Here is a 218,070-nt window from a genome sequence, read left to right as displayed (position 1 = left end):
CGGAAGAAGATGAAAAGTCGGTGCTGGCAATGTCAGAAGACGTGATATCTCTTGGAGAAACAGCCTATCAGGCCGATCAGTGTGTAACTGTACTTAACTACATTCTGGACAGGAGAGAACATGATAGAAGTATGTAATCAATGCAAAAAAAGGATTGGTTTCGGCAGAGAGGGCAAATGCACGGTATGCTGCAACGCATTTGATCAGATCGAAAGCTTAGCCAGAAAAATCCTCGATGAGCTTGAAGAATACGAATTCGATACGTTTGATGCGGGTATCAGGCTCTATGGAAGCTCAAAAGCTATGCAGGATTTTCTCAGAGAAAAATTTGGAGTGGAGGACACACTGAAAGAACACTTCAGATCAGAATTCATAAGGAAGCTCTCCGAAATCTCTGGCAGAAAAAGAAAGATTGGTGGAGACATAAACGTAATCGTGAATCTCGAAAACCTTAGCTACAGCATAGAAATATCCCCAGTTTTTATTTACGGAAGATACAAAAAACGAGTCAGATTCCTTTCCCAGACAAGATGGCTGTGCGGAGATTGTGGGGGTAAGGGCTGTGAAAGGTGCAATTACACCGGCAGGAAATATCTCAGCGTTGAAGATCTGATAATTCAACCTGCACTCGAGCTTTTTAAAGGCAAAAATGCATTTCTCCACGGATCAGGAAGAGAGGATGTTGATGCCAGAATGCTCGGAACGGGGAGACCGTTCATTCTTGAAATAGAGTCCCCAAAAAAAAGGAAGGTCGATCTAAACGAGCTTGAAACAGCGATCAATGAAAATGCCGGCGGAAAAATCGAGGTGGAGTTCTTTTTCTACACAGAGAGAAGAGCAGTCGAGAAGATAAAAAAAGCAGCTTACTCGAAAACATACAGAGCGATAATAAGTCTGGAGGGAGATGTGGATTTTGAAAAGCTCGAAAAGGCACTCAAAAAGCTGGAAGAGCATGAAATATCTCAGAGGACTCCCCAAAGGGTCGAACACAGAAGGGCAGACAAGGTCAGGAAAAGAAAGGTGTACTCTATCAGACTCCTTCTGAAAAAAGGAAGGAAGGCCGTTGTAACAATTCATGCCGAAAGCGGACTGTACATAAAGGAACTTATAAGCGGTGATGAAGGCAGGACAACACCAAGCCTGAGCGAACTCCTAGGCGTGGATTGCAGGGTTGAAAAACTTGATGTGTTATCAATAAATGGTGGGCTTGAGGACGGAAATCTTAAATACAATCCCGCATAGTCAGGCTGAGAGGGTGATTCGTCATGGGATATAGCAAATCACACGGGTTCAGATTCAAGTCGGGTAGGAAGCTCAGAAAAAGAGTGAGAGAAAGGGGCATTAAAATAAGAAAAGTGATTCAGACATTTGAAATCGGTCAGACCGTTCATATCGACATCGAACCGGCATCACACAGAGGGATGCCCCATCCGAGATTTCAGGGAAGAACCGGGAAGATAGTTGGAATCAGGGGGAGAGCTTACCTCGTGGAAATAACAGACGGGGGTAAGAAGAAGATAATCTTCGCACGGCCTGAACATCTGAAGCCTCAGGGGGCCTGAGATGACATTCAAAGAAGTTCTTGATTTCCAATATCTCACCTTAGCTGAAGCAAAGGAGAAGCTCTCGGAAATAGTTGAAAAAAGAAAGGAAGTTGCTGAGCTTAGCTTTGAGACTAGAAAAACCCTCAATTATCTGAATGCCGTCACAAAACTTGATGCCGAAACCTCAAGAAAACTTGTTGAAGAACTTGAGAAACTTCCACATGTTTCAACCGAAATAGCAATAAAAATTGCGGATATTCTTCCAGACATCCCCGACGAAATTAGAGTTATTTACGCAAAGGAAAGAATAACCCTGACCCCCGAACAGATTCAGGAGATTCTTGATATAGTCGCCAAATATAAACATTGAGAAAAAATTATATACTTCTCTTTTTAAAATAAGGAGTGATTACCATGACAGCAGACAGAAAAAAATTAGAAGATTATGCCTATGTGCTGGACTTCATGCCATACGGCCATCCCGACAGCAAGGCACCCATCCACAAAAGGGAGCCACTGGCCCAGGTGATAGGAGAAAATTACTTCACACTTCTGGAAGTTAGCATCAGACGGGATAAAAACCCGCTCATTGGAGACAAGGTGTATATCGGAAAAGAGGGGAGAGATGTTGTGAACAAAATAAAGAGAAGACTCAGATACGAAGACCTCACTCCAACAGCCAAATCCGAACTGCCTTTTGTTCTGGAAAAAATTGTCAAAGAGCAGGAAAAGAGGTTTGTGGATTTCTTCAACAATGCCGGACCGATTACAACCAGACTTCACCAGCTTGAGCTTCTGCCGGGCATAGGGAAGAAGCTGATGTGGAACATACTCGAGGAGAGAAAAAAAGAGCCTTTCAAAAGCTTCGAAGACCTTGCCGGCAGGGTGAAGGGGCTGGCACATCCTGAAAAGACCATCGTTTCAAGAATAATAGACGAGCTTAAAGACCCCAGAATAAAATACAGACTTTTTACAGCATAATTTTTTTATGAAATTCTCCAAAAAGCTCGGTCAGCACATTCTGATAGACAGAGGAGTTGTTTCGAGAATCATAAGATATGCAGAACTCAAACGAACAGATACTGTTCTTGAAGTTGGCTGCGGAACAGGTATTCTAACAGAACAGCTTCTCAAACATGCTGGCAAGGTATACGGAATAGAAAAAGACAAAAGGTTTGTCAAGCTCCTGGAAAACAAATTTCTGGGGGAGATCAACGAGGGAAAGTTTGTACTGATTGAAGGGGATGCTCTCAAGGTCGAATGGCCTGAATTTAACAAATTCGTATCCAACATACCATACCAGATCTCCTCAGAGCTTACATTCAGACTGCTGAAAAGAAAATACGAACTTGCAGTGGTTATGTACCAGAAAGAATTTGCAGAAAGACTCGTTGCAAGAAGCGGGAAAAAGTATGGAAGGCTTAGCGTTGTTGCCCGGGCCTACGCCACCATAAAAATCCTCGAACACGTGAAGGCTGAAGCCTTCAGGCCCAAACCGAAGGTTGATTCTTCAATCGTCATCATAAAGCCCATCCCGGAAATAAATGTAAAAAACATGGAAAGTTTCGAGAAGCTTGTCAGAGAGGCATTTTCCAGCAGAAGAAAGAAGTTTGGGAAAACTGCAGAAAAACTCGGAATAGATGTGCCGGAGGACCTGAAAAATGAGAGGCCTGAAAGAATTCCACCGGAAGTTTTTGCAGAACTGTCAAAACGTTTATGAGCCGGCAGAGGACTCCGATCTGCTTCTTGAGGCGGCGCTTGTAGAGATTAACGAAGATGATGTGGTGCTTGAAGTTGGTGGGGGGAGCGGGTATGTCTCGTACTTCCTGAAAGACAGATGCAGATACCTGCTATCGACAGACATCAACCCATATGCGGTAAAATGCATGAAGAAAATGGGAATAGAATGTATAAGGACCTACCTCGCCAGAGGTATAAGGACCAGATTTTCCCTCATCTTGTTCAACCCACCTTACTTAGAACTTGAAGAGTGGGAAAAAAAAGAAGATTGGCTTGAAAAAGCAATTGACGGCGGAAAAAATGGTACAGAAATAACTGAAAAATTCCTCGAAGAGATTAAACATAACCTCTTGGATAACGGAAGGATAATAATCATCTCTTCATCCCACACACACGCCACCCTGGAGAAATATCTCGAAAAATCAGAATACGTATGGAAGATTATCAAAAGAAAGAAGCTATTTTTCGAGGAACTCTATGCACTAAAATTAAAGCTGAGATAAGACCTCGTCAATCTTCGAAATTATCCTCTGATTCGCTTCCTTGAGAACTTCGAGCGGGTCCTTTCCTGAGGTCCTAATCATCAGCTCAGCCTCATCCCTCAGAGGGTGAGTTATGTTGTATTTCGCAAGCACGACACCACCATCATTTACAAGCTCATGCTGAAGCAGATTCAGAAATGTGTGATCTTCACCCTTGACCATCAACCTCGCATAGTTCTCAGCCAGTTCCACGATCTTTACTTCCATTGGTCACCACTCTCCTTTGCCATAATTTGTTGAAACTTTTCTTTTCTCGACATTACCACATTCCGGACATTTAAGTTTATCCTTCTTAACATCAAGTCTTGAACCACATTTACTGCAGATTGCCCTCACCACTCCGAGGTCTTTTTCCTTTATGGAAAGCCTCAGGCTGTTGTCTATCACCCTTGCAACCACAATATCCCAGTATTTGACGGCATCATCGACGTTTTTCATGTAATCCTTGCTCATGTTGGAGATGTGAAGCAAAGCCCTGTCATAGTGCCTCAAAGCTCTCTCACTCCCTCTTTTTCTTGCAATTTCCACCATGGCAAAGCTGTTCCTCGTATCCACAACCCTGCCTATGACAACATCATCTTTTCCCAGCTCAGGTATCTCCTTTACAGTTTCTACACTTATGGTCTTCTCCTCTATTCTGACTTTTCCGGCTGTTGCCGCGAAAAGCTTTCCATCCTCCTCATAAACACCTTTTCCGGGCATATACTCTTCCGCATATCCCAAGAAATCTCCTGGCAACACAAACATCTAAATCCTCTCCATTCTGAATACCTCTACGTTTATCAATTTATATGGTTTTTCATGAAACCAGTAAAGCCGTTTAAGGGGTATGCTGTATCTCCAGAGATGAGTGATGCTAAATCCATTATCTCCGGCAATTTTCTCCACAAATTTTTCCGATCCAGCGGAATGCACGGAGTACACAACATTCCCGATCTCAAAAGCTTTTTCAAGAAAAATTCTGTCCGCGTTTCTCCTCTGAATTCCAAACGGGGGATTCATGACCACTCCCGTCCGTTCTTTGACTTCAAGAAACCTGACGTCCTGCTGAACAAAATCAACAGAGACTCCAGCTTTTCCACTGTTGGATCTTGCAATAAGCAGAGCTTCTCTATCCCTGTCCACGCCAAAAACATCAAAGCCCACAAGGGAAAAAGCAATAGAGAGTATCCCCGTCCCGCATCCGAGGTCAATAAACCTGCCCACGTGAGAATCGATCAGGTTGGCCCTGACTGCAAGCTCCGCTGCCAATCCAGACGGCGTTGGATACTGTTCAAGCTGTATTTTCGGATTCCTGAAAACATCAAGCTTCTCAAGAATTATGGCAAGCTCCTTTTTCATAAAAAGAAGAAAAAATTGTTGTTCAGCCAAAGAGTGCCCCGAGTCCCTCGAGGGCTTCCTCTTCCTTGGCCTCTTCCTCTTCTTCCTCTTCCTTCTTCTCCTCTGCCTCTGCTGCTCCCTCGGCAGGAGCTGCAGCCGGTGCGGCTGCGACGGCAGGAGCGGCAAATGCGGCCTTGCTCACAGCCTCCTCAATGTCCACACCCTCGAGAGCCGCAACCAGTGCCTTAACTCTCGCCTCGTTGACCTCGATTCCAGCAGCTTCAAGCACAGCCTTTACATTCTCCTCTGTTATTTCCTTTCCAGCAGCATGTAGCAACAACGCAGCATACACATACTCCATTTTCATCACCTCTCAATTAACCGAATAACGCACCCAAACCTTCAAGAGCCTCCTCTTCCTTGGGCTCTTCTTCCTCCTCTTCCTCTTCTTCCTTCGCCTCGTCAACCTGCTCCGCAGCAGGTTGCTGGGCAGCAACACTCAAACCGCTAAGCCTTTCCTTCAGATCTTCATCAAGAGCCTCATCACTCAGCAGATTTGCAACCGCAAGCATCTCCGAGTATGCCTTTGCAAGTATATCCGGCATGACTTCCTTCTCGAATACTGCAGCATTTATTGCAAGGTTCTTTGCATCAAGGAATGCTTTCTGGATGAGTATCTCAGCCGTCTCCTCTGTAACGTATGCCGAATTAACCGCCAGGTTGAGTGCCTTCCTTGCAGCCTCAATGAAGTCCTCAAAGACCTGTGCCTCATCAATTGCGAGATCTGCAGGAGTGAAAACTATTCCATTTTCCATCAGAGCCTTTGTGTCAAGCCCTATTTTGATTGGCTTAACTTCAAGAAGGTTGAGCGCTCTTGCAACTTCAGGCTTAACAACCTCTCCGGCCCTGACAACAGTAACCGTATTTTTCACGACAATTTTGCCCTTCTCAATCGCCGCAGGAATCCCCGCAGCCTGAATTTCTCCAAGAATTGGGCCGGGAGGAAAATTGGTTGGTCCAGCTTCAACAACAACGTCAACAGGTGAAACCTGATTTGGTTTCAATGGTGACGGAGTTTTCGTATTTTCAAGCTTCTTGAAGAGCTTGAAGGGGTTCAGCTTGGATGCAACGACAGCCACCTGATCCTCAATGTAATCTTCAAGCTTCTTGTAATCTCCGCCGAGAGACTCAAGAGCAAGCTTGAGCAGAGTGTTCTTCACAACTCTTATCGCCACCTCATCTCTGAGGTCCCTTCTCACACTCTGAAACTGAGAAGAGGGTACTCCCCTGAATCCCGCTATACCAACAACAGGGTATTCCCTGAAGAGCCTTTTAATTTCCTCAACAGCATCCACTTTCCATTGTGGAACCTTTCCCCTTACTGCGGACATTTCAGATCACCCTCACTGCAGGACCCATTGTTGTCTTAACATATACAGACTTAACAATCTGCTGTGCATTATCATATTTGTTCTCAACAACCTTAAGGATTTCCATCGCATTCTCTGCAATATCTGCAGCATCCATGTCTCTTGTCCCTATGGGCGCGTGAAACGTGAGCTTGTCTCTCGTCCTCACCCTTACAGAATTCCTGAGCCTCTCGATGAGCGGTGCGGGGTCTGCTCCAGGAGGCAATGGCTGAGGCATCTTACCCCTCGGACCGAGAACCTGACCGAGTTTCTTACCAATTTCAGGCATCAGCGGAGCCTCAGCTATGAAGAAATCCACCTTATTCGCAAGCTTTCTTGCCTCCCTCTTGTTCTTGGCAAGTTCATCAATCTCTTCCGGAGAAACGACCACATCAGCTCCGGCCTCTTTAGCTTTGAGCGCAGTTTCACCCCTTGCAAAAACACCAATCTTCCTCGGCTTTCCAAGACCTTTTGGCAGCAGAACAAGAGAGTCAAGTCTGTTTTCCGGTTTCTTCATGTCAAGATTTCTCAGATTCACTGCCATTTCCACTGTCTCTGTGAATTTCCTTGGCTTTGCGCCATTTATTGCTTCTCCGATTTTCTCTTCAAGCAAACTTTTCTCAACCAGCATTTTATCACCCCGTAGTGCAGCGGCTTGCGCCTCCTACGGATTCCTCCGTAGACTATCAGCCTTGACTTTAAAAGTGGGTTTAAAATATTTTTGATGTCCTGGTTCTGATGTCCGTCAATATGTAATTATTCGCATACATAGATATTAAGGCTGATTGATTGATAAACAAAAAAACCGGAAATTTTTGGAATTAACCAGAAATGGCAAATAAATTCCTGAATAAACTCAAATTGGCCTATAATTTCCTTTTTGTTTTAGAAATGGAGTTTAATATTCCCCACATTTTGCGAAAACTTTAAAAATCAATTTGTATTACCAGCGATTCAATATTAAATTGGTCTGAAACTTCAAAAAATCCCGATTTCCAGTAGTTTAGGGGTGTTTACGATGCCAGAAATGGGAGCAGGTGATGAAGATGATCGTAGGCAAACATATAATCGCAGAATTGTATGGTGTAGCCGAGGAGTTGATATCCCATGAGGGCAGGGTAAGAGACATTGTGGAGAGCGTTGTTGAGGAGGCGGGACTGACAAAAATCAGTTCTCATTACAAGCAATTTGAGCCATACGGTGTTACGGGTGTTGTGCTGATAGCCGAAAGCCACATTTCGATACACACTTGGCCCGAACACGGGCTTGTGAATCTCGACATCTTCACATGTGGAGATACGAGAAAGACCGATAAAGCTTTTGAGCTGTTTTTGGAGAAGTTCAAACCGGAATCCTACAGACACTACGTCCTTGACCGTGGTTAGCACATAAAAAATTTTAAATAAATTTTCCGTCGAGAACCAAAACATGATGAGGAGAATACGGAATCAGATACTCCAGGCTCTTTCTTCAGGCCCTGTTTCCGTTTACAGGCTTATAGATATGCAGGATGCCAGCCTGCCAGAGTTTTTCCAGCTGGTAGACGAACTTATTAACGAAGATATAATCAGAATTGAGAATGGAAACGTAATCCCGACAGAGAAGGCAAGGAGACTGATAAACGAACTCGGAGCGATAAACCTAGATACAAGGTGCAAGAGCTGCGAAGGTACAGGATACGTGATATCCAAGGACTTTGAAGAGATTTTGAAAAAGTACAAGGAAATAGCAGAGAAACGACCTGAAACGGTTGAAGTTTTTGACCAGGGATTCATAAGCCCGGAAGGAGTCATAAGGAGGGTCGAATTCATCTATGAAAGAGGTGACCTTCTGAGGTCGAGGATTTTTGTGGTTGGCGATGATGACTTGCTCAGCATAGCAGCGGCCCTGACAGGAATGCCTGAAAAAATTAGTGTGATTGACGCTGATGAAAGGCTCATAGATTTCATAAACAGAACTGCTGAGGAATACGGGCTCTGCGTAGAGGCAGAAACCTGCGATGTCCAGAATGAGCTGCCAGATAAGTTCAGAGGCAAATACGACGTGTTTGTTACCGACCCTGTCGAAACCATCCCTGGTCTGAAACTCTTTCTCAGCAGAGGAGTTTCAGCATTAAAAGGAGAGGGATGCTCCGGATACTTCGGAATAACAACTCTCGAAGCATCGAGGAAGAAATGGTATGAGATACAGAGAATGATATATGATATGGGTTTTGTTATTACAGATCTTAGAAGGAAATTCAACGTATATCCGGACGAGGAAAAGAACTTTTTCAGATTTCAGGACAAACTACCAGTAGTTCAAAAATTTGGAGCGAGAATTGACCACAACTTCTACACATCGACACTCTTCAGAATTGAGGCGGTTAAAAAACCCGAGCCACTTGTAAAGGGAAGGATGGTAATAAACGAGGCCGTCTACAAGGACGACGAAAGCTGGATGACTCCCTACTGAACAGAAACAGAACATATTTTTATAAAACATATTTTTATTTCTGCTGCCCCGCAAGCACCTTCCGCAAATACATCACATCTTCTTTTCCAATACCCCTTAGCAAAAACAGAATGATGAAATACAGTATGGCACCGCCAGCAACTTTCAAAACAGCATCCAAAAGTGATGTGAACTCCGTCAGGCTAAGAAGAATAACCATAACTGCGGAAGAAATTAACGGCTTCACCAGGTCCCCATGATCAAAGAATATGCCAAGAAGTCTTCTGGATGCAACTGCCATCGCAACCCAGGTGACAGCATTGGACACAACCGTGGCAATGGCCGCACCCACAATCCCGTAAGCAAGAATGAAGAAATAATTCAGAACAGTAATATTCTATTTTTGGAATTATCTATCTTGAATCTATCTGGATGTGAATAGAACCCGGGAATAGTTCTCCAGACCGTGAATCGCATTGACACAGGGAAAAATTTATATTTTTGCCCGGAAGGGTGATTGCAATGAAGCTCATAGCATGTCCGTCCTGTGGAGAGGAAATCGAAATCAGGGATCTTTTCGAGGGTGTTGAAATCGAGTGTGATCTCTGCGGTGCAGTTTTGCTGTATGAAAACGGAAAGTTCATACTCCTCGATACAAATGAGGAATTTGATCCCGAAGACCTTGAAAAAGAGTACGAAGACGAGAGCAATTTTGACGACGAAGAAGAGTTTGAGGACGACGAATATTTTGGAGACTTCGAAGAATAGAAACAATAAATAGAAATACTTATTAAATTTAATTACCGAGCAAAATAACGATGAAAATTCTTGCGCTTACAGGAACCAAAAGGAAGGGCAACAGCATTCTCGCAGCAAAATATATTGCGAAAAAGTTGAATGCCGAGCTTGATATTCTGAATGTCACAGAACTCAAGATTGAGCCATGCAAGGCCTGCTATGCCTGCCTGTTTGGCCAGGAGTGCATGATAGATGATGACGTAAACTTCGTGTTCAGCAAGCTTTTAGAGGCAGATTTCGTTCTGATATCGTCTGCAATTTACTGGCTTGACGCGACCGGAATGATGAAAGCTCTTCTGGACAGGATGTTCATGGCTCTCCCACACATGAAAGAGCTGAGCAGGAAGAAGGGAGCTGTGATCTACTTCTACGGCTTTGAAGAACTCAGAGGGTGGGGTGCCAACACGTACAACATCCTGCTGAGAGTTCTGGGCATAGAACCTCTCGCCATTCTGCCAATCCACGCCGCTCTGCCCGGAGAGGCGCTCACAGAGGAAAACGTGAAAAAACTCGATCTGCTTGCGGAGGCGATTCGGAAAGAAGAAAGGCTGAAGTTAGATGGACAGTGTCCTGTTTGCCTTTCGGAGGTTTTCAGGGCAAAGGAGGGTAAGCTGGAATGCACAGTGTGCAGATCAAAGCTGACAGATGATCTTCAGGTCGTGGAGACGGGAGATGTTCTATCATACGACTGGATGGTAAAGCACTACGGCGTGCTTAGGGGATTCAAGGAAAAATTTATTGAACAGAGAGAGGTACTTGCAAGGCTAAGGGAGAAATATGGAGTTTGAAGAAGAGATACGGGAAATATTCGACGAGGATTTTGTAATAAGAGCCGTAAAACTGAAAAAAACAGGAAACATCTTCAATCCCGTATTCTACATACTTTTTACAAGGCTTGTTGAAATGTCAAGCCTGATAAACGACATTGTTCTCCCCAACAGAGCTGAGATAGAAGAGATGTTCAGAACAAGGGTGGAGTTTCTACAGCTCGACATGAAAACGATAAACGAAGTTCTGAGGAGAGTATGGATTTTCGAGATCAAGCGGGATGAAGAGTACAAGTTCAGCAAGGGAATCGAGGACCTGATGTACATTGTTTACAGAATGAAAGACATACAGAGAAAAATAGATGATGTTCTGCTGAAACACATTTCAAAATGGAAAAAAGAGGATATACTGGAACTCTACTTCATTCTCGTAAAAGTTCTGCTTGAGCTTGAAGAGAGAACTGTGGACATAGCTTCAAAAGAGGCAAGAACTGCGTGGCTAACTTGGCTTATGGAGAATATGGGTATAAACGGAAACAGGGTTTCAGAAGTGTATGAGTATCTGAGCAAAACGAGGAACCCTCTGGCAGTGATACGGCTGGCTGAAAGCGGAGATTACAGCGAAATACGGGAATTTGAAGTGCTCCTGAAGGACCTCGATGAGTCCACGAGGAACATACTGCTTAACGGAATGAAGGTTGTATTCAGAGACGTTACCTGAACACCCTTTCAGGGTCAGCAAATTCCCTGATGTCAACCAGGATATCATTGACCATAAGTTCGCCAGATATGCCACTTTCAAACAGCGGTGCAAGGTAGTTCAGGCCGGCAAGAACTGTCATGCTGGCCTTCATGCCGAAAAAGGGAAAACCGTTTTTGTCTTCAGATAGTTCAACCACACCCCGGATGTTTTTAGCCTCAGCCATTTCGATTTCCATTCTGGCAATATCCACTGCGTGCTTGCTGAAACTTCTGATAGCAACAATGAGGTAGCCCTCTCCGTTGAGTGCATCCCATACCCTTGTCATGCCTGCCCTCAGAAAGAGCCATCCGGGGCTTAGGGTTGTTCCTCTGTAGCTGATGATCTCACTGACACCTCTCGACCCATCCTTCCAGTAGAGCAATCCGGCAAATTCCGGATACAGATTGATACCCGCATTTCTCATTATTACATCGAAAAGGGTGTTTGAGATCACCACGAGAGCAAAACTCCCCTCCGGAACTTCAAACTCTCCGAGGAGCTCTCCCTCGTCCCGCAGCACTACAAGGTTCGAGATCAGAAAGGGAGCTTCAGCCATTTTCAGAATTATCTCTCTGGTAGTATCATACCATTTTTTGTCAATCACTGCAATATCTGTCGGCACAGTCCCTTTCATCTCAAGCAGGTTGAAGGTGCAGTTGTAAACATTGAACTCGATTTTCTCAGAGAATTCCCCCAGTCTGCCGAACACATTGTGCCTCTTCAGCGCCTCTATACCCTTTTCAGTTATCGACGCCCCCCTGTCATGCTTTCTAACGAGACCGTCTCTGGCAAGCTTTTCAATATGATATCGTATTGTCCGGGCATCATGATGAATCCCCTTTGCTTTCAGAGCCTCGGCTATCTTGTATGAGCTCGCAATTCCACTTTCAGAGAGAATCTCAAGAATTAAAATATGAATTCTATTGAGTGTCATTTACACCGTTCCACTTTCTCTCAGCCTGGCAATATCCTCGCTACCATAACCGAGTCTCCTCAGAATTTCTTCAGTGTGCTCTCCAAGTTTAGGAGGTCTGCTCACATCAATTTCAAAGCCAGAAAACTTCACAGGATTGTTGAAGAGCTTTATTTTCCCGAGCCCGGGATACTCCACATCCACTATCACGTTCCTTTCTTTCGTCTGAGGATGATTTACGACCTCCTCAATCGTATTCACTGCACCGCATGGCACCCCTGCCTCGAGCAGTATTTCTATCCATTCATCCCTGCTTTTTTCCTTAAGCTTTTCAACAATTATCTTCTCCAGTTCCTCTCTGTGCTTCAGCCGGTCCTGATTCGTCCTGAACCTTGGGTCATCCAGTATGTGTTCAAGCCCCACAGCCCTGCAAAATGCCTGCCAGTGCCACTCCGTTGCAACAACTATGTTGACGAGTCTGCCATCTCCAGCAGGATACGGCTCATAAGGCGTTGCAAGGAAGTACTTCGAACCCATTCTAAGCTCCTCATCCTTCATTCCCTCAACAAGCACCATGTTCATCAGATTCATCATCAACGTTACAGCGCAGTCGAAAAGCGAAACGTCAATTTCCATCCCCTCTCCTGACTTCTCCCGGTTATAGAGGGCAGCGAGAACCGCATAAACGCCATACATGGCGGCCAGCAGATCAGTTATGGGAACATTGACCTTGGACGGACTGTCCTTAGTCCCGGTATAGCTGATTATCCCTGTCTCCCCCTGAAGAACCTGGTCAAATGCAGGCCTATCCCGGTAGGGTCCGGTCTGACCGAATCCCGATACGTGCAGGTAAATTATATCTGGATTTACCTTCTTAACGCTTTCATAATCCACGCCCAGTCTCTTCACAACCCCCGGAACAAAGTTCTCAATGATTACATCGGCTTCTTCAGCAAGCTTCATGAAAATTTCTCTGCCCGCATCCTTTTTCAAGTCGAGCGTCATGGACTTCTTATTCCTGTTTGTTACTGCAAAATAAAAGCTGAGGTCCCCCCGTATCGGAATCCAGTGCCTTGCCAAGTCTCCCACCTTTGGTCTCTCAATGTGAATTACCTCCGCCCCAAGATCTGCCAGAAGTGTGCCGATATATGGCCCAGCAACAGCCTGCCCCAGCTCAAGTACCTTTATACCCTCAAGTGGATGCTTCGACATACAGTTCACCTCACTTTATACATATCACAGGAATCTCGGCGTGCAGTATCACCTGCTGCGCAACACTTCCGAACAGCAGTTTACCGGCTGGAGTTCTTTTTTTAACCCCGATAACGACAAGTTTTGCATTTACCTCCTCGCAGAAGAGAAGAATGTCCTTTGCGGGATCATTTCCCCTCAGGAGAAAGTGCGTTTCCACCTCAATACCGTACTCTCCCGCTATTTTCTCTGCATCGGCAAGAAGTTTCTCCCCGAATTCCACCTCTTCCAAATCAGTTTTATCCCCGCCTGGACTGGAATGGATTATGTGAAGTTTCATTCCCCTAAATTTTGCCTCCTCTGCCGCAAATCTGACAAGCTTCTCCATCCTCCGGTAATCATCAACCGCACACACAATCATATCAAACACCCACGTAAACCCTCTTAATTTCATCAGAATCCTTTATTTCATCAACTGTTCCCTCAGTAACAACCTTTCCCTCTCCAAGAACGTACGCATAGTCTGCTATGTCCAGAGAGGCAAATACATTTTGCTCAACAAGAAGAATCGTAAGACCCTCATCCCTCAGCTTTGAAATCGTCTCAAAAACTTCTGCAACAAGCTTGGGTGCCAGACCCTGGCTCGGCTCATCCAGCAGAATCATTTTCGGGGCTGTCATCAGCGCTCTCGCAATAGCAAGCATCTGCTGCTCTCCCCCACTCATCGTCCCTGCCTTCTGTTTTTTTCTCTCTTTGAGTCTTGGAAAGAGGGTGAAAACCAGCTCAAGAGAGTCTTCAAATCGCTCTTCGGCTCTTTTCGTGTATGCTCCCAGTTCCAAATTTTCCTCCACAGTCATTCCGGGAAAGAGATGCCTGCCCTCGAGAACCATCGTGAGTCCTTTCTCAACCTTTCTGTGCGGGGGCAGGAATGTTACATCCTCCCCGTCAAATTCTATGCTTCCATTCCAGGGACTGTTGAGTCCAAAGATGGCCCTCAGCGTGGTTGTTTTACCGGCACCATTGGGCCCCAGGATTGCCGTTATTGTCCCCTTTCCCACTTTCAGGTCCACGCCCCACAGAACCTGCATTTCTCCGTAACCTGCCTCAAGTTCCTTTACAGTAAGCATTCAAACCACCTTCTTTCCAAGATAGACCTCTATAACCTCAGGATGGCTCAATACCTCGTACGTCTCGCCTTCAATCAGTTTCTTACCCTGATGCATCACAACGACCCTCTCGGCAAACCTGGTTATGGCATGCATGAGATGCTCCACCATCGAGACCACGGCCACCTTTTCCTCCTTTCGTATCCTGTCCAGAAGGTCAAGTATCCTGTTAATGTCTGAGGGGTTCATTCCAGCCATAACCTCATCCAGAAGGAGCATTTTGGGTTTCATCGCAAGAGCCCTCGCAAGCTCCATCAACCTCTTTTCGAGAGGTGTGAGGAGTTTGGCCTCCTTGTCTCTCAGATGGTCAATTCCTACAAGCTCAAGCATTTCGTCAGCCTCTCTGAGAGCAGAATCAACATCCCTTCCCGCTCCAAACATGGCACCAATCGCCACGTTTTCTATCACCGTTGCTGAGCCAAATGGTCTTGGAATCTGAAATGTTCTTGCAAGCCCCAGGGGTGTTCTTCTGTGCGGCGGAAGTTTTGTGATGTCCTCTCCATTGAAGATTATCCTGCCCTCATCCGGGTAATACACTCCGCTTATGAGGTTATAGAGCGTGGTTTTACCGCTCCCGTTCGGTCCAACAATGCCGAGCGCTTCACCCTCCTCAACCTCAAGGCTTATGGAATCGACTGCAACAAGACCTCCAAACCTCTTCGTAACGTTTTCAAGCTTTAAGAGTGGCATTTTATCACCTCAAATACTCTGCAAGCTTGGAGTTCCTTGTTTTCTTGATCAGATACCCTGCAACTCCCTCTGGGAACGCCACAATGGTTACGATAAGAAGAGGTGCAAGAATCAACAGCTGCACTCCAGGAAATATCACTGAAAGGTAATACTTGAGTACTCCATAGATTAAACCACCAATCATCGGACCAATAAGGGTTCCGGCACCTCCAAGCATCACGATGACGATAGCCTCAACGGTGTAGTGTATGTTAAAGACGTCCTCAGGAAACACATAGGTTAACTTCAGGGTCCAGGCTATCGCCCCAATCAACCCTGCAAACGCCGCACTGGTTATGAACGCCATTATCTTGTATTTTGTTACGTTTATGCCCATCACTCTGGCAGCATCCTCATCCTCCCTCAAAGCAAGCAGAGCATAACCCATTTTTTTGTTGAGAATCACCACTGTTGTGAGTGCTGCAAGAAAAGCTACCAGAAATAACAGCAGGTCTGAGACGAAGGTAGAGAGATAGTTTGCAATTTCTCTTCCAAACGCCTTCCTCATGAAGCCGGAAAGCACGATACCTTCAGAGCCGCCCCAGAGTTTTGTTCCAACAAGCAGAAACCTGAAACCTTCGTTCACACCTATTGTGGCAATGGCAAAATAGGCACCCCTCAACCTCAGAGCCACCGCTCCAACAGCCATGGAGAGCAATACAGACATGATAACTGCAAGCACTATGCCTATGGGAATTGCAACGAGGCCGAGATGCGCGAAGTTCTGGAGGGCGATCGCCATTCCGTACGCTCCAAGCCCGAGAAATGCCACGTATCCGAAGTCAACATACCCTGTAAGTCCGAGAAATATGTTAAACGCCTGACCGAGAGCCACGTAAAACATGAAGTAAACCACAGGCTGCCACATTCCCGGAACAGTCAGTCCGATGACGAGCAGTATGACATAGACGAGTACCATTGGAACGAGAGCCTTGAGCTTGCCCATCTGCATTTCACTCTTCACCTCCAAAGAGACCGGTTGGCTTGACAAGCAGAATCACGAGCAGGAACACGAACGCAACGAATCTCGTCAGGGCGAACGGCTCAACCCCTGGAATCATACCAAGCAGCGTGTAAGAACCGTTTTCGAAAAGCCCAAAAAGGAATCCCGCAATAAACGCGCCCCATGGTGACCCCAGACCACCGAGAACGGCAATAACGAAAGCCCTGAGTGTGTAATCCGCACCCATGTACACGTTGATTCCCACCGGAACGAAGAGCGTTACCAGAACACCACTCATGACAGTAACTCCAATTCCGAGAGCAAAGCTGAGAGTGAAAATCCTGTTTACATCAATTCCACAAACCGCTGCACCGTCCCTGTCCTCAACAACAGCCTTTATTGCTTTTCCAAGCTTTGTTTTTGTGAACCACAGATAGAGTAGCCCCGCTATTATTGTCGAGGCTACAAACGCAAGGATCTTGGTGTACGGGACGGTTATCGACCCGAGGTACAGCGTTCCAATGTCCCAGCTGAAACCAACGTAGTCGGACCCCCAGATGAATTTTGCAGTTTCTTCGATAAAAACGCCTATGGCAAAGGTGGCAAGCAGAGTGGAGAGTTCTGGGGCGTCAACCAGCTTTTTCATTACGGCCTGAAATATGACAAAACCGAGAGCGATACCAAAAATAAGAGCAACAGGTATGGATAAAATCGGAGCGATCGAATAAAGCGTAAAAAGCCAGAAGGCTGTAAATGCCCCAACCATAACAAAAGAACCATGCCCAACATTAACAATCCTCAAAACTCCAAATATCATGCTTAAACCCATTGTTGCAACACCATAAACGCTGCCAAGCAACGCCCCGTAGAACAGATTCGAGACCAAGTGGTCACCTACCATTCCATCACCTCAAAAAAATTAGATAGGGATTCATTTGGTAGCAAGCTTGCCCTGCTCCTTTTCTTCCCACGTAGGCATTGGATAGTACGGATCCGCATTCGCGGCTTCTGGAGGCCATATTATCTTCTTTGTGCCTCCCTGCCACTGAATTATGACCATCTCATGCCCTATCTGCTTTCCGGTCTCTGGATCAATCTTCCACACTCCGTAAACGCTCATGAACTCAATGGTGTTCATTGCTTCCCTGACGTCGTCCGGATTTGTGCTCTGTGCCTTTTCAATTGCGTATGCATAGGAGAGGACTGCAGCCGCAGCCTCAGCAGCGTGATAGCTTGGAGGTTCATCAGTGCCAGAAACTTCCTTGAACATCTTCAGGAACTCATCCTGGGTTGGACCATAGTAATCGATGCCGAGCTTCTTAGCAGCTTCAGGCCCATAGCTGACTCCAATCTCCCACTGAGCCGGGCCACAAACGCCTTCAGCCTTGGTACCGAGAGCGTCGTAGAATGCCGGAAGGGCCGGCGCGACAAGTATTGAAACGGCCTTCACATTGATCTTCATATCTGCAAGCTGACTGACGAGGAGCTGACCGTCTGCAAAATGACCTCCACCGATTATCACATCAGGCTTAGCTGCAGCGAGTTCATTTAGCAGTGGAGACAGGTCCTGAACTCCTTTTGGATAGGTCTTGTCAAATACTATCTCAAAGCCAAGCTGTTTTGCATACTCTCCGGCAGCTTTGAAAACAGCCCTTGAGAATTCATTGTCCTCATATATCATCGCAACTCTCTTTGCCTCAGGATCAACCGATTTAACCATGTCGAGGAACCCGGTCTGGTACTTGCTTGCAGGGCTGAGTGTCTGGACAACATAGTGGTAGCCCTGCTCGAATATGTAGTCACTCGCACCTCCATGGCTGTTCATCAGAACGCCTCTCTGATCAGCAATTGGTGCCGCTGCCAGAGTCAAACCAGAGCTGTACGGAGCGAGGATGAATTTGACGCCGTCCTGGTCTGCAAGCTTCTGAATCAGGCTCTGAACGACCTCTTTGTTGGACTGGTCATCATAGTATTTCAGTTCAACCTTGTAGACTTTGTCTCCAACCTTAAGTCCGCCATGAACCTCGTTTATCCACTTTATCGCTACCTGCATTCCCCACAGAGACATCTGGCCTTCCTTGGAGTATTTTCCTGAGAGACTCAGTGGTGCCCCAAAATAGAGGACTTCTGCCTTGGGTGTTTCCTCAGATTTCTGTTCTTGCTGGGCACATCCTGCAAAAAGCAGGGCCAGCGCCAGCAAACCAAACACAAACAGTGCTGCAGTTTTTTTCATGCATAACACCTCAGTAGATTTTAAATAATTAATCTTTAAAAATTTTTACTTTTCAAGCCTCAGCTCCCTTCTGAAGGCCTGGATTCCGGTTATGGCTCTGCCGAGGATGAGGGTGTGGATGTCGTCTGTGCCTTCGTAGGTGTAGACTGACTCGATGTTTGCCATGTGTCTTATCGGGGAGTAGTCAAGGCTTATGCCGTTGGCTCCGAGCATTTCCCTTGCCAGTCTTGCTATATCCCTTGCGATTTTGACGTTGTTCTTTTTGGCCAAGGAGATCTGTTCTGTTGTTGCCCTGCCCTCATCCATGAGTCTGCCCAGTCTCCATGCGACGAGCTGGGCTTTTGTGATCTCTATAAGCATGTAGGCGAGCTTTTCCTGGACGAGCTGGAAGGATGCGAGAGGGGTTCCAAACTGCTTCCTCTCCTTCACATAGCTGAGTACTGTCTCAAAGCAGTCCAAGGCTATGCCTACTGCTCCCCAGGAGATGCCGAACCTTGCCTGATTGAGGCAGCTTAGAGGGGCGCCAAGGCCCTTTGCCTCAGGCAGCCTCTGTTCATCCGGGACTCTGCAGTTGACAAGCGAGAATTCACCCACGCCTCCTGCTCTCATTGAGCCTTTCTTAGTCAATGCGCTCTGGTGGAAGCCTTTGGTTCCCTTCTCCACTATGAATCCCTTCACCCTGCCGTCGTCAACGTCTCTCGCCCAGAAGATTGCAATGTCTGCTATGTCAGCCTCTGTAATCCAGGTTTTTGTTCCATTGAGGATCCACTCGTCTCCGTCTTTTTTGCATCTCGCCTCCATGCTTGCGGGATCGCTGCCGTGGTTTGGCTCGGTGAGGCCGAAGCAGCCTATGATCTCTCCGCTCGCAAGCTTGGGAAGGTACTTTTTCTTCTGCTCCTCGCTGCCGTACCTCCATATTGGGTACATGACGAGGCCGGATGTTACGGCCACGAAACTTCTGAGAGCGCTGTCGATTCTTTCGACTTCCTGGCAGATTAACCCGAATGTGGTGTAGTTCATTCCCGGACAGCCGTATTCCTCGGGGATGAACGCCCCGAGCATGCCGAGTTCTCCGAATTTCTTCCCGAGTTCTCTGAAGTTGAGGGGCTTTTCTTCATGCCAGGCATCTATAACGAGAGGTCTGACTTCCTTTTCCAGGAATTCCCTAACTGAGCTTCTTACAAGCTTTTCCTCGTCTGTTAGAAGTTCATCGATGTTGTAGAAGTCTGCTGGTCTGGACACGTTTATCACCTTTTAAAATTTTAATTATTTTTCTTTATTAATTTTTCGGAATTTGTTTTCCTAAAATAAAAATGATTAGAGACATGAGAAAACAGAACAGCCAATCTTCCAGATACCACAAACTTATTATATCCTTAAAATTGCCATTCTATGACACAGATTTCAGGAGGGGATGGATATTCTAAAAGAAGTTAGGTTTCACGGTAGAGGTGGTCAGGGAGCAGTTACGGCAGCAGACATCTTAGCAGTTGCAGGATTTAAGGATGGTTATTACACACTGTCATTTCCCATGTTTGGCGCAGAAAAGAGAGGTACTCCGGTTGTCTCTTTCCTGAGAATCTCCGACGAGCCAATTGTAATCAGAGATGAGGTTAAAAACCCCGATTTCGTTGTTGTGATGGATCCGTCTCTCGTAGATGTTGTTGACGTCCTTGCCGGAATCAAAGACGGCGGTATTGCGATAATAAACTATCCAAAGGGCAGTGAGGATCTCAAGCAAAAGCTCGGTAAGGATGTTGAGGTTCATGCGATCAACGCCACGAAAATGGCAATGGAAATCCTGGGTCGTCCGATCACGAACACTGCAATGGTTGGGGCTTTTGTTGGGGCAACAGGGATTGTAAAAATCGAAAGTGTGGAAGAGACGATTATGGAATGGTTCGGAAATAAAGATATTGCCGAGAAGAATGTTAGACTTGTTAGGGAGGCTTATGATCACATGAAGGAGGTATGCGGATGGTAAAAATCAAGCTTTATATCGGTGCGAGCAATCCCCCACTAAGCACATCTATGAAAACGGGGGACTGGGGGACGGAATTGGCGATTGTTGATGAAGAAAAATGCATCGGATGCGGGCAGTGCGTTACATTCTGCCCTGAACCTGCCGTTGAGCTTGTGGAAAAAGACGAGAAAAAAGTTGCTGTTGTAAACCATGACTACTGCAAAGGCTGCTGGGTGTGCTATACCGTCTGCCCCGTCAGTGCCATAGAAATGGAAACAAAAGATATTTACAAGATAGAGGTGTGCTGAAATGAGAAAAGTTGTAAGAGGTTTTTACGCCATAGCGTATGCGGTAAAGCTCTCAAAGCCAAACGTGATTGCCGCTTATCCAATAACTCCTCAGACTGAGATCGTTGAGAATCTCGCACAGATGTACGCTAACGGAGACCTCGGGGATACCGAATACATAACAGCCGAATCTGAGTTCGGAGCTGCTTCAATGGTTCTCGGTGCTTCAGCAGCAGGAGCAAGAGTGTTTACGGCCACAAGCTCACAGGGATTGCTTCTAATGACCGAGGTTCTCTACAACGCTGCAGGAATGAGGCTGCCAGTCGTGCTTGTCGTGGCGAACAGGTCAATCTCAGCCCCACTGAGCATCTGGAACGATATTCAGGACAGTATATCCATTAGAGATGCGGGAATAATTCAGCTCTATGCCGAAAACAATCAGGAAGCTCACGACATGGTGCCTCTCGCTTTCAAGGTTGCGGAAAACAGAGATGTTCTTCTCCCGTTCATGGTATGTGTTGACGGGTTCAAGCTGACACACGCATATGAACCCATTGATCTGCTCGATCAGGAGGCAGTTGACAGGTTCCTTCCACCATACAAACCACCAGTCAAGCTTGATGTAAACAATCCGGTTGCAATGGGATGCTATGCGCCACCACCATACTACATGGAGTTCAGAGTGGCGATGGAATACGCAATGGACAGGGCAAAGGAAATCATGCTCGAAGAATTCGATAAATGGTATGAAATCACGGGCAGAAACTGGGGTGGGCACGTTGTTGCTGAATCCTGTGAGGATGCTGAAATCGTCGTTGTCGCAATGGGCTCAATCGTAAGCCTTGTCAGGGAGGCCGTAAAACAGCTCAGACAGGAGGGACTGAAGGTAGGTTTGCTCAAAATAAGAACATACCGCCCATTCCCTGCCGAGGATATCAGAGAGAGCCTCAAGAATGCCCAGAAGGTTATCGTTCTCGACAGAGCATTGTCTGTGGGTGCCGAACCACCGGTCACAGCAGACGTCAAATCCGCCCTCTTCGGGCTGGATTTGGAAGTGTATCCGGTGGTGGTAGGCCTTGGAGGCAGAGATATACCGAGAGAACTCATAGAAGATATTGTCAGAAACGTTGCAGAAGGAAAAATCACCCCTGAAAAGAGGTATGAAGGTCTAAACGAGTTCGAAGAGGTGATACCATGAACCTTTTTGGTCCCGGGCATGGAGCCTGCCCCGGATGCGGCTTTCCAATAGCAGTAAGGGGCGCTCTGGAAGCTCTCGATGGTAAGGCCATTGTGGTCAACTCAACCGGTTGCTTGGAAATCGTAAGCTCAATGTACAACAGGAACACATGGGGAGTGCCTTACGTTCATTCCCTCTTCGAGAATGCTGGAGCAGTTGCGGCAGGTGTTGAAGCTGCTCTGAGAGCCTTAAAAAGAGAAGATGAGGCCCATGTTGTCGTTTTCGCAGGAGATGGTGCAACCTTCGACATCGGCTTCGGCACCCTGTCAGGAATGATGGACAGAAATCACAACGTAATCTACATCTGCTATGACAACGAGGCCTACCAGAACACTGGAAATCAGCAAAGTATGGCGACTCCGACGGGAGCGGCAACAACCACCACACCGGTCGGAAATATACTTCCGGGGAAGGTCGGAAGGAAGAAGGACATGGTTGGTATTGCAGTTGCCCATGGTATCCCTTACGTGGCATCCGCAAGCATAGCATATCCAAAAGACTTTCAGAGGAAGGTCAAACGAGCAGCAGAATTTAAGGGAGCCAAATACATCCAGGTTCACTCCCCATGCGTAACGGGATGGGGAATAGATGGCAAGCTCACAGTGGAAGTGGCAAAGCTCGCAGTGGAGACCGGACTATACCCACTTGTGGAATACGAGAACGGGCAGCTTGTTAGAGTGAGAAAAATCAAAGAACGAAAACCCGTAACTGAATACCTCAAGCTGCAGAGAAGGTTCAGGCATCTGTTCAGCCATCCAAAAGGTCAGGAAATTATAGAGGAGCTTCAGAGAGTTGCTGATGAAAACGCAAAGAAATACGGGCTTGACGCCTGAATTCCCCCATTTTTTGAACGAATTTTTATGACCCCGAAAGAAGCTCTTGAGATTTCAAGGAGCGTTGCTGAAGAAATAGAGAGAGAAGTGAAAAAACTTTCAGGTACTTCTGAAGCTGGAGTGACAGTTGGTATCGGAAAGGATGGGACGCCCAGCAAGAAAATAGACGTCATAGCAGAGAAAATAGCCATTGAATATCTCCTACAGCACGATGTGAGGGTTGTCAGTGAGGAGGCAGGCGTGGTTGGTGAAGGCGATACATACGTCGCACTCGACCCCATAGACGGGACATTTAATGCGGTGAATGGTATTCCATTATATTCTGTAACACTGTGCTTTTCATCCTCTATAAAGCTCGAAGACACATTTTTCAGCTATGTGAAAAACCTTGCAACCGGTGATGAATACTACTCTGACGGAAGGTCATACAAAAACGGAGAGAGGATAAACGCCAGCGAGACTGAGAGGCTGGACTGCAACGCAATAGTTTACTATCCTGTTAGAAGATATCCATTCAGGAGGATGAGGATATTCGGCAGTGCCTCCTTAGAAATCTGCATGGTCGCCGATGGGTCCTTCGACTGCTTCATTGACCTGAGAAAATCGGAAAACGGGAGGGGGTATCTGAGGGTGTATGATATAGCTGCATCACTATTCATCGCCAAAAATGCAGGTGCAGAGATCACGGATCTGGACGGTGTCAGCATTTGGAAAAAAGAGATTTCCATGGAAGAGAGGTTCAGGGTTGTGGTTTCCGGAAAACCCCTGCACAAAAAATTGCTCGAGCTGTTATGAAAATCGGAATAGTTTACAAGTTTGACTCGGTTGAAATCGCCAGAGAAGTCGCAGAATTTCTCGAAAAATATGGATACCAGGCAGAACTGCACCACATACCATCATGCGCACTTGAAGACTGCGGCATGATCGTTACAGTGGGGGGAGATGGTACAATTCTCAGGACTCTGCAGGAACTGAAAAACCCACCTCCCATATTTGGCATCAATACAGGCAGGATGGGTATTCTGACTCATGCATCCCCGGAAAACTATGGCGCAGAGCTGCTCAGGGCTGCGGAGGGTAAACTCAGAATAGAGGAGTTCATGAGGATTGAGGCATCACATAAGGACGTGCGAGTTACCGCCCTGAATGAGGTTGCTGTTGTCTCCTCAGTTCAGGCAAGACTGATAGAGTTCGAGGTCTATGCAGATGGAGAGCTTATCGAGTCCATGAGAGCTGACGGGGCAATATTCTCGACACCCACAGGCTCGACCGCCTACTCGCTTTCAGCGGGTGGACCAATTATCGACCCCTACTCAGAGGCTATCTGCTTTACACCGATTTCACCATTCAGAATCGGATGGAGGCCCTGGGTGCTGTCCCCAGAAAGGCTGGTAAAGATAAGAATCTCGGAACTCAGAGATGCACTGGCAATAGCAGATGGAAACAAATCAATGGAGGTCGGAGCCGGGGAGGAAGTTATAATCAAAAAGTCTGAGAATCCAGCCAGATTTTTTGAAAAATCTTCGAGAATAACAGATATGGTAGCAAAAATGAGGTCAATGAAATGACCGACGTTTTCGGTGTCATAGGATTTCCGATTAAGCACTCTCTATCACCCGTTATGCACAATGCTGCACTGAAGCGTTTGAATTATGATGGGATCTACGTTCCTTTCGAAGTTAAACCTGAAGAGCTCGAAACAGCAGTTTCAGGCATGAAATCACTGAACATCAAGGGCATAAACGTTACTATCCCGCATAAAGAAAAAATCATCGAGTTTTTCAATCCGGAAAAAGAAGTTCAGGAAATAGGAGCCGCAAATACAGTGGATCTGAAAAGCGGGAAGTGTTACAACACAGACGTTTATGGAATACTTGAAGCAATTAACGCTGCAGAAATTGAAGTCAATGGGTTGAAAGTGCTGATTGTTGGGGCTGGTGGAGCTGCAAAAGCCAGTATTTACGCTCTCAGAGATACCAGCAGAGTTTACATAACCAACAGGACAGAAACGAAGGGCAGAGCGGTTGCCGGAAAATTCGGTGCTGAGTTCGTTCCATTACATGCTCTGGAAAGGCACAAATTCGATTTAATAGTCAACGCAACCCCACTGGGCATGAAGGGGTTCCAGAGCGCTATGCCCGTACCGCTGAGCCTGATCAAAAAAGCCCTTGCTGTGTTCGATATGGTCTACAACCCGCCATCCACACCACTGGTTTCGGCTGGCAGAAAATTTGGCTGCAGGATCGTCAGCGGGATTGACATGCTCGTATATCAGGGTGCCAGAGCATTCGAAATATTTACCGGACAGAAAGCTCCGGTCGATGTGATGAAAAAAGCTGTAATATCAGAGATCGAGAATATCGGATAGTTTCTGCTGTGTGGAGGTATTTATGTCAAAGTAATCTATAGAAGTTTTTCTCACGGAGTCAACATGCTCCGCAGGACAGTACACACCCATTCTCCAGTTCTGCATGTGTGCATTTTTCAGCGCCCTGACAAGAGGAGATATTTCCTCAACGGACACGAATTCCCCATTTACGTAAACAGGAATGTCATATTCCTCACTTCTGTATCCCGGCACATCCACTATGATCTCATGCTCATCCAGTCCGACAACTTCGGCAATTTCTCTCTCTGCCCTTTTTGTGTCAATCTTCTCTATGTTAATACCAATATCCTGTTTTGGAGCATATACTGCCCTCTTGTACAGTCTTCTGGAGTCAAGTCTCGAAACTATCTCCTTAGGAAATCCGCACGAGTTTCTCATTGCAGAGATTATATCATGATCATCCATTTCAACGAGTCTTCTGGGATCAAGCTCATTTTCTGAGATCATCCATTCTACGGCTTTCTCAAACATTTTTTTGGCAATTCTGCAAACGTGATGATGATATACGGCAGAATACATTAGATAACGGGAGATCAGCAGGCTTTCAATCGCCCTCACACCCTTTATGCTGACATAGACGTTTTCGCCATCGAAATCCAGCGTTTTAATGAGCCTGTCGAAATCCACTATCCCGTAAGCAACTCCTGTGTAGTGCGAATCTCTCATCAGATAGTCTATCCTGTCAACATCGATCACACTCGAAACCGGAGGTTTCAAAATACCTCTTGCAACATTTTTCCAATCCATTCCGTTTTCCTCGAGAATCTCCCTTATTCTGGAGTTCATCAGAATGTCCCTAACATCCTCATGCTCTTTTCCGAGATATTTCCTCACGATGCCCTCTCCGGAATGGCTGAAAGGGGCGTGTCCGATATCGTGGAGGAGGGCAGAGGCGAGGATCTCAGCATCATCGGTGAGCATTTTCGCTACATACAGCGTTCCTATGCTATGCTCAAATCGAGTGTGGTTGGCTCCGGGATAAACGAGATCCGCAAAGCCAAGCTGCTTGATCCTCCTGAGCCTCTGGAATTCAGGAGTGTCGATAATCTCTACCATCCAGTCCTCAAGCCTGATGGTGCCATGGACGGAGTCATGAATGTTCTTCACATCCAAATCTCGCATCGAAAATAGATTAAACTATCGCAGAATTTTTAAACCCATTCAGTAAGGCCTGAAAAGAGGGGGCCGTAGGGTAGCCTGGTTATCCTTCGGGCTTTGGGAGCCCGTGACCCGAGTTCAAATCTCGGCGGCCCCATTGCTCAAATCGTTTTGGGTTCAGGAATTTTTTTATGAGTTTTCGTCAATTCCTCAGACGAGGCTCCGGAAGGGTTGCCTTGCTGAATGAAATTTTAGCAAACTGCGGTGAAGATGAAAGATGACCCGGTTAGAAAGTTCTGGGAGTTATGGATGTTAAAAAACCATAGCCCCGCGGGGATTCGAACCCCGGTCGCCGGCTCCAAAGGCCGGCATGATTGACCGCTACACCACGGGGCTGCCATGGCTAGGTTGAGGTGCCGATTTTTATTGATTTTTGTTGAACCTAGCAGCTATCCGAAAACCCTCTCAGAGATTGCTATCTGTGCAATGCCAAAAGCGTATGCAGTGAAGCAGAATGGGCAGAAGTAGCTGTTAACCACAGCATACGTGCCGAGAAAGGCAATCCCAAAAATCCCGGAAAACCGCCAGAGGTCGATGTATATTTTATTTTTAAGATTCCCCCAGAAAATCACAAGTGAAAACACAAACCACAGCAGACCAAAAATCGCTGGCAGATGTTCCGGGACGAAGGGTATTCTGAGTGTGCCGCAGATATCAGTAAAACACGAGATGGAGTCTGCAAACAGAAGATATAGTGAGTCGGCAATCCCGGCAACACCGAGAACCACGCCCACACGTTTCATGTTACCCTGCCACATCATTCCTTCACCTCTATCCCTGCAGCTCTTGTGAGATTGAGGATCTGATCCTCTCCTACGAACAGATACCCCTTATTATCCTTGACCGCAAGAATGGTGGGAACTCCCGGGATCCGGACCTGCTTTGCGATCTCCAGACACTCCTGACTCAACGTATTTTCTCCGGCGGTGAGGTTGCAGAAAACAATATCATAGCTCTTAGCCATCTCGGTTACATAGGGTTTGACCTTCTGACAGTGAGGACACCAGTCAGCATAGAAATAATACATCTTTGCCCCCTCGAGGGCTTCCGGCTTTTGATTGCTGTATTCGCCTCCGGCGGATAGAAAGAGCATCATGGCAATCAGTACGCCTGACAAAAATGTAACTAAATACAAAACCGGCTTCTTTTTCATGAATCAAAAACGGAAAAGAAATATAATAAATCTTTCGCTAATCTGCCAGATGAGTCCTGAATTCGCTCGTTTCCCCAAAATCAAGGCTGTAACCGACTCCAGCCGTCTTTATGTAAAGCTTGGCAGAGACTTTTGCCACAGTTTTCTCTCCGTTTTTCACATGGGTTACCCACCATTCCGGAATCTTAGAATTATCAATCATGATTGGCACCTGCAGCTCAACAGATTCTCCCGGTTCGAGTGTTCTGGAAATCCTGGCCGTTCCCTGTCCCACAACCACATCATTCAATGTAATTTTGTATTCCAGCTTTTCAATATCAACTTTGGCCGGAGCATTGTTGATTGCTGTCCCCCTAACAAGTATCTCCGTGTATTCGCTGGTAACCTTGCCCCTCTCTGCTTTTATATCTTTGAGAGCGAATATCTCTCTTCCAGCTACAGCGATTGATCTGTCTCCGAAATCCATTCCGAAAATATTCGTTTCGAGATTCTGCTCCATCTCGACAGGATAGCGGTATTCAGTGACAAAAAGATTGATTACAGGAACTGCCTTTATCAGTATCGTGCTTTTTTCATCGTTGGCAAGATGACTGATCCAGAAGTCCTTTATCCTGTCGTTATCGATTTTTATGCTGAGAGTTATTCTGCTCGCTGATATTTTCTCAGCATTTCCGGACGCAATCTGAATTCCATTTACGAAAATGCTCGATTCCACATCCTTTAACGGAAGAAACGGAAGCGGATTGTCTATATCAATCCCCACAATTAGCTCGGAATAGTCGTTATTTACAGCACCCCACTTTTTATCGACGTTGGTTATTTTTGGTTCGATGCATCCGAAAAGAAATACTGCAGTGAGCAGAAGGAGGGCAGCCAGAACCTTCCTCATGAAATAAATTTACGTTGACCACCAATAAATATCTTCTGCCAGATATGTCGATGCTGGAAAACCCGGTAGAATTCCAGTAACAGTAAAGTTTTAATTATGCTCGTTGAAGCCAGAATCATGGGGTTAGAGGACTATTTTGAATTCAGGAAATATGGAACCGACATGCGAACAGAGGTTATTGCAGGGCTTACAACGTTCATGACAATGAGCTACATAATTTTCGTGAATCCACTGATCTTAAGTGATGCGATTGGAAAAGATGCAATACCGAGCCTTGTAACAGCAACTGCACTTTCAGCAGGTATAGCCACGATAATCATGGGACTGTATGCAAGAAAGCCATTTGCACTTGCTCCAGGAATGGGGTTGAATGCATATTTCACGTACGGTGTTGTGCTGGGAATGGGATACTCATGGGAGGTTGCTCTTGCTGCGGTTTTCGTTGAGGGTCTTCTGTTCATAGTGCTGTCCATTTCCGGAATCAGAACTGCAGTTATCAATGCCATCCCGCCGTCACAGAAATACGCAATTGGTGCTGGTATAGGTCTCTTCCTGACGCTCATAGGTATGAAGGCTGCAGGCATTGTTGTTGACAGTCCCGCCACACTCATAACCCTCGGTGCCGAAAACTTTGGAAAACCTGAGTTCTGGGTTGCAATGATTGGACTTGTTGTTGCGTTTCTCCTGATGGTCAGAAATATCCCCGGTGCGCTTCTGTTTTCCATCGTTGCTGCAACGATATTCGCTATAATTCTCGGTGTATCACCTGCACCGGAAAGTATAATTGCTCCCCCTACACTCGATAAAACGCTTTTCAAGCTCGATCTTTCAGGATTGCTGAGTGTGGGAGCAATAGGCGTTGTGTTCGCATTCTTCATGGTCGACTTCTTCGACACACTCGGAACGGTTGCCGGACTTAGCGCCAAAGCAGGATTCATGAGAGAGGATGGGAGCATACCGGACAGTGAGAAAATCCTGCTGACAGATGCTATAGGCACATCGGTTGGTGCGCTGCTGGGAACCTCAACCGTGACAACATACATAGAGAGCGCAGCAGGTATCGAGGAGGGCGGAAGGACGGGAATGACAGCACTTGTGGTTGGACTGATGTTCCTCGTGATCGGTCTCTTCGTCTCACCTATAGCGCAGGTTATCCCTGCACAGGCAACCGCCCCAGCTCTGATGATAGTTGGATTTTACATGCTGACGGTTGTTAGAGACATCGACTTTGATGATCTCACAGAGGCACTGCCGGCGTTCTTCGTACTTGTTACAATCCCATACACGTACTCAATCGCAGACGGTATTGGTGCAGGATTCATAAGCTATGTCATCCTGAAGGTCGTCGCGGGAAGATACAGAGAAGTACATCCGCTGATGTACGTGCTGGCACTGGTGTTCGCTGCCTACTTCCTGTATCTCGGCGGTGTGATTTAAACAACCCCTCTTTTCTTTTTTGTATTGACACGTAGTTATTATTATATACTCAATGTCCAATTTGGGGCATGGAAAAAATTAGGCTCGGGCTTGTTGTTGCGGAATTCAACAGAGACATAACATACATGATGGAGATTCTCGCAAAAGAACATGCTGAATTTCTGGGAGCAGAGATTTCCGAAATTCTCAGAGTTCCGGGTGTATTCGACATACCAATTGCGGTTAAAAAAATTCTTGAAAAAGGCAATGTGGATGCTGTGGCTACCCTCGGCAGCGTTATTGAGGGTGATACAGAACATGATGAGGTTGTTGCCCAGCACGCTGCAAGAAAGATTATGGATCTCAGCCTGGAGTACGGCATTCCCGTAACTCTCGGAATAAGCGGTCCTGGAATGGGAAGAATTGCCGCACAGGAAAGGATAGACTATGCCAAAAGAGCAGTGGAGGCAGCAGTAAAACTCGTGAGGAGGCTAAGAGAATATGAGCAGGGCTGATTTAATAAAGCCCTCTGCCACAATGGCCATATCCGACAAAGCAAAGGAACTCAGGAAACAGGGTAAGCCAGTCATAGACATGGGTGTTGGGGAACCGGATTTTACAACTCCCAGCCACATAGTCGAGGCTGCATGCAGAGCCCTGAAAGAGGGAAAAACCAAGTATGCTCCCGTTCAGGGCATACCTGAGCTTCGGGAGGCCATAGCAGAGAAAATGAGGAAAGAGAATGGAATAGATGTTCAGGAAAACAGCGTTATTGTTACGGCCGGAGCAAAGTATGCCATATACCTTGCAATGCAGGCTCTGATCGAACAGGGCGATGAAGTAATCCTGCTCGAACCCGCGTGGGTGAGCTATGAAGCAAGCGTTTTGCTTGCCGGTGGAAAGCCCGTCTTCGTCAAACACGATGACGACTTCAGAGATGTAAACATTGAAGATCAAATTACAGAAAAAACAAAAATGATCGTCGTAAATTCACCGAACAACCCCACGGGAGTAGTATACTCTAAGGAATTCCTGAAAAAAGTTGCAGATCTCGCAATTGATCATAATCTGTTCGTCATCTCAGACGAAGTATACGAAAAAATAATTTTCGAGGGAAAACACCGCAGCATCGCCTCGTTCGACGGAATGCACAGCAGAACCGTCACGATCAACGCACTCTCAAAAACATACTCCATGACAGGATGGAGAATCGGCTATGCTGTTGCAAGCGATGATGTAATCACAAAAATGAGAAAGATACAGTCACACTCAACGAGTTCTCCCACGACATTTGCACAGTACGCAGCGGTTGCCGCACTAAAAGGAGATCAAAAGTGTGTGGAAGACATGGTGTCAGAGTTTGGAAAGCGAAGAGATGTGCTGCTAAAAGGTTTGAAAAAGCTCGGTTACAGGTTTGCTCCACCCGATGGGGCTTTCTACGTATTCATGGACACAGGAATAAACGGCGAGGAGTTCTCGAAAAGATTTCTTGAGGAGTATTATGTGGCTGTAACACCCGGTACCGGGTTCGGAAAGAGCTACCCCACCTGGGTAAGAGTGAGCTATGCAACATCAATGGAGAACATAAGGGATATGCTCGTTCGTCTTGAAGAATTTCGAAACGCATATAACTGAAAATTAACTTACGAAGTAACAAAAAATTTTTTAAATCATCTAAAGAAGGAGGATTTGGATGGGTTCAATACTGCTGATAGGAGAGCCTGGCACAGGGAAAACGAGGCTGATCCTCAAGTACATGAAGTATTTTGACAGAGTTCTCTGGATTTCCACGACGGAAAGTGCGCCAACTGTAAGGAGGAAATTCAATAACCACAACTCAAACATCTGGATAGTTGATACGCACACCTGGGATCAGCAGGTGAAAACGACTCCGCAGGATATAATCGTCAACAACCCCCTAAACCTTAACGAGGTGAGCATTGCCATTGGCAAGGCTCTCGACAACCTAAAAAAGGATTATTTCGTTGTGTTCGATTCGATATCTGGTCTACTCCTCTACCACACGCCACAGAAGATAATACACTTCCTCAGAAATATAGTGGTGAGGATGGAATCGGATGGCAGCTCCGGAATATTCACCCTGGTTAAAAATGCTCATGACGTTCAGACCCAGACATCAATAACCCTTGTATTCCAGAACATAGTCGAACTTGAAAGACAGATAAACAGCGATTCTGTCAGAAGATTGATCAAAATAGTGAGAGCATCACAGTATGTTGAATCCGAGATTGGTGAGATGAAAATAACCAAGGATGATGTTGCCATCCCGGACGTTCTTGACCAGTTCATAAAAGCTCAGCTGGGAATAAGGTAATGATGGTCTCATTACTGCTGTCATACATCGCCGGAATAATAAGCATATTCTCACCCTGTGTTCTGCCAATGATTCCTGTAATATTTGCTGGTGCTCTGGGCAGCTGGAAGAGGAGCGTGGTTATTGTAACAGGAATGATTCTGTTCTTCATGCTCGCCGGCACACTGGCTTCGCTCCTTGGTAAGGTCAGTTTGATCAGATACCTCGCATACGCGGGACTTTTTGTATTTGGAGTTATCCTGGTGTCTGACGAACTTTACATGAAGTATTCTGCATTCACATCAAGATTTACCGGAAGGCTCAGAGTCCCCGCAGATTCGTTTCTGTTTGGAGCATTTCTCGGTCTGATATGGTCACCCTGCATCGGTCCAATAGTCGGGGCATTGCTCGGATTTAATGCAATCTCATCAGGAACGTTTGAGGGTACGATCTCGATGCTATTCTTTGGACTGGGCATAGCAACAGGGATAGCGATCATTCTGAAACTCGGAGAGAGAAGCAGGGTGTTCCTCAAATACGGAGAAAAGATAAGGAAAATCTCTGGTTACATTATCCTCGTCTTCCTCGCATTGCTGATAAGTGGAGTGTATCTTCAGATAGAGCTTTCTCTCTCAAGACTGATTCCTCTTTAACTCAACCTCCATGAAATCTCTCGCTATTTCCACGTTTGGAAATACCCTGCGTGCCTCCAGGAGGAGTGGTTCCGTATTCTTGGAGTACCTCGCACTTATGTGTGTGAGAATCAGCCTTCTGACGCCCGCCTCTTTCGCCACCTCGGCAGCCTTAAGAGCTGTTGAATGCTTTGTATACTCTGCCCATTCTGAAAGCTCTGAGGTGAAAGACGAGTCATGTATTAGAAGATCAGCATCCTTGGAAATCTCAACAAGCTTTTCAGTTGGTTTCGTGTCACCGGTGTAAACGATTTTCCTCCCCCTGACCATTCCATCCGTAACCATTTCAGGAGAGACCATTTTTCCCCTGAAAAAGACAGTTTCCCCGTTTGCCAGTTTTTTGTAGAGAGGTCCTGGAGGAATTCCCAGTTCCTTAGCCTTTTCTGGAGAAAATCTGAGAAAGCTATCTTCAATAACTGCATAACCCACACTGCTGACAATGTGGTCAGTTTTGAACGCCACAACGCTGAAATTGCCAAACCTCACAACATCACTATCTTTAAGACCAGTTACAACTATCCTAAAATCAAGGTTGTCATACCCAAACTCTCTGAAAAGCTTTCTGAGAAAATCAGGCTCCGGACAGTATATATGCAGGGGTTTTTCTCTCCCGTTAAGACTCATTGACTCAATCAGGCCAAAAAGACCGATGAAATGGTCAGTGTGCATGTGGGTTATGAAAACAGAGCTGATCGAGAACCCGGTTTTTGCAATCATCATCTGCCTCTGGGTACCTTCTCCACAGTCAAAGAGGAGCTTCTCCCCTCCAAACTGAACAAAAATAGATGAGGTATTCCTTTCAGGTGTGGGGACCGTACCGGAGGTCCCGAGAAAAGTGATTTTAAAATCCATAAAAATTAGCTTTCAAGAACTATCTCAATGTTCACGTCTTTTGGAACCTGGATCCTCATTATCTGTCTCAGCGCCCTCTCGTCCGCCGCGATATCTATCAGCCTCTTGTGAACCCTCATTTCCCAGTGATCCCAGGTTTCACTGCCTTCTCCATCGGGGCTTTTTCTTACAGGAACCACAAGCCTCTTTGTCGGCAGAGGTATTGGTCCGCTGATTTCCACACCGGTCTTTACTGCTATTTCTTTAATCTGTGAGCAGATCCTGTCCAGATCCTTGGGATTGAGACCAGAAAGTCTAATCCTCGCCTTGTAACCCTTTATTGCCATAACACTTCACCCAAAAAAGAAAAAAATGGGTTTAGCCTCTTGGCGTAACGTCGAGAACCATTCCCGCAGCTACGGTCATACCCATATCTCTGACGGCAAACCTGCCGAGTGGGGGTATGTCCTTGACCTTCTCGATAACCATTGGTCTTGTGGGCTGAAGCTTGACGATTGCTGCGTCTCCAGTCTTGAGGAACTGTGGGTTCTCCTCCTTGGCCTGACCGGTTCTCGGATCAAGCTTCTTCTGCAGCTCAACGAACTGGCAGGCAACCTGTGCGGTGTGGGCGTGAACAACAGGTGTGTAACCAACAGTGATTGCAGTGGGGTGCTGCAGGACAACAATCTGAGCGGTGAAGTCCCTGACCACTGTAGGTGGATTGTCTGGGTGACCCGCAACATCTCCTCTCCTGACATCGTTCTTGCTGACACCTCTCACGTTGAAACCGATGTTGTCACCTGGCTCTGCCTGCGGAATTGACTCGTGGTGCATCTCAATGCTCTTAACTTCTCCGGTTACACCAGCAGGATTGAAGATAACCTTGTCTCCAACCTTCAGGATACCGCTCTCAACTCTCCCGACAGGAACGGTACCGACACCACTGATTGAGTAAACGTCCTGAATCGGAATTCTGAGTGGCTTGTCAACAAGCTTCTCTGGTGGCTTGAGTGCATCAAGTGCCTCAAACACAGTTGGACCATTGTACCAGGTTGTTCTTTCACTCTTCTTAAGGATGTTGTCTCCATTGTAAGCAGATGTCGGAATGAATGGAATTTCGTCGACCTTAAATCCAACCATCTTGAGGATCTTCGATACTGCCTCCTTACACTTGTCGTACTCTTCCTGCTTGTAGTCAACTCTGTCCATCTTGTTGATGAGCACAATTATCTGGTTGATGCCCAGTGTTCTTGAAAGGAACACGTGCTCCTTGGTCTGCGCCTGTACGCAGTCAACAACATCGACAACGAGGACAGCTGCATCAGCCTGTGATGCACCGGTGATCATGTTCTTGATGAAGTCTCTGTGACCTGGTGCGTCGATAATTGTGATCTCATACTTGTTTGTCTTGAACTTCCTGTGAGCGACATCGATTGTAATACCTCTTTCTCTCTCTTCCTTGAGCTTGTCCATAACCCATGCAAACTCGAATGTTGCCTTACCCTTCTCCTGTGCCTCCTTCCTGTACTTCTCTATAATGTGCTCTGGGATCTCTCCAGCCTCGTAAAGAAGCCTTCCAACCATTGTTGACTTTCCATGGTCCACATGCCCTATAATTACGACGTTGATGTGTTCCAACTCCTTTGCCATATATTCCACCTCCTTCTCAGAACAAAAAAATTAGAGGGTTTATAAAACTTTCACCCGATGAAGTCCTCGGGCTTTGGAATCTCAAGCTTCAATCCCTTCCTCTGTCTGACTTCCATCACGAACTGTTCGAACAGATTCTGAGGTACCTGCTCGAATCCTGCAAATTCCACACTCCAGATTGCTTTTCCTGATGTTGCGCCTCTTATTGCGCCTGCGAATCCGAACATCTCCTTGACCGGAACCTTGGCTATGACAGTAACAGCATCCCCCTCGGAGTTGATCTCCAGTATAACTCCTCTCCTTCCCTGAATCTCTCTTGTTACCGCACCCATCATTTCCTGCGGGACGGTAACATACACCTTCTGATATGGCTCAAGCAGAGCCGGTTTTGCCTGGAGCATCGCAGCAAATATCGCTGACCTAACGGCAGGAATTACCTGCGCAGGTCCCCTGTGCACCGCATCCTCGTGCAGCTTACAGTCAACGAGCTTGACCTTCAGCCCGTAAACAGGCTCTCTTGCAACCGGTCCAGCGTTTATTGCCTCTCTGAAACCTTCAAGGATCAGTTCCATGGTCTCGTTCAGGTACTGTATACCTTTTGTAACGTCCACAAAGATGTTTCCGCTGTAGTACTCCTGAACACCGGCCGCTTCGTCTCCCGGAAGACCTGCCTCCTCCAGAAGCTTCCTCCTCTCCTTCTTATCCATCTTCAGGTCGACTTCACCCTCCTTGAACTTCTCTATGACTGCCTCAGGACATGGTTCAACAACTATGTAGAATCTGTTGTGCCTGTTTGGCGACTTGCCCTCGACTACAGGAGATGTCATGTTAACGGTTTCTCTGAAAACGACGATTGGTGGAGACGTCTTGACTTCAAGCCCGAAGTCCCTTCTTATTCTCTCAACCTTAACCTCAAGGTGGAGTTCACCCATTCCGCTGATGAGGTGCTCCCCAGTCTCCTCATTAAGCGTAACATGCAGGGTGGGGTCTTCCTTCGCAAGCTTTCTCAGCACCTCGATGAGCTTCGGCAGGTCTCTCGGGTTCTTGGCCTCGATGGCCATTGTAACTACAGGTTCGCTGAAGTGCTTTATGCTCTCGAACGGTTCCATGCTCTCAACAGTTGAGCATGTAGAACCTGCAGATGCATCTTTAAGCCCGACAAGAGCCACAATGTTGCCTGCGGGGATCTCCTCCACCTCAACCCTCTTTGGACCCATGAAGAGTCCAACAGTCTGGGCTCTGTTCTTTGTTTTCTTGTCAAGAATGTACAGCTCGGTTCCGGGCTTGAGCGTACCGCTGAAAAGTCTTCCAACCGCAATTTCTCCGGCATGAGGATCATTGACAATCTTGGTTATCATGAGTGCAACCGGACCTTTTGGATCACAGTTGAGCATCGCCTTGCCAACATTCGATTCGAGGTCTCCCTTCCAGATTGTCGGGATCCTCCTCTTCTGAGCTTCTGTAGGTGGTGGGAGGTGTCTGATAACCATATCAAGCACTACCTTGAACAGCGGTGTTTTCTTTGCAAGTGTTTTCGAGTCGTCACTCTTGAGGTAGTCGTAAACTTCCTTGAATCCCACGCCCGTTTCCTTCATCGAGGGAACGCTTACAGCCCAGTTGTACAGGGCTGAACCAAAGGCCACACTTCCGTCGGAAACATCGAGTTTCCATTCTTCGTATTTGTCGGGCCTGACGGCCTTTATGAATTTGTTCACATCTGCTATGACCTTTATGAACCTCTTCTGCATCTCCTCGGGAGTAACCTCGAGCTCCCTTATCAGCCTGTCAACCTTATTCACGAAAAGAACTGGCTTAACGTTCTCCCTGAGAGCCTGTCTAAGAACTGTCTCGGTCTGAGGCATTATTCCCTCAACAGCATCAACGACGACAATGACACCGTCAACTGCTCTCATCGCTCTCGTAACTTCTCCTCCGAAGTCAACGTGTCCAGGAGTATCAATCAGATTGATCAGGTAATCCTCACCACCGTATTCGTGCACCATTGATACGCTCGCAGAGTTGATGGTGATACCTCTCTCCTGCTCCTGTGAGTCGAAATCAAGGTAAAGCTGTCTTCCAGCAAGCTCTTCACTGATCATTCCGGCTCCCGCAAGGAGATTATCGGAAAGGGTTGTTTTTCCGTGATCAATGTGAGCCACGATACCCATGTTCCTTATCCTCTCCGGCTTGTACATCAGGTCCTTTATCTTGTCAACCATTTTTTTCGCTCTTGTCATCTACATCACCTTGCCGACTTGGCAACTCTTTCAATTTCCTCCTTCTTGGCAACAGCATAGCTTCTGCTCTCGTTATTTGCAGCAGCAATTAGTTCATCTGCAAGACAGGCTGCAATGCTCCTCTTGGACTTGAAGGCAGCCCTCCTTGCCCCTTCAGCAATATTCCTCAAAGCAATATCAACTCTTCTGGAACTTGAGGTATCGACTGATTTCGGCACAGCGATACCACCATACTTCAGCCTGACAACCTCTTCTCTCGGTCCGGCGTTGATGATAGCATCAACAAGAATCTGAATCGGGTTCTTCTTGGTCTTCTTTGCAACAATTTCAAACGCCTCTTTAACAATGCTGTATGCAAGCATTTTCTTCCCGGTGTTGTGCTCCTTCCTCATCACCTTGTTGATAAGCCTCTCAACGATGAACACATTCTGCTTCGCAAAAGGAGTGTTGGCGTGCCTGCCATGCGTATGCGGGACTACCTTCGGATTGAGGTTTATGTAGTTCTTCAGTGCCGGATCACTGACCTCAACTTCGGAGGCATCGTATTTTCCAAATACAAGCAAATCCTCGTTGGTAAGACCGTATTTCATCAGATCACCTCAGTCTCTTCTCCTTCTTACCCTTCCAGAGTTCCTTGAGGCTTGTGTTGTTTACCTTAACAACCTTGTACCTCACACCAGGAATGTCACCCATACTCCTTCCCATTCTGCCTCCAATACCCTCAATGATTACCTCATCGTGTTCATCAATATAGTTGATTGCTCCATCTCCCGGTGTGAAAGCGGTAACCTGTTTGCCGTTCTTGATGAGCTGAACTCTCACAGCCTTTCTGATAGCCGAGTTGGGCTGTCTTGCCTCTATACCCAGCTTTTCCAGCACTATACCTCTCGCCTGCGGTGCACCCTCAAGAGGGTCTGCCTTTCTTTTAAGATCGAGTACTCTCCTTACGTACCTTTTATCGCTCCACCTGAACTCCTTTCTATTTTCGATGAGCTTTCTTGCGGCAAATAAGCCCCTTCCCATTTCTCCTCACCTCATTTCACTATCACATTTTCAATATCGTGATGTCTTCTCACAAGCTCCTTGACTTTGTTTATATTTTTTCCGCCCTTGCCAATTACAAGCCCCTTATACTGTGCAGGGGCCTGAACGATGGCCGTTCTTTTTCCTTCCTTCTCAACAAGACTTACTTTGACTCTTATGGGTCTGAACAGGTTCTGAATAAACTCCACAGGATCATCACTGTGCTCCAGAACCTCCACCCTCTTTCCAATTATCTCCTTTGCCTTTTCCACATTTATTCCGCCCTTTCCTATGGCCAGCCCCATGTCACCCTTTCTCACAAGAAAAATAACCTTGTCATCATAAATCAGACAGTCCTTCACGTTTGCACCGGTGAGGCTTTCAAAAAGAGCGATATACCTTATACTTTCAGTTGACAGCTTAACTCCCATTTAAATCCCCTCAAAAATATATAATGTATAGAGTATTGGTTCATTCCGCACTTAGTATCTCGGATTCGCCCTCGTCAACAATTGCCAGTGCTGCAACACTGAACGGCTTACCACATATTGCACCAAGCTCCATATTCGTTCCATCGTAGGTCAGGATTTTCACATCGTGCCCTTTAAGACCCTCAAGCACCTCTTCAGGACAGTTTCTGGCCACAATAACCATCTTTGCCTTCCCGTCCTTCACAGCCTTGAGGGTTCTCTTACTCCCAACATAGACCTCTCCTGTTTTCAGTGCTCTTCTCAAAGCCTTACTCAAATCTACCTTCATTTATCTCCCCCCGTGAACAGTTTTACCACAAGTTCAACATCTCCCGTTCCAAGCTTTATGGGCTGTCCAACAATTATATTTTCAGTAATTCCCTTCAACTCGTCCACCTCTCCTCTAACCGCAGCATCCAGCAGATTGTTTACAGTCATTTCAAACGCAGCCCTTGCCAGTATGCTGTGCTTCTCTCCGGCAACACCATGCCTTCCAATCTGTTTCAGATCCCCATCAGCAGTCATCACATCTGCCACAAGCATTATATGCCTCCTGTCAACCTCAAGACCCTGCTCTTCGAGCGTGGATATTGCCTCATTTATCACCGCATTTCTGGCAGCTTCGATTCCCAGAACCTCATATATCTCGTATATATTATTTGTGACTGTTCTCGCGTAGTCAACTCCCTTCTCTTTCATAACCTTCTTGAGATTTGAACCTTCAGTGTACAGAACATACTCGTCGCCTTCCTTTCTTATGATGACTCTCTTTATTTCCTTAATTCCAGACACAACAAGCCTCTTCACCTTATCGAACGTGTCCATCAGAAGCTTGAACGACGGCTCTTCAATGCTCAGAACGAAATCCCCGTCGACCTCATCAAGCTCGATTTTGAGGTTTTTTTCGATCTTCTTCTTCAGCTTATCCCTGTCAAGCCCCTTTCTTTCGAGAGCCTTAACATCAGGCTTGATTACTATTTGCATCCTCCTGAGATCGGTAACTATCTCCGCGACGTCAGTAACGTATGTGGCTTCAATCCTGTTTGCAACTTCCCTTGCCTTTTCCCTGTCCTTTGCATATTCAGGAATCAGCCTTATGGTCATCATGGGTGTTGAGGGGTTTTTCCTGACATCCAGGATTTCAATCAGCCTTGGAAGACCGAGAGTAACGTTAATCTCTGCAACACCGGCATAGTGGAACGTTCTCATCGTCATCTGGGTACCTGGCTCTCCAATGGACTGGGCTGCAACTATGCCTGCTGCCTCTCCAGGCTCAACGAGGTTCCTCAAATAAGCCTCATAACACCTCTCAATTACCTTTTTGGCAGTATTTTCATCCGCATTTATCTTTTCCAGCTCCTCAGCAACCAAATCCCTCACGTAATCGGGAAGAGGATAATCCTTCATCAATTCGTAATACGTCTCCTTCATACCAATCACTCTCCCATTACCTCTCTGATGATTCTCTTTACATCCACAGCCTTACCCCTGTAGCTTTTCATAGGGTCCACACCATCCTGTCCGTATCTGAACTGTACAATAAGACCGCTGGTCTGCTCTCTGACAGTTCCATCATAATCCACCTTGAGGTCTTGAAGTGCATTGATCAGCCTTCTCTGCAGGTAACCTGACTGTGAAGTTCTGACAGCAGTATCGACAAGACCTTCTCTACCACCAACAGCGTGGAAGAAGAACTCAATTGGATTCAAGCCGTCCTTGTAACTGCTCCTGACAAAACCTCTTGCCTCAGGACCGAGATCGCCAGGCTTGAAGTGTGGAAGAGTTCTGTCTGTGTAGGTGTAACCTCTCTTAATCCTCTCTCCTCTGACAGACTGCTGCCCAATACATGCTGCCATCTGGGTAAGGTTGAGCATCGAACCCCTTGCACCGCTCACGGCCATGATAACCGCTGCATTATCCATACCCAGATACCTTCCGGCTATCTTTCCAGCCATGTCTCTCGCTCTGCCAAGCTCCTGCATGATTTTCATCTCGAGCGTTTCCTCTATGCTTCGTCCGGGCATGGGTTCAAGGTTACCCTGCTTGTACGCCTCAATGAGCTTCCACACCCTTTCCTCTGCTTCCTCAATAACCTGTTCGATCTGCTCTCTTGCCTCTTTCGGAATATCAACGTCGTCGATACCCACAGTGAAGCCCGTGAACATGATTGCCCTGATGGCGAGTTTTGTCATGTTGTCTATGAACTTTCTCGCTTCCTCGGTTCCATATTTTCTGATGATTTCGTCAATGATTATACCCTTGAAAGCACCGACCGCCTTCTCATCGATCGTCCCGGTAACGAGTTCACCGTTCCTTATGTACACGTAAGCGTCATTTTCACACTCAACACCCTTGCAGACCTCGCACCCCTGGCAGATCTCTGCCTTGAATTCGAGAGACAGGTCGGGAAGAATCATGCTGAAAATCTGCTTTCCACTCCACTTGCCGTCATGCTTCGGCTCAGGGAGCTTTGTTATCTCCAGGGGGCGTATTATTTCCATGACCTCTGCCTTGCTGAATAATTTCTCACCCCTCGTGAGGAGATACAGGCCAGAGATGTGATCATGAATTCCTCCAATAATCGGTCCACCAAATCTTGGGGACAGAATGTGCTCCTGAACCGCCATCAGAATCTTTGCCTCTGCCTGAGCTTCAAGGCTTTGCGGCACATGCAGGTTCATCTCATCCCCATCAAAATCAGCGTTGTATGGCGGACAAACTGCTGGATTGAGTCTGAATGTCTTGTAAGGCAGGACTTTCACATAATGTGCCATGATGCTCATCCTGTGAAGCGAGGGCTGTCTGTTGAACAGAACGATGTCGCCATCCATAAGCTGTCTCTCCACAATCCATCCGGGTTCAAGTTTTTCTGCAAGCTCATACCTGTTGGACTCTATGATTCTAATTCTCCTGCCGTCTTCCCTGATAACATAGTTCGCCTTGGGGTGCTCGTCCCTGAGAATGAACTCTCTCGCTTCATCAATATTCTTCTCAGTCACATATATCGGAACTGACAGCTCTTCAGCAACCTCCAGCGGAACACCCACTTCGTTTATGCTGAGGTTTGGATCAGGGCTGATAACAGTTCTCGCTGAAAAGTTAACTCGTTTACCTGACAGACTACCTCTGAATCTGCCTTCCTTGCCTTTAAGCCTCTGTGCAAGAGTTTTGAGAGGCCTGCCACTCCTATGTCTCGCGGGTGGTATGCCCGATACCTCGTTGTCAAGATAGGTTGTAACGTGATACTGCAGAAGCTCCCAGAGGTCTTCGAGAATCAGCCGCGGCGCTCCCGCCTCTTTGTTCTCCATAAATCTCTGGTTGATCCTGATTATATCTACAAGCTTGTGAGTAAGGTCATCCTCGCTCCTCTGACCTGTTTCAAGGATGATTGAGGGTCTTACCGTTACCGGTGGAACGGGAAGAACAGTGAGAACCATCCACTCTGGCCTGACTGCTTTGGGATCCATTCCAAAAGCCGGTAGATCCTCATCGGGGATCTTTTCAAGCCGCTCCCTCACATCCCTGGGAGTCAGCCTGTGCTCGTTCTCGTAGAAAAACGTGGGTTTTTCGAATTTGATCTCCATCTGATCAGAACCACAGTGAGGACACTTCTTAACAGACTTCGTAACTCTGAAGACTTCCTTCACTATTCCCTCGTAATCCTGACCGAGCTTTCGCCTCTCCTCGATCTCAGTCACAAATTTATCTCGTCTGTCATCCTTGAGCAGAATTCTTCCGCACTCCCTGCATGTTGCGTTGAGCAACCTTGCTATGAGCTTCGCATAGCCCACATGAACCACTGGAGCCGCAAGCTCAATGTGACCAAAATGACCCGGACACTCGCCGGCCTTACCACCACAGGTTTTGCATTTCAGTCCGGGGTCAATCACTCCAAGTCTCGGGTCCATCAATCCGAATTCTATGGGAAAACCGTCGTCATCATAAGTTTCAGGTGAGATTACCTTGACAACACTCATTTTTCTTATCTCTTTTGGACTTAAAACTTCAAACCTGATCGAACTTATTCTTTTCGGTATCATTCAACCACCTCACGCCCTATCTCCAAGCAGGAGCCTTGGAGCGATTATCATGGACTTCATCTCATCGAGCAAAAGCTTGAAGGCATAGCTCATCTCCACTCTGTGGATGTCGCTGTCATCATCACAAACCGTACAGTACGGAGTCCTCCTTCTGAAATCATAGGTTGCCACATGCCCGCACTTGTTGCACACCCAGACCTCAACCTTGTCAGACTCGTCGAGCAGCCTGTCCTTGAGCAGCAAAGCAGCACCGTGTCCAATGAGAACATCTCTCTCCATTTCACCAAACCTGAGACCTCCCTTCCTTGCTCTACCTTCTGTTGGCTGTCTTGTGAGAATCTGCACTGGCCCTCTGCTCCTTGCGTGAAGCTTGCTCGACACCATGTGATACAGCTTCTGATAGTAAATCACACCAACAAAGATGTCAGCAACAATTTTCTTGCCCGTGATGCCATCATACATTACCTCTTTACCCGTATGGCTGAAACCGTACTTTATCAGGGTCTGTCTCAGGTCTTCCTCTTTTTCACCATGGAAGACCGTTCCATCAACCCTCCTTGCCTCAAGACTGCCGACCTTACCGCCGATCATCTCAAGAACATGCCCTACAGTCATTCTCGAAGGAATTGCATGGGGGTTGACGATCATATCCGGCACTATGCCGGACTCGCTGAACGGCATGTCCTCCTCGGGCACTATCAGCCCAATAACTCCCTTCTGTCCGTGCCTTGAGGCAAACTTATCTCCAAGCTCGGGGATTCTCTGATCCCTGACCCTGACCTTTGTGAGTTTCTGTCCGTTTTCAGAGATCGTAAGAAAAACGGCATCAACAATACCCTTTTCGTTACTTCTCATGGTTACGGATGTCTCCCTCCTCTTCTGTGGAGAGATGCCAAGCTCAGTGGGTTCCTCAAGGAACCTTGGTGGAGAGGTTTTTCCGATCAGCACGTCATCCGGACCGACCTCGGTTTCCGGAAACACGAGACCATCTTCATCCAGATGCATGTATGCCTCGGCACCCCTGTAACCGTTTACGTCTGAAGGTGGAATCTCAAATTTGTCTTCCTGTCCACCGGGATACCTCATCTCTTCCGCTTCATACGTTCTGAAGAAGTGGGATCTGCCAAGTCCTCTTTCAATGCTGGCCTTGTTGAAAATAAGAGCATCCTCAATGTTATAGCCCTCATAGCTTATAACCGCAACGACAAAGTTCTGCCCGGCAGGCCTTTCATCGAATCTTATTTCCATCTGGGTGTCAGTGGCAACAATTGGCTTCTGCGGATAGTGCAGAAGGTGTCCTCTCGTATCTGCCCGGAACTTGAGATTGGAATATGGCAAACCCAAGCTCTGCTTTATCATTGCAGCGCCCATTGTGTTTCTTGGAGAAGCGTTGTGTTCGGGATACGGAAGACTGCCCGTGCAGATACCGACAATGAGTGCAGGATCAACTTCAAGGTGAGTATGTTCCTCCGTTAGCGCATCTTCGCTTATGGCAATGTACGCGTTTTCCTCTTCCTCTGCATCGAGGTACTCAATTTTACCCTGCCTTACGAGGTCGTCAAAAGTTATCTCTCCTTTTTTCAGCTTTTCAATATCCTCATCAGTTACGAGGGGTTTACCATTTCTGACCACAATGAGGGGTCTCCTCGCCCTTCCAGCGTCAGTATTTATCCTAACCTCGTTTGAGTCTGAGTAATAAACCACGTTAATCTGATTGCTTATTTTGCCCTTCCTCCTCAGATCCCGTATCTGGTCAGCAAGTTTCCCACCATCATCCACAAATCCGACAAGGGCACCATTAACATAAACTCTGCATTTTTTCATGAAACATCACCCTTTAATTTTCTCCACACCAAGGCTGTAAAGGGTGGAAATAACCTCATCCTCATCGACACCGACGCTTACTTCAGCATACTCGGCGAAGTTTTTGACAAGACCACAGTTTGGCCCTTCCGGAGTCTCACTCGGACATATCCTCCCAAACTGAGTGGGGTGCAGATCTCTTGCCTCAAAATGCGGCTGAGATCTCGAAAGAGGAGAGATTACTCTCCTGAGCTGCGAGAGGATAGAGATGTAATTGTGTCTGTCTATAAGCTGGGAAACACCTGTCCTGCCGCCTACCCAGTTACCGGTCGCCATTGGATGCATGATTCTATCCGTAAGCACGTCACTTCTAACTGCAGTGGACATCTTCATCGATCTTCCCCTGACCTTTGCTCTCTCAAGCTGGTATTTGACATCCTTCATGAGCCTAAGGAATGCAACTCTGAAAATTTCCTCCATAAGGTCTCCAGCAAGCTTAAGTCTCTTGTTTGCATAATGATCCTTGTCGTCCTCACTTCTGTAACCAAGATAAAGCTCCAGAACTGCCTCAGCCATCCTCGCAAGGAAAAAGGCTTTCGCCTTTCTGTCTTCCTTTTCGGTTCCAATATGTGGAAGGAAGTACTGATCAATAACCTGCTCTGCCCTCTGCAACCTGTATTCTCTGCTCTGACCCGGTGCAACCCTCTTACCTATGTAATCTATCGCTTCCTCCTGACTCTCAACTTCAGCAACCTCAACATTCTCAAGCATGAACTTCATTATTTCAGGATCGTTGCTCACCATCTCGACGATTTCCTGATCGCTTTCGACGCCTAAGGCCCTCATCATCACCACGAACTGAATTGGCTTGGGAAGCTGCGGAAAACTAACCTCCAGCGTGTTGCTCTTGCTCCTTTCAACAACGATTAAAGCCCTGTACCCTCTCCTCTGGCTGAAACACTTCGCAATCTCAATCTCCTCGCCGTATCTCTCTTCCTTTTCGAGAAGGATTTTGTTTGGGGCGAGGTCCTCGAGGGTCATCAGCGCCCTTTCAGTCCCATTTATGATAAAATACCCGCCCGGATCAAAGGGGTCTTCACCCACGCTGACGGGATCAACCTCGTTCAGGTTGCATATCTTCGATTTAACCATCACCGGCAATTCTCCAATTCTAACCCATTCCTCCTCGAGTTCTTTACCTTCATCGATGACCCAGCACTGAAGATAGAGCGGAGCAGCGTAAGTCATGTTCCTCAACCTTGCGATGGACGGGTAAAGAATTGTCTCAGTACCATCAGCTTCCTTTATCATTGGTTTCCCAACCTGTATTTTCCCCAGCTTTACATACGTGTTCTCGATGTCAAGCTCGATGACACCCTGCTCATCGATGACTCGCTGTAAACCTTCATCTATGAATCTGTTGTATGAGTCGATCTGGTGCTTTACCAGCCTTTCATGCGTGAAATAATTTCTTGCAAGAACTCTACTATCCATACCTACCACCCACTAACCATAAAAATTTCTCAATTCTCCCGACATTACAGTATCCCAGAATCATATCACAAGCCTGTAAGCTATACTCTTACCAAAATATTCGTCCTCTCTCGTTATTTTCACAACATCCCCTTTCTTAGCTCCAATTTCCTTTGCTATTGGGTCGTCTGACCTGATTTTCGGTAAATCTTCCTTTCTGATACCGAGTGTTTCGAGAAGCTCCTCCACTTCCCCCTCACTCAAAATCTCATGTTTTGGAACCAGTATGTGATCCTGCAGCCTGATCTTCATAGTCATCCTCCTTGAATAGGGGTTAAGCGGGCTCGACGGGATTTGAACCCGCGACCGACGGGTTAAAAGCCCGTCGCTCTGCCTGGCTGAGCTACGAGCCCTTACCCTGAAGGCTATGGTATGTGTTTAGAAAATTTTTCCGTGAGCCGCTGGCTATCAATCTCCGTGGGGTCCGGGTCAAATGATTACAGCTTTCGATCCGCATGATCATATTCTATGATCACACATACTGGACTGAAAACATTAAAAAAGTTACGGAAATTACTCCACTCCTGACGGTGATGTTTGTGTTGACGAAGCAGAACAAAATAAGCGTGATAAAGAGGGATGGGCGGATCGAAGAATACAGTCCCCTGAAAATAAAAAGGACGATAACAAAAGCAGGAATTGATTCAAAAACTGCAACAAAAATTATCGAAGAACTCGAGGAAAGGCTTTATGATGGCATAACCACAGACGAAATTTTAAGCATAGTACTCGACCTGCTTGGAAAGCACAAAGGGTTTAGTGGAAAGATATACGACCTGAAAGGGTCCCTATACAAACTAGGACCTGCAGGTTACGAGTTTGAAAAATTCGTTGCAAGACTTCTGGAAGAGCACGGCTACAAAACATCTACGAACCAGATGGTACGGGGAAAGTGTGTGGAGCACGAGATAGATATCATTGCCGAAAAAGATGGGACCAGGTATTTAGTAGAATGCAAGTTCCACAACATTCCGATATACACGGGGCTGAAGGAAGTCATGTACACCTACGCCAGATTTCTCGATATCGACGAGTTTGACGGTGTATGGCTGTTCACCAACACCAAATTCTCAGATGAGGCAAAAAAATATGGCAAATGCAGAGGAGTAAAGCTCACAGGATGGAACTATCCAAAAAGAGAAGGTATCGAATTTCTGCTAACCTCCAAAAATCTCTATCCCATAACGCTGCTGGATGTCAACAAGCACGTTCTCGATACACTCGTCATGTCAGGGATAATATTCTGCAAGGATGCCATGAATGCCGGCATCGACGGTCTGAAGAAAGCAGGTCTTTCAAACAGAGACGCCAAAAGGGTTTTCCACATGGCACGAGAGGTCCTCGCAGAATTGAATAATAAATATTGAAGTGCTCCGGCCGGGATTTGAACCCGGGTCACGGGATCGAGAGTCCCGTATGATTGGCCGGGCTACACCACCGGAGCTTAAACGCACACTTCCATGCTCAGTTTATAATACTTTTGCATAAGTCGTTTCCAGAGGTTTTGAGCATATTAATCAGGATAGATTTGAAAAAATTTATAAATTCTTCTCTCCAAAAAATTTGTATGTCAACTAATGACAAAAGGAGAGAGTACTATTCAATATCGGAGCTTGCAGAAGAGCTCGACGTGAGTACGAGGACCATCAGATATTATGAAGAAATTGGTCTTTTAAACCCTCAGAGGACTCCGGGAAATCACAGAATTTTCACAAAAAGAGACAGAGCGAGGCTGAAGCTGATTCTGAGGGGTAAAAGACTCGGGTTCACACTTGAAGAGATCAAGCAGATTCTCGACATGTATGATGTAAGTGAGCCAGAGCAGATCAGGTTTACACTGAAACTTGCACATGAAAAGCTCAGAGAAATTGAAGACAAACTGGAAGACCTGAAAATAATGAAAGCTGAACTTGAAGATCTGATTGCGAGGCTCAACGAGAGACTCACAGCCCTCGAGGGACAGGCTCAAAAAAGGAATTCGGTTAAAGCATGACTGCACACTTTTTAAACCCATATAAATACCACCAGCCTGATGAGGTTCTGGATAGGCATAGACGACACGGACTCCAGAAAGGGGATGTGCACCACATATCTGTCGAGAATACTGATAGAGAAACTTGAAAAGGCAGGAAACAGGATTCTCGGTCTCCCGAGACTTATAAGGCTCAACCCAAACATCCCATTTAAGACGAGAGGCAATGGTGCGGTTTCGTTTCTGGTAGAAACAGAAGACATTTCTGAAGTTATAGACCTCAGCAACGAAACGGTTCTTGAGCTTGCCGAACTCAATGAAGAGGACACAGACCCGGGACTCGTGTTCATCGACGCCGAAAACGACGATATCATGAATGTGCTGTATACATTTTCCCAGAGAGCTATAAAAGACGTTATTTCACTTGATGAGGCTCTGTTCATTATCGGAAAATACTTCATCCCTCATCTGAAGTACAAGAGAGGCAGGGGGTTGATTGGCGCCCTGGCGTCAGTTGGGGCGGAGTGTGAGGATACAACAATAGAGCTCCTCGCCTACAGGAAAAGGGAAAGATTTGGCAAAAGAAGAGAATATGATCCCGACTCATTCTTCCTTGCGGATTTGCTGACCTATCCAAAAACCTTCGATACGGTTGACTGGGGGAATGAAGAGGTTGTCTGCGTCCCTGGCTCCCCGGATCCTGTCCTTTTTGGGATTAGGGGTGACGACATAAACGCCGTGCTGAGAGCATTTGAAACTGTAAAAACCGAAAAAATAGACAGATATCAGATATTCGTCACAAATCAGGGGACTGACATGCACCTAACACACGAAGACGATATCATGAGTCTTCTTGAATCCAGATCATACATCCTCAGCGGAGTGGTTGTCGAGGAGCCGTTCGAAATTGAGGGTGGGCACGTTTTCTTCATGATGGAGACAAAATTCGGCGAAGTCAAATGTGCAGCCTTTGAGCCAACAAAACAGTTCAGGAACATCATCCGAAAGCTTCGAAAAGGGGATCGAGTAATTGTTTATGGAGCCTACAAGGACGGAACAATTAATCTCGAAAAAATAAGGATTGAATCGCTTGCAAAGATATACCGAGAGATGAATCCGCTCTGCCCTGAATGCGGTAAAAGGATGGAAAGTGAGGGCAAGAACAAGGGATTCAGATGCAGGAAATGCAGGACAAAAGCTGAGGAAAAGGTGCTGGTTGAAGTTGAGAGAGGCCTTGAACCGGGAATCTATGAGGTGCCCCCATCGGCCAGAAGGCACCTGTCCAAACCGCTCATAAGGATGGATGCTGAAGACAGACACATCTTCAGGTAACATTATAAAAGCCAGCTCAACAAAGTTCTGATGACCATGAAAAGAAAGGGAACGCACTACGAAAGGGAACTCGTACACCTCCTGTGGGATGAAGGTTTTGCGGCAATACGAAGTGCTGGCAGTGGATCGATGCAGTATCCATCTCCAGATATTCTCGCAGGAAACGGGGCGATTTTTCTTGCGATAGAAGTAAAGGTCAGAGAGAAACTCCCTCTTTACATCTCTGCCGAAAAGCTGAGAGAACTTGTGATGTTCTCAAATCTGTTCGGGGCAAAGCCGATTATAGCCCTAAAGATCAAAAAAGAAAAATGGAGATTTTTTGAGCTGGAAATGCTTGAGGAGACCAAGAAGGGGTACAAAATCACACAAAAAAAATTCTTTGAAGGGAAGGAGCTTGGTGAAATACTGAACAAGTACAGGCAGGAAAGACTTTAAATCTGTCCGGTGTTGGTAGGGGCATGCGTATTCCTGAGTCTCACCCCAGATATCATTCGCTGATGACAAGGGAGAAGCTGGTTGAAGGCTTCAGGAAAGGGCTTGTTGCCCCCGAAGGTCTCATAGCCCAAGGGAGGGGAGAGTGCTTTGATTATTTGCTTGGTGAAACCAGCCACGACTTTGCCCTCGAAGCTGAGAGGGCTGCAGTTGCCATGCTCATAATATCCAGGCACCCCGTCATCTCGGTAAACGGCAACACCGCTGCGCTTGTCGGGAAAGAGATCTCCGAACTGGCCAAACTCCTGAACATCCCGTTAGAGGTGAACATATTCTACAGAACTGAGGAGAGGTTCAGGAAGATTGCGGAAGAACTTGAAAAATATGGCGCCGTTGTTTACAGCAACAGCGATGCCTTTCTGGAAGGGCTTGAATCCGCGAGGCGAATGGTCGATAAAAGAGGAATCTACAGGGCAGATGTTGTCCTTGTCCCTCTTGAAGATGGAGATAGATGTGAAATTCTAAAAAAGCACGGCAAGAAAGTCATAACCATCGACCTGAATCCGCTGTCAAGAACAGCTCAAATGGCAGATGTTACGATAGTTGACAATGTTGTAAGGGCCATACCCAACATGACCAAGTTCGCAAAAGAGCTGATGAGCTTGGAGAAGGAGGAGATCGAGGGAATCGTTAGAGCGTACGACAACAGAAATATTTTAAGGAGGGCAGTAATCGCAATAAATGAACACCTTTCGACCAGAGCGGGGGATTTTGATGGATGAGTTTATCGAAAAGGTAAAGCCAGTTATCGAAAAGGTGAAAAAAGAGGGAGATAAAGCCCTCATCGAGCTTACGGAAAAGTTTGATGGTGTAAAAATAAGCAGAATAGCTGTTACGGAAGATGAAATCGAAGAGGCGTATGAGAGAGTCGACGACGAACTCGTCGATGCTCTTGAGCTGGCAAAGGAGAACATAGAAAGGTTCCATTACATAACTATGCCCGACAGAGATATCAGAATAGATTTCGGGGACATGATAATGGGAAAAAGATACATCCCGGTTGAGAGAGCGGGACTTTACATACCCGGAGGAAGGGCGAGTTACCCTTCAACAGTTCTGATGTCTGCTGTGCCTGCAAACCTCGCTGGAGTAGATGAAATCGTGGCATGCACTCCTCCAGACGCTGAGGGCAAGATCCATCCATTAACTCTCGTTGCAATGGACATCTGCGGGGTCGATGAAATATACAGGGTTGGAGGGGCACAGGCAATAGCCGCGATGGCGTACGGAACTGAAACTATAAAGAGGGTTGAAAAAATAGCTGGCCCGGGAAACATTTACGTTACCGCTGCAAAGCTGATCGTTTCAAAGGATGTTTCAATTGACATGCCCGCAGGTCCCTCCGAGGTGATGATACTGGCCGACGAGAATGCAGATGCGGAAACTGTGGCTCTCGAGTGTCTTGCTCAGCTTGAACACGACCCGATGGCAAGGGCATTTGTGGCGACTACCTCGAAAAAAATTGCCAGCGAAGTTGAAAAAAGGGTAAGAGATGTGTTTCCCGGGGGGATCCTCGAGATTAAGGTTTTCGAAAAAATTGGAGATGCAGTTGAATTTGCAAACAGCATAGCTCCCGAGCATCTGGTAATAATAACCGAAAACCACTGGCAGGTTTTTGAAAAGGTCAGACATGCGGGAAGTGTTTTTCTGGGCAGGTATTCGCCCGTTGCTGCAGGAGATTACGCAAGCGGGACAAACCACATCCTTCCGACAGGAGGGTTTGCCAGAATGTATTCCGGTGTTAGTGCTGAAACATTTATGAAAAGCATGACATATCAGGAAATAAGCAGAGAGGGGCTTGAAAAGCTCAGCACCATAATTTCAAAACTTGCAAGAGCTGAAGGTCTTGAATGGCATGCAAAATCTGTGGAGGAGAGATTGAAATGAGAAAGTACACAGCAGATGTTGGTGAGGAAGATTACGGCGGAAATGTGGAACTATATGGATGGGTTCATGAAGTGAGAGACCTTGGAGGGCTCGTCTTCCTGATCCTGAGAGACAGAGAAGGCTTTGCTCAGATAACGCTGCCCAAGAAGGTTGTCGACAGAGAACTCTTCAAAAAAGCAAGGAAAATAAGGAGAGAGAGCGTCATAAGAGTGGTCGGTGAGGTTAAACCCGAGGAAAAAGCTCCAAATGGTTTTGAGATAATACCTCAGGAAATCGAAATACTCAACGAAGCTGACGCACCCCTCCCACTGGAGGTAACGGAAAAGGTGCCTGCAGAGCTGGATACGAGACTGGACAACAGGTTCATGGATCTGAGAAAACCGAGAATACAGGCAATCTTCAGAATCAGGCATGTTGCCGTGCAGACGATTCGGGAATTCTTCGATAGGCACGGGTTCGTAGAAGTTCACACTCCAAAGATTGTATCGACCGCAACCGAAGGCGGTACCGAGCTTTTCCCGATAACATACTTCGAGAGAGAGGCATTTCTCAACCAGAGCCCGCAGCTCTACAAACAGGCTCTGATGGCCGCAGGGCTCGAAAAGGTCCTTGAAATCGGCCCGATATTCAGGGCAGAGGAGCACAACACAGTAAGACACCTTAATGAAGCGATAAGCGTTGACATTGAAGTGAGCTTTACAGACCACGAGGGAGTCATGAAGTATCTTGAAGAGCTTGTAAAGAGTATCCACGAAAATGTTGCCGAAAGGTGCGAGAGATACCTGGACTGGATAGATGCCAGAGTTGAAGTGCCCGAAACACCTTTTGAGAGAGTGAAGTACGACGAGGCAGTTGAGATCGCAAGCAGGAAGGGAGAAGAGATTACATGGGGAGATGATCTGTCAACACAGGCACTGAAATTCGTAGCAGAAGAATTCGACGGATATTACTTCATTGTTGACTGGCCCACAGAATCAAAGCCGTTCTATGCAATGCCGTACGAGGATGAGCCTGAAATATCCAAAACATTCGATCTCATGAAGGGATGGATTGAGATATCCAGCGGTGCCCAGAGAATTCACACATACGACCTGCTTGTGAAGAGAATTAAGGAGCAGGGTCTTGATCCTGAAAGTTTCGGATTCTATCTTGATACGTTCAGATACGGTATGCCCCCGCACTCGGGCTGGGGCATGGGTCTTGAAAGGCTTCTCATGGCCATGCTCGAGCTACCAAACATCAGGGAGGCTGTGCTGTTCCCAAGGGACAGGCAGAGACTTGTTCCGTGAAAAAGTATATAAACTACCTTATCTATTTTTATTCAGATGAATGAGCGTGATCTGATTATTGAGAGGCTGGAAAAGAAGCTGGCCGAGAAGGAGAAGGAGATAAAAGAACTCAAAAGGGTGGCAGGAATGAATGTCGAGGAAATGAAGTCTGAAATCATTTCAGAAATCAGGAAAGAACTGGAGAAGGTCAGGGTGCTTGAGGCAAAAGTATCCGAGCTGAACAAGACTGTGGAAAGCCTGATGGATGAGATACTGTATCTGAAATCGGAGCTATCCACAAGAGAACAGAAATCAAGGGAAATCAGAGAGATTCTAAGCCCTGAAGAGGAGAGTAGAGAAACAGAGGAAAAGGAGGACAGTGACGAAATAATAGTTGTTGACTGACATCATGCATGTAAAAAAAATAACAATAAGGAATTTCAAATCATTTGGTAAAAAGGTAGAGATACCCCTCGAACGAGGTTTTACTGTCATAAGCGGGCCGAATGGAAGCGGCAAATCCAACATAATTGACGCAATTCTTTTCTGCCTCGGTCTGCATTCTTCATCCAAGGTCCTCAGAGCAGAGAAACTCACAGACCTCGTATTTTCAGGAAATGGAAAAAGAAGCGACAGTGCAGAGGTTGAACTCGTATTCCAGACGGACGGAGACGAACTGGTAATCTCAAGGAAGATAAAGGTTACAGATAGAAATTACTACAGCCATTACTACATCAACGGAAAACCTGCAAGTCACGGCGAGGTCGTAAAGATTCTTGAAAAACACGGGATTTTCAGCGATGCATACAACGTTGTGATGCAGGGAGACGTTACAAGGATAGTGGAAATGACTCCCGTGCAGAGACGAAAAATCATAGACGACATTGCCGGAATTTCTGAATTTGAGGAAAAAAAGGCAAAGGCAATTGAAGAGCTTGAAGCTGTAAGGCAAAACATCGAAACAATTTCGGCTGTTCTGCATGAGGTCGAATCAAGGTTGAGGGAGCTTGAAAAAGACAGAGAGGTCGCATTGAGATACAAATCCCTCATCTCAAAAAAGGAAGAGCTTGAGGCGGAGCTTAAGGCAATAAGAAGGAAAGAGCTTGTGGGTAAAATCAAAAGACTCGAAAAGGAGATAGAGAGGCTCGAAGCTCAGAAGGACAGTGCAATTAACAGAATCTCCGAAATTCTGAAGGAGAAGGACTCGCTCAAAGAGAAGCTTGAAGAGATTACGAGAAAAATATCGGAAACGGCAGATGAGGAGTACAGGAAGATTCAGGAAAGAATTACAGATTGTCAGGCCGAGCTTGAAAGTCTGAAAAAGGAAGAAGACTACCTCAACAAGGAAATTGACAGGCTAAATCAGGAGAGAGTAAGGCTGCTTCTCGAAATAAGCAAGCTCAACGACCTTTTAGAAGATATGAAAAAGGAACTTGATAGGCTGTATGACCAGAAGTCGGGTGTGGAAGAGAACCTGAAATCAATCGAAATTCAGATTGAAAATGTCAGGGCCGAGATAGAAAAAATCGGCGGAAAGGAGAGGGAAATCAAGGATAAACTCATTTCAATTTCATCTCAGCTCGAAAGTCTGAGGGACAGGAGATCGGAACTTCTGCGTGAGAGAGACAGGCTCTATGAGGGAATGAGGAGAATCACAATCGAGATTGAAGAGCTTGATAGCGAGCTGTCAAGAATAAGGGCAGAATACGACACCATAAAGAAAGAAATTAAAGAAAAAGAGGCGGAAAGAGAGCAGATAGAAAGAGAGATTGCAAGAGAGACAAAGGAAAGACAGAAGATAGACAGCAAACTTTTCCAGTTCAGGAATCAGCTATCCCAGATCGATGAAGACATAAAACAAAAGGAGCTTGAGCTTGCAAAGGTTAAGGCAGAGCTTTCTGCCTACGATGCTGCTTTTGGCAGAGCGGTTGAGCTGATTCTCGAGGCAAAGGAGAAAAAAGCTCTTCCCGGAATTTATGGTGTTGTCGCCCAGCTTGCAGAGGTTGACGAGAAGTATGCACTGGCCCTTGAAATAGCCGCCGGCAGCGCCCTCAACTTCATCGTCGTTGAGACTGAAGAGGATGCCATAAGAGCAATCAAGTACCTGAAGCAGATCAGAGGGGGCAGAGCCACTTTTCTCCCACTTAACAAGATCAGAAAGAATTTCGAGAAGGTTAACCTCAACAAAGGTGTTCTGAAAGCTGAAGGGGTTATAGACTATGCTGTCAATCTCGTGAGCTGTGAATCGAAATTCAGGCCGGTATTCAACTTCGTATTCAGAGATACAATAGTCGTGGATACTGTGGAGAATGCCAAAAAAATCATGGACGGAAAAAGAATCGTTACTCTTGATGGAGAACTGATCGAAAAAACTGGCGCCATAACCGGAGGGAGCATCGACAGGAAAAGAGGCCTGTTAATCTCCAAAGAATTGCTTGAAAGGGAGAAAAAGATTTCCGAAGATATTTCAATTCTGAACTCCAAGAAAGCTGCCCTTCTGGGAGAGGTCAGAAAACTCGAAGACCAGTGGAGAGAGATAAATGAAAGGATAAAGAGCGCTGACGAAAAGCTAAGAAATGCCGAAAGTGATCTCAAACTTCTGAAGGCAAGACTTGATGGGCTTTCTCACAGAGAATCAGAGATAATTGAAAAAATTGATTCTAAAGAGCGGGAAAGAAGAGAACTCGGTGTGAAAGTCCAGGATACTGAAAAATCCCTGAAGAAAGTCGATTCAGAAATACAGATGTTCGAAAAGGAAATAGATGAGCTGAACAGAAAATTGAAGGGTAGTGCATTGCCCAAACTCACGGAAGAGCATGATAATCTAAAAAACAGGCTCTCCCTCGCCAGAGAAGCGATGATCAAGGTTGAAGGAGATATAGAAAAGAAAGAACTCGAAATTAAACAGTTGGAAAAGGAGATAGGCGAAAAAGAGAGCAGAATTGCCGAAATTGATTCAGGCGTTAACGAGCTGAGGGATAAAATCGAGAAAAACAGGCACAGAATGGATGAGCTACGAGTGGAAATCGAAGAACTTAACGAAAGAGAGAGTGTGCTTGGGGCGAAGGTCAGGGAACTTAGAACCAGAAGAGATGAGACATTTTCAAGAATCAAGGAGCTGGAAAAGGAAGAGGGTAAACTCGAGTACGAAATTACAGGATTCGACGAAAAGATCAGAGCCAGAAGAGAAGTCGTGCAACAGCTCGCATCTGAGGTTTCAGAGCTTCCCGAAGCTGAACCGAGAATGAGCAGGGAGGATGCAGTCAGAGAGCTTGATGAAGTGGAGAGAGAGCTTTCAGGGTTTGGAGACGTGAACCTCAAGGCCATAAAAGAGTACGAAGAAGTGAAGGAAAGATGGGAAGAAATATACTCCAGAAAGCTCGAACTTGAAAAGGAGAGAGGAGAGATACTCGAAAGAATAGACAGATACGATAGAATGAAGAAGGAGAAGTTTTTTGAGGTGTTCAATGCCATTAACGAGAACTTCAAAGATGTTATTGCGAAGCTCACGAATGGTGAGGGTGAGCTTAATCTCGACAATCCAGATGACCCGTTCAATTCGGGTCTTTACATGAAGGTCAGACCGTATGGCAAACAGGTCCAGAGGCTGGAGCAGATGAGTGGTGGAGAGAAAAGCCTTGTAGCCCTTGCCCTGATTTTTGCCATTCAGCGCTACAAGCCTGCACCATTCTATGCATTTGACGAGGTGGATATGTTCCTGGACGGAGTCAACGTTGCGAGACTTGCAAGAATGATAAAGGAGATGTCGTCAAGGGCACAGTTCATTGTCGTATCGCTCAGAAAGCCCATGCTCGAACAGGCTGATGCGATTGTTGGAGTTACGATGGGGAGGGACAACATATCACAGGTAACTGGAATACGGAGAGCATCGATGATCCAGTAGAGATGCTCTACAACCTTGCCAGGAAGGGCGAAATCGATCCGGTGAATATAGATGTAGTCGATGTTGCAGACAAGTTTCTCAAAGAGCTTGAGAAGGCAAAAAAGCTTGATTTGAGGATTTCAGGAAGGGTTCTGCTCTATGCGGCCATCCTCGTCAGGATGAAGTCAGACATCATAACCACGGAGGCAATCGGAATTCAGGAGGAAGAGGCAGAGAATGATTACGAAGGGGATTTTTCAGAGCCGGTGTACGTGGATTACGACTATCCCGAAGACGAATTCGAATCATACATTGCTCAGGACTTTATTGAAGAGGAGATACTGGACGAAAGCATTCTTGAAGATGAACTCATAAGCGCACTGATTGATGCCGGAAGGAAGAGGGTCAGGAGATACACAACACTTGAGGACCTGATAAAGGAGCTGGAGTCAGCAGAGAGGGTGAGGAAAGCAAGGAGGAAGAGAAGGGTCAGAAAACCGGAAGTGCAGATCGATCCCCTTGAAGTCCCCCATGACGAGGACCTTGAAGAGAGTATAGAGAAGCTGAAAACGGTGATCGAGGAAATGATGAAAAACAGAGACATCGTGAAGCTCGGAGAGATTGCCGGTTTTGACCTCGTCTCGAAGTACATTTCTATACTTCATCTCGCATTCAGAAGGGTGTTCGAGATACACCAGGAGAGAATCTTCGAGACCGACATAGAGATTAGGAGGTTGAACGATGAAGGACAAGATTGAGGCAATTCTGTTCGCATCCTCGGATCCACTATCCCCTTCAAAAATCGCAAAGGTAATCGGGTCAGAGGCAGGAGAAGTGGAAAAGGCAATCGAAGAGCTTATCAGAGACTACTCGTCAAGAGAAACATCCATAGAAATCGTGAAGCTCGGAAAAAAGTATTTGATGAGAGTGAAACCGGAGTACTCCGAAATAATAAGAAATTTCACAGAGAGGGACCTCGAAAAAGGTGTTTTAAGAACGCTTGCCATAATTGCGATAAAACAGCCCGTAAAGCTTTCAGAACTGGCGAAGATAAGGGGAAACAGATGCTACGAGCATGTTAAAAAACTCCGGGAGATGGGGTTTATTACCGAGGAGAAGAAGGGAAGATCGACAATACTCAGGACCACCAAGAACTTTGCCATATACTTCGGACTTAAAAGCTCAGATCCGGAGGAAATAAAGGAAACTCTGCTCAGAATAGTCAAAAAGGACAGAAAGCTTGAAGAATATTTCGGGAGGCTGTAAACCTCCAGTTTCTCCATCATTCATCCATGAGAATCATCATGATTAATCTTATATATCTTCAAGACATTAAAAAATATTTGTATGAATGCCATGAAAATCGTTCTGGCAGCTGTTTTTCTGAGCCTGCTCATTGCACCAGTGCTGGGAGCAGAGTACGTCGGCAGTGACAGGTGCAAAACATGCCACAAAGATATATGGGAAGACTTCATGAAAACGGGACACCCCTACAAGCTCAGACCGGTTGATGAGGCAAGACAGGGCAATGAAGAGTTCGGCATAAGAAAGGTAACCGAGCTTCCGAATGGCTACACCTGGGACGACATTACATACGTTATCGGAGGCGTATGGTGGAAAACCAGATTCGTTAACGAGACTGGTTATATTGTAACAGGCAATGCAGTTCAGTACAATCTTGAAACGGGCCAGTGGGTTCCGTATGATCCGGACGAGGTTGCCAAACCCTACAACTGTGGAAAATGTCACACCACGGGCTACAATGAGGATGGCCATCAGGACGGTTTACCGGGAATTGTTGGCACATGGGCGTTTCCGGGTATAGAGTGTGAAGCATGCCATGGGCCTGCAAGTGAGCATGTTGCAAACCCGACCGAGGTGAAACCGGAGGTAGATACCAGCAGTGCCCTATGTGGAAAATGCCACGTTAGAGGAGACCCAAGCAGGATACCTGCCAGCAACGGATTCATCAAGCACCACGAGCAGTACAACGAACTTCTTGCCTCACCACACAAGGACCTCAGCTGCATCACGTGCCATGACCCCCACAAGAGCGTCAAGAATCCGATGGTTGACGACGCAATAAAGATGAAGTGCGAACAGTGCCACGGCGATGTTGCAAAAGAGTTTGCTGAAAGCGAGATGGCAAAAGAGGGTGTTGAATGTACAGACTGTCACATGCCGTTCGCCGCAAAGTCGGCAGTCAAGAGAGCAGAATTCGAAGGAGACATAAGGTCTCACCTCTTCAGGATAAACACCGATCCGAGTGCGCCCATGTTCACAGATGATGGCAAGTACACTGCCGGTGGATACCTGACACTCGACTTCGCCTGTCTCTACTGTCACACGGACAAGGACAGAGAGTGGGCAGCAAAGTATGCTGTGAAGGCCCACAAATTCGAGGAGGAAGAGCCAAAACCGACTCCAACAGCCACCGCCACCCCAACACCGGAAAAGACCGCAACGCCAGAGCAGACCCCAACAAAAGAAAAACAGAAACCAACTCCGGGATTTGAAGTCCTCGGAGCGGTTGCCGCATTGCTCGGAGCCATTTACCTGCTTGGCAGGAGAAGATAAAACACCAAATTTTTTAATTTTTTATTCAGGCAACTTAAAACCCCGTCCGGGATTTACCGGCAAGTTTTTGAGGTGAGAAGACCAACTCAATCTCCAAAATAATATTCTTCCAGAAGATACGCATCAAACTCAGGTGACCATACAATTCTTTAGAAGGCTGAAGTTGCGAGTAGAGTTGTCTGAGATTAACAAAAGTTTCAGGAGCATTTGAACCACCATTCGATGGGCCGAGCAACAATCTGCAAAAACTTTAAACAGATTAAAACTAAATTAGGGCTATGCAAGAACTCAAAAAACTTAACGAAATCATTTTTCTCGTTGAAGAAACTGATGATGGATATGTAGCAAGAGCCTTAGGTCACTCAATCTTTACTGAAGCTGATTCCCTTGAAGAACTGAGAGAAATGGTAAAGGATGCTGTTGAATGTCACTTTGATGAAGAAGAGAGGCCAAAAATCATCAGACTCCACATAGTGAAGCAAGAGGTTCTGGCATTATGAAACTTCCAAGAGATCTCGATGGAGAAAAACTTGCAAAACTTCCCCGAAAATATGGTTATGAAGTAACAAGGCAGACAGGAAGCCACATGAGATTGACAATACACATCAATGGAGAGCACCACATCACAATACCAAAACACAGACCTCTGAAACCGGGAACTCTGAACTCAATTCTCAAAGATGTTGCAGAACATTTGAGGATTAGCAAAAGAGAGCTGATGAAAGAGCTTATTGGTTGAACTCCCCGACTGGGGATAAACCTTACTCCCTTAACTCTCCCTCTTTTCACTATCAGCAAATTAAATATACCATTGTATAACAATAACAGTTATGGCAACTGAGAAGGGAAGGCTTGTAATCCCAGTCTCCCTCCCTGAAGGTCTGGTTAAGGAACTGGACGAACTTGTTAAGAAAAAGGTATTTTCCTCAAGATCCGAAGCTCTCAGATACGGTGCAAGACTCGTGGTTCTCCTTGAGAAAGGAGCTCATGAGGTGGCTGAAGATTACGCATACGAAATGATCAAGGAGAGGCTTGAAAGGAGAGTCAGGAATGTATATGGACACTGACGTCATCCTGTCTCAAATAAAGGAAAAGGACTGGCTCAAGGATATCGTGAAAAGGAAACTGGAAGCAATAGATGAGGGGTTTGTTACCTCGGCAATTACAATTGTGGAGTGTCAGATCGTGCTCATCAGAGAATCTGGAAGAAGTGAGGCGATAAAAGTCCATGAAAAGATCGAAGAACTTGGTGTCAGGATCCTTCCTTTAAGCGAAGAGATTCTTGGGATCTCCTCTGATTTGCTTGAAAGATACCCAAAGCTGAACATCTTTGATTCGATACATCTGGCTCATGCAATTCATGAGGGGGAGAAAATACTCTCAACCGACAGACTGTTTGATGAAGTTGAGGGTATTGTCAGGGTGGATCCTTTAAAGTGAGTGATGTTGTTTTGTCTTTTCCACCCATTAACTCCCGGTTATCACCTTAGAACATGTATTCAGAAGGATGTCCTGGAAGCTTTAAGGGAATACATCCCGAATCTCAGCCAGTTCCTCGAAGACCGTCTTCTGGAGTTTCTAAGATGGATAAACCATCCATTAGCTTCTTCTAAGGAATGGACCGGTGGGGATTTGAACCCCAGGCCTCCGCCATGCCAAGGCGGCGCTCTCCCAAACTGAGCTACCGGCCCGCAATTCGCATCACAACATCTGAGTTTATAAGAATTATGGATGCTTCGATGTCTGCAGCCCCTTCCGGGGAAGCACATCTTCATGGCCACATAAGCCCCACCATATCTTTCAGGGAGATATCCGAATGTCTCCGAACCGGCAATTTCAGGATCTATTTTCTCATCAGGAACCTCAAAAGTCCTCCTTCTCTCTTGATTTCAAGTATTTCAATGCCCTTGCTGGAGGCCCATACAGGAATGTCATAGATTGCTGATTCGTCGTCAGTTATTGCCACAAAGACCTTGCCGGCATCCCTGAATTCATTTTCGAGCTTTAAAATGTGGTTCATACACTTCTGACCTCTGAGGTCAATGACCCTCATGGAAAAAATGGGATGGGATCTGATTTTAAATTTGATTCAGCTTTCCTTTATCCTCTCCGCCACAGCTCTGCCAAGCTCCCTGAGATCGTTTTCTGCCCCATCATGAGAGAACTTAAACCTCACACTCCCAACAACATCAAATTTCAGTTCATTGAAGACGTTAACAATTTTCCCCACCGCCTCCCCACTCCATCCGTAGCTTCCAAATGCTCCAGCAACCTTGTTAAAGGGTTTCAGACCCTTCATGTAGGTCAAAAAGCTCGCAACAGAAGGAAATAGCTCTCTGTTTAGTGTGGGAGACCCAACGATCAGCCCTCTGGAAAGCATTACGTCGGTCATGACTTCCGTGAAATCAGAGACCGAGAGCCTGTAGATAATGTAATCCACTCCCGCCTCTTCAATTCCGCTCACAACCTCTTTTACCGCTTTTTCGGTGTGATTCCACATGGAATCGTAGGCAATGACAACCCTCTCTTCAGCCTCACCGCTGCTCCATCCTCTGTATTTTTCAACAATCTCTGGAATCCTCTTTCTCCAGATTATTCCATGTGAGGGGGCGATCACATCTATCTCCAGCCCCATGGATTCAATACTCCCGAGAACCTTTGAAACCTGCTTGCTGTACAGCAAAACAATGTTGGCATAGTACTTGGCACACTCCCTGAATATCACTCCCATTTCCTCGTCGCTAAACTCATCGTCAAACCTTCCTGCACTTGCGTAGTGTTCTCCGAAAGCATCATTCGGAAGCAGAACTTTATCCTCGACAACGTACGTGGCCATGCTATCGGGCCAGTGAACGAGAGGAGTTTCGATGAATGTTAGCGTTTTACCCACTTCCAGTTTATCTCCTGTCTTCACGACAATCGTGTCATGCTCTATGCCGTAGGCTTCCTTCAAACCGTTCTTTCCCCTTACATTTGTAACAATCTTCACTTCCGGATATCTTTCAATCACTGCCTTCACGGATCCCGCATGATCCATTTCTATATGGTTGACCACGAGATAATCAAGATTATCAACTCCGAGGGCGTCCAGCTTCTCGAACAGCTGGTTCTCAAAGCCCGCCTTTACAGTGTCCACAAGAACGGTTTTTTCGGCCCGGATCAGATAGGCGTTGTAGGTTGTGCCAAATCTCGTTATGTATCCGTGGAAATTCCTTATATTCCAGTCCACCGCTCCAACCCAGTAGATACCGGGCTTTATCTCGACATACATGATACTCACCTCCAGGAAAACAAAAAATGGGGGAAAATTGCTTATTCGATTTTTTCAAAATCTTCTTTACTTGCCCCGCAAACAGGGCAAACCCAGTCATCTGGGAGATCCTCCCACATCGTCCCTGCCGGAATGTCGTTATCCGGATCTCCCTCTGCTTCATCATACACATATCCGCATACCTTGCACTGGTATTTTGCCATTTATCTCACCTCTGACCTTATTTTATATTGGACAGATATAAATTATTTGGTTTAATCTAAATTCAAAATCATTCGATATCTATGGACTTTTCGCTCACCCACGTACCGTGAAGGTTGCAGAAGGCTCTTGCCACCAGTTTCCTCTTTCCAACATAATCCTCCGCGGCATTCAGCCGAAATACAGCTCTCGGAGCAGCAATCACCGGCTGCAAATAGACTCTGCCAACAGGCACATCATCCAGGTAAAGCTCAATCCAAGAAAAGTGATGCCCGTACTCATTTGGATGTCGCATGTAAACTCCCGTCTCAACGACGACCTCGAACCGCTCACCTCTTGAAACCTTGTCCGGCGCAGTTATAACGGGCGTGTGTTTCTTCTCAAGATCATTCATATCTTCGGGATTCAAAGATCCGGGTCTGTTCAGACCCCTGAACAAAGGGTTTTCGCTCATAGCACTCTCACCTCTTTAAATAATCTGAATTACTAATTTAAAAATATTTCCCATACGTTGCGAATTCCACATTATTAGGTTCAGCTTTAGAACCGAAACTCTGGATGAACAAAAAATTATTTAGGAGTTTAGTCGTCCTTGTTCTCAAGCCTGTATGCCTTCACATCCATGCTGGAAACCATGTCATGCTCGTTTATCACAAAATCTTCAATAACTATTCTTTTCCTGAAAAGAGGAGCATTGAGAACGAGCGTTTCATATTCCCCTCCTTCTCCCGAAATATTGATTCCATATTTTTCTGAAAGTCCTGAGAGAGTTTCTATAAGCTCATGGTCGATCTTTTTTCCAAGAAACGTTCTGTCCAGACCCATTGCAGAGACCTTCACGATTATGGCTTCGAATTTTTCCGATACCTCTTTCAGAAGGCATCTCTCATCGATGTGCCAGAGCGGGGCAATGAGCCTTGCATCCATTCTCCGGGCAACCTTTTCAAACCTTTTCCTCTGATATTCGCTTTTTACAGCTCCTGTAACAATACCATCGACGTCCAGCGCCCTTAACTGCTCTGACAGTTCATCCACTTCTTTCTCCTCTTCTCCGCTGACAAATACCTTGAAAAGCGGTATTTTGAGGGAGCTGGCAATTGCATCCACCAGAGGTAAATTGGCAGTATGAAACATGTAGCTGTCCGGATTCTCAGAAATGACTGAAACTACGCAGGCAATCTCGTGTTCCTCACTCACCCTGTGAAGAGCAAGCATTGAATCCTTTCCGCCGGAAATAAAACACGCCACCTTCATCAGAAAAACCTGAACTTAACACCTTTTCCGGCTTTAACAGCCCTATCGTATATCAAGCTTGCTGTGGCAATGTCCTGAATAGCCAGTCCGGTTGAATCAAACACAGTGATCTGGCTGTCATCTTCCCTGCCCTTTTTCAGGCCTGCAACGATTTCACCCAGTGTACCGAAAATGTGGTCCTTGGTGATTATGCCCTCGCTCAGGGGAACGTTAACTTCCCCACTGTGAAATGCCTGCTCGTAGTCATCGACAACAACCCTCGCTCTGAGAAGTATTTCTGGATCGAGTTCCTGCTTTCCCGGAGCGTCTGCACCTATGGCATTTATGTGAGTCCCTTCCTCAATCCATTCAGCTTTCACGACCGGCGTTCTTGAGGGTGTTGTCGTTACCAGAATGTCACTTCTGCATGCGTCGTCTATTTCCACCACTTCACCATCCAGCCCAAACTTTTCAGCAAAGCTCAAAAAGTCCTTCGCTGTTCCTTCGCTGATATCATAGGCCTTTACCTTCTCGATTTCAGCAACATTGACTATTGCCTCGAGCTGCGTTCTGGCCTGCATTCCGCAGCCCACAAAACCCACAGTCCTGCTATCCTTCCTCGCAAGATATTTGACAGCAATACCTCCTGCAGCACCGGTCCTCATGTTGGTGAGGTGTGTGGCATCCATCACGGCAAGTGGAAAACCTGTGTCAGGATCATTGTAAATGAGAATCGCCATAACAGTCGGCAACCCTTTTTCCCTGTTTCTCGGATGAGAATTAACCCATTTTATACCTGCATGCCCCTCAATGAAAGCGGGCATCGCCCTGAGGTCTCCGTTTTCAAATGTGAGATATATTTTTGCAGGCATCTGTGTTTTTCCAGTGCCATGCAGGTGAAAGGCGTGTTCCACCGCATTCAAACACTCATCCATCGTCAAAAGCTCTTCAACATCACTTTTTGAAAGAATCAGGGAGTCCATAAATACAATCAGAAACCAGAATTTTAAATTTATCTTTGCCAGACTGACTCAAAGCTTCACTCAAGCCAGACAGTATCGCTTTCCACATAATCGTATTTGAAAACCAGTATTTTCAGATTTCCTTCTGCAAAATGTATCGTTCTGGGCTGACACAGAAAAACATCTCCACAGCTCGCCTCGTGAACCTCATCTCCAATGCCAATTTTTCCGCTTCCCTCTACCACGACGAAAACCTCAGTCTGAGTTTTATGATAGTGCCTTCCGACCCTGCCCTTTATCTCTACAAGCTGAATGAAAGTGCCGCTGTCAAAAAAATGGAGTGGGGCTACCCTGTAATTTCTTCTGTCTTCCCAGTTTTCAGGCAAAAGCTTCATAAATTCACCTGTGTGGCCTTCACAACGCCATTTCTGGCCACAATTACACCGGTCGTGTTCCTTCCCTGCACTGAAATCTCGTCCATGTTCACAAGTATCGCATTACCGTCTCTGCTGAACGCAAACAGCCCGTTGCCCCTGACAAATTCAGCAAAAACAACCTTTCCTGTCTTGGATGTAGCTTTAAAGCAGATGACTCCCTGCCCACCTCTCGAGATTTTCCTGAACTCTCCGGTTTTAACCCGTTTACCGTATCCGTTCTCTGAGAGCAGCAGTATCTCCCTCTCGCTACCACAATCCATCCATGCAATTTCATCTCCGCTTTTCAGCCTGATTGCCTTCACACCCTTTGCAGTCCTGCCATATGTTGGAACCTCAGACCTATCAAACCTTACAAGCATTCCGTTCCGGGTTGTGATAATGACCTCCTTCCCTCTTGCAGGTTTAACGGCAACAGGCTCTCCCGTTACAGCAATAATTCCAGATCTCTTGGCATTTTCAAACTCCGAAAGCTTCACCGTCTTTATATAGCCATCTGCAGTCAGCAGTAAAATTTCCCCTTTAAACTCCTCCACAGATAATGCAGAGATGACGTGCTCATCACTTTCCATGGAGACCATGTTTCTGAGACTCGTTCCCCTTGCCACCCTGTCAAGCTTGGGTATCTCGTATGCATTTATCCAGTACGCCCTGCCTTTGTTCGTGAAAAGAATTAGCCTGTGGGCTGAGTTCACAATACCGAGAAAGGCAATCTCGTCCTCATTCCTCAGATTTATGCCCTGAACTCCCACTCCGCCTCTACCCTGCGCCCTGAAGGATTTGAGGTCAACCCTCTTGACATACCCGCTTTTTGTCACGATCAGAAGATTCTCCTCCTCAGCTATCAGATCCGCCTCGGTTATCTCCCCGACATCTGCAAGAATTCTGGTTCTCCTTTCATCACCGTATTTTTCTGCAATTTCCCTGGTTTCCCGGATTATGATTTCGTCTATCTTCCTCCTGCTTGCGAGAATTGACTTCAGTTCCTCAATTTTCTCCTTCAGCTCCCTGTATTCCTTAAGAAGGCTGTCAATCTCCATTGCAGTGAGCCTCTGAAGCCTCATCTGAAGTATGGCTTCAGCCTGCTTTTCTGTAAGCTCGAACCTTTCCACAAGGCCTCTCTTGGCAACCTCAGTACTTTCAGATTTCTTGATTATCTCAATGGCCTCGTCAATATTTTCTATAGCTATTTTCAAACCTTCCACAATGTGGAGCCTTTCTTCGGCTTTCCTGAGTTCATACTCTGCCCTTCTCCTCACAACCTCTCTCCTGTGCCTGACAAACTCTGCGATCAGTTCTTTAAGGCTCATCACCCTCGGCTGGTTGTCCACAAGTGCCAGATTAATTATTCCAAAAGTTGTTTGAAGCTGGGTGTACTTGTAAAGCCTGTTCAGGACCACTCCGGCATTTGCACCGTTTTTCAGTTCGACAACAATTCTTATTCCTTCTCTGTCGGACTCGTCTCTTACCGTCTTTATTTCCTCTATTTTCCCATCTCTCGCAAGTCCTGCAATTTTTTCAACAAGATTTGCCTTGTTAACCTGATAGGGTATCTCCCTTATCACTATCGAGTTGTCCTCGATTTCCGCCCTGCCCCTCACAGTAATCTTGCCCCTTCCGGTTTGGTAGGCATCCCTGATACCTCCGGTTCCCACAATAATGCCCCCGGTTGGGAAGTCCGGACCCTTAACGTATTCCATCAGCTCTTCGACGGTGATATCCTCGTTCTCTATGTATGCAATTATCGCACCACAGATTTCCCTCAGATTGTGTGGAGGCATGTTCGTTGCCATTCCGACGGCAATACCACTTGAACCGTTAATCAGCAGGTTGGGAAGCCTGGCAGGAAGAACAACCGGTTCCTTAAGAGTGGCATCAAAGTTAGGGATGAAGTCAACCGTTTCCTTGTCAATATCTGCAAGCATCTCTTCCGCCAATTTTGTAAGCCTCGCCTCGGTATACCTCATCGCAGCCGGTTCGTCCCCATCAATGCTGCCGAAATTGCCCTGCCCGTCAATGAGCGGGTAGCGCATGTTGAAGTCCTGTGCCATTCTAACAAGAGCATCGTAAACTGCAGAATCGCCATGGGGGTGATACTTACCGAGCACATCTCCCACGATTCTGGCCGATTTTCTGTAGGGTCTGTTGCTGTAAAGTCCCATCTCATACATTGCATAGAGAATTCTTCTCTGCACGGGTTTCAAACCATCCCTAACATCCGGAATGGCTCTGCCCACAATTACACTCATCGCATAATCCAGATAGGAGACTTTAAGCTCCTCAGAAATGTCTCTCGCAATTTCCATTCATCTCACCTCTACCTTAGACGCAAGAAGTTCATCCTCGAGCAACCTGTCAAATATCCTTTCATCTTCAAGCACTCCCCTTGCAATGGAGACAAGTCTGGCTCCAGCATCAATCATTTTTCTCGCATCCTCCGCACTTCTCACAGAATTGTTTCCAACAACATTACCCAGCCCGGAGATCAGCTCAACAAGTTTCAGATCCGCCTTACCTCCAGGAATCATCGCATCCAGATGGATCATCGCCGCTCCACTTTCGAAAATCCTGCTTGACAGCCCCAAATAATCGATATCAAGACCGCCTCGTATTTTTACAGACACCTCAGCGAATTTTGATGTTCGCTCAACAATTTTCGCAAGACGTTCCTGCTCATAAAGCAACGCCTGTCCGCACCCAATTTCTGTAAATTCTTTCTGCCTGCAGTGAGCATTTATTTCAAGTATTGCACCATACTCTCCTGCAAGTTTTGAAACATCAGCATAGCCTTCATCACTGAACGCTCTCACGTTTATTCCCACGATACCTCCAAAGTCTTCCAGCATTTTCAGGTTGTGCTCAATCTCTTTAACTGGATTTCCAAACACGAATTCCTTCCTGCCTCTCTGCACTACCTTTAAAGCCGCCTCATTGGACTTTTTATCGGCATTGAAACCTCCAAGTATCCCGAATCCGACATCAAACCTGCTGATGAACTTCCAGTCGTTTATCCCTGCCATTGCCGAAAGTGCCAGTCTGTTAGGGAAGATCATATCTCAGCTCACCGGTGTTAATATGGCCATCAGCAACCCTCGAAGCGCCGCCTGTCATGAAAACCCTATCCGCAACATCAATTTTAAGCTTTCCACCCTTAGTAATGATTTCGACACTTTTTTCAGCAATGCCAAGCCTGTTTGCCACCACAGCAACAGCACAGCTTCCCGTCCCACAGCTCAGTGTCTCGTCCTCGACGCCCCTTTCGTAGGTCCTGATCCGTATTCTACTTCCATCGATGACCTCTGCAAAATTAACATTTATGCCCTCCGGAAACAGCTCGTGATACCTGATTCTCCTCGCATAGGGAATTATATCAAAATCGAGGTCATCAACAAATATGACCGCATGAGGGACACCCGTGTTCACAGCATAAACCTCAAATTTCCTGTCTTCAACTTCAAAAACCTTCCCCCAGACGTCCTCTTCTGCAGGAATCTCGTCCCTGCCGAACTTCGGCTCCCCCATGTCAACCCTGACCCACCAGCTATCCTTATCCTGAGATACCTCAAGCTCAAGTATTCCGGCGAGGGTTTCGACCCTGAGGGGGCTTTCAGCATAACCTTCCTCCACAACATACCTTGAAAAGCACCTGATACCATTACCGCACATCTCCGCCTCGCTACCATCGGCGTTGAAGTATCGGAACCTTGCATCAGCCACTTCTGATTTCTGAACAAACAGAGCTCCGTCGGCCCCAACGCCAAAATATCTGTTGCATACAGCATTCACAAATTCAGACTTTTTCTCTTCCTCAACCACAATTCCGGAAAATTCATCGATAAGGATGAAATCGTTGCCGTTTCCATGCATTTTCGTGAACCTCACCTTCATCAGACCACCTCTTCATTTATTTTCAGAATGATTTCGGCAGCCTTTTCGATTTCATCAATCTTTATTCTTTCCCTGTCAGTATGGCAATCCACGAGGTCCCCCGGACCCCAGATCGTAACTTTCCACCCATTTTTCTTGAAATTGTAGGCGTCGGTCCAGGAATGCATCACAGACTTTTCTCCAGCATATTTTTCTATTTCCGGGATTTCATCGCACCTTATGGGCTCATAGAACTCAGAAAACTCAACGTCCGCATCCAGACTCTCCAGCTCGTTTCTCATTTCAAACATATCCACATCGAAGTCAAATATGAAGCTGAGTCTCACCTCACACAGATCCGGGATTGCGTACAGATTGGATCCTCCCCTCAATTCCTGCACGGAAAACATATACTTGCTTTTAAGCTCAATAATGGCTTCAATTGCCTTTTCAATCGCATTAACACCTTCATTCCAGTAAGCCCCATGGACAGGTTTCCCGTAAAACTTCAAAACAACCTCCGCACTTCCGAGCTGTTTCTCAGCAACGCTCAGATTTGTCGGCTCCATGACCACTGCTCTGCCGGAGAAATACTCTGAGAAATGTTTTGAACCACTCCCACCCTCCTCCTCATCAACAAGAAACGCGAAATTCAGCCCGAGCCTGTCAGCAGATTCCATTGCGCCGAGTATTGAGGCCATGCTGCCCTTTGCATCGGCAACTCCTGTACCGTAAGCGTACTCACCATCAAGCCGAAAATCTGCCTTTCGCTCAACAGTATCGAGATGTGTTACAAACCATAGGTCGCTCTCACCCACCACATAAAGGTTGCCGAGATCGTCAATCTCGGGACGAAATCCGTATTTTTTGACGAGTCCTGAAACATAATTCCGTATCCGTTCTTCGTAACCCGAAGGGGAATCGATATTCACGAGCTGCTCGAGAATTTTTATCATCGGAAGAATTTTCAACAGTGCTGAATAAAAAACCATCTGTGAAAATCAGACGAGCGAGAAGGAGTGACATTGATTACTTCATCGAGCTTTACAGGGAAGCTTACAAGGGATACGAAGAATATGCGTACACCACAACCAGAGATATCAGGGATTACTTCAAATGGCTGCACGGAAGAGACAGAGAAGGTATTTTTGTGGCAGTTATAGATGACGTTCCTGTTGGTTTTGCGGCCTGTGACTCAGGCTGGTTCAGCAGAATGGAGAGAAAGATAGTTGCAGAGCTCCACGAGCTTTTTGTGAGAGAAGACCTCAGAGGAAAAGGAGTCGCTTCCAAACTCCTCATAAGGGCGGAAAACTACGGAAGAGAAAAGGGGCGGGACGAGATGGGCTTGTGGGTGGGAGAAAAGAACGAACCTGCAAAAAGGTTTTACCTCAAACACGGATTCAGGGAAAGTGGCAAGCTCGGAAGATGGATAAGAATGGTCAAAAGAATTTAGATGTTCTCAAGCTCCCTGCTGTATCTCTCCTCATCCTCAAGGATTTCAAGAATCTTGCTTCGTATGGATGCGTAAACACCTTCCTCGAGCTGGGGTCTCAGCTTCTCGTCGGTGAATTTGAGCAGCATCTTGTATATCCTGTAGGCCTGCTTTTCAAGCACCTTGATATCAAAGCGGTCCACTTCGCCCTTCCAAAGCTCGAGAAGCAGATATACGTTTTTCTCATAATCAGAAATATCAAAGTCATGCTCGTAACTGATCTCGTGTAGAACCTCCTGAAGGAGAATCTTGTGCTTTTCGTTATCGACCATCAGCCTGAAAACAAAGTCATCGTCAGCCCGATCACACGTCCCGATAAGACCGAGCAGTCTGATCGCCACCAGATTTTCGTTCAGGTAAGCATACTTCAACAGATTCAGGAATATCTGCAGTTCTCTGACATTCAAATTCATCGACAATAGAATCTCCATACGAATTAAATATTTTACTCGCAGGATTAACTAAAAATTTAGACGTTCAGCATATCTGAAAATCAGAGAGATTCAACAAACTCCTTCATTCTGTCCACCGCAAGCCTGAGTTTTTCCATCGATACGGCATAGGCACATCTCACATGGTTCGCTCCGCATTCACCAAAGGCATCCCCTGGAACCACAGCGACGTTCTTTTCCATCAGGAGGCGTTCGGCAAACTCCATGCCGCTCAAACCTGTGGAGCTTACGTCAGGGAAAGCATAGAACGCACCATCTGGCATGACGACGTCAAACATTTCTCTCAGCCGCCTTATGAAGAAGTTTCTCCTCCTTATGTACTCTGCGCGCATCATTTCAAGCTCATCCTCACCGTTTCTCAGCGCTTCCAGGGCACCAACCTGTGCAGTTACCGGAGCACAGAGCATGGAATACTGATGAATCTTCACCATGCCTTCCAGAATGTCATCAGGTGCTATCGCATAACCGACTCTCATCCCCGTCATCGCAAAGCCCTTTGAAAAACCGTTCAGGATTATGGTTCTGTCCTCCATTCCATTCAGTGAGGCAATGGATACATGTTTGAAGCTGTAGCTGAGTTCGGCATATATTTCATCGGAGATGACCAGACAATCAAGCTCCAGCACGGCATCAGCAAGTTCTTCAAGTTCTTTCCTAGTATAGCTCACACCGGTGGGGTTGTTCGGATAGTTAAGCATCAGCACCTTGACATTTCTGTCCTTATATTTCACAAGGTCCTCGTATGTAATCTTGAAACCGGGGCAGGTGGATACGGTTACAACCCCGGCTCCGGTCAGATATGCAAGGGGAGAGTATGAAACGTAAACCGGCTCGGGAACGATAACCGTGTCCCCCGGATTGACCACTGCCCGCAATGCAAGGTCGATACCCTCGCTGACGCCCGTCGTTATCAACACGTTCTCCTCAGAAACATCTACTTCAAATCTCCTGTAGTATTCGGCAATTGCCTCCCTCAATTCAAGAAGCCCGTAGTTTGACGTGTAGGATGTAATCCCCTTCTCAAGACTGTAAATCATCTCCTCCCGGATCCTCCAAGGAACGGGAAAATCAGGTTCACCAACGCCCAGGCTTATAACGTCATCCCTGCCAATTATCAGCTCAAAAAACCTTCTGATTCCAGAGGGCTTAAGCTCTCTGACCCTTTTGTTCAATCTTTCACGGGACAATTGCAAGCCTCCTGTCTTCTTCATCTTCAAAGAGAAGCGCTCCCTCTTCCTTATACGTTCTCAGGAGAAAGTGCGTGTTGGTGTCCCTGACCTCCGGAATTGTTGAGATTTTCTCGGCGATGAAAAATGATATGTCCTTCAGCGATTTGCCCTTAACAACGACCTGAAAATCGTATTCCCCACTCACAAGCCTCACAGCATGAACCTCGGGGAATTTGGCGATTCTTTTTGCAATATCGTCGTAACCCTTCTCCCTGCTGAGGTTTACCCTGACATCAATTATCGCATATACTTCTTCCACACCGGCCTTTTCCCAGTTGATGAGCGTCTTGTATTTCAGAATGACGCCATCATCCTCGTATTTTTTAATGATATCCTCAACTTCCTGAACATCCATATTGAGCATTTCAGCTATTTCGTTACTCGAAATTCGTGAATTGTTTTCGAGAATCTTGAGAATCTCAATTTCCCTGCTCAATGAAATCACCTATGTTAGAGAATGGCAATATCTTTTAAATTTTTTCCATCGCATCCTGCCCACAGGTCGGAATTGATGGAGTGTGAAAAATCTTAAATTACGATAGTCCAAAATCAGTCGAGCCAGATACCAGAATTTTTATATTCTGTTCGAACTCACAGATACTCCAACCGGCGCGGGGGTTGCCGAGCCAGGAAAAGGCGCCAGATTCAGGGTCTGGTCCCGGAGGGGTCCGAGGGTTCAAATCCCTCCCCCCGCATACCCCTGTTTTTAAGGTTTCAATGACAATATCAGCAGATACACGAATGCAGCATTTACAAAGCGCAAAGATTTGATTGTCAAAAAATGGGGTTTTGATCGTGGATGCTTAGACGTCGTGCGGATACTGTAAGAGCCATGCCAGTGGTAATAAAAAAAGATTAGTCCGGTATGAACTCGGGCGGTCTGACAGCCTTGAGCCTTATCGCCTTCTGCCTGCACCCAACCACACAGACACCGCACCCAAAGCATTTCTCTGCAATGACTCTGGCTTTCAGCTTCCTGCTGCCATCAGGCGAAAACATTTCCACCGCATTGAAGTGGCACCTCTTCACGCAGGTCTGGCATCCGGTGCATGCCTCGTCGTCAACGTAAGCCTCATACCTGCTTTTTTCAAGCTGCACGCCGAGAGGTACGTTTGCGGCCCTTGACGAGAGGAAAAACTCACAGCAGTCCCCGCAGCAGTTGCAGTTCACAGTTACAACGGGGTCTACAATTTTCGAGGTGTTGGCCCACGTGTGGATGAGCCCATCCCTTTCAGCCTCGGCAATAATCTGAAGAGCCTCTTCGACAGAGATTTCTCTGCCCGATCCTCTGGCAATGGCGTATTCTGCACCTCTCCCAAACTGAATGCAGTGCCACGTGCTGAATTCATCCGTAAAGCTGCATCCGTCAGATGCAAGCCTTGTAACATTCCTGCAGGAGCATGGAACAACGGCAATCTTTTCCTGTGCCTCTATCATCTCCCTGATGTTCTCGTAGGGTAGCACATCCGGCAGATCCTTTACTGCCTCATAAGCCGGCACAACCCTCCAGAACTTCAAACCCATGTCGGTGAGCATTCTGCCAACTGCAGGGTTCATCTCCCTGTCACCGAACTCCTTCCAGAGCCTGGCAAATTCCGGATCGTTCATGTGCCGTGAAGCCATGGTTGCATCGTGAAGCTGTATGATGTCCCTCACGAATTTGTAATGGTCCTTCTTCCTGAAATCCCTTGGAATGGCTACTCCTTTGTGGAAAAGACCGTCAAGTATGTCTCTTACCCTTTCAGCATCCATTCCCAGCCTTTCGGCAACCTCATCAACACTTCCGGGCAGAGCAGCAGCAACCCTAGCTTCTTCCTCAGTCATGAGATATTCGAGAATGCCCCTGAGCAACCGGGAATCCGGAAAGCCCAGCCTCTTCATCAAGATTTCATGGCTCACAATTCCACCTCACTCCTTTATTCCCGTCAGATACTTGGCTATTTCCTTCTTCTCTTCAAAGTTGTAGCTTCTCCAGATTGCAATGTCCTCCATGACCGGAGAACCGCCTCCATGCACTCCGGCAACGGCCTGAACACCGCCAAAAGACGAGCACAGTATGTTAGAGATTCCAAAGAGACACCTGTAAACGTTTTCTGCAGGAACGTCTGACCGCCTTTTAATGTACTTCTCTATGAACGGTCTGGTTTCTGGATTCAGGAAGTCCTCCGCAAAGGGCAGCGCCGCAGGCAGACCACCTGACAGCTCAGCGAGAATCTCCAGTTCGTGGTAGTAGTTCAGCCCGGCATATCTTCTGCCAACGTTGGCATAGATTTCGTTCGGAAGAAACGTCCCGGCAGGTGTCTTTGTCCCGTTTATGGCAGAGGCAATTCCCGCAGCATAAACAAGCTCAGCAACCGATGCAAGCTCCACGAGTTTTTCCCGGATGTTGTGTTTGTCGTAAATGTTGCTGTATTCGGCTATCAAAGCCCCAAAGCCCATCACGATGTCCGTGGTGGCCGGCTTGCAGCCCGTGTAGCTGTGTCGGTGGAACAATGCGAAAAGGTGTGCTGAGAGTGTAGCGTATTTATTCTCACCGCACAGAAAAACCCTGTCCCACGGGACGAAGACGTCGTCAAAGATTACAAAACCCTCATCATCCCCGACGTTTGCCTGAGGCATGTCCATCTCTTCCGGAGCCCTCAGAGAGGACGTTCTTGAGATTATTTTCACACCCTCTGCATCTGCGGGAACGGCAAACGCAACGCTGTAATCCTTGTCGGCAGGAGTCATGGCTCTCGTAGGCACAACAATTATCTCATCAGCAACTGCAGACATCGTGATGCAGTTTTTCGCTCCTCTGACAACAATACCATCGCTTCTCTGCTCTACAACCCTGAGATACATGTCAGGGTCTTCCTGCTCGTGAGGTCTTTTGCTTCTGTCACCCTTTACATCAGTCTGGGCGCAGGCAGCTGTCAGGTCCCTGCTCTGAAATTCCTTCAGATAGTCAGCAAATCTCTGGCTGTAATCAGTACCGTGCTCCATGTCCGCAGCATGGGTTGCGATTGACAGAGCATTTATCGCATCGCAGCCCATACAGCGCTGAATGCATCCCCCCACAAGATGGCAGAGCTTTCTCGTCATCTCCTGCTTTGCAAGCAGATCTTCAGCAGATTGATTGACATGTGTGAACCTGTTAATCTTCTTCCCGGTCAGATGTGATCGTGTTGTCAGGAGATCCCTATAATCCGGATGGTTTGCAAGTTCGAATGTTTTCGACATGACATATAACCCGCCTCGAAGCCTGGGGTCATCTCTTTTCACCTTTTTTCCCGCAATATACACGTTGGGCTTCATGCTGTACAGGTCATTCCGGTATTCCTCGACTGTCCTCATAATCTAAACTGACTAATCATTTTATTTAATTTTTTCGTATTCTATCAAAAAAATCAGGTTATTAAATCGTCAAATATGAAATAACTTACCAACATATTCACCAGGCTACGAACCAAAAATAAACCCGGCACAGGACACCTCTGATTCAGGGTTTTAGCGGCAAAACTAAATAAAATTAAAAAGGGCAATTTCTCAGGAAAGCATTACCTGCCCATGAACTCAGGCTTTCTCCTCTCAAGAAATGCAGAGAATCCCTCCCTGAGATCCTCAGTCTTCAGGGACACCATGAGGGACAGCACCTCATAATACAGCCCTGACCTCAGACTTGATTCCATCCCCCGCTCTATCGCAATTTTCGCCATTTTTATTACCAGCGGGCTTTTTTCCGCAATCTTCATGGCAAATTCGACGGTCTTTTGCTCCAGTTCGCTATCAGTGGTCAGGAAATCAACCAGACCAAGCTCTGCTGCCCTCTTTCCGTCCAAGATATCGCTAGTGTAGATCAGCATCTTCGCTTTTGATTCGCCTATCCGCTTTGAAAGCCTCTGAGTGCCTCCCCATCCAGGTATGAACCCTATGCCTGCCTCAGGGAATGCGAATACCGCACTCTCGGATGCAAATATAAAATCACAGCACAGCGCCAGCTCCAGTCCTCCTCCCATGCATATTCCATTGACCATGGCTATTACGGGCTTGGGATAGTCATCAATGAAATTGAACAGCCTCATGACGTTATCCACGCTTTTGTAATACTCTGACAGGACATCTGGGCTATTGATGTCAAACTCCAGCTCCCTCAAATCATCGCCTGACGAGAAAGCCTTTCTTTTCCCCTGGGCTTCCGCACCGGTTATTATGACCACCCTGATGCCATCATCCTCTGCAAGTTCCTTCAGCACCTCCTCAAGCTCGTGCCTCAGGCTGGCGTTTATCGCGTTCATTACCTGGGGCCTGTTGAGGTAAACTTTCGCTATCCCGCTATCAAGAGTTTCAACCCTAACGCATTCCATTTTCACAACCCCATCGGATCAGTTCAGATTGAGCCGTTCAGACTCCTTAATCAGCTCTTCCCTGATTACCTTGCCCGTTGCCGTGAGAGGAAGCTCTTCACGGATAATTACTGTCTTTGGAACATTGTACGGCGCCATGTTATCCCTGCACCATTTCAGAATGTCCTCCTCACTCACCTTTCCAGCGTACTCTTTCTTCAGCTTGACAAACGCTACAGGCACCTGCCCCTTCTCAGCATCATCCACGCCTACAACTCCCACAAGCTCGATTGCAGGGTGGCGGAGCATTATGAACTCTATCTGGGTTGGGTAAACGCTTATTCCGGAAACTTTAAGCATGTACTTCTTGCGGGAAAGATAATACAGCAGTCCATCCTCATCATACATCGCCACATCTCCCGTGAACAGCCAGCCATCCCTGAACGCCTTCGCAGTTTCTTCAGGTCTTCCGATATAGCCGTCCACCATGGAGGGAGATTTGATAGCAAGTTCACCCTCCTTGCCCAGAGGAACGATATTTCCCTGCTCATCAACGATCTTTATCAGTGTGCCGGGAACAGGTATGCCGCAGAAGGTTCCACTGTACTTCTCCGCCCTTTCTATGTCCAGATCGTTTACATGGAACCCGGCAGTAACGGTGTCAAAGGTGTGCGTCTCTGTAAGACCGTAAGCAGCCTCCCTCAGTATCGCTCCCGTCAGCTTCTTCCATTTTTCCCTGAGTTCCTTCGTCAGCCCTTTGATGAAGCTCGATCCGGTGCAGTTTCTCAGAGAGGTCAGATCGTATTTTTCAACATCCGGATGGCTCAGAATCTCCCAGTAGAGATCAAAGGGGGCGAATGTTGTGGTAACCCCGTATTTCTGAATTGCTTCCAGCGCTGCCTCAACATCCCATCGGGTGAGCAGCACAACTGTGGAACCGGCGAGGGTTGGACTCACAACACCCATATCGTTTCCCGCAATCCAGAAGACAGGCATTGCAGCCAGTGAAACTTCGGTTTTCGATAAATCGGATACGAATTTTTCAAAATCAACTTGCTGATTAGCGTATTGCTCGACAAGCAGGTGGGCATTGAAATACGTGTATATGCTGGCAGCAGTGTACAGAACGTTGTGGTGTCTGTGGTAAACCCCCTTTGGCAGTCCGGTTGTACCTCCGGTGAAGTTCATGGTCGCATAATCATCGAGTGTAACCTTTACCCCTGGCCTGTTCGCAGTTACGTTTTCCAGAACATCCGAGATGTACAGGACACCCTCCAGTTTTTCTGGTGATTCCATAGACGGGTGGATGGGTATTTCGGGATTCTCCGGAAGGAACTCCCTGAAAGATGCAGCTATAATGTCAATATCACCGGATACTTTTCTGGCTGCACTCTCAACCACCGGATAAATCACATCGAGAGTCAGTATAAATTTCGGTCCGGACTCCTGGAAAAAGTACTCCAGCTCTATTTCCCTGAGCATCGGGTTCAGGAGGACACAGATTCCGCCGGCCTTAAGTGTGCCAAAATACCCGATGTAAAACTGCGGCATGTTGGGAAGGATGAGAGCCACTCTGTCTCCCTTCTCAAAACCGTTTTCAACGAGGTAACTGGCAAATCTGCTGCTCAGATCATCCATCTCCCCATACGATATTCTCCGGCCGTAGTAAATCAGATAGTCTTTTGACGGCACCTTCTCAGCATATATCTCCAGATATTCGTGTATGGGTACTTTTCCAAGCGGGTATACTGGCTCCTCAGGCAGCGACGGGTGTGGCCAGATTTTGCTCCATTTTTCCCTCAGCAATTCGAAATATTCATTTTCTTTCATAACAGATTGTCAGATGGTTGATCATACTTAAACATTTCGGATTTTATTACTCATTTTACGAAATTAAATTTAATTATTGGTGTATTATATGAACATAATGACACCATCTGGGAGAAACGGAAAAATGAGTGGATGTGCTGTAAAAAAACAGGCGCATGTACAATCTGCAGAATAAATTATTTGCAGAAAAATATAAATCAGACGATGATTGTCCTTCTGTGATCCTTGTGAGTTTTGGATGCTATGAACGTCTGAATGTGATTTATGTTGATTCCGTTTTTCCGGAGCCATTTCAGGAAAATCCTTTTCTGCTCTCTGTATTCCTCAATATCCTTGTATCTGACGATAAAGCCCAGATCGTATGCAGATCCCATGATCTCAAACACATTCTCCACAAAATCGAGCTTCTTTAAATGCTCGATCAGCACGTCAATTTTATCCTTGGAGTCCATGGCCAGATCCAGAAAGGTTACATCCAGCAAACTCAGCCCGAGTTTCTGGTAATCCGCAATCCAGTATCCCTCTTTAAGCTTGATCAGATAACCCTCATCCTCTAATGCCTTCATCCTGTTCTGCACGGTCCTCAGAGTTATGCCGAGCATTTTAGCAATATCGCTCTGTGTTTTTCCTTTAAGAATGTACTCCACAATCTTCTTGTCAATCTCATCAAGACCATTCTTTCGCATAATGTGAAAAAACCTTCAGAAGTTTATCTAATTTTCGGTTACGGCTTCTGACGAACCTTTGGACAAAATAATCACAGTATATGCCCATACACCGCTTTAGAGAGTGAATGATTGTCTTTTGACAGATAGAATCGCATCATATTATTATTCTAAGGTGTAATATTTCGTATTATGATAACATAACTCCAAATCGAAATCGTTAAATATGAAATAATCATGATTTAACGATATGGATGGTGAAAAACCCTGGCTGAAATCATGGCCAGAAATGCTGACAAGAGAGCTGGTTTATCCAGAAGTGCCCCTCTTTGAGTTTCTTGAAACCTCTGCAAGGAGATACCCTGACAAGGATGCCATAATCTTCTATGGAAAACGGATAAGCTATTCAGAGCTGTGGGATGCGGTGGAGAGGTTCAGCACCCATCTTGCGTCGAAGGGGATTCAGAAAGGAGACAGAGTGGCGGTGTACATGCAGAACTCGCCCCACTACGTGATCGCATATTTCGGAATTCTCAGAGGAAACGCAGCTGTTGTTCCCGTGAACCCGATGCTTGTCGAAAGAGAGCTGGAGTACATTCTATCGGACTCGGGCTGTAAAATGGTAGCAACCACATCAGAGCTTTATCAGAGGATTGCCCCAATCGCAGAAAAACTTGGCATAGATGTAATCTGCGGTCACCATTCTGACTACCTGCCCGATGAACCAGAGCTGCCCGTTCCGGAATTTGCCCGAACCGAGTTCGACACGGGGAGCGCAACAGAATGGAACGAAGCACTGAAAGAAAGAAACCCTCCAGAGGTTGAGGTTGGCGGTGATGACCTCGCCCTGATACCATACACCGCAGGCACAACCGGGATGCCAAAAGGCTGCATGCACACACATTCCACGGCAATCGCCAACACGCTAAGCTCGGTTCACTGGTGGAACATGACACCCGCATCGATTTCTCTCGCCACCCTTCCCTACTTCCACGTTACGGGTATGATTCACTCCATGCTCGCCCCAATTTACGCCGGAGCGACAATAGTGCTGCTGTCAAGATGGGACAGAAACACCGCAATTCAGGCCATCGAGAAGTACCGCTGCACACACTGGATGAACATAACCACGATGGTTGTCGATCTGCTTTCAGATCCGGACATTTCAAAGCGGGATTTGAGTTCTCTTCTGGCAGTGGGTGGTGGAGGCGCCCCAATGCCTGAAGCCGTTGCTGAAAAGCTACTTCAGTTAACCGGGCTGAAATACGTGGAAGGATACGGTCTGACCGAAACAATTTCCCAGACACACATGAATCCGCCCGGCAACCCCAAACTCCAGTGTCTCGGAATTCCGGACTTCGGCGTTGATGCCCTGATAATAGACGCAGAAACTGGCGAGGTTCTGCCCCCAAAGGAAGTGGGGGAGCTTGTAATAAGAGGGCCGGAAGTCTTCAAAGGATACTGGAACAAGCCTGAAGAGACCGAAAAGGCATTCATTGAGATCGGAGGCAAAAAATACTTCAGAACGGGCGACATAGCATACATGGACGAAGATGGCTACTTCTTCATCGTTGACAGAATCAAGAGGATGATCAACAGAGCGGGATTCAAGGTGTGGCCAGCAGAGGTTGAAAGCGTGATGTACAGGCACCCTGCGATAAAGGAAGTCTGCGTCATAGGAGTTCCTGACAGCAGGGTTGTCGAGGAAGTGAAGGCGTTTGTTGTTCTGAAGCCCGAGTATGAAGGCAGAGTTAGCGAGCAGGAAATAATAAAATGGGCAAAGGAGCAAATGGCCGCCTACAAGTACCCCCGCATAGTTGAGTTTGTCAAGGAGCTTCCGAAGAGCGGGGCAGGTAAGATTCTCTGGAGAGTTCTCCAGGAAAGAGAAAAGCAGAAAGGAGAGTGAATGAAATGTATGTGATTAAGCCATTAAAACAGGCCGAGATTATGGCCCCGTTGGGAGTAATTCAGATGCTCGGAGACATGACGAAGTTCATCAACGGGCCTGTGTATGTGTGGTATCTGGACGGAGAAAAGAAGATTCTCATAGATGCAGGAATCGAGGAACCTGTAAACGGAATGGTTCACGGTTTTCCGGTATCGGGTGGAGGAGAAAAAGGCCTCAGAGAAGCACTCAGCCAGGTGAATGTTACGCCGGAGGAAATAGACGTTCTGATCCTCACGCACTTGCACTTCGACCACGTGGCAAACGCCCAGCTATTCCACAACGCCAGAATTTATGTCCAGAAAAGAGAATGGGAGAGCGCATTCAATCCACCGCTGCACTACAGACTGACCTATGACCAGCAGCTTTTCCAGCCTCTTGAGGATATGGACCTCTGCCTGGTTGATGGAGATAAGAGGATTGCTGACGGAATCGAGCTCGTCTCACTTCCGGGCCACACAAAGGGTCTTCAGGGAGTCGCTGTTGAGACGGAAAAGGGAATGTATCTTGTCGCGGGAGACCACTTATACACATACCTGAACCTGAATCCACCGAAAGAGACGGTCGAAATAGACGATGCATCAGGGGGCAAGATTCAGATTGGGCCTGTACCGCTTCCTTTCGCTCCGGTCGGTCTGCATGTTGATCTGAGCGAGTGGTACGATAGCTGCTACAAGGCTCTGTCTATCACAAGAAGGAAAAACATTCTGCCAGGACATGAGCCTTCTCTGGCAGGAATGAGCTTTCCGTGAAAATGGAGAGATTAATTTTATATTTTTTAAAGGTTTGGTCTCAATAAGCATACGATTTAAAATGATATTCTGCAGAATCCTGAACGTGTCATGAGGTGATAGAATGGAGTTCGGAACAGTAGCACCAACATTTCCTCCGATAGAGGAGGCAAGAAAAACCGTCAATAGACTTGAGGGGAAGGGATATTCTTCGCTATGGTTTGCAGACCACCTTATGGGCTGGTATCCGCACGAGCTGTGGAAGGAGACGCCATTCGCAATGAAGTACCCATCCTGTCACATGTTCTTCGACCCGTTCTGCGAGATATGCTATGCAGCATCATCAGCAGAAAAAATGCAGTTTGGTGTCAGCGTTACCGAGGTGTTTCGCAGACATCCTGCCGTTCTTCTCCAGCAGGCAGTCACCGCAAACCACGCCACCAACGGACGGTTTATTCTGGGAATAGGGGCTGGAGAGGCCGAGAACATCGTACCGTACGGCATTGAGTTTGAAAAACCTGCTGCAAGGCTCGAAGAGGCGTTAAAGCTGATGAAAATAATGCTGGAAAGCGATTATGGGGAGAAGATCAATTTTGAAGGAAGGTTCTTCAGGCTCGAGGATGCGGTGTTCGACCTCAAGCCTGTCGGCAAGATGCCCATATGGGTTGGAGCTCATGGAGACAGGATGCTCAAGCTCACAGCCGAGCATGCAGATGGGTGGCTGCCGGTCTCAACCACCCCCAAAGACTACGCAGAAAGAGCTGAGAAACTTGAAAAATATGCTAAAAACGCAGGCAGAGAGCCTGATGAGATTACCAGGGCTCTGTTCGCAAGCATCGTCATAGATGAAGATCCAAAAGAGGTTGAAAAGCTCCTCAAAACTCCCATACTCAGAATCCATGCACTTCTGCTGCACCACGAGGTTTATGAGAGAATGGGCCTCAGGCATCCACTCGGAAAATACTATGGCCTGCTGGACTACATCCCGACAAAATTCACCAGAGACGATATCCTTGAGGCGGTCAGCAGGATTCCGGACGAAGTTGCCAGAGCAGCGTTCATCTGCGGTACGCCAGAAGAGATAATCCAGACCTTTGATGAATACAGGAAACTCGGAGTGGAACACGTGGTTGTGTGGAATCTGACCTACTTTGGAGACGTCAGCAAGGTGAAAAGTTCCTATGCTCTCATAGACGAGGTTATAGAACACTTTGAGAGCAAGAACTGAATAACCGCAGTTGTTCGGAGAAACCTCAGGTCTCAGGATTTTTTCAAAATTTATTTCAAGTTTTTATTTTTCAATGCCCTTTCTAACCTTCCGAACCTCCACAATCTTTAAAAATTGCACCATTTTCAGGTGGTGAACACCATTAAAAAGTGGTGCTAAATGGTGATATAATGGGTGAGGTCAGGGACTTGACAATAAGGATTGCACCGGGGCTTGCTTACTCGGGTGCACTCGCTGCAATGGCAATACTTCTCGCAGGAGTGGTGAACAAGTATGTGGCAATCTCACCGCTCATTCTTGCCATAGTAATTGGCATGGTGTTCAGAAACGTTACAGGCCTTCCGGAGATATTCAGGGCAGGTGCGGAGTTCTCCCTGAAAAGAGTACTGAGGCTGGCAATAATACTGCTCGGGCTGAAGCTCAGCATCTCCGAAATAGCCCACATAGGTGGCAGGGGTCTGATCGTGGTCATTGCAAGCGTTGCGCTGACATTAATGTTCTCCATCTGGCTTGGAAGGAGGGCAGGAGTTTCAGAGGAGCTTGCAGCGCTAATCGGTACTGGGGTAAGCATTTGCGGAGCGTCTGCAGTTATAGCGGTTGGCGGGGTCATAAACGCCAGGGATCGCAATATTGCCTTCGCAATCGCCACGGTCACACTTTTCGGTACGGTGGCCATGTTCACCTATCCTGTGATGGCCAAAATACTGGGCCTCTCAAACCTGCTTTACGGGGTATGGGCGGGGGCAAGCATCCATGAAGTTGCGCAGGTTGTGGCTGCCGGATATGCTGTTAGTGACGCAAGCGGTAATGTGGCAACAGTCATAAAGCTCTCAAGAGTTGTTCTGCTTGCTCCGGTGGCGATGATTCTCGGAATACTGTTTGTGAGAAGAGAGGTGGAGAGTGTGAGCTTCCGTTCAGTTCCCATCCCGTACTTCGTGCTTGGATTTGTGGCCATGATATTCATAAACTCCATCGGCATAATACCGGGAGGTATCTCGAAAATGCTGGTCAGAATCGACGACGTCCTGCTGGCAGTGGCGATGGCTGCAATGGGGCTGAACACGAGCTTTAAAGACCTGAAAGATGTGGGTATGCTGCCGTTCTATGTCGGACTGGCGGCCTGGATGTTCATAGCCGGCCTTTCCTACGCGATGGCCACACTGCTGTACTGAAAAGACCGGGTGAGAGTTATGGAGACAGGTCAGATTTGCGGTGGAGAAAAACCCAGAATTCTCGTGGCGACTGATGGTTCACACGCCTCTGAAAAAGCTGTCCACCTTGCGGTGAATCTCGCAAGAGCTCTCGGAGGAGAGCTGCACGCAGTTTCAGTTATCTGCGAACAGCTAAAAAGAGATGAGGCGCATGAAGCGATTGAAAGGGTGGTAGAGCTGTTTCCGGATGTGCGTTCAGTCATCAGAGAGGGGCATCCCGCAAGCGAGATCGTAGAGTGTGCAGGAGAAGTCGATGCAGACCTGATAGTAACCGGGTCTCATAACCGCTCCGGCCTTGAAAGAGTTTTCATCGGGAGCGTTTCCGAGAAAATCGTTCGCCATGCAGGGACTTCCGTGCTTGTGGCCAGATCATCAGAAATCCCTAAGAGGGTTCTGATTGCCACAGATGGTTCAGAGCATTCCCGGCTGGCAATAGAACTGATACAGCATATCATGAAGAAGATGTCCCTCGAGGTGAGCGCTGTCCACGTAATGGACACCTCCGATCCGGTATCGTCCCAGCTCTTCTTCGAGGAGCTGCAGCAGCGCAGAGATCATGCCCTAAGCATGGCCAGAAAAATCCTGGGAGATTCCGCTGAGTGTATTTCAGTGAAGGGGCACCCCGTCTCTGTAATCACAGAAATCTCTGCAGGATATGACTTGGTTGTTCTCGGTTCTCACGGAAGGAGTGGAATAGATCATCTTCTTCTCGGAAGTGTTGCCGAGCGGGTTGCGAGATTTTCAAAATCGAGCACACTGATTGTCAGAGGCAAAAGGCTAAATACATCCACACAGTGAAAAATGATTCGAGATGGAGATAACAATTGACGAGGCTTTCGTTAACGCACTTAGAGATTACGGACTCACGACATACGAGGCGAAAGCATACTATGTGCTTCTTTCAGTTGGTGAGGCGAGCGCCGGGACGGTGGCAAAGCTGTCCGCAATTCCCCAGCAGCGCATTTATGACACGCTTTCATCACTTGAACGAAAGGGGTTCATACAGGTCAGGCACACAAATCCCAAAAAGTATGCACCACTCAGCGTTCGCAGGGCACTCGTTAACCGTATCAGACAGCTCAGTGCAGAGTTCAGCGCCAGAATGGAGGAGCTGAGGGATAGAATCAGCGAAATTGAAGAGCTTGCCCCAAAGGTTCAGAGCGATTCAGGCGGCTCCCACGTGTGGGTCGTTGAGGGGGAAGAAGCCATTGTCGCCAGAATACTCGAAATGATCCAGAGTGCAGAAAAATGCGTCAAGCTTGTGGGCGAAAGGCCCCTGTTCACACTGAAGTGCCGGGAAATACTGAAGAGGTATCTCCCGGAGGGTGTGAAACTCTACGCACTCGGAACGTTCGAACGGGTTTGCAGGGAGGAGATTCTTGCTCTTGGCGGAGAAATCAGGGAAATCGAATCATACAGCAACTACACGCTTATAGTGGATGACTCTAAACTTCTGATGGTGTATTTTGATGATGGAGGCGTTCCCCACGGACTTTACACTGAGAACGAGGGCATAATTCATCCTCACGTCCACCTCTTCAACCTGCTCTGGGAGCATACCGGATGAATCATCCAACGAACTCAAATTTTCCGGCGCCATTATGGAAAAGCCTGTATTGTTCCCGGGACGGAGAGATTGCAGCGGCAAGAAATGAGCCATAACTAAACTAAATTCAGTAATAAAATTTCTTACATTTTCAAATATAAACCGTCTCAATTCTATATTTATCCTTAAGGGGTGATTGTATGGGAAAAACATACGTAAAAATCTTGTTTTCAGCAGTACTGGTGCTGGCACTTGTTTATGGTGTAGAAGCGATAAGTATCGGAATCTCTCCGTCATTCATCGACTTTAAAGACCTTCTGAGGGGGCAGGTTGTGGAGGGCAGGGCGAGAATATACAACACACAGGATAGCCCTGCCCAGTTCAAAATAGAAACGGGTGAGTTCTCAGAATGGGTGGAGGTTCTGAATACTACGGGGGGCGTGATTGATGAGATTGAGGTCCCAGCCAATGGTTATTTCGAGATAATTGTGAGATTGAAAATACCCGAAGATGCTGCCAACGGAAATTACAAAATCCCCGTGTTCTTTGTCTCCTCTTCTGAAGGCGGTAAAGTGGGTGTTGGAATGAAGGCTCCCCTCAATCTGGTATTCACAGTCACGGGAGAACAGAAAAAATCAGTAAAGCTGATGCTCTTCACAATAGATGATACTGAAGTCGGAATCCCTGCGAGAATGGAGGTGGACCTACTCAATAACGGAAACGTCGTTGCTGACCCTACTGTCGAGATAACAGTCTTCAATCCAGATGGCGTTGAGGTATGGAGGAACCAGACGGCTGTGAAAATAAAACCCCAGGAAATAAAAGCTGCGAAAATTAGCTGGGACACTTCGAGGGCAGATGAAGGAACATACACTGGCAGACTTAGATTGCTGATGGATGGGAAAGAAATTCTTACAGAAGAGCTCAAGTTCAATGTTTTTGAAAAAGGAACACTTACGGCAAGAATGGAGATCCTCAACATCTCTGTCGAAAAAATAATTGAGCCAGGAAAAGTGTCGAAAGTTGAACTGGGAGTGAAAAACACGGGGCAAATAGATACAGAGGTACGGATGAGGATCGAGATATATAGAGGCTCGGAGTTCGTAGATCTCTCAGAAAGCGATCCACTGTGGCTCGAAAAGGGTCAGACAGGGATCCTGACCGCATACCTGAAGATGGGCGACCCGGGCAACTATACCCTCAAACCGGTGCTGGCGTACGGTGGTAAAATAGCAAAGCTGAGCGATATTGCTGTTGAGGTAACAAGCGAAGCAATTAAAAAGCAGGAATCATCAAACAGCAGCAGAGAAAACAGTAACAATAGCAAAATCCCGGGATTTGAGATCTACTCAGCAATTCTGGTCACAGGGATCGTGATTTTGGCAATCAAATCGCTGTCAGGGAGAAGGAAACGATGAGTTGTCCACAGTCAATCACCAATTTATCTTCATTAACCGGTGGATTATATCCCTTAATCCGCCAATAACTCCATTTTTGCAGATTTTATTCGGTAATTAACTAAGTATGATGAATTATCATTACAAATATGTGAAAAGGAGGTGAAAAAACATGAAAAAAAGTATTTTGTTGCTTGCAGTGCTGGCAGTGAGCCTGATTGGCATTGGAACAGCAAACGCCATAGATGGATATTCCAGCCAGGAGAGGATAAGCGTTACAGTGGAGACAGACCCCCTTGGATCCCCGCCATGGATTAAGGCAAAGTGGGAACTCTGGGTTGATCCAAACACAGATGATGAGTTTATACTCACTGATGCCGATCCAGTAAGGCTTGGCACCCAGGGAGACATCGTTCCGGGAGACGGCGCCACATTCTATTCGTTCGTAATAGTATCTGACCCCAACGGCATAGAAGACATATCGAATGGAAACGTGTATGTGGATGTGTACCACCCGACATGTGGATATGGAGATGGCAGCTTCAAATACCAGGTCCATGCAAAAGAGATCGAACTCGTTAGAGACCAGCTTGGAATCCCGGATCTGAGTGCTCCGGTGTTCAATGGATATTCTGTTGAAGATTTGCTGCAGCTTGGTGTTGCTGCCGGTTACTTCACTTCTGCAGAGGCAGACGAGCTGTGGGAGGAGCTCCACCAGAATGAAGCGAGAATATATGCTGCAGAGCTTTTCATTGACTACCACCAGGCTTACGGATGGTACATGGTCAAGGCATGGGCAACAGATAACAACGGTGCTACTTCAGAGAAGTTCACCAACTACTTCGAGGTTAGACCAATGCTTGCCTACGAGACGGACTTCGACTCAGTCCACTTCACGAACGTGAAAGTGGGTTACAGAGCGCAGGTCAGCGGTGACTATGACATGAACACATCAGACAGGCCAACAATCAGAAACATTGGTAACACCCCGATAGCAGTATCCGCATACGCATCCGATGCAACAAGCAGCACAGACCCACCGAAGAAGTTTGAAAACGTTTTCGACATGAGATTCCTTGATGAAGACCTGATGCTGCCATCATGGGAGTGGACCAGGTTCAGCAACCTGCTGTGGCCGTGCAACACCACCAAGATAGACTTCAGCCTGCACCTGCCCAACGGTGCTCCAGCAACCGAGTATACAGGATACATACTGCTCGAATACCAGGCAGTCATAGTGCCTTGCAAGCCAATGGACCCCGTTAGCGACCCGGTTCAGGTTTTGCCGCCGACATGATATTATAAGCCATTAAAATTTTTTATTTTTGTTAATTTTTTGTTACTGAACATAGTTAAGTAACAATAAAATAGTATTAAATATGATAAATACTATATCCTATTCTGGTGGGGACAATGAACAGTCTTACTTCGATCATATCCAATGAAAGGAGGAAACTCCTCCTGAGGTATCTCCTGCACAACAACGGTCGGGCAACCCTTGAGGACGTCATCACATACATCTGCGAAAAAGAGGGCGATCCTCAAAAGAGAAACAGAAAAAGCGTCTATATCAGCCTGAAGCAAACCCACATACCCAAGCTCGAAAGAGCCAGAATAGTATATTACGACAGATCGAGCAACATGCTGCATCTCGAAGAGAGATACCTCAACGATGTGAAGATGTATATAGAATTTGTCGAGGGTGGAGATATAAGCTGGAGCAAGTATTACCTGGTTCTCGGCAGCATATCTGCTGCAGGAAGCCTGCTGGTTATGGATACTCTTGCAATTGTCATATCCATAGCACTGGTAACGAGCTCTTTACTTCAGACAATGAAGGTCAGAAAGGTTTTCTAATCACAGTTCAGAAACTTAATCGGCGATTATCGTCGAATTAACCGGAAAAAAGGGAGGAGAATTCAGGAATTAACTAAGTAATTGTTCATCACAATTAATTCTAACAAAATGGTCGAGGTGAAGCAAAATGTTCGAAAGGCTTGTGGGAGTCGTGCTCCTGATTGGAGCACTTGTGTTTGCCTTAGGGATTGGGGCAGATTTTGCCAGCTATGACGCCGACAGAAGCGTGCATGTTGCGGTCGTGGCTGACGATCAGGAATTAATTGATCTGGATCCCGGGCAGCCGTATGCATACATAGGAGATGACGGAAAACTGTACATCGACATAAGCGAAAACAACGACAACTATCCTGACGGCGGTGGTCTTGGAATTAGCCCGGATGCAAAGTACTCGTTTGACTGCATGTTCAACGTTTCAAACCACCTGTGGGAGGAGAACGTAACGATAAACGTGACGATCACATCCAACAACGATCTGGTCAAGCTGTACACGAATGACCCAGACGAAGCAAGCACATCTATCAACTTCAACGTTCCACAGGGAGAGGAAGTCTGCGTTGGAATGAGCTTTGATGGAGACGGGAAATCACCCGGAGATAGCATAGAGGGACAGCTAACAATACATGCTGAACCTGCCGAGTAATGGGGTGCTGACCTATGAACAAAATAATATACCTGGTGATGTTTTCCATCGCCATAGCACTTGTTTCAGGGCTTAGCGCCGACTTCAGAATGTACCATGCGGAAAGGAATTTCACAATAGCTATCGTAACAGATGACCAGGAACTTATCGATCTGACACCGAACCAGCCATACGCATTCATTGACAGTGACAATGGAGAACTCATAGTCAGGTTTGACGCAGAGAACGAGAATTACCCGGGATACGGAAAGGGTGTAAGCCCTGACTCGAAATACGTGTTCGACGATGTCTTCTGCGTCTCAAACGATCTCTGGGAAGAAAATATGACAATAGGGATGGACATCGATCTGTCCAGCGAACTACAGGGAATCGTGAAGATATACTCGGATAAAAGTGACGAGGGCAACACCGATCCTGCCAACGCAACAACCAACCTCCACGTTGTGATCGAGAATGGAGATAAGGCGTGCATAGGGTTCGTCATAGATACCACCGGCATAAAGACGGGCGATTACACCGGAGAAATGACTATGCATGCATACCCTTACCAGGAATAACTTAATTTTTTGAGGTGTTTTCAATGAAAGCAGCGATAACAGCGGTCCTAATAATTTCATTTTTATTGATAACTGGGGTCAGCAGCCATTTCAAGGACTACACTGCAAACAGGGGTTTTCGTGTTCAGGTTGTTGCGGATGACCAGGAACTGCTCAGACTTGTCCCCAACCAGCCCTATGCATACATCGGGCAGGATGGAAAGCTGTACATAGATATCTCACCGTCCCATCCCAAGTATCCGGGATACGGAGCCGGTTTGAGTCCCGACACGCTGTACGCATTTGATTGCATGTTCTACGTGAAGAACACACTGTGGGAGAACCAGACAGTTACATTCGTCGTGAATTCATCATCTCCCAGCGTGATGATGTACGCGCCGACATCTGCAACAGCGTATTCTCCCGAGACTGCCACGCAACACCTGATATTCCAGCTTGGATGGATGGAAGAAACCTGTGTCGGTTTTGTATTCGATATGAGGAACGGACAGATGGTGGGGGTGTCCCTCAATGCCACAATCTAATCCAAAAAGGATTTGGACATTTACAGGACTGCTGGTAATGCTCCTCATAGCATCAGCATACGTTATTGGTATAACGGCAACATTCACAGAATATACTGCAACGAGAAACTACAGCATCGCTGTTGTATCTGACGATCAGGAACTGATAGACCTCAAACCCCTCCAGCCCTATGCATATATCGGGCAGGATGGAAAGCTGTACATAGACTTCAGCACAAACAACCCAGAGTGGGATGAAGGAAAGGGAGAGGGCCTCAGTCCGGATAGCAAATACGCATTCGACAGGGTCTTTGAAATTTCAAACAACCTGTGGGACGGTGTCTGCATAAACGTAACCGTAACCTCAGAACCTGAAGAGATCAAAACATATCTTGAGGACTATCTAAACGCATCCCAGAAAACCGTTTTGCAGATACTTCCCGGAGAGAGGAAGGAGATCGGTCTCCTTATAGAGTCTAAAGAGCTTGGAAGTATAGATGGAAGACTCAGAATTCATGCAGAGCCGTGCAACGGTGTTGTGCCAACCCCAACGCCGTCCCCATCACCAACACCGGAAGAGACTCCAACACCCACTCCGACACCGGTACCGCAAAACTTTGAATGGAGGGTTGAACTTCCGGAGAGAGCTCCCAAGGGCGACATAGTGTTCATGTTCGACGTAACGGGCAGCATGCTGGAAGAGCTGAATCAGGCAAAGGTCAGTGCGATAGACCTGATGAGTGACATACGACTTCTGATTCAGGATTCACGATTCGGTGTTGCGAGCCTCGCAGATTATCCAAGACTGTACCTCTACTCCGAAAACTACGGCTATGGATGGCCATACGGTAAAAATTACGGAGCTCCCGGAGACTATCCGTGGAGAATGGATTCAGATCTGACCTACGACATAAACGCTGCAGCAGGTGCGATTAACGACCTTGAAATCAAAAATGGGCTCGACGAGCCTGAGCCGTACGCTTATGCGATCCACAAGGCGATGAGTGAGATGAGCTGGAGAGATGACGCAAGGAAAATACTGGTCATACTCGGAGACGCTCCGCCCCACAACATGCCAAACGGCCTGAGTGTTTTCGAAAACAACTATGGTGGAGACCCCGGGGACGACTGGCTCATGAACACTTCAGATGATGTTGACTACGTGAACACCGTCAACTCTGCTAATGACTTCGGATTGACGATAATATCAATCTACGCAGGCAGAGACGACGAGTTCAGCGATGATGCAAGAACAAACTTCATGTACATGGCAGACATGACCGACGGCGCCTATGCCGAGCTGCAGGGAGATTTGAGCGCTTTACCAACAATCATTGAAAACAAGATAAAAGAGGTTGCGGAACAGCCAATCGGGAACCTGACCCTGAGGGCCAGCGCTCCACCGGGATGGATTGTTACATGGACTCCTGACAAGTACACGAATGTGGCGTGGGGCAGCCAGGTTACGTTTTCAATTCAGATAACTCCACCGGAGCCGCATGCTCCTCAAACGATAACAATAGAACTGCTTGCAGACGACATCGTGATAGATACCATAGACATTCTGGTGTCATGAGGCGATCAAAATGCATTTCCATATTTTTTTGAAGGGTGAATAAGATGAAAACATACATTAACCTGCTGATACTCCTGACTCTCAGTTTCGGGCTTCTTGTCGGGTCATCCAGCCATTTTAAGGAATTCGGTGCTGAAAGAAACTTTTCTGCAAATGTTACTGAGCTGAATGAATCCCTGATTTCATGCCTGTGTCCCGAAAATAAAATCCTTTATCTGATATCTGGCGATACGTTCACACTCCTGAATATTACAAACAGGCTTGGAGAGGAGGCCACTTTTTATGTGTATACTGATTCGTTAAGTATCGATCACGAAAGTGAGTTTTTCCTCCCGCCAAACGGGAGTGTGGAAGTTACAGCAACATTTTATGGGATGCCCGGGTTTTATTCGATAACAGCAAGAGTATCTGCAGACTGGGCGAATGGATCCGCAGAGCTTTATGCATGCACAATCAACATCTCCAGTCCGAGAATCGAGATCGAAAAGCACCTTATGAGTGGAAAGGAGTCCGTAAAGGTTGGAGAAAAGGAATACTGGACCTTCAGAATCCTGGTGAAAAATCCAGGATATTCTGATGACTTCGTTATAAAAGATGTAATACCTGCAGAACTCGAGATTCTTGAAATCAATCCATCATCTGGCAGATATGAAATACTGGGCAATGGCATGGGCAATTCCGGCTCTTCCACCATCATGTGGTATGTACACCTGGAAAACGGGGATGTGGAGTGGCTCGACGTAAACGTTACGACCAAGCAAAACCCAGCGTGCAAACAGGAGTTCACATCTCCGGGAACATACTGTCTGAATGATGGTGCAGAAGTCGTTGGATACGATGTAAAGAGCAACCCCATCTGTATCGATGTTTACTCAGATGAGAAATGCTGCTGTGATTCAGACGGATGCTGTGAGGAGGGATGCAGTAGCGACAATGGATGCAGCGGTGACGACTGTTGCAGTGATTCCAGCAACTGCAGTGATGAAGGCTGTGATTCAAATAGCTGCTGTGACACAAGCAGCGGAGACAGTAATGGGAGCGATAGGAGCAAAAAGCATGGCCGAGGGCGTCATTCATGAGGAGAGGGCTTGCGCTCATAATAAGCATTTCAATCCTGGTTTTCTCATTTTCTACAGTTCTCGGGGCTCTCATGAACAGACCGGTTTTCGTGTCGTATATAACCTCAAACAGCATGGAGCCGACACTGAGCAAGGGGGACCTGATTTTCATGACTCCCGTATTTTTCAGCCTTGAAAAAGGCGACATAATCGTATTTTACTCAAATGGAGAATGGGTCTGTCACAGAATTTTTTCAGAAATTTCGGGAGGATATATAACCAAAGGAGACAACAATATCGCCACCGATCAGCAGAGCGGAAAGGATCTCGTAAAAAGAGAGTTTATAGCAGGTAAGGTGATAACATTCCTCGACAGACCTGTTAAGATTCCGCAGGTTGGGAATTACGTAAGCGAAGTTTCCGAATTCGCATGGAACCACAAAACGCTGATGGTGGCGGTGTTCTTCCTGGCAGGCTTGGCCGAAATCATGCTGGGGGGTGACAAGAAGCGCAGAAAAAAGAGAAGATCGAGGAAATCACTCAGACTCCATTCAGATCAGGTTTTTCTAATCCTAACATTCAGCCTTCTGCTCCTCACAACATTCTCTGGAACGATATGGATTGGAAATGAGAAGATACAGTACGGTGTAACCTCAGCAGGTGGTTTGAGGGAGGAATGGGTGCTTCCCGGACAGGTGTTCCAGAGGAATCTGACGGTCTCCAACAACCTGCACTATCCAATGATCTATGCTGTAAAGGGTGGTGGAAATTCCGCCATAGATGAATATTTTGTTCTGTGGCCAGGAGAGTCAAAAACCCTCACAGTAACCATAAAGGCCCCAATAGAGACAAGACTGTATGAGGAAAAAATACTTGTTGCAAAGTATTTTCCATTGCTGCCCCCTGAGATAGCCTACAGACTGTTCTCAATAAACGAATATATCCCCGTACTCATGATTGACCTCGAAATACTCGCTGTTCTGACGATTATCCACATGTTCAGTGGAGAGAAAAAGTACTACAGGATAAGGATGCAGCCAGGACTCTTCAAACGAAAAATGAGAAACTTCCAGTTGAAGTGAAACTGAATTTTGTTCAGTAATTCAGTTTATTCACCATTAATAACGTTTCGAAGCAGAAATAATGAAGGGGGAGGTGAGCATGAAACGCGTAAAGATTGTCACGGAAATATTCCTGATTCTTGCAGTATTATCTGCCTACTTCCTGATATCCTACTGGGACATACCTGACGAGGAGAAAATGAAAAAGAGAGTGGGGTCATTCGGGGTTGAAGTCAGATTCGTTCCTGTTGCTGAGATAACCTCCCCAACCATAATCTTCGGAGATAAAGATACCATCAGAGGAGGGGATACATTCTTCGCAAATCTCGTTAAGAGATTCTGGCTCGAATACGAAATTAAGGCATCTCCAGGTGTTACGGGAGATTATTCAATCAGAATGTACCTGAAACCTTCAGAAAGCAAGGTTCTCCCTGAATGGAGGAAAGAACTGCCTTACAGCTATGAAGGCGTGATTGATGGCAAGCAGTCAGGAAAAATTTCTGTAGACATCTTCTACGTCAAACAGCTCTGGGACAGAATTCAAAAGGAGACAGGACTCAACTACAACACTCCGATTGTCGAAATCGAAACTACAGTAAACATAATGGGCAACATCAACGGGGAGAAAATCAGGAGCGAGTACAGGCATATTTCCTCGATGACGGTGGGAAAGACACTGAAGTTTGCTAATCTGGAGTTCAGCAAAAGCGAGAATATTGAAAGGGATGTCGTCGTTCAGAACTACATCTCCACCCCATTCGGCAATGCAAAGCCTTCCACCATCAAGACAGTACTTGTGGCTGTTCTCGTTACAAGCGCATCAGCAATACTGACCCTGAACAAAGAGCTCATAATGGGAGGAATAAACTCGAAGATAAACAATGGCAGACTTGACAGGAAGTTCAGAAAGAAGTACGATTCCCTGATAGTACAGGCGAGAAAGATATCTCCGACTGCAGGAAACACAGTTTTTCTCAGAAGTCTTGAAGACGTTGGAAAAATAGCCTATGAGCTTGAATCCCCGATTATAGAAACTGATGAGTACCTCGCCGTGATGTCGAACGGGAATGCATACATTTACAGAAAGGGTGATGGAAATGAAAAAAAGAAGTGAACTTGAAATAATGGTCAGCATACTCGAAATTGCGCAGGATGAAGTTTTAAAGACCAGGATAGTCTACGGTTCAAACCTCAACTTCAAGATAGCAACAAGATACATCGACCGCCTTTCGGAATTGGAACTCATAGTGAAATATCGGAAAGAAGGAAAGACATATTACAAAACCACCGATAAAGGTTTGAAATTCATAAGAAAATACAAGGAAATGTTCTGAATTCGAATAAAAGGTCTTTTACGGGTTGTTTCACTTATTGCAGTAATTATGATGAGTTAGCAAAATTATTAGTCATAGTAAAATGAAAAAAGAATTATCGAAGATGTTTCGAAATATATCTTCTAAAATAATATAAGGTGAATACAATGCGCCGTACGAGATTCGACATAGTGGTGGACATAATCTGCACGTTAATGAATGGTGGTGCAAACAAAACCAGGATAGTTTACAATGCCAACCTGAACTTTCATCTCGTCGAGAAGTATCTGAAATATCTAAAAGATAAGGGATTAATCTCAGAAAAGCAGGTTAATGGAAAAACACTCTATTTTCCCACAGAAAAGGGTGTTGAACTCGTCCAGATATACAGAAGGCTTTCCGAAGAAGATTTTATAGATGGAAAAATAACGAAATACAGATAACGCTATTTCCTGATTCTCGCAACTGCCGTGCATTCCCGAACAATGTCCCGGGAGCGAATATGGAGCAAATGTCCCTCGTCACCCCCACCGCCATAAACTCGCTCCATCTCCAGAACCCGCTCATCAAGGATAATTTTGCAGGTATGTCCAATAGGAGGTACTCCGCCAGCCCGAAATCCAGTTAGCCGGAGGACTTCATCTTTCCCCGCAATCCTGACAGGGATACCAAGAATGCTGCTCACCCGCTCAAGGTCAACCGACGAGGCACCATCAACAATTGCCACAACAGGTTCATCTCCGGCAACAAGCACAATGGATTTTACAATCTGCCTCCTGCTGCACCCAAGCGCCTCCGCAGCCTCTTTTACAGTAGAAGCTTTTCCCACCTCAACAATCTCCGCATCAATACCCATGCTCATGACGTATTCCCTGAGCCAATCCGATGAGAGAGGCATGACATAACCCTGTTTTGCTTTACCGAAAAAATTCAGCTAAAAATTAAAATTATTCGGTGTCTATTCCCTTAAGCCATGGCATCATTTTCCTGAGTTCCTTCCCAACCTCTTCGATGGGATGATTCTTTTCCATTTCAAGGAGTCTGGAATAGCTTGGCCTTCCTGCCATGTTTTCAAGAATCCATTCCCTTGCGAACTCGCCACTCTGGATCTCCTTAAGGATCTTTCTCATCTCTTCCTTCACGGATTCGTTAATGATTCTCTTGCCTCTCGTCATGCCACCATACTTTGCCGTGTCGCTGACAGAATACCACATTGCATAGATTCCGCCCTCGTAGATCAGATCCACAATAAGCTTCAGCTCGTGGAGAGCCTCAAAGTAAGCCACCTCAGGCTGATATCCCGCCTCAACCATAGTTTCCCAGGTTGCTTTGATCAGTTCTGCAACACCACCGCACAGATCCACCTGCTCTCCAAAGAGGTCGGTCTCGGTCTCCTCCCTGAACGTGGTTTCAATCACTCCAGCCCTCGTGCACCCGATTGCTTTTGCGTAAGCTAAAGCGAGATCGAGCGCCTTTCCGCTGTAGTCCTGGTGAACGGCAACGAGAGCGGGAACTCCCTTGCCCTCCTGATACATCCTCCTCACAATATGTCCGGGGCTTTTTGGAGCCACCATTGTAACATCAACATAGCTTGGCGGGATTATCTGCTGGTAGTGAATGTTGAACCCGTGAGCAAACATCAGCATGTTGCCCTCCTCGAGCGCCTCATGGACGTATTTTTTGTAAACGGCAGGCTGTACAGTATCGGGGATGAGCATCATGATAACATCCGCTTCTTCGCTGGCCTTTTCAACTGTCTTAACCACAAGACCGTCTTTCTCTGCCACTTTCCAGCTTTTACTTCCCTCATAAAGCCCAACCACAACATCCACGCCACTCTCTTTCAGGTTTAAAGCGTGGGCATGCCCCTGGCTGCCATAACCGATAACTGCCACATTCTTTCCCTTCAAAAGCTCCAGGTCTGCATCTCCGTCATAGTAAATCTTTGCCATGCTCTGAAATAACATACCTAAATTTAAATTACTTTTCCTTAATTTTCTCAACGACCCGGACGTCAGTTATCCTCGTAAATGGATACTGGCCGTTCTCGTCCTTTTCGATAGATTTAACCATATCCCAGACTGTGAGAAGTGCATTGGTAACCCCAACAAGCGCTTCCATCTCAACTCCAGTTTTTCCCACGTATTTTACCTCGCAGACCGCCTTTATCCTGTCCTCGTAAATTTCGAAATCGATGGACACCGAGGTTATCTGAAGGGGATGGCAGAGGGGTATCAGCTCTGAAGTTTTCTTGGCTGCAAGTGTGCCTGCAACAACTGCCGTGTTCAGCACATTTCCCTTTGCAACCCTGTTTTCAATGATTGCTCTGATGGTCTCCTTCCTGAGCAGGATGTACCCTTCTGCCCTCGCAACTCTCAGAACATCATCCTTTTTGCTGACATCGACCATTCTCGCTTTACCCTCGCTGTCGATATGGCTGAACATGGCTGAAATAATGAGAAAAACAATATATGTGTTTCCGATATTTTTTTAATTCATCATGTCAAAACAGGCTTAATGAAGGCAGTGATAATGGCAGGTGGATACGCAACGAGACTGTGGCCCATAACCAAAACCAAGGCCAAACCACTTCTTCCCCTCGGGAAAAAAACCATAATCGATCACATTTACGAGAAAATAAAACCGTTCGGTTTTGACATAATTGTCTCTACGAATCTCAGGTTCAGGGATGACTTCGAGCAATGGGCTGATGACAAGGACGTTGAGCTTGTGATAGAAAACACAACAAAAGAGGAGGAAAAGCTCGGAGCGGTGAGAGCGCTGCATGAGGTTACAAGCACGTTTGATGATGAGGTTCTGGTTATTGCCGGAGACAACATATTCTCTTTCGGGCTTGACGATTTTATAACCCGGTATGAGGAAATAAAAAAACCGCTCATAGCCCTGTACGATGTGGGAGACTACGATCTTGCCAGAAGGTATGGTATAGCCATCCTCAATGGAGAAAAAATTGTTTCATTTGAAGAGAAACCGGAGAAGCCGAAAAGCACACTTGCAGGCATAGGGATCTATGCGCTCGACAGAGAGACCAAGGACATGCTCGGAGATTATGTCAGGGGAGAGAGAAAGGACAACTTAGGAGACTTCATTTCATGGCTGATTGACAGGAGAGAGGTTTACGGGTTCGTTTTCGACAACGGTAACTGGTACGATGTCGGAAACCCGGACAGCTATCTCGGAGCAATGAAGGTGTACCTCACACACAGCGTCAGCGAGGATGTTGAGATCGACAGAACGTCAAAGATTATCGAGCCGGTTGTCATTGAAGAGGGCGTGAAGATAAGGAGAAGGAGTATCATCGGACCCTACGCATACATAGGCAGGAACTGTGAGATTGAGGCGAGTGATATCAGCGATTCGGTTATCTTTGATGACGTCATACTGAGGAAAACGAAGGTCTGGAGGAGTATAATTGACGAGAAGTGTGAAATCAGGAACCTCGAGCTCAGTGGCTCAATCATAGGGGGACATGCAAAAATCCAGAGGGGAGAATGATAGGAATACTCGACGGCTACGTAGACGAGCCGTCATGCCTGGGAGTGCCTCCCTACATCTCGCCCTACCCGAGGTATATCGCAGGAATGCTCGAAAAACTCGGGCTGAGCTGGAAATATGCCACAGTAGACGAGTTCAGAAAAAACCCATCAATTTTTGAAAAAGCAGATAGAATAATTGTCATTGCAGGAATAGCCGTCCCAGGGAAATATCTTGGTGGTAAACCACTATCCCTGCGAGAGCTGCCCGCAGTATGCCCCGAAAAGGAGAAAATCCTGGTGGGACCCATCACACTTGAACTTGATGGGGAGATTGATGGCTACGAAATTCTGCAATTTCCCTTTGAGCATACTCTGTACGAAAAACTTGGGGGAGAAGTCAGAGACCCGAACAGAAATTTCGTTAACGAGTTTGCAGTTCTCGGAGCAAAAGTTGTCAGACAGCATCCGGATTTTCCTCACGTTGTGTGCGAGATAGAGACATATAAAGGCTGTTACTGGAAAAAATGCAGCTTCTGCATAGAAAGAATCCACAGAGTGTCGATGAGATCTCCGCACATGGTTATAGCAGAGATAAAAGCCCTTTACAATCAGGGAGTAAGGCACTTCAGGCTTGGAAACCAGACGGACTTCTTCACCTACATGGGGGATTTCTCCAAGGAGTTTCCAAGACCTGACCCGGAATTCATGAAAAATTTCCACCGGGCGATATGGAAGGAATGCCCCAAAATAAAGACGCTCCACCTGGACAACGTGAATCCAAAAACAATTGCAGAGTATCCCGAAGAGAGCAGAGAGATTATCAAAACGATTGTGGTGTATCAGACACCGGGAAATATAGCCGCAATGGGTATGGAAAGTGCCGATGAAGCCGTTATAGAGAAGAATAACCTGCTCGCAACACCCGACGACGTTTTCTTCGCAGTCCAGCTTATCAACAGATACGGGAGATATGTTGGGCGCAACGGCCTTCCATACTTCCTTCCGGGATTGAACTTCGTTTTCGGCCTTAAAGGTGAGACGAAAAAAACATTCGAGAAAAACTACGAATTTCTGATGAGTCTGCTTGAAAGAGACCTTCTTGTTAGAAGAGTCAATTTAAGACAGGTGAAGGTCTTTCCGTCAACGCCAATGGCTGAAACCGGCGACAAGAACGTGAGAAGGCATAAGAAATATTTCAAAATTTACAAGGAGAGAATAAGAAGAGACTTTGACAGAGTCATGCTCGAGAAGATCGTCCCAAAAGGCAGACTGCTTACGGATCTAAGAGTCGAGGCTGTGGAGGGAAAGATCAGCTACGCAAGACAGGCAGGAACATACCCGCTGCTCGTCGGTCTCATTGGAGTCTTCGAAAGAAACACGATTCTGGATGCCAGAGTGATAGATTACGGGAGAAGGAGCGTAACGGCTCTGCCGAAAATAGACATAAACCGCGCCACACTCCTGCAGATCGAATCCGTACCGGGGATAGGAAAAGGAACGGCTTCAAAAATAGCCCTGAGCAGGCCCGTAAAAAACATATCTGATCTCGAAAAAGCTATTGGAGATAGAGTCAAAGTTCTCAAAAAGTATTTTTACATACCCAGTAGCTGAATGAACGCTCCGGCAACAACCGCAGTCCCTATGACTCCGGCAATATTCGGCCCCATTGCATGCATCAGGACAAAGTTGTCTGGATCTTCCTCAGCAGCAAGCCTCTGAACAACCCTCGCTGACATCGGAACGGCTGAAACTCCTGCAGCACCGATCATCGGATTTATCTTCTCCCTCAAAAACAGGTTCATCAGCTTTGCGAGGAGCACACCGCCTGCTGTTGCTGAAGCGAACGCAACAACACCGAGCGTCAGAACGAAGAGTGTATCAAGCCGGAGGAACGAGGAAGCCTGCATCGTCGAGCCTATGCTCAGCCCGAGGATTATGGTCATTATGTTCAGCAGTTCCTCGCTTGCACCTTTTGCGAGTCTGTCTGTAACGCCACTCTCCCTGAAAAGGTTCCCTGCCATCAGCATGCCCACAAGTGGTAAAGCTGAAGGAACGAGGGAGCCCGTTACGAGAGTTACGACAACTGAAAAGGCTATTTTTTCATTTTTTGAGACCTCTCTCAATGGCTTCATTCTCATCCTACGCTCTTCCCGGGACGTGAGTGCTTTTATGACCGGAGGCTGAATGAGCGGGACAAGGGACATGTAGCTGTAGGCCGCAACAGCAGTTGCAGCGAGAAGATGAGGGGAGAGAGCGGTGGTGATATAGATTGTCGTGGGGCCATCCGCCCCGCCAATGATGCCTATGCTGGCAGCCTCAGCAAGATTGAAACCGAGCAGCGTTGCAAGCATGAAAGCTACAAAGACACCAATCTGCGCTGCTGCACCAAGGAGAAAGGTCATCGGATTTGCTATCAGCGGCCCAAAATCTATCAGCGCACCAATGCCCAGAAATATCAGGAGGGGGACTATCTCGGTTTTTATCAGATATTCAACGAATAATGCCAAGATGCCGTTTACGGCCATGTCCGATGATGGGATGTTAACGAGCATTGCCCCAAACCCTATAGGAACAAGTAAGAGAGGTTCCATTTTCCTGTATATGCCGAGATAAATCAGAAGCAGAGCTATGGCAATCATCAGCAGCTCTCCCAGCAATTTTACCACCTGTAGGACATTTTCCATCTGGTTCCTTCCCTCTCTATCACGGGCACAGTTATGCCCTCATCTTCGAAGGCTTTAACAGCTGAGACCGCAGCAGCAATCAGATTAACGTCAGTTTTGCCAGAAGGGTGCTCTTTTTTCGAACCTCTTTCCCTCCCGAAAAGCAGTGAAAGGAACCATATAGCAAATGTGAGGATTGCGAGCGTAAAGAATACCGTCAGAATCCCATACGCCACAACGTACGCTGGATCCATGAATCGAAATCGTGTAAAACATATAAAAAGTTGGTGATTAATTATTATTCACCCAGCTGAGATGCATCTCCAGAAACTGTCCCGGTAGAGGAGTGAAGGGGTCAGGATTTCACCTGGGAACGGAAAGAATTCCCAAAAAATTTTTAATTCCGAACCGGGTAAAAAATATATCATTTTCGAAATGTTTATATATTCGACCTGAGAAAAGTAAGACTTGTGCTAAAAAAAATAGGAAGGGTTTTGCACATATCAAAAACGGGTAACGTGATACTATCGTCAGTTCCGGATTATCTCCCAAAGGAGGGTTCTCCAGTATACAACAAGAGGATGGAAAAGATTGGCTTTGTTTATGACATTATCGGCCCGGTGAGGAACCCATTTCTTGTTGTAAAACCCTTCAAGAGGAGGATTATCGAGGAGGATATTCTTTTCACGGTGGTGGAAGATGGTAGAGGTAGAAAGGGTAAGGGAAAAGGAAATCGAAAGGAAGGAAAGAGAAAAGGAACTGGAAAGAAGGGAAGTAGAAAGAGAAGAAACAATTGAGGTCTGTCCCGAGTGTGGAAGCCCACGGCTCATCAGGGATTACAGAAGAGGTGAATTCCTCTGTCAGGATTGTGGTTATGTCATTGAAGAGACGTTTATCGATTCCGGTCCAGAGTGGAGGGCTTTCGACAGTGAGCAGAAGGAGAAGAGGGCAAGAGTTGGAGCGCCCATCACATACACCATACACGACAAGGGTCTCACTACGATAATAGACTGGGCGAACAAGGATTATTACGGCAAGGCCATTTCGGTCAGAAACAGGGCTCAGCTCTTCAGGCTGAGAAAATGGCAGAGAAGAATAAGGATAAGTAACGCTACCGAGAGAAACCTTGCCTTCGCTCTTTCAGAGCTTGACAGGCTTGCATCAGCTCTCGGTCTGCCGAAGAGTGTCAGAGAAATTGCATCCGTCATCTACAGAAAGGCGGTGGAGAAGAACCTTGTAAGGGGCAGGAGTATAGAAGGTGTGGTTGCCGCTGCGCTCTATGCAGCATGCAGACAGGCTGGCGTTCCGAGAACCCTTGATGAGATAGCCGCATACTCAAGAGTGGACAGAAAGGAAGTTGGAAGGACTTACAGGTTCATCGCAAGAGAACTGGGACTCAAGCTTATGCCCACAAGTCCGGCAGATTACATACCGAGGTTCTGCACGGCCCTTGGGCTGAGCGGAGAGGTTCAGAAAAAGGCGATTGAGATCATCAAGAAGGCCGAGGAGAAGGAGCTTACGAGTGGTAGAGGGCCTACCGGAGTTGCCGCCGCGGCAATATACATCGCATCCATCCTAAGCGGAGAAAGGAGAACCCAGAGAGAAGTCGCAGAGGTAGCTGGAGTCACGGAAGTTACAATCAGAAACAGGTACAAGGAGCTGGCCGAAAAACTTGGAATAGAGATAATACTCTGATTTTTAACTATCAATCAGTATAATTTTTCATTCAGTGAAATATTTATAATTCCGCATACAGTTTCTATTGTGCCAGAGACCAAGCTTGAAGAAAAGCTGATAAGCATATTTGGTCAGGATGATGTCCTGTTCGGCACTGCAGCCCTCAAGGCATATTCTACAGACGCAAGTCCTTTTACAGGCAATGCTCTGGCAGTTGTAAGGCCAGAAAGCCAGTCTGAGATATCCGACCTTTTGAAACTGGCAGCTCGCCACTCAATTCCGGTAACACCGAGAGGTAGCGGGACCGGTACTTCAGGTGGAGCGGTTCCCTCGAATTCGATTGTAGTGGACATGAAGAAAATGGACAGAATCGAAATTTACGAGGAAGACATGGTCGCATACGTTCAGGCTGGAGCGATCATCCACGATCTGAAAAAGGAGCTTGAAAAGCACGGCCTATTTCTTCCCCCAGAGCCGGGGAGTGTCAGAATCGCAACTATCGGGGGTTTTGTGGCCAACAACGGTGGAGGGAAAAGGGGACTGAAGTATGGCTCAATAAGAAATTTCGTTACGGGAGTTGAAGCGGTGCTGCCGGACGGTGAGACCATCAACACTGGCTCCAGAACACACAGAAATCCGGAATGCGCTGCCGGCATATTTGCAGGAAGTGAGGGTAGATTCGGGATAATTACTGGCATATACCTGAAGACCCTGCCACTTCCAGAGTGCAGACATACTGCGCTTGTGAGGGTATCGGAACTCTCAGAATTGCCTGTCATTCTGAAAAGGATTTTAAAACTGTTGCCTGACGCCGTGGAGTTCATTGACCGCCGATGTGTCGAATTGCTGGACCTGGGGGCAGAGGAACTTATAGCCGTTGAGTTCTTCACGTCCGAATCAGAGATGGATAAACTGGGTATAAGGTATGAAAAGCTTGAGGGCAGAGAGGAACGGAAATTCTGGGAAATGAGAGAGACTCTCGGTGTCGAGATAGCAAAAAAGGGAACGAGAATATATGCCGCAGAGGATTTTGCTGTTCCGTTTTCAAAACTGGCCGGGTTCATCAGTGCAGTGTACTCTCTTGAAGAAAGGTACAGCGCTGAAGTTTACATCTACGGCCATCTCGATACGGCAAACATCCACCCCGCAATAGTCTCGAACGACTTCAGCAGCTCTCTTATGTTCGCTGAAGAACTGTACAGCATTGCAGAGAAATTTGAAGCTACAATTGGAGAGCATGGGGCTGGCAGGAGGTGGGATGTTAAGGAAAATGATCTTTACAGGAGGTTGAAAAGGTGCCTCGACACCGGGAACATACTGAATCCGTAAGCGTCTGGACTTTGAGGTGTGCAAAGTGCGGGAGGTGCATTGTTGACTGCCCCACATACCTCGCAACAAAGTGGGAGCATCTGAGTCCCAGAGGGAGAATAATCCTTTCATTCCACGCTGAAAACGATTCTGAGCTGATAAAATCGGCGTTCAGCTGCCTGACATGTGCGATGTGCGAGGTTGTCTGCCCATCAGGTGTGGAGGTTACAAACCTGCTTGAAACAGCAAGAAAGAGATTCGTTGAAATCGGTGCTGTGCCTGAGAGACTGTCTGAGTTTTTCAGAAAAATGGACAGATCGGGAAATCCCTATGGAATTGACGTTGAAACCTACGACCCTTCCGGGGAAGTCGATATACTGTACTATCCGGGATGCACGTCCCTCCTGAGAGAGCGTGAAATTTTCGAAAGCAGCGTGAAAATTCTAGAAAGAATTGGTGTGAGATTTGCAATAGAGTTCAAATACTGCTGCGGATCCACAACTCTGAGAACGGGAGGGAGCGAAAAATTTGCAAGAAGAAACTTTGAAAGATTGCGAGAAATTGTTGAAAAAACAGGAGCAAAGAGGATAATTGTATCGTGTCCGGGTTGTTACAGAACGATTGCAAGGGATTATCGAAAGTTCGGCGAAATTGGTGCAGAAGTCCAGCACATGGTTGAATTTCTCGCAGAGAATGCCAACAAACTTGGTTTGAGGAAAGAGAACATCAGGATTGCCTTTCACGATTCCTGTCATCTCGCCAGACACATGAAAGTGGTTGAAGAGCCGAGGGTTGTGCTCGGAAAGATTGGGATGCTGGTGGAAGCCGAACAGCACGGTTTGAGTTCGTTCTGCTGTGGAGGTGGAGGGGGTGTTAAGCTCTCGTACAGAGACATTTCAAGAGCTGTCAGGGACATGAGGGTTGCCCAGCTCGAAAAAACTGGTGCAGAGGTTGTCGTAACCTCCTGCCCTTACTGCTACAGAAACCTGAAAAACAGTAGTGGAGGATTAAATATAAAAGATATCACCATATTCATTGCCGAGAGGTTGAAAGAATGATCGGTCTGAGCAAGATGGTTGGTGGAGAAATCACTGTCTCGGAAAGGCTTACGTATGGTAGCAGAGAAAAGATTCCAAAAAAACTCGTTGAGGCCAGCAAGAAGCCCATTCCGGTTACCGTATGGAACACCACAGCAAGGTGCAACCTCAAGTGCGTTCACTGCTACGCCGATGCTGGAGCGAAGAAAAAAGGAGAGCTTACAACAGATGAGGCAAATGAATTCATCGATGATCTGGCAGAAATGAAGGTCCCGGTTTTGCTTCTCAGCGGTGGAGAACCGCTGATGAGGGAAGACATCTTCGAGCTGATAGAGTATGCCAAATCAAAGGGCCTTTACGTATCCCTATCAACAAACGGAACGCTCATTAACGATGTTGTTGCTGAAAGGCTTGCCGAACTGAAGGTGGATTACGTTGGGATAAGCATAGACGGCCTTCCAGACACAAACGACAGATTCAGGGGGTTAAAGGGTGCATTTGACAATGCTCTTAACGGAATCCTGAACGCAAAGGAGGCGGGGCTTCTCACAGGAATAAGGTTTACCGTTACCAAACTGAACCTCAAGGAGGTTCCAGAGGTAATAGACATCCTGGTGGAGCATGAAATTCCAAGATTCTGCCTGTATCATCTTGTCCCCTCTGGAAGGGCGGACTTCGAGATAGACATTGATTTCAAAGAGAGAAGAAACCTCATGGAGTGGTTATTCGAGAAAGCAATAGAGTTGAGGGATTCTAAGGAAAAAACAGAGCTTTTGACAACAGATAACCCGGCAGATGGTGTATTCTTCTACCTGAAGCTGAAGGAAATGGACGAGAGTCTTGCCGAGGACGCACTCAGATTCCTGAGATACAGAGGAGGGGATAGCTCTGGATTCAGGATAGCTGACGTTGATATGTTCGGAAACGTGCATCCAAACCAGTTCTGGTTCGACCATACGGTGGGAAACATCAGAGAGAGGAGGTTCAGTGATATCTGGCTTAACCCCGAAGATGATCTGCTCATAAAGCTCAGAAAGAAGACGGAATACATCAGAGGAAAGAAATGTGGAGGCTGTAAATTCAAGAGCGTATGCGGAGGTTTCAGGCTGAGAGCCATGAGGTTCGGGGACCTGTGGGGAGATGATCCGAGCTGCTACCTGTACGAGGAAGAGATAGGGTTAGCTTAAAATAGTTTCAAACCGAGTAATGCACATGGACCTCGATATCGTGCTGAAAGACTTTCTTGATGAAGTCAGAGAGATCTTTGCCTCAAAAAAAGCTGTCAACATTTATGTTTACGACGCTCCCCTCGAGAAAATTGAGGAGCTTGTGAGGAAGGGCTACACACTTGGAAGTGCAATGAGTTCCGGCAGTGGAATAAGAGCCTACGCAACCAGGAATGTTGTTACCGGTGAATTTGAGGTTGCACTGACCGTATATTCGGACAACATGACCCTCGAAAAATACCTCGAGCTGAGAAAAAGGCTCGAACAGTAAAGATTATATCCTTCTCCCAACCCTATTTTCCTGATGAGTCTCGATAAAGAATATCTGGATATCACATACCTGGCAGAGAACGGTTTTGTCAGAAAGAAGTGTCCAAAATGCGGAAAGTACTTCTGGACTGCTGACGAGGGCAGAGAGATTTGTGGAGATCCACCATGTGGAACCTACACGTTCATCGATAGTCCTGTCTTCAGAAAAAAATTCTCCCTCGATGAAATGCGGGAATACTACCTTTCATTCTTCGAGAAAAGAGGGCACGAGAGAATAGAGAGATATCCGGTTGTGGCAAGATGGAGAGACGATATATATCTCACGATCGCAAGCATAGCAGATTTCCAGCCATTTGTAACCTCAGGCGTCGCACCACCTCCTGCCAACCCGCTCACAATATCCCAGCCGTGCATCAGAACAGACGACCTCGATTCAGTGGGGAGGACCGGACGACACCTCACACTTTTTGAGATGATGGCTCACCATGCATTTAACTATCCCGGTCAGGAGATATACTGGAAGAGCGAAACCGTAAAATACTGTACAGAGCTGCTTGAGGAGCTTGGAGTCAGGAAAGAGGACATAGTTTACAAGGAGGAGCCATGGGCAGGTGGTGGCAACGCAGGACCATGCCTCGAGGCAATAGTTGGAGGGCTTGAGCTCGCCACGCTGGTTTTCATGAATCTTGAGGAGCATCCCGAGGGAGATATCGAAATAAAGGGCGTGAAATACAGGAAGATGGCAAATTACATTGTTGACACTGGCTACGGTCTTGAAAGGTTCGTATGGGCATCACAGGGAACACCTACAGTTTATGACGCCATATTCGGGAAGGTTGTCGATGCCATTTTCGAGAACAGCAACATACCATTCTCAAGAGAGGACGAAAAGGTCAGAGAAATCATAGCAGAAAGCTCCAAACTGGCAGGAGTTATGGGCTCCCTTCGTGGAGAAAAGCTGCTCGAACTCAGAAAGAACATAGCCGGAAAATTCGGTATCAGTGTGGAAGAGCTTGAGGAGATCGTGGTCCCGCTTGAGAAGGTATATGCCCTTGCAGACCACACGAGGACAATACTGTTCATGCTTGGAGACGCTCTTGTTCCCTCAAACGCAGGTTCGGGCTACATTGCAAGGCTGATAATCAGGAGAAGCCTAAGAATGGCTGACGAGCTTGGTCTTAAGCTCGATCTGTTCGACCTTATAAGCCTCCACAAGAAGATTCTGAAGGACTTCAGCTTCGATGTACCCATGGAAACCATTCAGGAAATCCTTGAACTTGAAGAACGAAGATACAGAGACACAGTGTCCAAGGGGATCTCTCTTGTTGAGAGGACAATAGAAAGGAAGAAGACCATCGAAAAGAATGACCTCGTGGAGTTCTACGACTCACACGGAATTCCGCCTGAAACCGTTGTCGAGATAGCAAAGAGTAAGGGAGTGAATATCGAGCTTCCCCAGGACTTCTACGCTGAACTTGCCGGAAGACACGCAAAAAGTGAGAAGAAAGAAAAGAAAAAGCTGCTCAGCAAGGAATATCCTCCGACGGAAAAGCTGTACTACAATTCCAAGCTCTTTGAATTTGACGCCAGGGTTATTGGCATTGAAGGCGAATACGTGATACTGGACAGGACGGCTTTCTACCCGGAGAGCGGTGGACAGGACAGTGACACGGGTTATATTGAATACGGCGGCACAAAAATCGAGGTTACAGAGGTTGTCGAAGAAAACGGAGTCGTTCTGCACAGAGTGGCTGGGAAGATTCCCGAAGGGTCAGAAATAAGAGGAGCGATCAATCAGGAGAGGCGACTCAGGCACATGAGACACCACTCGGCAACACATCTCCTGCTCTACGCACTCCAGAAAAAGCTCGGAAAACACGTCTGGCAGGCCGGAGCCAAGAAAGAATACGGCAAGACAAGGCTGGACGTGACCCACTATAAGAAGCTGACAGACAGAGAGATCAGAGAGATTGAGCTTGAAGTCAACAGAGAAATCATGGCAAACAGGGACGTAACGTGGGAGTTCATGGACAGAATCAAGGCAGAGCAGACTTACGGCTTCAGACTCTATCAGGGCGGAGTTCCACCTGGAAGAGAGATCAGAGTCGTTAGAGTTGGGGATGACGTTCAGGCCTGTGGAGGCACCCACGTGGAGAAGACAGGCGAGATTGGAGTGTTCAAAATACTGAGGGTCGAGTCAATACAGGATGGAGTTCTGAGATTTGAATTCGCTGCAGGAGAGGCTGCACTGGAGCACATAGCAAGAGAGGAGAGTCTCCTCAGGGAATCAAGCAGCATCCTCAGAGTTCAGCCAGAGATACTGCCAAAGACCGTGCAGAGATTCTTTGACGAATGGAAGGATCAGAAGAAGGAAATCGAAAAGCTGCAGGAGAGGGTTGCTGAGCTTGTTGCCGAAAAGCTTGCGCTCAACGCTGAGAGCTATGAGGACGTGAAGATTGTCGTGGAAAATCTGAACGAGAGGCCTGAACAGCTTGCAAAAACTGGAATTGAGCTTGCGAAAAAAGGTTACGCCGGAATTCTCTTCGCAGATTACAACGGGGCAAAGATAGTGGCATTCAGCGGAGATGACCGGGTTGACGCGAGAGACCTGATGAAAATCGCCGGAAGACTGTCGAAAGGTGGCGGAGGTGGAAGAAAGGACCTCGCCCAGGGAGCCGGAGAGAGAATCCCGGACAAAGACGAAGTGGTCGCAGAGATAATTACCTTCCTGAGAAAGATACTATGATTCGGGTGTTCAGAATAGAGGGTGTTCCGAGAATCAGGAAAGGAGACAATCTGGCAGAAATTTTTTCCTCCCTTTTTGAATTTCAGGATGGAGATGTCCTTGCGGTATGCTCCACTGTGATTTCAAAAGCAGAGGGTAGAGTCGTCAGGCTGGAGGACATTATTCCGGGCGAGCATGCAGTAAAACTGGCTGAGAAGCTCGGAAAAGACGAGAGGTTCGTTCAGGCAGTACTTGATGAGAGCAAGGAGATACTCCTCGAAGATCCTTTCATACTCACACATGCGAGATTCGGAAATATCTGCGTAAACGCAGGAATAGATAACACCAATGTTGAGAAGGAGTATTTGCTCCTCCCACCAGATGACCCAGATGGATCAGCAGAGAGGTTGAAAAACGAGATTGAAAGGATAACAGGAAAGAACGTTGGCGTGGTGATAACTGACACCAACGGCAGATGTTTCAGGAAAGGCGTTGTTGGTGTGGCGGTGGGCATCTCCGGTGTAAAGGCTCTTGAGGACTGGAGAGGGAAGAAAGACCTCTACGGACAGGAGCTCGAAGTTACTGTGGAATGCATAGCAGACGAGATTGCAGCATTTGCCAACATGCTGATGGGGGAGGGCGATGACGGTGTCCCGGCAGTTGTTTTCAGAGGTCTAGAGGTTCTCGGAAATGGAAGTGTGAAGGAGATTTACAGAAGTGAGGAAGAGGACATTATACGGAGGATAATAAAAGAATGGAAGAGAGAAAATTCCTCATAGTTGGCAGCAATGTGAGAAACGTGGCTGAATCTGCCAGAAAAGCCGGTTTTGAAATATCTGTGCTTACAAAGCACGTGGACGCAGATTTGAAGCTGTATGCAAAAAAAATTTACAGAATAGACGATGAATCCCCGGAATGGGTGAAAAAGAAGGCACTGGCCATTTCGGAAGAGCTGGACGCAGAGATTATCTGGCACTCAGGTTACGAAATCCTCGGAGACAGAAGGCTTAAAAAAATCGTGAACAAGAGAAAGTTTTACAGCGAGCTTGAAAGGGCGGGCTTCGATTTTCCTGAGATTCTTGACGACGGAGAGTCAGGAATACTGAAACCCGTAACGGGGGGAGGAGGTGAAGGAATAAGACTCTCCAGCAGGAGGGAGGAAGGCCATATCCTCCAGAGATATGTAAAGGGGATACCCTGCTCGGCATCGGTGATATCAACAGGAAAGATGGCACTGGCCATCTCATTCAACAAGATTCTTGTCGGAGATGGGAATTTCGGTGCAAGAGAATTCAGATACTGTGGAAACATAACCCCGTTCAAACACGAGCTTGATGAAAGGGCAAAAAGGCTTGCAGAGGAACTTGCCATCTATTTTGAGCTTGAAGGAAACATCGGAGTGGATTTCATTATTGGAGACAGAATATACGTCCTTGAAATAAATCCGAGGTTCCAGGGAAGCCTCGATGCCATTGAGTGGGCCTGCGATACGAACCTGTTCAGGATGCATCTGAACGCAAAGGCAGGAAAGCTTGAGAGCTGCAGACCCAGAAGGTTTGCCGGGAGAGCAGTGGTGTTTGCGGAGCAAGATATTAAAATAAAGAATTCTCCCGCTGGAAATCCATTCTTTGCGGACGTACCGGAGAAGGGTCAGATTTACAGAAAAGACGATCCGCTTGTAAGCGTTCTCGCTTCGGGAAAAAGTGAGCATGATGTGTACAGAAAGCTTTATGAGAGAAAAGGAATCTACAGGGAGATAGCATGTTGATCCAGTTTTCCTCCATGTTCCTGTATGAATACAGCCTTGACAGGATAGCAAAAGCATGCAAAAAAGCAGAGTACGGAGGAATCGAGTTCTGGATTGAGACTCCACACTACTGGATAGACAGAGACTTCAGAAAGATAGAGGAGATTTCAGACTCGATAACGTCCCTCCACTGTGCAATTTTTGACCTGAACCCGTGCAGCGTCAATCAGGATGTTGCGGAGGCAACGCTCAAAAGCAACCTGCATGCGGCAAGTGTGGCATCAAGGCTGAGGGTGGGGATGACGATTCATGCCGGCAAGAGGAGCGCCAGAAGGGAACCTGTGATTGAAGATGTTGTCGCAAACGAAAAATACTTCAGGGTGCTTTCAAAATACTCAAAAATAAAAGGCGTTGAACTCTTCCTCGAAAACAGCGAGCCTCGCATAAACTACCTCTGCAGAAGCTACGAAGATGTCATCGAGTGTGCAGAAAGATTTGGTTTCCGGCTGACGTTCGACATAAACCATGCGCTGAAAAACGGAGACGCTGAAAAATACCTTGAGTCGGTGGAAAGGATCAAAAACGTGCACATCAGCGGGAATTCGCGTGGACTTCATTCTGCGTCGAGATATGATAGGAACGTCAGGGACATCCTGCAGAAGCTTGCGGATCTTGGATACAGCAGCATGGTTACCGTTGAACTGGACGACCTTGCGTATGGTCAGCTCAGCTTCGAAAAAAAGATTGAAGAGCTTGTGAAGGAGAGAAGATTCATCGAAAGCGTGTTCAAAAGGTAAAAAATGAAAAAACCAGCTATCTGAAATACCTCAGGTCCTCATCGCTCTTGAACTGTACAGTCTGGGCTTCCTGCATTTCCTTTATCTGTGCTATCAGCTTTTCCATTTCCTTGGCTCTTTCTTCGAGGTCCTCCACGCTCACACTCAGATTCAGCAGCTTCATGAGCGTTTCAAGGACAACCTTTGCACTTTTTGGATCAACCATGTAGCCCGAAGTTGTTCCCATGAGACATGCAGCCGGAATGTCCTCGAGCATCGCCAGACCGATTATCAAACCTGCAGCGCCAATGATCCCGCCCGCAGGCTCCCCGTTCTCAAACTTGACCCCCGCATTTGACAGATCGCCTATCAGCGTTTCACTGTTCACTGCCCCAATGACGTAAGGCTCATCTATCAGCCTTCCGACCCCATAGCCCCCGAGGGTGTAAATCCTGCTCACCCCGAATTCCTTCGCAATCCTTAGGTAAGCATTTGCAAGCTCAAAATGCCCTTCATTGCTTATACTCTGGTAATCTCCAACCAGAATTAGCAGATCGGGCGTATTTCCATCACCCTTATAGGCATAAACCTCGTTGTTCGGAATTTTGATAACACCCTTCTCGTCGACCATTACCTGGGGCGGGAAGTGGTGGGAGTATATCTCAACCACCTTTTCCACTTCGAGAACCTTCACAAGGTGATCGGCAACAAGCTTTCCGACATGTCCTATGCCGGGCAGACCCTCGATCATCACCGGATCTTTCAACCCGACCTCTTCAGGTTTCTTCAGAAATCTCACATCAACCCTATCAATCATTTATACACCTCCTGATCCAGAAACCTCTCTGCTTCCTGAGCATCCTCCTGTATTTTCCGTACGGATCCTCAGGCGAGAATCTCGGAGGAATCGGCATGTACGTTTTGCCCCTGCATAAAGGGCATGTTTCCTTAAGAGTGTATCTGCCGCATTCGCAGCATTTTCTGATACGCGATTTCATATCAGATTGCCTCTCTTACGAAATTTGCCTCGCCGCCGAGTTTTTTCATGGCCTTTGTAACATCGTCAATAACTCTTTTGAGCAGGGTTTCAGCTGCCTTGTAGTCCTCAGTCCTGATGACTATCCTGTACTTCGGTGCACCGACGTATTCGACCTCGATCTCTGCACCATCGCTGTGATATTTCTTCACAACAGACAGAGCCTTTTTTATTCTCTCTATTCCATCAGGTGCAAAGGACTTCAGCTCGAAGTATCCCCTAACGCTGACGGTTGAGGGCTTAATATGTTCCCTCGCAAGCTCCGCAATCTCTTTCGCAAGCTCTTCACCTGCAATCTTCGCTATAACCTCATAGCCCTCATACGCCACCTCTTCAAAAGCGGCATATATGCTGTCAAATTTTCTCAGAAGCTTTTTCCCTATCTTCTCAAGCTCCTTCCCGTCAACACCAACCTTTTCTCCCGCAATTTCAAGCCACTTAAACGCCCTCTGCTCACTCTTCCACTCCTGAAGCTTCTCCCTTCTCTGTCTTTCATTTACATCCTTTATGCTCAGATCTATGTGTCCCCTCTTGGGGTTCACGTCCAGAACCTTGCACACCACTTTCTGACCCTTTTTGACATGGTCTCTTATGTCCTTGATCCAGCCCGGAGCCACCTCACTGATGTGCACAAGTCCCTCCCTGCCCTCATACTCATCGAGGCTCACGAATGCTCCAAAATCCATTACTCTCGTAACCGTGCCAATAACAATTTCTCCTTTTGATGGAAATCCTGATCTCCTGATAACAAGCCTTTCCTCACTCATCAGTCAAAGAGTCTGCTTTGCAGTATTTTAAGGTTTGGTGATTTCTCCAAAACCTCGGCAAAATCATTTGCCAAGTATAGACAGGGCAGCTGCACACGCGTCATTGCAGAATGGAGTGATCAACAACAAAAACAAACAAGTTTTCACAGGAAAGTCCAAAATAAAAGAAAAAATTGAAAGATTGGGTTTACTGTCTTCTCCTCAGCAGGTATGCCACTGCGAGTAGACCTGCAACGGCGAAGACTGCCTCAAAGCCTGGTCCCTGCTTCTTCTCTTCGGTTGGTGTCGGAGCTGGTGTCTCCTCCTTGGTCGGTGTCTCTACAGGTGTTGGGGTCTTTTCTGGTGTTGGGGTCTTCTCAGGTGTTGCGGTTGGTGTTGGTGTGGGTGTTGCGGTTGGTGTCGGGGTTGGTGTTGGGGTTTCTTCTGGTGTCGGAGTCGGTGTCGGTGTGAGCTCCTTCACGACCTTGACTTCGTATGGTCCGCGGAGGTTATCATCCGCAAAGCCAATCTGCTTGGCAGTTGAGTCAGCAGGATCAAGGCTGTAGAACTTCTGGAGATTATCATTATCGGTGCCAGTTGTCATTGTGTCTCTGACATATATCTTATAGGTTCCATAGTCAAGACCATATGTCTGGAAAATTGCCACGGCAGTCCCGTTCTCATCCACGATTGGATTCTGGACATACACCTGGTTCGGTGTTTCGAGGAACACGTAGATACCATCGTAGTCAGCTGCTCTGTTTGTGGAGATCGTTACAACGATTTCGTCACCCTTGAGTACCTCGTTTGGATAGGAAACATTGTATTCTGCTCTCTCGACATTAACGACTATTGACTTAGTCTCAACCACAGTATTGCCGTTTCTCAGGAGAGAGACGGTCAGTGTGTATGTTCCGGGTGCAAGCATCTTGGTTCCGGTTTCACTCATTTCAAGTGTCTGGTTGTCAACCTTGCCATAGAGAGTTATCTTGAACACTCCAGCCTCACCAGTGCCGGAGCTTGAGTCATCCTTGACAAGTCCTGCATCCCACATGTCAGTGTAAATGCCATTTCCGCTGAAGGTTGCGCTTATGTTCGCAAATCCTTGTGACGGAACATCAGCCTTGAGAGTGACCGTGGTTGAACCGCCCCTAACCAGAGTGACTGTCGCAGGAACCTCGGTGAAGGATATGTCCATCACAGTAACATACAGAATGTCCTGTGGGTCTTTTATCGGATCGATCAGGTTGGGATCTTCTGGGGCGAAGAAGTACAGCGTGTATGTGCCGAGCTGGGCGTCACCAGCAACATCGATTGTTATGGAATCACTGCTGGTGTTGAATGTCGGATACACTGTGGTGTTAATTCCTGTTGAGAGGCTTGGTATCTTGGCGATGTTAACATTATTGGCTGAGAAAACACCGCTCTTCGAAGCATAGACGAAAACCTTGCCTGCAGTTGTGTCGATTGTGACATCAAGTGAGCCACCAATAAGCACTGAAGCCGAGTCGGTTGAAACAGTTATCCCCTGCCTGACTACCTTAATCTCGGCTGTTGCAGAGACGCTTGAATCCGTATCCTCCACAGTTATTGTGTACGTTTTAAGCTCAGCGTTACTTGCCACATTGACATCGAAGCTGAACTTACCATCTGCATCAACAAAGACTTTGGTTGCAGATACTGAAACATCTGCTGGTGAAGATGAATCAACGTTGAGCTGAGTTCCAGCTGGGAGAGTTGTCGTACCTTCAATTGTGATAGAGTCTCCCCTCACTACTGTAGCATAGTCTGGAGTAAGTGTGATTTCAGGATCAGTGACTGTGATGTCTACTGAGTCAGTTGCATTATAGGTCGGAGTTGTGCTCACAGTGACCTCGAGCGTGTAGGTTCCAGATTCCCATGCAAGTTTCGGCGAAATCTTGAAGGTGGCCTGTCCATCGCTGATTGTCTCGGTTTCACTTGCAACTGGAGTGCCAGAAGTGTTCTTCAGAGTCCAAGTTACATTGTTGTCATTACCAACATCCATGGCACTTCCGCTGTCTGCAGCATTGGTAGTAACAGTAACATCCATGCTACCTCCTCTGGCAACAGAATCGGCTGCAGGAGTAATAGTCAGGCTTAGGCTCTCAACATAGAACGTGAAGGTTGCCGTAGCAGTTGTACCATCAGAGCCAATCACCTTAACTTCAAGAGAATACGCACCAGTTGTACCGTTGTACCCAGTACCAAACAACTTAGCCGTGTCAACCGTGGTGTTTGTAGGCGTCCAATAGTAATCATCGATGCCAGTCTTATTCTCCACTATGAACGTATCCTCCATAGGACCAGTAACGTTGATCCATGTCTCGTTAATCTTCTTGTTCCAGTAAACATCAAGGCTGAATGCCAGTGCATCGCCTTTTGCAACCGTGTTGTCGTCAATGTTCAGCACAATGTAGGGGTCGTCAGAAGTAACGTAGAATGTTACATTATCAACGACGCCCGTCGAATTTTCAAGCGTAAGATTGTACTTACCAGGATACCATCCCTTAGCATCCGTGTCATATGAATACGTGAAGATACCGCTGGTAGAAATGACCTCGAGAACCTCGGTATCCTGAGTACCTTCATTCTTTACTTTCAGTGTCAGAGTGCCAGCGGAGCCGTCGTTGACAACTTTAACTTCAACTGGGTCTCCGTAAACCACAGTGGAATCTGTAACGCTAACGGTTGTTGCAGCGCTCGCTGTAGCCATTGCCATCAGTAGAACCGCTAATACCGCTATTCCTATTTTCCATACCTTACTCATACTTTCTCTACCTCCTTTTTACAAACCTGCTTTTCCTTTCAGGTATATATAGTCTGCTATCGACTGGCGGCGAAGCTAAGCTCGACATCACCGCTCCGCCGCCACCTTTTTTTATTACACCATTTCCATATTTAAACCTTTTGCTATTTTTTTACAGGAAAAGGGTTAAAACTTGTTATCAGTTATGGCCATGGATTGGTGGCCGGGTTGGGATGATGGATTGGAAGTTGCTCAATCACCGCCGCACACAACATCCATCCATGGTGTCCCGGAACCATGCGCAATAGCCCATGCACAATGGGCGGAGAGAAGATATAATATTACATTATAGTCCATTAAAAATTAAAAACCGGAAAAAAGATAATGACAGATTATGTTTCCTTGGCAACAACGTAAACCGTGTACTCGCCGGGCTTGGCATCATCATCCATACTTATGTGAATGTTGATTTCCACCTCCGCCGGGCTGTTCTCACTTCCTGCTGGAATTACAAGCCTGTTGGAAGAAGAGATTGAATTCCCATAAATGTCATGAACGCTGACATCCACTGCTTTGGGATCCGGCCCCTCCACAACGAAATCGAAGTAAACGCTTTTCTCATCGCCATAATTCTTTATTTTCAGATTCTTCACGTATCTGGCTCCACCACATATCTCCGCCGAAAAGGATTGCTGCGACAGCTCTATCTGGCTCTCCCGGACTTCAATATTTCCCTCCACGGTGAAGTAATATATGGATGCGGCCGTTACTCCGAGCAACAGTATCGACAGTGCAGGTAACAAAATCTTCTTCATGCACACATCGAAAATGTCCATAAATAAAAAAATTTCGAAATTTATTATTTATTAAAACATCAATCAATAGAATACCTGTAAACACAGAAAACCGAAGGAACCAAAAAACTCTCATAATCGTTTTGGATTACAGGACGGCCAGCCCTTTGTGGAAAATGGCTCTGCGGAATCTCCTGGGGGCTGTGAAACTGAGGTGGCCAGGACCGGATCAGCTCCGCTATAAGACCTGCGGAAAAAGTGGAAAATTTGAAAATAGACTATTTCAGCTCGTCCCACTTTCTTTTTTTCATGTACTTTTTAAAGCCTTTATAACCAACAAAGCCAGCAACGATCAGAACTATGGCACTCCCACCATACAGCAGAATTCTCCCGCTGTTCTCGCTGAGCCATCCCGAAATACCCGAAAACCACTCACCAACCTGCTCCGAAATCGACGGACCTTCCTGCTGTGGCGAGGGTGTTGCGGTTGGTGTCGAGGTGGGCGTCTCCTCTGCAGGAAGCTGAGAAATCAGAGAGTTGATTTCATCAATCTCCATGTCCACGTCAGCCTTCACCTTCTCGAGGGTTGTTTCAGCGTCATCGTAAAGGTTGTTGCCGAGATAATCGTCAGCCTGAGATAGCCTGGCCTTCAGGTCAGAATAGCTCCTCTTGAATTCCTCCAGCTTTATCTCGTAATCGAGGGTTTGTTCTCCCTTAGATTTCAACTGCTGAATCCTTATCTCAAGCCCGGTCATCTTCTCAAGCATGATATCAAGCTTCTGGGACACAACATCTCTCAAAAGCTCTACTTCAGCTTTTCTGAGCATATTCTGGGCTTTGTTGAGGAGGCTTTCTGCCTCTCCGAGAGTTGTATTTGCATCTCCGTATTTTCCATTACTGAAATAATCCTTGCCCTCGTCCAGCTTGGCCTTTGCGGAGTTCAGTTTTGATTTTATTTCTCCAACCTTCGCACCTCTGTCCTCGAGACTTGACGCCTTACCCTCAAGCTCCGAATACCTGTTTTCAAGCTGCTGGATGTAGGAATTAAAAAGCCCCTTGTTAACGACCTTTATCACAACCGGTGGAACGGCATTACTCTCAGCATCCTGGATGTCTATACCAAGCACAACCACATTCTGAATTCTCGAATTCACCTCTGGAACAGTACCGGAAACTTCAACCTTTATTCTGTCCAGCCCAAAATCCCAGTCACCTACATCCGCTTTGGCATAATTCCCTCCCTGCTGAGTTACTGCCCCACCGTCCTTGTACTCAACCATCACCTTAATCAGAGAATTTTCAAGAGAGGTGTTAAACTCGTAAATCCTGCCGTCAATCAGCTCCGCATCATCACTGGTTTTCGGTTCGATTGTTAAATTGAAAGAGATTGCATCGCCAGGAAAATAATATTCCTTCAGCTTCGGCTCTATTACCGGCTCAGCAAAATTATCCTTGGTTATTGTCTCAGCAGCCAGTACCGGAGTTACAGTAATCAGCACTGCAAGCAATAACATGACAATCAACGCTGACCTCATTGCATTTACCTCCCTGCCTTCAAACAGCAGGGCATTAAATAAATTTTTCCGGTTAAAATTTAACACAGAAAACGCATGAAGCAACTGGCAGGAATTCAAAAATATGGGAAAAAAGTACTACTCTCCGATTTTCACCCTGTACTTCCTTCCCTCAATCTCGACCTCGTACTCTCCCTTAACCTCACCTGCCGGAGCCGGGAACGCCTCCTCGCTGATCTCTCCTTTCAGGAACTTCAGCCCGGTTACGGGGAAGAGCGTGTATACCAGCACATCCTCGTCGCTCGGATTCTCAATCCCTGCCTCGACCAGCTCCTGCCTCCTCTTTTCAAACTCCGGTTCAAGTAAATCGGCCGGCCTTGAGGTGATGGGTTTCTCATCCCCGAGTATCAGTTTGATTATCTCCTCGCTTATCGGTGCGGGTGTCCTTCCGTACATGCCCCTCACGAGATCCTTGGTTTCCTTGGTAACCATCTTGTACCTGCCGAAAAGAACATTCAGAACGGCCTGCACACCAACAATCTGGCTCGTTGGGGTAACGAGGGGCGGATAGCCGAGGTCTGCCTGAACTCTCGGCACCTCTTCAAGGACCTCTTCAAGCCTGTCAAGGGCATTCTGCTCCTCGAGCTGGGAGAGCATGTTCGAGAACATCCCACCAGGGATCTGATACTTCAGTACCCTCGTGTCCGGAATCGTTGAAAGCATCTTTATATAGCCTGCATACTTTTCCCTCAGCTCGAGCAGGTGTTTTCTCATTTCCATGAGAACGTCCATGTTGACTCCCGTTTTGAACCCGAGCTCCTCAAGAGCGTAAACGAGGGATTCCGTTGGGGGATGAGAGGTCCCGCAGGCCCACGGAGACATTGCCGTGTCGATCATGTCCGCTCCAGCCTCAGCAGCCTTCAGCATGGTCATTGTCCCCATTCCGCTCGTGTAATGTGAGTGCACGTTAACAGGCAGACCAACCTCCTTCTTCAAAGCCTTCACGAGGTCGTAAATCGCTTTCGGGGACAGCATTCCCGCCATGTCCTTGATCACTATCGAATCGACCTCAAGCTCAGCAAGCTCTTTGGCAGTCTCAACATACTTTTCGAGGGTGTGGACAGGTGAAATCACGTAGCAGATCGATCCCTGAACATGCTCCGCCCCGTACTTTTTGGCGGCCTTTATTGAAGTTTCAAGGTTTCTGACATCGTTCAGGGCGTCAAATATCCTGAAGAACGAGATTCCGTTCTCAACCGCCTTCTGAACGAATTTATCAACAACATCGTCAGAATAATGTCTGTAGCCAACGAGATTCTGCCCTCTCAAAAGCATCTGACAGTGCGTGTCCTTAACGTACTTCCTCACCGTCCTGATCCTCTCCCAGGGATTCTCGTTCAGAAATCGATGCATGACGTCGAATGTAGCTCCTCCCCACATCTCTATGCTGTAGAAGCCTGCCTCATCAACGAGCTCGAGAATAGGGATCATATCCCTTGTTCTCATCCTTGTCGCCGCAAGCGACTGGTGTCCATCTCTCAGAGACAGATCAATAATCTTAACTTCCTGCGTCATATTCCTTACCTCCACGTGAGTTTCGCAGAGCGTAATTATTAACTTTTGCGATTTGTTACAAAAAATTTTGATAATAAAGAGTATTAAACATTAATACGGCTTAATACTCCTCCAGAACAGCTTCAAGCAGCTCAACAAGCTCCACGGGGCTTTTTGCAAAAATCAGGATCATCGGTTCTTTTCCGGTATCCCCGAGATGATAGATCACGTCAGGTCTTCCACCCGAGTTCTCGATTGCAGTCTGTATCCCCCATGGGATTGTTGCCCCTTCCCGCATCTTTATCTCCACCGGCTCATCTCTTCGATCATAGCTGGCCAGCTTCAGACCTGCGTTCCTGAGCCTCTCGATCAGTTCTTCATCGTACTTCACGTTCACCACCGCTCTGTATTCCGGAAAATGCTGCATGTAAGCAATCAAAGCTCTCGAAAGATGCCTTGAAGCACCAAATTCGAAATTATCTGGGACAATAAGCCTGTTCTTACCCCTGACAATTCTCCCATCCAGAGAGAGAACGTCATTCACGCTTTTGAGATATCTGAAGGGCATTGCATACGCAATGTTCATCCCAACCTCAGGGATGACTTTGGCAGCATTTTCTACCCTCGAAAGCCTTTCAACTGCCTGTCTCATCTCACCGAGCATCTCGAAGGCCAGTGATTTTCTCTCCATAATGGCCATAGGGTTGACTGAATCGCATTCCCTTCCCGCTTTTACAGGGTATCTTATACCGAGATCAATCATCTTTTTCGCCTTCTCCACCGCATTAACCAGATCCAGGCCAAGAGCCATGCCCGCTGCAATGCCCGCAGAGAGAGAACATCCGGTGCCGTGATAACAGCCTTCAACCCGGTAACCCTCAAACTCGTAAATTTTTCCTCTGTAATAGAGAACGTCTTTTGCTACGGGAGAATTCAGATGTCCACCCTTGACCAGCACAGCCTCACACCCAAATTCACCGCTGATGAATTCCGCAGCGTCCACCATCTCATCAACATTCCTGACCTCCCTTTCAGCAAGAATGCTCACCTCATCGAGATTGGGCGTTACGCACAGGCTTTCAGGAATAAGCTTTCTCTTCAGCATATCTATCGCACCCTTCTCAAGCAAACTCGCCCCGCTCTTTGCAGCCATCACCGGATCCACGACAAGCGGGAACCCGTATTCCCTCACAGCCTCGGCCACGCTCCTGATAACTTCCCCATTTCCCAGCATCCCTGTTTTTCCGGCATCGATACCTGAATCCTCAGCCACAGCCCGGATCTGATCGTAAACAAGCTTTCCTGGAAGCACAAGCGAGTTACTAACTCCAAAGGTGTTCTGGGCAGTTATGGCAGTTATTGCAGTTGTCCCATACACACCAAAAGCAGAGAAAGTTTTCAGATCAGCCTGAATTCCTGCCCCTCCAATCGAATCGCTTCCTGCAATTGATATTGCCACTCTGACATACCGCATACAGCGAAAATGTGAAAAGGAGAAGATAACATTTTCCTGCATGAAAGAGATTGCTGCGTTCGAGGCGGGGATAAAGCTCGGAGCCCTCTTTCACCAGTTCATTGGCGCTCCGGTCAGCCACGATAACGCTGAAATTCTCGCAAGAGCGATGGAAAGCTGCATGAAGCTTCAACCCTACGTCGCTGAGGCGGAGGTCAGCATAGACAGGAAAAAGCTCGAAGCCAAACTTTCGGGTTTCGGATACTGCTCGCTAAGCCCAGAAATGCTGAGGGCGAGGGTAAAAGTTAGAATCAGCGAGGTTGAGGTTGAGGCTGTACTGGAATGGGATGAGGAAAGGAACTACCCGCTCATGAAGCTGGTTCGCTGAACTCTATCTCCATGTAGTCCTTTTCGAGAAATATGGCATTTATTCTCCTGGCCAGCTCAAACCTTATTCTTTCGTTCACCCTCTCTGACTCAAATCCAAGATTAGAGTAGATGAAGGCATAAAGAAGCTGGGAGTTGCTGAAAAAGAGTGCTGGAAAACCAGACTCGAGATAAGCATTCAGACCACTGTCTCCCAGCCTCTGCCTGTAACCTCTCTCCTCAAGCCATTTTCTGAAGTCGTCGATGCTTGCCTTCAGCCTCATTTCACCTTCGCCCCCGGTTCCACGGGTTTTTCCGGCTCAAGCAGCACAGCCTTTCCGTTAACATCTGCCGCAAGAACCATGCCGTTGCTCTCGACACCCATGAGCTTTGCTGGCTTTATGTTGGCAAGCACCACCACAAGCCTGTCTTTCAGCTCATCCTCGCTATAGTTTTCAGCAATCCCCGCAACAATCTGCCTGACCTCGCTGCCGATATCGACCTCGAGCCTCATCAGTTTTTTACTGCCCTTGATTCTCTCGGCCTTCAGGATTCTGCCCACCCTTATGTCCAGCTTTGCAAACTCCTCAATGCCAACCCTTTCTTCATCTGCCTCTTTGTTTCCTTCACCGCCTTTACCGCTGATCCTTTCGAGCATCCTTTTTTCAAGCTCCTCGATCATCCCGTCATCGATTTTGGTAAATGGTGCTCTTGGTTTCTTCACATTTATTACCTCAGGAATCTCGAAAACCGAGTCAAGCCTGACGTTATCGAGGTCAAGCCCTATGCTCTCGGCCACCTTGCCCATTGCTCTCGGCAGGACAGGATATGCGAGAACTGCCAGAGCCCGCACTATTGCGAGTGCGGAGGCAATGACCCTCTCCGCTTCATCTTTATCCTCCTTAACGAGTTCCCAGGGCTTTGAAGTCTGGAAGTAAACGTTACCAAACCCTGCAAGCTCCATGAAAGCATCGCTTGCCTCTTTGAACTCCCACTCATCAATGGCTTTCTTTATTTTCTCCGTAGCAAGCCTTATCTGCTCCAGAACGTCCCCATCCAGCTCGTTCATCCTGACCTCGCCGAAGTTCTTCCAGGCAAAGTGCAGAACCCTGTAAATGAAGTTTCCAAGAGTTGCGATCAGCTCGTTGTTCACCTTGTCCCTGAAAACATGCCAGGAGAAGTTCAGATCTTTCTGATGAGAGGTGTAATTGACGATATAGTATCTCAGATAATCGGGGCTCAGGCCTGAGGCAAGGTAATCCTCCTCCACCCAGACCACATACCCTCTGCTCTTTGAGAACTTCTTGCCCTCAACCTTGACCATCCCGCTGGCGATTACAGCGCTGGGCAGGGCATATCCGGCACCTTTCAGCATCGCAGGCCAGAATATGCAGTGGTGGTAAACGATGTCCAGCCCGATGAAATGCACGATCTCAGCCTTGCCGTCAATCCATATCTCCTTCCAGTCCTTTCCGAGTTTTTCGCATGCCTTTTCAGTGAAGCTTATGTAGCCAATGGGTGCATCAACCCACACGTAAACGACCAGATTCTCGTCGCCCGGAAACCTCACTCCCCACTCAAGGTTTCTCGTTATGCACCAGTCCTTCAGCTCCTTGTTAATCCACTCCCTTGCATAGTTCAGGGCGTTTTCTGTTCCTTTGAGATTCACAATGAAGTCCTTTAGAAAGTCTGAGAAGGCTGTGAGCCTGAAATAATAGTGCTTCTGCTTTTTGAAAACCGCTGATGTGCCGCAAATCTTGCATTTTGGCTGAAGGATTTCCCCAGGCTCAAGGTGCCTCCCGCACCCCTGATCGCACTCATCACCCCTTGCAACAGCCCCGCAGTAGGGGCATATCCCCTCCACGTACCTGTCAGGCAGAAATCTGTCGCATTTCGGACAGTATGCCAGCTCAATTTCCTTGGGATAGATATAACCGTTATCCAGGAGGGTTCTCACGATTTCCCTTGTCCTCTCGTGATGGTAATCGCTGTCAGTCCTGCCGTAGTAATCGAACTCCACATCAAGAGCCTTGAAAATCTTCTGAAAGTGTTCATGATAAACATCAACAAGCTCTCCCGGACTCAATCCCTGCTGTTCGGCATTGACAACGATCGGAGTTCCATGACTGTCGCTTCCGCAAACAAAAACGACATCTTCTCCTTTAAGCCTCTGATACCTCACATACACGTCAGCAGGAATATAAGTCCTCAGATGACCTATGTGGGCTTTTCCGTTAGCGTAAGGCAGACCACATGTCACAAGTTTCATGGTTGTGGAAAGATTTAAGGGGTTTAATTTACTTTTTCATTTTCCAAGCTTGTCCACAGGCATCACACAAACCAGTGGGGAACAAATAAAACGTCCGTGCTTCCAACCCTCTTCACGCCAGAATCGTTTTCTGTGAAAACCACTGCCCTCTCTGGTCTGTATGTGCTGAGAAAGCTCAGAAAGCTCCTTCTAACTTTCCCAAAAGACTTGACCTCCACGGGAACGATTCTGCCCTCAAAATTCAGAACAAAGTCCACCTCAGCCTTTCCCGTTGTCCTCCAGTATCTGACCTCCCCGTACTTTTTGATCTCATTGACCACAAAATTTTCGAGAAGTTTACCTTTATCCGTCCTCTGAGCCAGCGGCGAGAAGTCGCCCAGTATGGCGTTTCTCAATCCGGTGTCCACAAAGTAAACTTTCTTCGCCTTTTTTATCTCGGTAACGAGGTTTCTGTGGAACGGTGGAACAAGTTCTATGACATACGTGTTGACCAGAATGCTGATGTAGTTCTCCAGCGTCTTGTAATCCATTTTCAGATCAGAACTCAGACTCGAATACCGGAGCATATCACCGGTCATAAAGCTCAGCGCCTTCATTAAGTCTCTGAATTTTTCGAGATGGCGGACGTTCAGGAAGAAGAAGACGTCCTTTTCTAAGTAAGTTTTGTAAAGGTTCTTCAATAACGCCTTCTTTATCTGATAATCCTCCTCCTTGACGACTGCTGGAAAGCCTCCGAAAACAACATATTCACCGAGCAACTCTCCAAATTCGCTTTCAAAGGATGTTTCAGGATGTACATCCTCTCCGCGAATGAAATCAAATAGCATTTTCCGGTACTCTCTGAAAATCCCCACCAGATCCTTTGCCTTCCAGATCAGGAATTCCTCGAAATTCAGGGGAAAAAGCTCGAAGTATACTGCCCTGCCGACAAGATATTTGCCAACCTCAACTTTTATATCGAATGATCCGGAGCCGGTTACGAAAAGCTTCAAATCCGGATACAGGTCAAAAAGGAGCTTTATTACCTTTCCAGCTTTTTTGCAGTACTGAGCCTCGTCTATGAAAAGAGTTTTTCCGAATCTTTTCACAAACATCTTTGGATTCTTCTCAAATGCCCTGAGCATTTCCTCATCCTCAAGCGTAACGTAATCACCATTCAGTTTTTCCATCAGATGCACGAAAAGTGTCGTTTTCCCCGCCTGCCTCGGACCTTTTAGAAGGATGACTTCTCTTCTTTTCAGCCACTTCTCCATTTCTAACTCAATTATTCTTGGATAATACTCCATAAATAATAGAGTTACTTTGGGATATTTATGCATTTTCGATTGGAATTCAACACCGTAGAGAAACTCCTGAGGTTCTCTCAAAATTTGTAAAAAACAGAAAAACTTACCTCTTCAGCACTTCCGCACCATCCTTTTTCCCGACGATTACCCCATTCACCATTTCTGCTAAAAATATCCCGTTCTCTACAATTCCCGGAATTTTCAGCTCTCTCTCAAGATCTTCCGGGTTTTCAATTACTCCGGCATCAACATCAGCGATTAAATTACCGTTGTCTGAAATTACGGGCCTGAGCTTGCCCTTACCCTCTCTAAGTTTGAGTGCATATCCCATCTCGCCGATCTTCCGATTCACGAATCCGTAGGCAAATTCCAGAATCTCGACCGGCACCGGCATGTTCAGCCTTTCAACCATCTTGGACTCGTCAACAATCACGTAGAATTTCTTGGAAGCTGAAGCAACAATCTTCTCCCTGGTTAAGGCTCCCCCTCCGCCCTTTATAAGGTTGAATTCACTGTCAACCTGATCCGCTCCATCCACGCACAGATCGGGTTCGGGACACTCGAGCAGACTCATCACAGTTAACCCGCGCTCCGCAGCAAGCATGTGGGAATCAATTGAAGAGGGGATCACGGCAACATCCAGTCCCTCCCTCACCTTTTCAGCCAGCATCTCTACAAAAACCCTGACTGTCGTTCCGCTTCCAAGACCAATCACCATCCCGTCCTCAATAAACTCAATCGCCTTTTTAGCGCAGTTAACCTTCTCAATCATCGAACCACCTCTCAAGCTCGCCAAAATCAATTCTCGAGGTCATGTCAAGGGTCAGGGGCGTTATCGAAACGTAACCTTTCCTTATTGCATTCAGGTCCGTTCCCTCCTCCGCATCTTCCTCCTCTTCACCATCAATCCAGTAATATTTCCTGCCCCTTGGGTCGAACCTGACGTCAATTCTTGTCCGGTAAAGCCTCCTTGCAAGCTTTGTAAACCTGTATCTGCCGTTCCACCTTTCAGGCACGTTCACGTTCAGCAGATCCACACCTTCAGGCAAACCCTTCTCCAGCACCATCTTCGCAAGCTTCTCAAGCACCATGCTGGCATTCGAGAAATCCACAGGAGCGAAAAATGACTCAAATTTGAAAGCATCTCTCATCTCCAAGCTTACTGCCATCGCCTTACTTCCCTGAGTGGCGGCCTCCAAAGCTGCCCCAACAGTCCCAGAAGTTGTGACAGCTTCAGTCGAAAGATTTTCACCCAGATTTATACCCGAAACAGTGAGATCCGGAATGTCTCCGATGATTTCATGAATGCCGATTATGACTGCGTCGGTTGGTGTGCCGTCAACGGCATAAATCTTAATGCCATCTATTTTCACCTCGCTCACCCTTATCGGTTCCATTATGGAGATGCTTCTACCAACTCCACTTTTCTGAACAGCAGGAGTTACAGCATAGACTTCCCCGAATTTACTCAACGCCCGGTAACTCGCTTTCAGCCCGGGAGAGTAAAGTCCATCGTCGTTAGTTAGAAGAATTTTCATTGAGTGTGGGGTAATTTCAGCAGCTATATATTACTATCTCCTCACACACGACCAATGATATCGATAGAATTTTATTTTTTACGGTGAATTAAACAACGTTAACAAAAAAATTATATTCAATTCTTGCATAGATAATAATTGAAATCCGTATATGATGAGTATAATAATATTGGCGAGTACGGGACGGCGCACCCGTACATTGCGGGTCCGGTGAAAAATATGAAAATAAAAACCAGACTCAGCGTAATAATTGCTGTCGCATTCCTGATCTATTTCATACTCATAGCCTCTCTTGTCGCATACCTGCTCAAGTCAAATTCTGACGATTTCTACACCAGGTGGCTGGAAAACGACAGAAAATCACTTGAAACCATTTTTGACAGGGAGTTCAAAGACCTCGCCGAGGTATATTACCACGCAATCAACCAGAATGTCGACCTCTCAGAGATTGCCAGAAGTCATGAATACTCATACATAATCTTCTTCGACAGAAACGGGAATATTTTGAGAGTCGTGGGCAACCCGCTATTTTCAGACAGCATACCCAACAGCACTTTCAGAGATATCGCATCCCTGGCAAAAGCCTATACCATCCCTCTGAAGGGATTTTTCTATGATAATGGTCTCTACATGCTGTATTCAGTCCCGGTTTACGAGAATGGAAGCTACAAAGGCTACACAACCGTTCTAAGAAAATTTACCGATAGCGACATAGAGTACACAAAATCCGTCCTCGATGTGGACATACTGGAATTCCAGCGGGAGAGGGTCGAAAAAAATGGTGAAGTGAGCATATTTTATCCCGTCTACGATCCGAAAAACAACATGATTGGCTATTTCAGGCTGGCTTACATAAACGACATCGATCCGCTGATCGTCCAGAGCTACCAGTACGGTCTCTTAGCTTCGGGAGCAATACTGCTAGTAACCATAGTTGCCCTGACTCAGATCATAGACAGGACCTTCCTGAAAAGACTTGAGGTCCTCAAGAACTTCATGGAGAACATAAGCAGAAGGGGTTTCAAAACGGGGGAGAGAGTAAAGCTTTCCGGAGATGACGAAATCAGAGTCCTCGCAGACTCCATAAACAGCGCCCTCAATGTCATTGAGCACAACAACAAAAGGATAGAGGGTCTGAGCGAGAACCTCCGCATCGTGAATAAAGCTCTCAGGCATGATCTGATAAATGACCTCTCAGTGATAAGGGGCTTTGCAGAGCTTGCAATGGAAAATCAGGCCTGCGAATACTGCCCCCGTATAGTCGAAAGAGTTGATAAGGCCGTGAACATGATAAGAAAAATGAAGGAGGTCGAACAGACAATATCCAGCAGAGATTTTTCGTCATTCCGGATTTCGGAGGTTATCGCATCAGTTATGCAGAACTACGACATAAAGTGGAGCATATATGGCGACGCGCGGGTAATGGCGGATTTTGGAATATACTCCGTCTTCGAGAATCTCATAAGCAATGCCGTAAAGCATGGTAAAACGGATAGAATGAAATTCGAAGTTCTGCATGAAAACGGGGAAGTAACCATCAGAACCATAGACTACGGGGTCGGAATACCGGAAGAAATAAGAGACAGAATATTTGATGAGGGTTTCACCACCTCATCCGGTCAGGGAATCGGGCTTTTCATCGTTAAAAAGCTGATTGAGAAGTATGGAGGTTCTGTGTCGGTCCACACGAACGAGCCGAGCGGGACGGTCTTCACCATAAAACTGAAAAGTGTTCAGGACAACAATTAGTAAATGATCGTCGAGTCATACCTCCACGAAAAACTGAATGGAAGCGTTAAATGCAAAACCTGCATGCATTACTGCATCCTGAAAGAGGGGCAGTGGGGGATCTGCAGGGTAAGGAAAAACAGATCCGGAAGACTTGAAGTTCACAATTACGGCCTGATATCCTCGATCCACCTTGACCCCATTGAAAAAAAGCCATTTCACAACTTCATGCCCGGCTCAAAGGCGCTGTCCCTTGGCAGCGTGAGCTGCAACTTCAGGTGCAGACACTGTCAGAACTATGAGATTAGCTTTGCCGATCTCAGCTTCCCCTATCTCAAAGAGCTGACGCCGGAAGAGGTTTCCAGACTCGCAGAAGGCTACGGAGCAGACGGCATAAGCTGGACGTACAACGAACCAGCCATAATGCACGAGTTTGCCTTGGACGCGAGCAGGATTGCAAAGAAAAAAGGATACTACATCACGTACGTCTCAAACGGCTACATGAGCCACGAGGCGGTTGAACAGTTCGATGTTCTCGATGCAGTAAATGTGGACGTTAAGGCATTCAACGAGGAGTTTTACAGAAAAATCTGCAAAGCCAGACTCAGCAGAGTTATCGAGTGTGTCGAACATCTCAGCGATAAGGGAGTGTTCATCGAAATAACCTACCTGACCATCCCCGGCCACAACGATGATGAAAAAGAGATAAGAGAATTCGCAAGATGGGTTTCCGACCTCAATCCCAGAATCCCCGTGCATTTCTCCCGATTCCACCCAGATTTTCAGATGCTTGATGTCCCTCCAACGCCCGTTGAAACAATTGAAAGAGCGGTCAGCATAGCGAGGGAGGAGGGACTGGAATACATATATGCAGGCAACGTCTGGGGTCACAGATACGAGAACACGTACTGTCCAAGCTGCGGGGAATTGCTCATCGCGAGAGAAGGTTTCTACGTAAGAGAAATAAATCTGAAAGGAGATAAATGTCCGAACTGTGGTTACAGACAGAACATTGTTTTAAAATAGAGGTTATCTTTTGCAGATCTCAATGAAATTGCTGTAAAGCTCCTCACCGTATTCGCTGTGATAAACCTCAGGATGCCACTGAACACCGTAAATTGGCCTATTTTTATGCTTCATCGCTTCAACCTCGCATATACCGGAGGTGGCCAGAAGCTCGAAGTTTTCGGGCAAAACCTTAACCTCATCCATGTGGCTCTCCCATACCCTGATCTTTTCCGGAAAGCCGACGAAAAGTTCATCCTCCTCAAGGATACTTACCTCATTTTCAGCATATCCCCCAACATCTCCCCGGTCAACCCTGCCTCCAAAAACGCTTGCTATTATCTGATGCCCGAGACAGATGCCGAGAATGGGGATACTCAGTTCTCTGACATAATCCGCACTTCTTCCAGATTTTTCCATGCTCGGTCCGCCACCTATAACAAGCCCGTCAGCGTCGATTTCTTCGGGCGGTGTGCTGTTCTCGATCAGCTTCGTCTCGACCTCCAGGTCCCTCAGCATTCGATAAATCAGGTGGTTGTACTGTCCGAGGTTGTAAACCACATAGATTTTCACGGCCATAGTTTGATGGCAGATTTATAAATCTTCCCTGAATTCCTTCAGCCTCTCCTCGCAGTATCTGAAAAGTTCCCTTGCCTCCTCCCTGCTCAGGTCACCGGTGGCAAGAAAGTTACCGATGTACGGATAGATCAGGTTATCCAGTTCCCATTCGATTCTTTTGTAGCTGAAACTCCCTTCCCTGACGTCCTCAAAGTACTTTTCCAGCGATTTTTTGAGATCGTTGTACACACTCATTCCAGCCCATTTTTACCCGGCACAGCTTGATAAACCTTCCCTTATTTTTTCAAATGAAAAATCATAAAAGATATATATCATCAATTTTACCTTTACCCCGAAAAAAGGAGGTTGAAAAGATGGGGGATGAGGGATTAAAGGAATTCAAGGAGATGTGGAAGCTTGCTCGGGACAATCCTGAAGAATTCTGGAATAAAAAGGCTGAAGAGGCCTCTCAGGACATACACTGGTTTAAAAAATGGGACAGGGTATTTGAATGGGACTATCCAAAATTCAGCTGGTTTGCGGGAGGAAAGACAAACATAAGCTACAGCTGCTTAGACTACAAGCTGAAAAGGTACGGAAACAAGGTGGCATACATCTACGAAAACCCGGAATTTGGAATCTCGTATTCCGTAACCTACAACCAGCTCTATGACATGGTGAAGAAGTATGCGAAAGCGCTCAGAGGGGCAGGAGTGAACAAGGGAGACAGGGTTCTGCTCTACATACCCAACTCAATCGAAGGAGCAGCCATGCTCCTCGCTGTGGCAAGAATTGGAGCGATCTCAGTCACAGTATTCGCAGGGTTCTCGCCAAACGCTGTGGCTGACAGAATTGAACTCACATCTCCGAAAATAATTCTCACGCAGGACTATTCAGTTAGAAGAGGCAAAATCATAAATCTGAAGGAGAACGTAGACGAGGCTCTGAAAATAGCTCCTGAAGAGGTTAGCAGAGGAGTCGAAAAGGTAGTTATAAAAAGAATGATGCCGGATCAGGAGCTTCATCTTGACGATAACAGAGACATCCTTCTCGAAGACTTCCTGAAGCTGGGCGATGGCCAGAGTGCAGATTACGTTGAGATGGATGCAACTGACCCGATATTCGTCATGCCCACATCCGGAACAACAGCAAAGCCAAAGCCCGTCGTCCATGTCCACGGAGGCTACCAGATATGGAACTACTTCGGAGCCAAATGGGTTTACGGATTGCAGCCGGATGACATAATATTCAACACCTCGGATATCGGGTGGATAGTCGGGCAGAGCTACATGGTTTTCGGTCCTCTGCTGGCCGGAGCTTCGGTCATACTGTTCGATGGGACTCCCGATTACCCGAAGCCCGGGATCTGGTATGAAGTGATCGAGAGGAACAGAGCAACTCTCATCTGGACGTCCCCAACCGGGGCAAGGTTCCTCAGGAAGCAGGGGGTTGAGGTTGCAAAAGATTACGACCTAAGCTCGGTTTCGAGAGTAATATGTGCAGGAGAGGTTCTGAACCCGGATGTGTGGGAGTGGCTTTACCGAGACCTGTTCGAGGAAAGAATACCAATTATAGATCACATGTGGCAGACTGAAACAGGAGCACCGATATTCGGATACCCATACGGCCTCATGGGTGACAGTGTTACGGATGTCATCAAGCCCGGGTCTGCTGGACTGCCAATGCCCGGAGTTATTCCACTGATAGTTGACGAGGCTGAAGAGAAGGTGCTGGGACCGAACGAGAAAGGAGTCCTTTACCTCGAAAGACCCTTCCCGGGACTTACACCAACCCTGTGGGACAGCTTCGAAAGGTATGTTGACTCGTACTGGAACGGAGTGATAAAGGGATACAGAAGTGGAGATGCCGCCTACCTCGACGAGGATGGATATATATGGTTCGCAGGCAGAGCTGATGAGGTTATAAAGATTGCAGGTCACAGAATTGGAACCATTGAGGTTGAGAATGCACTCATCTCTCATCCTGCAGTAGCTGAGGCAGGAGTTGTTGGTGTGCCAGATGAGGTCAGAGGAGAGGTTGCAGCCGCATTTGTCGTGCTTAAACCCGGCTACGAACCAGGAGATGATCTTAAGAAAGAGCTGATTCAGCATGTGAGAAAAACAATGGGCCCAATTGTCGTTTTCAGGGACATTCAGTTTGTCAACATGCTTCCGAAGACGAGAAGTGGAAAGATCATGAGAAGAGTCATGAAGAGGCTCTTCACAGGCGAGGACCTTGGAGATCTGTCAACAATAGAAGAGGTTGCATCGGTCGATGAGATTAGAGATGCTGTTGCGAAGTTAACGAAGCTCTGAATTTTTCACCCATTTTTTATTCATGATGTTACTGAATTAAAGAGCGGTACCCTGTGCAAAAAGACCACACAATTTCTCCACGGGAGCAACCTGAAGTCGGCTGAAATGTTAAAGCCATATTCATGCCAAGGATGTGGTGCCTGCACATTGTGTCTGCAGGAATAAATATTCCTGAGGTCATCAGATTATTCAGGCGCCTCGTAAGGAGAGAGCCAGTGGGCATCATTTCCCAAGAGGTGAGAAGATGATAAGGCCGAAGTACGTGATTGAATTCCTGTCAGAAAACATGAGAAAAACAGGAAACCCTCTCGGAATGGGGAATGAAAAAATAAACACATGGTGGAAAGAAACGGACATCAAAAACGAGGGAGAATGGTTCTTCTTCACGGGAATGCTTTACCAGCTAACGCCCTACATCGAAACAGTTACAAGATGGCTGGAAAAAGTCGAGAACTCCCGGTTGCAGACGTTGCTTTCCCTTTCCAGATACGTTCCGGTTTCATTCAGCGTTCTCAGCATGATAACTCCAAAAGACAGTAGGAATGAGGCAGACAGAATTCTCAGGAGCATTCACTCATTGCTCGTAAAATCCGGAACAGATGTTTACTACCTGCCCGAACTTGACTTTTACAGCGGTATTCTGCTTTACGACCTTGGGGATGATGATGGATTCAGAGAGCATGCCAGATTCGTTGCGGAAAAGCTCAGCAAAGCTGGAGTTGAGAGAATCGTAACTCCAGACCCTCACACCACCTACGCCCTGAGAAAACTTTACCCCGAATACACCGGAATGGAATTCGAGGTTAAAAGCTACATTGAGCTGATTGGTGAGCCAAAAAGCAGGAATCACGAGGAATTTGTGATTCACGATCCGTGCTATTACGGAAGATATCTTGAGATATCGGACAGAATAAGAGAAGTGCTTAACTCAGCCGGCGTAAATTACATGGATGTGGTATACTCCAAAAAGATGACAAACTGCTGCGGAGGACCGATAGAGGCACTGTCTCCTAAGATTTCTAAAGAGATAGCAAAGCTCAGACTTGAAGAGCTTGGAAATTCCAACATAATCACCTTCTGTCCGATATGCCTTGCAAACCTGAGAAGAGCGGGAGGAAATGCCGTCGATTTCGCCCTGGTGGTTGGAGATGGGGATCGCTGAATCTCTCAAGCATAACGGCGTCGAGGTTATCGTAACGGATAACGCAGAAAAAGAGATTCAGAAATTTGGGAATGCCCATGTCAGCATCGCTCTGAGTGCTGATGAAAACACGGGAATCGTCTTTTTCGGGGGCTTTGAGGAGAAAAAAAATGCTGGCTTGGCAGACCACCACGTTGTAATTCTCAAAACAGATGATGTTAAAAGCGACATAATCTCAGCCTACAGACATGCTCTGAACAAATCAGGTATGCTCTTCGCCTCAAGCAGCGCATCCAAGACTGCGGACATCGAGGGAAAGCTGGTCTTCGGGATGCACGGACCGAGAAAGCTGACCGTAATAATCGAGGTGAAAGAATGAACGTATATGATGCCATAAACAGACCGTCAATCAAAGAGGGAATTCTGAGATCTCTTAGAAACTTGAGCGATGCCGTAAGGAAGAACATAGAGAACCACCCATACCTGTTCGATTTTGCTGATGAGGTTAAAAAAGCCAGGCTTGATGTGGCTGAGAATTACGACTACTGGATTGATAAAGCCGTAAGGACTCTTGAAGAGAAGGGCGTTCAGGTTCACCAAGCCAGAAATGCTGATGAGGCAAGGAAAATTGCTGGTGAAATAGTTGGAGAAGGAAAAACGGTTGTGAAGGCAAAGTCAATGGTATCTGAAGAGATACACCTGAGAGAATATCTCGAAAAGCTTGGAAACGAGGTGTGGGAGACCGACCTCGGAGAACTGATAGTTCAGCTTGCAGGAGATAAGCCAATGCACATGGTTATTCCTGCTCTGCATTATTCTGAAGAGGAAGTGGGAAGAATTCTACAGAAAATTGGAGTTAAAGGGAAAAATGCTGAAGAGATGGCCAGAGGAGTTAGAAAATTCATGAGAAAGAAATTCCTGGAGGCTGATGTTGGTATTTCCGGATGCAACGCATTTTCGGCAGAGACGGGAAGGATCTTCCTGATAGAGAACGAAGGGAACATCAGGCTATCAACCTCCCTGCCGGAAACCTACATTGCCCTGATAAGCATAGACAAGATCCTCCCATCCGACGAGCTTGCCCTCAAATCCGTACTCGTGCAATCCGCATTTTTCGGTACATTCCCTCCAGCATACATCAACATAAACGAGAAGGCAACCGAGCAGATAATGCACGCAATACTCATCGATAATGGCAGAAAGAATACCCCATACAGAGAACAGCTTTCGTGTGTCAAGTGCGGAAGATGTCAGCTTGAATGCCCTGTTTTCCAGCTTGCCGGAAACATCTGGGGGGGAGATGTGTACGGAGGGCCGATGGGCATGGGCTGGAGTGCAGTAACTGGCGAGATGGTTGAACTGTGTTTCCTCTCAACGCTGTGCGGAAAATGCATGGAAGTCTGTCCGATGAGCATTGACATGCCCGGCATCATAAGGTCGCTGAGAAAGAGAATCCTTGAGCAGGACATTAGACAACAGTAATATATCCCCTGACACACCTATTTTTATGCTCACATTCTCGGAATTTGCTGAGCTCTGTCAGATTGTTGAAAAAATATCATCCACACTTGAAAAAACAGCAAGAATTGCCGTTTTCATAAGGGAGATTGAGGATGAGGATGATTTGTACAACGCAGTCCTCTTCCTCCAGGGAAGAATTTACCCGGAATGGAGTGAGCGGGACCTGGGCGTCGGAGTGGGGCTGATCTATGAGGCCATGAGAATAGCGACAGGTATTGACAGAAAGACAATTGAAAATCTGATAAGGGAGAAGGGAGATTTCGGTCTTGCCGCAGAAGAACTCGTTAAGAAGAAGACCCAGACCCTGCTCTTCAGAGAGGAGCTTACAGTAAAGAAGTTGAGAGAAATATTCGACGAGATCAGTTCCCTTGAAGGAGGGGGGAGCCAGAAAAAGAAGATACTGCTGCTCTCTGAGCTGTATTCGCTCTGCAGTCCGATTGAAGCCAGATACTTGACCAGACTGATACTCAGGGAAATGAGGCTGGGCATAGGAGAGGGGATAATAAGAGATGCAATAGGAAAGGCGTTTGGAATCGAGTCTGAAATTGTCGAGCGGGCATACATGATCACAAACGATTTTGGAAAGGTTGCAGTTGAGGCGAAAAACGGTGGGAAACAGGCGTTGCTGTCCCTCAGGATAACCCCTCATATCCCCGTAAAGATGATGCTCGCCCAGGTTGCAGAAAGCCTCGAGGAAGCAACGAGGGAAATCAAGGAGCTTGGAGTCGAGTGGAAGTTTGATGGCTCAAGAGTCCAGATTCATTACGCCGATGGCAGAGTTACAATCTACTCAAGGAGGCTTGAAAACGTTACAAACGCCCTGCCAGATATCGTCAGCGAGATAAAGAGATGCGTCAGGGAGAACGTCATTCTCGATGGCGAGGTTATCGCCGTCAAGGACGGAAGGCCAATGCCGTTCCAGCACGTACTCAGGAGGTTCAGGAGGAAGCACGGCGTGTCCAGAATGGTGGAAGAGATTCCCCTGAAAGTCTACCTGTACGACATCCTGTACGACGATGGCGAGGTAATAGACCTTCCGCTGAAGGAAAGAAGAACGAGACTCATTTCTGCTATAGGTGAAAGCGATGCTGTAAAAGTGGCAGAACAGATTGTAACCTCGGACGTGGATGTAATCCAGCAGGAGTTCGACAGGGCAATTCAGGCAGGTCACGAGGGGTTGATGCTGAAAAATCTGGAATCGAGATATATTCCCGGAAAGAGGGGGAAGAACTGGCTCAAGCTCAAGGCGACCATGGAAACTCTTGACCTCGTGGTTGTTGGAGGAGAGTGGGGCGAGGGCAAGAGGAGCAACCTGATAAGCTCGTTTGAGCTTGCATGTCTGGACGAGTACGGGGGGCTGCTTAGAGTGGGCAAGGTTGCAACGGGGTTTACAGATGAGGACCTTGAAGAGCTGACTGAACTTTTCAAGCCTGAAATCGAGTACCAAGAGGGAAAAAGAATAGTATTCAATCCAAAATACGTTTTCGAAGTGGCATATCAGGAGATACAGAAAAGCCCAAAGTATGAGAGCGGTTACGCTCTGAGATTTCCGAGATTCGTCAGGCTCAGAGATGACAAAAGCGTTGAGGAAGCAGATACAATAGAGAGGGTCGCAAGACTCTACGAGGTGCAGTTCAGGAGCAAGGGTGGCTCATAGCGTTCATAAAAACTATATTGAGCCTGCCACCATTCATTTTTTGAGCAGAAATGAAATAACGCCAAAAGTGCAGAAAGCAGAAGGTTACCCGAAAATTCTCTCTATCAACCAGTCAGCATCAAATTTCACAAGATCCCCATATTCCTGCCCGGTGCCTATGAAGAGAATCGGCCTTGAAGTAACATATGCTATCGATATCGCTGTTCCACCTTTTGGATCTGCATCCAGCTTCGTTAGAATGCTTCCATCTATGCCGACAGCCTCGTTGAACATCTCAGCCCTCTCGATCGCATCGTTGCCGGCAATACTCTCATCAACAAACACGATCAAATCCGGCTTGGTGACCCTCTTTATCTTCTCGAGCTGATCTATCAGATTTTTCTTTGTGTGCATCCTGCCTGCGGTGTCTGCAAGCACGACATCAATTCCCTTGCTCTCAGCATGCTTTATCGCATCGAAAATCACTGCTGCTGGGTCTGAACCGGCTTTATGTTTTATAATCCTGACACCCAGTCTGTCCGCATGTTCTTCAAGCTGCTCTATGGCTCCCGCCCTGAATGTATCGCCAGCAGCAAGGACAACAGAATAGCCGTTATCCATCAGCCTTCTGGCAACCTTGGCGATGGTTGTTGTCTTTCCGGTACCGTTAACACCAACAAACAGAATGACAGCAGGCTTCTTTTCCTTCAACCTGCTCCTGACCCATTCATCAAAATCAAAAGCATTCTGGCTTAAAATCTCTCTTAGAACTTCTTTAAGCTCGCTGAGAACCACATCGGAAAGACTTTCTCCAATCTTCTTTCTCCTGCCTCTCAACCTCTCTCTCAGCTCTTCAGAGATTCTGTCAACAACATCAAAGGCAACATCACTCTCAAGCAAAATCATCTCAAGTTCAGGAAGAATCTTATCCAGTTTGGAGTCATCAATTATTACCTCTCTCCTAAGGAGGAGTGAAGAAATTTTCTCCTTTACTCCCACATCTTCTTTTTCCTGGGGTTCACTGCTTTCAGATACTGGAGTTTCTTCTTTCAGCTCTTTTTCTGCTTCCTCATCAATCGTTTTCCTGAAAGACTTGAGCTTATCCCTTATGGCTTTGAACATAACTATTCCTGTTTTTCTGTCCTGGCAATCTCAGCAATCTCCTTCTGTATTTTCTCCATCTGCTTTGCAATCTGCTCAAGAAGTTCTCTGAGTTTCTTCTCAGTCTCCTCAACGCTCTCCTTTTTCCTGTTTAGAGTTTCAATGGCCTCTTTTATTTCTTTCTCGACCACAATGCCCGCTCCAACGTCCACAAGCATCTTCCTGCTGTTTTTGACGTCAACGTAGGCAAAGACCCCTCCACCAAGGTTCAGCAGAGCTTCCACATCGCCCTCGGCTTTTTCAAAGAATTCGAGGCTTTCAAGTGTTCTCTTCAGTTCCTCTTTAATCAGCTGAATCTCGACTATCCTCGCCTGTATCCCTTCCGCCTCTCGCCTCAACTCTTCAAGAAATATCAGCCTTTCCTGAATAGCATTCTCTGCCGTCATTCACTCCTCCTTACATTCTCGATTTTAATAAGATTTCTCTTCACCTTGTGGTTGCTGCCTATGAGCGAGTATACCTTCTCAACCGCAAACCTCTCATTATGTGCCTCAACAACCTTTGTGAAAGGCATCCAGACCATACCATTCCTGAACTTCCCGCTAACCTCAAACCTCATTACCACCACCTCACAAAAATCCGAGAGCTTCCTCAATCACACCCAGCTCGAACCCGGTTGTGTCTCTCCCGGCAATATATCCCTTCGAGTTCGCAACAACCCCCGTTCCGACCATCTCGCTTCCAAAGTTAACAGTCCCCCTTACCGGCTCCACGCCAAGCACTTCCTCCACCTTCTTTAACTCCCATTCGCTTGTGTTTGGATTTACCAAAGCTCCCTTATTCGTAACCACTGCAGACATGCCGACAGTCTTTATCCCTCCAATCGTGGCGCGATGAACATCAAGGTCAAAAAATTCCGAAATTTTTGATATGACGTCATCTCCAAGGTCCGGATGGACCAGGGCGCCATGATCGTTGATTGCAATGACATTGCCCATGCAGGTGATCTCGGTCTCAAGAACCAGAACCTCGAATGATTTCTCAAGCATCTCGAGCTCCTTCTTCATCACATGTCCGCAAACCACGATGCCTTTTGAGTTCAGAGCGACCATTGCTCCCGCAAGCTCAGAGCCGCACACTGTTGTCCTCACGACGTCAACATCGAGCTCTTCTCTGATCAGAGATTCAAATTTCCCATCCCTGATACCAACTACTGCAAAATCATCAGAAACTCTTGCATACAGGCCTATCAGCGGATTTCCGTGTACTGCTGTAAGCTCAGCCATATTTATTCTACCAGCTCGGCCTCGACGATGCCATCGTCAAACTTTACTGCTCTCACCCGGATTCTGGCTGGAACTTTCTTACCGCCTCTTTCCCAGATTTTTTCGTTTATGCTTGAATCGATCCTGACATTCTCCAGCTCAGCCTTCATGTGCTTGCTGAGAAAGTTCCTGACGTATTTAACCGCCTTTTTCGCTCTGAGCCATCTCGGGTATTTCTTCATCTTCTGCCTCAAACCAATCGTATAGACTCTCTCAAGCTCGACCTTCGCCATAAGATCACCTCACACCTTAAGCTTCCTTGACCTCCAGTGCCTCCTCTTCGGGCTGTACACAACCTCTCTCTTTGTCTTAATCGTGACCCAGATTGGAGCCCTTCTGTTCTGCTTCAAAAATTTTCCGAGCCTTCTCTTAACACCAACCGTCTTCTTCCCCATTCAAATCACCTACTTCCTAATGATCTTGGTTTCTCTCTTTTTCGGCATGGCCCTTCTCAAAATCTCCTTCAACATCTCATCAGTTATTTTACTTCTCAACCTGCCGGACTGTGCAAGAGCGATGAGCTGAGCCTCAACGGCTTCGGCAATATCAGGATGAGCAAGTTTCAATCTTGTAAGCCTTTCTCTCGCCTCAGGTTCAAGTATGGCTTTAAGTATTGCTTTTTTCTGCTCCTCAATCCTTCTTGCCATCTCCTGCTGCTGTGCAAGCTCCTCAAGCTCTTTCTGCCTCTGAGCCTGAAGTTCCATCAGTTTTCTTCTCCTTATCTCCTCTAAGTCGTCCATGGTACCTCACCAGATATCAATTCTGATCAGAGATGTAAAAAAGTTTTTCAGTATTTCGCAAGAGCTGGAATCTCCTTCTCAAGCTCTTTCTTGATCTCTGCTGCGATTCTGTCGAGGAATGACCTTCCCTGCGGGGTAACCACTCTACCCCCATCAGTCCTGCCCACAAAACCAGCAGTTTCAAGCTGCTGAAGGGCCTTTCTTATTATTGAACCGCTACCCTTTCTGAACCTCTCCGGCCTCACTCCTCTGTTCTTTCTGCCACCGTAAGCCGTCCTGAGCCTCTCAATTCCTACCGGCCCATCAACGTAAACTTTCCTGAAAACGGCTGCAACCCTGTAATACCACCAGTCGCCCTGTTCAGGGCTTCTCTCCTTGTGAACCCCAGTTTTAACGTAACCAACCCACTCCGGGGGCCTGAATTCATCCATCTCCTTCAGCTTTCCGGCAACCCTTTCAATCAGAATATCTGCAGGAACATCATACACTGTCGCCATATTCAACACCTCTTGAACGTCATAACAAACCCTCTAACATCAACAAGCTCACCATCAATCATACCCGCTATTTCCCTTGCAAGGGCTTTTCTATCCACACCGCCCATGGTCATATTTCTGAAATTCCTGAGCATTTTGACCTTGACTACTCCCCTCTTCTTCAGAATCATGTTGATTTCATTTACCAGATTATCGTTAATCCCCTTTTTGCCTATATTGACTGTTACAATCTTATCAGTCATGCTTCCCTTACTCATCACGTGGTTTTAAAAATTTTGTGCAGCATTTTCGAGAAAGCACCAGATTTCCAGACTGGTACGAAAGAGATATATTCCAATTCTGCTCAATTGAAAACATGCTGGGACACCTGTATCCCCTGAGAACATATCTTGTTGTGGCCGGAACAGTGGAGAGACCGAACCCGATGACAGCAGACTGGGTTGTACCCCTCAGCTTCAATCCTCCTCTTCTTGGAGTGGCAATAGGAAAAACCAGACACACAAGAAAGCTGATTGAGAAGCAGAAAGATTTCGTTATAGCGGTTCCAACAGTGGAGCTTCTCAAAGACGTGTGGGTGGCTGGAACGGTAAGCGGTGCGAAGGAGAACAAGGCTGAGAAAATGGGCGTAACCTTTGTTCCATCCGAAAAGGTAAGCTCCCCCTCCATAAAGGAGTGCCAGGCAAATCTCGAGTGCAGGGTCGTCAAGGAGGTCGAGGTGGGAGACCACATATTCTTTGTGGGAGAGATCGTGAATGTTACTCATGGAGATGCGTTTGAAAACGGAAAACCGAACACGAAAGACTACAAATTCCTGATGCATGCCTTCACGGGAGCAAACTTCACCTGCCAGAGCGATGAAGTTTTTAATCCCTGACACCATTTATTTTCTCATGAACCCTGTCAAGGTCTTTTCCGGCATAACCCTAATATTCCTCGGACTTACGCTCTACCTGATTTCAAAGGCTGAATCCGTGAGCTTTGGGGGGGTCGTGCTTATAGGCCCAATACCGGTGGTTTTTGGAGATTCCCCGGACATCATGGCTCTCGCAGTCATTGCCATCGCAGCGATAGTTGCAATCTCGGCCATGAGGTGGTGACATGCTCGAGTATGTTGCAATTGCAATAATGACTATCGGACTGTTTTTTCTCATCAGGGGAATCACCGAGACTGTGGAAATTCCCCATACTCAGGACGTGCATCCACACCCTGTAAATTTCGATCCCGCTGTGAAGACAGACGATTTCGAATTTGAAAAAAAGGAGAAAGTCAAAGCCGGAGGGGTCGTGCTTATAGGCCCCATTCCAATTGTTTTTGGAGATTCAAAATATGCAACCTATGCACTCATCCTGACGCTCGTCATCATGCTCCTGTCCATAATCCTGTGGGTGAACGCAGTATGATGGTTGAAAAAATACGTTATTTCGAAAAACCCGGTAGGGACAACACGGACGAGACCGTAAAACTCGCAATTGAGCGGGCTGTGGCAAGAGGAATAAAGCACGTGGTCTTTGCATCCTCAACAGGCTATACTGCAAGAAAAATGCTGGAATACTCCCAGGGGAAAGACCTGAACCTCGTTTGCGTCACATATCACACGGGCTTTTACGAAGAGGGGAAAAACAGCTTGGATGCCGAGACCGAGAACTTTCTCAGAAACAGCGGTGTTACGGTCGTGAGGCAGAGCCACATCCTGAGCGGACTTGAAAGGAGCATAAGCAGAAAACTTGGAGGAGCGAGCAGAACGGAGGCTATAGCCGAAGCCTTGAGGTCCCTTTTTGGCCATGGAATGAAGGTCTGCGTGGAAATCGCCATAATGGCTGCAGACAGTGGAGCAATACCGATAGAAGAGGTTGTTGCAGTAGGAGGAAGAGGGAGGGGCGCAGATACTGCCGTAATTCTCCGACCGGCACACATGAACACGTTTTTCAACATGGAGATAAAGGAGATAATATGCATGCCGAGGAACAAGAGATAGTGGTGAGAAAACATTTTTATTTTCCAGACTCATTCTGCTGAAAGATGCTGGAGAAACTCAGACATATAACAAAGCTTGATCCGGACAGACCAAACCCCCCAGAGCTTGTAAAAGCGGTTGCGGAAAGTGGTACGGATGCTGTGATGGTTTCGGGAACGCAGAACGTTACTTACGAGAAAGCCGCGAGCCTTTTCAAACAGGTTAAGGACTACGGCCTAACAACCATCCTCGAACCCTCTGATCCGTCCAATGTAATATATGAGGCAGATTACCTGTTTGTTCCCACAGTCCTGAATTCTGCCGACGGAGAGTGGATTACGGGGAAGCATGCCAAGTGGGTCAGAATGAATCTGGAGAGACTTGACCAGTTCATGGAGGTCTTTGACAGAAAGGTCATTCTTGAGGGCTACATAGTCCTCAATGAGAATTCTGCTGTGGGAAGAGTTACCCGAGCGCTGTGCAACATAGACAAAGACCTTGCAGCAAGCTACGCAGTTGTTGGGGAAATGCTGAATCTGCCGGTAATCTATGTGGAGTACAGCGGCAGGTACGGAGATCCGGAATACGTCAGAGCCATCAGAAACGTGATCAGAAAGGCAAGGCTCTTTTACGGTGGGGGCATTGACAGTGGAGATAAAGCAGCAGAGATGCTGAAACACGCACATACAATCATAGTCGGCAACGTTATCTATGAGAAGGGAATAGAGGCGTACCTCTCAACAATACCATGAAAACGGGCAAAGCCATCTGGGAGCTGACCAGGCTCGAACATGGATTTATCTATGGCCTTGGTGTTGTGGCTGGGGCATACATAGCCCTTGGCGAATTTGATTTCAGGCTGTCAGTTTTCGGCTTTTTTACCGCCCTCTTCCTTCAGGCATCTGCCTTCGCACTGAACGACTACTTCGATTATGAGGTTGATATCACCAACAAAAGGCTCGACAGACCTCTCGTCCGAGGAGAGCTGAGCAAAAAAGATGCGCTGATAATTGCAGCAGTTTTTGCAGTTCCGGGGTTTATCTTTGCATGCCTGATTTCCATCCCTGCATTTCTGCTGGCTCTTGGAATTACCGTCTTGGGTTACGCTTACGACGTGAAGCTCAAGGAGTTTGGCCTTGCAGGCAACGCATACATCGCATTTTCCATGGCCGCACCGTTCATATTCGGAGGTGTCGTTGCAGGTAATCTGAACTCTGAAATCCTGCTGCTATCATCCATTGCATTCCTCTCCGGGCTCGCAAGAGAGATCATGAAGGGCATAGAAGACATTGAAGGAGACGCTCTCAGAGATGTTAAAACGCTGGCAAGGATGTATGGAGCGGAGAAAGCCAGCAAGGTTTCTGCATTCCTGTTCATTACTGCAATTCTGCTGAGCTTTGCCGTAATGCTTATTCCCGAGTACGCAGATATCAAATATTTCATTCCGGTCGCAATTTGCGACGTTCTCCTTCTTGATTCTGCCAGAAGGCTCTTCTCGGGTGTGGATACCGTAGACATAAGGAGTCTGAGAAAGAAAACGATGATTGCACTCTTATTCGGGTTGGTCGGTTTTCTGCTCGGGGCTGTGTGAAAGACAGAGTTTTTATTTCAGACGTCTTAAACAATACAGGGTGATAGGTATGCTTGACGGTGAACTGAGAAAAGAGCTTGCAGTCCTTTCTGCAAAGCTGATGGCGCTGACAGCACAGACTGCACCGAAATCCAAGGGAGAAGATGACGTGGAAATAGCAGTTATTGAGGGAGAGGACAAAGACAGGATCGTGGAAAAAATGCTTGAAATGGCAGAATCAAGGGAGAAAAACTTTGTCAGAGATGCAGAAAGTGTTAAGAAGGCTGACGCGATCCTGCTGATCGGTGTGTATGGCAGCAAACCACTCGGCCTTGGATGCGGAGCGTGTGGATTCGAGAGCTGTAAGGAGTTCGAAAATTCCGAAAGGATCGACGGTAAAGACTTCACCGGGCCAAACTGTGCGTTCAAGCTAATAGATCTCGGAATAGCGATAGGCTCGGCAGCAAAACTTGCCTCGATACTTGGGGCAGACACGAGAGTCATGTACAGAATTGGTACGGCAGCCAGAAAGCTCGGACTTGCAAAGTCAGATGTCGTGATGGGGATTCCGGTATCCGTTACGGCCAAAAATCCGTTCTTCGACAGATGATGATTTTTGATTTTCCATCTTCAGATTTTTCAAGGAAACTCTCCGAGAAATACGGATACGATGAGTTCATCATAAGAAGGTGGGAGAGGTTTTTCGGGAGAGAAGAGTCTGAGAAGCTTGTTGAGGCGATGGAAAACATTCCAAAATACATAAGAGTAAACACGATAAAAACGGACGAGTCCGGAGTGATCAGAAGGCTCGAAAACAGGGGCTTCAGGTTGAGGGAGACGGATGTGAGGTTCTGCTATGAAGTCATAGAAGAGCCATACAGCATTGGAGCGACACCGGAATACCTGATGGGATACTACTACATAATGGACAAAAGCTCATGCATCCCCCCTCTGGCCCTGAATCCGGGAGCAAGGGAATTCGTGATAGACTTTGCAGCATCTCCTGGCGGGAAAACCACAATGATCGCCCAGATCATGGGCAACAGAGGAAAGCTGCTCGCCATTGAAGGAAACAGGGACAGAATACCTGCGTTGATAGACAACCTGCACAGAATGGGCGTTCTTAACACCGCAGTACTGCACATGAATTCGGCCGAATTTCACAGGCTCGGCATGAAAGCGGATAAGATTCTCCTCGACGCTCCGTGCACCGGAGAAGGGATAATCCACAAGGACCCTTCAAGAAAAATCTCGAGAGGCGTGGAAGACATCAAGTTCTGTTCATCACTGCAAACCAGAATGCTCGAGTCCGCCATTAAATCAATCGGGAAAGGTGGAGTTATCGTGTACTCCACATGTTCCCTGACACCTGAGGAGAACGAACTCGTAATTAACGAAATGCTCAAAAAACACAGGATTCACCTGGAGGAAGTGGAATACGGTGTGCCGGCTCTCACCAAAATCGGGGGCATGAAGCTGGACAGTGAGCTGAAAAAGGCCAGAAGAATTTACCCCCACATCCACAGATGCTCTGGATTCTTCGTGGCAAAGATTGTCAAGGATTGACACACATCACGCTGTTATAGGAAAAGATTAAATTAAGCCTTAACAGACTCCATAATCGAATGAAACTCAGGTTTAAAGCTGCGTTCACAATTACCGGACTTCTAATTGCATTCTACATAATAAACTTCGGAATAACCGGTCACCTGATTTTCAACGCCAAGCAGGCGTATTTTCAGGACCTCCTGAATGATGGGGAGAAATCCCTGACAGAGGTGCTTTCAGAGGAAACAATGGAATTAAAATCATACATGGAGTTCTTCGAGCTGGCATATAACGGGAACAACACGGGCAGGATAAAGCAGATAATGCTGGAAAACTACCACCTGGACGGGTTCATCGTTGTTAAAGAAAACGGTACCAGAATTACCGTGATTACAAATGGAAACATACCCGCACCTCTTAAATTCGTTCAGATGGTCAGAGATGCCGGAATTGATGGTAAGGTGTGCGGGTTCGAAAAGCTGGACACACTATACATAGTCTGTGCTGACGTGAATAAAGAGGAAGGGACGGCATACATTCTTCTGGACAGGATAGATGAAAACTATTTCAAGGAGCTGAAAGATATTTACGAGATAGAAGTCATTGGGTTTGTAACCAAACCGGATGAACTTCAGATGAAGTTCGCCAGATACATCCCCGTCAAAAGTCTGAACGGAGAGACGGTCGGATACATAACGATAGGTTATGAGGATCGACTGGAACCCGTAGTACTTGATGCACTGAAAAAAGGAATCTACGTTTTCATATTTCTGACGGCAATTCTCTCCACAGTTGGATACTACCTTTTCGACAGAGACATTCTCGGAAGGATTCAGAGAATAAGAAACTACATGGTGAACATCAGGGAACACGGTTTCAGGACAGAGAAAAAGCTCACGGATGATGGCGATGATGAAATATCGGAACTGCTGGATTCAATAAACCTTGCGGTGGAAGAGATTGAGAAAAACAGAAACGAATTGCAGAAAGCCCTTGAAAATCTCAGAGTCGTTAACAGGGTTCTGAGGCATGATCTGCTGAACGATTTGACTGCCATTAGAGGATATGCGGAGCTTGGGAAAGACCATTGCCAGTTCTGTGACAAAATGACCTGCAGGATCGACAAAGCCTCAAGAACAATTAAAACACTGGGAGATGTGGAGAGAATAATCAAGGACTCCGAATTCGAGAGATTCAGGCTCAAAGAAGTTATCGAAGACGTTATCCGGAATTACCAGATAGACTCTGAAATCAAAGGCGATGCAGAGGTTATCGCAGATGCGGGCATCTACTCCGTGTTTGACAACCTCATCAATAACTCAATAAAGCATGGAAAATCCGAAAAGATGAGTTTCGAAATAGAAGATGAAGGAGAATACATCCACGTGGTCGTGAAGGATTACGGAACCGGCATATCCGAAACAGACATTGACAAGATTTTCGAAGAGGGGTTCAGCCTCTCGGGAAGCACGGGCATCGGACTGTACATCGTCAAAAAGCTCATGGAAAAGTATGGCGGAAGAGTCTATGCCGAAAACTCTGACAGAGATGGTGCAGTATTTCACCTGTACTTCCGGAAACCTCAGGGATGATATTCCAGCTCCAGAAATTTCTTCATGAGTATAAGGTCATTCAGCATCCTTCGGTACTTTTTATTGATTCTGTGTCTCATAACGCGCATGTACACCTTCCAGTCATCACCCTCGCTTTTCCACCTGGCAACAAATTCGGAAAGAGTTATCTCACCATCCATGTAGCTCAGCCAGTCGTTGATGAATTCCCTTTCCCGTTTTGAAAGGCACATGGACTCCAGTCTGTTACAGTTTTTAATAACATTACTGTCTGATGTTTCCCCTGAAAAGCGACGTGAATATTCCCACAGTGCAGAGACCTGAAAAAATCGAGAACGCAATACCCATGGCATTCATAAGATCCATAGGATCAATCGAAGACACCATCGCAGTCCCGATTGTCGAGGAGAAAACCAGCATGACAATAACCATGCTCATGGTCTGTCCAACGACCCGCATTGTTGAAAGGGTTGCTGAGGCGATGCCGTAAAACCTTCTTTCAACCGAACTCATAACTGCGTTTGTGTTGGGTGAACTGAACAGGGCAAAGCCAGTTCCCATAACAGCCAGATAGAGAACAAGAGTCGTAACCGCAGTTTTTTCGGTTATGCCGGAGAACATGAAAAGACCCAGAGCGTTCAGCAGCATTCCCAACGAGGCGACATATCTGGGTTCGATCCTGTCAGAGAGCCAGCCCGCCAGTGGAGAGAGCAGAGCCATGACGACGGGTTGAGCCACAAGAATCGTTCCTGTCCTACCGGGATCGAGGTTTCTGACAAGCTGAAGGTAAACACTCAGGAGATAAGTCAGTGCAAAGGTTGCAGAGTAGTTGAGCAGTGCGGAAAGATTTGACAGCGCAAAAGGCAGATTCGATGTGAAAAGCTTTAGATCTATCACAGGATACACCTGTCTCCTTTCCCAGACAAAAAATGCGATAAAAGAGAACAGAGAAAGCAGCAGCATGTACAGGCCATGTCTTTCCGATGCGCCGAGAGTGAAAAATAAGATTGTCATGCCATACAGCAGGCTGCCAGCATAGTCAAACCCCTCACCCTTCGCTTCAGCCCATTCTGTTTTTATTTTTCTTACAGAAACGGCCAGAGCAAACACTCCGGCAATGAAAGTCACCAAAAACACGCTTTTCCAGCCAAAATTTGATGTCAGCATCCCCCCGATAAACGGACCCGCACTCAGGCCCGTGTAAACTGCAGCAGTATTGATCCCCAGAACCTTGCCCCTCTCTTCCTGCGGAAATGCAGATGTCAGCATTGCAATGCCTGTAGAGAAAATCATTGCCCCTCCAATTCCCTGAAGGAATCTGAATGCAATGAGCATTTCTGGAGTCAAGGAAAATGCTGCGAACAACGATGCAAGAGAAAATATAGCAGTTCCGGTTATGAAGAGCATCCTCCTGCCACGAATATCTGCCAGCCTGCCAAACGGAATAAGAAAAATGGCTGATGAGATGAGGAAACTCGTCGCAATCCAGTTCATTTCGGTTGTGTTTGCCTTGAGCTGAAAAGCTATAAGAGGCAGGGCCACATTCACAGACGAGAGAGTGAAGGGAGTCATGAACGAGGTGATGGTGACGGCCATTAAAACTGACCTTCTCATGCAGCATCTCTCCTAAGATTTTTAATAAAAGTCAGACCCCAGGTTACTGCGATGATCCCGCTCATTATGTTTCCGGTCGCTATGCCGGTAAAGATGCCCCTGAGACCGAATCCAAGGAAGATTCCGAGGATGTATGCGAGGGTTATCTGAAAGAGTATTGTCCGCATGAGCGTTATAACGAACGAATACTCCCCCCTGCCCACTCCCTGAAACATAGAGGATGTGGTGATTCCCAAGGGCGCAAATGGAAGAAAAACAGGAAGGATTCTGAGTGCGAGGACAATATCATCGTAAAGCCTGGCGCTTGCCTGACTGTACGTGAAGGCCATGGCAATGTATGGAGCAGCAAGATACGTGATGGCAAGAAAAACTACCTCTATCTTCACCCCGAGCTTGATGGCATACCGGTATGCCCTCTCAAGCTTGTCAATATTTCTCGCACCAAAGGCTGCACCGATAACGGCAGTGGCAGCCCCGGCAAAACCGAAAAGGGGTATGAAACCGAACTGAACGAATCTCCACGCGCTGGTAAAAACAGCAACGCCATCCGCACTGTCAACCCTTATGATCAGAGAGTTTATCACAATCACCGCGACCGACATCGTGAGCATTGCAAAAGCTGACGGTATTCCCACTCTCAGAATGTCGAAAAATATCTTCCTGCTCAGTCTGAAATGTGCGGGTTTCACCTCCACAAACGTTCTGTTGCTGAAAAAGAGCCAGTAAATAATCACTGCAGTTGATATCAGCATCGAAAGCACGCTCGCAAACGCTGCTCCCGCAATGCCCAAACCTGCCCAGTATATCAGAATCGGGTCCAAGACTATGTTCATCAGCGAGCCGGCAACGTTCGCATACATTGTTTTCTTCGCACTCCCCTCTCCGTTCAGTATCCCGACTGCCACATTGTTGAAGACTATGAGCATCCCTCCGGCAACGATTATCCTCGAATACACCAGAGCCTCCTGCAAAACCTCACCTCTCGCACCGAGAAGTGAGAGAATCTCCTCAAGCCTGAAGAGCGTTGATGTAATAATTATTCCAACAGCAATGGACATCAGCAGTGCATGCAAGGCCACATTGTCTGCACCACGCTTGTCCTTCGCACCTATTCTTCTCGAAATGGCCGAGCTGGCTCCAATTCCGAGACCCATTGAAAGAGAGATGAACATCAGGAAAAGGGGCATAAAGAGTCCGATTGCAGACAGGGACTCTGCACCAAGTCCCGCAACCCAGACTCCATCAGCGAAATTGTACAGGTTGAAGACGAGGTTGCTGATCATCATGGGGATTGAAAGCTTTATGATTGCCTTCTCAGGCTCACCGAGAAGTATCCTTACGCCCTCTGTTTTCATCATCTCTCCTCCAGATTTTCAAGCATTTTTCTGAAAAACCTCTCCAGGGCGTTTATTTCCTCATCCTCGAAACCTGCAAGCATCTTTCTGCCCAGCACGTCTGTGAGATTTTCAAACTCTTGCATGATGCTCTGGCCACTTTCGGTCAGCACAACAGCGTATTTTCTGCCAGACCTCTTTCTTACGATAAAACCACCCTCTTCAAGCTTTTTAAGCGCCTTGGAGACTGTGCCCTTGCTAAGTCCGGTTTCCTCCACAATATCAATCTGGGACTCCACACCCCTGTAAACAGTCAGAAGAACCTTAAATTCGAGGAAGTTCAGCTTTCCCCCGAGCTCCCTCTGAACCTCTTTCCTGACATGCCTGTTTATCAGAAATATGTACTTGAGCAGATCCACAGGGAAAGCAATAACTGCGATTTTTAAAGTTTCCCATGAAACTTTGATTCGAGTTCGAGAAGGGCTTTTTTAATGCTCTCACCCTGAGAGTAACCACCGATGCCCGCTTTTGAAACCACCCGGTGGCACGGAACGATTACCGGTACCAGATTTGATCTGAGAGCCACCCCAACAGCCCTCGGAGACGTTCCAACCTTTTCTGCAATTGAGGAATAGCTCTCGACCAACCCGAAAGGTATTGATCTGACGACCCTCAAAACCCTCTCGGAAAACGGTGTTGGATAGAGGACGTTTACATCGGTAAAATCGACCGCTCTGCCCTTAAAATAACGTTCAAGTCTCCTTTTCAGATTCTCTGCGAATTCAGATTCAATTGACTCCTCCACACACTCTCTCGCAAAACAAGCCTTCAGGACCATCCCGTCTTTCAGACGGGCGACGAAATCCCAGTTCCATTCAACCACGATTGTCTCAGAAGTCCGTGTTTGCAATCTCCCTTATCCTCCTCACGCCATCAATTTCCTCAATAACGTCCACAACCGGCTCTGGAACCAGGTCCTCCCATCTCTCCCCGGAGATCATCCTTCTCCTTATCTCAGTCCCATGGTACTCCATCCTGTTGAACATCCTCGTTCGCCTGACCTCAAAACCAGCCTCCCTGAAAAGCCTGATCACAAGAGGGTTGTTGCTGTATATGACATCAAAATAGGGAGTCATTGAAACAACATGGCTCACCCACAAACTGTTTCTGTAAACGTCCTCAAGAGGTACTATGTAAACCTTCTGCCCCGGATTTTTGATTTCTCCCACCGCCCTGTCCACCATCATTATTCTTTCTCCTGCAGTAAACGGATTCTCTACGGTATGGCTTTCCTGAGCGCTTCCAATCCCTATGACAACCTCATCCACTTCCGAAAAAATTTCCCTCAGGACCTCATGATGCCCAAGATGATAGGGCTGAAACCTGCCAATAAAAAATGCTCTCATGTCTTTTTCCTCACAACCCTCACAATGTCATCCTGAAGTTTGCGCCCCGTTCTGCTCTCCCATTCCTCTATCGGTATTCCGTATTTAGCCTGTATCTTATCCCTGTAAACCTCAGGAATCACGTTAAAGGCACAGAACGGGATTATCCTGCCGTCCGGAGTGCCATAGTGTATCTCGCACCTCCTCACTCTCGATATGTCGTAGTTGTAGAGATCCATGAAATGCATCATGCCGATGAAGAGAGCATCCATGTGGAACTTTCCGAGAGATGAGTAGTCATGTCTCACAAGGATGTCGAAAAGTATTCTGCTCAAATCAAAGGGTGCCTTTGAGGAGTCGACGAACTTCCTGAGATCGATGATTCCCTTGAGCGTTCTGATCGTTTTCATCCTGCTCTTGCCGATTTCCTCAGCCTTTTCGTTCAAATACTCAAACAGGCCTTCCACATCAACGATCCTGGTTATGGGAACCATTTTTCCATCAATCTTGAAAACATACGTCGCCATCCCACAGGCAAAATGTGTTGTCAGCTCGTACTGGGGCTTTCCAGTAATGGCCTCAACGAAGTGGGAAATGGGGGATACACTCGGGACGGGGTAGAAGTCTTCCCTCGCAATTTCTCCATCAGTCTGTTCCTCAATCTTCTTTATTGCATCGGGTATGGTTATTCTGATCTTCTCTCTCTCCTTCCTCGGAACGCTGCCCGTAATGCTCACGGGCTGGAAGTTTACACCTCTAACAATATCGATATTATCAAAACCAAAGCGGATGATGTCACCAAGCTGATTGTCGTTCACGCCCCTTATAACTGTTGGAACAAGCACCACACCCAGATTCGCCTTTCTGCAGTTTTCAAGAACATTTGGCACATCATAATGGTTTTTCTGATTCGTTTCCGGATCAACACCATCGAAAGAGAGATACAGAGTGTTCACTCCTGCCTCTCTAAGCTTCAAGGCCAGATCAGGATCACTTGCCAGCCGAACACCGTTTGAGTTTAGCTGGATGTGATCTATGCCCTCGGCCTTTATTGCTTTTATGATGTCCACAAGGTCGTCCCTGAGCGTTGGCTCACCTCCTGTAAGCTGGACGGCGTTGGCTCCAACGGGCTTCATGTTCTTCGCATTTCTTACTATGTCCACAATCTGGTCTATGGTTGGCTCGTAAACGTATCCTGCTTTTTTGGCGTAAAAGAAGCAGTACCAGCACGCAAGATCGCACCTGTTGGTAAGAACGATGTTTAGAAGAGCGGTATGACTCTTATGCCCCACACAAAGACCACAGGTAAACGGACAGTCAAAAACATCGACGGTTGGGGTTTCAATTCCGTGTCCGTCATGGGCGTACTTCATCGCCCTGTTGAACATTCTGCTGTCTCCCCAGTAAACGTCCTCAAAATCCCCGTGGTCAGGGCATGTTTTGCTGATCATCACCCTCCCGTCTTCCTCATACACTCTTGCATCGATTATCCTTAAACATTCAGGACAGAGTGATTTTGTCAGGTAATCAACTTTACTCATTCGTTCACCTCCAATAATATTCAAACATCTTTATCGAAAAGGATATATCAACATTTCGTATCCGTGTCTTATGCTTGAAATCCTGCTCACAGCCATCTGGATTCTCCTTCCCGCATATACTCCCAATAATTTCGCAGTCATAACCGGTGGTGGAAAACCGATCGATCTGGGGAAAAACTTTGTGGATGGTAAAAGGATCCTCGGAAATGGAAAAACATTCAGGGGGTTTCTCGGCGGTCTTGCAGGAGGTTTGCTGACAGGAGTTATCCAGTACAGAATCGAGCTTCTCTTCGGATTTTCCGTGTTCTCGGAGATTCCATTTTTATCAGCCCTAAGGTTATTTTTTCTCCTGTCATTCGGCTCTCTAGCAGGAGATATTGCAGGCAGTTTCATAAAAAGAAGGATGGGTATTGAAAGAGGGGAGAAAGCTCCCCTGCTCGACCAGCTCGATTTTCTTGTGGTGGCGTACCTGATGGCCAGCCTACACGAAAGCTTCTGGGAGATCTTCACTCCTGAAACAATCGTTGCTGGAATAATAATTACCCCTCTCCTCCACCGCCTCATAAATTACCTGGCATACCTGCTGAGGCTCAAAAACGTCCCATGGTGATATCCGGCTGAAAACACTGTCAGCTTCAAAAGCACAAAAGATATATTGAAAATGGAGTTACCGGGGTAGTATGAATCCCTACAGAGTTCTCGCCATCGGAATCGTGGCCAATATCGGAATAGCGGCAATAAAAATTATTACGGGTATTCTCTATTCCAGCCTCGCGCTCATCTCTGATGGGATTCACTCAATTTCAGACATTCTGGGAACCACAATAGGTTACATAGGGGTGAGAATCTCATCCAAACCGCCCGACAAAACCCACCCTTTCGGACACTCAAGATTCGAACCTCTCTTCGCGTTCATCATAGGCGTAATATTAATTCTCACCGCCTATGAAATTGGCAGAGAAGCTCTGAAAAGGATTTCGTCTGCAGAGTTTATCCAGGTCAATGAGATCATGCTCGGAGTGGTGATATTCTCCATAGTGTCCAAGGAGGCCCTGACCCAGTACACGCTCAGGGCGGGAAAGAAACTCAACAACCAGATTCTGATAGCGGATGCATACCACCACAGAAGTGACGTTCTCAGCAGCATCGCCGTTTTGGCAGGCCTTCTCTTCCAGAAATCAGGATTTATCTATGGAGACTCGCTCGCAGGAATTGCAGTGGCGGCGATGATAGCAAAAGCGGCATTTGAAATCATGGAGAAAAACATTCACTACCTCACCGGGATGTGCCCGGCTGAGGAAACCATCGAGAAAATAAGGGAGGTTGCCAAAAGCGTGGATGGAGTGGAAGGCATACACGACCTCAGAGCGCATTACGTCGGGAAGGATCTTCAGGTGGACATACACATTGAGGTTTCAGAAGACAAGACGCTCAAAGAGGCACACGACATCGGAACCGAGGTGAAGAAAAAGCTGAGAGAAATTGAAGAGGTAAGCGAGGCTTTCGTCCACATCGACATTTCGGGCGACAATGACGGCAAAATTTAACATATTTTTCAGACACATCTGAGTTATGAAACGAATTAATTCGGAAGATGTGCCAAAGGCCGGACCATACAGCCATGCTGTTGAGGCGGGAAACCTCATATTTCTTTCCGGACAGATACCTCCGGAGAACGTTAATAACGCCGAATTCGAAGAAAAGGTCGAGAGAACGCTGGAAAACGTTGGAAAAATTCTTGCAGCAGCTGGGGCAGATTTCAGCCAGGTCGTGAAGGTAACAGTTTATCTTAAAGACGTCAGCAAGTTCGGCAGATTCAACGAGGTTTACAGAAGATACTTCTCACATGAGCCAGCCAGATCAGTCGTTGAAGTGTCTGCACTGCCAAAAAATGCGGAGCTGATGATCGAAGTCATTGCCCTCAAAGACGGTTAAAGCCTCATCGCTATACCTTTCTCGCTCAGGTATTTTTTCAGCTCAACAATCTCGATTTCCCTGAAATGAAAAACGCTCGCAGCAAGGGCTGCATCCGCCTTACCATCCTCAAAAGCCTCAAGAAAATGCTCGGGCTTACCTGCTCCGCCGGATGCTATCACAGGTATGCTGACCTCCTCGCTGATCTTTCCGGTTATGGGAATGTCGTAACCATCCTTCGTCCCATCACGGTTCATCGACGTGAGCAGAATTTCTCCCGCCCCAAGCTCTTCAACCTTCTTCGCCCATTCCACTGCATCGATCCCCGTTGGTTTCCTTCCGCCATAGATAACAACCTCATACCATGCCTTACTTCCGTCCTCAAGCTCCACCACGTACTTCCCTCTGCTCAGGTCGAAATTCCTCCTGCAATCTATGGCAACAACTATGCACTGCGATCCAAAGATTCTCGCAGATTCTCTTACAAGTTCTGGATTCTTTACTGCTGAAGTGTTTATTGAAACTTTATCCGCTCCGGAACTCAGCATCAAATTGATATCCTCTACGGTTTTAATCCCTCCACCAACAGTAAACGGTATGAAAACCTCCTCGGCGGTTCTCTCCACGACATCGACCATTGTCCTCCTGCCGTGAGCTGAAGCGGTAATGTCGAGAAAAACAAGCTCGTCTGCTCCTTCCTCATCATACCTCTTCGCCATCTCAACGGGATCTCCGGCATCCCTGAGGTTTACAAACTCCACTCCCTTAACAACCCTTGCCCCCTTCCCATCAAGGGTTACATCCAGACAGGGGATAATCCTCTTGGTCAGCATGCTAATACCTTACCTCGAATTTATCAAACTCGCCTGTGTAGTCCTCTTCATCAATCTCAAGCCCGGTAACCTTGGCCAGCCTCGGACCCTCTTTCAGTGCTGAAATGAATTTATCAAGGGTCTTTTCATCACCCTCCGCAACAACCAAAACACGACCATCAGGAAGATTCGCAACATACCCTCTAATTCCGAGTTCGTTGGCCCTCTGCCGGGTAAAGTATCTGAAACCCACACCCTGAACCACACCGCTAACGTGAATCTTCAACCTTTTCATACCACTCAAAAGCTGTTTTGCTAACAAAATAAATGTTTTGCAAATCCATCCCCCGAGCGGACATAAGCAACAGTGAAGCGGTTTTGCAGTCCGGTGCAAAAGACCCACAACATTATCTCAAACCCGGACAGACATTAAACCATGCTTGGATACAAAAAGACAGTTAACCTCAGTTTTGAAGAAGCCGTGAGGAAGGCCAAGGAAAAGCTTGCTGAAAACGGTTTCGGAATATTATGTGAAATAGATGTAAGAAAAACGATAAAAGAAAAAACAGGCGAGGATTTCGACAACTACATCATTCTCGGAGCATGCAATCCCCAGTACGCCAGTCAGGCCCTCAGGGCTGACAGAGACTTTGGATTGCTGATGCCCTGCAATGTTGTTGTTTACGAGGAAAATGGCAGGGTCGTTGTTTCCGCCGTGGCTCCCCTGAAACTTGCAGAGCAGTTTGGAAATGAGGAAGTGAAAGAGGTTGCCAGCACGGTAGAAGAGAGACTCAAAAGAGTAATTGATTCGATTTAACCCTCTTCTCTCCCTGTGTAACTTATTATTTTTACCCTTTCTTCAGTTATCAGACCCTCTCTGACTATTTCCGCCAGCATTGGTTTTATTCTCTCGATTTTATCAACATCATCGACGATTTCGATGACAACAGGAAGGTCGGCCGAAAGTCTCAGTATGGACGAGTTGTGAATCACACTCGATTTTCCATAGCCGAGCATGCCCCTCAGAACAGTTGTCCCGGCTATACCCTCTTTTCTGCAGAATTCGACAATATACCTGTACAGGGGCTTACCCTCATACTTATCGCTCTCACCTATGTATATCCTGAGAAGAATGCCCTCTCTCACATTACCATCCTCCAGAGTGTAAGAGCAAATGCTCTTCCTGCATACACCGCAGCAATGCATCCCGCAACATTCAGCAGGATATTTGCGAGGAAATAGATAAGATTTCCCTCAGAAAGCAGGCGGAAGGATTCATAGCTGAATGTGGACATCGTTGTGAATGATCCGAGAAAACCTATTGCAATGAAAGCTCTGACTTCCTGAGAGAAGAGACCAAAATATTCCGACGAGAACATGAAGAATCCAAGAAAGAAGCTACCAATAACGTTAACTCCAAGAGTCCCGGCGGGAAAATACCTGCCATTCTGAATCAGGCCCGAAAGCACATATCTGGCGAGCGCTCCAAACATACCACCGAGAGCCACGTAAGCTGGAAGCACATCCAGGCGTGATATGGTCAAACTTATAAAGGTTTCCCGCTTCACACCATCTCAAGCAGATAGTACCATTCTCTCTTTTCCTCTGCTCTCATCACTTTCAGAACTCTGAAACCATCCAATTTCGCTTCCTTCCCCTTGGAAACAAAGAGAATTCTGCCTTCTTTTCTCAGCTTGGGAAGAAACCTGCTGAGAGCCTTTATGGAGGAGTCCGGCTCAAGAGTCAAATCGCACAGAATCAGGTCAATTTCCGGCAAGAGAGAAATGTCAAAAAAGAAGGCATCCGCAATAAAAACTCTGACGTTATTCCGTTCTCTCTCAACGTTCCTCAGAGATTCCTCAAATTCACTACTGAACTCGATTCCAATTACCGTCCCAGCCTTCTCACTTGCATACATCAAAAAACCTCCAGCACTGCTTCCCAGGTCGAGAACCACCTTTACATCCTCAAACAGATTCCACTGTCTGTCAATCTCCTTCAGCTTGAAATACCCTGCCGGCTTTCCCTCCTCAAGCACCTCGATTCTTTCGCCACCCTTCACATCATAGGATGGCTTTACAATTCTGCCATCCACGAGTACAAGCCCTTTTTTCACGGCCAGCTTGGCTCTGCTCCTGCTTTCGAAGTATCCGTTCCGGAACAGCCAGATATCAATCCTCATCCCAGAACAGCCTTGCCTTTCTATCCACAAAAATCCCTCTGCTCTCGCCTTTCTCGCTCCACCGGATCCATTCCTCCGGTGCGTTCTTGCTCGCCCCTCCGTGGCTCGTGTGTCTCTTCCTGGCCCTCATCAGAACGGGCGTGTTCACAGCAACTCCCGCAACAATTGCCTGACCCTTTGTAAGTCCGGGCAACTCCTCAATCATCTCCCTGCCTATGCTCTCAACGCTCTTTCTTATGTTCTCCTGATCAGCCGGATTAACGATCCTCATGACTATCTGGGTCATGCACTGGCTCAGAATGTCGCTGTCTATTTTCGATGGTCTCTGGCTGATCAGACACACTCCAACTCCGAACTTTCTGCCCTCACTCAGTATTGTTCTCAAGACATCATAACTCCTTGAATCCCTCGAGGCGAAGCGATGAGCCTCTTCAACTATAACGAAAACAGGGTAATCGAGTTTCTCTCCATCCAGCCCCTTTTCTGCATTTATTCTCGCCTTGAGTATCCGCTTCATGAGGGCGGAAACAAGAATTTCCTGTTCAAGGTCGTTCATCTCGGTGAGCTGAAGGACGCTGGCCTGCCCCGGTTTCAGCAGGTCTTTCAAACTCATGTGCCTGTAGTCGTCGATAATCTCCATTTCAAGCAGATAGCGCCTTATTCTCCATATCAAACCGCTCGCTGTCGACTCTGCAAGCTCCTCGTTATTCTTCATCTCTTCAATCCTGGCGATTATGTCTCCGCTCGTGAAATTTCCCCTCTCAGACAGGTCCCTGTAAATCCTGCTCAGGGTCGCCTCCATTTTTTCCGTGAGGTTTGGGAGGAGGTTTACGATCTCATCGTAATCAAGCTCACTGACCCTGAGCTTTATGTCCTCCCTGCCATATATCTTCACGCTTGGTCTGTAACTGCCCTCCGAGAACTCATCCAGCCCTTCAACCTCTTTTAGAGTGTGATACTCCCCATGTGGGTCAAATATCAGTACACTTGCCCTGTTGTAGGGCTTTAAAAGCTCCTCGACAATAACACCAGCAAGATAGCTCTTTCCACTTCCTGTTCCGGCAAGAATTGCAAGGTGTTCGCTTACAGTGAGTGAGGTGTCGAGAACTATGGGTATGTCCTCATCCCTGTTGAGCAAAAACCCTGCATGTATACTCCCAAGCTCCCCCTTTTTCTTCCTGAGCAGTGCTTCCTCGATAACATCTTTCTCGGCAAGAAAGACTGCCTGTCCCGGCTTCGGAGGAATTCTCGGGTTGACAAAACCAAGTTCTCTGCTGTAATATCCAAGAATCGTGGCTCTCATCTCGAAAAGGTCGTATTCTCTGCTGGAAAGACCCAGAACCTTCAGAATCCTCCCCGGTTCGACGTCAGGATTGGACAGATAGATGTCGGGATAGTGTCTCAGTGGCAGACGCTTCGTTATTCTGCACAGGACTTTCTTCCCCTCATGGACGTAGTAAACAAATTCTCCAACCTTCAGAGCTTTGCTGTCCGGAGTTATGAACCTGAATTCGTAGGGGTTCTCAGCAGGACCTTTAACGATGCCCACCTTCATAAATCCACCTCTCTCATAACGCTGTACTCTATTTCGGCCATAATCATCTCAAGAATGTCTCGCTCTTCCGGGAATAGTCTGAAAAGTTTCGAGATCGCAATCTTTGCCAGTTCAACGTCTTTTTTCATGAGATATGGCAGATATGGCATCCTGAATTCTCCCGAAACAGTATGGGCTTTTCTGATCTCCTCATCGTTCAGGATCTCAATCTCCTCACCCACTTTCGGCACCCTCGTCAAACCACATTTCACATCCATCAGGACCGTGAACCTCGTGTATGTCCTGGGCTGCTCGAGGTCAGGCAGGAAATTTCTCAGCCTCTCAATATCCTCATCGCTCAGATACTTTCCAAGCTCATCCTCTTCCTGTCTCACCTCAGAGCTTATAACGAGAATGTCTCCGGTTTTTGCAAAAACACCTATGTCGAGCTCCCCTTCAGCTTCAAACTCTCTCCGGGAAATGACTCTGCACACCCTCATTCAATCACCTTGCTTATGTATTTGAAAGAGATTCCGGAGCTTTTAACAGCTCTCAAAAACGCCTTCTTCTCACTCTCACTTATCTTTGCATATCTGTGCGCCCTTTCGAGAATGTAAGGATAGCCTTTAGTCGAACCGAACCTGCACTCTGCCATGATGACCCTTGCAATCTCGTCCTGCATGTCCTCACACCATTCGGGAATTTCGACCCTCACAGGAAGAGAGGGGTTCACCTTGACATACATGGCAATCAGTGGTGAGGACGTTCCGATTGCGGGAAGATACTCGTTGATATCGAGAAAATCGCTGAGGATATAGCTATCATAGATTCTAAGACCGAGGTCTTTCATGTAGCTTCTGTCAGCATAACCTATGACAGGAGTCTGATATTTTTCTGAGAGTCTTACAAGTTCTTCAATTTCTTTTCTGTACTGCATGGAAAGCCTTTCGCTCAGCTCAGACGAATAAAGGGCAGAAAGGCTTCCATCATAGAATGCGAAATCAACACTCTCAAGATTCCGCTTTATAATCTCGATCTCAAGCCTGAACCTTTCAAGCTCCAGGTACTGATCAAATACAATCTTACTAAGATATTTAACCTCAAACTCGCCTTTACCGTGATGGACTGTAATTCCGGCTGACTGCACCCCTCCGATCGGAATTCCAAACTCCTTGAGAGGAGATATCTGGCTTCCATCTGCTCCCAGCACTCTCAAGCCATCCAGCACCTCAAATTCGTCAAGACGGTCAATTATCTTCTTTTCCGCTTTGAATCTTATCTTCTCGGCTCTCAAACTCTTTGCAGCCTTCACGAATTCGGGCAGATTCTCAAAAAGCTTACCCTCTTTCATACCACACTTACCCCATTCTCCTTTCTCACCCTTATGGCGTTCTCAACCATCTCTTCAAAAGTGTCGTCATGGCTGATCACAAAAATCTGCTTGAAATCAGATATCTTTGAAATCTGCTGAGCCAGATTTCTTCTTCTGTCTGCATCCATGTTCTGCGTTGGCTCATCGAGAAATATGAACGAAGAAGATGACAGAACCTTCAAAAGTGCCAGTCTGACAGCTATAGCAGCCACCATCTGCTCTCCTCCACTCATCTGCCTGAAATCTATATCCCTTCCCATGTACTTCGCCCTGATTCCGTAATCTTCCTTCCATTCTATCTGCCACGAGTAATCGTCCATTATCTCACAGAAAATCCTCGTCGCATCTGCAGAGATTACCTCGGAATACACCCTCGCAAGCTCAGGAACGGCTTTCCTGAAAATCTCCCTCATATCTCTGACAAATTCAAGTTTTTTCTCCGTCTTCTCTTTTTCAAATGACAGTTTTTCAAAGTCCCTTTCGAGTTCTTCCAGTTCCTTGAGTTCTCGTTCGATTTTTGAAATCATGCTCTCAATTGCCCTGATTTCTCCTGCCTTTTCATGGATATCGCTCCTCAATTTCTCAATTCTGGAATTTAACATGTCATACTTTTCCCTGTCAAATTTTCGATATAGATTGTTGAGATTATCTGCAGTATGGCTGTAATCCTTCACAAGTTTCTCAATGGTCTTCTCAAGCTCCGCTTTTTTCTCAAGAAGAGATTTCTTTTCTTTTACAATCCCGCTCAGATACAGATAACGGTCGTATTTTTCCCTCAAACCCTCAGCTTTGCTGTTTAGCTCCCGTCTCATCCCTTTCAGCATATCGAGCCTTTTCCTTATCTCATCGTAATCCCCCAGACTTTTTCTCAGTTCCAGTACACGCCTGTTAATGTCCGCAAGTTCCCTGACCTTTACTTCAACCTCTTCCCTGAGTCTTTCAAGTACGGCAAGTTCCTTCTGGCTGCCCTCAACATTCTCAAGCTCTTTGATCACATCATCCTTCTCAGAAATTATCTCTTCAAGTGAGCGAATATTCCTCTGCTCTTCCTCAAGTTTATCTCTGAGAGATCTAATCTCTTCAGATACCTCACTTTCCTTTTCAAGCTTCTGAGTTATAAGAGAGATCCTTTTTTCAATCTCAATTTTCTTTGAAACAAGTTCCTCTGCCTTTGCAAGTTTTTTACGGATGTCCTGCATTTTCCTGGTAATCTCTTCAAGCTCCCTCTCCTGTTTCTCCCTCTCTCCCCTGACCCTCTCACAGCTTTCATTCAGAATTGGACAGATGCCTGATCCGATTTTCTCAATAGTCTTTTCGAGTGTGCCCTTTCTCTGCTCCAGGTTCCCCAGCACCTCTCTCAGCCGATCCCTTTTCTCCTCTATCTCTCCCAGCCGGCTCAGAGCCTTAAGCAGCTGTTCTCTTGCACTTCTGCTTTTTTTGATATCTTCAAGCTCAGATTCAAGTTTTTTCAGTCTTTCCCGGTATTCGTCAATAATTCTGATCTTGCTTTTCAGCTCGCTTTCAGCCCTCTCAATCTCGTTAAGCCTGTTCCTCAGTGTTTCCTCAATCGAAGCTTTTTTCCTCACCTCTTTATAATGTTCAAGCCTTTTTTTGTTTTTCCTGATTTCTGCCCTTAGCTGCCCGTATCGCTCTTCAGTCCTAAGAAGCACATCTCTCGTCTTTTCAAGCTCCCTAACTCTATTCTCCAGCTTTTCAATCTCTCTTTCAAGCCCGGATAGCTCATCATTCAATTTCAAATACGACTCGTAGTGTTCTTTCAGGCCGGCCATCTCGGCTTCATACCCTTCTATCGCCTTCAATCTGGACTCGACCTTGTTAAGCTCAGATCTGTTCAAATCCAGAGTGTTCTGAACGATTTTCTTTTCGTTTTCAAGTCTTTCAATTTCCTTTTCAAGCTTTTCCAGCTCTTTGAACTCTACCGTAACTGAATTGAGCTTTTTTTCGAGTTTTTCTTTTTCAGCCCTCAGAGTTTCAACCTGCATTTTCCTCTTTAAAAGTTCTTCTTTCTGCCTTTCCAGATTTTTGATATTCTCCTCAATTCTCAGAATCTCCTTTTCAACCGCAGTGAGCCTGTCTTTCAGAAAATTTTCGTAATCTCTGCTTTTTTCAAACGCCCTCTTGTATTTCTCAATTCCAAGAAGGGGCGAAAATACGTTCTCCCTCGCTGACGGAGGAAGAAGAAAATGTGAGGTTATGTTGCCCTGATTAACCCCTATGGCATTCTCAAAAACCACCTCTGGCTCAACATCCAGTCCAAGATGATTTCTGATCCAGCCTTTTACATCCTTTACTCCCTCAGCAATTCTGCCGAGTTCAAGATCCTCAACATAGTATTCTGCCGTCCTGTCCCTGTCAATTTTCCTGACTATCCTGTAAACTCTTCCGTCGGCCGGGCTCTCGAACTTTATTCGTATTTCTCCCTTCAGTTCACCCCTCCTTATAAAGTCGGAGATGTTGTAAGGGAGCGAATTGAAGAGCGCAAAGCCTATGGATTCAAGTATCGTTGACTTTCCTGCTCCATTTTCTCCGATTATTGCATTCAGACCTTTCGTGAAGGCAATTTTCTGGGATTTATAACTCTTGATATTTTCAATGTAAACCTCCCGGATCATCTCCCCTCCCACCACCGCCACTCCTCTTCATCCTCAGCATCTCCGGCATTCTCCTCTTCCTTCAGCTCTCTCTCAGCATCCTTTATTCTTGCACCAACGATGGACTCAACAAAGTCATCAACATCATCCAGCTTACCTGCAAGGAAAAGTTCCTTCAACCTCAGTACCTCTTCAGCGATGTCTTCGTACCCGAATCCCCTGAGAATGCCTGCAATAACGTTCTTCTCAAGTCCCTTAACATCTTTCAGCGAGACATCAAGCGCCTGAAACACTCCTCTCGAGTAATCCACTTCTATTCTCAGAACGAGTGGATCAAGGGTTTCCCTTGCGATTTTTTCGACCTTGTCCCTGTCAATGTTTGTCGAAGTTTTCAGTTTTATGTGCACGACCTCTCCCGGACCGCCTTTCCTTTTAAGCAGCTCATCCCTCAACTGGGAATAGCTCCTGAACTCCATCTCGAGAATCCTGAACACTCTCGGTTTGTGGAATGTACCATCATGCCTGTACGACAGCTCACCGTCATACTCGACAACAAATATGCCTTTTTCAAATGAGTACTCAGAAATATCACAGCTCTCCAGACTTCCGGGATTGAAGATGAAGTCATCCTCAACGTACTTCCTGTGTATGTGTCCGAGAGCCACATAATTTATGGAATCACGGTAACCATAGAGTCTCTCTGAGCTTATACAGCCGTAAATATTCATGTAACCTTCAATCCCGAAATGAGACATGAAGATTGTAAAATCCCCCTTTTCCACGAGAGGCAAGTAGTCCTCAAGAATTTTCTCGGTCAGCATACCGTAATACTTCAGGCCATAAATCCTCGCATCACCCACATCGATGTAGCTCCCGCCCCTCCCATCCCATTCATCAAGGACCGGTTTCCCGTCATGAAATGAGGGTTTCAGGTTTATCAGATGCCCCTGAATGGTCAGATAATCCATCCAGGTAAACCTCTCCCTGAAGTACGTCGAATCGTGATTCCCCTCCACAACTATAACCGGCACATTCGTTTTTTCAAGAACGGTCGTGGCCTGTGCAAGGGTTATCGGATCCATCTCGCTTTTTTTGTGAAACAGATCTCCGGCAATGAGAATGAAATCAACCTTTTGAGAAATGGAGAATTCAACGGCTTTTTTAAAGGCCTGGGCAAAATCCAGCGCTCTGTCCTCACTACCATACTGCCGGTAGCCAAGATGAACATCAGCAAGATGGGCGAACTTCACAGAAAAAAGATTTGCAAGGGGATATTTACAGTTTCCCTTGTTGCGAATGTAATAATAAAACTTTATAGATTAAATTTCAGCTTCAAAATCTTCAACACTGTACGTGAACTCCTTGAAACCTCTGTTCCTGAGTACTTCCCTTGCAAGAATCCAGTAAACGAGCGCCAGAGCCTTTCTACCTTTGTTGTTTGTTGGAATTACAAAGTCAACGTTTGCAAGACTGTTGTTTGTATCGCAGAGCGCAACCACCGGAATACCAATGTCTGTAGCTTCCTCAACAGCCTGTTTGTCAATGGCAGGGTCAGTAACGATGATGACGTCAGGCTCCCTGTATTCCTTGATTGCAGGATTCGTGAGCGTGCCTGGCACGAATCTTTCGATTACATAGTCCGCCCCGGTAACCTTCGAGAACATAATAACCGGCTTCTGCCCATACTGCCTCGCTGAAATCGCAAGAATCTTTGCTGGAGTGTACTTCGCCAGGAATTTTCCGGCAAGCTTCAGCCTCTCGTCAAGGATCCTGATGTCAAGAACGTAAAGCCCATCGGGTCTGACCTTGTATATGAACTTCTTCATATCTCCAGTCTTTATCTGAGTCCCTATATGCACACCGGCCGCAAGGTACTCATCGGGAGGTACCAGGTATTCGTATCCTTCCTCCGTTTCCCTCATCATGCTCTCTCTTTCCTTCACCATTTTTACCACCTTATCTCAGCCATTATCGCGTCGATCATTTCCTCAATCCTGATGAGTTCATTGAGCTTTGAAATTCTCTCCCCCCCAACAACACCCGTCTTTATTAATGTTGCGTTGAATGCAACACCAATATGTGCCAGAGCAGAATCTTCGCTTTCTCCACTTCTGTGAGATACAACAACATCCCAGTTCCTTGATTTTGCCAGTCTGATGGCATCAACAGTCTCAGAAAGCGTTCCAATCTGGTTCGGTTTGATCAGTACTGTATTGACCGATCCGTATTCGATCGCCCTCTCAATCCTCCTGACGTTTGTAACCAGCAGATCATCTCCGCACACCATGGTTTTGACCTGCTTTGTCAGTTCCGCAAATCCCTCGAAGTCGTTCTCGTGGAGGGGGTCTTCAACATAGAGCAGATTGTATCTATCGATAAGCTCAGCGATGTAAGATACCTGCTCTTCGGGAGAGAGCTTCTTGTCCTTGTACACATAATGGCTCCCATCCCATAGCTCAGTCGCCGCAACGTCCACACCAATTCTCACATCAACACCATATTCGTTTTCAACTCTGTCTATCGCAGTCTGAAGAATTTCGAAAGCCTGTTCGTCAGTAATCTGTGCAGCCCAAGCACCCTCATCACCCTTCGCTGCAAAGATGTTCTTCTCCCTGAATATCTTTTTCAGTTCAGCGTGAACACGGGTGTTAACAAACTGAGACTCAAAAAAGCTTTCTGCACCAACAGGAATGATCAGAAACTCCTGAATGCTCGTAGATCCTGCAGCATGTGCCCCACCACCGATAACATTTCCAAGTGGATATGGCAGAACCTCTGCTGCGACCCCTCCGAGATACTGGAAAAGGGGAATACCGAGAGCATTTGCAGCAGCTTTTGCAGAAGCGATACTTGCGGTTATCGCGAAATTGCCACCAATGTTGGAGAAATTATCTGTACCATCTTCATCCCTCAGGGTCCTGTCGATTTCCCTCTGATCAAAAATACTGATGCCGATAAGCGCTCTTGACACTTTTTCCTCAATTTCTTCAATCCTGAAAGGATCGACGGCAACGGCCTCTTCACTGCCGGTTGACGCCCCGCTCGGAGCTATTGCCGAGCCAGAACCTGCCTCGGTGAACACCTCACACTCAACAGTCGGATTTCCCCGGCTGTCAAACACGATTCTATACTGAACATCCTCAATTATCATTTACTGCATCACCTCAAAAAAGATCATATCTCTGAAGCCAGACAAAGGCGTTTCTCCGTCTCTTCACGGTTATGGGTATCGCCCCTCTCTCAAATTCATCTCTGGCGATATCAATTGGATGTCTTGACGGAGTATCGATTAAAACAGGAGCGCCCATGGCTATCTGCAATGCTCTCGCACCAATTATCCTCGCCCTCTCAAACCTTGTATATTCGAAGGGAAACTCTTTTTTCAAACATCATCACCCCTTTAGGGAAAGTGGGGCCGCCGAGATTTGAACTCGGGTCACGGCGCCCCGAACGCCGCAGGATATACCAGGCTACCCCACGGCCCCATGATATCTCGCAAATTCCTTAATAACCGACTTATAGGTCAGAAACATCCTCCTGCAGCAGTACTTCTCAATTCCAAGCTCGTCAAGAGCTTCCTTCGGGGATTTTCCTGAATCAACCAGCGACTTGTAATCCTCATATTTGTGGGCTATCACAGCCCCACAGGTGAAGCATCGAACAGGAAACATAAAAAAATCACCTGTATGAGGTCTGCCTCCTCTTTCTTGCTCCTCTGCCGCCCTGTTTCTTCGGCTCCTTCCTCCTCACGTCATTAACAAGCAGAGTTCTGTCATATTCGATGAAAGCCCTCTTAAGCTCAGGGTCACCGCTGAATTCGAAAAGGGCTCTGGCTATCGCCGTCCTTGCTGCCTCTGCCTGACCCATCACTCCACCGCCCTCAACCTTGACATCAATATCAACCTGATTCACAAGGTCTTTCGCAATGATTACCGGCTCCATAATCTTAAGCCTTACCATCTCTGGCTGTACAATTTCTACGGGAACTTTATTAATCCTGATTCTGCCCCTGCCCGGTCTCGCAGTGGCCCTTGCAACAGCAGTCTTTCTTTTACCACTTGTTACAACAATCTTCATGCTCTCACCTCGAAACCGAGATACCTGCTAACATCGCCCAGATACACATATTTCTCTGTCTTCGACACCTTTTCGTACAGAGCTGCATCCACCTTCTCGAACTCCCTATCCTTGAGCTGCTCCGGAACGCCCATGAAAACCCTGAGCCTCCTGTAGGCATCTCTGCCCCTTCTGCTCTTCCAAGGGAGCATACCCCTCACAGTTCTCTTGAATATCCTCTCCGGATGCCTGGGGAAGTATGGGCCCTTCTCCTTGCTACCCCGGTCATATTTTTCCTTATACCTTTCAAGGACATTCTCGGGGCTACCAGTAATTATGGCCTTCTCAGCATTCACGACAACAATCTTTTCTCCCTCGAGAAGTCTTTTGGCAATGTAACTTGAAAGTCTCCCGAGAATGTGACCATCAGCATCGATGATCCTGTAATCCTCACCCAGAGTTTTCAGGACTCTCTCAACATTCACACTCATAAATCCAACACCTCAGACTATAATCCTCACGTTCTTTCCTTCCGGATTCTCCCTAAGCGCATCCTGGATCGAAAGGCACTTTCCACCAGCAGCTTCTATTTTTGCCCTTGCACTGTCACTGAACCTGAATGCTGCGACTGTTACAGGCCTGCTTATCTCTCCCCCTCCAAGAACCTTTCCCGGTACGACTGCCATCTCTCCGTCCTTAACATACCTTTCAAGCTTTCCAACGTTAACCTCAGCGTAATTTCTGAGGGGTTTTGCAAGCCTCCCTGCGATTTCCTTCCACACCTTAGCCTCCTTTTCAGCGGATGCACTCAGCAAATCATCTATCAGCCTGACAAGGTTCGGATTGCTTTTTCTCCTCTGCAATCTTCTAATCCTGCTCATTTTTCATCACCGCAATGCTGCTTAGCATGATAGCATGGTTATTTAAAAGTATCTCCACAGATGGGGTTTCGTAATATAAAAATTGCTGTTGAAGAACGATGTTGTCAGAACTCTTGAAACATTTAAATACACACCCACAGCGAAGTTTTCCGGGAACACACTCTGATAAAAATCCATTTCAGGCACCACACCCAACACCGGTACCACAAGATTAAATACTTTCTCCACCACCACAGTAAGGATGATATCCGGGGTGGGACCAGCTCTCGTAGACAGGGTGTGCATCATAGATGAGTATCCCGCAAGGGGCGACCAGGCCATTGTTAAGACGGTCGAAAAGCATGCCGGAGGGGCTGCTGGTAACGTCATATACGGACTCGCAACCTTTGGGATCAAAACAAGATTCTATTCGACTGTCGGAGCGGACGAGGACGGCATTTTTTACAGGCGGGAGATGGAAAAGGCAGGTGTGGAGTGTATCTTCGAAAATGTTGAGGGTGAAACGGGAAGGGTGGACGTCTATGTTGACAGAGGAGGGGAGAGGACCTTCTTCGTTTTTCCGGGTGCTGCCGGGAAGTTCCGTCCATTCCTAAACGAGGATCACTACTCATGGGGAGAGTACTTTTACCTCGATCCGTTTCCGTTTGAGGGCAGCCTCGCAGCACACATTGAAATCGCTGAAAATGCAAAAAAGCATGGCAAAAAGGTAATTCTCAACCCCGGACATCCGTACTCCAAATTAGGTCTTGAAAAAATCAAAGACCTCCTAAAACACACAGACATGGTTTTCATATCAAGCCACGAGTACAAGTTGCTTGAAGGTGTGGAGGACTACGTGAGTGCGACAATCATTACACTCGGAAAGGAGGGCAGCATGGCGCTGATCGATGGAGAAGAATACCGCGCAAGAGCATTCGAAGTCAGGGTTGCCGACAGTACCGGTGCAGGCGATGCATTCGCAGCAGGATTTATCTATGCCATGCTGAAAGGCCATGGCATCGAAATTTGTCTTAAAGCAGGAAACTTCACAGCAGCATTTAATGTCCAGAGAATAGGAGCCAGGAACTTTCCCGAAAAAATTGAACTGGATGCGTTTCTCGAAAATCAGTCAAACATGTCGAGGGACGATGAAAGCAGCCTGTCCTCGTAATCTCTCAGTACCTCGAATCGATAGTCGTCAAGAATTGCCTCCTTAACAGCATCCATTGGAACGTCGAGCCTCATCTCTCTCGTCCGTCCATATCTGCCCTTGGAAATTATGATCGAGTTGATTATTCCAAGCATGTCAAGCTCTGAGAGCAGATCGCTCACCCTTCTCTGAGTGAGGACGTCCATTCCGACCTTCTTGCAGAGTGTCTTGTAAACCGCATACACCTCTCCGGTTATGAACTTCCTCTTGCCGTTTTTGTGCAGAAGGATCATGGAATAAAGCACTATCTTGCTCTGATTTGGAAGGGTTCTCACGACTTCAACTATGTTATCCCTCTCCATCTTCTTTACAGCCTCTCTCACATGTTCCTTTGTTACCTTTTCCTCCTCCCTCGATTCAGCAATCTCTGCACTGATTCTGAGCAGATCAAGAGCCTTCCTTGCATCTCCGTGCTCATGGGCTGCAAGAGCGGCACAGTAAGGAATCACACCCTCGTCAAGAACCCCATCATGGAAAGCAAGCTCCGCCCTCTGAGCCAGAATGTCCTCAAGCTGCGTTGCGTTGTAAGGTGGAAATACAATTTCCTCCTCACTGAGCGAGCTTAAAACCCGGGGATCGAGAAAGTTCTTGAATTTCAGATCATTTGTTATCCCGATAAGACTTACCCTCGCATTTTTCAGTTCAGAGTTAATTCTCGAAAGGTTGTAGAGAACATCATCCCCTTTCTTAACGAGCTTGTCGATTTCGTCCAGGACGATTATCACAGTCTGATCCTTGCCATCTATTGCCTCCCTGACCTCCTCATAAACCTGATCCGTTGGCCACCCTGTCATCGGCACGTTCCTGCCGAGAGCCTTCGCGAGCGTAGCGAGAACCCTGTACTGTGTATCTATAATCTCGCAGTTCAGGTAGTGCACATAGCAGTGGACATTCATCTTCCTGCTTGCCTCTTCAAGCTGCTTACCCACAAACTTCACAGTTGCAGTCTTTCCGGTACCTGTTTTCCCATAAATGAGGATGTTTGATGGAGTCTCACCACTTAATGCTGGAAGGAGGATTGATGCTATGCTCTCAATCTGCTCTTTTCTGTGAGGCAGATACTCTGGAGTGTAAGAGTGTCTCAACACGTCTCTGTTTTTGAAAATCCTGTTCTTTCTGAGCATTTTCTCAAAAATATTACTGTCAATCATAAGCACACCTCTTGCTCAAAAGTGTAGGTAGTTGGGGGGCAGACAATATGAATTTTTTGATTGTCCCGCAGTAAATTTTTAAAAAATTTTAATTTTTTAGATTTATGGGTGCTATCGATTTATTCTCCTGTGCCTTTTAACCTCTTCAACAATTTCCGGAAGAATTTCTCCAGCCTTTCCGTGAATCACAATGTCGAAAACCACATCCGCCTGAGTTTCATCAGCATTTATCATTATCAAAGTCGCCCCCGCCTCTCTCGCATAAAGGGGAAGATACGCAGCAGGATAAACCACCAGAGATGACCCGACAACCATGAATACGTCAGCCTGCCTGCTTTCCGCAATTGCCTGGTTGAGCGTGTCAGATGGGAGCGGTTCTCCAAAAAGAACTACTCTCGGTTTCAGATAATGGCTGCCGCATTCGCATTTCACCTCTTCATCTCTGATGAGCATTTCCTCAATATCGTCCCAGTGATATGTAGCTCCACAGTCCAGACAGTCGACCTTCTCCATCGAGCCATGGAGTTCAAGGACTCTCTTGCTCCCGGCCCTCTGGTGAAGCACATCCACATTCTGAGTTATAACGGCCCTCACAATCCCCATTTCCTCAAGTTCAGCGATGGCAAAGTGAGCGGGATTCGGTTCAGCTTTCCTCTTCACCATCAGTTCCTTTGAAAATTCCCAGAATGCCTTAGGGTTTCTCTTAAAACCCTGAATTGATGCTACCTCTTCCGGATCATATTTCGTCCAGAGTCCATCATGACCTCTGAAGGTTGGGACTCCGCTCTCAGCGGAGACGCCCGCCCCTGTAAACACAACCGCATGGCTGGCATTTGCGATTGCTTCGGCTGCCTTTCTGATTCGATCCTCCATACTGCAATTTTACAGGATTGATAATTTAACATTTCCTACTTGGATGCTGCAAAAAGTGCCATCCGCTCTCTCACAAGCATTCCGAGCTTTTCCTCCCCCACCATGTCAAGCTCTTCATCGGCAATTTCATAAAATTCCTTTAATCTGCTGATCTTTTCTTCATCCATCTGAAGCACCTGCCCTTCTCTGAAACCATGTTTCCTGAGCAATTCGGAACAATCATTCAGATCGACAACAATTACTCTGTTCTCTCCTTCACCCACACCAATTTTAACTGCTCTGTTTATCTGTCTCGTTGCAGAAATGTGGAGCAGAATTTCCATTGATAAAGACCTCGATATCCTCTTTCCCTCCTGCCAGGACTTCAGGGCCTTATTCACTGCAAACCCAAGAGATTCGATATCCACAACATAGTCCGCATTCACAAGCACGCAGCCGTCAGGGAGCTTTTTCAGGAATTCCTTCACGTTCTCTATGTAAATCTCTCCCTGATACAGCCTCATAACACCCTCGTCACGGATTCCATCCTGATGCCCCTGTCGCTTATATCGTATCTGAATATTGTCTTCGGAACGAGCGTCCTCTTCAGCTTTACAATCTTCAGTCTCCTCTGTATTTCGGTTTCAGCCTCCCTAATGCTGAGTTCAATGACGCCATCAACAACCTGTTTCACAGCAGTCTCGAATTCCATATTGAACATGCCCTTGGTGAAAATAATCATGTGCACAGCTTCATTCCTCTTGGCGCTTATTTTCATTGACTCGATAAGACCCAAAACAGACTTTCTGTCATAATTCTCGGCAAAGTAGGAGAGAGAGTTCAGAACGACCCTGCTGTAATTCCTGGATGTTTCCGTGATCACCTTGTTGTAGGGGTCACCAGAGAGGGTGAGGCTCTCCCTTACTCCAAGCGCTCCCACCCTTGCACTCAGGAAATCCATAAACTTTACTTTCTCGAATTCATCATCACCGATACCAAGATACAGCTTCATACTATCCCTGATATCATCAGCAGTATCGTTGGTTGCTATGTAGAGAGATTGCTCACCTTTTTTGATGCCATCGTGTACAAAGTGATAGGAATAGATTTCAGCACCTGCACCTGGATCCTCAATAAAGAGGATCACGCTTCCGGCTGGAAATCCGCCGCCAAGTTGAGAATCAAGGTTCAGTATTCCAGTGGAAACTCGCTTCATCACACCACCCTCAAATTTTGATGTTAAAATAAATTTATAAACATTTCCTGCAAAAAATTCCTGATGGAGCTTAAATATAACAGTGACGGATTGATCCCGGTAATCGCTCAGGATGCAGACAGTAAAGAAGTGCTGATGCTGGCGTATGCCAATGAAGAGGCAATTAAAAAAACGGTGGAAACCAGAAAAGCCCATTACTATAGCAGAAGCAGAAAAAAACTCTGGATGAAAGGTGAGGAATCTGGAAACATCCAGGAAGTTGTTGAAATTAAAGTTGACTGTGATGGAGATGCAGTCCTGTATCTGGTAAAGCAGAGGGGGGTTGCATGCCACACTGGCAGTTATTCATGCTTTTTCAGAAAACTGGAGGGTTTGTAGATGAAATACGTGGTTGATACGAGCGTTGTGATAGATGGAAGAATATCGAGGATGCTTGAAAATAACGAGCTTAAAGGCACGATAATTATTCCCGAAGCTGTCATCGCCGAGCTGGAGGCGCAGGCAAACTTCGGGAAGATGACAGGTTTTCAGGGCCTCGAAGAGATAAGAAAAATCAGAGAGCTTGCCGAGAACCTCGGCCATCGTGTTCTTTTTCTGGGCGAGAGGCCGGGTATCGAGCATGTAAGGCTCGCCAGAGGAGGAGAGATAGACAATCTGATACGAAAGGTTGCGGAGGAGGAAAACGCCACGCTGATAACTGGAGACAGGATTCAGTATCTTGTTGCAGTCTCAAAAGGCATCCAGGCAATCTATCTCGGCAAGGAAAGAATAAGGCCCGAAGAAGCCAGAATTATGAGGTTCTTTACAGAGGATACCGCAAGCGTCCATCTGAGGGAAGGCGTTCCGGCCTACGCAAAGAGAGGCAGGATAGGTCAGCTCGAGCTTGTGAAGATAACGGACGAGCCCCTGACTCTTGAAGAGCTTAAAGCAATAGCCCACGAGATAATCGAGGCTGCATCCCAGGACGAGGACAGCAGCATAGAGATTGAGCGAAAGGGTGTTACGGTCATCCAGCTCAGAGACCTCAGGATAGCGATTGCCGAAAGACCTTTTTCGGACAGGATGGAAATCACTGCCGTGAGACCAATAGCAAAGGCATCCATTGACGATTACGGCATAAGTGAGGAACTAAAGAAGAGAATAATCGAGAGGCAGAGGGGAATTCTGATTTCGGGCCCTCCAGGAGCAGGGAAGTCAACCTTCGCTGCAAGTGTTGCTAACTACCTGATGGAGAACGGATACATGGTAAAGACCATGGAGAGCCCGAGAGATCTGATGGTAAGGGATGAAATCACCCAGTATGCACCACTCGAAGAGGACATGAGCCTCACGGCTGATGTTCTGCTCCTTGTGAGACCGGACTACACAATATACGATGAAGTTAGAAAAACGTCCGACTTTCAGGTTTTCGCTGACATGCGTCTGGCAGGAGTGGGTATGATCGGTGTTACGCATGCCACACGGCCAATAGACGCAATACAGAGGATGATAGGAAGGGTTGAGCTTGGTATCATCCCCCAGGTTGTAGATACGGTGATTTTCATTGATGCAGGAAAGGTTGAGAAGGTTTACGAACTCAGGTTCACAGTTAAGGTGCCGTTCGGAATGACAGAGGCAGACCTCGCAAGACCGGTTATAGAGGTCATAGACTTTGAGTCAAAGAGGGTTGAATTCGAGATGTACACCTACGGAGAACAGGTAGTCGTAATGCCGGTCGAGGAAAGTCAGCAGGAAAACAGACTCTTAGTTTATGCGATCGAAAGCAGGATTGCAGAACTGGTTTCGACTTTCGAAATTGTACCGGTGAGCGACAGAAAGGCGGTTGTCAGGGTGCCTGAGGACGAGGTTCCACACCTTATAGGAAGAAAGGGGAAGAGAATCAGAATGATTGAAGAAGAACTCGGAATCAGCATCGATGTCGAGCCTCTCAAAGCGGAAAGGAAAAATGTGATGGAAACTGTTGTTGACGAGAAGGGGAAGCACTACGTCATTCTTGCAGAGGGGCTTGAGGGAAAGCAGGTGGACGTTTACGCAGGAGACAAATACCTCTTCACGGCAGAAGTTGGGAGACGTGGAGTCATAAGGGTTCGAAAGGACAGAGAGGCTGGAAAGGAGATTAAGCTCGCCCTGGCAAAAGGAGAAACAATAAGGTTGAGATACTGATGAAGGACCGGCTCAGCATTTCGGTTTTCTTTTTGCTCACAGCGTTCCTAGCATTGTACATTGCACCGTACTACTCATCCGCAGGAATGCAGGCTTTCGAGGACACATCCGACGTTGCAAATTCGGTTTACTACATCCTGATGATACTCGGCTTTACAGCCATCGTCATCGTGCTCATAAAATTCAGAAAAGAGCTGCTAAAACCGCTGTTTTACCTGCTCATCCTGATAACCTACTTCTACGCATTCATGCCGTTCATAGGAATTATCTCAGCAATACCATCTATCATTCTCCTGTACCTGCTAGCAAAAACCAAACACTGGATGGTCGTGAACATCTCCGCACTTCTCATAGCCTCGGCAGTCACGGCGATATTCGGCATAAGTCTCGAGCCGATCCCGGTAATAGTTCTCCTCGCATTGCTCGCTGCATACGATTACATCGCAGTCCACAAAACCAGGCACATGCTAACCCTCGCCGACAGCGTTTCTGAGATGAAGATTCCGGTTGTTTTCATCATTCCCGGGAAAGACAGAGATGCGATAATGGGCGTTGGCGATGCAGTCATGCCAAACATTCTTGCAGTATCAGCATTGACATTCAACTCCTCCCCTGTTCAGGCACTGCTCACAGTGATATTCGGCTATGCGGGACTTTTGGTACTGCTGAGAATAGTTGAGACAAGAAAAGAGGCTCAGCCAGGCCTCCCCATACTGAATGCATCAGCCATTCTCGGATTTCTTCTTGGATTTCTCTTCTGCCATTGATTTTATCAAACCAAGGAGTTCATCAACCCCTTCCCCCGATAATGTCGATACGGCAAGCCTGTCCCTCTTCCCATGCAGATCCGCCTTGCTGTAGATTTCAATAACAGGGACGTCAAACTGGTCCCTAATCTCGTAGAGCAGGTTCATCTGCTTATCAACCTCATACCCGCATGATTCTGTCGGATCGATAACGAAAATTACCGCATCGGCCAGATACCTCAGAGCGAGGATTGCCCTTCTCTCAATCCGGTTCCTTCTCTCCATGGGCCTGTCAAGCAAACCCGGAGTATCTATGACCTGAATTCTGAGGCCATCTGCATCAATAAAACCAACGTTGATTTTCTTTGTGGTAAAGGGATAGCTTGCTATTTCCGGTTTAACAGTGGATATGGCCGAGATGATGCTGGACTTGCCGACGTTGGGATAACCTGCAAAAACAGCAGTAAAATCGCCGCTCAATGTGGGGATCTCCCTCATTCTGTTCTTGGCATCGTTCAAAAACCTGAGAGCATCATCCACCTGTTCGATTATCGAAGCTATTCTCCCGTAAACCTCCTTAAGAACCCTGTCAGGATCGTTACCACCCTTTATTCTTCTTATCCCTTTTGATATTACTTTCTGAGTCATGGTGTTGGCCCAGCTCAGCGCTGCGAGACTCTTCTTCAGTCTCCGTATTCCTACCACCACATCAACCATTTCCCTGTAAAAGTCATCCAGATTGTCATAAGACGGGTGAGAGCTGACTATTCTTTCAAAATAATTATCGAGAACGTTTGAAATCGTTGAAAGCTTGTTCAATGCCTTTTCCCTGCTATTTCTACCGCTAACCTTCGACGCTCTCCTGAACGCTTTATCTATCAGCTCATCGGCAGTGAGCACAGTTGGTAGCCTTCTCGGGTTGAAACTCATTCCAGAGATTATTGCGGTGAGAGGTTTTAAAATCTATCCCTCCCTCATAAAAATGCTGGAAAAATATATAAACTATCCAGTAGTCCGATTAGCAAGGAGGGATAGATAATGGACCTCGAGCTTACGCAGATACAGAAGGACATACTGTATGCCCTTGTGACCATCTACAAGAACAAGGGAGGCGGTAGCGTAAAGGGTGAAGAGATAGCAGAGCTGATAAACAGAAATCCCGGGACCGTCAGGAACCAGATGCAGGCACTCAGGTCACTGGGCCTTGTCGAGGGAGTTCCAGGGCCAAAGGGGGGATACAGGCCCACATCAAAAGCATACGAGCTGCTATCGATAACAAAATACGACGAGGCCGTTAAAGTTCCCGTTTTAATTAACGGAGAGATTCAGGAAGACCTTTCCGCTGAGGAAATCATATTTCCAACACTGAGCCATCCCAAGGTCTGCCAGGCAAGAATAAGAATACTCGGAAACATCAGGAAGATTTCTCCAAACGACAGAATTGTTGTAGGTCCAACGCCGGTAAACGAGCTGCTCGTTTATGGAAAGGTTGTCGGGAGAGATGACACCGAAAACATGGTCGTAATAGACATCGAGAAAATCGTCGCCCTGCCAAAGGACAAGGTGGGAGAACACATGTCAACGCCAATCATAACAGTTAATGCAGAAGAGATCGTCAAAAACGCTGCAAAAATGCTCGCAGAAAGAGGCATCTACTGCATGCCGGTAGTCAAGGAAGGAGAGTTCGTGGGAATTTTCACACTCGACCACGTTGCGAAGGCAGTTGCAGAGAACAAAGTCGACGGAGAGGTCAGAGAGGTCATGAGACCGAAGATTGTCTCAGTTGAAAAGGACATCTCGGTTGGTGAGGCTCTGAGAATCATGAACGACGAGGACGTGAGAATACTCGTCGTGAAGGATGCCGGAAAGGCTGTAGGAGTCATAACCGACCAGAAAATCCTGAGACTGATTGCACCCGAACACATGGGTTCCCATCAGTAGTGCAATTCTGTTTTATCTTTTTCAATTTGCGGCTGAGTTTCCGCTCTGTTTTGTGTAGTGGTTGTAAACGGCCGTGAGGAATGCTGCAAGCATGGGTGAAATGAAGAAACCGGTTACACCTGCTGCAAGACCCCCTCCGAGAAACGAGAGCATTAAAACGAGAGGATGTATCTTTGAAGTGTATCCAACAAAGTACGGCCTCAATATGAGTTCAGGAATGATGTAAAGAAATACACTGCCTATGGCAAGGAACCATGCTGCTTTAACCCAGTCTATGAATACAAGATAAAGGGTCAGCGGCAGGATTACCATCCACTCTGCAAACACGGGGATTAAAGCGGCAAGAAACATCAGACCGCTGAGAAGGGGCACGTAAGGAATTCCAAACGCCATGAAATACGGTATGCTCACAATGCCCATCAGCAGGGCGAACAGGAAGTTCCCAAACCAGAGGTTCATCAGCACGCTATCGAATTCTTCGAAGAAGTCTCCAACCTCCTTTTCCGGAAAAACCCGGTCTATGATTTTCCGTGTAACTGTCTTTCCATCGATTATAACATAAAAACACACAATGGTGGAGATCAGGAAATTCATGACGAAGAAAATGAATTTGGTTGTTACGCTGAACGCCAGATCACCTATCTTCGTGTTGAACACCGCAACAAACTGGTTAAGTGCTGGACGCACGGTTTTGGATATCTCAGGATCGAGGCTGTTCAGATAGGAGTTCAGGATGGCCACATACGTCTCCAGGTTCTTCATGACCACTATAAGCTCAGTCACGCCCTGAAAGACTCCGTAGGCAAAAAAGAGCAGAAGGGGCAGAGAAATTATCATCGTGGAGAGAAACGCGGAAATAACCTCACCCACTCTCCTGCTCAGTCTGGTGTGGAGGGGTCTGACCGCATAGGCCAATGCGACACCCATCAGTATTCCATCAAGAATGGGCGAAAGGAGATAGATAAATGCAAACACCAGTATGATGAGTGAAAAAATCAGTATGAGCCTATTTCTTTCCATGCCGAAGTTTAAGGTGTTTTATGTATAATACTGTTTTCCTTATGATACCCGAAATGTGGTTCATCTCGTACTTGCTCATTCCCGCCCTGCCAAAGGCTCTCTTCAGGACCACGGTGGACTTGTCAATCCTGTGCTTTGGATACCACACCTCATTCATCAGCTCTCTGAAGTAAGCAACGAGAATGTCCACGTCCTTCTGAGTGGCCGGCTCAAGTTCCTGCCCGGCCTCAATCCCAGACAGCTCATACAGGATGACTGCCGCAGCATGACTGACGTTCATGACCGGGTATTCCTCACTCGTGGGTATGCTGACCACAGCATTGCAGAGCCGAATCTCATCATCTAAGAGCCCGAAGTCTTCCCTGCCGAAAAGAATTGCAGAATTGCCAGTTATGATCTCCTTCAGTTCACCAGGTGTTACGGTTTTCCGAATATAGCTCCCGATGTTTCTGCTCCTTATTCCCGTTGTCGCCACCACAAGACTCTTTCCCGAAAGATACTCTTCAAGGCTGTCGATAACGGTGGCGTTGTCTATGATGTCCTTGGCGTGGGAGGCTGTGATGTAGCTTTCTCTCGTTACGTGGCAGTTGTAGAGGACCAGATTTTTGAATCCAAAATTTTTCATAACTCTGGCTATGAAGCCAATGTTTTCAGGTATTTTAAGCTCGACAAGAACAATGTCGATCATAGAAACATTCTGGCAAGCTTAAATGCAAGCTTCAGATGCTCTTCCGCACCGTCCACCGGCTCATCGTGTCCGGGATACATTACCTCAACGTCAAGCTCTGACAGCCTTTTAAGAGAGTTTACCAGGTCGTAGGCGCTCCCTCCGGGAAAATCCACCCTTCCAAAACCCCCATTAGGAAAAGCAGTATCCCCTGTGAAGATTATTCTCTCCAGCTCATCATACAGACAGATGCTCCCGGGTGTGTGTCCGGGGGTGTGCAGGACTTCCAGCTTCAATTTTCCAAGGTTTATCAGCTCCCCATCCCTCAAAAGCCTGTCAGCTTCAAATGGTGGAAAATCCACTCCGAAAAACGAGGCGCTGAAATTGTTCGTCTTCACAAATTCGTATTCCTTTTCATGAATCAAAACTTCTGCCCCGCTTACTTTCTTTAAATCGGCGGTAGCAGAGGCGTGATCAAAATGAGTGTGGGTGAGAATGATGTAGTCCAGACTTTTAATGTCAATTTTGCTGGAGACAGCATTTATTATAAAAGCAGAGTCCCCTCCGGGATCGACTAAAGCAATCTTTTCGTCCTTAATAAGATAGGCATTGGCCCCAAGAGGGGGAGTTAAAATTCTCTCAATCATACAAGCTCCTGCACTTCAATCTCAACGCTCTCAACGTCGTCAATGGCCTGAATGCTCTCAATCAGCGTATCTCCAATTCCCTCGGTGTCGGGCATCACAACAACAACTATCAGAGCCTTGAGACCGAATGCGATAGGCTGTATTCCGAAGTCAGTTATCTCAACTTCATCCGGCTTCGCATGCGATACCTTCTCCTTGAGCTGCTCCAGATCCACTTCAACGCCCTTGGGCATTACCCTGAGTTTCATGAACACCCTACCCATGCGTTACCACCTCATGGCCCCTCAAAACCGCAGTTTTCACACACATACGAGTTCGCAAGCCTCCTGCATTTTTTGCATCTGTAAACCATTTCACCGCATGATGGACATGGAAACGCGACATAGTTCGTCCCTACAAGATTCGCATTGCAGGTTACACATTTGTATATTTCCATTTCATCACCTCCCGATTATTCTGGTGCCTTTAGCTTCCCCTTTCATTATATAATCTTTTACCCTTCCCTCAACGAGGCCGTTGCATATAAACATGTCTCTCCCGTATTCCCTCAGAAGCTTTGGAGAATAGCTGTCAACACAGGTCTCACGGCTCAGCTCGCTGGCAGCTATGCTTTCCACAAGCCTTCCATCCATGTACACTCCATCCACGTCCGTGACCTTTACAATGTCCTCAGCCCCTATTTTCTCCGCCACCCACACGGCAATGCTGTCAGATGTTACTTCCCAGCTGTGTGGCAGATCATCGTGCTTTCTGAGCAGAATGTATGGAAGAAGAATCCTGACGCCCCTGACATCGAAATCGAAGTTTTCAGGCTCTATAACTTCCGCATACCGTGAAAGGTAGTATCCGTAAACGTTCATTCCGGCAATTGCCATCCAGTGGGCACTTTCATCATCGGTCTCAAGCTTTCTCACCATGTCCGCAAAAATCCACCCTCCAGGGACGATGAGAATGTTCTTCCCGGAATTTTTCAGCTCCCAGATTATCCTTCCGGCAGTCTCTGAAACACTACCTCCAAGTTTAACCACTATCATCCAGCTCCACCAGCCTGGCCATCGCAAAAGCAGGGAAGATGTCCGACACCTCACCGTACCTCTCCCGAAGCGACACGTACTCCATTTCTGCCAGTTCTGCCGCCTCTTCAAGCAGTACTTCACCTATTCCACAACCTATGGCCGTTTCGATCCCGTAGAGGTTTCTCTTCTGCTCAAACGCCTTTGCAACCCTTGAAACCATTTCATCTCTGATTTCCCCTGCAAGTCCTATAACGTAATCCTCCCCAACCTCATGAAGATCTGCACACACCTGTCTCGCAAGCCTCTGCATGCACTCTGCGGAGCTTTTACCCCGCCCATCAGGTGTTTCGCACGAGTAAGCAGTCTCGTCAATGAGCCCGAGAACAAGCATCGCATCACCTGTTATCGAGAAAAACTCTGATGAACAGTTTCTCTTTACAAGGAAAGACGAGGGCGTTCTCAGCATTCCAAAATACAGAAGTTCTTTCCTGTCCAGCCTCTCAAAGTCTGTTTTACCGGCAAGAATTTTTCCATCCTTCACTGGAATCAGATCGGTTGTTGTGGATCCCATATCGGCAAAAATGAAGTCTGCAAACTCCTCTGAGAGAAATTTCACACTTGCCACCCAGTTGTTTGCCGCAAAGTTTTCAGGATTGTCGATTTCCCTTTTAAGGTTTCCATCGAGATCGATAAACACGACATCATCAAAGGCTTCTCTAACTGCATTTGTGATGTACACAACACCTTCAGCCTTGCTTGAAAAAGAGTCCGCAAGCTCACCCGTCAAAACCACTCCGACCCTGCCCTCAAGGCCCAGTCCTTTCAAAAAATCTCCGAGCTCCTTCCACCTCTGCCACATCGGGAAATAGCAGATTCTGCTACTGCCGTCATAAACCTTGATGTTGGCTCCTCCAATGTCTATTCCGCTATATGAAGTCTTCAAGGCTCACACCTCTGAATTCGAACGTTTCAAAATCCCTTGCAAGAGGGTAGCTGTTGGTCACGGGATAAAAGTGTCCCACATGCACAAACAGGGTTTTTCTGGCGTTGAGCTTTTTAGCCATGGCTTTGGCCTCTCCGGCATTCATGTGCTTCCTGAGCCTGTATCCTTCGGGGGCAATGGCATCAATGAGGAGAAGGTCGGGATTTCTCATCCTTTCCAAGCTCTCCTTCGGTATGTTCGAGTTGGTATCTCCGGTGATTACAATCTTGCTGCCCCCGTATCTTATCACAAGCCCGTGTGCCCTCCTCAGGGGTGGATGGGTAACATCCACAAGCTCAATTTCCATGCCAAACAGATTAAAGCTCTTGTAAGACTCAACCTGCCTTTCCCTGTATTTCATGAAGAACATGAACCTTCCAACATCCTCAAGAACCTCCCCACTGCTGTAAACATTCACACCGCTCTGAACCCTGTAAAAATCCCCAAATCCTGCAAAGTGATCGTAATGGGCATGAGTCCATATAACTGCATCCACTGAATCCACGTTGGCCTTCAAAAGCTGTCGCCTCATGTCCGGAGAGGTATCAATCAGAAGGTTTTTTCCTTCATTCTGAATCAAAATAGAAAATCTCAACCTCTCCCATCCATTCTTTCTCGCATTCTCACACGTTTTGCAGTGACAGCCCACCACAGGTGTTCCCGGTGAGTCTCCCGTTCCAAGTACAGTCAGCTTCATATCAGTAGGAGTTCTTGAGTTTCAGTCTTTCCTTCACATCTTCAACAGCCTTCAGCAGGTCATCCATTGTGAGGTTCTTCCTCCCTTCCAGAAGTGCCGAAAGCACAGCTTCCCTCACAATAAGCTTGACCTCAGAGCCTGTAAAGCCATCGGTCTCCCTGACCAGCCTTCCAATATCATAGTCTCCAGGAATTTTGCTGAGAGAGATTTCAAAGATTCTCTTCCTGACACTTTCAGAGGGTTCCGGAAACTCGACGATCTTGTCAAACCTCCTCCACACTGCGGCGTCCAGCAAACTTGGATGGTTCGTTGCGGCTATGAGCAGAACCCCGTCCTCAACCAGATTTATTTCGTCAATGGACTTAAGCAGGGTGTTTACTGCTCTCTTAACGGCCGCATGCTCGTCGCTTGTCCTCGTCTTCGCCACATAATCAAACTCGTCAATGAAGAGTATACAGGGTGAGAGTCGCTTTGCAATCTCAAAGACCTTTTCAATGTTCTTTGATGTCTCTCCGAGGAACTGACTTGTAATCATCGAAAGCTTAACCTCCACAAGGGGGAGAAAAAGCTTTTTGCTCAGCGACCTTGCAGTTGTTGTCTTTCCGGTACCTGGCGGACCGATAAAGAGGAGTTTTCCAATCTCCTTCAGCCCAACATTTCTCAGCCACTCCCGTTCTTCCATGGCAATTTCTATTTTCCGGATTTCCTTCACCTGATAATCTTCAAGGACTACATCACTTACGTCATCATCTATTTCCTCCGGAGAGAAAATCCTGACAAGGCTGAGCATTTCTGCTGTCGCTTCATCTCTGCTAAGCTCCTCAATAACACCTTTGAGCCATTCTGCATCGCTGTGCTTTGGCTGTATGTGCTTTCTCGCATCTTCATAAGAAATGTTGAGCGAATCGTAATTTTCGAAGTAATACGCAAGGACCGGATTTCTCTTTATAAATTCAATTCCGTTCTTGGCCATCCATCTTGCAGCAATTTCGAATGATGTCAGCTTGATCTGCTTGTTGAAAGCGTTAACATCCACAAAGGGAAGCTTTTTCAGCTCTTTTTCATTGTAACCAGCATAATTCCTCACAGTGGATTCTTTTATAACAAGGGGTCGCTTTATACCGCCATTCGAGTAAAGAATCTTTCTTATTTCCTTCGGAATATCGTCCTCACTAAGAGCATCATACTTATTGAATATCTCTGCTGTGAGCAGAAGTTCGACTGCCTTAACTAACATCACTGCCACCTCCGCAATCCCGGACATTAATCCGGATGGATTTTTAATCCTTTTGTTTCGACCCATCGACAATGTCGAAAGATATGCCCTCCTCAATGAGAGTCCTGACAAGGTCTTCCATTACTGACTCGGTAACGACGGCGATGACACCACTCCCGTGATGCGATGCTTCGATGCAGACGTTTTTCGCTCCAAAAAATATTGGCTCAACTCCAGCCTTCCTGCAGGTTACAAGCGCCTCCAGGCCCATGGCAACAACGACGTGCCTTCTTTTCCCCTTTATCAGTTTCTCGAGATGTTCAACGTCAGCAGCTCTGCTGCCGCCCCTTTCCACCATCGGAACCTTGAATATCACTACCTCTCCTTTCTGAGGGGGTGTGAATGCACCTGTTGGCTTCACCAGGACTTCCTCCCCCTCCTCTGCATCCCCTGTTGCAACACCATTACCTGTTTCGCTCTTTCTGACATACACAAATCCATCTTCAAACCAGTACTCGACAGTGTCCCCTTCCTTTATACCCTCCCTTGCAAGGGCAAGCACAGAAGAGGAGTAAATCTTGCTTATCAGGTCTTCCGTAAACATGTGAAGATCAAACAGATTCCTGTTGAGCCAGTCCTTCCCCTTTTCAGTTACGACATAATACCCCTTGTGGACGACATTGATCAGCTCCTCAGATACGAGTTCCTTGAAGTGTTCGGAAACAGCCTGGGGAGTGATGCTGAGTTTCTTCGCAATGTCCCTCTGATTGCACTCCGGATTTCTCATTAGTTCCGCCAGTATTAGAAGTTTGACCGTTTCTCTTCTGCTAAGCAGAACCTTCATCTCCAATACGATGGTGTGAAGAGCTATTAAAAGCTTCCTAAAAGCTTCCTGTTGTATGCCAACTGAATTCAACACATAGCTTATTTTTCTTGCCATTTGTATAAATACGAACCCAGACTTATTAATGATAAATAAAGCTTTTATAGCCTATGATGATGATAAAATATGGTGGTGCTTGATGCACAAGGAAGAGCTTGTATTTCTGCATCTGACGCTGTTTCATGTCAAGAGATTTTTGGAAGAGGCCGGTTTGAGCAACGGTTATTTCAGAGAGTACGAAGACATGGGTGTTCAGCCTGTACATATCCACAAAAGCAAAAACGACCACAAAAAAGCGATATTTCTCCTGTGTAAGGGGCTTAATGAGATGTTGGGAGAGAGAAGCCATTCAGACCTGCTCGCCAACCCGAGACTTAGAGAGGTCATCAGCCTTGTCGAGGTCCAGGTTCATTAGATAAGCTGCCTCTCCATCGCTGTAATACGACTCAAGATAACCAGCGACCTCAAAACCAAATTTTTTGTACAGGTTCTGGGCAGGAACGTTTGACTCACGAACCTCAAGGAGAATTTTTCTCATGCCTCTCTTTTTTGCCCTTTGAATTGCCTCTCTGAGAAGTATTTTCCCTATGCCTCTCCTCCTGAACTCCTTCTTTACTGCTATGGACATGATTTTGGCTTCTTCATTCCTGTAAGAGAGGACGACATACCCCACCACCATGCTGCCCATATCCGCAACAATAATCTCGCTGCCATACGCAAGGTACACGAAGAGGTCGTAGGTGGGGTTTCTGGTGTTGAATGACTCGGCATCAATTCGTATTATGTCCGATGAATCCCTCGCCTCAAACGGACGGATCAGTATTGAATACACAGAAGCCATTATATGTATTTGATATATAAGCTGAACTGTGATTGATCTCGCCGAGTACATTGCGATGATGGGCGTGAAAAAGGTCGCAGAGGTGGGTATCGGGAACCACTTCGCAATTTCAAAAAAACTGGAGGAGCAGGGGATACAGGTTGTAAAAACAGACCTGAAAAAGACCGCAGAGGACGTGATTCCCGATGATGTGTGCAACCCGGATTTATCGAAGTATGAGGGCGTGGAGCTCGTTTACTCCGTCAGACCACCGTATGAAATTCAGACGTGTATTCTCAGGCTTGGAAATGCTCTGAAATGCAATGTCATAATCCTACCCCTTAAAAACGAAATTGTTGAAGGAGGGAGGCTTGTAAACCACAAATCTGCGAGATTCTACGTTTTCACTCCACAAGACTCTCAAGAGACGCCGGGGCATTGGCAAACTCCCTGAGGAATTCATACTCCGTTATGTGAAGGGTCCTGGCAAGAACAACTATGGAGTGCAGCGGTTTCCCAAAGTCGTGATCCCCGAGCCTGTAGAATTTGTCGCATACAACAAGACCATCTTCAGACCCGACTCTCGCCACCCCGACTGCAAAGTGGTCCAGAGTTCCATCGTCCACATTCTCAAGGATGCTTACTGCCTCCGCAATTGTCATCGGCTCCGGATTTAAATCAAGTAGAAGGAGTGTGTGTGCATTTATCGAGAGGTTGTCCCTGACAACGTCCAGCGGTGCCCTGGACACGATTCCCCTGTAAGGGTAGCTCACTGTTGCGGTTTTTCCGAACCTGTAAACGTGCAGTCCGGTGACTCCTGCAATTGCAGAAACTATGCTGGCGTTGTGGATCACTCTCACCTCCACACCCTTTTTCTTAGCCTCGAATACCACGCTCGAATGCGTCGTGGCAATCATCGGGTCCCCCGGAACTAGCACGACCACGTCATGCTCCCTGGCCTCATCCACAAGCTTCCTGCTTTCTTCCTCAAGATGCTTCCTTTCAAGAATCTCTATCTCCCTCCCAAAAACCCTTTCAAGTCTGTCCAGAGAGACTGTTAACCGAGAGGTGTAAAATTCAGCATAAACTCTGTCGGCCCTTTTCACGGCTTCAAGGCCCTTCAGGGTGATGTCTCTCTCATCACACAGCCCGAGTCCAACGAAGGTCAGCATCGTTCAAACTATGCAGGCCATTAAAAAGATTTTTCGAGGTCTAATTTTAACGCAACTGCAGCAGTTCCAGAACCTATAAACTTTCAATCCCTTAAAGGTCTGATTTTAACTGGAGAGGATCAGTAAGGCAATATTGAGGGACTACCTTTCAATCCCTTAAAGGTCTGATTTTAACTGGAGAGGATCAGTAAGGCAATATTGAGGGACTACCTTTCAATCCCTTAAAGGTCTGATTTTAACGATAATGTCTGGTACACTGGAAGCTTTGAGGGAATAATCTTTCAATCCCTTAAAGGTCTGATTTTAACTGAGTTAAGGTCCGTTGCATCTACTATCGTGCCTGCCTTTCAATCCCTTAAAGGTCTGATTTTAACATCTCGGGTGGGATGAAGAACGCCTCGAGAACTCCCCTTTCAATCCCTTAAAGGTCTGATTTTAACTCTTCTATTGTCTGACTGTCTGACAAAGGTTTATATCTTTCAATCCCTTAAAGGTCTGATTTTAACGCTTTTGCCGATATTGATATATGCGTTTGCGAGGATCTTTCAATCCCTTAAAGGTCTGATTTTAACAGAGGGATTCGTCGGAGCTGAGATTGAACAGGTGATTCCTTTCAATCCCTTAAAGGTCTGATTTTAACAGGCTTCCTGATCATCCAGTGGATCAGACAGTAACTTCTTTCAATCCCTTAAAGGTCTGATTTTAACATCCACTTGCTAAGACCGTTAAGGCTGTTGGTGAGGTCTTTCAATCCCTTAAAGGTCTGATTTTAACATCCACTTGCTAAGACCGTTAAGGCTGTTGGTGAGGTCTTTCAATCCCTTAAAGGTCTGATTTTAACATCCACTTGCTAAGACCGTTAAGGCTGTTGGTGAGGTCTTTCAATCCCTTAAAGGTCTGATTTTAACATCCACTTGCTAAGACCGTTAAGGCTGTTGGTGAGGTCTTTCAATCCCTTAAAGGTCTGATTTTAACATCCACTTGCTAAGACCGTTAAGGCTGTTGGTGAGGTCTTTCAATCCCTTAAAGGTCTGATTTTAACATCCACTTGCTAAGACCGTTAAGGCTGTTGGTGAGGTCTTTCAATCCCTTAAAGGTCTGATTTTAACTATGATCCGGCCACACCGAACACATACATTATATCTCACTTTCAATCCCTTAAAGGTCTGATTTCAACAGTGTTGAAGGCATTCAGGTGATGGTAATGGGATATTCCTTTCAATCCCTTAAAGGTCTGATTTCAACATTGTATATCAGATCTTCGAGGTCAATGTGCTCTCTTTCTTTCAATCCCTTAAAGGTCTGATTTCAACAGAATGAACGAAAAGCTCATTGAAGCATACAGGCTTTACCTTTCAATCCCTTAAAGGTCTGATTTCAACCGTAACTCTGCTCTCGCTGAACGAGATTTCAATATCGCCTTTCAATCCCTTAAAGGTCTGATTTCAACTTCAATTTCTCATTAGTGATCATATCGAGCGTTATCCTTTCAATCCCTTAAAGGTCTGATTTCAACATATTTGTTCAAATTAAATATATACTTAACCTTTCATAACTTTCAATCCCTTAAAGGTCTGATTTCAACTCCCTAAAAAAGTATATTTTGTTGTGGATGTAGGTAATCTTTCAATCCCTTAAAGGTCTGATTTCAACCTCCGGTAATATTCCCCCAAATTCCTTTAAAAAGCTTTCTTCTCGCTTCTTTCATTTAAATACTGCAGCGAACCCCCAGTGATGCAGGTCATTTATAACGTCATGCGACTTTTATTCATGGGTTTGTTTTTGAATTCGGGTTATTTAGAAGGTTCTATTCTGAAACTGATTAATTCTGTCTGGGGAGAGAAGGGAGATAAAAATAATCTGGCCCGAATTCTGGAAAGAAGGAAGTGAAAATTAAAAGGTTTTACTATAAAAATGATGGATTAAAAGATTTGCGACGTCACCAGATGGCCCCATTCCGGAAGTGGAGGGGTAGAAAAAGAGTAAATTGAAAACAGGGGAAAATCCTCAGGGAAAGACTGATAGCAGAGTTGAAAAAATAAATCCTACAGCATCATCAACTCATTAAACTGCACTTGAAAATTCAAGTTTGAAAAATCTTTTATTTTTCAAAAGCCATTCTGATTAAATGATAGACGAGATGTACATCAGAGGTGTGCAGGTGAACTACTACTTTGTCTGCAAAACAAAGCTCTGGCTCTTCAGTCACAATGTGAGCATGGAAAGGGAGAGCGATGCGGTGAAGCTCGGAAAGCTCATCCACAGGAGCGTTTTTGACAGGGATGAAAAGGAGGTCAGGATTGGCCCGATAGCGATTGATGCCGTAAGGAAGGGTGACGTGGTTGAGATACGGGAGGTTAAGAAGAGCAGGGCATTCGAGAAGGCCAGCCACTATCAGCTTCTCTACTACCTCTACTACCTGTCGAGATTTGGAATAAAGGCCGTTGGAAAGCTGAGCTTTCCGAAACAGAAGAAAAGCGTGGATGTCGTGCTGGATGGGAATGCGGTCAGAGAGATCGAGAGAGTTCTGGAGGAGATTCCCAGTATTGTTGAGGGCGAAATGCCCGATCCAGAGTACAGGCCCCACTGCAGAAAATGCGCCTATTTCGAGTTCTGCTTCACGTGAGGGGTTGAGATGAGGAAGAAGAATTTCTACATAGTTTCGGACGGAAAGCTCAAGAGGAGGGAAAACACGATCTACTTCGAAAATGAGGAGGGAAGAAGGCCTATCCCCATCAGTGCAATATACGCCATCTACGCCCTCGGTTCCCTGACCGTCACATCCAGGGCACTCTCGTATCTGGCAAAAGAAGGAATATGCGTCCACTTCTTCAACAGGTACGGCATTTACGAGGGATCGTTTTACCCGAGGAAAAGTCTCGTCTCCGGAGAGGTTGTGGTGAGGCAGGCGGAGCATTACCTCGACGACGGGAAAAGGCTCTACCTTGCCAGGGCCTTTGTCGAAGGGAGCATAATGAACATGGCAAGGGTGCTGAGAAAGAGTGGAGAGGATGACAGCGAGGTTATCTCTGCACTGCAGACCCTTGCCGATGCCGAAGGGATCGACGAGGTTATGGGTGCAGAGGCCACGGCAAGGAGCGCCTACTACTCGAAATTCGATTCCATCCTGCAGGAGATGAAGTTCGAGAGGAGGAGCAGGCAGCCTCCTGAGAATGAGGTTAATGCGATGATCAGCTTCGGCAACTCGCTGCTGTATTCTGCCGTTCTATCCGAAATCTACCACACCCAGCTCCACCCGGCGATAAGCTTCCTGCACGAACCCTTAGAGAGGAGGTTCAGCCTCGCGCTGGACATAGCTGAGCTGTTCAAACCCGTGATAGTGGACAGGCTGATATTCAACCTTGTCAACAGGAAGGTTGTGACAGAGGGCGACTTCGACGACCGCTTCAATGGAGTCCTGCTGAACGAGAACGGCAGAAAGAAGTTCGTCAAAGCGTTCAACGAGAGGCTTGAAAAGACGGTGAAGCACAGGAAGCTGAAAAGGAGTGTTTCCTATCAGAGATTGATGAGGCTGGAGTGTTACAAACTCGTCAAGCATGTTCTCAACGCCGAAAAATACAGGCCGTTCGTGATGTGGTGGTAGAATGTACGTGATCGTAGCCTACGACGTGAACGTGGACAGGGTGAACAGGGTGAAGAAGTTTCTCAGGCAGCACTTAAACTGGGTTCAGAACTCGCTTTTCGAGGGAGAGGTTACTCCCGCAGACCTCGAGGAGATAAGGATGGGGCTGAAAAAGATAATAGATGAGGACGAGGACATGATCGTGATTTACAGGCTGAGGAGTGCTGATGCGATGAAGAGGGAGGTTATTGGTGTGGAGAAGAGCAGCATGGATGAGGTGATCTGACTGAATTACTATCATAGCTTAGTAAATTATATATTTCACCACAGCGATAAATTAACTGTTATGGCAATAGTAAAGGTCACGAGAAATTCCCAGATAACCATACCAAAAGAAGTTCGAGAAAAGGTTGGAATAAAAGAGGGAGATAGAGTAGATGTCACTGTGGAGGGAGACAAGGTCGTGATAAGGAAAATTGAGATGGAGGAGATAACAGACTTCCTCCCAAGAGATTTTGAGGAAACTATGAATAAAATGAGAAAAGATTCGAGAGACAGATTAAGGGAACTCGGTGTAATTCCATGAAGGTTAGCTTAGATACAAGTGTGATAGTAGAGATAGAGCGCGGAAAAGTCAACATCAGGCACTTCATCCATCACGATGTGTTTATTAGCTCTGTCGTTGCTGCTGAGATATTTACCGGAACCCATTTGAGAACAGATAGAAAAGCCGCGACAAGCAAGGCGAGAAGGCTCTTTTCACTATTCGAAGTGGTCCCTCTGGATATGAAAATAGCGGAAATTACAGGTAAAATAAACGCGTATTTGGTCTCAAACGGCATGCCCGTGGATTTTGAGGATTCAGTCATTGCTGCAACATTCATACATAAAAAAGGAGATATCCTTGTGACCAACAACCTGAAGCACTTCAGAAGAATCCCAGAGATCTCTGACAGAGTCGTGAGTGTGGAAGATTTTATAAAGGAGACAGAGATTTGACGAGAGAATCGCAGAAAAATTCCTACCGAGTGTCGGCAGTAAAAAATTCCGGTGAGACAGAATAGGCTGCCACGAAAGTTACGAAGAGAAACTCAGGGCTATTGAGAGGGGCAGAAGGCTGAGGGAAATTTTGAAGGGTGAGCAGTAGCGATTCGCCAGATTCCGTGATTGAAGTTCTCCCAACACTCCATGCGGTAAAATAGGAACACATACAATACAGCAATACAAATATGGGCATCAATAAGTGTCAGAATAGATGACGAGCTGATTGAGAATGCAAAGCCTGGATTTCGTGAGGCACATAAGGGAATTCTGATAGGACTTGAGGATTACTTCCCGCTCAAGTAAATTTCAACAAACTCCTCAGGAGTTAGAATTTTCAGTTCGTCATGTTTGATTCCTTTGTCCCCGGTTATAAGGATGGACTTGCTGAGAATAGCCGTTGCGACCACTATGGCATCGGGAAGCTTCAATCCTCCAGCCCTGATTCTCGCAGCCAGGTCTGCAATTTCAGCATTAAGCTCTCTCAGCCTGTATTTAGCAACAACATGGTCTAAAAATCTCTTCGCTCCTATCTCTTCACCATTTCTGTAAAAACCCACCAGAACCTCTGCAACAACAACAGAAGGAACAACAACCTCAAATGCTCCGGTTTCACCGTGATCCAGTATCAGCTCGCAAAACTCATGCCTCTCCTCACGATTCTTCACCGCAATGAATACGTTCGTATCGAGACACACCCTGAGCTTTTTCCCGTTCGGTTCCATCAAATCACTCCCATTCATCTCTCAGCCTTCTCTGGAATTCAACACTGCTTTCCCCAACAGGCTTTCCAGCTTTCAGAATCTCCGTGAGCTTCTCACCAACGGTCTCGATGTATACTCTACCACCCTCTTCCCTGAAAACAACAACATCTCCCGGCTTGATCCTCAGCTTTTCTCTTATCTCTTTTGGGATTACAACCTGTCCTTTTTTGCTGAGTTTGCTTGTTAGCATACTTTATGGTAGGAATGTTTTACTTTTAAGTTTTACCTCAGATTATGTATGCTTCATCTGTATCCCTTTTACGATCAAACCCGGTTTCGTAGCTGTATGGATATCTGCAAATCCAGTACATGCATTCGGCTCTCCCTTTAAGAAGCGATAGCAGTATAGAAGTTTTCAATACCTTTTTTTCAGAAATTAGAGCAAAATATAATAAATGTCATGAGTATATTCCAATTAACACCTCTTCAGGCTCGGTATTCAGCTTAGCCATAAGTTCATCAAGCCCGTATTCGTGAATCAGCTCAATTTCGTCTTTCTTCAAGTCTAAAACATAGTATCCCTTGAACTTTCCCAGCCTGTTCATGCTGTAAAGCCGTTCGAAATAGTAAAACGGAACGTTGATGGAGAATCTGTAGAGCCTGTCCTTAATTGCCCATTTATCCGGAATCCCGGTTTGCTCAGAAATCTTATCCCATGTCAAATCCTCGCTCCTCTCTACAATCCCTGCAAGCTTTCTGTCCTGTTCATCGCCATACTGCTCCATAATCTTCGGAATCACGACTTGGAATCCAGCTATGTTTCTGAAAAGTTTTTGGGCTTGATACTTCTTTTCAACATAGAAATAATCAAGAAACTCAAGATTTCTGACCACTTCTTCAATATACATTTCAGTTATGGTTTTTCCATCAGCAGCTTTGTTAAATATCTCTTCTATCATCTTCCGTTCAAGCCCATAGTCCAGTAACCCATTCTCGTGTTTCCTTAAAACCTCAAGTGTCTCGTGAAGCAGAATTTTATTCACCTCTCCACTGTAAACTGCTCTTGTCCCCTTGTCGAAATCTCCCGATTTGCTCTCAGTTTTAAACACGTAAATGTTTGGAGATTCATCCTCATATTCTTCCCCCTCACGATTTCTCCAAACTCTCCCCCACCTCTGTATCTGGCTGTCTATTGGAGAGAGTTCTGTTATCATGGCATCAAAATCCAGATCCACGGAAGCTTCGATTATCTGTGTTGAAACGACAATAACATTTTTTCCAGCTTTCAAATCGTCATTAATCAGTTTTATTCTCGCTGATTTTTCATTCTCAACAATTCTTGAGTGTAGCAGATAGACTGAGTCTCTGTCCTTTTCCAGCTCTTTGTAAACAGCTATGGCTTTACTGACATTGTTTAGAACGACAAAAATGCTCTTTTTGCCCGAATCGAAGATATTGTTAATCAGCTTACTGAGTTCATCAGGGACTAACGATATTCCTCCATTCTCGGAATATCTTAAGAGAGGATTATCCAAAACTTTAACCCTGTGTCTCGTAATATTGTAATTTTTCACTATGTCTCTGAATTTAGAAGTGTCAATCTGCCTTAAACTCCTCAACCTAAATCTTTCAATAGTTTTCCTTTGCTTTTCATTCAGATTAAACTTGTTTAAATCGGAGTATCCAAAAAACGGTTCAAAATATGGTGGTAGTGTGGCTGTCATAACGAGAATGCTTCCACCGAGATCCTCCACAATTTTTAACGTTTTCAGGAGTATGGCTGCCATTTCCGGATTGTAATTCTGGATTTCATCCAGTATCACCGCAGTATGAGGAAATACCGAAACCACCTTGTCGGAGCCGTAATAGTTTAGCGAAGCAAGAAATACCTGGTCAGGGGTTGAAAGAGTAACTGGAGCAGACAGTAGCTTTGACGAGTTCATTTTTTCTTCGACATTTGGCGGCATCCCAACCTGTTTTTCCTCCGAGAGATACTCGGTAAATGCAGTCGAATGTAGCAGGGCAACAAGATTGTGTCCATCTGGCGTTCCAACATACTCTAGAAATCTCCTGTAAAGGTCATTCAGAGCTACCCTCAGGGGCAGGGTGTACAGAATTTTCTTACCGGTTTTTTCACTCCAGAGCAGCGCAAACTCCGTCTTTCCCGATCCAGTTGGTGCGATTAGCACCGCAGAATTGCCACCCACATTCTTCAAAGCCTCAATTTGCCACCGCTCCCAGTTTTCCCTCTCCATCCTTTCAACAATCTTAGATACAACGGACTCATGAATATTCATTAATTTCTTTTTCGTAACCTCTATTTCCACCCCACCACTCGCCGAATAATCGCATCTGCGCAAGCACCCCAGAAAAACCATGAACTTATAATCTTCCGGTTTCGGGTTTTCATTGTCCATCTCATAGAATTCAGCAAAGACAATTAAATCCCCTTTTTCCTCTATCAGCTGCTTCAGCTCAAGCACTCTGTCCTTTGAGATTTTAATTCTCTTGAGCGATTTTTTAACCAACTCGTCGCTTAACTCCTCTGAGAGGTTATTAAAAAGTTCCATCAGGAACTGTTCAATTTCTTCCCAGTTCTCATCCATGAAGTTCAGATAATCTTTCACATCCTGCATATAGTTAAACACGATCTCGGCCAGATCCTTCTCGCCAACATAAAACTCGTTGTAATGGTGAAGCAAAACTGCTGTGCGTATTTTTTTAGTCCACTCATCGTTTTCCGGGAGCATCAGGCAGCACCATAACGCAGAAAGGAGCTCGTGCCGCATTCTGACTCCTCTCGTAATTCTCAGGAACTTTTCCAAGTCTTCTGGAAAGTCATCCTTTCTGTAAACATCTTTCTGGAATCTGTAATTAATCTTACCCAGATCGTGGAGGGAAGCAGCGAGAGCAAGTGATTCAAAGAATTTATCAGCATCCCTAATCTCAAGATTGTTTGCCTCCACGAATTTCTTCAACTCTTCAACTCTCTTGAGAGATTCGAGAATGTGGTCCGTTAACAGTGGCTTTTCATCCTCAGACTTTGCCCTGATCAGCTCCCAAAGCTTCACCATCACAACCACCCGAATTCAGAGATTATTCTGAACTTCTTCCCATTGATCTGGAACTCCTCATAGGTTATGCTTTCACTCAGTTTTACCACATAATCGAATCCAGTATAAACCACAGTGTCGAAGCTGACCTTTCGCTCAGTTTTTTTGGTTATTTCCGCCTTGTTTTTGACAGGAGTGCCATCATTCAGAAATAAAACACATACGGGTATTGAATAAACGGGATACTTCTGGTTCTTCATTGGAAATTCTTTCCTCTCGCCATTCTCATGCCTGATTTCTTTTCGGATGTACGTAGGATAGGTCAGCCAGAGGGATTTTTTAGCAGTATTTTCAACTCCATCTACGAACTCTGCTTTTTTCACAAACACAACATCCTCGCTTCTTCCAAGATATAGCACTTTGTTAGGTACATTCAGGGAACTCTCAATTTTTTCAAGAATCTCTTTATTTCCTCTGAGGAACACATGAATGTGTCCATTGAACAATTCCTGCTGATATACAGGAGTTCTTTGCGCAGTTATAGCTGAATGATATAAGGGATGCCAAGTTTTGCCCAAGGGATTTCTGTCATGCTTATTTATAAGTCCAACATCCCCTATAGCAATTTCCCCCTTTATCATCTGTTGATAATTCCAAAATACAGTCTCAAAACCACCGTGAATGCTGGTTTTCAGACTCCACCAGTTTTCAATGCCAAACTTATGCCCATAGAAATCATTAGTGGCATTTTGTAGCATGCCGATAAGAGTGGATTTCGGTGGCAATGGGTAGCTCTGAGCGTAATAAAAAGTAAATGGATTCCTGTATTGTGCAAATGGCTGAAATATCTCTATGTAAAGCGTTTTTTCTGACATAGGTCTTCAGGCCTTTTTTACCTGAATCCCTGAATCATAGAAGACCTTAACTTCACTTAACTCCTCATCGCCATTGAACAACTTTTCAACAAAATCCAAAACGTCGTTTTCTTGGAGTTCCTTGCATTCTGCGTTGCCCAATCCAGCAATTTCAAATACTGGTTTTTTGCTTTTTGAAATTACATGTTTTACCTTCACTATTTTCTTCCCATCCTGCTCTTCCTCAATTATTTCATCATAGCTCTCCTCTGTGTACTCATCTTTTAACAATATCTTGTCTCTGAATGTTTTGTATGGATGTTTATTGTAAATTCCAACTATGAGTAGTTTTGGTGTCAAATCTTCTTCTCTCCCCTTTATGCTCCTTTTTAAGTTCAATATCGTTTTGATCAACTGGATAATCCGGTCTTTCACGACTTTGCCATCATTAAGGCGATATCTCAAAAGATACACCTTTTCTAATTCAACAATGTCTGAACTACATTCTTTGACCTGTGATAGTACTTTTTCACCCTTCTTGGTCCTTAATTTGATCTCAATACCGTTTTCTGATTTTTGGACTGTGTCCACTTTCCATTTCTCTTTTTCATCAGTTAAACCTATTTCTCCCCTTTTCTGCAAATATACCTCAATTTCACCGATCCTATCTACATCTATCACAATAGAGTACTGATAAAAGGTCTGATGTTCTTCTGAAGTAAAAGGATTCGGAGTCATTTCACCGTATTTCTCCCGCATTCTATTTGCCAATCCAATGTTGGCATTAAACAAAACATCATAGGCAAATGGAGTCATGGATATTGCATGACTTATTTTTACTGGAGCTTCTCTAAAATTCTGAGGACTCGTTGAAGTTATCAAATATCCAAAGAGATCGAACTCTGGATAATTTAGTATTTTACCGGTTAGAAGAAGCTCAGTTGACGGTTGAATAACGGTTTTATTTCCATCGCCAGCCTTTTGTAAATTATCTGCATCCGCAGTTTTCCAAAGACCCATTCTTTTTGCAGTCTCCAAAATACTGTATCTCAAAGCATATCTGCTTACCAATGTGTACTGCTTACCATCCCACTTGGTTACCTTCTTCAACTCCTGATAATTTCCGCTTCCCTGATCATAGTTCAGAGATCCGCCATAGAATACCACATCCAAAACCAAAAATTTACTCATTTTTCCCACCCCCTGCAGACATGATTCCGAAAATTACAGCATGCGCTACTTTTTCAAAGTCTTTTGCACTTAAAATAGCAAGCCTTGAAATAATTCCAGAAACTTTTGAAACCGCTGGATTGTCAATATTAGCATTCAGAGCTCTTGCAACATTCCAGTAAAATTCATTTCTGTCTCCTGTTTTTATTGCGTTTAACAGTTTATAGATCAATTTTTGCCTGTAGTTTTGTGAGACGCTGTTAAATACTGTCCTAACACTTCTTATAAGCTCTTCCAGTTCTAAATCATACATAGGTTCATTCTTCATAATTTTCTCCTGAGTCATTTTCACTCACACCCCCTAAAACGCCAACAACCAAACTTAAAGCGTAATTTTCCCAAGAAATGTCGTTATTCACAATGTTTCGGAAGATAAAGCCCACATTACGGTGGGATTTTTCTAAAAACTTTTTAAGAACATAATTCACAAATGAAACTTTATTGCCCTTTCTAATTGCCGCAATGAGTTGTAAGCAATCGTCTTTACCCAAAATCTGCCTTACCGTCTGAACATATCCACCAATAGACCTGTAAGCGTCTTTAACATCCCACAAGATTTGCCGGTAGTTTGTCAAGAAACTCTCGCCGAAAAGCTCGCTTGTGCTTTGGTGTTCCCGAATTTTTGCATCTATGCACAAAGCATACACAGATGTTCTGTAATTTACTCTAAGATTATTGGTTAAGCAATGTTCGACATGCCTCAAGATAAGTGGATAAAGAGGTCTACCTTTAATGAATTCCTCCAAGACCCATACTTGCTTGTCGCCGTCGTTTACGCTCAAATAAACATTAAACGATTCTCTGATATAGTCATCAAGCAGTAAATACGCTTGCAATTTAGGTATGCCAATAAATTCCACATCAGTTAATTTCTGGTTGTCTATACCGCCAAATTCGATTAAATACATATTCTCAAGAGAAAATTGTGCTTTACATTCTACCAATTCATCAATTATTGACATCCACGTAACCTTAAAGATAGATATGTTTTCACCCAATTTTTCGATGTACTTTTTAATCCTTTTATTAATGGCATACGCCATCCAAATTTCATTAACGTAAAACATAATATATCTGCCAGATATCGTGGTAAATGCATTTGAAAAGGAAAGTAACAGAAGATAAACAGGAATTCGCAATTTTAAGCCGTGTTTAATGTCCTTTATGCTTGATGGCATAGTGTAACCTAAATTTGGAAATTCACCTGGAGAATATAAAAACGGATTTATCGTTGAATCTGGATAGATTTCGTAACTCAACCCTTCCTTTTTCTTTTTGCTACTCAACTTGGCGACAAAATGATATAGTTCATCGAATCTTTCTTGGAGCAACAGTTTCAAGTAAACATAAGAAGTATGTAGGTCTTTTTTAGGGTTATATAAGAAAAAGTTTCTATGGTCTGCTGGCAAATTAAGGTCAAACCCTTCTATCAATTTTTCAATAGATGGCTTGAACTTGTCAGGTTGATCAAAAAAATCAGGATTCTTTTTGAACAACTCGAAAAGATCGCTTTTCAATTTAGTTTTTTCAGCTTCCAATTTCCTTAAATTATCCAAAATATGCCTCTCCAATTTTGCCAAATTCTTGTCAATGAGTTCAATCTCGCTTTCCAATTTTTCTATCTTTTTAATCTCCTTTTTACTTAGTCCCTTCTCTTTTTTTGAGAGTTTTGATAATTCTTCCAGCCTATTACTTCTTTTCTTCTTCAGATCTTGAATAGTCTTTCTCGTATTAGTTATCTCCCGATATACACTCCTAACTTTAGAATGGTAAAAAAGATATGCAAACGGAAAATATCCGTAATACACAACCTCTGGCTCCTCCCGAATTCTCCTTTGCAACTCCTCCAAATCCCACCCGTAAACCTCCTCCATCAAATTCACAAACCCCAGTATCCCGGCATCAATGAACCAGTTGCCGGTAAACCGAAGTTCGCCAAATTCCCCTATAGTATTGCCATTTTCTCTGCTCGACAGACACGCAGTCTCTGATTCACCCATTACAATTACCCCCAGACTCCACCATCAGCCAAACTCAACCACCCTCCCCTCCTTCAACGCCTCTCTCACCAAGCTTGGCCGCTTGCTCAGCTTTTCAAACTCCTCCGGGGTGTAGCAGATAAAATCAACAGGATAGTCCAAGTTCCATTCTAAATACAGATCGACCGGACGCTTAATTGGGCTCAGACCCTCAAAAATGTCGCTGACAATTATCAGGTCAACATCGCTGTCTTTTTTGAATTCTCCTCTGACTGAGGAGCCAAATATCACGGCTTTTTTGATCCGGTATTTTTTGTAAATTCTTCTAAGGAAAGACTCGACGTCACCTAAATTAACTGCTTCACCCATTCTATCACCCTTTCAGCTTTCTCAATAAGCTCTAAGACTTCCCACTCTGAGAAATCTTCAGCCACATCAGGATACCTAGTTGCAGTATAAGCTGGATTGATTTCTGCACAGAGCTTGAGAATATCCTCGGGTGCATTTATCATTCTTGCCAGACGTGTTAAATCATGTATTCTGGGAAATTCACCTATTTTCTTTATATGGAGAGCTTTTAAGGCCTTTTCCACTGACTGTTGAGTCAGAAAGGCCGAAACGTGATACTCCCCAATCTCGTAATTTTTCTTTGCACTCCTCAGGTCTCTCTCAGCAAACCTGAACCAGAGTTTGACGGGATCATCCATGGCTCCACACCTGCACATTGATTTTCCACGTATTATCATTAAACATTTCGCATCAAACCACCTTCACCATCCCGAGCCCCATGCTGTTCTTACCACCAAAACCAGCCTTGTATCCTACCTCCAGAAGCTCTTTACTCCCCCTGGCCTCGAAAACCATCTCCACGCAGCGGTGAAACGTGTTCTTTATCCTGATCCTCTTGGCCTTGACGCTCAGGGGTTTTATTTCCAGATCAGCGTTCTCCGGAGTCCTCCGGTAGTGTGCCATGTACTTTCTCACCAGATTCTGCCGGATTATTTCGTAAAACTCGGCATCCTTGGGATAGAGGTCGATTACCTTCCCGTTCCCGTTCTCTCCGGAATTTCTGGAAACGTTTATCGGGCTGAGAGTTACGAATCGCTCCCTGCTTCCAATTTTTTTCTCCCGCATAACCCTGACTTCAGAGACCAGAAATCTTGCACCCGAGATCTCAATTTCAGGTTTTGAAAGCAGACCCTCGACGAGCTTCTCGGCGATCTCATTCCTCATCGTGGAGAAGAAGAAATGAGCGCTGTCACCGTAAACGACCATCTTTTCGCCCTTGATCCTGAATCTTCTCCCCGGAATCATGAGCTTGCTGAAGGTGAACAGCTTCGGAACGCCAGGCCTGTGGAGTTCGAGAGATAGCGACGGATCAGCCCTCTCGATTGCCCTGTAAATTGCAGAGGCGAGGTGGTACTGGTGGTTCAGATTTATAACAGGCGTTCGCTCCAGAGGTGCAAGGTCCACCTTCAGGCGCATTGATGCGTCTTGATTTCAGAAAAATAAAACTTTTTTGCCTGCTTAAAAAGTAAAAAACACTTTGATGAAAAATTTTTATCAGAATGTTTCACAATTTGGAACGAGAACATTTCAGGACACACAGTCATTAAATACCCTGCCAGCATTCAGCCAAAGGGTGCAGAACCCGATAGATGGTGTTTAAGATGAGAAGGGCATTTCGCGCGGAACGGGTGAGGTGACATGAGCGCTGCAAATAAGGCCGTCCTCATACTCAGCGGGGGGATAGATAGCTCGACGCTCCTCTACTGGCTCCTCGATAGGGGCTATGAGGTTCACGCTCTCACGTTCAACTACGGGCAGAAGCATTTGAGAGAAGTGGAGCACGCGAGGCTGATAGCGGAGAAGGCAGGTGAAGTGGGCAGAGTAACCCACAGAGTCGTGGACATCTCAGCAATTCACGATCTTATTTCGGCAGGGGCGCTGACCGGAAGTGATGAGGTGCCAAAGGCATTCTACAGCGAGGATGTGCAGAAAAGGACAATTGTCCCCAACAGGAACATGATAATGCTCTCCATAGCTGCTGGCTATGCGGTGAAGGCCGGGGCAGGAGAGGTTTACTATGCAGCACACAAAAGCGACTACAGCATCTACCCGGACTGCAGGAAGGAGTTCGTCAAGGCTCTGGACACGGCCGTCTATCTCGCCAACCTCTGGACACCTGTCGAGATTAAGGCCCCCTTCGTTGACATGACGAAGGATGAGATAGTCGGGCTCGGGCTGAAGCTTGGGGTTCCCTACGAACTCACGTGGAGCTGCTATGAAGGCGGAGAGATGCCGTGCCTCGAGTGCGGGACTTGTCTGGAAAGAACTGAGGCGTTTCTGCTGAACGACACAAAAGACCCGCTGCTGAGTGATGAGGAGTGGGAAAAGGCTGTGAAGGCCTACGAGGAGAAGAAAAGGGAGCATGAGGGCCAGCATTAGCGAGATTTTCTACTCGATTCAGGGAGAGGGCTTATTCTGCGGAGTGAGGCAGCTGTTCATCAGGTTTTCAGGCTGCAACCTCGACTGTCACTACTGCGACACCCGGTACTCGGAGAAGTGCAGAGATTACGCTAACGGAAGAGAGCTTGAGAATCCCGTGAGCCTGGACTACGTTCAGAAAGTTATAGATTCTGCAAAGAGCATCCATTCCGTCTCGTTTACGGGCGGAGAGCCGCTGCTCCATGCGAACTTCATAGCAGGGCTGGAAAAGACGAGGACTTTCTACCTCGAATCCAACATGTCACTGCCAGAAAAAGCCAGAAAGCTGAAACACCTCGACATAATTGCGGGAGATCTGAAGGTCAGAGAGGCGTTGAAGGCAGGATATGAAGAGGTCTACGAGAACACCGTGAGGTCTTTCAGGATTTTGAGGGACTCAGATGAGAGGGTTACCTTTGCCAAGATTGTACTACCGGAGCGGTTCGACTTCGAGGATGTGATGGCAAGGGCTCAGGGCATCTCGGATTACGTTCGCTGCTTCATCCTGCAGCCGGTGTTTGGCTCGGACGTGAGAAACGTTTTAAAACTCCAGGAGAAGATGCTGGAGCTTGCCGATACGAGGGTGATTCCACAGGTTCACAAGTATTTAGGGGTGAGGTGAATGAGAATAGGAGTCAGAGAGAAGTTCAGCGCCGCCCACTCGATTCCGGGGCATGAGAAGTGCGGAAGACTGCACGGGCACAACTTCATGGTTGAGGTGGAGATCGAAGGAGAGGTCAGGGAGAACGGAATGGTGATGGACTTCTACGACCTGAAAAAGCTGCTGAAAGATGTTCTGAGCGAGTTCGACCACAGGATACTGAACGAGATAATGGAGGTGCCAACATCGGAGAACATCTGCGTTGAAATCTTCAGAAAATTGAGGGAAAGGGGTCTGAACGTTGTGAGGGTCAGAGTGTACGAGAGCGAGGACAAGTGGGCCGAGCTCACTGCCTGACCTCACCTGTCCTTATCCTCACACTCTTTTCCACAGGGACGACGAATATCCTTCCGTCTCCAATTTTTCCAGTCCTCGCGGCAGAGGTTATCGCCTCGATTACCCTCTCCACCTCATCGTCCTCAACAACGATTTCCAGCTTGACCTTGTCCAGCATGTCCACCTCAACGGTTCTTCCGCGAAACTGAAGCTGGATCCCCTTCTGCTCGCCCCTCCCCTTCACCTCCGTAAGAGTCAGGGCAACGAAGCCGTGACTTTCCAGCGAATCCAGAACCTGTTCCACCCTCTCGGGCCTTATTACTGCCACAACCATCTTCATGATACCACCTCATGCATAGGCTCTTTCTCCGTGCTGGGAGATGTCCAGCCCGACGTATTCCTCCTCCTGCGTTACTCTCAGCCCCATCACCATGTCAACAGCCTTTGCCAGAAACAGTGTTACAGCGAACGCATAAAGTATTGCCGATGCTGAGGCGATCACCTGCGCGACGAACTGGTCAGCATTCCCGTAGAGCAGACCGCTGTATCCACCAACGCTCTCCATGGCGAAGATTCCCGTTGCCAGAGCGCCCCACAGCCCACCGATTCCGTGCACCGCCCATGCATCAAGACTTTCATCCCACCTTCTCCTCACCCTGAAGAGCATCGCCCCATAGCAGAGAACTCCTGCCGCAGCACCAATGAGAATTGCTGAGATGGAGTCCACGTACCCTGCAGCGGGAGTTATCGCCACCAGCCCTGCTACTGCGCCGCTCACCATTCCGAGGGCGCTGGGCTTGTCGTGAAGCCAGCTCGCAATGAGCCATGCAATCGCTCCTGCTGCTGCGGCAGTATTTGTTACAAGCAAAGCGTTTGCCGCACTCTCTCCAGCAGACAGTGCACTTCCAGCGTTGAAGCCGAACCACCCGAACCACAGCAGCGCGGTGCCGAGCATGGTCATCGGTATGTTGTGGGGGGCTATGCTGTGCTCCTCATAGCCAAGCCTCCTGCCGACGACAAAAGCAAGAGCCAGTGCAGAGAATCCGGAGCTTATGTGCACAACTGTGCCTCCTGCAAAGTCCAGCGCTCCGAGCTTCGCAAGCCACCCACCACCCCACACCCAGTGGGCGAGGGGGTCGTAGACGAGTGTCGTCCAGAGCAGCCCGAAAACCATGAACGAGCTGAGCTTCACCCTCTCCGCCACTCCGCTCGACAGTATTGCAAGGGTCACCGCAGCAAAGGTCATCTGGAAGGCGACGAACAGCAGCGAGGGTATGCTGCCCACATCATTCGAAACTCCCCTCAGACCGAGTGCACTCAAATCTCCTATAATGCCCAGAACGTCACTGCCAAACGAGAGCGTGTAGCCAAGCAGCACCCACTGGACGCTCACAACAGCAAGAGCCACGAATGACAGCGAGAACATTGAAACCGCGTTCTTCCTCCTCACCATTCCCGCATAGAAAAGCCCGACTCCCGGCACCATCAGCATGACCATTGCCGTTGAGACGAGGAGCCAGGCAGTATCTCCACTGTCCATCTGCATCACCGGGCAGGAGTCTGACACCGGGGTATTTAAATATATTTAATCAAACTTGACAAGATTTAATATTTTTTCAGAAAGTTTCTGAGATTTCTAAAGAAAATTTAATAAAACGCAATCACCGGTAAAAATCCACTCATCCAGCCAATTCCAAAAGGTATTAATCCTGAAGCGTGACAGGTACAGAAGGCCAATGATGAATGATGGGCGATCTGAAAGGTGATGAGAGGGGAGAGGCTGAGGCTGCCCATCCTTTAAAACTCAATTTTACCATGACTCCACTTCCAATTCCCGGATTCTGCCAAAGTGTTTTATGTTCCTTGTCAGAATTCTCTCATTATGGGCCAGAGCTATGCTGGCGATGAGAACATCCATTTCGCCAACATGCTCGCCCCTTCTCCCAAGTTCTGAAACTATTCTGCCATAGATATCAGATGCCACAAGATTGAACTCAAGGAGGTCTATTCTCGCCAGTAAGCCGCGAACTTTCCTGAGATTATCTTCAACGTTTTTAGACATGTATGCTCCCTTGAACAGCTCAGCGGCATTTACAGGAGTAGTAAAAAGTCTTTCTCCATCTTCAACCAAGCTTTTTAACTTATTAAAAGCCATTTCATCCTTTCTCAGAAGAGCGACAAGAAAATCTGTCTCGAGACACACCATCAAACCACCCGTGTCAGATTTTAATATCTCTACCCCTAACGAGCTCCCTGCCTTTGTAAGCATCCTCAATGCTTTTTACCAGATCTTCAGAGAACTCAGTGGACTCCAGATATTCCAGCAATCTCGCCCCCTTGGTTATTCTAAGAATGACGTCACTAAATGACTCGCCCTCCTTTTTGAGTCTCTTGAGAGTGTTGTATGCCTCTTCAGATATCGTGAGAGTTTTATGGGCCATATTGTTTACATGCACTTACGTGTAATTAACCTTTCCGAGCATGCGAAAATAGAAATCTAACAAATTCGATATTTATTCAGCAACCGGAACGCCTTCAAACCTGAAAAGGACAGGGATGTTCGCCATACCAAGTTTTTCAGCCTCCCTGCTGATTACTTCGTAGATTCCATCCAGTTCGTGTTTTTCAACTTTCGAACAGTTCTCCAGAGAGATTACAAAGTAACCGCTGTAGTCGTAACCGTAGGAGACTACCGGCCCAATTGGGTGGAAGTACCGGTCTAAAAGTCCATTTTTCTTGATGGATTCCCCAAGACTGTCGAGCTTTGCCAGCCACTCCTGTCTGTCTTCCTCGCTTTTGAAGTCGGGAGGGGTTCCGTATTTGATTTGCCCGGATGAGGTTTCGCACATCTTCGGGAGCTTTTCAGAGTTTTTCTGTGAGGGTTCGTTCACCGAAATTATCCTGCTGTATGTGGTGAAGCCTGCAGCAATCACAAGGACTGCGAACAATAGCAGTGCAGCGGTTCGTTTCATCTGCTCACCCCATAACATGAACAGGCAAATACACCACATTAATTTTTTCTCAGAAACGCAATGATTGAGTTTAAATGCATGCATTGTTTGTATCATCAAAAAAAGCGATAACTGGCAGGGAGCGAACCTGAAAGCCGCTCCTTCAAAAACATATTTCTACGTCCACTCAGCCTTTTTAGCAGGGGTGTTCTTTTGAGAGTGAAGCTAACAGCAAAGGCCTGCGGATACTCTGTCAGCATTACGGCCATATCTTACTTCACCTCACTTGCTTTTTACGCCCTCACTCCAAATCCCAGTCTGGAGGCAAGGCTGATTGAAGCACTGCTCCTGCTCGCAGCACTCTGGACAGTTTCGAGGGTTTTCCTGAAAAGCCAGCTCAGCCATGCAGATTCATCGGATTTTGCGAGCAGCCTGATCCATGTCCTTGCCCTTCTCGCTGTGGGAAACGCAATTCCCTTAGTGATAGTGCTTACCTCCGGCCCGGAGCGAATGTTTGCCGACGCAAGGCCCAGCTTCATCGACAAATGGAACGCCACAATCCCGGCCTTTGCTGCGATTTACTGGGGAATCTTCAGCATAATCGTCGCCTACATTTACCACTCGGCAGCATATGAGCTGTTTGGAGGAAAAACCGGTATCGCCGCATCCTTCCTGCTGTTCACGGTTAACTACAACGCACCGCTCATTTCCGGGTACTGGAACCTGTGGGACATCCTGTTCTTTGGAGCTGCGTTTTCATACTCGTACTCGGTGAACAGAAACCCTCTCGCCCTTGCATCTGCATACCTCATCTCCGAAGTACCGCTGTGGTGGTGTCTTCTCGCTCCACTTGGTTCAGGGGCATTTGCAGCATACTTTGCAGCAAGGTTTGCGGTCTCGGTTGCCGCTGTTATGGCACTCGCAGGGAAGCGATTCAGGGAAAAGTAGGAAATTAGCAGATGAGCAATAAACGGACACAAAAGAACAGGCTTATATGTCTCTGAGCAAAAACATCAGGCATGGATGAAAGGGAGAAAAAAGCACTGACAGCAAGTCTCCAGCGCTCGTCAATTGCGGGAACGGCAATAATGAGCTTCGCCCTTGCGTTTCTCGTGCTGTACTATGCGAAGGTCAACTTACTCTACTCTCTTGCGATCTCAGTGGCTTTTTCGGCCATCACAACCCTTGCAAGAAGTCGCTCAAGGTTATGATTTCCGCATTGAAAACGTTTTCCATGTGCTTTAAAGCGTACTCGTAATCGTAGTCGTTCAGTGCTGCAGTGCAGTCCCTTATCACCGCAACCTCATAACCCCTCAGCACGGCATCTCCTGCGGTGTGCAGAACGCAGATGTTCGTCAGGACTCCGGTGAGGTATAGCCTTTCAATGCCAAGCTCCCTGAGGGTTAAATCCAGATCAGTGCCGAAGAAGGCCGAGTACCTGCGCTTCCTGATGATGTAATCCTCTTCCTTCACCTCAAGCTCGTCTATTATCTCCGCACCCTCAGTGTTTGCGACGCAGTGTTCGGGCCATATCTGGAATTCAGGGTCATCCTTTCTGTGATAGTCCTGGGTGAAGATCACGGGCATCTTCTCTCTCGCCTCGATTATGGCCTCTGCCGTTGGCTCAAAAATGCTCGAAAGATGCTCTCCACCGAAAAGCTTCCCGTCAGGATAGCAGAAGTCCTTCTGCATATCCACAACGACGAGGGCAGACCTCATGTAAAACACCTGATAAAAGGAGATTAAAAATCTGTCGAACACATGTTCGATTTACTGCGCCTCGAGTATGCCCTCCTTCACAGCGATCCTCTCAACCTCATCCCTCATTTCATCAAGGACGTCCATCATCACCCTCCACTCCTCGAAGTCGAGGTTGAAGGAACCCATCTGGCTCCTCAGCTCCTTTAATCTGAGCTTCAACCTCCTGAGGACATCTCTGTAGACGTCTTCCTTCTCCGTCCCGTAGAAGATGTTTTCCAGCTTACCAACAGCCGTTCTGAGGAGCCGGATTCTTTCCTCCACATCGGATGAAAACTCGAAACTTTCCAGCAAGACGGCGAAAGTCGTTCTCAGGGATTCCATATTGCTATTTTAAATGCAAAAATATAAGAATTTCCTCCTGCTGGATTGAGTTGGTTAAATCTCGATAAAAACGGTTTTTAAGGAACAGAGCCATAGTTTTTTAGCGTGAACAAAGAAAAGGCCCCTGATTCTTTCACGAGGAGGATTGAAACTTTCAGAGACGTAATTGTCAGGGTAATCGTCTTTGGTTCCTATGCACGAGGAGAGGCCAAAGAGGAGAGCGACATATATGTCCACATAATACGGCATTTTGATCTTTTCTACTAAAGAGGACGTAGATGAAGTCATTGAACATGCAAGAAAATCTGTGGACAGAAGAAGAGTTGCTGTCCAGACTTTAACTCCAGATTCACCACCCGAGATTGGGAAACACTTAGCTAACATTTAAAGCACTATTATCTCAAACCTTCAGCAGCAAAATCTGTAGAAAAAAGATGTTGCGAGCTGCAGAGATAGAAAAACTTTAGAAAACCTCAAAGAGGCCGCAAAGCTATAAATCGAGAATACAAAAGAACTTGGCATACTTGACAACGAGCTTGAAGTTGTTTCCAATACTGACCTGATTTCCTGAGATAGTTTTCCAAAATATCAATTGTTGAACCCATCACAATTTTTGCATGGAAATCGGTCTAATTAAAATTGCGACCCGATGGGCTGTTAAAGGATAAACCTTTTAATGATCAATTCAAAATTCATACCTAATGGTAAGAACAAGAACCGTCGGTAAAAAAGGGCAGGTCACAATTCCAAAGGAAATACGGGATAGGTTTGGTCTGAAAGAGGGCGAAAAGGTTATCTTTGAAGTTAAAGGCGATGAGATCGTCATGAGACCGGAGAGAAGTAGAAGAGATTATGTGGAAGAGTTGAGTTCAGTTGTTAGGAAAAAGCTTGAAGCTCCAGAACCTGCTGAATTGAAGAGGATGTACTATGGCCAGATTGAAGAGCGCATATCTTGACTCCAACATCTTCATTTATGCTGCCCTTTATTCTGGAGAAACTGCCGAAAAATCAAAAGAATGGCTGATCAGAGCATCAGATGGCGAGTTCAACGCCTATACCTCATCACTAACTTGGGATGAAGTTGTGTACGTTGTAAGAAAAGCCGCTGGAATGGAAGAGAGTATCAAGGTAGGAAAAATCCTGATCAAAATGCCGTTTCTTGAGTTTGTGGATGTGAATTATGATACTTGCGAAGATGCTCTGAGACTTGTCGAGAGGTACAAACTCCTGCCAAGAGATGCCATTCACGCTGCTCTTGCTCTGAAACACTGTGATGGAGCAATTATCAGCAATGACACAGATTTTGATACGGTAAAAGAGCTGAAAAGAGTTTTTTAACTCACGCCAGGAAACAGAGATCGAAACAGGGGCTCCAAAAAGTACAGATTGTTAAATAACGGAGGAGTGGCGGTAGTAAGCCCCCTTCTGTTTCAGGCAGCATCCGTCTCAGCGGCACACGCCTTGCACCGGCGGGGACGGCCGTTTCAACTCCCACAGGTGACCTCGGCCTTGCGGCTTCCTCGCATTACCCTGCAGGAGTATCGTTTCTGTTCCGTTGCCGTGCCTCTCGGCACGACGCCTTGCGGCGTCCCGCCTTCAAAGGTGGGGGGACTTTCCTCCCGCACAGCGGGAAGCTGCCCTCCGCCGCTCCCCCGGAAATGTAATTGAACAAAAGAATATAAAAGAATTTTTCAACCGATTGTAGCTTTTCTCAAGAACCAGATTTCTATCTTGAGGCATTCTTTTGGATCGCAGTCAAAGACCCTGCAGCCAAAGCACGGTGGCAGGCCAGTGATGTCCTCGTATTTCTGCATTATTTCCATGAGGTTCAGTTCATCCTCCTCTTCCTCCTCTGCATCGGCCGGAACAATCTTAAAGGTTTTAACGCCATCCACAACGATTTCCACTCTTCTGATCAGCCCCTCCTTCTCAAGCTTTCTGAGTATCCTTGAGCATTTGCTGCTGTCTATGTTAAGCTCTTTCCACAAATCTTTCTGCAAAACAGCTCCTTTTTCCTCAACGAGCTTCAAAATCTGGTCCCTGATTTCCATTTTCACTCCTCAAAAGGCTGTATGAGGATAACATTGTTGCCCCTGAGTACAATATCTCCAAGCATTCTAACCTTTTCATTTCCTTTATACTCCATTGCATTTGAGAGGTGGAGGTTCATGTAGTCATCCACACTCTCAAGCTTTCCAACGAGATTGTTCTCCTCGCCCTTCATTTCAACCCTAATCATTCTGCCAACCATGGACTTGACCATCTGGTTCGGAAGCACCTGTATCACCTCATCTGTCATTATTTTTCGTTTTTTTTGGATTTTCTAATTCCCAGCAGACCGTAAATTTATCAAAAATAGTATATATACCTTTCCTGAAGTTTGAACATGATTCTCGTAACCGGTGGGGCGGGCTTCATTGGCAGTCACGTCGTTGACAGACTCATTTCTGAAGGTCATGACGTGAGAGTCATCGACAATCTTTCCTCAGGAGACGAAAGCTTTCTGAACAGGGATGCCGAATTCATCAAAGGCGATCTCAGGAATTACCATGTAGCCGAGATGGCGTTAAGAGATGTTGAAGAAGTATGGCATATAGCCGCCAATCCTGATGTCAGGGTTTCAAGTCAGAGGCCAGAAGAGATTTACGAAAACAACATCCTTGCAACCTACAACCTGCTTGAGGCCATGAGAAAGAGAGGCGTGGACAGAATCATATTCACCTCCACCTCCACAGTTTACGGAGAGGCAAAGAAAATACCAACTCCGGAAGATTATCCGACCGTCCCCATTTCTGTTTACGGTGCATCGAAGCTGGCCGGTGAGGCCATGATAGCATCCTACTGCCACACATTCGACATGAAATCCTGGGTCTTCAGATTCGCAAACGTGATCGGCAGGAGAAGCAGGCACGGCGTAATCTACGACTTCATAATAAAACTGAAAAGGAATCCCGATGAACTCGAGATCCTGGGAAACGGCGAACAGAACAAATCCTACATCTACATAGATGACTGCGTCTCCGCAATGTTCCATGCCGTGAGAAATGCAGGTGAGGCGGTCAACATATTCAACATAGGCAGTGAGGATCAGGTGAAGGTCAGGAGGATAGCAGAAATCGTATGCGAGGAGATGGACCTGAACCCTGTTTTCAGATTCACTGGAGGAGAGAGGGGATGGAAAGGGGATGTACCGGTAATGCTTCTTTCCATAGAGAGACTGAAAAGCTTGGGATGGAGACCTGATTACGGCAGTGAAGAGGCTGTAAGAAAGACGGTTCAGGATTTACTCAACGAGGGCATAATCGACGGTTAAGTACCCCACACCGATCATCGCCATCGTGAATGCAATAATTACTGACAGGGGGGCAGAAATGCCCTCAACATTACCGTTTACTGCCATGGTAAATGCCTGCACGGTGGACAGTACAACGGGGAAGAGAACGGGAAACAGCAAAACCGGTAGAAGGAGTTCTCTCGCCTTGGATTTTATTACGAGGAGGGATAATGAGCTGCTGATGACCACAAACGCAAGATTCCCGAGAGTTATGGACACGACAGCAAGAAAGAGATTTTTCGGGTAAATGCTGAAAACTGCAATGAATATGGGTATCAGAAGTGCCTGAATCATAAGCATCAATACCCCATTGAAAACAATCTTGCCGAAGAGTATTGAGGTCGGTGGCAGGGGCGAGATTTTCAGTGCTTCAAGCGTTCCGGTTTCAACCTCCTTCAAAAAAGCTCTTGAGTAGCCGAGCATTCCGGCAAATATGAAGACGAGCCAGAGAATTGCAGGATCAGGATTTTCCATCGTAGCGCTGAAGAGCATGATCGAAAGCAGCGCAAAGAGAAACATGAAATTGACCGTGTTTTTCGTCCTGAACTCGATTTTCAGATCCTTGAAAGCCACTTTCAGAAATTTCATAGCATCACTCTCCTGTATGTCTCCTCAACGTCTCCAATTTCCCCGTCATATGCGATTTCACCATCTCTAAGCATTACAACCCTCTCGCAGAGTTCTTCAGCCTCGCCGAGATTGTGGGTGGTGAAGAGCAAAGTGCTTTTGTAGTCTTTCACTGCCTCAAAGAGTCTCTCCCTGCCCTCAACATCAAGTCCGGTTGTTGGCTCATCCAGTATCAGAATATCCGGCTCGTTGAGCAGCGCCCTTGCAATCGAGAGCCTCTGCTTCATACCCCTTGAGTAGTTCCGGACGAGGTCATGTCTCCTCCTCCACAGGCCGAACTGTTCGAGAAGTTCCCTGATCCTGCTATCATCAACACCGTAGATACCCGCAAAAAACTGAAGATTCTCATAGGCCGTCAGATCATCGTAAAGAAAGGTGTTGTGGCTGACGACACCCATTCTCGACTTAACGGACTCATCAATCCTGTCTCTTCCGCAAACAACCACGGTTCCTCTTGTGGGCCTGATCTGGCCGGTTATTATTCTGACGATCGTGGTCTTCCCGCTCCCGTTAGGGCCGAGCAGAGCAACCCTCTCGTTCTCAGATACGGAGAAACTCACTCCTTTCAGAACCTTAACTCTGCCAAAGCTTTTTTCAACATTTTTAAGCTCAATCATACAGTTCCTCCAGCAAATTTTCAACGCCGAGAGCTATTCCGTCCACCTCGATGTCCTTGCCCTTTGCACCGTCCCCGACGACATACACGTTCTCGAATGGCGTTCTGCATCCCGTGTCCTTCCCTGCCATAACTCTGTTCACGGGCCAGTCTCCACGATAGCTCTGAACAGCAATGATTTCATATTCATATCCTTTAAGGATTTCCCTGAGGTCCCTCAACCCTTCAGCTATCTCCTCGGTCCTGCCATCCCTCAGGGGCTGATGAGCCTGAAGCATGTGCCTTTCTCCCAGATTTTCATCAACATTGGTTACCTCGTTCATACCGGAGATCTTCCTTCCCGGAGTGAGCAAAACACCGCTGTGTCCTATGAAGGGTTCTTTCAGGGCGATGGTGTACTTAACTCCTCTGCTTTCAGGTGGAGTGCTGATCTCCCTGCCGGCAAGCTTCATGGTGAGCCTGTGGCCGATGTTGGATATCAGAACGTCAAACTCCCTCTCATCCTTCCCGTAAATCCTAACGGACCCTTCCGGCCTGATTGCTCTTATCTCACTTCTCAGATGGATTTTTCCACCACTGGATTCGATGATATCCACAAGCTCATCAATCACAGCCCTGCATCCACCCACTGGAACCCCCGGACCCCGGTATTTCATCGTCTGCTCCACTATCGGCATAAGCTCGCTGAATCGCATCTGATCGGGAAAAACGCTGAAACTCCAGCCGAGAAACGCTTCAAGAGTTCTTGATGCTTTTTCTGATAACGATTTTGAGAATTCGTCCAGCTTTCTGTCTCTCCCGAGTTTTAGGAGCAATGTTTCAAGATTCAGCTTTAACCCATCAGAAAAAGGGAAGCTCTTCCTTGTAACATTCTCAAACTCCCCATCCCACAGAATTTCAGCTTCAGGATTTGAATTCACGATTTCAACATCTGCACCTGCCTTTCTAAGCAGTTTTGCCAGTGGCCCCCTGCTCCCGTGAGGTATCATGTGCAGTGCTCCCGTGCTTACCTCGTAGCCCCTGTAGGGCATGGATGTAAACCTTCCACCGGGAAACGGAAGTTTTTCGAAAATTTCGACTTCTTCCCCCTTCGAAGCCAGAATTGCTCCGGTTAGCAGACCTCCAAGCCCTGCACCGATTATCCCGACCCTCATTCAACCACCAGTGCGGAAAGTGGGCAGTAAGATATGCATCTTCTGCAAAGGGTGCATTTCTCGTGATCTATCTCCGCCTTCCCCAGAACGTCTATGGCATCAAACCTGCACGAAAGCATGCAGAAGGCACATCCAACACATCTTTCCGTAACGATTACTCTCTCCACAACAGTAAATGAAAGGCCGGAATTAAAAAATTTCTTTCCGAGATTATGCCTTCAGAACCCCGAGCTCTGTGAGTCTTTCAGGCAGATAAACATCTGTCACGTAATCCAGACCGTATTTTGCGAGAGCCTGCTGTTCGGATTTCTTTTTAAGATCGAGCTGAAGCTTGACCTCAGCCTTCCAGAAATCAGTATCAAACCTCGGATCGGTCAGTATGGCGTTCAGTGCCTTTATGTCCTGCTCGGTTAGCTTGTCAGACGGGAGCTTGTACTTCACTATATCCGTTGGCCTTATCCCCACGAACATTGCCGAAGGAGTGGCAAGATATTCGCTGAGATGAGCAGATTTTATGCTTCCGTAGGCAACACTGGCGTAGATCCTGTAACTCCAGGGATCGCCATCCGTAAAGACCACAACCGGTAGATCGAGTTCGGTGTTAAGCCTTTTAAGCAGTCTTCTGGTGCTTCTTGCCGGCTGTCCCTTAAGGTGGACTATTATCGCATTAAATTTCTCGTCGAAACCATTCTCAACAAGCCTGTCCCTCATACCGCCTGTTTCTATGGCTATGACGAACTTTGCATCGTGATCGACAAATTCAAGTTTATCCACATTCACGGGAATCTGGTATCCTCCCTCACCAACATCATCCTGGCAGTGAATTTCCCTCACACCCCTCCTCGTCTCTTCCCTGATTCTCACCGGGCCTATGACGGTAGCACCATCCTCTTCAGGCCTTATGTGGAAATGTTCCCTCTGAAAAGCTGTGAGAATTTCGAGGTCTTCAATCAGTCTGTCGCTGTCTGACTGGTCATCGAACTTGGCAGGCCCCCAGTTTTCTGAAATATAGTAAAGCTCTCTGAGTGTTGAGGACTTGTTGATTCTCAGCTGATCTTTTATGAAACCCATAACATAAGCCATCCTCAGCATCATGTATGCTCCCTTGAGGGTCTTGGCCGTTCTCGTTGAAGTTCTGTCTCCGTAGACCCATACCTCACTCTCTTCATTGAATTCAATGTTGTACTTCGTCCTCGTGGATATCTTTACCTCCGGAATTTCTCCATTCTTGAGCTGGTCGTATATCGACTCGGCTATGGACAGCAGAGCCTCAAGTGCCTTCTTCTCCATATTCATAGTTCACAACCTCTGCCCCGGCTACAAGTTCTTTCTCAATTCCCTCAACAAGAGGTCTGCTGTTGACATGCTTTCCACTGAATTCATACTCTATTCGTTCGGTCTCTCCAGGATTGACCTCAACGTCCCACTTTGCGGTTCTGTTACCATTTATCCCTCCATCACACATCTCGTAAATCCTCAACCTCTTTCTGGAATTTGAAAAATTGGATATCTCTACCACAGCTTTATTTCCATTCACGGCCCTTGAAATGTACACCTTGCCCATGATTCTGGCAATGACCTTTTCGGGGTCCACCTTCTCTTTCTCCACAACCTCGCTTATCTTTTCAGCCAGCAACGGCAGAATTTTCATCAGCTCCTCTTCTTTCTTCTTCTTTTTCTGTATCGAAACTTTTCTGTCCAGGTATTCCTTCAGCTTCCTTCCGCACTCCTGAAGGGCAAGCTTTGCCTCGTCTATAATCTCAGGGACAGTGGAAACAGCTTCCTTCGATTCAGACACATAGGGAACGTTTGTTGAGGCAACGTGAACGAGAATCACCATAGGGGCTACAGGAAGCTCGTTTTTAGACTGCTGAAGCCCGTAATTCTTCCAGTTCACACTCACAATCGCCTGAGTTAAAGCACATCCGCTCTGCTGGTAAAGCAGGGGGATCTTGTTTGCAAATCTCAGCACAGACACCTTGTCCTCCCTCAAACTCCCCCCGTATGCTATCCCGGCCTCAACGAGGAAGGGATGGCCAGAATGCACCTTAGGTTTTCTCGTTACGGCATACACAAATTCGGGAGAGTACTCCTGCATGAGACTTTTCATAATGAGCTGGCTTCCGATCGGAGATAAGCAATCTATAGGGGGAGGAAGAAGATCTGTCTCCCTGAAAGCATTTACCAGCTTTTCGGCATCTTCTCTTGTGAGCGAAGAGGGAGAAAGGTCCGGACTCAGACCTGCTTTCTGGAGAATTTCTTCGCTTATCTTGTCACCAACCCTGACAAACTCACCTTTCAGGAAGTTTTTGAGGTCCCTCGCCTTCGTTGTTTTCAGCATTGCCATCAGCGTACCTATCTCAATGCCATGAGGGTGAGGTTTGATTTCCTTTGGTGGCTCTGGCGGCACATCGCTAACCCTATCAAATTCGAAAACCTCACCGTCTGGAGAGATGAACGTTATCTTGGCATGGGGGTTCACGACAGATGTCTCCTTGAGGTATTCCAGAACGCTCTGCTTCCTCTCCCTCACATAACTGCCCCTGACCTCAAGTTCGATTCTCGTTCCGTGCGGGCTGTACCATTCGACATCCTCTTCTCTCAGAATTTCAGGTTCGTTCTTTTTCGTATCTATCATAATTTCGAATCTGTACGCCTTCCCACCCTCAACCTTGGATGTTACAACAGCAGGCTTTCCAGTAGTAATCTGAGCATACAGCACTGCCGAAGAAATTCCAATCCCCTGCTGTCCCCTGCTCTGCTTGATCGCATGAAATCTTGAACCGTAAAGAAGCTTTCCAAAAACCCTCGGAACATGCTCTCTGTCGATCCCGGGACCATTGTCCTCAACAACAATCCTGAACGTGTTTTCCGAGACTCTCGTAATCTTAACAAGAATGTCGGGAAGAATTCCTGCCTCTTCACAGGCATCGAGACTGTTGTCCACCGCCTCCCTCACACACGTTATCAGAGCCTT

260 protein-coding genes, 7 tRNA genes, 1 other RNA gene and 1 CRISPR repeat array (2 of these 269 cut by a window edge) are annotated in these 218,070 nt (G+C 46.6%); of the genes, 115 read left to right on the top strand and 153 right to left on the bottom strand.

Annotated features, from left to right (window positions below; translation table 11 throughout):
* The 7 genes in view from trmY to LPQ35_RS03870 are tightly spaced (at most 44 nt apart) and all read left to right on the top strand, a layout consistent with a single transcriptional unit that may run on beyond the window.
* On the top strand, positions 1-137 hold the 3' portion of the coding sequence (gene trmY / locus LPQ35_RS03900; RefSeq protein WP_193808063.1) for a tRNA (pseudouridine(54)-N(1))-methyltransferase TrmY. The gene continues 460 nt to the left of window position 1, outside the view; 137 of the gene's 597 nt are visible here — the last part of the coding sequence; its start codon lies beyond the left edge, outside the window; it ends in the stop codon at positions 135-137.
* The gene (locus LPQ35_RS03895) at positions 121-1,242 is read left to right on the top strand and encodes a tRNA pseudouridine(54/55) synthase Pus10 (protein WP_193808064.1); all 1,122 of its coding nucleotides are present in this window, start codon (positions 121-123) and stop codon (positions 1,240-1,242) included. The genes trmY and LPQ35_RS03895 overlap by 17 nt, the downstream gene beginning before the upstream one ends.
* A 23-nt stretch (positions 1,243-1,265) precedes the next feature.
* Entirely contained in the window at positions 1,266-1,562 is a 297-nt protein-coding gene (locus LPQ35_RS03890) for a 50S ribosomal protein L21e (protein ID WP_193808065.1), read from the top strand.
* A 1-nt stretch (position 1,563) separates the two neighbouring features.
* A complete protein-coding gene (locus LPQ35_RS03885) occupies positions 1,564-1,914 on the top strand; it encodes an RNA polymerase Rpb4 family protein (protein ID WP_193808066.1) in 351 nt (116 codons plus the stop codon).
* Between the two features lie 44 nt (positions 1,915-1,958).
* A complete protein-coding gene (locus tag LPQ35_RS03880; protein ID WP_193808095.1) occupies positions 1,959-2,525 on the top strand; it encodes a DUF655 domain-containing protein in 567 nt (188 codons plus the stop codon).
* A gap of 7 nt (positions 2,526-2,532) precedes the next feature.
* On the top strand, positions 2,533-3,264 hold the full coding sequence (gene rsmA / locus LPQ35_RS03875) for a 16S rRNA (adenine(1518)-N(6)/adenine(1519)-N(6))-dimethyltransferase RsmA (RefSeq protein WP_193808067.1): 732 nt from the start codon (positions 2,533-2,535) through the stop codon (positions 3,262-3,264).
* Positions 3,206-3,787 carry a HemK2/MTQ2 family protein methyltransferase gene (locus LPQ35_RS03870; protein ID WP_193808068.1) on the top strand — a complete coding sequence of 194 codons (582 nt, stop codon included), beginning with the start codon at positions 3,206-3,208 and terminating at the stop codon, positions 3,785-3,787. Before rsmA ends, LPQ35_RS03870 begins: the two co-directional genes overlap by 59 nt.
* Here LPQ35_RS03870 and LPQ35_RS03865 read toward each other — a convergent pair.
* From LPQ35_RS03865 to LPQ35_RS03840, 6 genes are read right to left on the bottom strand one after another with little or no spacing between them, the layout of a single operon-like run.
* Positions 3,773-4,033, bottom strand: coding sequence for an RpoL/Rpb11 RNA polymerase subunit family protein (locus LPQ35_RS03865; RefSeq protein ID WP_193808069.1), 261 nt, complete (start codon positions 4,031-4,033; stop codon positions 3,773-3,775). The genes LPQ35_RS03870 and LPQ35_RS03865 overlap by 15 nt on opposite strands.
* A 3-nt stretch (positions 4,034-4,036) precedes the next feature.
* Positions 4,037-4,573: an exosome complex RNA-binding protein Csl4 gene (locus LPQ35_RS03860; RefSeq protein WP_193808070.1), complete on the bottom strand. Its 537-nt coding sequence runs from the start codon at positions 4,571-4,573 to the stop codon at positions 4,037-4,039.
* Complete coding sequence (locus tag LPQ35_RS03855) at positions 4,574-5,167, bottom strand: methyltransferase (protein ID WP_193808071.1); 594 nt, start codon at positions 5,165-5,167, stop codon at positions 4,574-4,576.
* Positions 5,168-5,189: 22 nt separating this feature from the next.
* Entirely contained in the window at positions 5,190-5,507 is a 318-nt protein-coding gene (rpl12p, locus tag LPQ35_RS03850; protein ID WP_048093751.1) for a 50S ribosomal protein P1, read from the bottom strand.
* A gap of 16 nt (positions 5,508-5,523) precedes the next feature.
* Positions 5,524-6,537 (bottom strand): 50S ribosomal protein L10, encoded by a 1,014-nt coding sequence (locus LPQ35_RS03845; RefSeq protein WP_193808072.1) that lies wholly within the window; start codon positions 6,535-6,537, stop codon positions 5,524-5,526.
* A 1-nt stretch (position 6,538) separates the two neighbouring features.
* Complete coding sequence (locus LPQ35_RS03840) at positions 6,539-7,186, bottom strand: 50S ribosomal protein L1 (RefSeq protein WP_193808073.1); 648 nt, start codon at positions 7,184-7,186, stop codon at positions 6,539-6,541.
* 415 nt (positions 7,187-7,601) lie between these two features.
* On the opposite strand from LPQ35_RS03840, the gene speD reads away from it, so the two are divergent.
* Both speD and LPQ35_RS03830 read left to right on the top strand, forming a co-directional pair.
* The gene (gene speD / locus LPQ35_RS03835; protein WP_193808074.1) at positions 7,602-7,940 is read left to right on the top strand and encodes an adenosylmethionine decarboxylase; all 339 of its coding nucleotides are present in this window, start codon (positions 7,602-7,604) and stop codon (positions 7,938-7,940) included.
* 43 nt (positions 7,941-7,983) lie between these two features.
* Positions 7,984-9,009: a bis-aminopropyl spermidine synthase family protein gene (locus LPQ35_RS03830; RefSeq protein WP_193808075.1), complete on the top strand. Its 1,026-nt coding sequence runs from the start codon at positions 7,984-7,986 to the stop codon at positions 9,007-9,009.
* A gap of 34 nt (positions 9,010-9,043) precedes the next feature.
* On the opposite strand, the gene LPQ35_RS03825 is transcribed toward LPQ35_RS03830, so the two are convergent.
* Positions 9,044-9,340 (bottom strand): polysaccharide biosynthesis C-terminal domain-containing protein, encoded by a 297-nt coding sequence (locus LPQ35_RS03825; protein WP_193808076.1) that lies wholly within the window; start codon positions 9,338-9,340, stop codon positions 9,044-9,046.
* A gap of 170 nt (positions 9,341-9,510) precedes the next feature.
* Here LPQ35_RS03825 and LPQ35_RS03820 point away from each other — a divergent pair, with 170 nt between their 5' ends.
* From LPQ35_RS03820 to LPQ35_RS03810, 3 genes are read left to right on the top strand one after another with little or no spacing between them, the layout of a single operon-like run.
* Positions 9,511-9,756, top strand: a complete 246-nt coding sequence (locus tag LPQ35_RS03820) for a hypothetical protein (protein WP_203219018.1) — start codon at positions 9,511-9,513, stop codon at positions 9,754-9,756.
* A gap of 50 nt (positions 9,757-9,806) precedes the next feature.
* Positions 9,807-10,574, top strand: coding sequence for an NAD(P)H-dependent oxidoreductase (locus tag LPQ35_RS03815; protein ID WP_193808077.1), 768 nt, complete (start codon positions 9,807-9,809; stop codon positions 10,572-10,574).
* On the top strand, positions 10,564-11,274 hold the full coding sequence (locus tag LPQ35_RS03810) for a hypothetical protein (RefSeq protein ID WP_193808078.1): 711 nt from the start codon (positions 10,564-10,566) through the stop codon (positions 11,272-11,274). Before LPQ35_RS03815 ends, LPQ35_RS03810 begins: the two co-directional genes overlap by 11 nt.
* On the opposite strand, the gene LPQ35_RS03805 is transcribed toward LPQ35_RS03810, so the two are convergent.
* From LPQ35_RS03805 to LPQ35_RS03765, 9 genes are read right to left on the bottom strand one after another with little or no spacing between them, the layout of a single operon-like run.
* Positions 11,267-12,229, bottom strand: coding sequence for an NrpR regulatory domain-containing protein (locus LPQ35_RS03805; RefSeq protein WP_193808079.1), 963 nt, complete (start codon positions 12,227-12,229; stop codon positions 11,267-11,269). The two genes, LPQ35_RS03810 and LPQ35_RS03805, sit on opposite strands and share 8 nt — an antisense overlap.
* Positions 12,230-13,420 carry a CoA transferase gene (locus LPQ35_RS03800; protein ID WP_193808080.1) on the bottom strand — a complete coding sequence of 397 codons (1,191 nt, stop codon included), beginning with the start codon at positions 13,418-13,420 and terminating at the stop codon, positions 12,230-12,232. It lies immediately after the preceding gene.
* A gap of 10 nt (positions 13,421-13,430) precedes the next feature.
* Positions 13,431-13,820 (bottom strand): universal stress protein, encoded by a 390-nt coding sequence (locus LPQ35_RS03795; protein ID WP_193808081.1) that lies wholly within the window; start codon positions 13,818-13,820, stop codon positions 13,431-13,433.
* Position 13,821: 1 nt separating this feature from the next.
* Complete coding sequence (locus LPQ35_RS03790; protein ID WP_193808082.1) at positions 13,822-14,526, bottom strand: ATP-binding cassette domain-containing protein; 705 nt, start codon at positions 14,524-14,526, stop codon at positions 13,822-13,824.
* Positions 14,527-15,255 carry an ATP-binding cassette domain-containing protein gene (locus LPQ35_RS03785; RefSeq protein WP_193808083.1) on the bottom strand — a complete coding sequence of 243 codons (729 nt, stop codon included), beginning with the start codon at positions 15,253-15,255 and terminating at the stop codon, positions 14,527-14,529.
* 4 nt (positions 15,256-15,259) lie between these two features.
* Positions 15,260-16,246, bottom strand: coding sequence for a branched-chain amino acid ABC transporter permease (locus tag LPQ35_RS03780; protein ID WP_346297689.1), 987 nt, complete (start codon positions 16,244-16,246; stop codon positions 15,260-15,262).
* Position 16,247: 1 nt separating this feature from the next.
* The gene (locus tag LPQ35_RS03775) at positions 16,248-17,138 is read right to left on the bottom strand and encodes an ABC transporter permease subunit (protein ID WP_193808084.1); all 891 of its coding nucleotides are present in this window, start codon (positions 17,136-17,138) and stop codon (positions 16,248-16,250) included.
* 30 nt (positions 17,139-17,168) lie between these two features.
* Positions 17,169-18,470, bottom strand: coding sequence for an ABC transporter substrate-binding protein (locus tag LPQ35_RS03770; protein WP_193808085.1), 1,302 nt, complete (start codon positions 18,468-18,470; stop codon positions 17,169-17,171).
* 45 nt (positions 18,471-18,515) lie between these two features.
* Entirely contained in the window at positions 18,516-19,712 is a 1,197-nt protein-coding gene (locus LPQ35_RS03765) for an acyl-CoA dehydrogenase (RefSeq protein WP_346297718.1), read from the bottom strand.
* Positions 19,713-19,884: 172 nt separating this feature from the next.
* Here LPQ35_RS03765 and LPQ35_RS03760 point away from each other — a divergent pair, with 172 nt between their 5' ends.
* The 7 genes from LPQ35_RS03760 to aroE are packed head-to-tail and all read left to right on the top strand — an operon-like array spanning position 19,885 to position 25,158.
* Positions 19,885-20,454, top strand: a complete 570-nt coding sequence (locus tag LPQ35_RS03760) for a pyruvate ferredoxin oxidoreductase subunit gamma (RefSeq protein WP_193805817.1) — start codon at positions 19,885-19,887, stop codon at positions 20,452-20,454.
* On the top strand, positions 20,448-20,741 hold the full coding sequence (locus tag LPQ35_RS03755; protein ID WP_193805819.1) for a 4Fe-4S dicluster-binding protein: 294 nt from the start codon (positions 20,448-20,450) through the stop codon (positions 20,739-20,741). Before LPQ35_RS03760 ends, LPQ35_RS03755 begins: the two co-directional genes overlap by 7 nt.
* Before the next feature lies 1 nt (position 20,742).
* Positions 20,743-21,918 (top strand): transketolase C-terminal domain-containing protein, encoded by a 1,176-nt coding sequence (locus tag LPQ35_RS03750; RefSeq protein WP_193805821.1) that lies wholly within the window; start codon positions 20,743-20,745, stop codon positions 21,916-21,918.
* A complete protein-coding gene (locus LPQ35_RS03745; RefSeq protein ID WP_193805823.1) occupies positions 21,915-22,790 on the top strand; it encodes a thiamine pyrophosphate-dependent enzyme in 876 nt (291 codons plus the stop codon). The genes LPQ35_RS03750 and LPQ35_RS03745 overlap by 4 nt, the downstream gene beginning before the upstream one ends.
* A gap of 27 nt (positions 22,791-22,817) precedes the next feature.
* A complete protein-coding gene (locus LPQ35_RS03740; protein ID WP_193805826.1) occupies positions 22,818-23,585 on the top strand; it encodes an inositol monophosphatase family protein in 768 nt (255 codons plus the stop codon).
* Positions 23,582-24,358 carry an NAD(+)/NADH kinase gene (locus LPQ35_RS03735; protein ID WP_193805828.1) on the top strand — a complete coding sequence of 259 codons (777 nt, stop codon included), beginning with the start codon at positions 23,582-23,584 and terminating at the stop codon, positions 24,356-24,358. The genes LPQ35_RS03740 and LPQ35_RS03735 overlap by 4 nt, the downstream gene beginning before the upstream one ends.
* Entirely contained in the window at positions 24,355-25,158 is an 804-nt protein-coding gene (aroE, locus tag LPQ35_RS03730; protein WP_193805831.1) for a shikimate dehydrogenase, read from the top strand. Before LPQ35_RS03735 ends, aroE begins: the two co-directional genes overlap by 4 nt.
* Here aroE and LPQ35_RS03725 read toward each other — a convergent pair.
* Positions 25,135-26,301: an HD domain-containing protein gene (locus LPQ35_RS03725; protein ID WP_203218928.1), complete on the bottom strand. Its 1,167-nt coding sequence runs from the start codon at positions 26,299-26,301 to the stop codon at positions 25,135-25,137. The genes aroE and LPQ35_RS03725 overlap by 24 nt on opposite strands.
* Before the next feature lie 59 nt (positions 26,302-26,360).
* Between LPQ35_RS03725 and LPQ35_RS03720 the strand changes: the two genes are divergently transcribed.
* A tRNA-Pro gene (locus LPQ35_RS03720) sits at positions 26,361-26,434 on the top strand.
* Between the two features lie 166 nt (positions 26,435-26,600).
* On the opposite strand, the gene LPQ35_RS03715 is transcribed toward LPQ35_RS03720, so the two are convergent.
* The 4 genes from LPQ35_RS03715 to LPQ35_RS03700 form a co-directional block, all read right to left on the bottom strand.
* Positions 26,601-26,673, bottom strand: a tRNA-Gln gene (locus LPQ35_RS03715).
* A gap of 53 nt (positions 26,674-26,726) precedes the next feature.
* A complete protein-coding gene (locus LPQ35_RS03710; RefSeq protein WP_193805834.1) occupies positions 26,727-27,098 on the bottom strand; it encodes a hypothetical protein in 372 nt (123 codons plus the stop codon).
* Positions 27,095-27,490 (bottom strand): thioredoxin domain-containing protein, encoded by a 396-nt coding sequence (locus LPQ35_RS03705; RefSeq protein WP_193805836.1) that lies wholly within the window; start codon positions 27,488-27,490, stop codon positions 27,095-27,097. Before LPQ35_RS03705 ends, LPQ35_RS03710 begins: the two co-directional genes overlap by 4 nt.
* A gap of 37 nt (positions 27,491-27,527) precedes the next feature.
* Positions 27,528-28,379 (bottom strand): LEA type 2 family protein, encoded by an 852-nt coding sequence (locus LPQ35_RS03700; RefSeq protein ID WP_193805839.1) that lies wholly within the window; start codon positions 28,377-28,379, stop codon positions 27,528-27,530.
* Positions 28,380-28,475: 96 nt separating this feature from the next.
* On the opposite strand from LPQ35_RS03700, the gene LPQ35_RS03695 reads away from it, so the two are divergent.
* The 5 genes from LPQ35_RS03695 (at position 28,476) to LPQ35_RS03675 (ending at position 32,762) form a co-directional block, all read left to right on the top strand.
* Entirely contained in the window at positions 28,476-29,816 is a 1,341-nt protein-coding gene (locus tag LPQ35_RS03695; RefSeq protein WP_428832252.1) for an NCS2 family permease, read from the top strand.
* Positions 29,817-29,884: 68 nt separating this feature from the next.
* Positions 29,885-30,310, top strand: coding sequence for a 6,7-dimethyl-8-ribityllumazine synthase (gene ribH, locus LPQ35_RS03690; RefSeq protein ID WP_048092316.1), 426 nt, complete (start codon positions 29,885-29,887; stop codon positions 30,308-30,310).
* Positions 30,297-31,430, top strand: a complete 1,134-nt coding sequence (locus LPQ35_RS03685) for an aminotransferase class I/II-fold pyridoxal phosphate-dependent enzyme (protein ID WP_193805840.1) — start codon at positions 30,297-30,299, stop codon at positions 31,428-31,430. The genes ribH and LPQ35_RS03685 overlap by 14 nt, the downstream gene beginning before the upstream one ends.
* 58 nt (positions 31,431-31,488) lie before the next feature.
* The gene (locus LPQ35_RS03680) at positions 31,489-32,130 is read left to right on the top strand and encodes a DUF7504 family protein (protein ID WP_193805841.1); all 642 of its coding nucleotides are present in this window, start codon (positions 31,489-31,491) and stop codon (positions 32,128-32,130) included.
* Positions 32,130-32,762, top strand: coding sequence for a cytochrome c biogenesis protein CcdA (locus tag LPQ35_RS03675; RefSeq protein WP_193805842.1), 633 nt, complete (start codon positions 32,130-32,132; stop codon positions 32,760-32,762). The genes LPQ35_RS03680 and LPQ35_RS03675 overlap by 1 nt, the downstream gene beginning before the upstream one ends.
* Here the strand turns inward: LPQ35_RS03675 and LPQ35_RS03670 are convergent.
* The 14 genes from LPQ35_RS03670 to LPQ35_RS03605 form a co-directional block, all read right to left on the bottom strand.
* Positions 32,742-33,653, bottom strand: a complete 912-nt coding sequence (locus LPQ35_RS03670; protein ID WP_193805843.1) for a ribonuclease Z — start codon at positions 33,651-33,653, stop codon at positions 32,742-32,744. The two genes, LPQ35_RS03675 and LPQ35_RS03670, sit on opposite strands and share 21 nt — an antisense overlap.
* 5 nt (positions 33,654-33,658) lie before the next feature.
* Positions 33,659-33,979 (bottom strand): 30S ribosomal protein S10, encoded by a 321-nt coding sequence (gene rpsJ, locus LPQ35_RS03665; RefSeq protein ID WP_048092325.1) that lies wholly within the window; start codon positions 33,977-33,979, stop codon positions 33,659-33,661.
* A gap of 31 nt (positions 33,980-34,010) precedes the next feature.
* Complete coding sequence (gene tuf, locus LPQ35_RS03660) at positions 34,011-35,282, bottom strand: translation elongation factor EF-1 subunit alpha (RefSeq protein WP_048092327.1); 1,272 nt, start codon at positions 35,280-35,282, stop codon at positions 34,011-34,013.
* A gap of 50 nt (positions 35,283-35,332) precedes the next feature.
* The gene (locus tag LPQ35_RS03655) at positions 35,333-37,519 is read right to left on the bottom strand and encodes an elongation factor EF-2 (protein ID WP_193805844.1); all 2,187 of its coding nucleotides are present in this window, start codon (positions 37,517-37,519) and stop codon (positions 35,333-35,335) included.
* 5 nt (positions 37,520-37,524) lie between these two features.
* Entirely contained in the window at positions 37,525-38,109 is a 585-nt protein-coding gene (gene rpsG, locus LPQ35_RS03650) for a 30S ribosomal protein S7 (RefSeq protein WP_193805845.1), read from the bottom strand.
* Positions 38,110-38,113: 4 nt separating this feature from the next.
* Entirely contained in the window at positions 38,114-38,542 is a 429-nt protein-coding gene (locus tag LPQ35_RS03645) for a 30S ribosomal protein S12 (RefSeq protein ID WP_048092332.1), read from the bottom strand.
* A gap of 11 nt (positions 38,543-38,553) precedes the next feature.
* Positions 38,554-38,973 (bottom strand): NusA-like transcription termination signal-binding factor, encoded by a 420-nt coding sequence (locus LPQ35_RS03640; protein WP_048092334.1) that lies wholly within the window; start codon positions 38,971-38,973, stop codon positions 38,554-38,556.
* 40 nt (positions 38,974-39,013) lie between these two features.
* Positions 39,014-39,301 (bottom strand): 50S ribosomal protein L30e, encoded by a 288-nt coding sequence (locus LPQ35_RS03635; RefSeq protein WP_048092337.1) that lies wholly within the window; start codon positions 39,299-39,301, stop codon positions 39,014-39,016.
* Positions 39,298-40,443, bottom strand: a complete 1,146-nt coding sequence (gene rpoA2 / locus LPQ35_RS03630) for a DNA-directed RNA polymerase subunit A'' (protein WP_193806679.1) — start codon at positions 40,441-40,443, stop codon at positions 39,298-39,300. Before rpoA2 ends, LPQ35_RS03635 begins: the two co-directional genes overlap by 4 nt.
* Positions 40,444-40,448: 5 nt before the next feature.
* A complete protein-coding gene (locus LPQ35_RS03625) occupies positions 40,449-43,052 on the bottom strand; it encodes a DNA-directed RNA polymerase subunit A' (RefSeq protein ID WP_346297688.1) in 2,604 nt (867 codons plus the stop codon).
* Positions 43,053-43,061: 9 nt separating this feature from the next.
* Positions 43,062-44,876 (bottom strand): DNA-directed RNA polymerase subunit B, encoded by a 1,815-nt coding sequence (gene rpoB / locus LPQ35_RS03620; protein ID WP_193805849.1) that lies wholly within the window; start codon positions 44,874-44,876, stop codon positions 43,062-43,064.
* A gap of 6 nt (positions 44,877-44,882) precedes the next feature.
* A complete protein-coding gene (locus LPQ35_RS03615; protein WP_193805851.1) occupies positions 44,883-46,349 on the bottom strand; it encodes a DNA-directed RNA polymerase subunit B'' in 1,467 nt (488 codons plus the stop codon).
* A 60-nt stretch (positions 46,350-46,409) separates the two neighbouring features.
* Entirely contained in the window at positions 46,410-46,640 is a 231-nt protein-coding gene (locus LPQ35_RS03610) for a DNA-directed RNA polymerase subunit H (RefSeq protein WP_193363913.1), read from the bottom strand.
* A gap of 27 nt (positions 46,641-46,667) precedes the next feature.
* A tRNA-Lys gene (locus LPQ35_RS03605) sits at positions 46,668-46,741 on the bottom strand.
* Between the two features lie 180 nt (positions 46,742-46,921).
* On the opposite strand from LPQ35_RS03605, the gene LPQ35_RS03600 reads away from it, so the two are divergent.
* Positions 46,922-47,755: an ATP cone domain-containing protein gene (locus LPQ35_RS03600; protein ID WP_346297717.1), complete on the top strand. Its 834-nt coding sequence runs from the start codon at positions 46,922-46,924 to the stop codon at positions 47,753-47,755.
* A gap of 2 nt (positions 47,756-47,757) precedes the next feature.
* Here the strand turns inward: LPQ35_RS03600 and LPQ35_RS03595 are convergent.
* Positions 47,758-47,832 (bottom strand) — tRNA-Glu (locus LPQ35_RS03595).
* Between the two features lie 123 nt (positions 47,833-47,955).
* Between LPQ35_RS03595 and LPQ35_RS03590 the strand changes: the two genes are divergently transcribed.
* From LPQ35_RS03590 to LPQ35_RS03520, 15 genes are all read left to right on the top strand, one after another.
* A complete protein-coding gene (locus LPQ35_RS03590) occupies positions 47,956-48,381 on the top strand; it encodes a MerR family transcriptional regulator (protein WP_193805856.1) in 426 nt (141 codons plus the stop codon).
* Between the two features lie 39 nt (positions 48,382-48,420).
* Positions 48,421-49,692: a TiaS agmantine-binding domain-containing protein gene (locus LPQ35_RS03585; protein WP_193805858.1), complete on the top strand. Its 1,272-nt coding sequence runs from the start codon at positions 48,421-48,423 to the stop codon at positions 49,690-49,692.
* Positions 49,693-49,722: 30 nt separating this feature from the next.
* Positions 49,723-50,127: a Holliday junction resolvase Hjc gene (gene hjc / locus LPQ35_RS03580; RefSeq protein ID WP_346297687.1), complete on the top strand. Its 405-nt coding sequence runs from the start codon at positions 49,723-49,725 to the stop codon at positions 50,125-50,127.
* Between the two features lie 23 nt (positions 50,128-50,150).
* Entirely contained in the window at positions 50,151-50,906 is a 756-nt protein-coding gene (locus LPQ35_RS03575) for a 4-phosphopantoate--beta-alanine ligase (RefSeq protein WP_193805860.1), read from the top strand.
* Complete coding sequence (gene hisD / locus LPQ35_RS03570) at positions 50,899-52,071, top strand: histidinol dehydrogenase (protein WP_346297686.1); 1,173 nt, start codon at positions 50,899-50,901, stop codon at positions 52,069-52,071. The genes LPQ35_RS03575 and hisD overlap by 8 nt, the downstream gene beginning before the upstream one ends.
* Positions 52,068-53,360: an aspartate--tRNA(Asn) ligase gene (aspS, locus tag LPQ35_RS03565; protein ID WP_346297685.1), complete on the top strand. Its 1,293-nt coding sequence runs from the start codon at positions 52,068-52,070 to the stop codon at positions 53,358-53,360. The genes hisD and aspS overlap by 4 nt, the downstream gene beginning before the upstream one ends.
* Before the next feature lie 36 nt (positions 53,361-53,396).
* Positions 53,397-53,744 (top strand): hypothetical protein, encoded by a 348-nt coding sequence (locus LPQ35_RS03560; protein WP_193805866.1) that lies wholly within the window; start codon positions 53,397-53,399, stop codon positions 53,742-53,744.
* A 4-nt stretch (positions 53,745-53,748) separates the two neighbouring features.
* The gene (gene smc, locus LPQ35_RS03555; RefSeq protein ID WP_193805868.1) at positions 53,749-57,243 is read left to right on the top strand and encodes a chromosome segregation protein SMC; all 3,495 of its coding nucleotides are present in this window, start codon (positions 53,749-53,751) and stop codon (positions 57,241-57,243) included.
* A gap of 2 nt (positions 57,244-57,245) precedes the next feature.
* A complete protein-coding gene (locus LPQ35_RS03550; RefSeq protein WP_193805870.1) occupies positions 57,246-57,980 on the top strand; it encodes a segregation/condensation protein A in 735 nt (244 codons plus the stop codon).
* Complete coding sequence (gene scpB / locus LPQ35_RS03545) at positions 57,964-58,488, top strand: SMC-Scp complex subunit ScpB (RefSeq protein ID WP_193805872.1); 525 nt, start codon at positions 57,964-57,966, stop codon at positions 58,486-58,488. Before LPQ35_RS03550 ends, scpB begins: the two co-directional genes overlap by 17 nt.
* An 81-nt stretch (positions 58,489-58,569) precedes the next feature.
* On the top strand, positions 58,570-59,799 hold the full coding sequence (locus tag LPQ35_RS03540) for a cytochrome c3 family protein (RefSeq protein ID WP_193805874.1): 1,230 nt from the start codon (positions 58,570-58,572) through the stop codon (positions 59,797-59,799).
* A gap of 278 nt (positions 59,800-60,077) precedes the next feature.
* Positions 60,078-60,299 carry a 2-oxoisovalerate dehydrogenase gene (locus tag LPQ35_RS03535; protein WP_193805876.1) on the top strand — a complete coding sequence of 74 codons (222 nt, stop codon included), beginning with the start codon at positions 60,078-60,080 and terminating at the stop codon, positions 60,297-60,299.
* Positions 60,296-60,538, top strand: a complete 243-nt coding sequence (locus LPQ35_RS03530) for a type II toxin-antitoxin system HicA family toxin (RefSeq protein WP_193805879.1) — start codon at positions 60,296-60,298, stop codon at positions 60,536-60,538. The genes LPQ35_RS03535 and LPQ35_RS03530 overlap by 4 nt, the downstream gene beginning before the upstream one ends.
* Positions 60,539-60,629: 91 nt before the next feature.
* Complete coding sequence (locus LPQ35_RS03525; protein ID WP_193805881.1) at positions 60,630-60,866, top strand: ribbon-helix-helix protein, CopG family; 237 nt, start codon at positions 60,630-60,632, stop codon at positions 60,864-60,866.
* On the top strand, positions 60,856-61,239 hold the full coding sequence (locus LPQ35_RS03520; RefSeq protein WP_193805883.1) for a PIN domain-containing protein: 384 nt from the start codon (positions 60,856-60,858) through the stop codon (positions 61,237-61,239). The genes LPQ35_RS03525 and LPQ35_RS03520 overlap by 11 nt, the downstream gene beginning before the upstream one ends.
* Positions 61,240-61,416: 177 nt before the next feature.
* On the opposite strand, the gene LPQ35_RS03515 is transcribed toward LPQ35_RS03520, so the two are convergent.
* From LPQ35_RS03515 to LPQ35_RS03460, 12 genes are all read right to left on the bottom strand, one after another.
* Positions 61,417-61,490 (bottom strand) — tRNA-Ala (locus LPQ35_RS03515).
* 152 nt (positions 61,491-61,642) lie between these two features.
* Positions 61,643-61,852: a sulfurtransferase TusA family protein gene (locus tag LPQ35_RS03510; RefSeq protein WP_193805885.1), complete on the bottom strand. Its 210-nt coding sequence runs from the start codon at positions 61,850-61,852 to the stop codon at positions 61,643-61,645.
* Between the two features lie 36 nt (positions 61,853-61,888).
* Positions 61,889-63,070 (bottom strand): flavodoxin domain-containing protein, encoded by a 1,182-nt coding sequence (locus LPQ35_RS03505; protein WP_203218929.1) that lies wholly within the window; start codon positions 63,068-63,070, stop codon positions 61,889-61,891.
* Between the two features lie 41 nt (positions 63,071-63,111).
* The gene (gene rd, locus LPQ35_RS03500; RefSeq protein ID WP_048093762.1) at positions 63,112-63,273 is read right to left on the bottom strand and encodes a rubredoxin; all 162 of its coding nucleotides are present in this window, start codon (positions 63,271-63,273) and stop codon (positions 63,112-63,114) included.
* Positions 63,274-63,341: 68 nt separating this feature from the next.
* Entirely contained in the window at positions 63,342-63,725 is a 384-nt protein-coding gene (locus LPQ35_RS03495) for a desulfoferrodoxin family protein (RefSeq protein WP_193805887.1), read from the bottom strand.
* Positions 63,726-63,853: 128 nt separating this feature from the next.
* Entirely contained in the window at positions 63,854-64,525 is a 672-nt protein-coding gene (locus LPQ35_RS03490; protein WP_193805889.1) for a TIGR00289 family protein, read from the bottom strand.
* Positions 64,525-65,487: an alanine dehydrogenase gene (ala, locus tag LPQ35_RS03485; RefSeq protein WP_193805891.1), complete on the bottom strand. Its 963-nt coding sequence runs from the start codon at positions 65,485-65,487 to the stop codon at positions 64,525-64,527. The genes LPQ35_RS03490 and ala overlap by 1 nt, the downstream gene beginning before the upstream one ends.
* A 56-nt stretch (positions 65,488-65,543) precedes the next feature.
* Positions 65,544-65,861: a cupin domain-containing protein gene (locus tag LPQ35_RS03480; RefSeq protein ID WP_193805893.1), complete on the bottom strand. Its 318-nt coding sequence runs from the start codon at positions 65,859-65,861 to the stop codon at positions 65,544-65,546.
* Positions 65,858-68,206 (bottom strand): DNA gyrase subunit A, encoded by a 2,349-nt coding sequence (gene gyrA, locus LPQ35_RS03475; protein ID WP_193805896.1) that lies wholly within the window; start codon positions 68,204-68,206, stop codon positions 65,858-65,860. The genes LPQ35_RS03480 and gyrA overlap by 4 nt, the downstream gene beginning before the upstream one ends.
* Entirely contained in the window at positions 68,207-68,953 is a 747-nt protein-coding gene (locus tag LPQ35_RS03470) for a tRNA-dihydrouridine synthase (RefSeq protein ID WP_193805899.1), read from the bottom strand. It lies immediately after the preceding gene.
* Positions 68,940-69,788, bottom strand: coding sequence for a diaminopimelate epimerase (gene dapF / locus LPQ35_RS03465; RefSeq protein ID WP_193805901.1), 849 nt, complete (start codon positions 69,786-69,788; stop codon positions 68,940-68,942). Before dapF ends, LPQ35_RS03470 begins: the two co-directional genes overlap by 14 nt.
* Positions 69,788-70,723, bottom strand: a complete 936-nt coding sequence (locus LPQ35_RS03460; RefSeq protein WP_193805903.1) for a M20/M25/M40 family metallo-hydrolase — start codon at positions 70,721-70,723, stop codon at positions 69,788-69,790. The genes dapF and LPQ35_RS03460 overlap by 1 nt, the downstream gene beginning before the upstream one ends.
* A 38-nt stretch (positions 70,724-70,761) precedes the next feature.
* On the opposite strand from LPQ35_RS03460, the gene LPQ35_RS03455 reads away from it, so the two are divergent.
* Positions 70,762-71,220, top strand: coding sequence for a GNAT family N-acetyltransferase (locus LPQ35_RS03455; protein WP_193805905.1), 459 nt, complete (start codon positions 70,762-70,764; stop codon positions 71,218-71,220).
* Here LPQ35_RS03455 and LPQ35_RS03450 read toward each other — a convergent pair.
* The 3 genes from LPQ35_RS03450 to LPQ35_RS03440 all read right to left on the bottom strand — a co-directional run bounded on the left by LPQ35_RS03450 (position 71,217) and on the right by LPQ35_RS03440 (position 73,376).
* The gene (locus LPQ35_RS03450; protein WP_193805907.1) at positions 71,217-71,672 is read right to left on the bottom strand and encodes a hypothetical protein; all 456 of its coding nucleotides are present in this window, start codon (positions 71,670-71,672) and stop codon (positions 71,217-71,219) included. The genes LPQ35_RS03455 and LPQ35_RS03450 overlap by 4 nt on opposite strands.
* A gap of 80 nt (positions 71,673-71,752) precedes the next feature.
* Positions 71,753-72,922 carry an aminotransferase class I/II-fold pyridoxal phosphate-dependent enzyme gene (locus tag LPQ35_RS03445; protein WP_193805909.1) on the bottom strand — a complete coding sequence of 390 codons (1,170 nt, stop codon included), beginning with the start codon at positions 72,920-72,922 and terminating at the stop codon, positions 71,753-71,755.
* Positions 72,888-73,376, bottom strand: coding sequence for an Lrp/AsnC ligand binding domain-containing protein (locus LPQ35_RS03440; protein WP_193806685.1), 489 nt, complete (start codon positions 73,374-73,376; stop codon positions 72,888-72,890). The genes LPQ35_RS03445 and LPQ35_RS03440 overlap by 35 nt, the downstream gene beginning before the upstream one ends.
* 175 nt (positions 73,377-73,551) lie before the next feature.
* Here LPQ35_RS03440 and LPQ35_RS03435 point away from each other — a divergent pair.
* Positions 73,552-73,635 (top strand) — tRNA-Leu (locus tag LPQ35_RS03435).
* A 160-nt stretch (positions 73,636-73,795) separates the two neighbouring features.
* Here LPQ35_RS03435 and LPQ35_RS03430 read toward each other — a convergent pair.
* From LPQ35_RS03430 to LPQ35_RS03410, 5 genes are all read right to left on the bottom strand, one after another.
* Positions 73,796-74,839, bottom strand: coding sequence for a 4Fe-4S dicluster domain-containing protein (locus LPQ35_RS03430; protein WP_193805911.1), 1,044 nt, complete (start codon positions 74,837-74,839; stop codon positions 73,796-73,798).
* Positions 74,840-74,848: 9 nt separating this feature from the next.
* On the bottom strand, positions 74,849-76,276 hold the full coding sequence (locus LPQ35_RS03425; protein WP_193805913.1) for a 4-hydroxyphenylacetate 3-hydroxylase N-terminal domain-containing protein: 1,428 nt from the start codon (positions 76,274-76,276) through the stop codon (positions 74,849-74,851).
* 203 nt (positions 76,277-76,479) lie between these two features.
* Positions 76,480-77,286, bottom strand: coding sequence for an enoyl-CoA hydratase-related protein (locus LPQ35_RS03420; RefSeq protein WP_193805915.1), 807 nt, complete (start codon positions 77,284-77,286; stop codon positions 76,480-76,482).
* Between the two features lie 18 nt (positions 77,287-77,304).
* The gene (locus LPQ35_RS03415; RefSeq protein WP_203218930.1) at positions 77,305-79,095 is read right to left on the bottom strand and encodes an AMP-binding protein; all 1,791 of its coding nucleotides are present in this window, start codon (positions 79,093-79,095) and stop codon (positions 77,305-77,307) included.
* Positions 79,096-79,292: 197 nt separating this feature from the next.
* Positions 79,293-79,781 carry a winged helix-turn-helix transcriptional regulator gene (locus LPQ35_RS03410; protein WP_048092382.1) on the bottom strand — a complete coding sequence of 163 codons (489 nt, stop codon included), beginning with the start codon at positions 79,779-79,781 and terminating at the stop codon, positions 79,293-79,295.
* Positions 79,782-80,010: 229 nt separating this feature from the next.
* Here LPQ35_RS03410 and LPQ35_RS03405 point away from each other — a divergent pair, with 229 nt between their 5' ends.
* From LPQ35_RS03405 to LPQ35_RS03320, 18 genes are all read left to right on the top strand, one after another.
* A complete protein-coding gene (locus tag LPQ35_RS03405) occupies positions 80,011-81,666 on the top strand; it encodes a long-chain-fatty-acid--CoA ligase (RefSeq protein ID WP_193805917.1) in 1,656 nt (551 codons plus the stop codon).
* A gap of 41 nt (positions 81,667-81,707) precedes the next feature.
* Positions 81,708-82,457: an N-acyl homoserine lactonase family protein gene (locus LPQ35_RS03400; RefSeq protein WP_346297684.1), complete on the top strand. Its 750-nt coding sequence runs from the start codon at positions 81,708-81,710 to the stop codon at positions 82,455-82,457.
* Between the two features lie 103 nt (positions 82,458-82,560).
* Positions 82,561-83,664: an LLM class flavin-dependent oxidoreductase gene (locus LPQ35_RS03395; protein WP_193805921.1), complete on the top strand. Its 1,104-nt coding sequence runs from the start codon at positions 82,561-82,563 to the stop codon at positions 83,662-83,664.
* Between the two features lie 170 nt (positions 83,665-83,834).
* A complete protein-coding gene (locus LPQ35_RS03390) occupies positions 83,835-84,836 on the top strand; it encodes a putative sulfate exporter family transporter (RefSeq protein WP_193805923.1) in 1,002 nt (333 codons plus the stop codon).
* 18 nt (positions 84,837-84,854) lie between these two features.
* Entirely contained in the window at positions 84,855-85,673 is an 819-nt protein-coding gene (locus LPQ35_RS03385) for a universal stress protein (RefSeq protein WP_193805925.1), read from the top strand.
* Positions 85,674-85,686: 13 nt separating this feature from the next.
* Positions 85,687-86,442 (top strand): helix-turn-helix domain-containing protein, encoded by a 756-nt coding sequence (locus LPQ35_RS03380; protein ID WP_193805928.1) that lies wholly within the window; start codon positions 85,687-85,689, stop codon positions 86,440-86,442.
* Positions 86,443-86,621: 179 nt separating this feature from the next.
* Positions 86,622-87,839, top strand: coding sequence for a hypothetical protein (locus LPQ35_RS03375; protein WP_193805930.1), 1,218 nt, complete (start codon positions 86,622-86,624; stop codon positions 87,837-87,839).
* Positions 87,840-87,990: 151 nt separating this feature from the next.
* Complete coding sequence (locus LPQ35_RS03370) at positions 87,991-89,115, top strand: hypothetical protein (protein WP_193805932.1); 1,125 nt, start codon at positions 87,991-87,993, stop codon at positions 89,113-89,115.
* A 116-nt stretch (positions 89,116-89,231) separates the two neighbouring features.
* Positions 89,232-89,675, top strand: a complete 444-nt coding sequence (locus LPQ35_RS03365; protein WP_193805935.1) for a DUF7344 domain-containing protein — start codon at positions 89,232-89,234, stop codon at positions 89,673-89,675.
* 127 nt (positions 89,676-89,802) lie between these two features.
* Positions 89,803-90,318, top strand: coding sequence for a DUF1102 domain-containing protein (locus LPQ35_RS03360; protein WP_193805937.1), 516 nt, complete (start codon positions 89,803-89,805; stop codon positions 90,316-90,318).
* Between the two features lie 14 nt (positions 90,319-90,332).
* Positions 90,333-90,875 (top strand): DUF1102 domain-containing protein, encoded by a 543-nt coding sequence (locus LPQ35_RS03355; RefSeq protein WP_193805939.1) that lies wholly within the window; start codon positions 90,333-90,335, stop codon positions 90,873-90,875.
* Between the two features lie 23 nt (positions 90,876-90,898).
* A complete protein-coding gene (locus LPQ35_RS03350) occupies positions 90,899-91,399 on the top strand; it encodes a DUF1102 domain-containing protein (protein ID WP_193805941.1) in 501 nt (166 codons plus the stop codon).
* The gene (locus tag LPQ35_RS03345) at positions 91,386-92,954 is read left to right on the top strand and encodes a DUF1102 domain-containing protein (protein ID WP_193805943.1); all 1,569 of its coding nucleotides are present in this window, start codon (positions 91,386-91,388) and stop codon (positions 92,952-92,954) included. Before LPQ35_RS03350 ends, LPQ35_RS03345 begins: the two co-directional genes overlap by 14 nt.
* A gap of 44 nt (positions 92,955-92,998) precedes the next feature.
* On the top strand, positions 92,999-94,033 hold the full coding sequence (locus tag LPQ35_RS03340; protein WP_193805946.1) for a hypothetical protein: 1,035 nt from the start codon (positions 92,999-93,001) through the stop codon (positions 94,031-94,033).
* Complete coding sequence (locus tag LPQ35_RS03335) at positions 94,030-95,094, top strand: signal peptidase I (RefSeq protein ID WP_193805948.1); 1,065 nt, start codon at positions 94,030-94,032, stop codon at positions 95,092-95,094. The genes LPQ35_RS03340 and LPQ35_RS03335 overlap by 4 nt, the downstream gene beginning before the upstream one ends.
* 79 nt (positions 95,095-95,173) lie before the next feature.
* A complete protein-coding gene (locus tag LPQ35_RS03330) occupies positions 95,174-96,187 on the top strand; it encodes a DUF5305 family protein (RefSeq protein WP_193805950.1) in 1,014 nt (337 codons plus the stop codon).
* Positions 96,171-96,407 (top strand): winged helix-turn-helix domain-containing protein, encoded by a 237-nt coding sequence (locus tag LPQ35_RS03325; RefSeq protein ID WP_193805952.1) that lies wholly within the window; start codon positions 96,171-96,173, stop codon positions 96,405-96,407. The genes LPQ35_RS03330 and LPQ35_RS03325 overlap by 17 nt, the downstream gene beginning before the upstream one ends.
* 146 nt (positions 96,408-96,553) lie before the next feature.
* Positions 96,554-96,829, top strand: a complete 276-nt coding sequence (locus LPQ35_RS03320; RefSeq protein ID WP_193805954.1) for a winged helix-turn-helix domain-containing protein — start codon at positions 96,554-96,556, stop codon at positions 96,827-96,829.
* 2 nt (positions 96,830-96,831) lie between these two features.
* Here the strand turns inward: LPQ35_RS03320 and LPQ35_RS03315 are convergent, their stop codons facing one another.
* Genes LPQ35_RS03315 through moaC form a run of 3 tightly spaced genes read right to left on the bottom strand, consistent with a single transcriptional unit; the run spans position 96,832 to position 98,831 of the window.
* Positions 96,832-97,284, bottom strand: coding sequence for a YbaK/EbsC family protein (locus tag LPQ35_RS03315; RefSeq protein ID WP_193805956.1), 453 nt, complete (start codon positions 97,282-97,284; stop codon positions 96,832-96,834).
* A gap of 49 nt (positions 97,285-97,333) precedes the next feature.
* On the bottom strand, positions 97,334-98,338 hold the full coding sequence (ilvC, locus tag LPQ35_RS03310) for a ketol-acid reductoisomerase (RefSeq protein ID WP_193805958.1): 1,005 nt from the start codon (positions 98,336-98,338) through the stop codon (positions 97,334-97,336).
* A gap of 28 nt (positions 98,339-98,366) precedes the next feature.
* Positions 98,367-98,831: a cyclic pyranopterin monophosphate synthase MoaC gene (gene moaC / locus LPQ35_RS03305; protein ID WP_193805960.1), complete on the bottom strand. Its 465-nt coding sequence runs from the start codon at positions 98,829-98,831 to the stop codon at positions 98,367-98,369.
* Positions 98,832-98,903: 72 nt separating this feature from the next.
* Between moaC and LPQ35_RS03300 the strand changes: the two genes are divergently transcribed.
* A complete protein-coding gene (locus LPQ35_RS03300; RefSeq protein ID WP_193805962.1) occupies positions 98,904-99,902 on the top strand; it encodes a sugar phosphate nucleotidyltransferase in 999 nt (332 codons plus the stop codon).
* Positions 99,899-101,494: a radical SAM protein gene (locus LPQ35_RS03295; RefSeq protein WP_193805964.1), complete on the top strand. Its 1,596-nt coding sequence runs from the start codon at positions 99,899-99,901 to the stop codon at positions 101,492-101,494. The genes LPQ35_RS03300 and LPQ35_RS03295 overlap by 4 nt, the downstream gene beginning before the upstream one ends.
* Here LPQ35_RS03295 and LPQ35_RS03290 read toward each other — a convergent pair.
* Positions 101,476-102,522: a sodium ion-translocating decarboxylase subunit beta gene (locus LPQ35_RS03290; RefSeq protein ID WP_428832255.1), complete on the bottom strand. Its 1,047-nt coding sequence runs from the start codon at positions 102,520-102,522 to the stop codon at positions 101,476-101,478. The genes LPQ35_RS03295 and LPQ35_RS03290 overlap by 19 nt on opposite strands.
* Before the next feature lie 20 nt (positions 102,523-102,542).
* The gene (locus tag LPQ35_RS03285; protein ID WP_193805966.1) at positions 102,543-102,800 is read right to left on the bottom strand and encodes an OadG family transporter subunit; all 258 of its coding nucleotides are present in this window, start codon (positions 102,798-102,800) and stop codon (positions 102,543-102,545) included.
* 216 nt (positions 102,801-103,016) lie between these two features.
* Here LPQ35_RS03285 and LPQ35_RS03280 point away from each other — a divergent pair, with 216 nt between their 5' ends.
* The 10 genes from LPQ35_RS03280 to LPQ35_RS03235 all read left to right on the top strand — a co-directional run bounded on the left by LPQ35_RS03280 (position 103,017) and on the right by LPQ35_RS03235 (position 113,333).
* Complete coding sequence (locus LPQ35_RS03280) at positions 103,017-103,343, top strand: Gar1/Naf1 family protein (RefSeq protein WP_346297683.1); 327 nt, start codon at positions 103,017-103,019, stop codon at positions 103,341-103,343.
* Complete coding sequence (locus tag LPQ35_RS03275; RefSeq protein WP_193805967.1) at positions 103,246-104,241, top strand: transcription initiation factor IIB; 996 nt, start codon at positions 103,246-103,248, stop codon at positions 104,239-104,241. Before LPQ35_RS03280 ends, LPQ35_RS03275 begins: the two co-directional genes overlap by 98 nt.
* A 69-nt stretch (positions 104,242-104,310) precedes the next feature.
* On the top strand, positions 104,311-105,552 hold the full coding sequence (locus LPQ35_RS03270; protein WP_193805968.1) for an FAD-binding protein: 1,242 nt from the start codon (positions 104,311-104,313) through the stop codon (positions 105,550-105,552).
* Positions 105,519-106,589, top strand: a complete 1,071-nt coding sequence (locus LPQ35_RS03265) for a heterodisulfide reductase-related iron-sulfur binding cluster (protein WP_193805969.1) — start codon at positions 105,519-105,521, stop codon at positions 106,587-106,589. Before LPQ35_RS03270 ends, LPQ35_RS03265 begins: the two co-directional genes overlap by 34 nt.
* Complete coding sequence (locus LPQ35_RS03260; RefSeq protein WP_193805970.1) at positions 106,586-107,755, top strand: radical SAM protein; 1,170 nt, start codon at positions 106,586-106,588, stop codon at positions 107,753-107,755. The genes LPQ35_RS03265 and LPQ35_RS03260 overlap by 4 nt, the downstream gene beginning before the upstream one ends.
* A gap of 25 nt (positions 107,756-107,780) precedes the next feature.
* Positions 107,781-108,065 carry a hypothetical protein gene (locus tag LPQ35_RS03255; RefSeq protein WP_193805972.1) on the top strand — a complete coding sequence of 95 codons (285 nt, stop codon included), beginning with the start codon at positions 107,781-107,783 and terminating at the stop codon, positions 108,063-108,065.
* 33 nt (positions 108,066-108,098) lie between these two features.
* Positions 108,099-110,810 carry an alanine--tRNA ligase gene (gene alaS, locus LPQ35_RS03250; protein WP_193805973.1) on the top strand — a complete coding sequence of 904 codons (2,712 nt, stop codon included), beginning with the start codon at positions 108,099-108,101 and terminating at the stop codon, positions 110,808-110,810.
* Positions 110,807-111,568: a coenzyme F420-0:L-glutamate ligase gene (gene cofE, locus LPQ35_RS03245; RefSeq protein WP_193805974.1), complete on the top strand. Its 762-nt coding sequence runs from the start codon at positions 110,807-110,809 to the stop codon at positions 111,566-111,568. The genes alaS and cofE overlap by 4 nt, the downstream gene beginning before the upstream one ends.
* Complete coding sequence (locus tag LPQ35_RS03240; RefSeq protein WP_193805975.1) at positions 111,544-112,557, top strand: ATP-grasp domain-containing protein; 1,014 nt, start codon at positions 111,544-111,546, stop codon at positions 112,555-112,557. Before cofE ends, LPQ35_RS03240 begins: the two co-directional genes overlap by 25 nt.
* On the top strand, positions 112,551-113,333 hold the full coding sequence (locus LPQ35_RS03235) for a TIM barrel protein (RefSeq protein ID WP_193805976.1): 783 nt from the start codon (positions 112,551-112,553) through the stop codon (positions 113,331-113,333). The genes LPQ35_RS03240 and LPQ35_RS03235 overlap by 7 nt, the downstream gene beginning before the upstream one ends.
* Positions 113,334-113,349: 16 nt before the next feature.
* Here LPQ35_RS03235 and LPQ35_RS03230 read toward each other — a convergent pair whose 3' ends face one another.
* The 8 genes from LPQ35_RS03230 to LPQ35_RS03195 all read right to left on the bottom strand — a co-directional run bounded on the left by LPQ35_RS03230 (position 113,350) and on the right by LPQ35_RS03195 (position 123,197).
* Positions 113,350-114,129 carry a proteasome assembly chaperone family protein gene (locus LPQ35_RS03230; RefSeq protein WP_193805977.1) on the bottom strand — a complete coding sequence of 260 codons (780 nt, stop codon included), beginning with the start codon at positions 114,127-114,129 and terminating at the stop codon, positions 113,350-113,352.
* Positions 114,122-114,310 (bottom strand): RNA-protein complex protein Nop10, encoded by a 189-nt coding sequence (locus LPQ35_RS03225; RefSeq protein WP_193805978.1) that lies wholly within the window; start codon positions 114,308-114,310, stop codon positions 114,122-114,124. Before LPQ35_RS03225 ends, LPQ35_RS03230 begins: the two co-directional genes overlap by 8 nt.
* Before the next feature lies 1 nt (position 114,311).
* Positions 114,312-115,115, bottom strand: coding sequence for a translation initiation factor IF-2 subunit alpha (locus LPQ35_RS03220; protein WP_193805980.1), 804 nt, complete (start codon positions 115,113-115,115; stop codon positions 114,312-114,314).
* A 187-nt stretch (positions 115,116-115,302) separates the two neighbouring features.
* Positions 115,303-117,882 (bottom strand): PGF-CTERM sorting domain-containing protein, encoded by a 2,580-nt coding sequence (locus tag LPQ35_RS03215; RefSeq protein WP_203218932.1) that lies wholly within the window; start codon positions 117,880-117,882, stop codon positions 115,303-115,305.
* Between the two features lie 371 nt (positions 117,883-118,253).
* Positions 118,254-118,676: a hypothetical protein gene (locus LPQ35_RS03210; RefSeq protein WP_193805982.1), complete on the bottom strand. Its 423-nt coding sequence runs from the start codon at positions 118,674-118,676 to the stop codon at positions 118,254-118,256.
* Between the two features lie 257 nt (positions 118,677-118,933).
* Positions 118,934-120,190 (bottom strand): hypothetical protein, encoded by a 1,257-nt coding sequence (locus LPQ35_RS03205; RefSeq protein WP_193805984.1) that lies wholly within the window; start codon positions 120,188-120,190, stop codon positions 118,934-118,936.
* A gap of 117 nt (positions 120,191-120,307) precedes the next feature.
* Positions 120,308-121,744: a pyruvate carboxylase subunit B gene (locus tag LPQ35_RS03200; protein ID WP_193805986.1), complete on the bottom strand. Its 1,437-nt coding sequence runs from the start codon at positions 121,742-121,744 to the stop codon at positions 120,308-120,310.
* A gap of 100 nt (positions 121,745-121,844) precedes the next feature.
* Positions 121,845-123,197, bottom strand: coding sequence for a bifunctional hydroxymethylpyrimidine kinase/phosphomethylpyrimidine kinase (locus LPQ35_RS03195; protein WP_346297682.1), 1,353 nt, complete (start codon positions 123,195-123,197; stop codon positions 121,845-121,847).
* A 40-nt stretch (positions 123,198-123,237) separates the two neighbouring features.
* Between LPQ35_RS03195 and LPQ35_RS03190 the strand changes: the two genes are divergently transcribed.
* Complete coding sequence (locus tag LPQ35_RS03190) at positions 123,238-123,564, top strand: dihydroneopterin aldolase family protein (protein WP_193805988.1); 327 nt, start codon at positions 123,238-123,240, stop codon at positions 123,562-123,564.
* Here the strand turns inward: LPQ35_RS03190 and LPQ35_RS03185 are convergent.
* The 5 genes from LPQ35_RS03185 to surE all read right to left on the bottom strand — a co-directional run bounded on the left by LPQ35_RS03185 (position 123,545) and on the right by surE (position 128,635).
* Positions 123,545-123,826, bottom strand: a complete 282-nt coding sequence (locus tag LPQ35_RS03185) for a hypothetical protein (RefSeq protein ID WP_193805989.1) — start codon at positions 123,824-123,826, stop codon at positions 123,545-123,547. The genes LPQ35_RS03190 and LPQ35_RS03185 overlap by 20 nt on opposite strands.
* Positions 123,823-125,811 carry a methionine--tRNA ligase gene (metG, locus tag LPQ35_RS03180; RefSeq protein WP_193805991.1) on the bottom strand — a complete coding sequence of 663 codons (1,989 nt, stop codon included), beginning with the start codon at positions 125,809-125,811 and terminating at the stop codon, positions 123,823-123,825. The genes LPQ35_RS03185 and metG overlap by 4 nt, the downstream gene beginning before the upstream one ends.
* 62 nt (positions 125,812-125,873) lie before the next feature.
* Positions 125,874-127,097, bottom strand: coding sequence for a DUF4143 domain-containing protein (locus tag LPQ35_RS03175; protein WP_193805992.1), 1,224 nt, complete (start codon positions 127,095-127,097; stop codon positions 125,874-125,876).
* Between the two features lie 103 nt (positions 127,098-127,200).
* Entirely contained in the window at positions 127,201-127,869 is a 669-nt protein-coding gene (rpiA, locus tag LPQ35_RS03170; RefSeq protein WP_193805993.1) for a ribose-5-phosphate isomerase RpiA, read from the bottom strand.
* Entirely contained in the window at positions 127,862-128,635 is a 774-nt protein-coding gene (gene surE / locus LPQ35_RS03165; protein ID WP_193805994.1) for a 5'/3'-nucleotidase SurE, read from the bottom strand. Before surE ends, rpiA begins: the two co-directional genes overlap by 8 nt.
* Before the next feature lie 138 nt (positions 128,636-128,773).
* Here surE and LPQ35_RS03160 point away from each other — a divergent pair, with 138 nt between their 5' ends.
* Both LPQ35_RS03160 and amrS read left to right on the top strand, forming a co-directional pair.
* On the top strand, positions 128,774-130,384 hold the full coding sequence (locus LPQ35_RS03160; protein WP_193805995.1) for an ATP-binding protein: 1,611 nt from the start codon (positions 128,774-128,776) through the stop codon (positions 130,382-130,384).
* Between the two features lie 3 nt (positions 130,385-130,387).
* On the top strand, positions 130,388-131,389 hold the full coding sequence (amrS, locus tag LPQ35_RS03155; RefSeq protein WP_193805997.1) for an AmmeMemoRadiSam system radical SAM enzyme: 1,002 nt from the start codon (positions 130,388-130,390) through the stop codon (positions 131,387-131,389).
* Between the two features lie 3 nt (positions 131,390-131,392).
* On the opposite strand, the gene LPQ35_RS03150 is transcribed toward amrS, so the two are convergent.
* Positions 131,393-131,947: a GMP synthase subunit A gene (locus LPQ35_RS03150; RefSeq protein ID WP_193805998.1), complete on the bottom strand. Its 555-nt coding sequence runs from the start codon at positions 131,945-131,947 to the stop codon at positions 131,393-131,395.
* 15 nt (positions 131,948-131,962) lie between these two features.
* Complete coding sequence (locus tag LPQ35_RS03145; protein ID WP_193805999.1) at positions 131,963-132,181, bottom strand: pyruvate carboxylase subunit B; 219 nt, start codon at positions 132,179-132,181, stop codon at positions 131,963-131,965.
* 119 nt (positions 132,182-132,300) lie between these two features.
* On the opposite strand from LPQ35_RS03145, the gene LPQ35_RS03140 reads away from it, so the two are divergent.
* From LPQ35_RS03140 to LPQ35_RS03120, 5 genes are all read left to right on the top strand, one after another.
* The gene (locus tag LPQ35_RS03140; protein WP_346297681.1) at positions 132,301-134,241 is read left to right on the top strand and encodes an acetate--CoA ligase; all 1,941 of its coding nucleotides are present in this window, start codon (positions 132,301-132,303) and stop codon (positions 134,239-134,241) included.
* A gap of 244 nt (positions 134,242-134,485) precedes the next feature.
* Positions 134,486-135,403, top strand: coding sequence for a heterodisulfide reductase-related iron-sulfur binding cluster (locus LPQ35_RS03135; protein ID WP_193806001.1), 918 nt, complete (start codon positions 134,486-134,488; stop codon positions 135,401-135,403).
* On the top strand, positions 135,390-135,761 hold the full coding sequence (locus LPQ35_RS03130) for an LUD domain-containing protein (protein WP_193806002.1): 372 nt from the start codon (positions 135,390-135,392) through the stop codon (positions 135,759-135,761). The genes LPQ35_RS03135 and LPQ35_RS03130 overlap by 14 nt, the downstream gene beginning before the upstream one ends.
* A complete protein-coding gene (locus LPQ35_RS03125) occupies positions 135,758-136,864 on the top strand; it encodes a LutB/LldF family L-lactate oxidation iron-sulfur protein (protein ID WP_193806003.1) in 1,107 nt (368 codons plus the stop codon). The genes LPQ35_RS03130 and LPQ35_RS03125 overlap by 4 nt, the downstream gene beginning before the upstream one ends.
* Positions 136,865-136,889: 25 nt before the next feature.
* Positions 136,890-138,560: an ATP-dependent DNA ligase gene (locus LPQ35_RS03120; protein ID WP_193806004.1), complete on the top strand. Its 1,671-nt coding sequence runs from the start codon at positions 136,890-136,892 to the stop codon at positions 138,558-138,560.
* Positions 138,561-138,644: 84 nt separating this feature from the next.
* Here the strand turns inward: LPQ35_RS03120 and ftsY are convergent, their stop codons facing one another.
* From ftsY to LPQ35_RS03075, 9 genes are read right to left on the bottom strand one after another with little or no spacing between them, the layout of a single operon-like run.
* Positions 138,645-139,661, bottom strand: coding sequence for a signal recognition particle-docking protein FtsY (gene ftsY, locus LPQ35_RS03115; protein WP_193806007.1), 1,017 nt, complete (start codon positions 139,659-139,661; stop codon positions 138,645-138,647).
* Positions 139,662-139,663: 2 nt separating this feature from the next.
* Positions 139,664-140,086, bottom strand: coding sequence for a prefoldin subunit alpha (gene pfdA, locus LPQ35_RS03110; RefSeq protein ID WP_193806009.1), 423 nt, complete (start codon positions 140,084-140,086; stop codon positions 139,664-139,666).
* The gene (rpl18a, locus tag LPQ35_RS03105; protein WP_193806011.1) at positions 140,083-140,259 is read right to left on the bottom strand and encodes a 50S ribosomal protein L18Ae; all 177 of its coding nucleotides are present in this window, start codon (positions 140,257-140,259) and stop codon (positions 140,083-140,085) included. The genes pfdA and rpl18a overlap by 4 nt, the downstream gene beginning before the upstream one ends.
* A gap of 10 nt (positions 140,260-140,269) precedes the next feature.
* Entirely contained in the window at positions 140,270-140,926 is a 657-nt protein-coding gene (locus LPQ35_RS03100; RefSeq protein WP_193806013.1) for a translation initiation factor IF-6, read from the bottom strand.
* 2 nt (positions 140,927-140,928) lie between these two features.
* Entirely contained in the window at positions 140,929-141,198 is a 270-nt protein-coding gene (locus LPQ35_RS03095; RefSeq protein WP_193806016.1) for a 50S ribosomal protein L31e, read from the bottom strand.
* Positions 141,199-141,207: 9 nt separating this feature from the next.
* Entirely contained in the window at positions 141,208-141,360 is a 153-nt protein-coding gene (locus tag LPQ35_RS03090; protein ID WP_048092468.1) for a 50S ribosomal protein L39e, read from the bottom strand.
* A 9-nt stretch (positions 141,361-141,369) separates the two neighbouring features.
* Positions 141,370-141,705 (bottom strand): DNA-binding protein, encoded by a 336-nt coding sequence (locus LPQ35_RS03085; protein ID WP_193806019.1) that lies wholly within the window; start codon positions 141,703-141,705, stop codon positions 141,370-141,372.
* A gap of 47 nt (positions 141,706-141,752) precedes the next feature.
* Positions 141,753-142,202, bottom strand: a complete 450-nt coding sequence (locus LPQ35_RS03080) for a 30S ribosomal protein S19e (RefSeq protein ID WP_193806020.1) — start codon at positions 142,200-142,202, stop codon at positions 141,753-141,755.
* 2 nt (positions 142,203-142,204) lie between these two features.
* Complete coding sequence (locus LPQ35_RS03075; protein WP_346297680.1) at positions 142,205-142,444, bottom strand: YhbY family RNA-binding protein; 240 nt, start codon at positions 142,442-142,444, stop codon at positions 142,205-142,207.
* A gap of 113 nt (positions 142,445-142,557) precedes the next feature.
* Between LPQ35_RS03075 and LPQ35_RS03070 the strand changes: the two genes are divergently transcribed.
* Genes LPQ35_RS03070 through LPQ35_RS03030 form a run of 9 tightly spaced genes read left to right on the top strand, consistent with a single transcriptional unit; the run spans position 142,558 to position 148,867 of the window.
* Positions 142,558-143,076 carry a flavin reductase gene (locus LPQ35_RS03070; RefSeq protein WP_193806022.1) on the top strand — a complete coding sequence of 173 codons (519 nt, stop codon included), beginning with the start codon at positions 142,558-142,560 and terminating at the stop codon, positions 143,074-143,076.
* Positions 143,077-143,092: 16 nt separating this feature from the next.
* On the top strand, positions 143,093-143,299 hold the full coding sequence (locus LPQ35_RS03065; RefSeq protein WP_193806023.1) for a TIGR00304 family membrane protein: 207 nt from the start codon (positions 143,093-143,095) through the stop codon (positions 143,297-143,299).
* A gap of 1 nt (position 143,300) precedes the next feature.
* Positions 143,301-143,603, top strand: a complete 303-nt coding sequence (locus tag LPQ35_RS03060; RefSeq protein WP_203218933.1) for a TIGR00304 family membrane protein — start codon at positions 143,301-143,303, stop codon at positions 143,601-143,603.
* The gene (locus LPQ35_RS03055; RefSeq protein WP_193806695.1) at positions 143,603-144,178 is read left to right on the top strand and encodes a pyruvate kinase alpha/beta domain-containing protein; all 576 of its coding nucleotides are present in this window, start codon (positions 143,603-143,605) and stop codon (positions 144,176-144,178) included. Before LPQ35_RS03060 ends, LPQ35_RS03055 begins: the two co-directional genes overlap by 1 nt.
* A 44-nt stretch (positions 144,179-144,222) precedes the next feature.
* Positions 144,223-144,909 carry a heptaprenylglyceryl phosphate synthase gene (locus LPQ35_RS03050; protein WP_193806024.1) on the top strand — a complete coding sequence of 229 codons (687 nt, stop codon included), beginning with the start codon at positions 144,223-144,225 and terminating at the stop codon, positions 144,907-144,909.
* Positions 144,906-145,748, top strand: a complete 843-nt coding sequence (locus LPQ35_RS03045) for a UbiA family prenyltransferase (protein ID WP_193806025.1) — start codon at positions 144,906-144,908, stop codon at positions 145,746-145,748. The genes LPQ35_RS03050 and LPQ35_RS03045 overlap by 4 nt, the downstream gene beginning before the upstream one ends.
* A 49-nt stretch (positions 145,749-145,797) precedes the next feature.
* Complete coding sequence (locus LPQ35_RS03040; protein WP_193806027.1) at positions 145,798-146,337, top strand: DUF2148 domain-containing protein; 540 nt, start codon at positions 145,798-145,800, stop codon at positions 146,335-146,337.
* On the top strand, positions 146,334-147,293 hold the full coding sequence (locus LPQ35_RS03035) for an NOL1/NOP2/sun family putative RNA methylase (protein ID WP_193806028.1): 960 nt from the start codon (positions 146,334-146,336) through the stop codon (positions 147,291-147,293). Before LPQ35_RS03040 ends, LPQ35_RS03035 begins: the two co-directional genes overlap by 4 nt.
* Before the next feature lie 59 nt (positions 147,294-147,352).
* Positions 147,353-148,867, top strand: a complete 1,515-nt coding sequence (locus LPQ35_RS03030; protein ID WP_193806029.1) for an ATP-binding protein — start codon at positions 147,353-147,355, stop codon at positions 148,865-148,867.
* Here LPQ35_RS03030 and LPQ35_RS03025 read toward each other — a convergent pair.
* From LPQ35_RS03025 to tes, 7 genes are read right to left on the bottom strand one after another with little or no spacing between them, the layout of a single operon-like run.
* Positions 148,858-149,079, bottom strand: coding sequence for a hypothetical protein (locus LPQ35_RS03025; protein WP_193806030.1), 222 nt, complete (start codon positions 149,077-149,079; stop codon positions 148,858-148,860). The two genes, LPQ35_RS03030 and LPQ35_RS03025, sit on opposite strands and share 10 nt — an antisense overlap.
* Positions 149,080-149,110: 31 nt before the next feature.
* Positions 149,111-150,460: an MFS transporter gene (locus LPQ35_RS03020; protein ID WP_193806031.1), complete on the bottom strand. Its 1,350-nt coding sequence runs from the start codon at positions 150,458-150,460 to the stop codon at positions 149,111-149,113.
* Positions 150,457-151,815, bottom strand: coding sequence for an MATE family efflux transporter (locus LPQ35_RS03015; protein WP_203218934.1), 1,359 nt, complete (start codon positions 151,813-151,815; stop codon positions 150,457-150,459). The genes LPQ35_RS03020 and LPQ35_RS03015 overlap by 4 nt, the downstream gene beginning before the upstream one ends.
* A complete protein-coding gene (locus LPQ35_RS03010; protein ID WP_193806033.1) occupies positions 151,815-152,213 on the bottom strand; it encodes a MarR family transcriptional regulator in 399 nt (132 codons plus the stop codon). The genes LPQ35_RS03015 and LPQ35_RS03010 overlap by 1 nt, the downstream gene beginning before the upstream one ends.
* 23 nt (positions 152,214-152,236) lie before the next feature.
* Positions 152,237-152,704 (bottom strand): methylated-DNA--[protein]-cysteine S-methyltransferase, encoded by a 468-nt coding sequence (locus LPQ35_RS03005; protein WP_346297679.1) that lies wholly within the window; start codon positions 152,702-152,704, stop codon positions 152,237-152,239.
* Complete coding sequence (locus LPQ35_RS03000; RefSeq protein WP_193806035.1) at positions 152,685-153,200, bottom strand: nicotinamide-nucleotide adenylyltransferase; 516 nt, start codon at positions 153,198-153,200, stop codon at positions 152,685-152,687. Before LPQ35_RS03000 ends, LPQ35_RS03005 begins: the two co-directional genes overlap by 20 nt.
* Positions 153,197-154,720, bottom strand: coding sequence for a tetraether lipid synthase Tes (tes, locus tag LPQ35_RS02995; RefSeq protein WP_193806036.1), 1,524 nt, complete (start codon positions 154,718-154,720; stop codon positions 153,197-153,199). Before tes ends, LPQ35_RS03000 begins: the two co-directional genes overlap by 4 nt.
* A 70-nt stretch (positions 154,721-154,790) precedes the next feature.
* On the opposite strand from tes, the gene LPQ35_RS02990 reads away from it, so the two are divergent.
* The 3 genes from LPQ35_RS02990 (at position 154,791) to LPQ35_RS02980 (ending at position 156,655) form a co-directional block, all read left to right on the top strand.
* A complete protein-coding gene (locus LPQ35_RS02990; protein WP_193806039.1) occupies positions 154,791-155,330 on the top strand; it encodes a CDP-2,3-bis-(O-geranylgeranyl)-sn-glycerol synthase in 540 nt (179 codons plus the stop codon).
* A gap of 70 nt (positions 155,331-155,400) precedes the next feature.
* Entirely contained in the window at positions 155,401-156,267 is an 867-nt protein-coding gene (locus LPQ35_RS02985) for a cation diffusion facilitator family transporter (protein WP_193806041.1), read from the top strand.
* 25 nt (positions 156,268-156,292) lie between these two features.
* Complete coding sequence (locus LPQ35_RS02980) at positions 156,293-156,655, top strand: Rid family detoxifying hydrolase (RefSeq protein WP_193806043.1); 363 nt, start codon at positions 156,293-156,295, stop codon at positions 156,653-156,655.
* On the opposite strand, the gene hisF is transcribed toward LPQ35_RS02980, so the two are convergent.
* Complete coding sequence (gene hisF, locus LPQ35_RS02975; protein WP_193806045.1) at positions 156,652-157,467, bottom strand: imidazole glycerol phosphate synthase subunit HisF; 816 nt, start codon at positions 157,465-157,467, stop codon at positions 156,652-156,654. The two genes, LPQ35_RS02980 and hisF, sit on opposite strands and share 4 nt — an antisense overlap.
* Position 157,468: 1 nt before the next feature.
* On the bottom strand, positions 157,469-157,741 hold the full coding sequence (locus tag LPQ35_RS02970; RefSeq protein WP_193806047.1) for an acylphosphatase: 273 nt from the start codon (positions 157,739-157,741) through the stop codon (positions 157,469-157,471).
* A 141-nt stretch (positions 157,742-157,882) separates the two neighbouring features.
* On the opposite strand from LPQ35_RS02970, the gene LPQ35_RS02965 reads away from it, so the two are divergent.
* Complete coding sequence (locus tag LPQ35_RS02965) at positions 157,883-158,263, top strand: DUF302 domain-containing protein (RefSeq protein ID WP_193806049.1); 381 nt, start codon at positions 157,883-157,885, stop codon at positions 158,261-158,263.
* Here the strand turns inward: LPQ35_RS02965 and LPQ35_RS02960 are convergent.
* The 16 genes from LPQ35_RS02960 to LPQ35_RS02885 form a co-directional block, all read right to left on the bottom strand.
* Positions 158,260-158,592: a DUF190 domain-containing protein gene (locus LPQ35_RS02960; protein ID WP_346297678.1), complete on the bottom strand. Its 333-nt coding sequence runs from the start codon at positions 158,590-158,592 to the stop codon at positions 158,260-158,262. The genes LPQ35_RS02965 and LPQ35_RS02960 overlap by 4 nt on opposite strands.
* A complete protein-coding gene (gene crcB / locus LPQ35_RS02955) occupies positions 158,589-158,969 on the bottom strand; it encodes a fluoride efflux transporter CrcB (protein ID WP_346297677.1) in 381 nt (126 codons plus the stop codon). Before crcB ends, LPQ35_RS02960 begins: the two co-directional genes overlap by 4 nt.
* Before the next feature lie 41 nt (positions 158,970-159,010).
* On the bottom strand, positions 159,011-159,628 hold the full coding sequence (locus LPQ35_RS02950; protein ID WP_193806053.1) for a S4 domain-containing protein: 618 nt from the start codon (positions 159,626-159,628) through the stop codon (positions 159,011-159,013).
* A complete protein-coding gene (locus tag LPQ35_RS02945) occupies positions 159,618-161,183 on the bottom strand; it encodes a helicase HerA domain-containing protein (protein ID WP_193806055.1) in 1,566 nt (521 codons plus the stop codon). Before LPQ35_RS02945 ends, LPQ35_RS02950 begins: the two co-directional genes overlap by 11 nt.
* On the bottom strand, positions 161,180-161,662 hold the full coding sequence (locus LPQ35_RS02940) for a hypothetical protein (protein WP_193806056.1): 483 nt from the start codon (positions 161,660-161,662) through the stop codon (positions 161,180-161,182). Before LPQ35_RS02940 ends, LPQ35_RS02945 begins: the two co-directional genes overlap by 4 nt.
* A complete protein-coding gene (locus LPQ35_RS02935; protein WP_193806057.1) occupies positions 161,659-162,513 on the bottom strand; it encodes a DNA double-strand break repair nuclease NurA in 855 nt (284 codons plus the stop codon). Before LPQ35_RS02935 ends, LPQ35_RS02940 begins: the two co-directional genes overlap by 4 nt.
* Positions 162,510-165,182 (bottom strand): AAA family ATPase, encoded by a 2,673-nt coding sequence (locus LPQ35_RS02930; RefSeq protein WP_346297676.1) that lies wholly within the window; start codon positions 165,180-165,182, stop codon positions 162,510-162,512. Before LPQ35_RS02930 ends, LPQ35_RS02935 begins: the two co-directional genes overlap by 4 nt.
* Positions 165,164-166,396: a metallophosphoesterase gene (locus LPQ35_RS02925; protein ID WP_193806059.1), complete on the bottom strand. Its 1,233-nt coding sequence runs from the start codon at positions 166,394-166,396 to the stop codon at positions 165,164-165,166. Before LPQ35_RS02925 ends, LPQ35_RS02930 begins: the two co-directional genes overlap by 19 nt.
* 69 nt (positions 166,397-166,465) lie before the next feature.
* The gene (rpsB, locus tag LPQ35_RS02920) at positions 166,466-167,092 is read right to left on the bottom strand and encodes a 30S ribosomal protein S2 (RefSeq protein WP_318249173.1); all 627 of its coding nucleotides are present in this window, start codon (positions 167,090-167,092) and stop codon (positions 166,466-166,468) included.
* Positions 167,093-167,094: 2 nt separating this feature from the next.
* Positions 167,095-168,297, bottom strand: coding sequence for a phosphopyruvate hydratase (eno, locus tag LPQ35_RS02915; protein WP_193806060.1), 1,203 nt, complete (start codon positions 168,295-168,297; stop codon positions 167,095-167,097).
* Between the two features lie 13 nt (positions 168,298-168,310).
* The gene (locus LPQ35_RS02910; protein ID WP_048092521.1) at positions 168,311-168,532 is read right to left on the bottom strand and encodes a DNA-directed RNA polymerase subunit K; all 222 of its coding nucleotides are present in this window, start codon (positions 168,530-168,532) and stop codon (positions 168,311-168,313) included.
* Positions 168,533-168,556: 24 nt separating this feature from the next.
* A tRNA-Pro gene (locus LPQ35_RS02905) sits at positions 168,557-168,631 on the bottom strand.
* Positions 168,617-168,817 carry a DNA-directed RNA polymerase subunit N gene (locus LPQ35_RS02900; RefSeq protein ID WP_084063699.1) on the bottom strand — a complete coding sequence of 67 codons (201 nt, stop codon included), beginning with the start codon at positions 168,815-168,817 and terminating at the stop codon, positions 168,617-168,619. Before LPQ35_RS02900 ends, LPQ35_RS02905 begins: the two co-directional genes overlap by 15 nt.
* A 7-nt stretch (positions 168,818-168,824) precedes the next feature.
* Positions 168,825-169,223, bottom strand: a complete 399-nt coding sequence (locus tag LPQ35_RS02895) for a 30S ribosomal protein S9 (RefSeq protein ID WP_193806061.1) — start codon at positions 169,221-169,223, stop codon at positions 168,825-168,827.
* Positions 169,220-169,693, bottom strand: coding sequence for a 50S ribosomal protein L13 (rplM, locus tag LPQ35_RS02890; protein WP_193806063.1), 474 nt, complete (start codon positions 169,691-169,693; stop codon positions 169,220-169,222). The genes LPQ35_RS02895 and rplM overlap by 4 nt, the downstream gene beginning before the upstream one ends.
* A gap of 12 nt (positions 169,694-169,705) precedes the next feature.
* On the bottom strand, positions 169,706-170,083 hold the full coding sequence (locus LPQ35_RS02885; protein ID WP_193806065.1) for a 50S ribosomal protein L18e: 378 nt from the start codon (positions 170,081-170,083) through the stop codon (positions 169,706-169,708).
* Positions 170,084-170,324: 241 nt separating this feature from the next.
* Here LPQ35_RS02885 and LPQ35_RS02880 point away from each other — a divergent pair, with 241 nt between their 5' ends.
* Positions 170,325-171,233, top strand: coding sequence for a PfkB family carbohydrate kinase (locus LPQ35_RS02880; protein WP_193806067.1), 909 nt, complete (start codon positions 170,325-170,327; stop codon positions 171,231-171,233).
* Here the strand turns inward: LPQ35_RS02880 and LPQ35_RS02875 are convergent.
* From LPQ35_RS02875 to LPQ35_RS02860, 4 genes are all read right to left on the bottom strand, one after another.
* Positions 171,188-172,423, bottom strand: a complete 1,236-nt coding sequence (locus LPQ35_RS02875; RefSeq protein WP_193806069.1) for an ORC1-type DNA replication protein — start codon at positions 172,421-172,423, stop codon at positions 171,188-171,190. The genes LPQ35_RS02880 and LPQ35_RS02875 overlap by 46 nt on opposite strands.
* A gap of 111 nt (positions 172,424-172,534) precedes the next feature.
* Positions 172,535-173,296, bottom strand: coding sequence for an NAD-dependent protein deacetylase (gene cobB / locus LPQ35_RS02870; protein WP_193806071.1), 762 nt, complete (start codon positions 173,294-173,296; stop codon positions 172,535-172,537).
* A gap of 35 nt (positions 173,297-173,331) precedes the next feature.
* Positions 173,332-173,799: a KEOPS complex subunit Cgi121 gene (gene cgi121 / locus LPQ35_RS02865; RefSeq protein WP_193806073.1), complete on the bottom strand. Its 468-nt coding sequence runs from the start codon at positions 173,797-173,799 to the stop codon at positions 173,332-173,334.
* Positions 173,796-174,491, bottom strand: coding sequence for an ATPase domain-containing protein (locus LPQ35_RS02860; RefSeq protein ID WP_193806075.1), 696 nt, complete (start codon positions 174,489-174,491; stop codon positions 173,796-173,798). Before LPQ35_RS02860 ends, cgi121 begins: the two co-directional genes overlap by 4 nt.
* 63 nt (positions 174,492-174,554) lie before the next feature.
* Between LPQ35_RS02860 and hisI the strand changes: the two genes are divergently transcribed.
* The 3 genes from hisI to LPQ35_RS02845 are packed head-to-tail and all read left to right on the top strand — an operon-like array spanning position 174,555 to position 177,421.
* Entirely contained in the window at positions 174,555-174,869 is a 315-nt protein-coding gene (gene hisI, locus LPQ35_RS02855; protein ID WP_193806077.1) for a phosphoribosyl-AMP cyclohydrolase, read from the top strand.
* Positions 174,870-176,654, top strand: coding sequence for an ATPase, T2SS/T4P/T4SS family (locus tag LPQ35_RS02850; protein ID WP_193806080.1), 1,785 nt, complete (start codon positions 174,870-174,872; stop codon positions 176,652-176,654). It begins immediately after the preceding gene.
* Entirely contained in the window at positions 176,654-177,421 is a 768-nt protein-coding gene (locus tag LPQ35_RS02845) for a presenilin family intramembrane aspartyl protease PSH (RefSeq protein ID WP_193806082.1), read from the top strand. Before LPQ35_RS02850 ends, LPQ35_RS02845 begins: the two co-directional genes overlap by 1 nt.
* Here LPQ35_RS02845 and LPQ35_RS02840 read toward each other — a convergent pair.
* Complete coding sequence (locus LPQ35_RS02840) at positions 177,377-178,330, bottom strand: GTPase (protein ID WP_193806083.1); 954 nt, start codon at positions 178,328-178,330, stop codon at positions 177,377-177,379. The genes LPQ35_RS02845 and LPQ35_RS02840 overlap by 45 nt on opposite strands.
* Before the next feature lie 108 nt (positions 178,331-178,438).
* On the opposite strand from LPQ35_RS02840, the gene LPQ35_RS02835 reads away from it, so the two are divergent.
* Entirely contained in the window at positions 178,439-179,341 is a 903-nt protein-coding gene (locus tag LPQ35_RS02835; protein WP_193806084.1) for a CBS domain-containing protein, read from the top strand.
* 21 nt (positions 179,342-179,362) lie between these two features.
* Here the strand turns inward: LPQ35_RS02835 and LPQ35_RS02830 are convergent, their stop codons facing one another.
* From LPQ35_RS02830 to LPQ35_RS02785, 10 genes are read right to left on the bottom strand one after another with little or no spacing between them, the layout of a single operon-like run.
* The gene (locus LPQ35_RS02830; RefSeq protein ID WP_193806085.1) at positions 179,363-180,361 is read right to left on the bottom strand and encodes an AI-2E family transporter; all 999 of its coding nucleotides are present in this window, start codon (positions 180,359-180,361) and stop codon (positions 179,363-179,365) included.
* A complete protein-coding gene (locus LPQ35_RS02825) occupies positions 180,348-181,049 on the bottom strand; it encodes a TrmJ/YjtD family RNA methyltransferase (protein WP_193806086.1) in 702 nt (233 codons plus the stop codon). The genes LPQ35_RS02830 and LPQ35_RS02825 overlap by 14 nt, the downstream gene beginning before the upstream one ends.
* Positions 181,046-181,675, bottom strand: a complete 630-nt coding sequence (locus tag LPQ35_RS02820; protein ID WP_193806087.1) for an MBL fold metallo-hydrolase — start codon at positions 181,673-181,675, stop codon at positions 181,046-181,048. The genes LPQ35_RS02825 and LPQ35_RS02820 overlap by 4 nt, the downstream gene beginning before the upstream one ends.
* Positions 181,672-181,938 (bottom strand): elongation factor 1-beta, encoded by a 267-nt coding sequence (locus LPQ35_RS02815; protein ID WP_193806088.1) that lies wholly within the window; start codon positions 181,936-181,938, stop codon positions 181,672-181,674. The genes LPQ35_RS02820 and LPQ35_RS02815 overlap by 4 nt, the downstream gene beginning before the upstream one ends.
* A gap of 11 nt (positions 181,939-181,949) precedes the next feature.
* Positions 181,950-182,111 (bottom strand): zinc finger domain-containing protein, encoded by a 162-nt coding sequence (locus LPQ35_RS02810; protein WP_084063701.1) that lies wholly within the window; start codon positions 182,109-182,111, stop codon positions 181,950-181,952.
* A 4-nt stretch (positions 182,112-182,115) separates the two neighbouring features.
* Positions 182,116-182,709: a uridylate kinase gene (locus LPQ35_RS02805; RefSeq protein WP_193806090.1), complete on the bottom strand. Its 594-nt coding sequence runs from the start codon at positions 182,707-182,709 to the stop codon at positions 182,116-182,118.
* Entirely contained in the window at positions 182,696-183,634 is a 939-nt protein-coding gene (locus LPQ35_RS02800; protein ID WP_193806092.1) for a hydantoinase/oxoprolinase family protein, read from the bottom strand. Before LPQ35_RS02800 ends, LPQ35_RS02805 begins: the two co-directional genes overlap by 14 nt.
* On the bottom strand, positions 183,618-184,370 hold the full coding sequence (locus tag LPQ35_RS02795; protein ID WP_193806094.1) for an MBL fold metallo-hydrolase: 753 nt from the start codon (positions 184,368-184,370) through the stop codon (positions 183,618-183,620). Before LPQ35_RS02795 ends, LPQ35_RS02800 begins: the two co-directional genes overlap by 17 nt.
* A 1-nt stretch (position 184,371) precedes the next feature.
* Entirely contained in the window at positions 184,372-185,607 is a 1,236-nt protein-coding gene (locus LPQ35_RS02790) for an ATP-binding protein (RefSeq protein ID WP_346297675.1), read from the bottom strand.
* A 43-nt stretch (positions 185,608-185,650) separates the two neighbouring features.
* Positions 185,651-186,430 carry a winged helix-turn-helix transcriptional regulator gene (locus LPQ35_RS02785; RefSeq protein WP_193806099.1) on the bottom strand — a complete coding sequence of 260 codons (780 nt, stop codon included), beginning with the start codon at positions 186,428-186,430 and terminating at the stop codon, positions 185,651-185,653.
* A 178-nt stretch (positions 186,431-186,608) separates the two neighbouring features.
* Between LPQ35_RS02785 and LPQ35_RS02780 the strand changes: the two genes are divergently transcribed.
* Complete coding sequence (locus LPQ35_RS02780) at positions 186,609-186,884, top strand: UPF0058 family protein (RefSeq protein WP_193806101.1); 276 nt, start codon at positions 186,609-186,611, stop codon at positions 186,882-186,884.
* On the opposite strand, the gene rimI is transcribed toward LPQ35_RS02780, so the two are convergent.
* On the bottom strand, positions 186,819-187,310 hold the full coding sequence (rimI, locus tag LPQ35_RS02775) for a ribosomal protein S18-alanine N-acetyltransferase (protein ID WP_193806103.1): 492 nt from the start codon (positions 187,308-187,310) through the stop codon (positions 186,819-186,821). The two genes, LPQ35_RS02780 and rimI, sit on opposite strands and share 66 nt — an antisense overlap.
* Before the next feature lie 28 nt (positions 187,311-187,338).
* Between rimI and LPQ35_RS02770 the strand changes: the two genes are divergently transcribed.
* Positions 187,339-187,743 carry a UPF0146 family protein gene (locus LPQ35_RS02770; RefSeq protein WP_193806105.1) on the top strand — a complete coding sequence of 135 codons (405 nt, stop codon included), beginning with the start codon at positions 187,339-187,341 and terminating at the stop codon, positions 187,741-187,743.
* On the opposite strand, the gene dph5 is transcribed toward LPQ35_RS02770, so the two are convergent.
* Positions 187,694-188,461 (bottom strand): diphthine synthase, encoded by a 768-nt coding sequence (dph5, locus tag LPQ35_RS02765; protein ID WP_193806107.1) that lies wholly within the window; start codon positions 188,459-188,461, stop codon positions 187,694-187,696. The two genes, LPQ35_RS02770 and dph5, sit on opposite strands and share 50 nt — an antisense overlap.
* 80 nt (positions 188,462-188,541) lie before the next feature.
* Positions 188,542-190,114: a CRISPR direct-repeat array (repeat unit 30 nt; unit sequence CTTTCAATCCCTTAAAGGTCTGATTTCAAC).
* Between the two features lie 475 nt (positions 190,115-190,589).
* On the opposite strand from dph5, the gene cas4 reads away from it, so the two are divergent.
* The 5 genes from cas4 to LPQ35_RS02740 are packed head-to-tail and all read left to right on the top strand — an operon-like array spanning position 190,590 to position 193,043.
* Entirely contained in the window at positions 190,590-191,087 is a 498-nt protein-coding gene (gene cas4 / locus LPQ35_RS02760) for a CRISPR-associated protein Cas4 (RefSeq protein WP_193806110.1), read from the top strand.
* A gap of 9 nt (positions 191,088-191,096) precedes the next feature.
* Entirely contained in the window at positions 191,097-192,065 is a 969-nt protein-coding gene (gene cas1b / locus LPQ35_RS02755) for a type I-B CRISPR-associated endonuclease Cas1b (RefSeq protein ID WP_193806112.1), read from the top strand.
* 1 nt (position 192,066) lies between these two features.
* Positions 192,067-192,330 (top strand): CRISPR-associated endonuclease Cas2, encoded by a 264-nt coding sequence (gene cas2 / locus LPQ35_RS02750; protein WP_193806114.1) that lies wholly within the window; start codon positions 192,067-192,069, stop codon positions 192,328-192,330.
* Between the two features lie 60 nt (positions 192,331-192,390).
* On the top strand, positions 192,391-192,630 hold the full coding sequence (locus LPQ35_RS02745; protein WP_193806116.1) for an AbrB/MazE/SpoVT family DNA-binding domain-containing protein: 240 nt from the start codon (positions 192,391-192,393) through the stop codon (positions 192,628-192,630).
* Positions 192,627-193,043: a PIN domain-containing protein gene (locus LPQ35_RS02740; protein WP_193806118.1), complete on the top strand. Its 417-nt coding sequence runs from the start codon at positions 192,627-192,629 to the stop codon at positions 193,041-193,043. Before LPQ35_RS02745 ends, LPQ35_RS02740 begins: the two co-directional genes overlap by 4 nt.
* Before the next feature lie 329 nt (positions 193,044-193,372).
* Here the strand turns inward: LPQ35_RS02740 and LPQ35_RS02735 are convergent, their stop codons facing one another.
* The 10 genes from LPQ35_RS02735 to cas6 all read right to left on the bottom strand — a co-directional run bounded on the left by LPQ35_RS02735 (position 193,373) and on the right by cas6 (position 202,390).
* Positions 193,373-193,810 (bottom strand): PIN domain-containing protein, encoded by a 438-nt coding sequence (locus LPQ35_RS02735; RefSeq protein ID WP_193806121.1) that lies wholly within the window; start codon positions 193,808-193,810, stop codon positions 193,373-193,375.
* A gap of 4 nt (positions 193,811-193,814) precedes the next feature.
* Positions 193,815-194,039: an AbrB/MazE/SpoVT family DNA-binding domain-containing protein gene (locus LPQ35_RS02730; protein ID WP_193806123.1), complete on the bottom strand. Its 225-nt coding sequence runs from the start codon at positions 194,037-194,039 to the stop codon at positions 193,815-193,817.
* Between the two features lie 208 nt (positions 194,040-194,247).
* A complete protein-coding gene (gene cas3, locus LPQ35_RS02725) occupies positions 194,248-196,863 on the bottom strand; it encodes a CRISPR-associated helicase Cas3' (RefSeq protein ID WP_193806126.1) in 2,616 nt (871 codons plus the stop codon).
* Complete coding sequence (gene cas5, locus LPQ35_RS02720) at positions 196,863-197,717, bottom strand: CRISPR-associated protein Cas5 (protein ID WP_193806128.1); 855 nt, start codon at positions 197,715-197,717, stop codon at positions 196,863-196,865. The genes cas3 and cas5 overlap by 1 nt, the downstream gene beginning before the upstream one ends.
* A gap of 6 nt (positions 197,718-197,723) precedes the next feature.
* On the bottom strand, positions 197,724-198,887 hold the full coding sequence (cas7i, locus tag LPQ35_RS02715) for a type I-B CRISPR-associated protein Cas7/Cst2/DevR (RefSeq protein ID WP_193806130.1): 1,164 nt from the start codon (positions 198,885-198,887) through the stop codon (positions 197,724-197,726).
* Positions 198,880-199,194: a hypothetical protein gene (locus tag LPQ35_RS02710; RefSeq protein ID WP_346297674.1), complete on the bottom strand. Its 315-nt coding sequence runs from the start codon at positions 199,192-199,194 to the stop codon at positions 198,880-198,882. Before LPQ35_RS02710 ends, cas7i begins: the two co-directional genes overlap by 8 nt.
* Entirely contained in the window at positions 199,184-200,926 is a 1,743-nt protein-coding gene (locus tag LPQ35_RS02705; RefSeq protein ID WP_193806135.1) for a hypothetical protein, read from the bottom strand. The genes LPQ35_RS02710 and LPQ35_RS02705 overlap by 11 nt, the downstream gene beginning before the upstream one ends.
* A 24-nt stretch (positions 200,927-200,950) precedes the next feature.
* Positions 200,951-201,274: a nucleotidyltransferase domain-containing protein gene (locus LPQ35_RS02700; protein WP_193806137.1), complete on the bottom strand. Its 324-nt coding sequence runs from the start codon at positions 201,272-201,274 to the stop codon at positions 200,951-200,953.
* On the bottom strand, positions 201,253-201,612 hold the full coding sequence (locus LPQ35_RS02695; protein ID WP_193806139.1) for a HEPN domain-containing protein: 360 nt from the start codon (positions 201,610-201,612) through the stop codon (positions 201,253-201,255). The genes LPQ35_RS02700 and LPQ35_RS02695 overlap by 22 nt, the downstream gene beginning before the upstream one ends.
* Positions 201,613-201,664: 52 nt before the next feature.
* Positions 201,665-202,390 (bottom strand): CRISPR-associated endoribonuclease Cas6, encoded by a 726-nt coding sequence (gene cas6, locus LPQ35_RS02690; protein WP_193806141.1) that lies wholly within the window; start codon positions 202,388-202,390, stop codon positions 201,665-201,667.
* Positions 202,391-202,612: 222 nt separating this feature from the next.
* Between cas6 and queC the strand changes: the two genes are divergently transcribed.
* From queC to queD, 3 genes are read left to right on the top strand one after another with little or no spacing between them, the layout of a single operon-like run.
* Positions 202,613-203,353: a 7-cyano-7-deazaguanine synthase QueC gene (gene queC / locus LPQ35_RS02685; protein WP_193806143.1), complete on the top strand. Its 741-nt coding sequence runs from the start codon at positions 202,613-202,615 to the stop codon at positions 203,351-203,353.
* The gene (locus LPQ35_RS02680; protein WP_193806146.1) at positions 203,337-204,014 is read left to right on the top strand and encodes a radical SAM protein; all 678 of its coding nucleotides are present in this window, start codon (positions 203,337-203,339) and stop codon (positions 204,012-204,014) included. The genes queC and LPQ35_RS02680 overlap by 17 nt, the downstream gene beginning before the upstream one ends.
* Positions 204,015-204,350, top strand: a complete 336-nt coding sequence (queD, locus tag LPQ35_RS02675) for a 6-carboxytetrahydropterin synthase QueD (protein ID WP_193806148.1) — start codon at positions 204,015-204,017, stop codon at positions 204,348-204,350. It begins immediately after the preceding gene.
* On the opposite strand, the gene LPQ35_RS02670 is transcribed toward queD, so the two are convergent.
* The 5 genes from LPQ35_RS02670 to LPQ35_RS02650 all read right to left on the bottom strand — a co-directional run bounded on the left by LPQ35_RS02670 (position 204,340) and on the right by LPQ35_RS02650 (position 207,301).
* The gene (locus tag LPQ35_RS02670) at positions 204,340-204,669 is read right to left on the bottom strand and encodes a P-II family nitrogen regulator (protein ID WP_193806150.1); all 330 of its coding nucleotides are present in this window, start codon (positions 204,667-204,669) and stop codon (positions 204,340-204,342) included. The genes queD and LPQ35_RS02670 overlap by 11 nt on opposite strands.
* Before the next feature lie 9 nt (positions 204,670-204,678).
* Positions 204,679-205,875, bottom strand: coding sequence for an ammonium transporter (locus LPQ35_RS02665; RefSeq protein ID WP_193806698.1), 1,197 nt, complete (start codon positions 205,873-205,875; stop codon positions 204,679-204,681).
* A 264-nt stretch (positions 205,876-206,139) separates the two neighbouring features.
* Positions 206,140-206,535 carry a PIN domain-containing protein gene (locus LPQ35_RS02660; RefSeq protein WP_193806152.1) on the bottom strand — a complete coding sequence of 132 codons (396 nt, stop codon included), beginning with the start codon at positions 206,533-206,535 and terminating at the stop codon, positions 206,140-206,142.
* A 13-nt stretch (positions 206,536-206,548) separates the two neighbouring features.
* The gene (locus LPQ35_RS02655; protein WP_193806154.1) at positions 206,549-206,770 is read right to left on the bottom strand and encodes an antitoxin VapB family protein; all 222 of its coding nucleotides are present in this window, start codon (positions 206,768-206,770) and stop codon (positions 206,549-206,551) included.
* Positions 206,771-206,842: 72 nt separating this feature from the next.
* The gene (locus LPQ35_RS02650) at positions 206,843-207,301 is read right to left on the bottom strand and encodes a hypothetical protein (protein ID WP_193806156.1); all 459 of its coding nucleotides are present in this window, start codon (positions 207,299-207,301) and stop codon (positions 206,843-206,845) included.
* Positions 207,302-207,493: 192 nt separating this feature from the next.
* Here LPQ35_RS02650 and LPQ35_RS02645 point away from each other — a divergent pair, with 192 nt between their 5' ends.
* Together LPQ35_RS02645 and LPQ35_RS02640 are read left to right on the top strand one after the other, a co-directional pair.
* Entirely contained in the window at positions 207,494-208,228 is a 735-nt protein-coding gene (locus tag LPQ35_RS02645; protein WP_193806158.1) for a hypothetical protein, read from the top strand.
* Positions 208,229-208,299: 71 nt separating this feature from the next.
* Positions 208,300-208,491: a hypothetical protein gene (locus tag LPQ35_RS02640; protein ID WP_193806160.1), complete on the top strand. Its 192-nt coding sequence runs from the start codon at positions 208,300-208,302 to the stop codon at positions 208,489-208,491.
* Here LPQ35_RS02640 and LPQ35_RS02635 read toward each other — a convergent pair.
* Both LPQ35_RS02635 and LPQ35_RS02630 read right to left on the bottom strand, forming a co-directional pair.
* Positions 208,457-208,999, bottom strand: coding sequence for an isochorismatase family protein (locus LPQ35_RS02635; RefSeq protein ID WP_193806162.1), 543 nt, complete (start codon positions 208,997-208,999; stop codon positions 208,457-208,459). The two genes, LPQ35_RS02640 and LPQ35_RS02635, sit on opposite strands and share 35 nt — an antisense overlap.
* A gap of 51 nt (positions 209,000-209,050) precedes the next feature.
* On the bottom strand, positions 209,051-209,362 hold the full coding sequence (locus LPQ35_RS02630; protein ID WP_193806164.1) for a hypothetical protein: 312 nt from the start codon (positions 209,360-209,362) through the stop codon (positions 209,051-209,053).
* 105 nt (positions 209,363-209,467) lie between these two features.
* Between LPQ35_RS02630 and LPQ35_RS02625 the strand changes: the two genes are divergently transcribed.
* The 3 genes from LPQ35_RS02625 to LPQ35_RS02615 all read left to right on the top strand — a co-directional run bounded on the left by LPQ35_RS02625 (position 209,468) and on the right by LPQ35_RS02615 (position 210,700).
* Positions 209,468-209,629 carry a nucleotidyltransferase domain-containing protein gene (locus LPQ35_RS02625; RefSeq protein WP_193806166.1) on the top strand — a complete coding sequence of 54 codons (162 nt, stop codon included), beginning with the start codon at positions 209,468-209,470 and terminating at the stop codon, positions 209,627-209,629.
* Positions 209,630-210,063: 434 nt separating this feature from the next.
* Entirely contained in the window at positions 210,064-210,318 is a 255-nt protein-coding gene (locus LPQ35_RS02620) for an AbrB/MazE/SpoVT family DNA-binding domain-containing protein (RefSeq protein ID WP_193806168.1), read from the top strand.
* Positions 210,290-210,700: a PIN domain-containing protein gene (locus LPQ35_RS02615; RefSeq protein ID WP_193806170.1), complete on the top strand. Its 411-nt coding sequence runs from the start codon at positions 210,290-210,292 to the stop codon at positions 210,698-210,700. The genes LPQ35_RS02620 and LPQ35_RS02615 overlap by 29 nt, the downstream gene beginning before the upstream one ends.
* 64 nt (positions 210,701-210,764) lie before the next feature.
* Here LPQ35_RS02615 and rnpB read toward each other — a convergent pair.
* The 3 genes from rnpB to LPQ35_RS02600 all read right to left on the bottom strand — a co-directional run bounded on the left by rnpB (position 210,765) and on the right by LPQ35_RS02600 (position 211,640).
* Positions 210,765-211,012: RNase P RNA component (gene rnpB, locus LPQ35_RS02610), an RNA gene on the bottom strand.
* 41 nt (positions 211,013-211,053) lie between these two features.
* Positions 211,054-211,413 (bottom strand): MarR family transcriptional regulator, encoded by a 360-nt coding sequence (locus LPQ35_RS02605; RefSeq protein ID WP_193806172.1) that lies wholly within the window; start codon positions 211,411-211,413, stop codon positions 211,054-211,056.
* A gap of 2 nt (positions 211,414-211,415) precedes the next feature.
* Positions 211,416-211,640 (bottom strand): LSM domain-containing protein, encoded by a 225-nt coding sequence (locus tag LPQ35_RS02600; RefSeq protein WP_193806174.1) that lies wholly within the window; start codon positions 211,638-211,640, stop codon positions 211,416-211,418.
* A gap of 108 nt (positions 211,641-211,748) precedes the next feature.
* Between LPQ35_RS02600 and LPQ35_RS02595 the strand changes: the two genes are divergently transcribed.
* Positions 211,749-212,675 carry an NAD-dependent epimerase/dehydratase family protein gene (locus LPQ35_RS02595; protein WP_193806176.1) on the top strand — a complete coding sequence of 309 codons (927 nt, stop codon included), beginning with the start codon at positions 211,749-211,751 and terminating at the stop codon, positions 212,673-212,675.
* On the opposite strand, the gene LPQ35_RS02590 is transcribed toward LPQ35_RS02595, so the two are convergent.
* The 6 genes in view from LPQ35_RS02590 to LPQ35_RS02565 are tightly spaced (at most 43 nt apart) and all read right to left on the bottom strand, a layout consistent with a single transcriptional unit that may run on beyond the window.
* The gene (locus LPQ35_RS02590; protein ID WP_193806178.1) at positions 212,646-213,284 is read right to left on the bottom strand and encodes a heme exporter protein CcmB; all 639 of its coding nucleotides are present in this window, start codon (positions 213,282-213,284) and stop codon (positions 212,646-212,648) included. The genes LPQ35_RS02595 and LPQ35_RS02590 overlap by 30 nt on opposite strands.
* The gene (locus tag LPQ35_RS02585) at positions 213,281-213,940 is read right to left on the bottom strand and encodes an ATP-binding cassette domain-containing protein (RefSeq protein WP_193806181.1); all 660 of its coding nucleotides are present in this window, start codon (positions 213,938-213,940) and stop codon (positions 213,281-213,283) included. The genes LPQ35_RS02590 and LPQ35_RS02585 overlap by 4 nt, the downstream gene beginning before the upstream one ends.
* On the bottom strand, positions 213,933-215,093 hold the full coding sequence (locus LPQ35_RS02580; RefSeq protein WP_193806183.1) for an NAD(P)-binding protein: 1,161 nt from the start codon (positions 215,091-215,093) through the stop codon (positions 213,933-213,935). The genes LPQ35_RS02585 and LPQ35_RS02580 overlap by 8 nt, the downstream gene beginning before the upstream one ends.
* Positions 215,090-215,260, bottom strand: coding sequence for a DUF362 domain-containing protein (locus LPQ35_RS02575; protein ID WP_346297673.1), 171 nt, complete (start codon positions 215,258-215,260; stop codon positions 215,090-215,092). Before LPQ35_RS02575 ends, LPQ35_RS02580 begins: the two co-directional genes overlap by 4 nt.
* 43 nt (positions 215,261-215,303) lie before the next feature.
* Positions 215,304-216,389 carry a DNA topoisomerase IV subunit A gene (locus LPQ35_RS02570; protein WP_193806187.1) on the bottom strand — a complete coding sequence of 362 codons (1,086 nt, stop codon included), beginning with the start codon at positions 216,387-216,389 and terminating at the stop codon, positions 215,304-215,306.
* A protein-coding gene (locus LPQ35_RS02565) for a DNA topoisomerase VI subunit B (RefSeq protein WP_193806189.1) crosses the window boundary here: on the bottom strand, positions 216,364-218,070 show its 3' portion. 81 nt of this gene lie beyond the right edge of the window; the window shows 1,707 of its 1,788 coding nt (coding positions 82-1,788); its start codon lies off the right edge, out of view; the stop codon is at positions 216,364-216,366. Before LPQ35_RS02565 ends, LPQ35_RS02570 begins: the two co-directional genes overlap by 26 nt.

Source organism: Geoglobus acetivorans, assembly GCF_039641995.1.
Classification (GTDB): domain Archaea; phylum Halobacteriota; class Archaeoglobi; order Archaeoglobales; family Archaeoglobaceae; genus Geoglobus; species Geoglobus acetivorans.
This window is presented reverse-complemented; position numbering and strand designations above follow the sequence as displayed.

What these genes read in the sequence shown, in the direction of transcription:
- LPQ35_RS03335 (WP_193805948.1), top strand. Translation starts at nt 94,030, where the DNA reads ATGAGGAGAGGGCTTGCGCTCATAATAAGCATTTCAATCCTGGTTTTC.
- LPQ35_RS03145 (WP_193805999.1), bottom strand. Translation starts at nt 132,181, where the DNA reads ATGAGTGTGTACAACGATCTCAAAAAATCGCTGGAAAAGTACTTTGAG.
- LPQ35_RS03745 (WP_193805823.1), top strand. Translation starts at nt 21,915, where the DNA reads ATGAACCTTTTTGGTCCCGGGCATGGAGCCTGCCCCGGATGCGGCTTT.
- LPQ35_RS02985 (WP_193806041.1), top strand. Translation starts at nt 155,401, where the DNA reads ATGAATCCCTACAGAGTTCTCGCCATCGGAATCGTGGCCAATATCGGA.
- eno (WP_193806060.1), bottom strand. Translation starts at nt 168,297, where the DNA reads ATGATAATTGAGGATGTTCAGTATAGAATCGTGTTTGACAGCCGGGGA.
- LPQ35_RS02980 (WP_193806043.1), top strand. Translation starts at nt 156,293, where the DNA reads ATGAAACGAATTAATTCGGAAGATGTGCCAAAGGCCGGACCATACAGC.
- LPQ35_RS03505 (WP_203218929.1), bottom strand. Translation starts at nt 63,070, where the DNA reads ATGTATGTCGAGATAAAGCCCGGTATCTACTGGGTTGGAGCGGTGGAC.
- LPQ35_RS02820 (WP_193806087.1), bottom strand. Translation starts at nt 181,675, where the DNA reads ATGATTGAGAGAATTTTAACTCCCCCTCTTGGGGCCAATGCCTATCTT.
- LPQ35_RS03415 (WP_203218930.1), bottom strand. Translation starts at nt 79,095, where the DNA reads ATGAAAGAAAATGAATATTTCGAATTGCTGAGGGAAAAATGGAGCAAA.
- LPQ35_RS02665 (WP_193806698.1), bottom strand. Translation starts at nt 205,875, where the DNA reads ATGCAGATGGACAGTGGAGATACTGCCTGGCTCCTCGTCTCAACGGCA.
- LPQ35_RS02580 (WP_193806183.1), bottom strand. Translation starts at nt 215,093, where the DNA reads ATGAGGGTCGGGATAATCGGTGCAGGGCTTGGAGGTCTGCTAACCGGA.
- LPQ35_RS03205 (WP_193805984.1), bottom strand. Translation starts at nt 120,190, where the DNA reads ATGAGGTCAGCGTTGATTGTCATGTTATTGCTTGCAGTGCTGATTACT.
- LPQ35_RS02780 (WP_193806101.1), top strand. Translation starts at nt 186,609, where the DNA reads ATGCACAAGGAAGAGCTTGTATTTCTGCATCTGACGCTGTTTCATGTC.
- LPQ35_RS03065 (WP_193806023.1), top strand. Translation starts at nt 143,093, where the DNA reads ATGAACCCTGTCAAGGTCTTTTCCGGCATAACCCTAATATTCCTCGGA.
- LPQ35_RS03320 (WP_193805954.1), top strand. Translation starts at nt 96,554, where the DNA reads ATGCGCCGTACGAGATTCGACATAGTGGTGGACATAATCTGCACGTTA.
- LPQ35_RS03390 (WP_193805923.1), top strand. Translation starts at nt 83,835, where the DNA reads ATGGGTGAGGTCAGGGACTTGACAATAAGGATTGCACCGGGGCTTGCT.
- LPQ35_RS03020 (WP_193806031.1), bottom strand. Translation starts at nt 150,460, where the DNA reads ATGAGAAGGTCAGTTTTAATGGCCGTCACCATCACCTCGTTCATGACT.
- LPQ35_RS03095 (WP_193806016.1), bottom strand. Translation starts at nt 141,198, where the DNA reads ATGGCGAAGGTCGAGCTTGAGAGAGTCTATACGATTGGTTTGAGGCAG.
- LPQ35_RS02810 (WP_084063701.1), bottom strand. Translation starts at nt 182,111, where the DNA reads ATGGAAATATACAAATGTGTAACCTGCAATGCGAATCTTGTAGGGACG.
- LPQ35_RS03805 (WP_193808079.1), bottom strand. Translation starts at nt 12,229, where the DNA reads ATGACACTCAATAGAATTCATATTTTAATTCTTGAGATTCTCTCTGAA.
- LPQ35_RS03830 (WP_193808075.1), top strand. Translation starts at nt 7,984, where the DNA reads ATGATGAGGAGAATACGGAATCAGATACTCCAGGCTCTTTCTTCAGGC.
- LPQ35_RS03490 (WP_193805889.1), bottom strand. Translation starts at nt 64,525, where the DNA reads ATGAAGGTGGCGTGTTTTATTTCCGGCGGAAAGGATTCAATGCTTGCT.
- LPQ35_RS03625 (WP_346297688.1), bottom strand. Translation starts at nt 43,052, where the DNA reads ATGATACCGAAAAGAATAAGTTCGATCAGGTTTGAAGTTTTAAGTCCA.
- LPQ35_RS02935 (WP_193806057.1), bottom strand. Translation starts at nt 162,513, where the DNA reads ATGAAAGAGGGTAAGCTTTTTGAGAATCTGCCCGAATTCGTGAAGGCT.
- LPQ35_RS02950 (WP_193806053.1), bottom strand. Translation starts at nt 159,628, where the DNA reads ATGAGGATTGATATCTGGCTGTTCCGGAACGGATACTTCGAAAGCAGG.
- cofE (WP_193805974.1), top strand. Translation starts at nt 110,807, where the DNA reads ATGATTCGGGTGTTCAGAATAGAGGGTGTTCCGAGAATCAGGAAAGGA.
- rpl12p (WP_048093751.1), bottom strand. Translation starts at nt 5,507, where the DNA reads ATGGAGTATGTGTATGCTGCGTTGTTGCTACATGCTGCTGGAAAGGAA.
- LPQ35_RS03350 (WP_193805941.1), top strand. Translation starts at nt 90,899, where the DNA reads ATGAAAGCAGCGATAACAGCGGTCCTAATAATTTCATTTTTATTGATA.
- rpl18a (WP_193806011.1), bottom strand. Translation starts at nt 140,259, where the DNA reads ATGAGGTTTGAGGTTAGCGGGAAGTTCAGGAATGGTATGGTCTGGATG.
- LPQ35_RS03635 (WP_048092337.1), bottom strand. Translation starts at nt 39,301, where the DNA reads ATGAAGGTAGATTTGAGTAAGGCTTTGAGAAGAGCACTGAAAACAGGA.
- rpsJ (WP_048092325.1), bottom strand. Translation starts at nt 33,979, where the DNA reads ATGGCAATAAAGGGTTACAAGGCGAGGATTAGACTTTCTGGTCTCAAT.
- LPQ35_RS03295 (WP_193805964.1), top strand. Translation starts at nt 99,899, where the DNA reads ATGATAGGAATACTCGACGGCTACGTAGACGAGCCGTCATGCCTGGGA.
- hisI (WP_193806077.1), top strand. Translation starts at nt 174,555, where the DNA reads ATGGAGCTTAAATATAACAGTGACGGATTGATCCCGGTAATCGCTCAG.
- LPQ35_RS03685 (WP_193805840.1), top strand. Translation starts at nt 30,297, where the DNA reads ATGAGCAGGGCTGATTTAATAAAGCCCTCTGCCACAATGGCCATATCC.
- LPQ35_RS03480 (WP_193805893.1), bottom strand. Translation starts at nt 65,861, where the DNA reads ATGAAGCTTTTGCCTGAAAACTGGGAAGACAGAAGAAATTACAGGGTA.
- LPQ35_RS03610 (WP_193363913.1), bottom strand. Translation starts at nt 46,640, where the DNA reads ATGAAGATCAGGCTGCAGGATCACATACTGGTTCCAAAACATGAGATT.
- LPQ35_RS03230 (WP_193805977.1), bottom strand. Translation starts at nt 114,129, where the DNA reads ATGATTGATAGGGTTGATGTGAGATTTCTGAAGAAACCTGAAGAGGTC.
- smc (WP_193805868.1), top strand. Translation starts at nt 53,749, where the DNA reads ATGCATGTAAAAAAAATAACAATAAGGAATTTCAAATCATTTGGTAAA.
- LPQ35_RS03530 (WP_193805879.1), top strand. Translation starts at nt 60,296, where the DNA reads ATGAAACTTCCAAGAGATCTCGATGGAGAAAAACTTGCAAAACTTCCC.
- LPQ35_RS03075 (WP_346297680.1), bottom strand. Translation starts at nt 142,444, where the DNA reads ATGACTGATAAGATTGTAACAGTCAATATAGGCAAAAAGGGGATTAAC.
- LPQ35_RS03385 (WP_193805925.1), top strand. Translation starts at nt 84,855, where the DNA reads ATGGAGACAGGTCAGATTTGCGGTGGAGAAAAACCCAGAATTCTCGTG.
- LPQ35_RS03190 (WP_193805988.1), top strand. Translation starts at nt 123,238, where the DNA reads ATGAAAGAGATTGCTGCGTTCGAGGCGGGGATAAAGCTCGGAGCCCTC.
- LPQ35_RS03200 (WP_193805986.1), bottom strand. Translation starts at nt 121,744, where the DNA reads ATGACGCAGGAAGTTAAGATTATTGATCTGTCTCTGAGAGATGGACAC.
- metG (WP_193805991.1), bottom strand. Translation starts at nt 125,811, where the DNA reads ATGAAACTTGTGACATGTGGTCTGCCTTACGCTAACGGAAAAGCCCAC.
- LPQ35_RS03235 (WP_193805976.1), top strand. Translation starts at nt 112,551, where the DNA reads ATGTTGATCCAGTTTTCCTCCATGTTCCTGTATGAATACAGCCTTGAC.
- moaC (WP_193805960.1), bottom strand. Translation starts at nt 98,831, where the DNA reads ATGTTCAGCCATATCGACAGCGAGGGTAAAGCGAGAATGGTCGATGTC.
- LPQ35_RS03795 (WP_193808081.1), bottom strand. Translation starts at nt 13,820, where the DNA reads ATGATTGTGTGTGCGGTTGATGATTACCGGAGGATGGAGAAGCTTGTC.
- cas1b (WP_193806112.1), top strand. Translation starts at nt 191,097, where the DNA reads ATGAGGAAGAAGAATTTCTACATAGTTTCGGACGGAAAGCTCAAGAGG.
- LPQ35_RS03670 (WP_193805843.1), bottom strand. Translation starts at nt 33,653, where the DNA reads ATGGATTTTAAAATCACTTTTCTCGGGACCTCCGGTACGGTCCCCACA.
- LPQ35_RS03615 (WP_193805851.1), bottom strand. Translation starts at nt 46,349, where the DNA reads ATGGATAGTAGAGTTCTTGCAAGAAATTATTTCACGCATGAAAGGCTG.
- LPQ35_RS03535 (WP_193805876.1), top strand. Translation starts at nt 60,078, where the DNA reads ATGCAAGAACTCAAAAAACTTAACGAAATCATTTTTCTCGTTGAAGAA.
- LPQ35_RS02990 (WP_193806039.1), top strand. Translation starts at nt 154,791, where the DNA reads ATGCTTGAAATCCTGCTCACAGCCATCTGGATTCTCCTTCCCGCATAT.
- rpsB (WP_318249173.1), bottom strand. Translation starts at nt 167,092, where the DNA reads ATGGTGAAGGAAAGAGAGAGCATGATGAGGGAAACGGAGGAAGGATAC.
- LPQ35_RS02695 (WP_193806139.1), bottom strand. Translation starts at nt 201,612, where the DNA reads ATGGATGATCCCGTCAAACTCTGGTTCAGGTTTGCTGAGAGAGACCTG.
- LPQ35_RS02805 (WP_193806090.1), bottom strand. Translation starts at nt 182,709, where the DNA reads ATGATAGTGGTTAAACTTGGAGGTAGTGTTTCAGAGACTGCCGGAAGG.
- LPQ35_RS03240 (WP_193805975.1), top strand. Translation starts at nt 111,544, where the DNA reads ATGGAAGAGAGAAAATTCCTCATAGTTGGCAGCAATGTGAGAAACGTG.
- tuf (WP_048092327.1), bottom strand. Translation starts at nt 35,282, where the DNA reads ATGGCAAAGGAGTTGGAACACATCAACGTCGTAATTATAGGGCATGTG.
- LPQ35_RS03360 (WP_193805937.1), top strand. Translation starts at nt 89,803, where the DNA reads ATGTTCGAAAGGCTTGTGGGAGTCGTGCTCCTGATTGGAGCACTTGTG.
- LPQ35_RS03560 (WP_193805866.1), top strand. Translation starts at nt 53,397, where the DNA reads ATGAATGAGCGTGATCTGATTATTGAGAGGCTGGAAAAGAAGCTGGCC.
- LPQ35_RS03375 (WP_193805930.1), top strand. Translation starts at nt 86,622, where the DNA reads ATGGGAAAAACATACGTAAAAATCTTGTTTTCAGCAGTACTGGTGCTG.
- LPQ35_RS03175 (WP_193805992.1), bottom strand. Translation starts at nt 127,097, where the DNA reads ATGGAGTATTATCCAAGAATAATTGAGTTAGAAATGGAGAAGTGGCTG.
- LPQ35_RS03195 (WP_346297682.1), bottom strand. Translation starts at nt 123,197, where the DNA reads ATGCGGTATGTCAGAGTGGCAATATCAATTGCAGGAAGCGATTCGATT.
- LPQ35_RS03140 (WP_346297681.1), top strand. Translation starts at nt 132,301, where the DNA reads ATGGGGGATGAGGGATTAAAGGAATTCAAGGAGATGTGGAAGCTTGCT.
- aroE (WP_193805831.1), top strand. Translation starts at nt 24,355, where the DNA reads ATGACCGACGTTTTCGGTGTCATAGGATTTCCGATTAAGCACTCTCTA.
- LPQ35_RS03705 (WP_193805836.1), bottom strand. Translation starts at nt 27,490, where the DNA reads ATGAAAAAGAAGCCGGTTTTGTATTTAGTTACATTTTTGTCAGGCGTA.
- LPQ35_RS03255 (WP_193805972.1), top strand. Translation starts at nt 107,781, where the DNA reads ATGGACCTCGATATCGTGCTGAAAGACTTTCTTGATGAAGTCAGAGAG.
- LPQ35_RS03325 (WP_193805952.1), top strand. Translation starts at nt 96,171, where the DNA reads ATGAAAAAAAGAAGTGAACTTGAAATAATGGTCAGCATACTCGAAATT.
- LPQ35_RS02860 (WP_193806075.1), bottom strand. Translation starts at nt 174,491, where the DNA reads ATGAAGCGAGTTTCCACTGGAATACTGAACCTTGATTCTCAACTTGGC.
- amrS (WP_193805997.1), top strand. Translation starts at nt 130,388, where the DNA reads ATGATCGTCGAGTCATACCTCCACGAAAAACTGAATGGAAGCGTTAAA.
- LPQ35_RS03290 (WP_428832255.1), bottom strand. Translation starts at nt 102,522, where the DNA reads ATGATTGCCATAGCTCTGCTTCTGATTTATCTCGGCATATACAGGAAA.
- rpoA2 (WP_193806679.1), bottom strand. Translation starts at nt 40,443, where the DNA reads ATGAAGGAGACGTATTACGAATTGATGAAGGATTATCCTCTTCCCGAT.
- LPQ35_RS03055 (WP_193806695.1), top strand. Translation starts at nt 143,603, where the DNA reads ATGGTTGAAAAAATACGTTATTTCGAAAAACCCGGTAGGGACAACACG.
- LPQ35_RS03540 (WP_193805874.1), top strand. Translation starts at nt 58,570, where the DNA reads ATGAATGCCATGAAAATCGTTCTGGCAGCTGTTTTTCTGAGCCTGCTC.
- LPQ35_RS03860 (WP_193808070.1), bottom strand. Translation starts at nt 4,573, where the DNA reads ATGTTTGTGTTGCCAGGAGATTTCTTGGGATATGCGGAAGAGTATATG.
- LPQ35_RS03040 (WP_193806027.1), top strand. Translation starts at nt 145,798, where the DNA reads ATGCTTGACGGTGAACTGAGAAAAGAGCTTGCAGTCCTTTCTGCAAAG.
- LPQ35_RS02900 (WP_084063699.1), bottom strand. Translation starts at nt 168,817, where the DNA reads ATGTTTCCTGTTCGATGCTTCACCTGTGGGGCTGTGATAGCCCACAAA.
- LPQ35_RS02895 (WP_193806061.1), bottom strand. Translation starts at nt 169,223, where the DNA reads ATGAAGATTGTTGTAACAAGTGGTAAAAGAAAGACTGCTGTTGCAAGG.
- LPQ35_RS02830 (WP_193806085.1), bottom strand. Translation starts at nt 180,361, where the DNA reads ATGGAAAGAAATAGGCTCATACTGATTTTTTCACTCATCATACTGGTG.
- LPQ35_RS03645 (WP_048092332.1), bottom strand. Translation starts at nt 38,542, where the DNA reads ATGGGAAGGGGCTTATTTGCCGCAAGAAAGCTCATCGAAAATAGAAAG.
- LPQ35_RS03015 (WP_203218934.1), bottom strand. Translation starts at nt 151,815, where the DNA reads ATGAAAACAGAGGGCGTAAGGATACTTCTCGGTGAGCCTGAGAAGGCA.
- LPQ35_RS03855 (WP_193808071.1), bottom strand. Translation starts at nt 5,167, where the DNA reads ATGAAAAAGGAGCTTGCCATAATTCTTGAGAAGCTTGATGTTTTCAGG.
- LPQ35_RS02670 (WP_193806150.1), bottom strand. Translation starts at nt 204,669, where the DNA reads ATGAAGATGGTTGTGGCAGTAATAAGGCCCGAGAGGGTGGAACAGGTT.
- LPQ35_RS03365 (WP_193805935.1), top strand. Translation starts at nt 89,232, where the DNA reads ATGAACAGTCTTACTTCGATCATATCCAATGAAAGGAGGAAACTCCTC.
- LPQ35_RS03845 (WP_193808072.1), bottom strand. Translation starts at nt 6,537, where the DNA reads ATGTCCGCAGTAAGGGGAAAGGTTCCACAATGGAAAGTGGATGCTGTT.
- LPQ35_RS03425 (WP_193805913.1), bottom strand. Translation starts at nt 76,276, where the DNA reads ATGAGGACAGTCGAGGAATACCGGAATGACCTGTACAGCATGAAGCCC.
- LPQ35_RS03695 (WP_428832252.1), top strand. Translation starts at nt 28,476, where the DNA reads ATGCTCGTTGAAGCCAGAATCATGGGGTTAGAGGACTATTTTGAATTC.
- LPQ35_RS02710 (WP_346297674.1), bottom strand. Translation starts at nt 199,194, where the DNA reads ATGAAGAATGAACCTATGTATGATTTAGAACTGGAAGAGCTTATAAGA.
- LPQ35_RS02570 (WP_193806187.1), bottom strand. Translation starts at nt 216,389, where the DNA reads ATGAATATGGAGAAGAAGGCACTTGAGGCTCTGCTGTCCATAGCCGAG.
- LPQ35_RS02630 (WP_193806164.1), bottom strand. Translation starts at nt 209,362, where the DNA reads ATGGAATCCCTGAGAACGACTTTCGCCGTCTTGCTGGAAAGTTTCGAG.
- LPQ35_RS03445 (WP_193805909.1), bottom strand. Translation starts at nt 72,922, where the DNA reads ATGAAGAAGACAGGAGGCTTGCAATTGTCCCGTGAAAGATTGAACAAA.
- LPQ35_RS03810 (WP_193808078.1), top strand. Translation starts at nt 10,564, where the DNA reads ATGGAGTTTGAAGAAGAGATACGGGAAATATTCGACGAGGATTTTGTA.
- LPQ35_RS03470 (WP_193805899.1), bottom strand. Translation starts at nt 68,953, where the DNA reads ATGATCTTCCCTAACAGACTGGCACTTTCGGCAATGGCAGGGATAAAC.
- LPQ35_RS03725 (WP_203218928.1), bottom strand. Translation starts at nt 26,301, where the DNA reads ATGCGAGATTTGGATGTGAAGAACATTCATGACTCCGTCCATGGCACC.
- LPQ35_RS03130 (WP_193806002.1), top strand. Translation starts at nt 135,390, where the DNA reads ATGGGGATCGCTGAATCTCTCAAGCATAACGGCGTCGAGGTTATCGTA.
- LPQ35_RS02795 (WP_193806094.1), bottom strand. Translation starts at nt 184,370, where the DNA reads ATGAAGCTGACTGTACTTGGAACGGGAGACTCACCGGGAACACCTGTG.
- LPQ35_RS03300 (WP_193805962.1), top strand. Translation starts at nt 98,904, where the DNA reads ATGAAGGCAGTGATAATGGCAGGTGGATACGCAACGAGACTGTGGCCC.
- LPQ35_RS03380 (WP_193805928.1), top strand. Translation starts at nt 85,687, where the DNA reads ATGGAGATAACAATTGACGAGGCTTTCGTTAACGCACTTAGAGATTAC.
- LPQ35_RS02700 (WP_193806137.1), bottom strand. Translation starts at nt 201,274, where the DNA reads ATGGGTGAAGCAGTTAATTTAGGTGACGTCGAGTCTTTCCTTAGAAGA.
- LPQ35_RS02730 (WP_193806123.1), bottom strand. Translation starts at nt 194,039, where the DNA reads ATGCTAACAAGCAAACTCAGCAAAAAAGGACAGGTTGTAATCCCAAAA.
- rsmA (WP_193808067.1), top strand. Translation starts at nt 2,533, where the DNA reads ATGAAATTCTCCAAAAAGCTCGGTCAGCACATTCTGATAGACAGAGGA.
- LPQ35_RS03800 (WP_193808080.1), bottom strand. Translation starts at nt 13,420, where the DNA reads ATGTCGAAGCATCCACTTGAGGGTATAAAGGTACTTGAGCTGGGGCAG.
- LPQ35_RS02590 (WP_193806178.1), bottom strand. Translation starts at nt 213,284, where the DNA reads ATGAAATTTCTGAAAGTGGCTTTCAAGGATCTGAAAATCGAGTTCAGG.
- rpoB (WP_193805849.1), bottom strand. Translation starts at nt 44,876, where the DNA reads ATGAAAAAATGCAGAGTTTATGTTAATGGTGCCCTTGTCGGATTTGTG.
- LPQ35_RS03510 (WP_193805885.1), bottom strand. Translation starts at nt 61,852, where the DNA reads ATGAGGGTCATTGACCTCAGAGGTCAGAAGTGTATGAACCACATTTTA.
- LPQ35_RS03675 (WP_193805842.1), top strand. Translation starts at nt 32,130, where the DNA reads ATGATGGTCTCATTACTGCTGTCATACATCGCCGGAATAATAAGCATA.
- LPQ35_RS03080 (WP_193806020.1), bottom strand. Translation starts at nt 142,202, where the DNA reads ATGGCGACAGTGTATGATGTTCCTGCAGATATTCTGATTGAAAGGGTT.
- cobB (WP_193806071.1), bottom strand. Translation starts at nt 173,296, where the DNA reads ATGGAGGATCGAATCAGAAAGGCAGCCGAAGCAATCGCAAATGCCAGC.
- LPQ35_RS03405 (WP_193805917.1), top strand. Translation starts at nt 80,011, where the DNA reads ATGGATGGTGAAAAACCCTGGCTGAAATCATGGCCAGAAATGCTGACA.
- scpB (WP_193805872.1), top strand. Translation starts at nt 57,964, where the DNA reads ATGAAGGACAAGATTGAGGCAATTCTGTTCGCATCCTCGGATCCACTA.
- hisD (WP_346297686.1), top strand. Translation starts at nt 50,899, where the DNA reads ATGGATGAGTTTATCGAAAAGGTAAAGCCAGTTATCGAAAAGGTGAAA.
- LPQ35_RS03815 (WP_193808077.1), top strand. Translation starts at nt 9,807, where the DNA reads ATGAAAATTCTTGCGCTTACAGGAACCAAAAGGAAGGGCAACAGCATT.
- ilvC (WP_193805958.1), bottom strand. Translation starts at nt 98,338, where the DNA reads ATGGCAAAGATTTACTATGACGGAGATGCAGACCTGGAGCTTTTGAAG.
- LPQ35_RS03070 (WP_193806022.1), top strand. Translation starts at nt 142,558, where the DNA reads ATGCTGGGACACCTGTATCCCCTGAGAACATATCTTGTTGTGGCCGGA.
- ala (WP_193805891.1), bottom strand. Translation starts at nt 65,487, where the DNA reads ATGGACTCCCTGATTCTTTCAAAAAGTGATGTTGAAGAGCTTTTGACG.
- LPQ35_RS03370 (WP_193805932.1), top strand. Translation starts at nt 87,991, where the DNA reads ATGAAAAAAAGTATTTTGTTGCTTGCAGTGCTGGCAGTGAGCCTGATT.
- LPQ35_RS03495 (WP_193805887.1), bottom strand. Translation starts at nt 63,725, where the DNA reads ATGAGCGAAAACCCTTTGTTCAGGGGTCTGAACAGACCCGGATCTTTG.
- rplM (WP_193806063.1), bottom strand. Translation starts at nt 169,693, where the DNA reads ATGAGTGTGAATGTTGAGAGAGTCCTGAAAACTCTGGGTGAGGATTAC.
- LPQ35_RS02840 (WP_193806083.1), bottom strand. Translation starts at nt 178,330, where the DNA reads ATGAGTTTCAACCCGAGAAGGCTACCAACTGTGCTCACTGCCGATGAG.
- LPQ35_RS02615 (WP_193806170.1), top strand. Translation starts at nt 210,290, where the DNA reads ATGGCCAGATTGAAGAGCGCATATCTTGACTCCAACATCTTCATTTAT.
- LPQ35_RS02660 (WP_193806152.1), bottom strand. Translation starts at nt 206,535, where the DNA reads ATGGTGTGTCTCGAGACAGATTTTCTTGTCGCTCTTCTGAGAAAGGAT.
- rpiA (WP_193805993.1), bottom strand. Translation starts at nt 127,869, where the DNA reads ATGATTGAGAAGGTTAACTGCGCTAAAAAGGCGATTGAGTTTATTGAG.
- LPQ35_RS02880 (WP_193806067.1), top strand. Translation starts at nt 170,325, where the DNA reads ATGATATCCGGGGTGGGACCAGCTCTCGTAGACAGGGTGTGCATCATA.
- LPQ35_RS03050 (WP_193806024.1), top strand. Translation starts at nt 144,223, where the DNA reads ATGCTGGAGAAACTCAGACATATAACAAAGCTTGATCCGGACAGACCA.
- LPQ35_RS03740 (WP_193805826.1), top strand. Translation starts at nt 22,818, where the DNA reads ATGACCCCGAAAGAAGCTCTTGAGATTTCAAGGAGCGTTGCTGAAGAA.
- LPQ35_RS03120 (WP_193806004.1), top strand. Translation starts at nt 136,890, where the DNA reads ATGCTCACATTCTCGGAATTTGCTGAGCTCTGTCAGATTGTTGAAAAA.
- LPQ35_RS03790 (WP_193808082.1), bottom strand. Translation starts at nt 14,526, where the DNA reads ATGCTTACTGTAAAGGAACTTGAGGCAGGTTACGGAGAAATGCAGGTT.
- LPQ35_RS02970 (WP_193806047.1), bottom strand. Translation starts at nt 157,741, where the DNA reads ATGAAAAGGTTGAAGATTCACGTTAGCGGTGTGGTTCAGGGTGTGGGT.
- LPQ35_RS03410 (WP_048092382.1), bottom strand. Translation starts at nt 79,781, where the DNA reads ATGCGAAAGAATGGTCTTGATGAGATTGACAAGAAGATTGTGGAGTAC.
- gyrA (WP_193805896.1), bottom strand. Translation starts at nt 68,206, where the DNA reads ATGGAAATTGCGAGAGACATTTCTGAGGAGCTTAAAGTCTCCTATCTG.
- LPQ35_RS02650 (WP_193806156.1), bottom strand. Translation starts at nt 207,301, where the DNA reads ATGAAACGAACCGCTGCACTGCTATTGTTCGCAGTCCTTGTGATTGCT.
- LPQ35_RS03785 (WP_193808083.1), bottom strand. Translation starts at nt 15,255, where the DNA reads ATGCCACTCTTAAAGCTTGAAAACGTTACGAAGAGGTTTGGAGGTCTT.
- LPQ35_RS03395 (WP_193805921.1), top strand. Translation starts at nt 82,561, where the DNA reads ATGGAGTTCGGAACAGTAGCACCAACATTTCCTCCGATAGAGGAGGCA.
- LPQ35_RS03710 (WP_193805834.1), bottom strand. Translation starts at nt 27,098, where the DNA reads ATGATGTGGCAGGGTAACATGAAACGTGTGGGCGTGGTTCTCGGTGTT.
- LPQ35_RS02940 (WP_193806056.1), bottom strand. Translation starts at nt 161,662, where the DNA reads ATGAGGGTGTGCAGAGTCATTTCCCGGAGAGAGTTTGAAGCTGAAGGG.
- cgi121 (WP_193806073.1), bottom strand. Translation starts at nt 173,799, where the DNA reads ATGAGGCTGTATCAGGGAGAGATTTACATAGAGAACGTGAAGGAATTC.
- LPQ35_RS03590 (WP_193805856.1), top strand. Translation starts at nt 47,956, where the DNA reads ATGTCAACTAATGACAAAAGGAGAGAGTACTATTCAATATCGGAGCTT.
- LPQ35_RS03045 (WP_193806025.1), top strand. Translation starts at nt 144,906, where the DNA reads ATGAAAACGGGCAAAGCCATCTGGGAGCTGACCAGGCTCGAACATGGA.
- LPQ35_RS03600 (WP_346297717.1), top strand. Translation starts at nt 46,922, where the DNA reads ATGTTTGTGTTGACGAAGCAGAACAAAATAAGCGTGATAAAGAGGGAT.
- ftsY (WP_193806007.1), bottom strand. Translation starts at nt 139,661, where the DNA reads ATGTTCAAAGCCATAAGGGATAAGCTCAAGTCTTTCAGGAAAACGATT.
- LPQ35_RS03640 (WP_048092334.1), bottom strand. Translation starts at nt 38,973, where the DNA reads ATGGGAGTTAAGCTGTCAACTGAAAGTATAAGGTATATCGCTCTTTTT.
- LPQ35_RS03735 (WP_193805828.1), top strand. Translation starts at nt 23,582, where the DNA reads ATGAAAATCGGAATAGTTTACAAGTTTGACTCGGTTGAAATCGCCAGA.
- cas3 (WP_193806126.1), bottom strand. Translation starts at nt 196,863, where the DNA reads ATGGTGAAGCTTTGGGAGCTGATCAGGGCAAAGTCTGAGGATGAAAAG.
- LPQ35_RS03060 (WP_203218933.1), top strand. Translation starts at nt 143,301, where the DNA reads ATGCTCGAGTATGTTGCAATTGCAATAATGACTATCGGACTGTTTTTT.
- cas4 (WP_193806110.1), top strand. Translation starts at nt 190,590, where the DNA reads ATGATAGACGAGATGTACATCAGAGGTGTGCAGGTGAACTACTACTTT.
- LPQ35_RS03700 (WP_193805839.1), bottom strand. Translation starts at nt 28,379, where the DNA reads ATGAGGAAGGTTCTGGCTGCCCTCCTTCTGCTCACTGCAGTATTTCTT.
- LPQ35_RS02620 (WP_193806168.1), top strand. Translation starts at nt 210,064, where the DNA reads ATGGTAAGAACAAGAACCGTCGGTAAAAAAGGGCAGGTCACAATTCCA.
- LPQ35_RS03880 (WP_193808095.1), top strand. Translation starts at nt 1,959, where the DNA reads ATGACAGCAGACAGAAAAAAATTAGAAGATTATGCCTATGTGCTGGAC.
- LPQ35_RS03525 (WP_193805881.1), top strand. Translation starts at nt 60,630, where the DNA reads ATGGCAACTGAGAAGGGAAGGCTTGTAATCCCAGTCTCCCTCCCTGAA.
- LPQ35_RS03890 (WP_193808065.1), top strand. Translation starts at nt 1,266, where the DNA reads ATGGGATATAGCAAATCACACGGGTTCAGATTCAAGTCGGGTAGGAAG.
- LPQ35_RS03895 (WP_193808064.1), top strand. Translation starts at nt 121, where the DNA reads ATGATAGAAGTATGTAATCAATGCAAAAAAAGGATTGGTTTCGGCAGA.
- aspS (WP_346297685.1), top strand. Translation starts at nt 52,068, where the DNA reads ATGAGAAAGTACACAGCAGATGTTGGTGAGGAAGATTACGGCGGAAAT.
- LPQ35_RS02875 (WP_193806069.1), bottom strand. Translation starts at nt 172,423, where the DNA reads ATGATTGACAGTAATATTTTTGAGAAAATGCTCAGAAAGAACAGGATT.
- dapF (WP_193805901.1), bottom strand. Translation starts at nt 69,788, where the DNA reads ATGAAGGTGAGGTTCACGAAAATGCATGGAAACGGCAACGATTTCATC.
- pfdA (WP_193806009.1), bottom strand. Translation starts at nt 140,086, where the DNA reads ATGACGGCAGAGAATGCTATTCAGGAAAGGCTGATATTTCTTGAAGAG.
- LPQ35_RS03760 (WP_193805817.1), top strand. Translation starts at nt 19,885, where the DNA reads ATGGATATTCTAAAAGAAGTTAGGTTTCACGGTAGAGGTGGTCAGGGA.
- tes (WP_193806036.1), bottom strand. Translation starts at nt 154,720, where the DNA reads ATGAGTAAAGTTGATTACCTGACAAAATCACTCTGTCCTGAATGTTTA.
- LPQ35_RS02815 (WP_193806088.1), bottom strand. Translation starts at nt 181,938, where the DNA reads ATGGGTAGGGTGTTCATGAAACTCAGGGTAATGCCCAAGGGCGTTGAA.
- LPQ35_RS03655 (WP_193805844.1), bottom strand. Translation starts at nt 37,519, where the DNA reads ATGACAAGAGCGAAAAAAATGGTTGACAAGATAAAGGACCTGATGTAC.
- LPQ35_RS03100 (WP_193806013.1), bottom strand. Translation starts at nt 140,926, where the DNA reads ATGGCTGAGCTTACAGCAGTACACGGAAATCCGCTGATAGGCCTGTAT.
- LPQ35_RS02835 (WP_193806084.1), top strand. Translation starts at nt 178,439, where the DNA reads ATGGACCTCGAGCTTACGCAGATACAGAAGGACATACTGTATGCCCTT.
- queC (WP_193806143.1), top strand. Translation starts at nt 202,613, where the DNA reads ATGAGCGCTGCAAATAAGGCCGTCCTCATACTCAGCGGGGGGATAGAT.
- LPQ35_RS03150 (WP_193805998.1), bottom strand. Translation starts at nt 131,947, where the DNA reads ATGGCCGTGAAAATCTATGTGGTTTACAACCTCGGACAGTACAACCAC.
- cas6 (WP_193806141.1), bottom strand. Translation starts at nt 202,390, where the DNA reads ATGCGCCTGAAGGTGGACCTTGCACCTCTGGAGCGAACGCCTGTTATA.
- cas7i (WP_193806130.1), bottom strand. Translation starts at nt 198,887, where the DNA reads ATGAGTAAATTTTTGGTTTTGGATGTGGTATTCTATGGCGGATCTCTG.
- LPQ35_RS03770 (WP_193808085.1), bottom strand. Translation starts at nt 18,470, where the DNA reads ATGAAAAAAACTGCAGCACTGTTTGTGTTTGGTTTGCTGGCGCTGGCC.
- LPQ35_RS03520 (WP_193805883.1), top strand. Translation starts at nt 60,856, where the DNA reads ATGGACACTGACGTCATCCTGTCTCAAATAAAGGAAAAGGACTGGCTC.
- LPQ35_RS03030 (WP_193806029.1), top strand. Translation starts at nt 147,353, where the DNA reads ATGAAACTCAGGTTTAAAGCTGCGTTCACAATTACCGGACTTCTAATT.
- LPQ35_RS03450 (WP_193805907.1), bottom strand. Translation starts at nt 71,672, where the DNA reads ATGAATTTGAATGTCAGAGAACTGCAGATATTCCTGAATCTGTTGAAG.
- LPQ35_RS03885 (WP_193808066.1), top strand. Translation starts at nt 1,564, where the DNA reads ATGACATTCAAAGAAGTTCTTGATTTCCAATATCTCACCTTAGCTGAA.
- LPQ35_RS02825 (WP_193806086.1), bottom strand. Translation starts at nt 181,049, where the DNA reads ATGATCGACATTGTTCTTGTCGAGCTTAAAATACCTGAAAACATTGGC.
- LPQ35_RS03870 (WP_193808068.1), top strand. Translation starts at nt 3,206, where the DNA reads ATGAGAGGCCTGAAAGAATTCCACCGGAAGTTTTTGCAGAACTGTCAA.
- LPQ35_RS03680 (WP_193805841.1), top strand. Translation starts at nt 31,489, where the DNA reads ATGGGTTCAATACTGCTGATAGGAGAGCCTGGCACAGGGAAAACGAGG.
- LPQ35_RS03090 (WP_048092468.1), bottom strand. Translation starts at nt 141,360, where the DNA reads ATGGGGAAGAAGACGGTTGGTGTTAAGAGAAGGCTCGGAAAATTTTTG.
- ribH (WP_048092316.1), top strand. Translation starts at nt 29,885, where the DNA reads ATGGAAAAAATTAGGCTCGGGCTTGTTGTTGCGGAATTCAACAGAGAC.
- LPQ35_RS03085 (WP_193806019.1), bottom strand. Translation starts at nt 141,705, where the DNA reads ATGGACGACTTAGAGGAGATAAGGAGAAGAAAACTGATGGAACTTCAG.
- LPQ35_RS03000 (WP_193806035.1), bottom strand. Translation starts at nt 153,200, where the DNA reads ATGAGAGCATTTTTTATTGGCAGGTTTCAGCCCTATCATCTTGGGCAT.
- LPQ35_RS02585 (WP_193806181.1), bottom strand. Translation starts at nt 213,940, where the DNA reads ATGATTGAGCTTAAAAATGTTGAAAAAAGCTTTGGCAGAGTTAAGGTT.
- rd (WP_048093762.1), bottom strand. Translation starts at nt 63,273, where the DNA reads ATGGCAAAATACCAGTGCAAGGTATGCGGATATGTGTATGATGAAGCA.
- hisF (WP_193806045.1), bottom strand. Translation starts at nt 157,467, where the DNA reads ATGCTGACCAAGAGGATTATCCCCTGTCTGGATGTAACCCTTGATGGG.
- LPQ35_RS03035 (WP_193806028.1), top strand. Translation starts at nt 146,334, where the DNA reads ATGATGATTTTTGATTTTCCATCTTCAGATTTTTCAAGGAAACTCTCC.
- LPQ35_RS02740 (WP_193806118.1), top strand. Translation starts at nt 192,627, where the DNA reads ATGAAGGTTAGCTTAGATACAAGTGTGATAGTAGAGATAGAGCGCGGA.
- LPQ35_RS02850 (WP_193806080.1), top strand. Translation starts at nt 174,870, where the DNA reads ATGAAATACGTGGTTGATACGAGCGTTGTGATAGATGGAAGAATATCG.
- LPQ35_RS02705 (WP_193806135.1), bottom strand. Translation starts at nt 200,926, where the DNA reads ATGGGTGAATCAGAGACTGCGTGTCTGTCGAGCAGAGAAAATGGCAAT.
- LPQ35_RS03210 (WP_193805982.1), bottom strand. Translation starts at nt 118,676, where the DNA reads ATGAAGAAGATTTTGTTACCTGCACTGTCGATACTGTTGCTCGGAGTA.
- LPQ35_RS02735 (WP_193806121.1), bottom strand. Translation starts at nt 193,810, where the DNA reads ATGGAACCGAACGGGAAAAAGCTCAGGGTGTGTCTCGATACGAACGTA.
- LPQ35_RS03275 (WP_193805967.1), top strand. Translation starts at nt 103,246, where the DNA reads ATGGTAGAGGTAGAAAGGGTAAGGGAAAAGGAAATCGAAAGGAAGGAA.
- LPQ35_RS02885 (WP_193806065.1), bottom strand. Translation starts at nt 170,083, where the DNA reads ATGAGCAGGATTAGAAGATTGCAGAGGAGAAAAAGCAATCCGAACCTT.
- LPQ35_RS02640 (WP_193806160.1), top strand. Translation starts at nt 208,300, where the DNA reads ATGGATGAAAGGGAGAAAAAAGCACTGACAGCAAGTCTCCAGCGCTCG.
- LPQ35_RS02635 (WP_193806162.1), bottom strand. Translation starts at nt 208,999, where the DNA reads ATGAGGTCTGCCCTCGTCGTTGTGGATATGCAGAAGGACTTCTGCTAT.
- LPQ35_RS02845 (WP_193806082.1), top strand. Translation starts at nt 176,654, where the DNA reads ATGAAGGACCGGCTCAGCATTTCGGTTTTCTTTTTGCTCACAGCGTTC.
- LPQ35_RS03420 (WP_193805915.1), bottom strand. Translation starts at nt 77,286, where the DNA reads ATGGAATGCGTTAGGGTTGAAACTCTTGATAGCGGGATAGCGAAAGTT.
- LPQ35_RS03220 (WP_193805980.1), bottom strand. Translation starts at nt 115,115, where the DNA reads ATGAGTGAGGAAAGGCTTGTTATCAGGAGATCAGGATTTCCATCAAAA.
- LPQ35_RS03345 (WP_193805943.1), top strand. Translation starts at nt 91,386, where the DNA reads ATGCCACAATCTAATCCAAAAAGGATTTGGACATTTACAGGACTGCTG.
- LPQ35_RS03225 (WP_193805978.1), bottom strand. Translation starts at nt 114,310, where the DNA reads ATGAAATCGCGTATCAGAAAATGCTGCGAATGCGGCAGATACACTCTT.
- LPQ35_RS02785 (WP_193806099.1), bottom strand. Translation starts at nt 186,430, where the DNA reads ATGAAGGTTCTGCTTAGCAGAAGAGAAACGGTCAAACTTCTAATACTG.
- LPQ35_RS02790 (WP_346297675.1), bottom strand. Translation starts at nt 185,607, where the DNA reads ATGTTAGTTAAGGCAGTCGAACTTCTGCTCACAGCAGAGATATTCAAT.
- dph5 (WP_193806107.1), bottom strand. Translation starts at nt 188,461, where the DNA reads ATGCTGACCTTCGTTGGACTCGGGCTGTGTGATGAGAGAGACATCACC.
- LPQ35_RS02655 (WP_193806154.1), bottom strand. Translation starts at nt 206,770, where the DNA reads ATGGCCCATAAAACTCTCACGATATCTGAAGAGGCATACAACACTCTC.
- LPQ35_RS03215 (WP_203218932.1), bottom strand. Translation starts at nt 117,882, where the DNA reads ATGAGTAAGGTATGGAAAATAGGAATAGCGGTATTAGCGGTTCTACTG.
- LPQ35_RS03260 (WP_193805970.1), top strand. Translation starts at nt 106,586, where the DNA reads ATGATCGGTCTGAGCAAGATGGTTGGTGGAGAAATCACTGTCTCGGAA.
- cas5 (WP_193806128.1), bottom strand. Translation starts at nt 197,717, where the DNA reads ATGTCAGAAAAAACGCTTTACATAGAGATATTTCAGCCATTTGCACAA.
- LPQ35_RS03025 (WP_193806030.1), bottom strand. Translation starts at nt 149,079, where the DNA reads ATGTGCCTTTCAAAACGGGAAAGGGAATTCATCAACGACTGGCTGAGC.
- LPQ35_RS03185 (WP_193805989.1), bottom strand. Translation starts at nt 123,826, where the DNA reads ATGAGGCTGAAGGCAAGCATCGACGACTTCAGAAAATGGCTTGAGGAG.
- LPQ35_RS03330 (WP_193805950.1), top strand. Translation starts at nt 95,174, where the DNA reads ATGAAACGCGTAAAGATTGTCACGGAAATATTCCTGATTCTTGCAGTA.
- LPQ35_RS03125 (WP_193806003.1), top strand. Translation starts at nt 135,758, where the DNA reads ATGAACGTATATGATGCCATAAACAGACCGTCAATCAAAGAGGGAATT.
- LPQ35_RS03780 (WP_346297689.1), bottom strand. Translation starts at nt 16,246, where the DNA reads ATGCAGATGGGCAAGCTCAAGGCTCTCGTTCCAATGGTACTCGTCTAT.
- LPQ35_RS03400 (WP_346297684.1), top strand. Translation starts at nt 81,708, where the DNA reads ATGGCCCCGTTGGGAGTAATTCAGATGCTCGGAGACATGACGAAGTTC.
- LPQ35_RS03775 (WP_193808084.1), bottom strand. Translation starts at nt 17,138, where the DNA reads ATGGTAGGTGACCACTTGGTCTCGAATCTGTTCTACGGGGCGTTGCTT.
- LPQ35_RS03460 (WP_193805903.1), bottom strand. Translation starts at nt 70,723, where the DNA reads ATGATAAAAATTCTCGAGCAGCTCGTGAATATCGATTCCCCTTCGGGT.
- LPQ35_RS03315 (WP_193805956.1), bottom strand. Translation starts at nt 97,284, where the DNA reads ATGCCTCTCTCATCGGATTGGCTCAGGGAATACGTCATGAGCATGGGT.
- LPQ35_RS03355 (WP_193805939.1), top strand. Translation starts at nt 90,333, where the DNA reads ATGAACAAAATAATATACCTGGTGATGTTTTCCATCGCCATAGCACTT.
- cas2 (WP_193806114.1), top strand. Translation starts at nt 192,067, where the DNA reads ATGTACGTGATCGTAGCCTACGACGTGAACGTGGACAGGGTGAACAGG.
- LPQ35_RS03865 (WP_193808069.1), bottom strand. Translation starts at nt 4,033, where the DNA reads ATGGAAGTAAAGATCGTGGAACTGGCTGAGAACTATGCGAGGTTGATG.
- alaS (WP_193805973.1), top strand. Translation starts at nt 108,099, where the DNA reads ATGAGTCTCGATAAAGAATATCTGGATATCACATACCTGGCAGAGAAC.
- LPQ35_RS03575 (WP_193805860.1), top strand. Translation starts at nt 50,151, where the DNA reads ATGCGTATTCCTGAGTCTCACCCCAGATATCATTCGCTGATGACAAGG.
- LPQ35_RS03550 (WP_193805870.1), top strand. Translation starts at nt 57,246, where the DNA reads ATGCTCTACAACCTTGCCAGGAAGGGCGAAATCGATCCGGTGAATATA.
- speD (WP_193808074.1), top strand. Translation starts at nt 7,602, where the DNA reads ATGATCGTAGGCAAACATATAATCGCAGAATTGTATGGTGTAGCCGAG.
- LPQ35_RS02945 (WP_193806055.1), bottom strand. Translation starts at nt 161,183, where the DNA reads ATGAAGGTGGGCATCGTTAAAGGTCCTGCTGAGAACCCCTACGAATTC.
- LPQ35_RS03585 (WP_193805858.1), top strand. Translation starts at nt 48,421, where the DNA reads ATGAGGTTCTGGATAGGCATAGACGACACGGACTCCAGAAAGGGGATG.
- LPQ35_RS03820 (WP_203219018.1), top strand. Translation starts at nt 9,511, where the DNA reads ATGAAGCTCATAGCATGTCCGTCCTGTGGAGAGGAAATCGAAATCAGG.
- surE (WP_193805994.1), bottom strand. Translation starts at nt 128,635, where the DNA reads ATGAAAATTCTTCTAACTAACGACGATGGACTTTACTCTCCCGGGCTG.
- hjc (WP_346297687.1), top strand. Translation starts at nt 49,723, where the DNA reads ATGACCATGAAAAGAAAGGGAACGCACTACGAAAGGGAACTCGTACAC.
- LPQ35_RS03340 (WP_193805946.1), top strand. Translation starts at nt 92,999, where the DNA reads ATGAAAACATACATTAACCTGCTGATACTCCTGACTCTCAGTTTCGGG.
- rpsG (WP_193805845.1), bottom strand. Translation starts at nt 38,109, where the DNA reads ATGAAATACGGTCTTACCAACGAGGATTTGCTTGTATTTGGAAAATAC.
- LPQ35_RS03750 (WP_193805821.1), top strand. Translation starts at nt 20,743, where the DNA reads ATGAGAAAAGTTGTAAGAGGTTTTTACGCCATAGCGTATGCGGTAAAG.
- LPQ35_RS02605 (WP_193806172.1), bottom strand. Translation starts at nt 211,413, where the DNA reads ATGGAAATCAGGGACCAGATTTTGAAGCTCGTTGAGGAAAAAGGAGCT.
- LPQ35_RS03755 (WP_193805819.1), top strand. Translation starts at nt 20,448, where the DNA reads ATGGTAAAAATCAAGCTTTATATCGGTGCGAGCAATCCCCCACTAAGC.
- LPQ35_RS03135 (WP_193806001.1), top strand. Translation starts at nt 134,486, where the DNA reads ATGATAAGGCCGAAGTACGTGATTGAATTCCTGTCAGAAAACATGAGA.
- LPQ35_RS02745 (WP_193806116.1), top strand. Translation starts at nt 192,391, where the DNA reads ATGGCAATAGTAAAGGTCACGAGAAATTCCCAGATAACCATACCAAAA.
- LPQ35_RS03285 (WP_193805966.1), bottom strand. Translation starts at nt 102,800, where the DNA reads ATGGATCCAGCGTACGTTGTGGCGTATGGGATTCTGACGGTATTCTTT.
- LPQ35_RS02680 (WP_193806146.1), top strand. Translation starts at nt 203,337, where the DNA reads ATGAGGGCCAGCATTAGCGAGATTTTCTACTCGATTCAGGGAGAGGGC.
- rimI (WP_193806103.1), bottom strand. Translation starts at nt 187,310, where the DNA reads ATGGCTTCTGTGTATTCAATACTGATCCGTCCGTTTGAGGCGAGGGAT.
- LPQ35_RS02965 (WP_193806049.1), top strand. Translation starts at nt 157,883, where the DNA reads ATGCTTGGATACAAAAAGACAGTTAACCTCAGTTTTGAAGAAGCCGTG.
- LPQ35_RS02595 (WP_193806176.1), top strand. Translation starts at nt 211,749, where the DNA reads ATGATTCTCGTAACCGGTGGGGCGGGCTTCATTGGCAGTCACGTCGTT.
- queD (WP_193806148.1), top strand. Translation starts at nt 204,015, where the DNA reads ATGAGAATAGGAGTCAGAGAGAAGTTCAGCGCCGCCCACTCGATTCCG.
- LPQ35_RS03840 (WP_193808073.1), bottom strand. Translation starts at nt 7,186, where the DNA reads ATGCTGGTTGAGAAAAGTTTGCTTGAAGAGAAAATCGGAGAAGCAATA.